General features: G+C 47.4%; 218 protein-coding genes and 1 other annotated feature. Of the genes, 70 read left to right on the top strand and 148 right to left on the bottom strand.

Translation table 11 applies throughout. The annotated features are described in order from the left end of the window. A partial coding sequence (locus BMY75_RS09175; protein WP_139199763.1) for a DUF4368 domain-containing protein occupies nt 1-450 on the top strand: 450 nt, incomplete at its 5' end. 420 nt (nt 451-870) lie between these two features. On the opposite strand, the gene BMY75_RS09170 is transcribed toward BMY75_RS09175, so the two are convergent. From BMY75_RS09170 to BMY75_RS09135, 8 genes are all read right to left on the bottom strand, one after another. Beyond that, a complete protein-coding gene (locus tag BMY75_RS09170) occupies nt 871-1,431 on the bottom strand; it encodes a GNAT family N-acetyltransferase (protein ID WP_074832945.1) in 561 nt (186 codons plus the stop codon). A gap of 39 nt (nt 1,432-1,470) precedes the next feature. Further along, nucleotides 1,471-3,459 (bottom strand): putative bifunctional diguanylate cyclase/phosphodiesterase, encoded by a 1,989-nt coding sequence (locus BMY75_RS09165; RefSeq protein ID WP_074832943.1) that lies wholly within the window; start codon nt 3,457-3,459, stop codon nt 1,471-1,473. Nucleotides 3,460-3,681: 222 nt separating this feature from the next. Continuing rightward, entirely contained in the window at nt 3,682-4,176 is a 495-nt protein-coding gene (locus BMY75_RS09160) for a VanZ family protein (protein WP_074832940.1), read from the bottom strand. Continuing rightward, complete coding sequence (locus BMY75_RS09155; protein WP_074832938.1) at nt 4,166-5,503, bottom strand: CCA tRNA nucleotidyltransferase; 1,338 nt, start codon at nt 5,501-5,503, stop codon at nt 4,166-4,168. The genes BMY75_RS09160 and BMY75_RS09155 overlap by 11 nt, the downstream gene beginning before the upstream one ends. A gap of 95 nt (nt 5,504-5,598) precedes the next feature. Beyond that, on the bottom strand, nt 5,599-7,707 hold the full coding sequence (locus tag BMY75_RS09150) for a glycoside hydrolase family 36 protein (protein WP_074832976.1): 2,109 nt from the start codon (nt 7,705-7,707) through the stop codon (nt 5,599-5,601). A gap of 10 nt (nt 7,708-7,717) precedes the next feature. After that, a complete protein-coding gene (gene coaBC, locus BMY75_RS09145; protein WP_074832974.1) occupies nt 7,718-8,905 on the bottom strand; it encodes a bifunctional phosphopantothenoylcysteine decarboxylase/phosphopantothenate--cysteine ligase CoaBC in 1,188 nt (395 codons plus the stop codon). Between the two features lie 559 nt (nt 8,906-9,464). Then, the gene (locus BMY75_RS09140; RefSeq protein ID WP_074832936.1) at nt 9,465-10,880 is read right to left on the bottom strand and encodes a sensor domain-containing diguanylate cyclase; all 1,416 of its coding nucleotides are present in this window, start codon (nt 10,878-10,880) and stop codon (nt 9,465-9,467) included. Nucleotides 10,881-11,007: 127 nt separating this feature from the next. Then, nucleotides 11,008-11,970 (bottom strand): DMT family transporter, encoded by a 963-nt coding sequence (locus BMY75_RS09135; protein WP_074832934.1) that lies wholly within the window; start codon nt 11,968-11,970, stop codon nt 11,008-11,010. Between the two features lie 198 nt (nt 11,971-12,168). Here BMY75_RS09135 and murD point away from each other — a divergent pair, with 198 nt between their 5' ends. The 8 genes from murD to rapZ all read left to right on the top strand — a co-directional run bounded on the left by murD (nt 12,169) and on the right by rapZ (nt 19,832). Next, entirely contained in the window at nt 12,169-13,563 is a 1,395-nt protein-coding gene (gene murD, locus BMY75_RS09130) for a UDP-N-acetylmuramoyl-L-alanine--D-glutamate ligase (protein ID WP_074832931.1), read from the top strand. A 51-nt stretch (nt 13,564-13,614) separates the two neighbouring features. Beyond that, a complete protein-coding gene (locus tag BMY75_RS09125; protein WP_074832928.1) occupies nt 13,615-14,400 on the top strand; it encodes a GNAT family N-acetyltransferase in 786 nt (261 codons plus the stop codon). Nucleotides 14,401-14,528: 128 nt separating this feature from the next. After that, nucleotides 14,529-15,797 carry a methionine gamma-lyase family protein gene (locus BMY75_RS09120; RefSeq protein ID WP_074832925.1) on the top strand — a complete coding sequence of 423 codons (1,269 nt, stop codon included), beginning with the start codon at nt 14,529-14,531 and terminating at the stop codon, nt 15,795-15,797. After that, nucleotides 15,775-16,452, top strand: coding sequence for a hypothetical protein (locus BMY75_RS09115; protein ID WP_074832922.1), 678 nt, complete (start codon nt 15,775-15,777; stop codon nt 16,450-16,452). The genes BMY75_RS09120 and BMY75_RS09115 overlap by 23 nt, the downstream gene beginning before the upstream one ends. Before the next feature lie 16 nt (nt 16,453-16,468). Then, nucleotides 16,469-16,924: a GNAT family N-acetyltransferase gene (locus BMY75_RS09110; protein WP_074832919.1), complete on the top strand. Its 456-nt coding sequence runs from the start codon at nt 16,469-16,471 to the stop codon at nt 16,922-16,924. 45 nt (nt 16,925-16,969) lie between these two features. Beyond that, nucleotides 16,970-17,929, top strand: a complete 960-nt coding sequence (gene hprK, locus BMY75_RS09105) for an HPr(Ser) kinase/phosphatase (protein ID WP_074832917.1) — start codon at nt 16,970-16,972, stop codon at nt 17,927-17,929. A gap of 66 nt (nt 17,930-17,995) precedes the next feature. After that, nucleotides 17,996-18,931, top strand: coding sequence for a UDP-N-acetylmuramate dehydrogenase (gene murB, locus BMY75_RS09100; protein WP_081350495.1), 936 nt, complete (start codon nt 17,996-17,998; stop codon nt 18,929-18,931). Between the two features lie 40 nt (nt 18,932-18,971). After that, a complete protein-coding gene (gene rapZ / locus BMY75_RS09095) occupies nt 18,972-19,832 on the top strand; it encodes an RNase adapter RapZ (RefSeq protein ID WP_074832915.1) in 861 nt (286 codons plus the stop codon). Nucleotides 19,833-19,886: 54 nt separating this feature from the next. Here the strand turns inward: rapZ and BMY75_RS09090 are convergent, their stop codons facing one another. Then, a complete protein-coding gene (locus BMY75_RS09090; protein ID WP_074832913.1) occupies nt 19,887-21,098 on the bottom strand; it encodes a SpoIVB peptidase S55 domain-containing protein in 1,212 nt (403 codons plus the stop codon). A 284-nt stretch (nt 21,099-21,382) separates the two neighbouring features. On the opposite strand from BMY75_RS09090, the gene BMY75_RS09085 reads away from it, so the two are divergent. Next, nucleotides 21,383-22,024 (top strand): hypothetical protein, encoded by a 642-nt coding sequence (locus BMY75_RS09085; RefSeq protein WP_074832910.1) that lies wholly within the window; start codon nt 21,383-21,385, stop codon nt 22,022-22,024. A 661-nt stretch (nt 22,025-22,685) separates the two neighbouring features. Here the strand turns inward: BMY75_RS09085 and xylB are convergent. From xylB to BMY75_RS09035, 10 genes are all read right to left on the bottom strand, one after another. Further along, complete coding sequence (xylB, locus tag BMY75_RS09080; protein WP_074832907.1) at nt 22,686-24,209, bottom strand: xylulokinase; 1,524 nt, start codon at nt 24,207-24,209, stop codon at nt 22,686-22,688. A gap of 205 nt (nt 24,210-24,414) precedes the next feature. Beyond that, nucleotides 24,415-25,227 carry an MBL fold metallo-hydrolase gene (locus tag BMY75_RS09075; protein ID WP_074832905.1) on the bottom strand — a complete coding sequence of 271 codons (813 nt, stop codon included), beginning with the start codon at nt 25,225-25,227 and terminating at the stop codon, nt 24,415-24,417. 1 nt (nt 25,228) lies between these two features. Then, nucleotides 25,229-25,573: a DUF4177 domain-containing protein gene (locus tag BMY75_RS09070; RefSeq protein ID WP_074832903.1), complete on the bottom strand. Its 345-nt coding sequence runs from the start codon at nt 25,571-25,573 to the stop codon at nt 25,229-25,231. A gap of 4 nt (nt 25,574-25,577) precedes the next feature. Then, entirely contained in the window at nt 25,578-25,997 is a 420-nt protein-coding gene (locus BMY75_RS09065) for a hypothetical protein (RefSeq protein ID WP_074832900.1), read from the bottom strand. Further along, on the bottom strand, nt 25,990-26,262 hold the full coding sequence (locus tag BMY75_RS09060) for a PF20097 family protein (protein WP_074832897.1): 273 nt from the start codon (nt 26,260-26,262) through the stop codon (nt 25,990-25,992). Before BMY75_RS09060 ends, BMY75_RS09065 begins: the two co-directional genes overlap by 8 nt. 85 nt (nt 26,263-26,347) lie before the next feature. Further along, nucleotides 26,348-27,106 (bottom strand): flavin reductase, encoded by a 759-nt coding sequence (locus tag BMY75_RS09055; RefSeq protein ID WP_074832895.1) that lies wholly within the window; start codon nt 27,104-27,106, stop codon nt 26,348-26,350. Nucleotides 27,107-27,174: 68 nt separating this feature from the next. Further along, the gene (locus BMY75_RS09050; protein ID WP_074832893.1) at nt 27,175-27,510 is read right to left on the bottom strand and encodes a hypothetical protein; all 336 of its coding nucleotides are present in this window, start codon (nt 27,508-27,510) and stop codon (nt 27,175-27,177) included. Between the two features lie 107 nt (nt 27,511-27,617). After that, nucleotides 27,618-27,797 carry a hypothetical protein gene (locus BMY75_RS09045; protein ID WP_074832891.1) on the bottom strand — a complete coding sequence of 60 codons (180 nt, stop codon included), beginning with the start codon at nt 27,795-27,797 and terminating at the stop codon, nt 27,618-27,620. 274 nt (nt 27,798-28,071) lie between these two features. Beyond that, nucleotides 28,072-28,377 (bottom strand): putative periplasmic lipoprotein, encoded by a 306-nt coding sequence (locus BMY75_RS09040; RefSeq protein ID WP_074832888.1) that lies wholly within the window; start codon nt 28,375-28,377, stop codon nt 28,072-28,074. Nucleotides 28,378-28,425: 48 nt separating this feature from the next. After that, nucleotides 28,426-28,662 carry a hypothetical protein gene (locus BMY75_RS09035; protein ID WP_074832885.1) on the bottom strand — a complete coding sequence of 79 codons (237 nt, stop codon included), beginning with the start codon at nt 28,660-28,662 and terminating at the stop codon, nt 28,426-28,428. A gap of 753 nt (nt 28,663-29,415) precedes the next feature. Between BMY75_RS09035 and BMY75_RS09030 the strand changes: the two genes are divergently transcribed. The 22 genes from BMY75_RS09030 (at nt 29,416) to nspC (ending at nt 45,625) form a co-directional block, all read left to right on the top strand. Continuing rightward, a complete protein-coding gene (locus tag BMY75_RS09030; RefSeq protein ID WP_074832882.1) occupies nt 29,416-30,402 on the top strand; it encodes a type I phosphomannose isomerase catalytic subunit in 987 nt (328 codons plus the stop codon). Beyond that, the gene (locus BMY75_RS09025; protein WP_074832879.1) at nt 30,399-30,887 is read left to right on the top strand and encodes a hypothetical protein; all 489 of its coding nucleotides are present in this window, start codon (nt 30,399-30,401) and stop codon (nt 30,885-30,887) included. Before BMY75_RS09030 ends, BMY75_RS09025 begins: the two co-directional genes overlap by 4 nt. A gap of 91 nt (nt 30,888-30,978) precedes the next feature. Then, complete coding sequence (locus BMY75_RS09020; RefSeq protein WP_074832877.1) at nt 30,979-31,932, top strand: ROK family protein; 954 nt, start codon at nt 30,979-30,981, stop codon at nt 31,930-31,932. 9 nt (nt 31,933-31,941) lie between these two features. After that, nucleotides 31,942-32,184 (top strand): hypothetical protein, encoded by a 243-nt coding sequence (locus BMY75_RS09015; RefSeq protein ID WP_074832875.1) that lies wholly within the window; start codon nt 31,942-31,944, stop codon nt 32,182-32,184. A gap of 32 nt (nt 32,185-32,216) precedes the next feature. Beyond that, a complete protein-coding gene (locus BMY75_RS09010; RefSeq protein WP_074832873.1) occupies nt 32,217-32,693 on the top strand; it encodes a hypothetical protein in 477 nt (158 codons plus the stop codon). 26 nt (nt 32,694-32,719) lie between these two features. Next, entirely contained in the window at nt 32,720-33,388 is a 669-nt protein-coding gene (locus BMY75_RS09005; protein ID WP_074832871.1) for a hypothetical protein, read from the top strand. A gap of 53 nt (nt 33,389-33,441) precedes the next feature. Continuing rightward, nucleotides 33,442-35,106: a dihydroxy-acid dehydratase gene (gene ilvD / locus BMY75_RS09000; protein ID WP_074832868.1), complete on the top strand. Its 1,665-nt coding sequence runs from the start codon at nt 33,442-33,444 to the stop codon at nt 35,104-35,106. Nucleotides 35,107-35,137: 31 nt separating this feature from the next. Next, a complete protein-coding gene (locus tag BMY75_RS08995; RefSeq protein ID WP_074832866.1) occupies nt 35,138-35,707 on the top strand; it encodes a hypothetical protein in 570 nt (189 codons plus the stop codon). 5 nt (nt 35,708-35,712) lie between these two features. Next, nucleotides 35,713-36,987 carry a dihydroorotase gene (locus BMY75_RS08990; protein WP_074832864.1) on the top strand — a complete coding sequence of 425 codons (1,275 nt, stop codon included), beginning with the start codon at nt 35,713-35,715 and terminating at the stop codon, nt 36,985-36,987. Nucleotides 36,988-36,997: 10 nt separating this feature from the next. Beyond that, nucleotides 36,998-37,450, top strand: a complete 453-nt coding sequence (locus BMY75_RS08985; protein WP_074832861.1) for a hypothetical protein — start codon at nt 36,998-37,000, stop codon at nt 37,448-37,450. 9 nt (nt 37,451-37,459) lie between these two features. Next, nucleotides 37,460-37,849: a hypothetical protein gene (locus BMY75_RS08980; protein ID WP_074832858.1), complete on the top strand. Its 390-nt coding sequence runs from the start codon at nt 37,460-37,462 to the stop codon at nt 37,847-37,849. Next, entirely contained in the window at nt 37,846-38,376 is a 531-nt protein-coding gene (locus BMY75_RS08975; protein WP_074832856.1) for a nitroreductase family protein, read from the top strand. The genes BMY75_RS08980 and BMY75_RS08975 overlap by 4 nt, the downstream gene beginning before the upstream one ends. 1 nt (nt 38,377) lies before the next feature. Further along, nucleotides 38,378-38,770, top strand: a complete 393-nt coding sequence (locus BMY75_RS08970; protein WP_074832854.1) for a hypothetical protein — start codon at nt 38,378-38,380, stop codon at nt 38,768-38,770. A gap of 28 nt (nt 38,771-38,798) precedes the next feature. Beyond that, a complete protein-coding gene (gene pyrF / locus BMY75_RS08965) occupies nt 38,799-39,734 on the top strand; it encodes an orotidine-5'-phosphate decarboxylase (RefSeq protein WP_013499452.1) in 936 nt (311 codons plus the stop codon). Continuing rightward, nucleotides 39,734-39,955 (top strand): hypothetical protein, encoded by a 222-nt coding sequence (locus tag BMY75_RS08960; RefSeq protein WP_074832851.1) that lies wholly within the window; start codon nt 39,734-39,736, stop codon nt 39,953-39,955. The genes pyrF and BMY75_RS08960 overlap by 1 nt, the downstream gene beginning before the upstream one ends. Nucleotides 39,956-40,070: 115 nt before the next feature. Continuing rightward, nucleotides 40,071-40,517, top strand: coding sequence for a GNAT family N-acetyltransferase (locus tag BMY75_RS08955; RefSeq protein WP_074832847.1), 447 nt, complete (start codon nt 40,071-40,073; stop codon nt 40,515-40,517). Between the two features lie 172 nt (nt 40,518-40,689). Next, on the top strand, nt 40,690-42,072 hold the full coding sequence (locus BMY75_RS08950; RefSeq protein ID WP_074832845.1) for a hypothetical protein: 1,383 nt from the start codon (nt 40,690-40,692) through the stop codon (nt 42,070-42,072). A 44-nt stretch (nt 42,073-42,116) separates the two neighbouring features. Further along, on the top strand, nt 42,117-42,506 hold the full coding sequence (locus tag BMY75_RS08945) for an SMI1/KNR4 family protein (RefSeq protein WP_074832841.1): 390 nt from the start codon (nt 42,117-42,119) through the stop codon (nt 42,504-42,506). A 15-nt stretch (nt 42,507-42,521) separates the two neighbouring features. Further along, nucleotides 42,522-42,776: a hypothetical protein gene (locus BMY75_RS08940; protein ID WP_074832838.1), complete on the top strand. Its 255-nt coding sequence runs from the start codon at nt 42,522-42,524 to the stop codon at nt 42,774-42,776. Between the two features lie 15 nt (nt 42,777-42,791). Then, complete coding sequence (locus tag BMY75_RS08935; protein WP_074832835.1) at nt 42,792-43,562, top strand: dihydroorotate dehydrogenase electron transfer subunit; 771 nt, start codon at nt 42,792-42,794, stop codon at nt 43,560-43,562. Next, a complete protein-coding gene (locus BMY75_RS08930) occupies nt 43,559-44,470 on the top strand; it encodes a dihydroorotate dehydrogenase (RefSeq protein WP_074832830.1) in 912 nt (303 codons plus the stop codon). Before BMY75_RS08935 ends, BMY75_RS08930 begins: the two co-directional genes overlap by 4 nt. 9 nt (nt 44,471-44,479) lie before the next feature. Next, nucleotides 44,480-45,625, top strand: a complete 1,146-nt coding sequence (gene nspC, locus BMY75_RS08925) for a carboxynorspermidine decarboxylase (protein ID WP_074832826.1) — start codon at nt 44,480-44,482, stop codon at nt 45,623-45,625. A 222-nt stretch (nt 45,626-45,847) separates the two neighbouring features. Here nspC and asnA read toward each other — a convergent pair whose 3' ends face one another. From asnA to BMY75_RS08905, 4 genes are all read right to left on the bottom strand, one after another. Continuing rightward, nucleotides 45,848-46,858 (bottom strand): aspartate--ammonia ligase, encoded by a 1,011-nt coding sequence (gene asnA, locus BMY75_RS08920; protein ID WP_074832823.1) that lies wholly within the window; start codon nt 46,856-46,858, stop codon nt 45,848-45,850. A 176-nt stretch (nt 46,859-47,034) separates the two neighbouring features. Then, nucleotides 47,035-47,595: a hypothetical protein gene (locus BMY75_RS08915; protein WP_074832819.1), complete on the bottom strand. Its 561-nt coding sequence runs from the start codon at nt 47,593-47,595 to the stop codon at nt 47,035-47,037. A gap of 3 nt (nt 47,596-47,598) precedes the next feature. Next, a complete protein-coding gene (asnS, locus tag BMY75_RS08910) occupies nt 47,599-48,972 on the bottom strand; it encodes an asparagine--tRNA ligase (protein WP_074832815.1) in 1,374 nt (457 codons plus the stop codon). 487 nt (nt 48,973-49,459) lie between these two features. Continuing rightward, a complete protein-coding gene (locus tag BMY75_RS08905; RefSeq protein WP_074832812.1) occupies nt 49,460-49,690 on the bottom strand; it encodes a hypothetical protein in 231 nt (76 codons plus the stop codon). Nucleotides 49,691-49,851: 161 nt separating this feature from the next. Next, nucleotides 49,852-50,117 (bottom strand) — a binding site (T-box leader). Between the two features lie 998 nt (nt 50,118-51,115). Between BMY75_RS08905 and BMY75_RS08900 the strand changes: the two genes are divergently transcribed. The 3 genes from BMY75_RS08900 (at nt 51,116) to BMY75_RS08890 (ending at nt 54,566) form a co-directional block, all read left to right on the top strand. Next, nucleotides 51,116-51,799, top strand: a complete 684-nt coding sequence (locus BMY75_RS08900) for a CAP domain-containing protein (protein ID WP_074832808.1) — start codon at nt 51,116-51,118, stop codon at nt 51,797-51,799. Nucleotides 51,800-52,301: 502 nt separating this feature from the next. Beyond that, complete coding sequence (gene metF, locus BMY75_RS08895; RefSeq protein WP_074832803.1) at nt 52,302-53,159, top strand: methylenetetrahydrofolate reductase [NAD(P)H]; 858 nt, start codon at nt 52,302-52,304, stop codon at nt 53,157-53,159. 579 nt (nt 53,160-53,738) lie between these two features. Next, nucleotides 53,739-54,566 (top strand): hypothetical protein, encoded by an 828-nt coding sequence (locus BMY75_RS08890; RefSeq protein WP_074832800.1) that lies wholly within the window; start codon nt 53,739-53,741, stop codon nt 54,564-54,566. 689 nt (nt 54,567-55,255) lie between these two features. Here the strand turns inward: BMY75_RS08890 and BMY75_RS08885 are convergent. From BMY75_RS08885 to BMY75_RS08865, 5 genes are read right to left on the bottom strand one after another with little or no spacing between them, the layout of a single operon-like run. Further along, a complete protein-coding gene (locus tag BMY75_RS08885) occupies nt 55,256-57,619 on the bottom strand; it encodes a glycogen/starch/alpha-glucan phosphorylase (protein WP_074832796.1) in 2,364 nt (787 codons plus the stop codon). 58 nt (nt 57,620-57,677) lie between these two features. After that, nucleotides 57,678-58,280 carry a hypothetical protein gene (locus tag BMY75_RS08880; protein ID WP_207646268.1) on the bottom strand — a complete coding sequence of 201 codons (603 nt, stop codon included), beginning with the start codon at nt 58,278-58,280 and terminating at the stop codon, nt 57,678-57,680. Next, a complete protein-coding gene (locus BMY75_RS08875) occupies nt 58,234-58,704 on the bottom strand; it encodes a hypothetical protein (protein ID WP_074832792.1) in 471 nt (156 codons plus the stop codon). The genes BMY75_RS08880 and BMY75_RS08875 overlap by 47 nt, the downstream gene beginning before the upstream one ends. A gap of 1 nt (nt 58,705) precedes the next feature. Beyond that, a complete protein-coding gene (locus tag BMY75_RS08870) occupies nt 58,706-59,458 on the bottom strand; it encodes a DUF4241 domain-containing protein (protein ID WP_074832789.1) in 753 nt (250 codons plus the stop codon). Nucleotides 59,459-59,489: 31 nt separating this feature from the next. Then, entirely contained in the window at nt 59,490-59,969 is a 480-nt protein-coding gene (locus tag BMY75_RS08865; RefSeq protein ID WP_074832786.1) for a hypothetical protein, read from the bottom strand. 429 nt (nt 59,970-60,398) lie between these two features. Between BMY75_RS08865 and ileS the strand changes: the two genes are divergently transcribed. After that, nucleotides 60,399-63,521, top strand: coding sequence for an isoleucine--tRNA ligase (gene ileS, locus BMY75_RS08860; RefSeq protein ID WP_242940212.1), 3,123 nt, complete (start codon nt 60,399-60,401; stop codon nt 63,519-63,521). 67 nt (nt 63,522-63,588) lie between these two features. Beyond that, nucleotides 63,589-66,282, top strand: a complete 2,694-nt coding sequence (locus tag BMY75_RS08855) for a valine--tRNA ligase (protein ID WP_074832780.1) — start codon at nt 63,589-63,591, stop codon at nt 66,280-66,282. A gap of 197 nt (nt 66,283-66,479) precedes the next feature. Here BMY75_RS08855 and BMY75_RS08850 read toward each other — a convergent pair whose 3' ends face one another. Then, a complete protein-coding gene (locus BMY75_RS08850; RefSeq protein WP_074832777.1) occupies nt 66,480-68,309 on the bottom strand; it encodes a polysaccharide pyruvyl transferase family protein in 1,830 nt (609 codons plus the stop codon). A gap of 301 nt (nt 68,310-68,610) precedes the next feature. On the opposite strand from BMY75_RS08850, the gene BMY75_RS08845 reads away from it, so the two are divergent. After that, the gene (locus BMY75_RS08845; protein WP_074832773.1) at nt 68,611-69,267 is read left to right on the top strand and encodes an HAD family hydrolase; all 657 of its coding nucleotides are present in this window, start codon (nt 68,611-68,613) and stop codon (nt 69,265-69,267) included. Nucleotides 69,268-69,795: 528 nt separating this feature from the next. On the opposite strand, the gene BMY75_RS08835 is transcribed toward BMY75_RS08845, so the two are convergent. The 3 genes from BMY75_RS08835 to BMY75_RS08825 all read right to left on the bottom strand — a co-directional run bounded on the left by BMY75_RS08835 (nt 69,796) and on the right by BMY75_RS08825 (nt 72,208). Beyond that, the gene (locus tag BMY75_RS08835; protein ID WP_074832765.1) at nt 69,796-70,002 is read right to left on the bottom strand and encodes a type II toxin-antitoxin system antitoxin; all 207 of its coding nucleotides are present in this window, start codon (nt 70,000-70,002) and stop codon (nt 69,796-69,798) included. Nucleotides 70,003-70,005: 3 nt separating this feature from the next. Further along, entirely contained in the window at nt 70,006-71,034 is a 1,029-nt protein-coding gene (locus tag BMY75_RS08830) for an SPFH domain-containing protein (protein WP_074832761.1), read from the bottom strand. A 199-nt stretch (nt 71,035-71,233) separates the two neighbouring features. Next, entirely contained in the window at nt 71,234-72,208 is a 975-nt protein-coding gene (locus BMY75_RS08825; protein WP_074832757.1) for a DUF4003 family protein, read from the bottom strand. Nucleotides 72,209-72,538: 330 nt separating this feature from the next. Here BMY75_RS08825 and BMY75_RS08820 point away from each other — a divergent pair, with 330 nt between their 5' ends. From BMY75_RS08820 to BMY75_RS08805, 4 genes are all read left to right on the top strand, one after another. Next, a complete protein-coding gene (locus BMY75_RS08820; protein ID WP_074832753.1) occupies nt 72,539-73,405 on the top strand; it encodes a DegV family protein in 867 nt (288 codons plus the stop codon). Between the two features lie 198 nt (nt 73,406-73,603). Then, entirely contained in the window at nt 73,604-74,323 is a 720-nt protein-coding gene (locus BMY75_RS08815) for a CpsB/CapC family capsule biosynthesis tyrosine phosphatase (RefSeq protein ID WP_074832749.1), read from the top strand. A 127-nt stretch (nt 74,324-74,450) separates the two neighbouring features. Continuing rightward, entirely contained in the window at nt 74,451-76,769 is a 2,319-nt protein-coding gene (locus tag BMY75_RS08810; protein ID WP_074832746.1) for a clostripain-related cysteine peptidase, read from the top strand. Between the two features lie 206 nt (nt 76,770-76,975). Beyond that, complete coding sequence (locus BMY75_RS08805; RefSeq protein WP_024858634.1) at nt 76,976-77,380, top strand: bis(5'-nucleosyl)-tetraphosphatase; 405 nt, start codon at nt 76,976-76,978, stop codon at nt 77,378-77,380. Nucleotides 77,381-77,522: 142 nt separating this feature from the next. Here the strand turns inward: BMY75_RS08805 and BMY75_RS08800 are convergent, their stop codons facing one another. The 13 genes from BMY75_RS08800 to BMY75_RS08740 all read right to left on the bottom strand — a co-directional run bounded on the left by BMY75_RS08800 (nt 77,523) and on the right by BMY75_RS08740 (nt 90,543). After that, nucleotides 77,523-78,290 (bottom strand): AraC family transcriptional regulator, encoded by a 768-nt coding sequence (locus BMY75_RS08800; protein WP_074832743.1) that lies wholly within the window; start codon nt 78,288-78,290, stop codon nt 77,523-77,525. A 293-nt stretch (nt 78,291-78,583) separates the two neighbouring features. Beyond that, entirely contained in the window at nt 78,584-79,270 is a 687-nt protein-coding gene (locus tag BMY75_RS08795; RefSeq protein ID WP_074832740.1) for a DNA alkylation repair protein, read from the bottom strand. Between the two features lies 1 nt (nt 79,271). Then, nucleotides 79,272-80,306, bottom strand: coding sequence for a leucine-rich repeat protein (locus BMY75_RS08790; RefSeq protein WP_074832736.1), 1,035 nt, complete (start codon nt 80,304-80,306; stop codon nt 79,272-79,274). Between the two features lie 2 nt (nt 80,307-80,308). Beyond that, the gene (locus BMY75_RS08785) at nt 80,309-80,791 is read right to left on the bottom strand and encodes a hypothetical protein (RefSeq protein WP_074832733.1); all 483 of its coding nucleotides are present in this window, start codon (nt 80,789-80,791) and stop codon (nt 80,309-80,311) included. A 10-nt stretch (nt 80,792-80,801) separates the two neighbouring features. Continuing rightward, nucleotides 80,802-81,746, bottom strand: a complete 945-nt coding sequence (locus tag BMY75_RS08780) for a uridine kinase family protein (RefSeq protein WP_074832729.1) — start codon at nt 81,744-81,746, stop codon at nt 80,802-80,804. 18 nt (nt 81,747-81,764) lie between these two features. Beyond that, entirely contained in the window at nt 81,765-82,067 is a 303-nt protein-coding gene (locus BMY75_RS08775) for an acylphosphatase (protein WP_242940211.1), read from the bottom strand. A gap of 510 nt (nt 82,068-82,577) precedes the next feature. Next, nucleotides 82,578-86,198, bottom strand: coding sequence for a response regulator (locus BMY75_RS08770; protein ID WP_074832722.1), 3,621 nt, complete (start codon nt 86,196-86,198; stop codon nt 82,578-82,580). A gap of 275 nt (nt 86,199-86,473) precedes the next feature. Further along, nucleotides 86,474-87,028, bottom strand: a complete 555-nt coding sequence (locus BMY75_RS08765; protein ID WP_074832718.1) for a DUF6935 domain-containing protein — start codon at nt 87,026-87,028, stop codon at nt 86,474-86,476. A 19-nt stretch (nt 87,029-87,047) separates the two neighbouring features. Next, nucleotides 87,048-88,397, bottom strand: coding sequence for a M48 family metallopeptidase (locus BMY75_RS08760; RefSeq protein ID WP_074832715.1), 1,350 nt, complete (start codon nt 88,395-88,397; stop codon nt 87,048-87,050). A gap of 249 nt (nt 88,398-88,646) precedes the next feature. Continuing rightward, nucleotides 88,647-89,315 (bottom strand): CPBP family intramembrane glutamic endopeptidase, encoded by a 669-nt coding sequence (locus BMY75_RS08755; RefSeq protein ID WP_074832710.1) that lies wholly within the window; start codon nt 89,313-89,315, stop codon nt 88,647-88,649. A gap of 136 nt (nt 89,316-89,451) precedes the next feature. Further along, entirely contained in the window at nt 89,452-90,048 is a 597-nt protein-coding gene (locus tag BMY75_RS08750; RefSeq protein WP_074832705.1) for a manganese catalase family protein, read from the bottom strand. After that, nucleotides 90,048-90,311, bottom strand: coding sequence for a spore coat protein CotJB (locus BMY75_RS08745; protein WP_074832701.1), 264 nt, complete (start codon nt 90,309-90,311; stop codon nt 90,048-90,050). The genes BMY75_RS08750 and BMY75_RS08745 overlap by 1 nt, the downstream gene beginning before the upstream one ends. Beyond that, nucleotides 90,295-90,543, bottom strand: a complete 249-nt coding sequence (locus BMY75_RS08740) for a spore coat associated protein CotJA (protein WP_074832698.1) — start codon at nt 90,541-90,543, stop codon at nt 90,295-90,297. Before BMY75_RS08740 ends, BMY75_RS08745 begins: the two co-directional genes overlap by 17 nt. A 176-nt stretch (nt 90,544-90,719) precedes the next feature. Between BMY75_RS08740 and BMY75_RS08735 the strand changes: the two genes are divergently transcribed. From BMY75_RS08735 to BMY75_RS08725, 3 genes are read left to right on the top strand one after another with little or no spacing between them, the layout of a single operon-like run. Beyond that, entirely contained in the window at nt 90,720-91,106 is a 387-nt protein-coding gene (locus BMY75_RS08735; RefSeq protein ID WP_074832695.1) for an STAS domain-containing protein, read from the top strand. A gap of 4 nt (nt 91,107-91,110) precedes the next feature. Further along, nucleotides 91,111-91,533, top strand: a complete 423-nt coding sequence (spoIIAB, locus tag BMY75_RS08730; protein ID WP_074832966.1) for an anti-sigma F factor — start codon at nt 91,111-91,113, stop codon at nt 91,531-91,533. Next, on the top strand, nt 91,530-92,186 hold the full coding sequence (locus tag BMY75_RS08725; protein WP_074832692.1) for a sigma-70 family RNA polymerase sigma factor: 657 nt from the start codon (nt 91,530-91,532) through the stop codon (nt 92,184-92,186). The genes spoIIAB and BMY75_RS08725 overlap by 4 nt, the downstream gene beginning before the upstream one ends. A gap of 66 nt (nt 92,187-92,252) precedes the next feature. Here BMY75_RS08725 and BMY75_RS08720 read toward each other — a convergent pair whose 3' ends face one another. The 39 genes from BMY75_RS08720 to ruvC all read right to left on the bottom strand — a co-directional run bounded on the left by BMY75_RS08720 (nt 92,253) and on the right by ruvC (nt 119,462). Next, nucleotides 92,253-92,957 carry an ABC-2 transporter permease gene (locus BMY75_RS08720; protein WP_170844277.1) on the bottom strand — a complete coding sequence of 235 codons (705 nt, stop codon included), beginning with the start codon at nt 92,955-92,957 and terminating at the stop codon, nt 92,253-92,255. 1 nt (nt 92,958) lies between these two features. Further along, complete coding sequence (locus BMY75_RS08715) at nt 92,959-93,606, bottom strand: ABC-2 transporter permease (RefSeq protein WP_074832687.1); 648 nt, start codon at nt 93,604-93,606, stop codon at nt 92,959-92,961. Nucleotides 93,607-93,628: 22 nt separating this feature from the next. After that, nucleotides 93,629-94,249, bottom strand: a complete 621-nt coding sequence (locus tag BMY75_RS08710) for an ABC-2 transporter permease (RefSeq protein ID WP_074832684.1) — start codon at nt 94,247-94,249, stop codon at nt 93,629-93,631. Then, a complete protein-coding gene (locus BMY75_RS08705) occupies nt 94,249-95,094 on the bottom strand; it encodes an ABC transporter ATP-binding protein (protein WP_074832679.1) in 846 nt (281 codons plus the stop codon). The genes BMY75_RS08710 and BMY75_RS08705 overlap by 1 nt, the downstream gene beginning before the upstream one ends. A gap of 3 nt (nt 95,095-95,097) precedes the next feature. Then, entirely contained in the window at nt 95,098-95,472 is a 375-nt protein-coding gene (locus BMY75_RS08700) for a GntR family transcriptional regulator (RefSeq protein WP_074832675.1), read from the bottom strand. Nucleotides 95,473-95,506: 34 nt separating this feature from the next. After that, nucleotides 95,507-95,746, bottom strand: coding sequence for a GntR family transcriptional regulator (locus tag BMY75_RS08695; RefSeq protein WP_074832673.1), 240 nt, complete (start codon nt 95,744-95,746; stop codon nt 95,507-95,509). A gap of 206 nt (nt 95,747-95,952) precedes the next feature. After that, on the bottom strand, nt 95,953-96,138 hold the full coding sequence (locus BMY75_RS08690) for a hypothetical protein (RefSeq protein ID WP_074832670.1): 186 nt from the start codon (nt 96,136-96,138) through the stop codon (nt 95,953-95,955). Nucleotides 96,139-96,188: 50 nt separating this feature from the next. Further along, nucleotides 96,189-96,368: a hypothetical protein gene (locus tag BMY75_RS08685; RefSeq protein WP_074832667.1), complete on the bottom strand. Its 180-nt coding sequence runs from the start codon at nt 96,366-96,368 to the stop codon at nt 96,189-96,191. Nucleotides 96,369-97,213: 845 nt separating this feature from the next. Next, entirely contained in the window at nt 97,214-99,574 is a 2,361-nt protein-coding gene (locus tag BMY75_RS08675; RefSeq protein ID WP_170844276.1) for an ATP-dependent Clp protease ATP-binding subunit, read from the bottom strand. A gap of 97 nt (nt 99,575-99,671) precedes the next feature. Further along, complete coding sequence (locus tag BMY75_RS08670) at nt 99,672-100,550, bottom strand: CvpA family protein (RefSeq protein WP_074832660.1); 879 nt, start codon at nt 100,548-100,550, stop codon at nt 99,672-99,674. A 10-nt stretch (nt 100,551-100,560) separates the two neighbouring features. Continuing rightward, entirely contained in the window at nt 100,561-102,336 is a 1,776-nt protein-coding gene (locus tag BMY75_RS08665) for a DUF5711 family protein (RefSeq protein ID WP_242940210.1), read from the bottom strand. Continuing rightward, nucleotides 102,333-103,085, bottom strand: a complete 753-nt coding sequence (gene truA / locus BMY75_RS08660; protein WP_074832654.1) for a tRNA pseudouridine(38-40) synthase TruA — start codon at nt 103,083-103,085, stop codon at nt 102,333-102,335. The genes BMY75_RS08665 and truA overlap by 4 nt, the downstream gene beginning before the upstream one ends. A 9-nt stretch (nt 103,086-103,094) precedes the next feature. Beyond that, nucleotides 103,095-103,388, bottom strand: a complete 294-nt coding sequence (locus BMY75_RS08655) for a hypothetical protein (protein ID WP_074832651.1) — start codon at nt 103,386-103,388, stop codon at nt 103,095-103,097. Between the two features lie 107 nt (nt 103,389-103,495). Then, nucleotides 103,496-103,954 (bottom strand): hypothetical protein, encoded by a 459-nt coding sequence (locus BMY75_RS08650; RefSeq protein WP_242940209.1) that lies wholly within the window; start codon nt 103,952-103,954, stop codon nt 103,496-103,498. A 95-nt stretch (nt 103,955-104,049) separates the two neighbouring features. After that, nucleotides 104,050-104,856, bottom strand: a complete 807-nt coding sequence (locus BMY75_RS08645; protein ID WP_074832645.1) for an energy-coupling factor transporter transmembrane component T family protein — start codon at nt 104,854-104,856, stop codon at nt 104,050-104,052. A gap of 2 nt (nt 104,857-104,858) precedes the next feature. Then, nucleotides 104,859-105,716 (bottom strand): energy-coupling factor transporter ATPase, encoded by an 858-nt coding sequence (locus BMY75_RS08640; RefSeq protein WP_074832642.1) that lies wholly within the window; start codon nt 105,714-105,716, stop codon nt 104,859-104,861. Between the two features lie 25 nt (nt 105,717-105,741). Then, a complete protein-coding gene (locus BMY75_RS08635; protein WP_074832639.1) occupies nt 105,742-106,545 on the bottom strand; it encodes a hypothetical protein in 804 nt (267 codons plus the stop codon). A 49-nt stretch (nt 106,546-106,594) separates the two neighbouring features. Then, nucleotides 106,595-107,329 (bottom strand): Fic family protein, encoded by a 735-nt coding sequence (locus BMY75_RS08630; protein ID WP_074832960.1) that lies wholly within the window; start codon nt 107,327-107,329, stop codon nt 106,595-106,597. 8 nt (nt 107,330-107,337) lie between these two features. Then, nucleotides 107,338-108,192 carry an energy-coupling factor transporter ATPase gene (locus BMY75_RS08625; RefSeq protein WP_074832637.1) on the bottom strand — a complete coding sequence of 285 codons (855 nt, stop codon included), beginning with the start codon at nt 108,190-108,192 and terminating at the stop codon, nt 107,338-107,340. Nucleotides 108,193-108,336: 144 nt separating this feature from the next. Next, a complete protein-coding gene (locus BMY75_RS08620) occupies nt 108,337-108,579 on the bottom strand; it encodes a hypothetical protein (RefSeq protein ID WP_074832633.1) in 243 nt (80 codons plus the stop codon). Nucleotides 108,580-108,652: 73 nt separating this feature from the next. Further along, nucleotides 108,653-108,982, bottom strand: coding sequence for a hypothetical protein (locus tag BMY75_RS08615; RefSeq protein ID WP_074832630.1), 330 nt, complete (start codon nt 108,980-108,982; stop codon nt 108,653-108,655). 278 nt (nt 108,983-109,260) lie between these two features. Next, complete coding sequence (locus tag BMY75_RS08610) at nt 109,261-110,124, bottom strand: class I SAM-dependent methyltransferase (protein WP_074832627.1); 864 nt, start codon at nt 110,122-110,124, stop codon at nt 109,261-109,263. Between the two features lie 24 nt (nt 110,125-110,148). After that, complete coding sequence (locus BMY75_RS08605; RefSeq protein WP_074832625.1) at nt 110,149-110,439, bottom strand: hypothetical protein; 291 nt, start codon at nt 110,437-110,439, stop codon at nt 110,149-110,151. Nucleotides 110,440-110,471: 32 nt separating this feature from the next. Then, complete coding sequence (locus tag BMY75_RS08600; protein ID WP_074832624.1) at nt 110,472-110,903, bottom strand: HD domain-containing protein; 432 nt, start codon at nt 110,901-110,903, stop codon at nt 110,472-110,474. Beyond that, nucleotides 110,900-111,367: a hypothetical protein gene (locus tag BMY75_RS08595; protein WP_074832621.1), complete on the bottom strand. Its 468-nt coding sequence runs from the start codon at nt 111,365-111,367 to the stop codon at nt 110,900-110,902. Before BMY75_RS08595 ends, BMY75_RS08600 begins: the two co-directional genes overlap by 4 nt. Nucleotides 111,368-111,482: 115 nt before the next feature. Beyond that, a complete protein-coding gene (locus BMY75_RS08590) occupies nt 111,483-112,013 on the bottom strand; it encodes a hypothetical protein (protein ID WP_074832618.1) in 531 nt (176 codons plus the stop codon). A 41-nt stretch (nt 112,014-112,054) separates the two neighbouring features. After that, on the bottom strand, nt 112,055-112,573 hold the full coding sequence (locus BMY75_RS08585; RefSeq protein WP_074832615.1) for a hypothetical protein: 519 nt from the start codon (nt 112,571-112,573) through the stop codon (nt 112,055-112,057). Continuing rightward, the gene (locus BMY75_RS08580) at nt 112,570-113,064 is read right to left on the bottom strand and encodes an NAD(+) diphosphatase (RefSeq protein ID WP_074832613.1); all 495 of its coding nucleotides are present in this window, start codon (nt 113,062-113,064) and stop codon (nt 112,570-112,572) included. The genes BMY75_RS08585 and BMY75_RS08580 overlap by 4 nt, the downstream gene beginning before the upstream one ends. Nucleotides 113,065-113,068: 4 nt before the next feature. Continuing rightward, on the bottom strand, nt 113,069-113,392 hold the full coding sequence (locus tag BMY75_RS08575; RefSeq protein WP_074832610.1) for a hypothetical protein: 324 nt from the start codon (nt 113,390-113,392) through the stop codon (nt 113,069-113,071). A 22-nt stretch (nt 113,393-113,414) separates the two neighbouring features. Further along, complete coding sequence (locus tag BMY75_RS08570) at nt 113,415-113,975, bottom strand: GNAT family N-acetyltransferase (protein WP_074832608.1); 561 nt, start codon at nt 113,973-113,975, stop codon at nt 113,415-113,417. 27 nt (nt 113,976-114,002) lie between these two features. Beyond that, nucleotides 114,003-115,352 (bottom strand): phosphoglucosamine mutase, encoded by a 1,350-nt coding sequence (gene glmM / locus BMY75_RS08565; RefSeq protein ID WP_074832604.1) that lies wholly within the window; start codon nt 115,350-115,352, stop codon nt 114,003-114,005. An 88-nt stretch (nt 115,353-115,440) separates the two neighbouring features. Next, nucleotides 115,441-115,803: a hypothetical protein gene (locus tag BMY75_RS08560; RefSeq protein ID WP_074832601.1), complete on the bottom strand. Its 363-nt coding sequence runs from the start codon at nt 115,801-115,803 to the stop codon at nt 115,441-115,443. A gap of 12 nt (nt 115,804-115,815) precedes the next feature. Beyond that, nucleotides 115,816-116,160, bottom strand: coding sequence for a hypothetical protein (locus BMY75_RS08555; protein WP_074832599.1), 345 nt, complete (start codon nt 116,158-116,160; stop codon nt 115,816-115,818). 9 nt (nt 116,161-116,169) lie between these two features. Beyond that, a complete protein-coding gene (locus BMY75_RS08550) occupies nt 116,170-116,484 on the bottom strand; it encodes a hypothetical protein (protein WP_074832596.1) in 315 nt (104 codons plus the stop codon). A gap of 65 nt (nt 116,485-116,549) precedes the next feature. Next, entirely contained in the window at nt 116,550-117,587 is a 1,038-nt protein-coding gene (gene ruvB, locus BMY75_RS08545) for a Holliday junction branch migration DNA helicase RuvB (protein ID WP_074832592.1), read from the bottom strand. 15 nt (nt 117,588-117,602) lie between these two features. Further along, nucleotides 117,603-118,109 (bottom strand): hypothetical protein, encoded by a 507-nt coding sequence (locus tag BMY75_RS08540; protein WP_074832589.1) that lies wholly within the window; start codon nt 118,107-118,109, stop codon nt 117,603-117,605. 37 nt (nt 118,110-118,146) lie between these two features. After that, on the bottom strand, nt 118,147-118,746 hold the full coding sequence (gene ruvA, locus BMY75_RS08535; protein WP_074832586.1) for a Holliday junction branch migration protein RuvA: 600 nt from the start codon (nt 118,744-118,746) through the stop codon (nt 118,147-118,149). Then, nucleotides 118,743-118,952, bottom strand: a complete 210-nt coding sequence (locus tag BMY75_RS08530; RefSeq protein ID WP_074832583.1) for a hypothetical protein — start codon at nt 118,950-118,952, stop codon at nt 118,743-118,745. The genes ruvA and BMY75_RS08530 overlap by 4 nt, the downstream gene beginning before the upstream one ends. A gap of 9 nt (nt 118,953-118,961) precedes the next feature. Beyond that, nucleotides 118,962-119,462: a crossover junction endodeoxyribonuclease RuvC gene (gene ruvC, locus BMY75_RS08525; protein WP_431602519.1), complete on the bottom strand. Its 501-nt coding sequence runs from the start codon at nt 119,460-119,462 to the stop codon at nt 118,962-118,964. A 1,211-nt stretch (nt 119,463-120,673) separates the two neighbouring features. Between ruvC and BMY75_RS08520 the strand changes: the two genes are divergently transcribed. Then, the gene (locus BMY75_RS08520; RefSeq protein ID WP_074832578.1) at nt 120,674-121,963 is read left to right on the top strand and encodes a UDP-N-acetylglucosamine 1-carboxyvinyltransferase; all 1,290 of its coding nucleotides are present in this window, start codon (nt 120,674-120,676) and stop codon (nt 121,961-121,963) included. A 78-nt stretch (nt 121,964-122,041) separates the two neighbouring features. On the opposite strand, the gene BMY75_RS08515 is transcribed toward BMY75_RS08520, so the two are convergent. Then, nucleotides 122,042-122,200: a rubredoxin gene (locus tag BMY75_RS08515; RefSeq protein WP_074832575.1), complete on the bottom strand. Its 159-nt coding sequence runs from the start codon at nt 122,198-122,200 to the stop codon at nt 122,042-122,044. A gap of 93 nt (nt 122,201-122,293) precedes the next feature. Here BMY75_RS08515 and BMY75_RS08510 point away from each other — a divergent pair, with 93 nt between their 5' ends. The 4 genes from BMY75_RS08510 to rlmH are packed head-to-tail and all read left to right on the top strand — an operon-like array spanning nt 122,294 to nt 124,797. Then, nucleotides 122,294-122,671: a hypothetical protein gene (locus BMY75_RS08510; RefSeq protein ID WP_074832572.1), complete on the top strand. Its 378-nt coding sequence runs from the start codon at nt 122,294-122,296 to the stop codon at nt 122,669-122,671. Nucleotides 122,672-122,715: 44 nt separating this feature from the next. Further along, nucleotides 122,716-123,534: a Cof-type HAD-IIB family hydrolase gene (locus tag BMY75_RS08505; RefSeq protein ID WP_074832569.1), complete on the top strand. Its 819-nt coding sequence runs from the start codon at nt 122,716-122,718 to the stop codon at nt 123,532-123,534. After that, on the top strand, nt 123,527-124,312 hold the full coding sequence (locus BMY75_RS08500; protein WP_074832566.1) for an MBL fold metallo-hydrolase: 786 nt from the start codon (nt 123,527-123,529) through the stop codon (nt 124,310-124,312). Before BMY75_RS08505 ends, BMY75_RS08500 begins: the two co-directional genes overlap by 8 nt. Beyond that, nucleotides 124,312-124,797: a 23S rRNA (pseudouridine(1915)-N(3))-methyltransferase RlmH gene (gene rlmH, locus BMY75_RS08495; RefSeq protein ID WP_074832563.1), complete on the top strand. Its 486-nt coding sequence runs from the start codon at nt 124,312-124,314 to the stop codon at nt 124,795-124,797. Before BMY75_RS08500 ends, rlmH begins: the two co-directional genes overlap by 1 nt. A 146-nt stretch (nt 124,798-124,943) precedes the next feature. On the opposite strand, the gene BMY75_RS08490 is transcribed toward rlmH, so the two are convergent. From BMY75_RS08490 to BMY75_RS08455, 8 genes are all read right to left on the bottom strand, one after another. Further along, the gene (locus BMY75_RS08490) at nt 124,944-125,498 is read right to left on the bottom strand and encodes an RNA polymerase sigma factor (protein WP_074832560.1); all 555 of its coding nucleotides are present in this window, start codon (nt 125,496-125,498) and stop codon (nt 124,944-124,946) included. Between the two features lie 35 nt (nt 125,499-125,533). Continuing rightward, complete coding sequence (locus tag BMY75_RS08485; protein ID WP_074832557.1) at nt 125,534-127,312, bottom strand: hypothetical protein; 1,779 nt, start codon at nt 127,310-127,312, stop codon at nt 125,534-125,536. Nucleotides 127,313-127,459: 147 nt separating this feature from the next. Beyond that, entirely contained in the window at nt 127,460-128,155 is a 696-nt protein-coding gene (rplA, locus tag BMY75_RS08480) for a 50S ribosomal protein L1 (RefSeq protein ID WP_074832554.1), read from the bottom strand. A gap of 15 nt (nt 128,156-128,170) precedes the next feature. Further along, nucleotides 128,171-128,596 carry a 50S ribosomal protein L11 gene (gene rplK / locus BMY75_RS08475; RefSeq protein WP_024857480.1) on the bottom strand — a complete coding sequence of 142 codons (426 nt, stop codon included), beginning with the start codon at nt 128,594-128,596 and terminating at the stop codon, nt 128,171-128,173. Nucleotides 128,597-128,711: 115 nt separating this feature from the next. Further along, nucleotides 128,712-129,239 (bottom strand): transcription termination/antitermination protein NusG, encoded by a 528-nt coding sequence (gene nusG, locus BMY75_RS08470; RefSeq protein WP_024857481.1) that lies wholly within the window; start codon nt 129,237-129,239, stop codon nt 128,712-128,714. A gap of 43 nt (nt 129,240-129,282) precedes the next feature. Then, the gene (gene secE, locus BMY75_RS08465) at nt 129,283-129,537 is read right to left on the bottom strand and encodes a preprotein translocase subunit SecE (RefSeq protein WP_074832551.1); all 255 of its coding nucleotides are present in this window, start codon (nt 129,535-129,537) and stop codon (nt 129,283-129,285) included. A gap of 18 nt (nt 129,538-129,555) precedes the next feature. Then, nucleotides 129,556-129,705, bottom strand: coding sequence for a 50S ribosomal protein L33 (gene rpmG, locus BMY75_RS08460; protein WP_002848320.1), 150 nt, complete (start codon nt 129,703-129,705; stop codon nt 129,556-129,558). Between the two features lie 289 nt (nt 129,706-129,994). Next, the gene (locus tag BMY75_RS08455; RefSeq protein ID WP_074832549.1) at nt 129,995-130,381 is read right to left on the bottom strand and encodes a VOC family protein; all 387 of its coding nucleotides are present in this window, start codon (nt 130,379-130,381) and stop codon (nt 129,995-129,997) included. A gap of 249 nt (nt 130,382-130,630) precedes the next feature. Here BMY75_RS08455 and BMY75_RS08450 point away from each other — a divergent pair, with 249 nt between their 5' ends. Then, nucleotides 130,631-132,064, top strand: coding sequence for a S1C family serine protease (locus tag BMY75_RS08450; protein WP_074832547.1), 1,434 nt, complete (start codon nt 130,631-130,633; stop codon nt 132,062-132,064). Between the two features lie 382 nt (nt 132,065-132,446). On the opposite strand, the gene BMY75_RS08445 is transcribed toward BMY75_RS08450, so the two are convergent. The 5 genes from BMY75_RS08445 to BMY75_RS08425 form a co-directional block, all read right to left on the bottom strand. Continuing rightward, nucleotides 132,447-133,916: a sensor histidine kinase gene (locus BMY75_RS08445; protein WP_081350490.1), complete on the bottom strand. Its 1,470-nt coding sequence runs from the start codon at nt 133,914-133,916 to the stop codon at nt 132,447-132,449. Next, entirely contained in the window at nt 133,900-134,574 is a 675-nt protein-coding gene (locus BMY75_RS08440) for a response regulator (RefSeq protein ID WP_074832545.1), read from the bottom strand. The genes BMY75_RS08445 and BMY75_RS08440 overlap by 17 nt, the downstream gene beginning before the upstream one ends. A gap of 112 nt (nt 134,575-134,686) precedes the next feature. Beyond that, nucleotides 134,687-135,175: a hypothetical protein gene (locus BMY75_RS08435; protein ID WP_074832542.1), complete on the bottom strand. Its 489-nt coding sequence runs from the start codon at nt 135,173-135,175 to the stop codon at nt 134,687-134,689. 60 nt (nt 135,176-135,235) lie between these two features. Beyond that, entirely contained in the window at nt 135,236-136,288 is a 1,053-nt protein-coding gene (locus tag BMY75_RS08430) for a M15 family metallopeptidase (protein WP_074832539.1), read from the bottom strand. 185 nt (nt 136,289-136,473) lie between these two features. Next, nucleotides 136,474-137,931: a DUF6937 domain-containing protein gene (locus BMY75_RS08425; protein WP_074832537.1), complete on the bottom strand. Its 1,458-nt coding sequence runs from the start codon at nt 137,929-137,931 to the stop codon at nt 136,474-136,476. Nucleotides 137,932-138,140: 209 nt separating this feature from the next. Here BMY75_RS08425 and BMY75_RS08420 point away from each other — a divergent pair, with 209 nt between their 5' ends. Genes BMY75_RS08420 through BMY75_RS08410 form a run of 3 tightly spaced genes read left to right on the top strand, consistent with a single transcriptional unit; the run spans nt 138,141 to nt 141,906 of the window. Next, nucleotides 138,141-138,800: a TetR/AcrR family transcriptional regulator gene (locus tag BMY75_RS08420; RefSeq protein ID WP_074832534.1), complete on the top strand. Its 660-nt coding sequence runs from the start codon at nt 138,141-138,143 to the stop codon at nt 138,798-138,800. Between the two features lie 38 nt (nt 138,801-138,838). Further along, nucleotides 138,839-140,227, top strand: coding sequence for an MFS transporter (locus tag BMY75_RS08415; RefSeq protein ID WP_074832530.1), 1,389 nt, complete (start codon nt 138,839-138,841; stop codon nt 140,225-140,227). 2 nt (nt 140,228-140,229) lie between these two features. After that, nucleotides 140,230-141,906: a glycoside hydrolase family 36 protein gene (locus BMY75_RS08410; RefSeq protein WP_074832527.1), complete on the top strand. Its 1,677-nt coding sequence runs from the start codon at nt 140,230-140,232 to the stop codon at nt 141,904-141,906. A gap of 157 nt (nt 141,907-142,063) precedes the next feature. Here BMY75_RS08410 and BMY75_RS08405 read toward each other — a convergent pair whose 3' ends face one another. Continuing rightward, a complete protein-coding gene (locus tag BMY75_RS08405) occupies nt 142,064-143,758 on the bottom strand; it encodes an ABC transporter ATP-binding protein (RefSeq protein ID WP_074832524.1) in 1,695 nt (564 codons plus the stop codon). 755 nt (nt 143,759-144,513) lie between these two features. Here BMY75_RS08405 and BMY75_RS08395 point away from each other — a divergent pair. The 3 genes from BMY75_RS08395 to BMY75_RS08385 all read left to right on the top strand — a co-directional run bounded on the left by BMY75_RS08395 (nt 144,514) and on the right by BMY75_RS08385 (nt 147,730). Then, nucleotides 144,514-146,022 (top strand): sodium:solute symporter family protein, encoded by a 1,509-nt coding sequence (locus BMY75_RS08395; protein ID WP_081350498.1) that lies wholly within the window; start codon nt 144,514-144,516, stop codon nt 146,020-146,022. A 282-nt stretch (nt 146,023-146,304) separates the two neighbouring features. Then, nucleotides 146,305-147,285, top strand: coding sequence for a CPBP family intramembrane glutamic endopeptidase (locus tag BMY75_RS08390; protein ID WP_207646267.1), 981 nt, complete (start codon nt 146,305-146,307; stop codon nt 147,283-147,285). A 40-nt stretch (nt 147,286-147,325) separates the two neighbouring features. After that, nucleotides 147,326-147,730 carry a helix-turn-helix domain-containing protein gene (locus BMY75_RS08385; protein WP_074832512.1) on the top strand — a complete coding sequence of 135 codons (405 nt, stop codon included), beginning with the start codon at nt 147,326-147,328 and terminating at the stop codon, nt 147,728-147,730. Between the two features lie 112 nt (nt 147,731-147,842). Here BMY75_RS08385 and BMY75_RS08380 read toward each other — a convergent pair whose 3' ends face one another. The 8 genes from BMY75_RS08380 to BMY75_RS08345 form a co-directional block, all read right to left on the bottom strand. Beyond that, a complete protein-coding gene (locus tag BMY75_RS08380; protein ID WP_074832508.1) occupies nt 147,843-149,453 on the bottom strand; it encodes a hypothetical protein in 1,611 nt (536 codons plus the stop codon). After that, a complete protein-coding gene (locus BMY75_RS08375) occupies nt 149,422-150,357 on the bottom strand; it encodes an ABC transporter ATP-binding protein (protein ID WP_081350488.1) in 936 nt (311 codons plus the stop codon). The genes BMY75_RS08380 and BMY75_RS08375 overlap by 32 nt, the downstream gene beginning before the upstream one ends. Beyond that, on the bottom strand, nt 150,354-150,716 hold the full coding sequence (locus BMY75_RS08370) for a GntR family transcriptional regulator (protein WP_074832505.1): 363 nt from the start codon (nt 150,714-150,716) through the stop codon (nt 150,354-150,356). Before BMY75_RS08370 ends, BMY75_RS08375 begins: the two co-directional genes overlap by 4 nt. An 89-nt stretch (nt 150,717-150,805) precedes the next feature. Beyond that, nucleotides 150,806-151,249, bottom strand: a complete 444-nt coding sequence (locus BMY75_RS08365; RefSeq protein ID WP_074832502.1) for an LptM family lipoprotein — start codon at nt 151,247-151,249, stop codon at nt 150,806-150,808. Between the two features lie 27 nt (nt 151,250-151,276). After that, complete coding sequence (locus tag BMY75_RS08360) at nt 151,277-152,116, bottom strand: hypothetical protein (RefSeq protein ID WP_074832498.1); 840 nt, start codon at nt 152,114-152,116, stop codon at nt 151,277-151,279. A 34-nt stretch (nt 152,117-152,150) separates the two neighbouring features. After that, a complete protein-coding gene (locus tag BMY75_RS08355) occupies nt 152,151-152,957 on the bottom strand; it encodes a hypothetical protein (RefSeq protein WP_074832496.1) in 807 nt (268 codons plus the stop codon). 20 nt (nt 152,958-152,977) lie between these two features. Then, the gene (locus tag BMY75_RS08350; protein ID WP_074832493.1) at nt 152,978-153,373 is read right to left on the bottom strand and encodes a hypothetical protein; all 396 of its coding nucleotides are present in this window, start codon (nt 153,371-153,373) and stop codon (nt 152,978-152,980) included. A gap of 162 nt (nt 153,374-153,535) precedes the next feature. After that, nucleotides 153,536-153,991, bottom strand: a complete 456-nt coding sequence (locus tag BMY75_RS08345) for a hypothetical protein (RefSeq protein ID WP_074832491.1) — start codon at nt 153,989-153,991, stop codon at nt 153,536-153,538. A gap of 602 nt (nt 153,992-154,593) precedes the next feature. On the opposite strand from BMY75_RS08345, the gene glmU reads away from it, so the two are divergent. The 4 genes from glmU to BMY75_RS08325 all read left to right on the top strand — a co-directional run bounded on the left by glmU (nt 154,594) and on the right by BMY75_RS08325 (nt 162,234). After that, complete coding sequence (gene glmU, locus BMY75_RS08340) at nt 154,594-156,009, top strand: bifunctional UDP-N-acetylglucosamine diphosphorylase/glucosamine-1-phosphate N-acetyltransferase GlmU (RefSeq protein ID WP_074832487.1); 1,416 nt, start codon at nt 154,594-154,596, stop codon at nt 156,007-156,009. 486 nt (nt 156,010-156,495) lie between these two features. Further along, nucleotides 156,496-159,558 (top strand): GDSL-type esterase/lipase family protein, encoded by a 3,063-nt coding sequence (locus BMY75_RS08335; protein ID WP_242940208.1) that lies wholly within the window; start codon nt 156,496-156,498, stop codon nt 159,556-159,558. A 424-nt stretch (nt 159,559-159,982) separates the two neighbouring features. After that, the gene (locus tag BMY75_RS08330; protein WP_074832481.1) at nt 159,983-161,452 is read left to right on the top strand and encodes an SGNH/GDSL hydrolase family protein; all 1,470 of its coding nucleotides are present in this window, start codon (nt 159,983-159,985) and stop codon (nt 161,450-161,452) included. 248 nt (nt 161,453-161,700) lie between these two features. Next, the gene (locus BMY75_RS08325) at nt 161,701-162,234 is read left to right on the top strand and encodes a hypothetical protein (RefSeq protein WP_074832478.1); all 534 of its coding nucleotides are present in this window, start codon (nt 161,701-161,703) and stop codon (nt 162,232-162,234) included. Between the two features lie 142 nt (nt 162,235-162,376). Here the strand turns inward: BMY75_RS08325 and BMY75_RS08320 are convergent, their stop codons facing one another. The 16 genes from BMY75_RS08320 to secG form a co-directional block, all read right to left on the bottom strand. Further along, nucleotides 162,377-163,819 carry a mediator complex subunit 15 domain-containing protein gene (locus BMY75_RS08320; protein ID WP_074832475.1) on the bottom strand — a complete coding sequence of 481 codons (1,443 nt, stop codon included), beginning with the start codon at nt 163,817-163,819 and terminating at the stop codon, nt 162,377-162,379. A 40-nt stretch (nt 163,820-163,859) separates the two neighbouring features. Next, the gene (locus BMY75_RS08315; protein WP_074832472.1) at nt 163,860-164,795 is read right to left on the bottom strand and encodes a GGDEF domain-containing protein; all 936 of its coding nucleotides are present in this window, start codon (nt 164,793-164,795) and stop codon (nt 163,860-163,862) included. A 53-nt stretch (nt 164,796-164,848) separates the two neighbouring features. Beyond that, a complete protein-coding gene (locus BMY75_RS08310) occupies nt 164,849-165,754 on the bottom strand; it encodes a PP2C family serine/threonine-protein phosphatase (protein ID WP_074832469.1) in 906 nt (301 codons plus the stop codon). A gap of 32 nt (nt 165,755-165,786) precedes the next feature. Further along, complete coding sequence (locus BMY75_RS08305; RefSeq protein WP_074832466.1) at nt 165,787-166,599, bottom strand: vWA domain-containing protein; 813 nt, start codon at nt 166,597-166,599, stop codon at nt 165,787-165,789. A 27-nt stretch (nt 166,600-166,626) separates the two neighbouring features. Beyond that, nucleotides 166,627-167,970, bottom strand: coding sequence for a serine/threonine protein kinase (locus BMY75_RS08300; RefSeq protein ID WP_074832464.1), 1,344 nt, complete (start codon nt 167,968-167,970; stop codon nt 166,627-166,629). Between the two features lie 24 nt (nt 167,971-167,994). Beyond that, nucleotides 167,995-169,053: a leucine-rich repeat domain-containing protein gene (locus tag BMY75_RS08295; protein WP_074832461.1), complete on the bottom strand. Its 1,059-nt coding sequence runs from the start codon at nt 169,051-169,053 to the stop codon at nt 167,995-167,997. Between the two features lie 413 nt (nt 169,054-169,466). Further along, nucleotides 169,467-169,742, bottom strand: a complete 276-nt coding sequence (locus BMY75_RS08290; protein WP_347499931.1) for a TM1266 family iron-only hydrogenase system putative regulator — start codon at nt 169,740-169,742, stop codon at nt 169,467-169,469. A 12-nt stretch (nt 169,743-169,754) separates the two neighbouring features. Next, nucleotides 169,755-171,437 (bottom strand): [Fe-Fe] hydrogenase large subunit C-terminal domain-containing protein, encoded by a 1,683-nt coding sequence (locus tag BMY75_RS08285; RefSeq protein WP_074832454.1) that lies wholly within the window; start codon nt 171,435-171,437, stop codon nt 169,755-169,757. Nucleotides 171,438-171,481: 44 nt separating this feature from the next. Continuing rightward, nucleotides 171,482-172,534, bottom strand: coding sequence for a DivIVA domain-containing protein (locus tag BMY75_RS08280; RefSeq protein WP_074832451.1), 1,053 nt, complete (start codon nt 172,532-172,534; stop codon nt 171,482-171,484). A gap of 434 nt (nt 172,535-172,968) precedes the next feature. After that, nucleotides 172,969-173,562, bottom strand: coding sequence for a hypothetical protein (locus BMY75_RS08275; protein WP_242940207.1), 594 nt, complete (start codon nt 173,560-173,562; stop codon nt 172,969-172,971). Between the two features lie 76 nt (nt 173,563-173,638). Beyond that, on the bottom strand, nt 173,639-174,868 hold the full coding sequence (locus BMY75_RS08270) for a class I SAM-dependent rRNA methyltransferase (RefSeq protein ID WP_074832448.1): 1,230 nt from the start codon (nt 174,866-174,868) through the stop codon (nt 173,639-173,641). Beyond that, a complete protein-coding gene (locus BMY75_RS08265) occupies nt 174,869-175,585 on the bottom strand; it encodes a hypothetical protein (protein ID WP_139199755.1) in 717 nt (238 codons plus the stop codon). Beyond that, entirely contained in the window at nt 175,542-177,650 is a 2,109-nt protein-coding gene (gene rnr / locus BMY75_RS08260) for a ribonuclease R (protein WP_074832441.1), read from the bottom strand. Before rnr ends, BMY75_RS08265 begins: the two co-directional genes overlap by 44 nt. Before the next feature lie 11 nt (nt 177,651-177,661). Further along, entirely contained in the window at nt 177,662-177,958 is a 297-nt protein-coding gene (locus BMY75_RS08255) for a hypothetical protein (protein ID WP_074832440.1), read from the bottom strand. 115 nt (nt 177,959-178,073) lie between these two features. Next, nucleotides 178,074-178,844, bottom strand: coding sequence for a GNAT family N-acetyltransferase (locus BMY75_RS08250; protein WP_074832949.1), 771 nt, complete (start codon nt 178,842-178,844; stop codon nt 178,074-178,076). 103 nt (nt 178,845-178,947) lie between these two features. Then, on the bottom strand, nt 178,948-179,205 hold the full coding sequence (secG, locus tag BMY75_RS08245) for a preprotein translocase subunit SecG (RefSeq protein ID WP_074832437.1): 258 nt from the start codon (nt 179,203-179,205) through the stop codon (nt 178,948-178,950). Between the two features lie 196 nt (nt 179,206-179,401). Between secG and BMY75_RS08240 the strand changes: the two genes are divergently transcribed. Continuing rightward, complete coding sequence (locus BMY75_RS08240; RefSeq protein ID WP_074832433.1) at nt 179,402-179,938, top strand: SH3 domain-containing protein; 537 nt, start codon at nt 179,402-179,404, stop codon at nt 179,936-179,938. Then, nucleotides 179,938-180,645, top strand: coding sequence for a M48 family metallopeptidase (locus tag BMY75_RS08235; RefSeq protein WP_074832431.1), 708 nt, complete (start codon nt 179,938-179,940; stop codon nt 180,643-180,645). The genes BMY75_RS08240 and BMY75_RS08235 overlap by 1 nt, the downstream gene beginning before the upstream one ends. A gap of 98 nt (nt 180,646-180,743) precedes the next feature. On the opposite strand, the gene BMY75_RS08230 is transcribed toward BMY75_RS08235, so the two are convergent. The 4 genes from BMY75_RS08230 to BMY75_RS08215 form a co-directional block, all read right to left on the bottom strand. Next, on the bottom strand, nt 180,744-181,385 hold the full coding sequence (locus BMY75_RS08230) for a vWA domain-containing protein (RefSeq protein ID WP_074832426.1): 642 nt from the start codon (nt 181,383-181,385) through the stop codon (nt 180,744-180,746). Between the two features lie 171 nt (nt 181,386-181,556). Then, nucleotides 181,557-182,903, bottom strand: coding sequence for a citrate/2-methylcitrate synthase (locus BMY75_RS08225; protein WP_074832422.1), 1,347 nt, complete (start codon nt 182,901-182,903; stop codon nt 181,557-181,559). Nucleotides 182,904-183,030: 127 nt separating this feature from the next. Continuing rightward, nucleotides 183,031-183,666 (bottom strand): methyltransferase type 11, encoded by a 636-nt coding sequence (locus BMY75_RS08220; RefSeq protein WP_074832419.1) that lies wholly within the window; start codon nt 183,664-183,666, stop codon nt 183,031-183,033. After that, a complete protein-coding gene (locus BMY75_RS08215; protein WP_074832416.1) occupies nt 183,659-184,468 on the bottom strand; it encodes a TrmH family RNA methyltransferase in 810 nt (269 codons plus the stop codon). Before BMY75_RS08215 ends, BMY75_RS08220 begins: the two co-directional genes overlap by 8 nt. Before the next feature lie 577 nt (nt 184,469-185,045). On the opposite strand from BMY75_RS08215, the gene BMY75_RS08210 reads away from it, so the two are divergent. The 4 genes from BMY75_RS08210 to dut all read left to right on the top strand — a co-directional run bounded on the left by BMY75_RS08210 (nt 185,046) and on the right by dut (nt 190,246). After that, a complete protein-coding gene (locus BMY75_RS08210) occupies nt 185,046-186,656 on the top strand; it encodes a cellulase family glycosylhydrolase (RefSeq protein WP_074832412.1) in 1,611 nt (536 codons plus the stop codon). A 492-nt stretch (nt 186,657-187,148) separates the two neighbouring features. Continuing rightward, nucleotides 187,149-187,742 carry a cell division protein ZapA gene (locus tag BMY75_RS08205; protein ID WP_081350487.1) on the top strand — a complete coding sequence of 198 codons (594 nt, stop codon included), beginning with the start codon at nt 187,149-187,151 and terminating at the stop codon, nt 187,740-187,742. Continuing rightward, nucleotides 187,743-189,794 carry a U32 family peptidase gene (locus tag BMY75_RS08200; protein WP_074832410.1) on the top strand — a complete coding sequence of 684 codons (2,052 nt, stop codon included), beginning with the start codon at nt 187,743-187,745 and terminating at the stop codon, nt 189,792-189,794. A gap of 11 nt (nt 189,795-189,805) precedes the next feature. After that, nucleotides 189,806-190,246 (top strand): dUTP diphosphatase, encoded by a 441-nt coding sequence (dut, locus tag BMY75_RS08195; RefSeq protein ID WP_074832408.1) that lies wholly within the window; start codon nt 189,806-189,808, stop codon nt 190,244-190,246. Nucleotides 190,247-190,483: 237 nt separating this feature from the next. On the opposite strand, the gene hypE is transcribed toward dut, so the two are convergent. The 16 genes from hypE to BMY75_RS08115 form a co-directional block, all read right to left on the bottom strand. Continuing rightward, entirely contained in the window at nt 190,484-191,491 is a 1,008-nt protein-coding gene (gene hypE / locus BMY75_RS08190; protein ID WP_074832406.1) for a hydrogenase expression/formation protein HypE, read from the bottom strand. A gap of 58 nt (nt 191,492-191,549) precedes the next feature. Beyond that, on the bottom strand, nt 191,550-192,596 hold the full coding sequence (gene hypD / locus BMY75_RS08185; protein WP_074832404.1) for a hydrogenase formation protein HypD: 1,047 nt from the start codon (nt 192,594-192,596) through the stop codon (nt 191,550-191,552). Further along, on the bottom strand, nt 192,593-192,802 hold the full coding sequence (locus BMY75_RS08180; RefSeq protein ID WP_074832403.1) for a HypC/HybG/HupF family hydrogenase formation chaperone: 210 nt from the start codon (nt 192,800-192,802) through the stop codon (nt 192,593-192,595). Before BMY75_RS08180 ends, hypD begins: the two co-directional genes overlap by 4 nt. Before the next feature lie 225 nt (nt 192,803-193,027). Then, nucleotides 193,028-195,340: a carbamoyltransferase HypF gene (gene hypF / locus BMY75_RS08175; RefSeq protein WP_074832401.1), complete on the bottom strand. Its 2,313-nt coding sequence runs from the start codon at nt 195,338-195,340 to the stop codon at nt 193,028-193,030. A gap of 12 nt (nt 195,341-195,352) precedes the next feature. Continuing rightward, a complete protein-coding gene (locus BMY75_RS08170) occupies nt 195,353-196,384 on the bottom strand; it encodes a nitrogenase component 1 (RefSeq protein ID WP_074832399.1) in 1,032 nt (343 codons plus the stop codon). After that, nucleotides 196,381-197,673, bottom strand: coding sequence for a nitrogenase component 1 (locus BMY75_RS08165; RefSeq protein ID WP_074832396.1), 1,293 nt, complete (start codon nt 197,671-197,673; stop codon nt 196,381-196,383). The genes BMY75_RS08170 and BMY75_RS08165 overlap by 4 nt, the downstream gene beginning before the upstream one ends. Beyond that, complete coding sequence (locus tag BMY75_RS08160) at nt 197,666-198,430, bottom strand: nucleotide-binding protein (protein ID WP_074832394.1); 765 nt, start codon at nt 198,428-198,430, stop codon at nt 197,666-197,668. Before BMY75_RS08160 ends, BMY75_RS08165 begins: the two co-directional genes overlap by 8 nt. Then, nucleotides 198,424-199,587: a nitrogenase component 1 gene (locus BMY75_RS08155; protein ID WP_074832391.1), complete on the bottom strand. Its 1,164-nt coding sequence runs from the start codon at nt 199,585-199,587 to the stop codon at nt 198,424-198,426. Before BMY75_RS08155 ends, BMY75_RS08160 begins: the two co-directional genes overlap by 7 nt. A gap of 21 nt (nt 199,588-199,608) precedes the next feature. After that, nucleotides 199,609-200,922: a nitrogenase component 1 gene (locus BMY75_RS08150; protein WP_074832388.1), complete on the bottom strand. Its 1,314-nt coding sequence runs from the start codon at nt 200,920-200,922 to the stop codon at nt 199,609-199,611. Nucleotide 200,923: 1 nt separating this feature from the next. Beyond that, nucleotides 200,924-201,682 (bottom strand): nitrogenase iron protein NifH, encoded by a 759-nt coding sequence (locus BMY75_RS08145; protein WP_074832385.1) that lies wholly within the window; start codon nt 201,680-201,682, stop codon nt 200,924-200,926. Beyond that, entirely contained in the window at nt 201,679-202,722 is a 1,044-nt protein-coding gene (hydE, locus tag BMY75_RS08140) for a [FeFe] hydrogenase H-cluster radical SAM maturase HydE (RefSeq protein ID WP_074832381.1), read from the bottom strand. Before hydE ends, BMY75_RS08145 begins: the two co-directional genes overlap by 4 nt. A gap of 20 nt (nt 202,723-202,742) precedes the next feature. Next, nucleotides 202,743-203,378 carry a hypothetical protein gene (locus BMY75_RS08135; protein WP_074832378.1) on the bottom strand — a complete coding sequence of 212 codons (636 nt, stop codon included), beginning with the start codon at nt 203,376-203,378 and terminating at the stop codon, nt 202,743-202,745. A gap of 19 nt (nt 203,379-203,397) precedes the next feature. Continuing rightward, nucleotides 203,398-204,045 (bottom strand): hypothetical protein, encoded by a 648-nt coding sequence (locus BMY75_RS08130; protein ID WP_074832373.1) that lies wholly within the window; start codon nt 204,043-204,045, stop codon nt 203,398-203,400. Between the two features lie 25 nt (nt 204,046-204,070). Next, on the bottom strand, nt 204,071-204,577 hold the full coding sequence (locus BMY75_RS08125) for a hypothetical protein (RefSeq protein ID WP_074832369.1): 507 nt from the start codon (nt 204,575-204,577) through the stop codon (nt 204,071-204,073). A 10-nt stretch (nt 204,578-204,587) separates the two neighbouring features. Beyond that, the gene (gene hydF, locus BMY75_RS08120; RefSeq protein WP_074832366.1) at nt 204,588-205,778 is read right to left on the bottom strand and encodes a [FeFe] hydrogenase H-cluster maturation GTPase HydF; all 1,191 of its coding nucleotides are present in this window, start codon (nt 205,776-205,778) and stop codon (nt 204,588-204,590) included. A gap of 371 nt (nt 205,779-206,149) precedes the next feature. Next, a complete protein-coding gene (locus BMY75_RS08115; protein WP_074832363.1) occupies nt 206,150-206,395 on the bottom strand; it encodes a TM1266 family iron-only hydrogenase system putative regulator in 246 nt (81 codons plus the stop codon). Between the two features lie 278 nt (nt 206,396-206,673). Between BMY75_RS08115 and BMY75_RS08110 the strand changes: the two genes are divergently transcribed. Beyond that, nucleotides 206,674-208,092 carry an MATE family efflux transporter gene (locus tag BMY75_RS08110; protein ID WP_074832360.1) on the top strand — a complete coding sequence of 473 codons (1,419 nt, stop codon included), beginning with the start codon at nt 206,674-206,676 and terminating at the stop codon, nt 208,090-208,092. A gap of 220 nt (nt 208,093-208,312) precedes the next feature. Here BMY75_RS08110 and BMY75_RS08105 read toward each other — a convergent pair whose 3' ends face one another. The 5 genes from BMY75_RS08105 to BMY75_RS08085 form a co-directional block, all read right to left on the bottom strand. Then, nucleotides 208,313-208,840 carry a hypothetical protein gene (locus BMY75_RS08105; RefSeq protein WP_074832356.1) on the bottom strand — a complete coding sequence of 176 codons (528 nt, stop codon included), beginning with the start codon at nt 208,838-208,840 and terminating at the stop codon, nt 208,313-208,315. Nucleotides 208,841-208,859: 19 nt separating this feature from the next. Beyond that, nucleotides 208,860-209,084 carry a hypothetical protein gene (locus BMY75_RS08100; protein ID WP_074832349.1) on the bottom strand — a complete coding sequence of 75 codons (225 nt, stop codon included), beginning with the start codon at nt 209,082-209,084 and terminating at the stop codon, nt 208,860-208,862. A gap of 99 nt (nt 209,085-209,183) precedes the next feature. After that, nucleotides 209,184-209,525 carry a sigma-70 family RNA polymerase sigma factor gene (locus tag BMY75_RS08095; RefSeq protein WP_242940206.1) on the bottom strand — a complete coding sequence of 114 codons (342 nt, stop codon included), beginning with the start codon at nt 209,523-209,525 and terminating at the stop codon, nt 209,184-209,186. Next, nucleotides 209,491-211,227, bottom strand: coding sequence for a recombinase family protein (locus BMY75_RS08090; RefSeq protein ID WP_074832342.1), 1,737 nt, complete (start codon nt 211,225-211,227; stop codon nt 209,491-209,493). Before BMY75_RS08090 ends, BMY75_RS08095 begins: the two co-directional genes overlap by 35 nt. 108 nt (nt 211,228-211,335) lie before the next feature. Next, complete coding sequence (locus BMY75_RS08085) at nt 211,336-211,518, bottom strand: hypothetical protein (RefSeq protein WP_074832338.1); 183 nt, start codon at nt 211,516-211,518, stop codon at nt 211,336-211,338. Between the two features lie 400 nt (nt 211,519-211,918). On the opposite strand from BMY75_RS08085, the gene BMY75_RS08080 reads away from it, so the two are divergent. Continuing rightward, nucleotides 211,919-213,481 carry an AAA family ATPase gene (locus tag BMY75_RS08080; RefSeq protein WP_074832335.1) on the top strand — a complete coding sequence of 521 codons (1,563 nt, stop codon included), beginning with the start codon at nt 211,919-211,921 and terminating at the stop codon, nt 213,479-213,481. Between the two features lie 86 nt (nt 213,482-213,567). Then, nucleotides 213,568-213,802 (top strand): transposase (locus tag BMY75_RS08075; protein WP_170844274.1); only part of this gene is annotated, 235 nt, incomplete at its 3' end.

The raw sequence follows: 213,802 nt of genomic DNA, 5'->3' as shown, positions 1-213,802 counted from the left end.
TATCTGAGCGAAGTCAAGAACGCGAAAAAGCTGCTGACAAAGTCCGAAAAACGAATAACCGAGCTGGACAGGCTGTTTACAAGACTTTATGAGGACAATGTTTCGGGCAAGATCAGCGATTCTCGATTTGAAGTGATGTCCAAGAACTACGAAAACGAGCAGGAACAGCTTAAAGTTAAAGTCGCAGAGCTTACCAAGTTCATCGAGGACAAAGAGCAGAAATGCTCGGATATTCACGATTTTATAGAGCTAGTCAAGAAGATAAAGCACATCGACGAGCTGACACCAAAGAACCTGCGTGAAATGATCGAACGGATACTAGTCCATGAACCCGATAAATCCAGCGGTCACAGGCTGCAGGAGATCGAGATCATTTTCAGGTTCAATGTTGTTAAATCAAGGATAGTCCTTGACGGCAGAGATTTCGACAGGCGCCAAAAAGCCGCATAAGGCGGTATTAGTGCTTTATCGCTAGTGAACATTGGATCAAGCCTTTCGCGAAAGGCTTGCGGATGAGCACACAGTCAACAAAGCTGACTGTTAGAGGCAGAGCCTCTCGGTCAAGGCACGACGCGGCAACAAAGCCATAAATAGAAAAGCGACCTACCGACCAATAGGCGCGGCACGCGGTCGACGCAGTCACCGCTAACAAAAATCCGAGCGTGGACGTTCGTTTTGTCCACGCTCGGAACTTTTTTTATTGCCGCGCCTTTTGACAGGGCGGGAAGTTTGCTTTTCTCTTATTATTCGCTGTGCATTTGGCTTTTGCGCCTTGATGCGAGGGCTCTGCCCTCGCGCTCCCGCAAGCTTTTCGCGAAAAGCTTGACCAAAAGCTCTCTTCCTTGGCATTTTCCGCAAGTTTGTGTTTTCTTAATACACCCCATCGCTTCTCAGACAGCTCCAGATTGTAACATCTATCAACTCATTCCTACACCTTTCGTACTGACGCAGCGTTCCCTCATTGACAAACCCCAGCTTATCCAGAAGCCGCATCGATGCCACATTCGGCACTTCCACAAAGGCTTCAACTCGGTTGATATCCGTCTTTGTAAATATGAATCTCATTATAGCACCCAACGCTTCGGACATTATCCCCATGCCCCAGCGGTCACGCCTGAGTTCATAACCTACCTCGACCTTTTTGTCATCTTCGGATATACAGAAAAATCCACAGGTACCTATCAGTTTTCCGCTGGATCTTTCCTCTATCCCCCATCTGATCATGGTCTTATCAGTCATGCCGTTCATGAACATCTTAGCCAGATCATCTGATTCTTCGCGGCTTTTCATAGGAAGTCTGTCATAGTACTTCATCACCTGTCTGTCCGAGAAAATATCGTAAAGATCATCCGCATCATCTGCGGTTATAGGTCTTAAACATACTTTCTCCAGCTCCATCGACAATGGTTCTTCAAAAATATCTGCTATCATGTTGTCTCCTTTTCTGTCTCATGTCTGTCTTTTGAATTTTTACACTTGTACCGAGCGGAATTCTTCGGAAAACTTCAGTTCACCCTCAGCTGCCCGCTCGCGCAGCTTTTCAAGAGGTACAGGCTTGCTGAACAAAAATCCCTGTGCTCTGTCGCAGTTGATGGAAGCAAGAAATTCAAACTGCTCCCTCGTTTCAACGCCCTCAGTCAGCGAGACCATATCTATCTCCTTGGTCAGCGCCACAATATTGTTGATTATCAGCTTGGTCTTGGGATTTTCGTCAAATCCGCTGAGGAAGTTCATATCTATCTTCAAAACATCAAAGCTGTAATCTTTCAGGACGTTCATTGAGGAATATCCGCAGCCGAAATCGTCCAGCCAGACCTTATAGCCCAGCTCCCTCAGCCGTGACATAGCTCTCTGTAATAAGTCGTGCTGTTCCTCCAGAACGCTCTCGGTTATCTCCACATCGAGGAAATTCCGCGGGACTTTATACTTCTCCGCACGTTTATCAAGCTCTTCCACAATATCGCAAAGCTCGAAATCGAGCCTTGAAAAGTTCAGGGAAACAGGCACAAAGACCTCGCCATTTTTCACAGCCTCGCGGTAATCACGGCATACGCTTTCAATCATACAGATATCCAGCTTATGTATCTGCCTGTACTCTTCAAGTATATCGATAAAAGCACCCGGCGGCAGGATACCGTACCTGGGGTCGATCCACCTGGCAAGAGCTTCAAGCCCGACTATCTCGCCGGTACGCGTTGATACCACAGGCTGATAATACACCTTGATATGGCCGTTTGCGATGGCATTGTCGATACTGTTGACAATGTACTGCTTCATCTGGAATTTATCCTCCAGCGTTTTATCGTAGTACCTGAAAAAGTTGTCGAAATGCTTCTTGATGGTATTGCAGGCGAATCTCGCCCTGTCACAGGCAAGACTGGGGTCGCTTTCATCTGCCGTAGGCTGATAAGCACCGCATTTCAGCTGAAGATGAACTTCATTCTGGAGAGCGTTTATCTGCTCCGAAAGCATTTCAGCGGCTTCCTTGCAGCCTTCCTTATGGGTCAGAACCACAAAGTGGTCGTCCGAAAATCTGGACACCAGTGAATTAGGGTAAGCATCCACGATCATATGCGCCGCCTTTTTCAGCAGTTCATTTCCTTTGTGAAAACCATATTTTTCGTTATACGACTTGAAATTCTCGATATCAAAAAACAGGAACACCACGTTATCCTTATCGGTAGTGACATAATTCAGCAGCTTTTCAGCCTCGCTCCTGAAATACAGCATATTGTGTATCCCCGTCAGTTCGTCCTCCACCGAGATACGGCTGAGGTGGGAATTGACCTCTTCAAGACTTTCATCTTTCAGCGCCTGTGAAAGGGTTTTGTTATAGTTTGATATGCAGAACAGCAGTGTCGAGAGCCACATGGTAAAGCCATTTATCTGCGTAGCGAGGGTCAGCCCGACTTCCCCCGTATTATGGGCTTCCATGCGGGAAAGTATCGTGAAAAATATCACATAAGAGGAGGTCAATATCGCAAATCCTACCCACGGCCGCCATGTCAGCAGACAGACAACAAAAAGCTCCATCGTAAGAAAAGTAAGTATCTGCTCACCTTTCTGATAGTCCTGCATGGATATCTTGATGCCGAAGTATATGCATATCGCTGAAAACGCCCATTTTATCAGAATACCCAGCCACTTTCTGTCCGTTTTGCCAAGCACATACCTCAGCGCAAAAACAAACATTATCACACCCGCGGTAAGCAGGATAATGTAGTTGATATAGTACTTTTCAAAATAAAGACCGAACTTATCCATCATATTCTTGCGGATAAGGGTCACAGTTGTCCTTACAATCATCCATACTTCCAGCACGATAACAACTATCGACATATAAATGCTGGCTTTCATGTTAGCATCGTAAAAATAATCGCTTACGTATTCACTGTGCTTTTCCAGACCAAAACCACGAAGTATAGCCCGTTTTAAGGTCTGAGCATTAAATTTTGCCATAATACCGTCACCACACTTTCCGATACCTAAGGTTATTATATATCAAATGAAAAGAATTGTCAATGAATGTAGTTAATTATGAACAAAGAATGTGAAAACTGTACAATTTCATAGATGGTTTCATGTCACTTCGACATAATATATTTTGAAATATAAAAATATTTATACAAACAAAAAGCGCCTTGCAAAAAGCAAGACGCCAAAGCCAGAAATTACGGCATTTCAGTAATAGCTGTTCTTTCTGATTATCGTCCAAGCAGTGAAATAAGCTGCAATGCAGCAGGCGACGATAGCCCCGAAAAGGGCACCCGATGAGTCTATAATCACATCGCGCATCATACCCGCACGTCCGGGAACAAATGTCTGGTGAAATTCGTCCGTACAAGCGTATAAAGCAGCCGCCGCTACAGAACTAAGTAATCTCAGTATGCGGTTGTGTATCCCGTAAAACGCAGAAAAAGCAAGCGCCGCCAGTAAAGCATATTCCGAAAAATGGGCACCCTTTCTGACCAGGATCGTCAGCAAAGAGTATATAGCAGCCTGTTCAGGAACGGGCTTTTTATCAAAATCGATGTAAAAGAAATGGATGACCTTCATAACGATAGTTCTGCTTTGATTGCTAGAATCAGTTGCAGGGGATGAAGAAAAAACAAAAATCACTATGCACATTGCGATCAGGATGACCCATCTAAAGAAGTTAAATAATTTACTGTCCATTAAACTTCCCCCTTATGAATGCGAGTAATGTCTCGCGCTCGTTCTCGATCTCCTCATCTATCACCGCATCCAGCGCGGTATTGAGGGCATTCTTGATATCAGCACCGCTGAAACCCATGGCGATCATATCATGACCGTTAATTGCGAGATCGCTGGTCTTCAGACAGCACATCTCCTCTTTTATCTCAGATCCCAGTACTGCAATCTGATCCAGTTCTGCCAGCTTTTCCTCACGCATATACTCCGACTGTGCCAGAGTATCAGCTCTGCGGACTTTCAGCCAGTCCTCAAAAAAGTCATAGTCATATTTTGCTATAAATCTCTTGACAGTTCGCCGCTTCGGAAGAATGCGGTTATCATGTTCAAGCACCAGTGAAGTCACCCTTTTAAGGGTCTTGTTTGAACATTTCAACCGCGTAAGAACGTTCTCTGCAATATCCCCGCCGCTTAGCTGATGCAGCTTGAAGTGATCGACACCAGCCTCATCGGTGACCTTTTTCTGCGGCTTGCCGATATCGTGAAACAGCATAACAAGGCGCAGATCTTCGTCACACTCAATATTCTCGATACTTCTGCAAATGTGCTCATAGACCGTGTAGCAGTGATGGATATTGTTCTGCTCACAGCCGATGCAGGGAATGATATCAGGAAGTATCACGCCGATTATATCCGAGTATTCCAGCATTATCCTGCAAACTGCCTTGCCGCAGAGAAGCTTTTTAAGCTCCGAGAAAATGCGTTCAGCAGAAATTGCGTTCAACAGATAAGACTTTTTGCGCATTGCAGCAGCTGTATTTTCTTCTATTTTAAAGTCCAGTACAGATGCAAATCTTAGTGCCCGCATGATGCGGAGCGCATCTTCATCGAATCTGTCTTCCGCAACTCCAACACATCTGATTATTCGATTTTCAAGGTCTTTTTTTCCATCAAAAAGATCAACTGTCCCATCATTCGGATTAAAACACATTGCATTGACAGTAAAGTCACGGCGTTTCAGATCTTCACTCAGCTCAGTTTCAAATTTTACAGAATCCGGTCGCCTGTGATCGGTATACTCTCCGTCGCTCCTATAAGTTGTGACTTCAACAGGCATGTGCTCAGACATTACAGTAAGTGTACCATGTTTCAGCCCCGTCTTTATGGTATGAAAACCACTGAATATTTCAACCATACCATCAGGCGTGCAGTTAGTGCAAACGTCGTAATCATGGGGCTCTTTACCCATCATAGCGTCCCTTACACAGCCACCGACGATGTAGGCTTCATATCCGTTTTTTTCAAGAATCTCTATCACCGCAGCAACATATCGCGGTATTTTAATGTCCATAAATCCTCCCTGTTAACTTATTCGTTATCTTTTATTCTACAGCAAAATTTGGCTATTTCTAAAGCACAATTTTCGATTGGTGATCACACCACAATTTATGACTGTTCTTCCAACACAAATAACCGAGCCATATTCGGTCTGCTAAACCTAAGAGAAAGTGTCCTGTTATTTGGATTGTAAGCAAATTTTTCCTCATTATACGAAGGGTAAATACAGCTGACTTTTACATCATTAAAATCACTCTTTATCGGAATAACACAGTTTCCAGAGCCCTCTCTGTGCCACACAGCAAGATATATACGACCATCACACCTCAAGCCCAGCGCAGACCAATTGTCCGAAAATTTAGACAATCTCAGCGGATAAAACGGAACTCCATTTGCAATATCGCCTCGTATAGATTTGTACACATCTATGCCCTCTTTTACAAGTGCCTTTCTTTCCGTTTCTAGACGAGCTAAGTGTCCACTTTGATGTACTCGTAATAGCATGGCATTCACCATATTGAATACAACTTCTTCCCAGTCCCCTGTTTCCAGTGGATATGACCAGACAGCAGCCTGCTCCGGACACACGGCAGAAGGCGCATTTGCGGCTATTGTGGCGTATCTGCGGTAATCGTCCTGATCAGAAGTTGACTGTATCGAACATCTCGACAGAAGAGCATAGTCCATTCTCAGTCCACCGCTGGAGCAATTTTCGACTATAAGCTTCGGGTGGCGTTTAAAAACGCCATCCAGCCACGCTAAATAGGCTCTTTCGTGTTCCAGAAGACCATCACCGAAGCTGTCTGCATCATTCTCTGTACCGATGCCGGGCTCAATGTTGTAGTCCATTTTTATGTACCCAACACCATACTTGTTTATCAGTCTGTCAACAACAGCATCACAGTGATCTCGCACCGCTGGTACGCGGAAATCCAGCTGATATCGGCTTCTGTCGAAGACTCTTTTGCCGTGTCTGACAAAGAACCATTCATCGGGAAGTTTATCCGCCATGGGGCATTTTATACCCATGACTTCTATCTCCAGCCAAACCCCTGGGATCATACCTTTTTTGCGGATATAGTCGGTTACTTCACGAAGTCCGTTTGGAAATCTCTTCCTGCTTTCCTGCCACTCACCGACCCAGTCCCACCAGACATCATCAGCATACCAGCCTGCATCAATGCAAAAATATTCACATCCGACTTCTGCTGCAGCATCGATCAGCGGAAGCTCTTTCTCGGTCGTAGGATCAGCCCAAAGGCAGTTCATGTAGTCATTGAATATCACAGGTAACTTCGCATTATCGTGATTTTTGCGCCTTATCAAACGTCTGTACCTTGTCATTTCAGCAACAGCTTCATCAAAGCCGCCGTTCACTGCACACACGCCGCAGTATACAGATCTGAAACTCTCTCCGGGCTTCAAAATCTTTGACCAGTGTGACTCGATCTCCGACGGACCCGAAAGTTGTAAGTACAAATGCCCCTCGCGGTCGGATATCTCCCAGTGCCACGAGCCGTTATGCTCGATCTGCCACATCATCGCCCCGCCGACCTCGGTATTTTCAACATACCCCATCGGGATATACTCCTTGGACGACCAATTGCCGACGTTCGTCACCCCGAGCACCTTCGATGAATGCTGCCATTCCGTGGGCTGAGATTGCCCCAGACCCGCCTGTTCAAGGCTGTAAAACTGCCATTGCAGCTCTCTCTGCCACGAGTTGTGACATATCCCCACACGCATTTTATCGTCCTGTGGCAGAAGCCCCTCTTTCTCGATGCCTGTCAGTGAAAATGACGAAACATATTCTAAAGTCCAATTTTCAGTACCGCAATTATTGACATCAGTCCACGTTCTCACAACACGTGCGCCTGTGTAAAACTGCATATGCGATACAGTTTCAAGACCCGTCTCCTCATCGAAACAGATGATCTCCAGTTTGCGTCCCAGAGAGTTGTTCGTGTCTTTAAAATCCTTATATTCCAATCGATACCCCGGTGCAGTTATGATATACTTGTTTCCGTGACGCTCCCCGGGTCGGTCTATACCGCTGATCTGCAGCTCTACAAGACTGAACCCTGCATTGCCAGTTCTAGAAGTCATCGTGCTTTCATCAAATGGCAGTGCAGAAAAATGCAGGAGCTTTACCATCTTTTCATCGGTTATCTCAAAAACGACATTTATTCCGTTTTCAAATATTTGTATTCTTTTCATCTTTCTGCCTTTACAGATCGCGAAGTTTGTCAAGTATCCTGTGTGCGGCTTCTTCCTTTGACATCAGCGGCAGTTCGTCAGCGCCGTCCTTTGTTATCATCGTGATGACATTCGTATCTACGCCAAAGCCAGCACCGGCTGTCCTCAGAGAATTTGCACATATCATATCGCAATTTTTGCTGTGTAATTTCTTGGACGAATTCTCAATTACATTCTCCGTTTCCATAGAGAATCCGCAAATCTTCTGACCCTCGCGCTTGTGCTCACCTAGGTATTTCAGGATATCCTTTGTACGCTTCAGCTCGATGCTCATATCATTATCGGACTTTTTGATCTTATTGTCCGCGACCGTCACTGGAGTATAGTCTGCCACAGCCGCCGCCTTGATGATAAAGTCCTGTTTATCGGACAGCTGAGTCACCGCATTGAACATATCCTCAGCGCTTTCAACCGGCACATAATTCACAAAAGGCGGTAACTGAGCCTCTGTATGACCCGCAACGAGAGTGACCTCAGCACCCCTCAGCATCGCGGCTTTAGCCACTGCTATGCCCATTTTTCCGCTGGAATGATTAGTTATAAAGCGCACAGGATCGATGGATTCACGGGTGGCACCCGCAGTCACAAGCACCCGCTTGCCCGCAAGGTCTTTCTCGCAGGCGATCTCCCGCAGGATATACTCGTAAAGCACCTCGGGCTCAGGCATCCTGCCGTCACCGCTGTCGCCGTTCGCCAGCATACCGCTGTCGGGCTCGACTATCTTATACCCGAATCTCTGCAGTTTTTCGATATTATCCTGAACTATCGGGTTGTGGAACATATTGTGATTCATGGCAGGTGAGACAATTTTTGTACAGGTACAAGCCATAACGGTGGTAGTCAGCATATCGTCCGCAATGCCCGAAGCCACCTTGCCTATAACGTTTGCCGAAGCAGGCGCTATCAGAACCACGTCCGCCTTTTTCGCCAGAGCAACGTGTTCGACCGAGTACTGAAAGGTCCTGTCAAAAGTTTCCACCAGACACTTGTGACCCAGCAAGCTTTCAAAAGTTATGGGATTTATAAAATTGCACGCATTGGGCGTCATGAGTATCTCAACATCAGCCCCCTGTTTTTTCAGCATACGCGCAAGATTCGGTATCTTGTATGCGGCTATCGACCCCGTAACGCCGATGACCACGCATTTTCCGTCAAGTATCATGATGATTCTCCTTTCATTCTGCTTCACGTAATATATTGTTTATTATTATAACACATTTTTGGTTTTATGGCAATAGAGGACAGGCTGACATTCGATATCAGTCTATCACTTGTCTAAATAATTTTCATGTAATTTCCGGGTTTTTACGATTGTTATTCTCAAAGATTTTCATTATCTCCTAGTATTTAACCCTGTTATGATACATTTCATTATATTTGTGTAATCTTTGGCTGTCATAAAGTCTGTGAACTTTTTCTTGAACTGCGCTTTAGCCAGCTTATCCATATTAAAAATATGATTAACATTAAGCGATCTACCCATGGTAATTTTTCTCCGCATTAAATGGTTAATTATCCACATTATAACATCCACGGCTTCATATGTCAATATTTTTCCCTAAAAAACTATATATAAACGTATGAAGCCTTATCACTGCACACGATATTTGGCTCTTATTCATTATCGCACAAATGTTCCACGTGGAACATTTGCACCGGATGTGGAATATCAAAAAAAACGACCCCCGTTTCGCCGAGGGTCGTATATCATCATATCATCATTTGGCTATGGAAGAACGCTTCTTTTCGGGGTGCATCTCGTAGTAGTGCTTTTTGTCGAGATACATCCTTTCATCCGCAAGACGCAGAGCTTTGTGTACCTCAGCTGTGCTTTCTTCATAGGCATAGCCTATGGCGAAGACCAGATCGGTGTACTTTTTCGCCGTCTCCCTGAGTTCCTCTGTTTTACGATAAAGCTCTTCCTCAGTCACACCTGTCAGCATCACAACGAATTCATCGCCGCCAGCCCTGAAAATATCACGTGAGCTGAATACTTCCTGCAAAGCGGAAGCCGCTTTTTTCAGCAGTTCATCTCCGGCGATGTGACCCTGACTGTCGTTCACAACTTTCAGACCGTTCAGATCGGCGAATACTACACCTATTGGTCTGCCCGATCTTCCCTTTACAAGATCATCCACATAGTTGTTCATCTCGTTGCGGTTCATCACGCCCGTCAGCATATCTTTGGAGCTGAGAACGTGCAGCCTGTCCATCATTTTGAAACTGTATATCTCGGAAGCCAGTATGAATGTAGTAAGTTCCAGCGTCTCCTTGATGGTGTCAGCCACATCAGCACTGAAGTTTATCGCCCATATATAGCCCAGCAGCTCATTCTTGAACTCCAGCGGGAACAGTACTATGGTCTTGCCGCCTGCACTTGTTATAGAATCATGCCATACAGGATTTCTTTCTCGTACTACCTCCATATCGCTGTCATTCTTTACAACAAGACAGTTGCTTCCGGCTATGGTATTCTCCCATGATTCGGCTATATCGTAAAAATCATCAGTGAGATAATTCTCCATCGAAACAAGCTTCGTATCCTTTGAGAAAGCCTCGCAAAGCACCGAACACGAACGCTTTGCCTTATCCATAAGCAGAACACAGCAGTTCTCCGAATCACAGAGATCACGGATATCCTCACATATCTCGTTCAATACTGATCTGAAATCATCGGCACTTCTCAGCTTGATACAGGTCTCAAGTACCGCAGATGCGATATCCGCCGATATGGTAGACATCCTCTTTGCATCGGGCTTGAAGTTTATCTCCATTATATACATGCAGTAATGCAGATCACCCTCATCGCCTGACAGCGGCAGGAACGACATATTGAACCATACATCATACCTTGCAGGGTGCGCATATGCGTGTAGAAGCTTCTTTTCAACCGCTGCACAGTAGCAGGAATCTTCAAAGTTGAGATCACGGTTGAGATAGTTAGTGTACTCACTGTTGGGCACAAATTTTCTCGTAAGCATCTCAACATTCTGCATCGGGCGCTCGATGGTATCAAGATAAGCGCGGTTGCCTGTAACTATCCTGAACTTCATCGGACTCCCGTCCGCAGGAGTTTCAACAGATACTACACAGGCTGCTTTTGATATGCTGTCAACCACTTTCTGAAAATCCATATGCTCCTCCATTCCGCCGGACTGCACGTACATTGTCCGGCAAGAGATTTGGTGTTACATATATTATAGCACAATGTCATAGAAATTTCAAGTATTATTCGACAATTTATACATAATTTTTCCACAATCAATCATTAGTATTTAGCGCATCGTTGGTTCCATGAGACTTTTTCAGGTTGACAGTCGCTATGCCCGCACCGATAAGCAGAAGCGCCGCCGCGTATTTTATGCCCAGCTGTCCCGATTCACCAAGAAGCACTGCCGAAAGCATAACTCCCATGACAGGGTTCATAAAGCCGAATACCGATATCTTTGAAACATCGTTGTTCTTGAGAAGTATCCCCCAGAGGGTGTACGCCACACTGGATACCAGCGCCAGATAGATAAGAAGTGCCACAGCCTTGAAAGTCACGTGAGAAACATCATCAGAGCCACCGCCCGAGACCATCATCCCGCACTGACCCACAGCCGTCATCACAGCACCGCCGAATATGAATTGCCAGCCGCTGAAAAGCACGGTGTCGTGTTCCGATGAATACCTTTTTATCATCGAAGAGGATACTCCGTAGCACAGCGCCGAAAGCGCTACAAGACCGTCACCCGCAGGGCGGAATTCAAATCCCGCGGGAGTTATCTCCACAAGAACCACTCCCGCAAGCCCCAGCAGACAGCCCGCCATTTTTCGTACCGTCAGCTTTTCCATTCTCAGTACCACACTAGCTATGATTATGGCGAAAAAGTTAGTCAGTGAATCCACCACAGCCGAATTCACACCGGTAGTGTGGGCTACCCCAATATAGAAAAAGATATACTGCCCTATGGTCTGAAATAGACTGAGGAACATCACCTTTCCCCATTCGTCCCGCCGCGGGATAAGCAGTTTTTTACGCGCCGCACCCGCAAAAGCTATCACAAGTATCCCCGCAAGGAAAAATCTTATCCCCGCGAAACGTATCACTTTCCAAGTTTCGTCCCCGCCGATATCCCACAGTTTGTAGCCTATCTTTATTGAGGGAACAGCGCTCGCCCACAAAAAACAGCAAAGCAGTGCCCCAGAGAATACCGCAAGTTCCTTTTTTAAACCTTCCATTATATCACCTGAAATGATTATACACCATATTTTTGTATAAATCAAGAACCCGCGTAAAAAAGCCCCATGACGCTTTTTTTCATTATTCTTTCTTTATCCCCTTGCGTTTTGCGGGAAAATAGTGTATAATATAATAGATAATTTGTGTTTGCAGATAAGACTGTGACATAAAGACATTGAAATAAAGGAGAAATTACAATGACTAAGGCACAAAAGTACTTCAATGCAATAAAGGATAAAAGAGTTGCTTTCATAGGTGTGGGCGTGAGCCATACCGACCTTATTAAGGTATTCCTTTCCAAAGGCATAAACTGTGTTATCTGCGACAAGCGCGAAGAAGACGAGTTCGACCCCATGCTGATCGAAGATTTCAGAGCAAAGGGCTGTGAATTTTCACTGGGTGAGAATTATCTCGATGAACTGTTCAACTGCGATATAGTTTTCCGTACCCCCGGTATGTACTACAATGACCCAGTTCTTACAAAGGCAAGAAAGCAGGGCGTTGTCATCACTTCCGAGATGGAGACTTTCTTCGACCTCTGCCCATGCAAGACCTACGCACTAACAGGTTCTGACGGCAAGACCACCACTACTACTCTCGTAAGCGAATTTCTGAAAGCCGAGGGCAAGCGCGTTCATCTGGGCGGAAATATCGGCAAGGCGCTGCTGCCGCTGGTAGAGACCATCTCCGAAACAGATGTGGCAGTCTGCGAGCTTTCAAGCTTCCAGCTGATATCCATGCGTGAAAGCCCCGATGTTGCGGGTATAACAAATATCCGTCCCAACCACCTGAACGTTCACGGCACTATGGAAGAATACACTCTTGCAAAGTGCAATATCCTCGATCACCAGAACGCATATTCAAGAGCTGTACTCAGTTTTGACGATGAAGTTACCCACGGTCTTGAAGACCGCGTCCGCGGCGACCTGGCATGGTTCAGCATCAAGGAGAAGCCCGATAACGGCGCATTCCTCCGTGAAGACGGTATGCTGTGCTACAACCAGCGCGGAAAAGTCACCGAGTATGTACATATGAAGGATATCAAGATACCAGGTATGCACAACGTTGAGGACTACCTCACTGCCATAGCTATGACCTACGGCGAAGTAAAGCCCGAGACCGTTGCAAAGATAGCAAAGGAATTCGGCGGCGTTGAGCACCGTATCGAATTTGTAAGAGAGCTGGACGGCGTAAAATATTACAACAACTCCATAGCTTCCAGCCCCACCAGAGTTCTCGCCTGCCTGGCTGCATTTGACCAGAAGCAGATAATGATACAGGGCGGCTCCGATAAGGGCGTAAGCTTCGAGCCTATGGCTGCACCTATCTGCGATAAGGTAAAGGTGCTGATACTCATGGGTCAGACCAAGGACAAGATACGTGCCGCAGTTGAAGCAGCCCCCAATTTCAAGGGCAGCGGACTGAAGATAATCACCGTAAAGGATATGGCAGAAGCAGTACGCACCGCCCGCGAATACGCAGAAGAGGGCGATATCGTATCGCTGACGCCTGCCTGCGCAAGCTTTGATATGTACCGTATGTTCGAGGACAGAGGCAGACATTTCAAACAGCTGGTAAACGAACTCAGCTGAGACCGTAATGCAAAATACAAATGATCCTATCCCCCGAAGAGAGGACTTATAATGATATATCAGACCAAAGATATCGACCTTGCGCTGATAAACAGGCTCAGGGACAATAATTACAGCCGACGGATAAAGTCGCATTTTCTCGCCTACGGCACAAAATATGACTTCCTGCGGTTCTTCTTCATGGACTACAAGGGCGAGAGACTGGGAATGTTCTCTGAATTTAACAGCGCACTGATGATATCGACTTTTGAGGGCAAAGAACTGCCCGAGGAAATGCTCGAAGAGCTTGCGGGCTTCGTGCGTATGCTGAAACCTTTCTCGGTAGAGCTTGAAAGGCAGTACGGCGAAAAGCTGGCTGTGCTTTTAGATGATGAATACCGCAGTGAAAAGCGTACAGAATTCACATATTCTCCCACAGGCAAACTGCCTCCGCTGGAGGTGGACGAGCTTCCCAGGCTGGACGACGTTTACAAGATACTCGCCCAGTGTTTCCCGAGGCTTGAAGACAGCTACGAGATGTGGCTGACAGATACTTCCCACCGCATACGTCGCGGACTTTCACAGTCATTCCTTATGGGGGACTATACCACCGCAACCATACAGTACATAATAGACAAGATAGCGCTGGTGGGTCAGGTGGGCACAGTACCCGAGGAACGCGGAAAAATGCACGCGAGAACTCTGCTTTACTGGATAGGCGAAAGACTATGGCAGCAGGGCATTTCCGTGAAGTTATTCGCAAGACCCCACAGAGTAAGCTATTACGAAGAGATAGGCTTCAAAGCCATGGGCATAGATACAGTTCTCGAAAGACGGGACGAAAAGCCCAGCCATTAATAGATCGCAAAAACGTTCTGCTGATTTTTTCGTGGTGATAACTGTATCTGCATGATGTCTCGCGCTCATAGGATAAACTTAAACTAAAAAGACCGAGGGACTATAAAAATCCACATGAGGTGAAATAATTGACAAACATTTTTGGAATAGATGAAAAAATACTTACCCTTGCCGCACAGGCTGAGAGCGAGTGTACAGAGGTATTTGCGGAGATAGACCGCATCGCCGAGATAAACGGACAGAAAGTTCTGAAAGCCTTTATCGACAACCGCGTGAGCGAGGGCTGTCTGAAAGGTACTACGGGCTACGGCTACGGCGATATCGGCAGAGATACTGCTGATAAAGTTTACGCTCAGGCGCTGGGGGGCGAAGATGCCATAGTCAGACATACTTTCGTCAACGGCACTCACGCACTTTCCACCGCGCTTTTCGGTATACTCCGCCCCAATGATATGCTGTGCTTCCTCACTGGCGCACCCTACGATACCCTTGAAGGTGTTGTGGGCAAAGAGTGCGACACAGGCTGCGGTTCGCTGAGAGATTTCGGCGTGAAGAGCAGCATAGTCGAACTCAAAGAGGACGGCACTCCCGACCTTGAAGCCATAGCAAAGGCGGCTAAGGGCGCGAATGTCGGATACATACAGAGGTCACGGGGATATTCACTCAGACCTTCCTTTACCGTTGATGTGATAGCATCTGTTATAAAGGCGGCAAAGGACGCAAATCCCGATATAATAATCCTGACAGATAACTGCTACGGCGAATTTGTTGAGGAAAAAGAGCCCCTGGCTGTGGGCGCTGACCTGATAGTAGGTTCGCTGATAAAGAACCCCGGCGGCGGAATTGCAAGCACAGGCGGATATATCTGCGGTCGCGCCGACCTTGTGGAGAAATGCGCAGACAGGCTCACCTGCGTTGGCATGGGCAAAGAGGTAGGCTGTTCGCTGAACATGAACAGAGAGATACTTCTGGGATTCTTCCTCTGCCCCCAGACAGTGGCAAATGCCCTGAAAACTTCGGTCTTTGCCTGCCGTCTTTTTGAAAAGATGGGCTACAAGACCCTCCCCGAAAGCAGTGAAAAGAGAACGGATATCATCGCGTCTATCCTTCTTGAAAATGAAAAGAACCTTACAGCCTTCTGCAAAGGCATACAGAAAGGCAGCCCCGTTGACAGCTATGTTACTCCCGAAGCATGGGATATGCCGGGTTACGAAAGCAAGGTCATCATGGCGGCGGGTGCGTTCACCATGGGTGCTTCTATCGAACTTTCAGCCGATGCCCCCATACGCGAACCCTACGCAGTATGGCTCCAGGGCGGCATAACCTACCCCAGCGGAAAAATGGGAATAATGCTGGCAGCACAGGAGATGCTGAATGAGGGGAATATATCACTCTGAAACGGAGAATGACATGAGATTCAAATGCGGATGCTGCGGTGAGACAGTAAAAAAGGAACCAAAAATTCCCGAAGGCTTCGTAGGCTGGGCTTACTGCTGTGATGACTGTATCATGGAATGGCTCGAAAGCGGCGAGGAGATACCGCATATTGACAGCGAATCTTGGATACGCCGTGAGAAAAGACCTGAGGTAGACGAGATATGCTGCATACGGGTCAGAAAGCCCTTTGATGAAGAGATAGGCGACGAGTTCTATATGCAGCTGAAGTCGCCAAGAGACTATTATACGGACGAAATGACAGATGAAGTCATAGCCTGCGGCGGAATAATCAAATGCAGATTTGAAAGCGTTGTTTCCCGCGATGAGTATATCGCCTGGATCAAAGTCAGGGTGCTTGAAGTTTTCATGAACGAAGAGCTTTATAAAGCATTTGATGAATATGAGAGAGAAGAGCCGCTTGTTTCTGAATTTGAAAGATTAAATTATGATACAGGAAAATGGCGCGGTCTGTTACTATGGGACGGCGGTGGAGACATCGGCGAGTATTGTGACATCTATACCGACGATGATGGCAGGGAACACCTTGTTTTACAGGGCTTTTGGGATTATCACAACGAATATGTTTACTTCGGTAACATAGTCTCAAAAAGCTAAGACCGAAAGGGAAACAATGGTAAAAAAGATAACGGACAAGGATACAAAACAGGGTATAGCAAGAAAAGTCCTTGAAGCCCTTGACCAGTGGTTTGAGATGGAGGAAAGCCGAGAAAAATTCATCGCGGAAAGTGCTGAGCAGACCTTTATCGCGGCTGAGGAAAACGGCGAGTACATTGGTTTTCTGTGCCTTAAAGAAACAGGAAATGCCACCGTCGAGCTGGCAGTGATGGGCGTTCTGAAAGAATACCACCGCAGAGGTATAGGCAGAGCGCTTTTTGAAGAAGCGGTAAAGACCGCAAAAGCCGAGGGCTATTCATTCATGCAGGTCAAGACCGTCCGCATGGGAATGTACGAAGACTATGACAGGACAAACCTTTTCTACATCTCCTGCGGCTTCAAGGAACTTGAAGTGATAAACGAGATATGGGGAGACGAGAACCCATGTCAGATATACATAATGTCCCTGTAAAAGGGCTTAAACGAACAATAAATTATCAAAGAGGAGTTGATAACTATGGCTGAGATATTCAGTGTAACAGTCAGCGAGATAGTCAAACAGCTGGGGCTTGAACTGCTCTATGCGCCCGATAATATCGATGAGCTGATAGTCACCGACAACGACTGCAACCGTCCCGGATTGCAGCTCATGGGATTCTATGAGTACTTCAATGCCGAGCGTATACAGATATGCGGCAACATGGAGTTCGCGTACCTTGCTTCCATCGATGAAGAAGTAAGAAGACAGAGGCTGGACGCACTTTTTGCAACAAAGATACCCATGTTCATCGTGGCAAGAAGCCATGAGCTCTATCCCGAAATGATAGATATAGCTTCAAAATACGGCGTGCCCATAGCCCGCACATCTGACAGCACCACAGCTTTCATCGCGGCTCTCATCGGCTATCTCAATGTTGAGCTTGCGCCCCGTATCACACGTCACGGCGTGCTTATCGAAGTTTACGGCGAGGGCATACTCATCGTGGGCGAAAGCGGTGTAGGTAAGAGCGAGACCGCTATCGAGCTGGTCAAGAGAGGGCACCGTCTTGTGGCTGACGATGCTGTTGAGATAAGAAAGACCTCCAGCAGAACTCTGGTAGGTCAGTCCCCTGATAATATCAGGCATTTTCTGGAACTCCGCGGCATAGGTATTATAAATACCAGAAGACTGTTCGGTATGGGTGCCGTAAAGATATCCGAAAAGATCGACCTGATAGTACAGCTTGAACCCTGGGACAGCAAGAAGATATACGACCGCATGGGCGTGGATAACGAGTATACTTCCATACTGGGCATAAAGATACCCAGCCTTACCATACCCATAAAGCCAGGACGTAATCTGGCTGTTATACTGGAAGTTGCCGCTATGAACAACCGTCACAAGAAGATGGGCTACAATGCGGCAGCAGAGCTTCTTCAGAACCTCGGTCTTGAAATGGATACCAAGGAATCCGTCAAGAACTGGGACGCTTTCTGATAAAGCTTTCCGCAGAAACACCGCTGTGATGTTTCTGCACCAATACACAAATAAGGAGAAAAACAAGTGAAAGAACTTGATATGAATACACGTTCGTTGCTGGAACTGGCGGAAGAACTGGAATGCAGAGTATTCCCAAACGAGCCGCTGGATAAGCACAACACCTTCCGTATCGGCGGGTGCTGCACGGCAATGATAGACATAAATTCGCCCGATAATCTCTCCCACCTCTGGGAAGAAGCAAACCGTCTGGGCATAAGGACGATGGCACTGGGCAACGGCTCGAATGTACTGTTCGATGACCGCGGCTTCGACGGTGTTATCTTCCTGATAGGAAGCTCGATGGATAAGATATATATGAAAGACGAAAATACCATCGTGGCACAGGCAGGCTGTCCCCTGCTGAAGCTTTGCCGCTTCGCACTGGAACACTCCCTCAGCGGACTTGAATTCGCTTACGGTATCCCCGGAAGTGTGGGCGGCGCTATCTTCATGAACGCAGGCGCTTACGGTGGAGAGATAAAGGACGTTATAAAATTCGGCAGAGCCGTTGACCGCGAAGGCAGACAGTTTGAATACAAGAACGACCAGATGAAGTTCGGCTACAGGACCAGCAGGTTCATAGAGAGCGGAGAGCTGATAGTCGAAGGCGAATTTGAACTGCCGAGCGGAAGCTATGACGAGATACAGGATAAAATGGTAGACCTCATGGGCCGCCGCCGCGATAAACAGCCCCTGAATATGCCCAGCGCAGGCAGTACCTTCAAAAGGCCCTCAGGCGAAGGTCTTTTCGCAGGCAAGCTTATTCAGGACAGCGGTCTCAGAGGTTTCTCCGTGGGCGGAGCGCAGGTCAGCGAGAAGCACTGCGGCTTCGTAGTAAACAAGGGCGGTGCCACCTGCTCCGACGTCCTTGAACTTATCAGACAGGTACAGGATAAAGTACATAAAGAGTCAGGCATAATGCTTGAATGTGAGGTAAGATACATACCTTACGAGGCTTAAAGACTCCCATTAAATTAGGGTTAAAAGGGGGATGGATAAAATGCAGTTCGTAGTAGTAACAGGTATTTCAGGTTCGGGAAAATCCACCGCTATCGATGTGCTGGAGGATATAGGATATTACTGCATAGATAATATGCCGCCCGAGCTTATGGTAAAGTTTGCCGATATATGCGCACAGTCCGACGGCAATTTCGATAAAGTCGCTTTCGTTGCCGATGTACGGGGCGGAGCACTTTTCTTCAAACTTAAGGACGCTATAACAGATATGCGCAATATGGGCATAAAAGTCAAAGTAATATTCCTTGATTGCAGCGATGAAGTGATAATGCGCCGCTATAAGGAGACCCGCCGCAGGCACCCTCTTTATGAGATAGCCAACGGCAATATACGCGATGCCATCGAGACCGAGCGCAGACTTCTGGAATCGGTCAGGGACGATGTGGATTATTATATCGACACCACCTCGACCTCAACAGCTGAATTCAAAGGAAAGATGTACGATATCTTCCTTATTGCAGGACAGTCCGCCATGAGGATAGAAGTGCGTTCCTTCGGCTTCAAGTACGGCGTAATGAACGATGCAGACCTCACTTTTGACGTAAGATGTCTGCCAAATCCGTTCTATATACCCGAGCTTAAAAGCAAAACAGGTCTTGACCCGGCGGTTTCGGGATATGTAATGAGCTTTGAGGAAGCACGGACTCTCCTTGACAAGCTGACAGACCTTATCGACTACCTTATACCGCTCTATGAAAAAGAGGGCAAGGCACAGCTGGTAATAGCTTTCGGCTGTACAGGAGGCAAGCACAGAAGCGTCACCTTTGCCGAGGCAGTTGCAAAGCATCTCACCGACCAGGGCAAGACCATAAGGCTCGCTCACCGCGATATCGAAAAGAGATAATGGTAAACAGCAAGGCAGCACCCCACGTTTGCAAGCGTGTGATGCTGCCTTTTTTCATTGTGAAGTACTCTCCGCGCAGGATACCATATCCTCTGCGAATATCCCATAGCCCCGCGTTGGATCATCGATGAACACATGAGTAACAGCCCCGATAAGCCTGCCGTCCTGCATAATTGGCGAGCCGCTCATGCCCTGCACGATACCCCCCGTTTCACTCAGCAGACGTTCATCGGTGATGTGTACCACAAGGTCATGCTCCGCGCCGTCACTAAGGTCGATATGCTCTATCTGCGCAGAATAGGGTTCTGGAGCTTTGCCGTCAACTGAGGAATATATCTGTGCACTCCCACGGTGTATCTCCTGCTTGTAGCCAAGTTCGACTTCCTCCTTTTCATCGGGTGCGTTTTCCAACGTCCCGAAAAGCCCAGCCTCGCAGTTCAAAGTTATCTCCCCAAGAACTTCTTCCCCGGAAAATTCTCCCAGCAGCTGCCCGGGAGAACCCGCCTCAGAGGGTATCAGCCCCGTTATCTCGATGTCCCCCACAGCCCCCTCCGATAGGGGCAGGATATTACCTGTATCGCTGTCGCAAACGGCGTGACCAAGTCCGCCAAAAACTCCGCTGTCCTTGTCAAAAAATGTCAGTGTGCCTATCCCCGCAGAGGAATCACGCACCCACATTCCCGCCTTGTAGCCGCCCTCAAAGTAAGCAGGTTCAAGCATTACGGTCTTATCCTTGCCGCCACGCCTGTAGACCACCTCACAGCCGCTCTCACGGCACCGCCTTACTTCCTCGGAAATATCGCAGTTTGAACGTATATTCCTGCCGTTGACGGATAAAATTATATCACCTTTTCTTATGCCGCACTCCCTCGCAGGACACCGCCCGCCCACATCTGTGAGTTCAATAACTATAACTCCGTCCGTCAGAAGCTTGATCCCGAAGGTCTCACCGCAGGGAACAAGCTTCGGTCTTTCACTGCAAACAGCCGTCACGTCTTTTACAGGCACAGCCCCGAAAAGCATCAGCGTGCTTCCCCTGCCGTGTGAAGCTTCTCCCGAAATATCCGTCAAAGCCGTCATGTAGGAGCGTTTTGAAGGCCGCGATGATATGCTGAAAAACGTGTTCAGCTCCAGTTTACCGTCATGCGCCACGCTGTAACTGTCAGGCAAAGTCCTGTCATAAAACCCCGCCACACTAAGCAAAGCAAGCCCCACCGCCCCCGCCGCCGCAGCTGCCCGCTTGAAAAGATATTTTGTTATTTCCATTTTATTCTTCCTTTTCCATAAATTTTCAACTTACGGCTGAATACCGAAGTCATTACTATTGTTGACCGTCAGCCGCGTTTGATTCAGCTGACCGAGAAAGTATTATTTGTTATGGCAAAAAGAAGTGAACTTTTTTCAAGTACCTTTTCAGGCAGATTTTAACTTTTTTGCAGTCCTTTATACATTTTAGCCTGTTGCAAAAAGCTATCCGATGTGCTATAATAGATTACGGCTTTTCGCCGCAATCAGATCATGAAAATGATAGCATATAAAAGAGGTAAAAAATGTCAAAAAAGGATAGACTTAAAGCGCAGTCGCAGAAACAGATCCGCGAGCGCCGTGAACGTGAGGAAGAAGAACGCGAGGAACGGGAAGCTGCCCGCAACATACAAAGCAAGTCAGCAAAAAAACTGCTGAATAAGACCAGATATGGTCGCTATGGCAAGGAACCGCTGGGATTCCTGTTCCTGCGGCTGCTTATTCTGATACCCTTCGCATGGTCAGGCATATACTACGGACTTATCGTAATATTTGGCACCTTCGGCGGATATATCGTACCCCAGCCGCCAAAATGGGTGGGCTGGACAATGCTCGCAGGCGATGCACTGGTACTTGCGGGAATCATAATCGAATACCTGAAAAAACATATCCCCGCATTCGTCTTCATCGCAGCGGGAACAGGACTGTACCTGAAAGCTTCGCAGTACTTCATCAACTACCTTTCCGACAGACTGGATAAAGTATATGTCGAGGAAGAAATACGCAGCATCGACCGCGATTATATGAAGCACCATTACCCCATGGCAGCTGTTGCTGCGTTGGAGCTTTGTATACTCATCTGGTGGATAGTGCTGAAGACCATCGAAGCAAAAAAGCGCAGACACGAGCGGGATACAGCACCTGTAAAGTCCATCGTTGAGGAATGACAAAACAGCGGTAAACTGCCAAGGAAGAGCCCTTCGGTCAAGGTGCAAAGGCGACGTGGCAATAACAAAATCAAGAGCGTGGACAATACAAACGTCCACGCTCTTTCTATGTGCGAAAAATTATTGCCGCGCCGTCATCGGACAGCGATAGCGAATCCGATGACTCGACCCGAGGGACGAGGGGCGAAAACTAGCAAGCCTGCGCACACAGCAAACATCCGACTATACCCGAAAAGTCCGATTTTATTTTATTCGGCACTTTTATCCAAAGAACTACGATGGACGTTTTGTCGCCCCTTACGGGTCGAGAAATCAACGAGCGTTCCACCGTTGATTTCAGGCGCGGCAATATCTCACGCAAACGGAAAGAGCGTGGACGGTTGATTTGTCCACGCTCGATTTTTTTGTTATTGCCGCGCCTATTTAGTCGGTAGTCTGCTGTTATATTGACAGCACTCTTATCACGTCGCTTTTGCGCCTTGACCGAGAGGCTCTGCCTCTCGAGCTCTCCGCAAGCCTGCTAGCGCGAGGCATATGCCGACGCAGTCGCATAAACCGCGCGCTTTGATTCGCGGCATAGTTTGTTTGGTGCGCAGTTTTGTTTCCACGCAACGCTAGACCCAAAGCTCTCTTTCTTGGCAGTTTCCGCAAGTTTCTGCTATTACAGCTTTGCCAGCTTGGAGAACTCTGCTTTCAGTGCGGGATATATCTCACGATACAGCTGATAGAACTTCTCATACTCAGGTACTGTTGCGCCGTTGGGCTCCTGTACTTTATCGGTGCGTACTACTGCCTTACAAGCCTCGGGCACGCTGGAGTAGATGCCTGCGCCTACCATTGAGAGCAGTGCAACGCCCAGTGCAGGACCTTCCTTGGAGGAAGCTGTCTTTACGGGGCAGTTATAGAGGTCTGCCAGCATTGAACGCCACAGCGGTGAGCTTCCGCCGCCGCCGCAAGCCATCATGTCGGATACGTTTATATCCATCTCGCGGAATACTTCTACGCAGTCACGCAGAGAATAGGATACGCCTTCCATTACGGCACGGAGCATCTCTTTCTTGGTGTGCATAGCGGAAAGTCCAAAGAATACGCCTCTTGCGTTGGGGTCAAGGTGAGGTGTTCTCTCGCCCATCAGGTAAGGCAGATAGAGAAGTCTGTTAGCGCCCACAGGTACGCTTTCAGCCTGCTTATCCATCAGGTAGTACTCATCAACGCCCATATACTTTGCAGTTTCCTTTTCGGCATTGCAGAAGTTATCTCTGAACCACTTCAGCGAAAGACCTGCGCCCTGAGTAACGCCCATTACGTGCCAGCTGTTGGGAACAGCTGCACAGCAGGTGTGAACTCTGCCCTTGGGGTCGATGGAGATATTGGAAGTATGTGCGAACACAACGCCCGATGTACCTATTGTGGTGAACGCCTTGCCGTCCTCGCAAACGCCTGTGCCTATTGCTGCGCCTGCATTATCGCCTGCACCGCCCACAACTATTGTGCCTTCGCAGAGACCCAGTTCATCAGCCATAGCCTTTGTCAGCTTGCCTGTAACTTCGCAGGACTCATATACCTTGCCCAGCCAGTTCTTATCTATCTCGAAAACGCTCAGCAGTTCATCAGACCACTTTCTGTTGGGAACGTCCAGCAGCTGCATACCTGATGCGTCGGATACTTCGGTAGCATACTCATGTGTCAGCACGAAACGCAGGTAGTCCTTAGGCAGCAGGATATGTGCTACTTTCTCGTATACCTCGGGTTCGTTGTTCTTCACCCAGAGTATCTTTGCGGCAGTCCAGCCTGTCAGTGCGGGGTTTGCGGTTATCTGGATGAGCTTCTCGGTGCCGACTTTCTCGGTCATCCAAGCAACTTCCTTTTCGGTACGCTGGTCGCACCAGATGATGGACTTTCTCAGCACGTTGTTATCCTTATCCAGCATTACCAGACCGTGCATCTGACCGGATATACCGATACCCTTAACGTCCTCTTTCTTAACACCGCTCTGTGCCATAACAGCCTTGATGGTGTTTATCATAGCATTTGCCCAGTCTGCGGGCTCCTGCTCTGCGTAGCCGTTCTTCGGCTGATACATGGGGTACTCGATAGTCTTTGAAGCTATCACTGTACCTTTCTCGTCAAAAAGGACTGTCTTGGTACCGCTTGTACCGCAGTCAACTCCTATTACGTATGCCATAGTTTTTCTACTCCTTTATAATAAGATTTTATGCTCATCCCGCTGACACGCCATTCTATAAAACCAATTGACAGGCAATATCAATTGGTGGCGGTATTCTTCCCCCCGCCTGCGGCGTGGGGAAGAATACATCTCAAATAACTATTCATTATTATACCAACGTATAAAATGGTGTGCTAAAGGGATAACCATATTTTTATTACCATTACCTGATATCAGTGGGCAGATTTTCTTTTCGGTAACATATCACATGGTCAGCCTGCTGATAATGCTTATCGGCAAAACAGCTGAAACTGTGCTGAAGATCCGTGCCTTCAAACCAGTGATATGGCTTGTCGTTCTCGGTCTTGCCCTCGCATAGCTCCGCGATGCCGTTGCGCAAACAGCGCATAAGTGATATGTCATCGAGATCCCTTGCGTGACCGTGCAGTATAACATCTGCCCTGTCTTCAAGGAACATCAGACGGTCGAATTCTGCAAGCACCTCTTTCATGGGCAGACAGCCGTCAAGCTGCAGCCACAGATGATGATTGATGCCGTCCCCTGTGAAAAGTATCCTGTCCTCACGAAGCAGGAGCAAAAGCTCGCCGTCGGTATGACCTGCCAGTTCAAATACTTCCAGCGTGCGTCCGCCAAGATCGATGATATCACCCTCACGGATATCCGCAAAAGGCGGTATACCGTGTCCGCATTTGCGGCACATCTCCTTTACCTCGGGTATGCTCTCAAAGAAGCTTTCAGCCATCGCCCTGTCACGTGGACTTATGAGCGCGTGGTCAACTTCCTTGTCGAAATATACATTACCGAGTATATGGTCGGGATGACCGTGGGTGTTCACCAGTACAAGTGGCTTGTCTGTCAGCTTGCGCACAGCGGAACAGAGGTCGTTCCAGCCGTTCATCGTATCGATGACACAGGCTTTGTTCTCACCGATGACCAGATATCCGGTGGCTTCGTGTCCTTCATCAAGCAGGTATATCCCCCTGCGGACTTCTTTTATAAAGAGTTCGTGTTCCATATCACATTTTACGCTCGAATATCAGTACAATATCGTTTATCGTCGCGTCAGCCTCTGCATCACGCTCCACCCTCATCTCATCGGTAAAGCAGAACTTCAGCCGCCAGCCCCTTTCGCCGTACATCGTCAGCACATCGGCAAGTGAAGCTTCATCAGCACCGCCGTTGTCACGGTCGCGGACAGTTTCCACAGCGTACTCGTACTTTCCGCCATGACTGTCATTTTTAAGGGCTTGCAGAGTTATATAAGTACGCAGATCATCGTCGCTCAGCGATTCAGCATCAAGACCGTTCACATTTCCGTTTTTAAGTACCGCCAGTATCTCTTCTTTAAGCTTAGCATTCATTTTTCTATACCCCCATCAGCTTTTCGTGAACATCAGATATCCTGCCGCAGTCGGCGCACAGGTCAAACAGCGCAAAGCTGTACGGAAATTCTTTTTCTGCAAACTTTTTCAGCAGATTTCCCGCACTGCCCATTCCTGCCATATCTCTGATAAGCCGTCCACCGCATTCGGGGCAGACTTCGTATTTGTATCCCTCGCCGTCGAGTATCGTGACAAGCGAAGTCAGGTTCCCGCCCTCTGCTTTTGCGCAAAGTTCGGGTGCTGACAGTTCTCCGCAGTCGGGACATTCTTCACAGCAGAGTTCGTACCTTGCATAATGTTCAACAGTATCGTTTTCGGCATAGTACTTATATATGAGTACGCCGTCCTCACCGCCGAGGACTGTTTTTTTGCAGGTTGTGCCACATTTGATGCAGTTACTCATGGCTGTTCTCCTCCTTTATACGAGGCAGTTCAGCCATTATCACACCGCATTTTCTGCACACCCAGAAAACGTCAGCCATATGGGTATTGAGTTCAGCCATGCGTAAGCTTATTCGCTGGGCTTCCTCCAGTGCTTTTGGCGTCATTGGCGGAAATGCGTGCTTCATACGGTATTCCTTGGTGATCCACTGAACACCTGTTCCGCTTTTTCCGCTTCCTGTCAGGACACCGTCCGTCATTGCGCCTCCGCATTTTGGACAATCCATCATCCATCTTCCTTTCCTATATTACAATATTCTCACAATTCATGTCAAGCCTTGTCTTGCTTGATGCTGACCGATTATTGCGCGGCTAGTCCAGCCGTTTGAAACTGTCTGAACCAACTCCGCAGAGAGGACAGACAAAGTCATCGGGCAGTGCGCCCTCATGGACATATCCGCAGACCTCGCATACCCACTTTTCATCAGCAGATGCGGCGGTATTTTCAGCTTCAGCGGGAGTATCTACCCTTGAAAAATCAGCCGCACCGTGCTTGCACAGGGGACAGATAAAATCATCTGGGAGATGACCCTCATAGATATAGCCGCATATATTACATACCCATCTTTCGCCGTCCGAAGCACTTTCAGCCGCCGCGGGCTTGGGCTTTACGTTTGCGTGGTAATATGCATATGTCATGGGGGCTTTATCGGATATCACTTCGCCGTCGGCAACGTCGGCGATGAACATGGTATGGGTGCCCAGGTCAACGGTCTGCACTACCTCACAGCAGACATAAGCGCACGCGCCCTTTTCGATTATGGGTAGACCGTTCTCCGCCTTTTTCAGGGCGTAGTCATAGAATTTGTTGCCCCATCTTCCGCTTTGGAAACCGAAGTGGGTGAACAAGGAAAAATCGGCGCTTTCGTCTATCATTGATACATTGAACCTGCCGCTTGAACGTATCATATACTCGGTGAAATTCCCCTTATTCACCGTGACAGATACGCGGTTAGGCGAGCTTGTGACCTGTGCCAGGGTATTGATGATGCACCCATTGAACTGGTTGCCGCATCTTGCCGTCAGCACATACAATCCGTAGGATATCTTGTTCATTACTTTCATGTCCATGAAAATTCCTCCTTTTTACGGCAGTATCTCCGCCTGCCTTATTTGAAAATTATTTTTTACAAAAATGCCTATAATAGATCGGAATTTAGCCGATCAAGTATTTTACAATAGGTATTCGCCCATTCCGATAGCTCATGCTCCGAAAAAACACGGATGACATCCTCGATCTGCTCTGTTAATTCCTTTTTCGTTATGTGTTTAAAATAGTTTTCATCCTTAAAAAACTCATTCTCGCACCATTGATATTCCTCATAAGGCAGACCATTGTTATCTATGCCCCATTCATATACTTCACAGGGTCCGAATGATAACATTTCGATCAGGACTATGCGCCCATCCGGGTCTGCATTTGTATCGGGCATTAAATAAGACCACTTACCGACAAAAACACTTTTTGAAGCCATTATGATCCCTCCGAAGATCCAGATCTTTCTTATCAGCAGCACAATAGTAAGTAGGGACTTTGTAAATAAAAAGGGGGAAAGACCCTTGCGGTCATTCCCCCTGCGTGTTACTGATCTGCTTTCTCCAGAATGAAGTATTCTTCGTGTGCATCGCACTTGAAGCTCTTGATGACCCAGCCGCTGTCAACCAGAAGGTTGAGTTTCTCTATCCGCTGGAACCTGTCGTATGCAGGTGCGCTAATTTCTTCTGAAGAGGCCGATTTTCTGATGAAAAATGTCTTCTCCATAGTTATACGCTTCTTTCCGAGAATGTTCTCTTTATCCGACCAACGGCACAGTGCCGATATTTTACAAGTCAATTATACTACATTTTACGCGTTTTTGCAAGTATTTTGAGGAAATTTTAACCATCTTGTAATATTTGCAGTCCTGTTTTTTGAACTTTTCCCGGAAATTGGTATACAAAGTATTCTGATAACCATCGTATTTCACGCTGTTTCAAAGGCGAACACGAAGCAGGATTCCGTGGTATGGCAGTGTTCAGGTGTATCAGTTTTCAGTTCAGGAATGACGTATATCCGATAACATTTCTTCGCTGATGCCGAGTGACAGAACACAATGCTCATTACCGACCTGCGCTTGTTCCGTCTTACAGTCGCGATAGCTGATATCGTCGCTCTCCGCTGAAACATAGATAACATCGCCGTCGCCTGTATCATCAACATACAGCCTGTCGTTTTCACGATTGCCCATCTGTTCTTCAACTGTTGCTGAGTTGTTATCCCCGCGGCTGTCATAATTTTCACTATTAGCATTACAGCCCGCAAGAAGAAGTACCAAAACCGCCACAAACGGCGCTTTTTTCATTGTGTTCACCTCCGTCAGCCTTTGCCGAAACAGGCTGCTGCCGCTCGCCTATTTCTTTTTCTTATCTGCCAGCAAACATATCGTGGCTATAACTATGACCGCTCCCGCGCCCATACTGCCGAACATCTGCCGCGCCGAACCGCTGTGTCCCTCGACCTGTACCTGTGCAGCCTGTGCCGCTTTGCCGCCATCGGCAAATGCCGTAACCGCCGACACAGACCCAATACATACCACCGCAAAGAGCACACAGCAGCACCATACAAACCGTTTGTATACAGTTTTCATAGTCAAGCCCTCCGCTCCGCGTTATGCCGCGACTGCCGAAGCAATATCATCGGCACGCATTGATCTCACAACATTTTTACCTATCTTACTTCCGTTTCAGGTCTGCAAACAGCCACTTCTTTTCAATTTAATTATACTCCTTTTCTCAATTGTTAGCAATCAATATAATAAACAAAATTTGCGGAGATTAATCTGTTATAATGCACAATTATATTAAATGGAGGGCACAGCCCCCATCCCCCACCCACGCTTCAAACCCTCGCGCCTGGAAGAGCTTGACCGTCGTTCAGCAGCGACTGTGTCGGCTGTGGCTTTAAAGCTGTTTGCCATTCTCTCCCCCTTGCTCTCGTCAAACTCCCTAACTCCGCACCTGTGACCTTGTGCAAACAACTGTTTTTTCATTTTACTCGGACATATTTCTGCAAGAGTTGTACAAAAACGTACAACTTTTCAGCCCAAATCGCTGATAGTGAAAAACGTTTTTCCCACCGGCGCCGCAAAGATCTTCCCCCTTGTGCGCACGATCGCAGGCAGCCGCCGACTATGACCACGGCATATGAGGCGGCGTGCATACTGTATAAGGGACAATGAAGAGCATCACGGACACACACTATTATGTCGATATTACTATGTTTTACGATGATAAGCGATTTCGGTGAAATATTTAGAAAAAATATTGACTAAATATCAAAACTATGCTATTATTATAAAGAGTGCGATTATTCGCATTTAATGTAAAAAGGGGTATATGATATGGGTATTTTTAAGCTGGAGCCTGCTTTCAAGGATTATCTTTGGGGCGGCACAAGACTGAGAGATGAGTACGGCAAAAACTGCGATTACGACAAGGTCGCTGAAAGCTGGGAACTTTCCTGCCACAAGGACGGTGCCAGCGTTATTTCGGGCGGCACATTCGACGGGCTGACTTTGCAGGAGTACATCGACAAGGTTGGCAGGCAGGTACTGGGTACAAACTGCGAGAAGTTTGAGAATTTCCCCATACTTATAAAGCTGATAGATGCTAAGGATAATCTGTCGGTGCAGGTACATCCCGATAATGACTACGCACAGCGTGTCGAGGGTGAGTACGGCAAGACCGAGATGTGGTACATAGTTGACTGCGACGAGGGCGCAGAGCTTCTTTACGGTTTCAAGCATGAGATAAGCAAGGAAGAATTCGCACAGAGGATAGCTGACAACACCCTGCTTGAAGTGACGAACAATGTTCCTGTACACAAGGGCGATGTTTTCTTCATCAAGTCGGGCACTCTGCACGCCATCGGCAAGGGCATACTTATCGCCGAGATACAGCAGAATTCAAACACCACTTACCGTATCTACGATTACGGCAGAGTCGGCAAGGACGGCAAGCCTCGGGAGCTTCATGTGGAAAAGGCGAAGGACGTTACAAAGCTTGCTCCTGCTGAGAGTTACCCCGATACTCCCGCTGTACGCGAGAACGGTGCTGAGATAAAGCTTTTATCAAAATGCGAGTATTTCACCACATACAAAGTTGATATAGATGAAAAAGCAGAGTTCTGCGCGGACGACAGTTCGTTTGTAAGCCTGCTGATACTGGAAGGCACACCTTTCGTAACTGATGGTGAGCCCGAAAAGACCGCAGACGAGGCTGTAAATGCCAAAAAGGGTGACAGCCTGTTCATTCCCGCAGGTTCGGGCAAATTCCGGGTAGAGGGCAAGTGCAGTCTGATACTCACAAGGATAGATAACTGCAAATGAGTTTTGAAGAGTTCCTCAAAGACATAAACAGCGAAAAGTATCTGTATGCGGAAAATATCCGCGAAGATGACGGCTCTCTGATGATAGATCTGTACGGCACTGTCAGGGGCACTTCCGATGAAACCGATATAGCCGCGATCGCGGGTGAATTCGGCGAGCAGGTGGGCGAGCAGGTGGCTGAGCTTCTGAAAAGCTCCGCACCCATCGATGTCAACGAAAACAGACATTGGCTGGTGAGATTTGAGAGCTATATAGGCTATTCGGTGATAAACGAAAGCTTTGACAGCGGCGACAGAGCGACCTTTGAAAGACACGAACCTGTTGTTACAGCAGATGATTCAGACTGGCTGGACTACTTAAAGAAAAGCACATTTGCTTTTCAGATAATGGACGGCATAAGGCATTACCAGATAAGATGTCTTGATCATATCATCAATGTGGCAGCTGGCGAACCGCCTGTTATCACAAAAATTCAGGCGGAATAAACAGAGGTAATAAGACCCGCTGCGGTCTTTACATAAATAATATGAAAATAAGGCGGGATATCCGCAAATTTACGATTGGAGTTGGAGTTTGATGAAGTATTACATTGGTATCGACCTGGGAGGCACCAACATTAAAGCAGGTGTCGTAAGCGAGGATTTTGAGATAGTAGCTAAGACAAGCTGCAAGACTAACCTCCCCAGACCCGGTGAGGAGATATGCGCTGATATGGCTAAGGTAGCCCTTGAAGCTGTTAAAGAAGCAGGTCTTACCCTTGACGATATCGAGGCTGTGGGTATCGGCACTCCCGGTACTGCAAACTCGGAGACAGGCGTTATCGAGTATTCAAACAACCTCGGTTTCCTGAATTTCCCTGTTGTTGAACTTATGAAGACACATATAAACAAGCCCTGCTACGTTGAGAACGATGCTAATGCGGCTGCATACGGCGAGTTCGTTGCAGGTGCTGCAAAGGGCGCTAACGATGCTGTCTGCATCACCCTCGGCACAGGCGTGGGCGGCGGTATCATCATAAACAAGAAGATATACTCGGGCTTCAACTTTGCAGGCGCTGAGATAGGTCATACCGTTATAAATGTTGACGGTCCCCAGTGTACCTGCGGAAGAAGAGGCTGTTTTGAGGTTTATTCCTCTGCTACGGGACTTATCCGCATGACTAACGAAGCCATCGCAAAGCACCCCGAGAGCATACTCAAAGAAGAGGCTGACGATCACGGCAAGGTATCCGCGAGAACAGCTTTCAACGCTATGAGAAGAGGCGACGCTGCTGCAAAGCAGGTAGTTGATGATTACATCAAGTATCTCGCCTGCGGTATCGCTAATACAATCAACATCTTCCAGCCTGATATCCTCTGCATCGGCGGCGGTGTATGCAACGAGGGCGATCCTCTGCTGCTGCCCCTGAAGGAACTGGTAGCTAAGGAAGTTTACACAAGAAACTCCGAAAAGAACACAGAGATAGTTATTGCCAAGCTGGGCAATGATGCAGGCATAATCGGTGCTGCGTTCCTGGGTCTGAACAAATAATACTCCACTATGGCAAGAATGACCTGCAGGTGCGGTGAGCACCTCTCGAACTCGCAGTCACCCAATGATATCGAACTGACAGTATACACTGACAGAGAATGGGACGAAATGTTCTCGGGTATAGATACTATCCCGCCATATGAGATACCTCTGCCGAAATACAGCGTGTGGAGATGTCCGAAGTGCGCTAGGGTCTATGTTTTCAATGACAGCGACCCCGTGCCTGTTATGGTGTATGCTTTGGAGAAATAACAAAAATATACATTATACCGGGAGGCTTTAAGATGAGTATTAAGGATAAACTCGCCGCTGCTGCGGGTAACGCAAAGGACTTTGTCGAGAGCGGAAAGCTCAGAGAAGGATTCGATAAGACAGTTGCCCCCATGCGTGAATATGTACAGAGCGGCAGGATGCATGACGATGCCAGCAGAGCTGTCAAAAGCACCAAGGAATTCATAGGCAGCGGAAAGCTGGGCGAAGAAGCAAGCAAGACTGTCACGAAGACAAAGGAATTCGTGACCAGCGGTAAGATTCAGGACAAGGCAAGCGCAGCTGTCAAGGGTGCTAAAGAGTACGTGGGCAGCGGCAAGCTGAAAAGCGACGCTGCAAGAACTGTGGACAACGTAAAGAGCGTTTTCACAGGAGAAGATGCCGTAGCACGCCGCAAGGCTGAAGAAAAGGGCAGACCCGAGGGCGAGATAGTGGATGTCGAGTCCGTGTCAGAAGTCCCCGAGGAGGATGAGGATAATAAAAATGAATAATATTTATCCGATTGGACTGAACGCTTATGAAACTTAAACTCAATACACTTCACAAAATAGCTATTGCAGCTTTCTCAGTCGGTATCATCGTTCTTATATTCGGTCTGGTGATACTCTACAAATGCCTGAACATCCGCGATCTTTCAAAGCTGAAATTTGATGATATCAAAAGCGGCACGTATGTAAAGGGAAAGATATCTACTGTGGTAAGAGGCTATCCTATCGGAGCTACCGATTACAAAGATGAACCATTTGAGCTTTATGTTACCGATTCGCAGGAGATAAGCGAGGGGGCATACAAGTCATATTTTCTGGTGGAATTGGAAAACGATCCGGAAAAGTATATATGCGTAGTGATAGACCAGTATTATGATACCGATCTGTATAATCAGATATTCTCCGGAAACAGAGAGACATACAATCTCAGCTACGATGTAGAGGGTATCATAACCAGCCGCAAGGCTGATAAGAAGCTTATCGAAGATGGCATTGAGAAATGGAAGGATAAGTATTCCGACCTCTATTACAACTCAAAATACATAATGGATATGAGTCCTGATGCAGTATCCGACTGCTGTATCAAACTAAGACCAATGGGTACACGCAAATTCTGGTGGCTGTATTCAATACCATTCCTGTTTGCGGGCATATCACTGTTCATACTGGGCGGCAGACCCTATGAGCGTATAAAATAGTCAGAAATAGTCACCTGAGGGTGAATAATATTATAATAAAGAAGGTAATCAGAATGTCAAACAATTATTTTTGCGAGGGCGTTGAAAAAGCCCCTCAGAGATCGCTGTTCAATGCGCTGGGATTCACTAAGGAGGAAATGGAAAGACCTCTGATAGGTATCGTTTCTTCCTATAACGAGATCGTTCCAGGTCATATGAATATCGACAAGATCGTTGAAGCTGTAAAGCTGGGTGTAGCTATGGCAGGCGGTACTCCCGTAATGTTCCCTGCTATCGCTGTATGCGATGGTATCGCTATGGGACATCAGGGCATGAAGTATTCGCTGGTAACAAGAGATCTGATCGCAGATTCCACCGAATGTATGGCTCTGGCACATCACTTTGACGCTCTTGTTATGATACCCAACTGCGACAAGAACGTTCCCGGTCTGCTGATGGCTGCTGCAAGAGTAAACGTTCCTACAATATTCGTTTCAGGCGGTCCTATGCTGGCAGGCAGAGTAAAGGGCAGCAAGACATCCCTTTCAAGTATGTTTGAAGCAGTAGGCTCTTTCAACGCAGGCAAGATGACCCTTGAAGACGTTCAGGAATTCGAGGACAAGGCTTGTCCTTCCTGCGGTTCATGTTCGGGTATGTACACTGCGAACTCCATGAACTGCCTGACAGAAGTTCTTGGTATGGGTCTGAGAGGAAACGGCACTATCCCCGCAGCTTATTCTGCAAGACTGAAGCTGGCTAAGCAGGCAGGTATGCAGATAATGGAACTGCTGAAGAAGAATATCCGTCCCCGTGATATAATGACAGAGGACGCTTTCAAGAACGCTATTGCTGCTGATATGGCACTAGGCTGCTCCACAAACTCCATGCTCCATCTGCCCGCTATCGCACATGAGTGCGGTATCGATCTCGACCTTGAGCTGGTAAACGAGATATCCGAGAGAACACCTAACATCTGCCACCTTGCACCTGCGGGTCACGCTTATATGGAAGACCTTAATGAAGCGGGCGGCGTATACGCTGTACTGGGCGAGCTGGCTAAGAAGGATCTCATCAACACAAACTGCATGACCTGCACAGGCAAGACCGTTGCAGAGAATATCGCAGGTGTTGCAAACAAGGATACAAATATCATCAGACCTATCGATGATCCTTATATGCCCAACGGCGGTATCGCTGTGCTGAGAGGAAATCTTGCTCCCGATACCTGCGTAGTCAAGAGATCAGCTGTTGCTCCCGAAATGCTGAAGCATGAGGGCCCCGCAAGAGTATTCGACAGCGAAGACGAGGCTATCGAAGCTATCCGCGGCGGCAAGATCGTTCCCGGTGATGTTGTTGTCATCAGATACGAAGGCCCTAAGGGCGGCCCCGGAATGAGAGAGATGCTCAACCCGACCTCCGCTATCCAGGGCATGGGTCTGGGCTCAACAGTTGCGCTTATAACAGACGGACGTTTCAGCGGCGCTACAAGAGGTGCGGCTATCGGTCACGTTTCTCCCGAGGCTGCTCTCGGCGGAAACATTGCACTGGTAGAAGAAGGCGATATCATCGCTATCGACATCAACGCTCACAGCATAGAGCTGAAGGTAAGCGATGAAGTACTTGCTGAAAGAAGAAAGAACTGGACTCCCAGAGAGCCCAAGATCAAGACAGGTTATCTTGCACGTTATGCTTCGCTGGTAACATCAGCCAACAGAGGCGCAGTGCTGGAAATAAAGTAAGACCATAACATACCGAACGGAGGAAATCAACATGAAAAAGGCAGTTTCAGGCATACTTGGCGTACTGTTCGTACTTATAGTTATTTGCGGAGTTTTTGTATGCTCATACGTATTCAACGAACCCTCACACGACAGAGGCACTGATTCCAGACAGCTGATACTCGGTTACTGGACAGATGAAGACGATGATATGAGATTCTATTTCGACCAGACAGGCGAATTCAGAATAGTTAAGCTCAGTGACGAAGATCACATCTATGCACAGGGCTGGTTCAAGGTAAATGAGAAGACAAAAAAGATCAAACTTATGCTCAACCCCAGAGCAGAAAGAGATGAATCCTATGATATGGGCGAAAAGCTGAAGCTGTTCTCCGAGATAACTTACAAACAACTCGACACAGAAGAGCCTTATTCAGATACGGGTTGGACTTTCCTTTCAGAAAAACAGCGTAACGAGATCATGAATACTCCCGCTTCCTGCAAGTTCATTATGTCAAACTCCGATGAAAATGTTTATAACTGTGAAAGAACAAGAACTATCAAGGAATTCAACGGTGACGCACAGGCTGACAATCGTATTAAGGATGGAGCTAACAAGTAATCGGGATGGAACTTCTGATAAAAAATGTCAGAGCCTGCGACCCTCAGAGCGGGCTGGACAAGATCACGGATATAGCAGTCAATGGCGGTGTAATAACCGCCATTGGCGTAATTACAGATATTGAGGAAGATACAAGAGTCATCGACGGCAAGGGCAGACTTTGCGCTGTGCCTGGACTTTTCGATATGCACGTACATTTCCGCGACCCAGGACTTACCTACAAGGAAGATATCCTTACTGGTGCAAATGCGGCTAAGGCTGGCGGCTTCACGGGAGTTGCTTGTATGCCAAACACAAAGCCACCCATCGATTCGGCAGAGGGCATACGTTACGTTTTTGAAAAGGCTCAGAAAACAGGGATAGATGTTATCCCCTACGCCTGCGTGACCAAGGGCATGAAAGGCGAAGAACTCTGCGATTACGATGAACTTAAAAAAGCGGGCATCACCGCGATATCAGACGACGGCAGACCCGTTGAAAACGCCGAACTTATGAGAAAAGCTCTGGAGCTTTCCAATGAGAACGGACTGATAATAACTTCTCATTGCGAGGATCTTAATATCATCAACGGCGGTATCATCAACAAGGGTGAAGTATCGGAAAAGCTTGGCGTTAAGGGCATGGACAGAGCAAGCGAGGACAGCATCACCGCAAGAGAGATAACTCTTGCCATGAGCTGTGATGCGAGGATACACATATGCCACGTTTCCACATGGGGTTCTGTGAATATCATCAGGGCTGCAAAGCGCGACGGAGTGAAAGTCACCTGCGAAACTGCCCCCCACTATTTCACCTATACCGATGAAAAGCTTCTCAGCCGCGATGCTGACTACCGTATGTCGCCGCCGCTGAGAACTGAAAAAGACAGACAGGCCATCGAGGAAGCTTTGCTGGACGGCACCATCGACTGCATAATCACCGACCATGCACCACATTCCGCGGAGGAAAAGGCTGACTTTGAAAAAGCCCCCAACGGCGTTGTGGGTCTGGAAACTTCTCTTGCGGTAACGCTGACTAAGCTTTACCACACAGGCAAGATGAGCCTTTCAAAGCTTGCCGAGGTCATGAGTATAAATCCAAGAAAAATACTGGGGCTTGAACCGATAAAGATAGCCGTGGGCGAAAGATGCGACCTCTGCATATTCGACCCCGACTACGAATGGGAAGTTATCCCCGAGGAACTGAATTCCAAGAGCAAGAACACAGTATTCAAGGGCGAGAAACTCAAAGGCAGGAATATGTATACCATCTGCCGCGGCAAGGTGGTATTCAGCCTGTAAAGGAGAATAAATGGGTATCAGGAAAACGTTCACAGAAATGAAGTCCGAGGATTTCGGAACTATAAAAGTAAGTATACTCAGGCTGTATTCCTCTGATGACGAGCTTGTAAATATCGAACTCTGTCCTGCATTTATGACAGAGGACGGCAATATCTTCTGGGACAGATATGACAGCCTGCGGATATACCGTGCAGACTACGAACATTTCATGATACCAGTTTTTGAGGAGATATTCCCTGTGACCGACCCCGACCCTAAGGGCTGGGGCGTGCAGGAATATTTCGACCGATGCTCGCTGAACTGGTTAGGCAAAGAGGACTGGCTGAAAATATCTCAGGTGCTGAGATCGAAGTTCGGGAATTCGGAAAATGAGGACGAGCGGACTTTCTGCGACGAAGTTGCAGGCTATATCGAAAGCACTGCGGATATCAGCACGATATTCTGCATTGACGGAAACCTGTGAGGTAAAAATATGGCTTTGATGATAACTGCTTTTCACGTGCTGGCGCAGGAGAACGGCGACAGATACCTTTTCGACCCTGTTGAGTGTGACATCATCGAACGTGCCATGTGCTGTTTGGACAGTGGCTTATCGGATTATCCTCACATACCCGAAGCAGAGGTCATGGAAGCTTTTATAAAGGCTCAGAACAACACGCGCATCGACAGCCTTTTCCGCGGAGTTAAGCTTCCCGAGATGTTCTGGGCAGTTTTTGAGAGCGGCGAGTTTGAGCGTGTGGCTGAGTACCGAAGATTCGAGCTGAGATTTCTGCTGGAAAAGCTTGAAGAATGGCTCGATGAAAAGGGCATACCCCACTATATCGACCACACCGATGAAAGACTTCAAGAGGTAATAAAATGAACGTTATCGAAGCCATATCCGCAAGGCACAGCTACCGCGGAAAATTCAAGGATACCCCCGTACCGCGGGAAGACCTTGTAAAGATAATGGAAGCAGGTCTCAGTGCGCCCTCCGGGTGCAACAAACAGACCACAAGCCTTATCGCGGTGGACGATAAAGCTATCCTTGCAAAACTTCACGCTGTCATCGACCCGCCTGTGGGTGAGACTGCGCCCTGTGCCATATGTGTGCTGACACAGCGCATAAATGCCTACCGCGACAAATGCTTCGCAGTGCAGGATTACTCAGCCGCCATCGAGAATATGCTGCTCGCCATAACAGCACTGGGATACCGAAGCTGCTGGTACGAGGGGCATATCACCGATGATGACAAGATATGCGATAAAATGGCGGAGATACTGAACGTCCCCGAGGGATACGAACTTGTATGCTTTCTGCCTGTGGGCAAAGGCGTTGAAGAACCCGCCGCCCCAAAGAAAAAGGCTTTTGCTGAAAGAGCATGGTTCAACGGTTTCGGAGGAAAATGATATGCTTATAAAAGTTATAGATATTTCCGAAGAGAATGGCATGACCATAGTTACGGCAGAATGCGATATCGGCAGGATACGCGGCGTATGGCATTTTCACGAAGCCCCTGTTACCGGCAAAAGCTACCAGACGGAGCTTGCTTTCAATGCCAACGAGCCCATAGACGGCAGTAGTATAGAAGTATTAAAAAGCGGAAGTTCCGGCATTTCAACTGACGGAAAAGTGAATGTATTCACCGCCGAGATAGAAGATATCGATGAGATATACTATCTGCGGTTCTCATATGACGGACTTTCGATGCTGGATATAAGTGACCCGCCTGCGATAAACATCGGGGATTATATAAGATTCGCGGTGGAATGCGGCAGAACGGGGATATATCCGTATTTATAGAAGATATATATTTAAGGAGGAATTGACGATGTCAATGGACAGACTTATTGAAAACATAGTAAAAACCCAGAACCCTTCGGTGGTGGGACTTGACCCTAAGCTGGAGTATGTTCCCGAATTCATCAAGGAGAAGAAGTTCAAGAAGTATGACCGCACACTTAAAGCTGCGGCTAAGGCTATCCTTGAATTCAACAAGTGCATCATCGATGAGATACACGATATATGCCCCGCTATCAAGCCTCAGGCTGCGTACTATGAAATGTACGGCTACGAGGGCGTGAAGACCCTTTACAAGACCATACAGTACGCTAAGGAAAAAGGTATGTTCGTTATGACCGACGGCAAGAGAAACGATATCGGTGCGACTATGGAAGCTTATGCGGCTGCACATCTGGGTCTTACCGATGTGGGCGGCGAGAAGATAGAGGCTTTCGGTGCTGATGCGCTGACAGTTAACGGTTATCTTGGTTCTGACGGCATCAATCCTCTGCTGGAACAGTGCAAGCTGTATGACAAGGGCATCTTTGTACTGGTAAAGACTTCCAACAAGTCTTCGGGCGAACTTCAGGATCTGAAGATCGGCGACAAGACCGTATACGCTACCATGGGCGATATGTGCGAAAAATGGGGCAGTGAAGTAATGGGCAAGTACGGCTACAGCGGTGTTGGCGCAGTTGTTGGTGCAACTTATCCCGAGCAGCTGGCTGAAATGAGAGCCGCACTTCCTCACACATTCTTCCTTGTACCGGGCTACGGTGCACAAGGCGGCGGAGCTGAGGGCGTAAGCAAGGGCTTCGACAAGAACGGTCTGGGCGCTATCGTTAACTCTTCCCGCGGCGTTATGTGCGCTTACAAGAAAGAGGAATGCGACGAGCAGGATTTCGCAAAGGCAGCAAGAAGAGAAGTTATCCGCATGAAAGAGGATATCATCTCCTACTTGCCCAGAATCGCTTTCCCTGACTGATGGACATATCACGGGTACGTTCATCGGCACTGCACGATGCAAGGTTTATAGGGCTTTATACAGACTATGACAATGCACATGTGATACTTAAACTGGTCGATACGACCAATGCGCCTGTGGAGATCTGTGTGGAAAATGTGCTCTCTATGAGCATGACCCGCAACGAACCTTGGGGCAAGGGCAGTTATGTGGCATCATCGGACATCGTGTCCAAAAGATGACTGCGATCTGCTGACCATAGAGCTGAATTCCGGCGATGTGATAGCCATAAGCTTTAATGATCGATAAATACAGGCGCTCCTGATAAGCGGGAGCGCCGATTTTTAAGGTGAGAAAATGAGTGAGATAATAAGCAAAGAATTCGCAGATCTGACTCCCTACGAACTCCACGCCATACTGAAAGCGCGGTGCGATGTATTCGTGGTGGAGCAGAACTGCGCCTACACGGATATTGACGGTATAGACCCAATATGCAGGCACCTGTTCACGCTGAATGACAAGGGCGAATGTACATCATGCCTGAGATTGTTCGTCAAGCCCGACGAGCCTCACACTGTACAGATTGGGCGTGTTGTCACCACCGAGCGCGGCACAGGTCTTGGGGGCAGGCTTCTGCATGAGGGCGTAAAGCAGGCGCTTATGTATGAGGGCGTGGAACAGCTATATCTTGAAGCGCAGGTATATGCCATAGGGTATTATGCCAAGGAAGGCTTTGAGGTCTGCTCGGAGGAATTTCTCGAAGACGGCATACCTCATGTAAAAATGCGCCGCAAGGCTTTTTAATTCATAATTCAGAATTCATAATTCATAATTGTGGTGCGGGGCGGAAGTTTACAGTTCTTAGGATAGCATGACAAGCCCCAAAAAAGCTATAAAAAACATGGCAAGCCGAAGCCACAGCTGACTCAGTCGCAGTTAGGGTTTTGTCTCGCAGGGGGATAAGGAGTTGAACAGTATGTTATTTTCAGGAAAGACAGCACCCACAGTAAAAGCACGCCGAACTATCGCCCCCAGTGGGGCAATAAAGAGCGGGATAGTTTTCAGCGTAAAGGGCGGGCTTGGCAGACTTTGCAATGTAAGCGCGGTCTGCCATGAGGACTATGCAAACAACAGCATCACCATGCTGAACGGCACTCCTGTCGTGCAGTCCCAGGAACCCTGGTGCCCGACTTGCAGAAGCCTGCTGATGGCGGGCTACGGCATAGAAAATGCAGACTGTCCCGAACTGCGGGCGGTGAGTGACGCTGTCAATACTGACTTTATCGACATTGAACATTCATTTGAGATACTGAGACCTCTGCTGGGACTGCTGAATGACGGATACTATCTTCTGACAGATGCAGAGTGCATACCTACGGACGGCGAGGGTCATTTCTTCTGGGATATAGACCCGAAGCTGAAAGAGTATGATGCGGCAGTACAGATGTACTATTTACTTGATGAGGACGGCTTCGATATGTACGCCTGTGAGAGCGTTGAGCCGCTGTTTCTGTATCCTACGCAATCGGCGGCGCTTTACAAAGCCGACCGTGCCGAGTACTACCGCGTACACAACGATGCCAACGAGAACGCTCCCCGTGCCATCGCGTACGGTGGCTTTTATGGCATAAATGCGCTGCTTGACGGTCATCACAAGGCTGCTGCGGCGGCACTCAACGGTCAGCGGGTGAAGTGCCTGCTGATAATACCCGCGTTTGAGCAGTTTTTCAAACCTGCGGGGGGTGAATGGGAATTCAGGCGGCAGGTATTCACCGAGGATATCTTATTAAAGGCTGAGGAATTCACCGAAAAAGAGAAAGCCGAGTTCCTGAAAAAATGGCTTGCAAAGCGTGAGGAAGAAAAGCTTCCGCCGAAGCACGAACACAGCGAACCGAGATTCAGAGTGCGGGAATGGGAGAAAGATTTCTCCGACAACGCAAAGAAATACCCGACAGTACGTCAGCTTTCACTGGAAAAATATTTCGGGTCGGAAAATGGGTTCGGTGAGGTAAGCGAGAAGCTGAGAAAAGGCATTGAAGCGGGCAAAACGCTCCCATTACTGGCGGACAATGTTTTCGGCATTGACCGACAAAAGGGCATGGAGATACCCGCGATAAAGCTAATGCTGATAAAAGCCGAAAGAGAGGGCGACAGGTCGCTGAAAGAACTTGCCGCCGAGATAGTGCGCACTAGGTTCGGGGGATATGTGCTTGTAGCGGCGGCGCTGAGGTATCTGCTGATTTTCGATGACGACTGCGATGTTGAAAAAATATTCATTGATATCATCTCCGATGCTGACGACTACGAACGTTTCGGCGATATCGCCGTGAACTACTGGCAGGACGTTCCCGATGCTTGACACGAAGACCGTTATAGGATATAATATTTAGAGGTGTTGCCGATATGGATATTATTGATGCTATCAGAAAAAAGTATGGCGGAAATATCAAGCTTTGTTCGCCCCTTGATGATGAAAGGTACGAACAGGCGAAAAAGATCATGCCCGAAGAACTTGCAGAACTTCTGCGGATATCAAACGGCATACTTGAAACCATGCCCCACCCGAAAACAGGCGAGATCATGGATATATACTACATAGTTGACCCCTTTGATGATATACTTTCCGAAACAGAAAGGTACCACGAAGTTCACGGCGGTGAAGGTGTAGCATTTGCAGGTAACGGCGCAGGAGATTCCTATGTGCTGAAACCTGACGGTAGGATATTTCTGATGGATTATATTGACAATGACGAGGAATTCTGCGCAGAAAGTCTGTCGGCTTTTTTTGAATAATACGGAGGGGGCTTCATGAAAAAGAAAATCATCACGTCAGTAATTGTGCTTGTTCTGCTGATACTGTTCCTGCCGATACCCAGATCTCCATTAAAAGACGGCGGCACAAGGGAGTATGCAGCACTGACATATAAAGTTGTGAAATGGCAGCGTCTGACAACAGACGAAAAATACTCGTCGTTATACGGAAAAACATCGGTATACTTTTTCCCCGATAACCGCAAGTCCATAGATGAACTGTGGGAGATGGAGACTAAGGATATCGAATAATATACAGGAGTTGATATGATGTACAAACAGGGTAAATATCAGATAGTATCGAAAAAGACCTTAGCTAAGGGCATTTTCGATATCGAGGTGCTTTGTCCCGATGTGGCTGAACTTGCTGAGGCAGGTCAGTTCGCACAGGTGGCAGCGGAGGGATTTTTCCTGCGCAGACCTATATCCATATGCGATATCGACAAGGACAAGGGCACTATCCGCCTTGTATTCGAGATACGCGGCAAGGGTACAGAGAAGCTGGCTGAACTTAACAAGGGTCAGCTGATAGACATTATAGCCCCCCTTGGCAAAGGTTTCAAGGTGATGGAAGGCAAGAAAGCCATATGTGTCGGCGGCGGAATCGGTGTTCCACCGATGGTGGGCATCGCCAAGGCTTACGGCAAAAACGCTGTGGCTATAAGCGGGTTCAGGAACATGGCTGCTGTGATATTGCAGGAAGATTTCAAGGCTGCGGGAGTGGAAACTATACTCTGCACCGATGACGGTTCGGCAGGCAGAAAAGGCTTTGTCACCGATGCACTTGAAGAGCAGATAGCTAAGGATAAGCCCGATATCATCGTTGCCTGCGGACCTATGGTCATGCTGAAAAGGATAGCGGATATCGCTGAGAAGAACGGTATTGAATGTCAGGTCAGCCTTGAACAGAGAATGGCCTGCGGTGTGGGTGCTTGTCTGGTATGCGCCTGCAGAACAGTTAAGGACGGCAAGGAGATACATTCTCACGTATGCAAGGACGGTCCTGTATTTGACAGCAAGGAGGTGGTTTTTGAATGAACAGGCTGAATGTGAATTTCTGCGGTGTTGATTTCAAGAACCCGATAGTACCCGCAAGCGGTACATACGGTTACGGCAGAGAGTATGAGTGTCTTTATCCCCTTTCAAAGCTGGGCGGTATCTCCGTAAAGGGTACCACACTGCACAGAAGAGAGGGAAATCCCGCCCCCAGAGTTGCTGAGACTCCATCGGGTATGCTGAATTCCGTTGGTTTGCAGAACGGCGGAGTGGATAAATTCCTCAGCTACGAACTGCCTAATCTGGTAACAAAGGACACTCGCATAATCGCGAATATAGCAGGTTCTACCATTGAGGAATGTGCTGAACTGGCGGCTAAACTCAAGGGCAGCGACATCGATATGATAGAGCTGAATATCTCCTGCCCCAACGTAAAGCAGGGCGGTGCGGCTTTCGGTACTGACTGCACTATCGCAGGACAGGTAACAAAGGCTGTCAAGGACAACTCCGACAAGCCCGTTATGGTAAAGCTTTCACCGAATGTTACAAGCATAGTGGATATCGCAAAGAGCGTTGAGGCTAACGGTGCGGACGCTGTATCGCTGATAAACACACTTCTCGGCATGAGGATAGACATAAACACTGGCAGACCCATACTGAAAAATAACGTGGGCGGACTTTCGGGTCCTGCGGTATTCCCTGTTGCTGTGAGAATGGTATGGCAGGTGGCAAATGCTGTAAATATCCCCGTATGCGGAATGGGCGGCGTTTCCACATGGGAGGACGCTGTTGAGATAATGATGGCAGGTGCCAGCCTTGTACAGGTGGGCGCGGCAATTTTCAACGACCCATTTGCACCTGTCAAGATAGTTGACGGCTTGCAGAAATTCTGCGAGGACAAGGGCATAAACAACATATCCGAGATAGTCGGCACAGTTAAGCCGTGGTAAGGAGGGGCTATGGACTTCCCTTTTGAAAGCGATATAAACTCCCTGAGAACGCCCTGCTATCTTGTCAGCGAAAAGGCGCTGAAACACAACATGGAGATACTGCTCTCCGTCCGCAAAAGGACGGGGTGCAAGATTCTTCTTGCCCAGAAGGCTTTTTCGATGTATGCGGCTTATCCGATGATGAGACCATACATTGACGGCACAACGGCAAGCGGTCTGTTTGAAGCAAAGCTGGGTCATGAGGAATTCGGCGGAGAGACCCACGTTTTCAGCCCTGCTTACAAAAAAGAGGATATGGCTGAGCTGGTTAAGATATGCGATGACATCATCTTCAACAGCTTTTCCCAGTGGAAGCTTCACCGCGGCACTGTTAAGAACAGCAGTCGGAAAGTTTCCTGCGGCATAAGGTGCAATCCTCTGTATTCGGAGATAGACACTGACATATACAACCCCTGTTTTACGGGTTCAAGGCTTGGTGTAACACCTGAGAATTTCGAGAGCGGCGAGCTGGACGGGATCGAGGGACTTCACTTCCACACTATGTGCGAACAGGGCGCGGACGTTCTTGCAAGAACGATACCCCACATCGAAGAACATTTCGGTGAATACATAAAACAGATGAAATGGCTGAATCTCGGTGGCGGTCACCATATCACCAAAGCAGGCTACGACGTTGACCTGCTGTGCAGAACTGTTGACAGTATCCAGCAGAAGTATGGCGTTCAGGTATACCTTGAACCCGGCGAAGCCTGTGCGCTCAATGCGGGCTGGCTTGTTACGGAAGTTCTGGACATCGGCAAAAACGGAATTGAATTTGCGATAGTTGATACCTCAGCGGCGTGCCATATGCCAGATGTGCTTGAAATGCCCTATCGTCCCGAGATAATAGGCGCAGGCAAGGCAGGCGAGAAAGAGCACGTATACCGCCTTGGAGGTCCCACCTGTCTGGCGGGTGATATCATAGGCGACTACGCTTTTGACGAGCCCCTGAAAGCAGGTGACAGGCTGGTTTTCTGCGATATGGCGATATACTCCATGTGCAAGAACAACACCTTCAACGGTATGCCTCTGCCTGAGATATATCTGGAAAAGCTTGACGGCTCGACCGAGAGCGTGAAGCGGTTCGGGTATGAGGATTTTAAGTGCAGGGTGTAAGCAAACCAGCGGGGAATCACCAATAGAGAGCTTTTGGTCAAGCTTTTCGCGAAAAGCTTGCGGGGAGCTTGACCGCGCGCTTTACCTCTTTGGCAGTTTTACGCTTGTTTGCTATTGCGCAACGCTTGACCCAAAGCTCTCTTCCTTGGCAGTTTTACGCAATGATCTGTCTAAAACAAACCCCCGAAGCACATCAAATGCTTCGGGGGGAATTTTTATATATCAAAGAAGAGTGATGCCCTTTGCAGCGCACTTTTCGATCATATCCTCGGGCCAGATGCTGGACTGTACCTCACCGATGTGTGCCTTTTCAAGCAGGAACATACACAGTCTGGACTGACCGATGCCGCCGCCGATGGTGAGGGGCAGTGTTCCGTTTGCTATCATCTTGTGATAGTCGTACTGCATCCTGTCCTCTGCATCAGCTTCTTTCAGCTGAGATGCCAGAGACTTTTCGTCAACTCTGATACCCATTGAGGATATCTCGATAGCGTTGTCGAGAACTTCGTCCCAGAAGAAGATATCGCCGTTGAGTGACCAGTCATCATAGTCGGGTGCTCTGCCGTCGTGCTTTTCGCCGCTCTTCAGCTTGCCGCCTATCTTCATGATGAATACGGTCTTGTGCTCCTTGGTGATGAGCTTCTCGCGCTCCTTGGAGGTCTTGTCGGGGTACATATCTTCAAGCTCCTGTGTGGTGATGAAGAATACGTCCTCGCTTACAGTGTTTTTCAGCTGGGGATATCTCAGGCTGACTTTTCTCTTGGTGTATACTATCGCCTTGACTACGCACTTTACGGTATCTTTCAGGAATTCCTCGGTGCGCTGTTCACGTCTGATGACCTTTTCCCAGTCCCACTGGTCAACAAAGATGGAGTGCAGGTTGTCGGTATCATCATCGCGGCGGATAGCGTTCATATCGGTATAAATGCCCTCGCCTGCCTGATAGCCGTAGCGGTAAAGAGCCATTCTCTTCCACTTTGCCAGTGACTGAACTACCTCAGCTTCGCCGTCTATCTCCTTGATATCGAAATTCACCTTGCGCTCAACGCCGTTGAGGTCGTCATTTATACCGCTGCCGTGTCTTACGATAAGGGGAGCGGATACTCTGTCCAGCATAAGCTGTATGGAAAGTGCCTGCTGGAAAACGTCCTTGATATATTTAATAGCGTGCTGAGTCTCTCTCAGCGACAGTGCCGGGGTATAACCCTCTGGCAGATAAAGTGATTTTGACATAAGTTCACTACCTTTCAATTCTTACAAAAAAAGAAAAGATGATCCGACCGCCTCATGCGACCGGAACATCTTCGTTCCTCATCTATGCATTTATTATACATCTAAAATGCACGAATGTCAAGAGGTTTCTTTATATTTAACGATATTTTATTCTGTTTTAGGGTGAGCGGAAACTTTCAGAAATCAAGTATCATCACAGGATGATAGCTTTTTTCGCTCCGCCTGACTATAAGATAAACATATCTCCCTGCTTCAGCCTTAGTGCCGCTGACGAACATGGTGCTTTGGGCGAAAGTGCGGTATCCCAGCCTTTGCATATCGTAATAAACTGCGGCGGCATCGGAGCTCCTGCTTCTGAAAACAAAGGCTTTCACTTTCATAAGGGTCGATATATCTCTCAGCCCGAAAAGTCGGTAGAGCATATCAGCTGTTACCACTGCGCATATCGGTACAGCGCCAAGTATAAGAAGAAAATCCCATATAAGTGCCGCAAACCCGAACACTGCAAGTGCTATCCCGCACCACAAAAGCCTAGTTTTCACGATATGCCCCTTGACCATCGCCATTACCATCGGGTCTATGGCACCTCTGCTCGTTGAGGATATCAGTTCGTCCTTTACGCGCATATCCAGCTTCCGAAGCCATTTTTTATCCTTGCGGTAGCGGTGATACCTCATCGCAACAACAGGCAGCACGAATATTATCAGACCCAGAAAAACAGGAATGACGTACTCCATTTATTATCTAATAGAACCAACAGTTCTTGGGAACATAATTACGTCTCTGATGTTCTGTACGCCTGTTACGTACATGATAAGTCTTTCAAAGCCCAGACCGAAACCGCCGTGGGGAACGGTACCGAACTTTCTCAGGTCGAGGTAATCGCTGTAAAGATCGAGATTCATGTTTCTGTCCTTCATAGCGGCGATAAGCTTATCGTAATCAGCTTCTCTCTCGCTGCCGCCGATGATCTCGCCGACACCGGGAACAAGCAGGTCAACTGCTGCAACGGTCTTGCCGTCGGGGTTCTGCTTCATGTAGAAGCTCTTGATATCCTTGGGGTAATCGGTAACGAATACAGCCTTCTTGAATACCTTTTCGGAGAGGTATCTCTCGTGCTCGGTCTGGAGGTCGCAGCCCCAGTCAACGGGATATACGAACTTTTCGCCTGACTTTTTCAGCAGCTCGATAGCTTCGGTATAAGTAACTCTGCCGAATTCGTGGCTGATGAGTTCTTCAAGTCTTGCTTTCAGACCCTTTTCAAAATGAGCGTCAAAGAAAGCTATCTCATCGGGGCACTTTTCAAGTACGGTACCGATAACGTGCTTTACCATATCCTCAGCTACCTCGATAACGTCTTCCAGCTCAGCGAAAGCTATCTCGGGCTCAACGTGCCAGAACTCAGCAAGGTGCTTGGGTGTGTTGGAGTTCTCGGCTCTGAAAGAAGGACCGAAGGTATATATCTTGCCCATAGCGGTAGCAGCCATTTCGCCCTCAAGCTGACCCGATACGGAAAGGCCTGCGCGTCTGCCGAAGAAATCAGCTGCATCGTAATCGTCCTCGGTCTTGTACTCGTTGGAATAGCCGATGGTCGTAACGCGGAACATCTCGCCTGCGCCCTCGCAGTCAGAACCTGTTATCAGAGGGGTGTTCACGTAAACGAAGTTTCTGTCCTGATAATACTGGTGGATAGCCTGAGCCAGTACAGAACGGATTCTCATAACTGCGTTGAAAGTGTTTGTTCTGCCGCGGAGATGGGGCATTGTACGCAGGAATTCCAGTGTATGACCCTTCTTCTGGAGAGGGTAATCCTGGGGGCAGTCGCCCAGCAGGGTGATATCAGCGGGAGTTACATTGATCTCAGCGGAGTTTCTGCCCTCTACCAGAGTACCTGTAACTTTCAGGGAACAGCCCACGCGGGGGAGATCCTTATAATCGGGATCGTCAGCCTTATCTATAACTATCTGTACATTCTTCAGTGAAGTGCCGTCGTTGAGCTCAACGAAAGCCACGTTCTTTGAATTTCTGGAAGTTCTTACCCATCCGCATACAGTTACCTGCTGTCCGATGAATTCCTTGTTTGTCAATACTTCTTTAATGTCTGTGTGTTTCATTTTTAATCCTCCTATTACTAATGGGGGCGGAGCCCCCATGCCCCCTGCGCCCAAAACCCTCATGCCCGATAAGGGCTTGTGACTTCGTTCTCTCCGCTCGTTCCTCACTGCGTTCACTCTCGTCACAAGGGGCATTCGGGCTTTTGGGCTGTTTGCCATTCTTTGTTAAATTGGGTTTTGCCCCTCACGCTCTTGAAGCCTTGACGCTGCGTTCACTCTCGCGCCAACGCGCCGCGGGTCGCTGTTTGCCATGCTTTTAAAAATATGGCTTTGCATACATACATCAATACCCAAAACCCTAGCCGCGACTGCGTCGGCAGTATTCACTCTCGTCACAAGAGGGGGTCGAGCTTTGGGGCTGTTTGCCATTATCCCTGGTTCTGCCCTATGTTCTCTCTGCCCTCGTGCTTTGATTTGAACGGAGCTATAGTTGATCACAGCACGCTTTGCGAATTGATCTCGGGGTGTTTTCTTTTTACTATGGACTTTACTCTGTCCTGAATTTCAGCTTGTGCGGTTCTGTTGCCCTTAGTTCGATATAGCCGCAGTTTTGGCATACCATACATTTTGTACCTGACTGCACGGGTGCGGAAAGCACACCTTTTCTTGTACGCTGAACTATGGGCTGTGAACACATATATGTCAGAAAATATGCTTCGACCATTTCTGTCCCGCACCGCAGGCATTTTATATTATTATCATTGTCGCTGTCGCTCATCAGCATCGCACTCCTTTTTGCCATACATTTCTGCATCTGCCACGAGTTAAATATCGATGATACCGCTGTTCATGTATCCACGCTCCAATTACATAAAAATACGCGAACTTTCCGTCATGTTATGCATTATGAATTATGAATTAAAAAAGCCCTCGTCCCAATAACAGGACGAGAGCATAAGCTTCGTGGTACCACCTGATTTACACTGCTCGGTGCAGCTCACACTTAAAGTGCGACACTATTTTTATCCGAGCGTTGTCACTCTTATCCTCATAACGTGAGGAACACGTCTTTCCTACTTGGCTATATGCCTTTTGGTCTGCCGCTCACGGGTGTTATTCGCTTAGGCTCTGCTGCGCGGCTCACACCTTTCCCGCGCTCTCTGTGAGTGAATACCAAAGTTACTTCTCCCGGTCATAGCGTTTCAAAAATATTGTGTACATTATAGCACTTTTCTTTTCGCTTGTCAAGGGGGTAAAGCAAAAATATTAGTGTGGCAGTTTTAGCTTATGCTGTTATAGTAAATTACATTAGAAATTGAACTTTGAGAACGAGTAAAAGTTCGATTTATGCTTTTGCGAAGTTCGCAAAGTAGCAATTTCAATGTCGTTTACTATATCTATATTATGCGCTCATGTGGGGACTGTTTTCCCTCATGCTGCGCTTGTTTGGGAATATGTACCCCCTGCGGAAGTTGCCGATATCCTGCCGCTTATACAGTATAACACGCCGCTTCATATACCGTGGTCATAGTCAGCGGCTGCCTGCCATCGTGCGTACAAGTGGGGATCATCATGAACATCCTTTTGAGGTGCTTTCTACTATCAGTGTTTTTGGCTGAAAAGTTGTACGTTTTTGTACAACTCTTGCAGAAATATGTCCGAGTTAATTAAAAAAACATTTATCTGCACAATAACACCGCTGTGAGAATGTTGATTTTGCCAATGAATTGGAAATAACTGTTACTAATAGTCTTCTTAAAGGTTTTCTGATTTTGAAATTCAATGTTATTTTACGCACTTACTTTACAATTGTAGTGAAAAATACCATAATATGTACATAATTAGGAGAGATAATATGCTTGGAAGTTCATATCTTTTGTGGATATACTTTCTTGCCGTCATAAACTGTCTTAGTCTTATAATGTTGAATTATAGTAAACGTAATATCGACCTCTGCATTCAGCAATTTCGGACGATACGCTTTTTTGCTGTGAGGGTTGAATGTCCTGAGATCTATATCATCAACTATACTATTCGGCGAACACAGATTCGGCTTCGGCGAGCTGAGATCCGGTGGCTGTGGACAGTATTGTGTGGCTACTCATTCGTTATAGAAATTATGAAAAAGGATACCGGGCATTATGATACCGCCGGGCACATATTTAAGTCCGGGCGCATCGTAAATGTCAGAGGAGGAATAAAGATGTTTAAAAAGATGATCGCATTCGTTCTTGCAGTGGTAATGTCCGCAAGCTGTATATCGGCGAGCGCTGCGACATTACGCGGCGCGGATATCAACGGTGACGGCAAGATCAATATCACCGATCTGACGAGGCTCGCAGCATTTGTCAAGGGCAAAAGATCTTTGAGCGCCAGTGCTAAGAAAAAAGCCGATCTCAACGGTGACGGTAAGGTGAATATCACTGATGTGACCTTGATGGCAGCTTACATCAAAGGCGGCAAATCTGCCGGGCAGAAAACAAACAAGGAGCTTGCAGATGAGCTGGCGGTCCTGGTTAACAAGGAACGTCGTTCGAGGGGGCTCAAAGCGTATGTTTATTCATCTGAACTCAGTTCGGCTGCTGCAAAGCGTGCTCAGGAGATATCAAAGTCATACGGACACTATCGTCCTGACGGCAGAGAATGTTTCACGGTACTTGCAGAATACGGCATATCGGTGACATCTGCGGGTGAGAATATTGCTTATGGATATGACACTGCTCAGAGTGCGTGTGATGCTTTCATGAATTCGGCGCCCCATCGTTCCAGCATACTTGATGCGAACAAGACCTACATGGGCATGGGTGCATACCGTGCTTCCGATGGCACGATATACTGGGCTCAGCTGTTTGCGAGCGGCAGCGGTATGTCGGGAAAGCAGGTTTAATGCGGTGGTGCGGCGATAATTTTTGCATATGATTTGAGCGTGGACTTTGGATAGTTCACGCTCTTTTTTGTTTGGTGGGTTTGATTGATACCGGTGTATCTTGATTTGCCGGTATAGTCGATGGTTTGCTTTTGGCATTAGTTTGCGAGCTTTCGCCCCTCGTTCCTCGGGTCGAGAAATCAGATAACAGCGCGCTTTGATTCGCGGCATAGTTTGTTTAGTGCGCTGTTTTGTTGCCGCGAAATTCGCTAACGTTGACTGCGTCGAACGTGTCCGGCGCTAGGACCTTTTCGCGAAAATCTTGACCAAAAGCTCTCTTCGCGTCATAGTTTATTTAGCGCACAAGTTTTCTACCGCGGAATACATTTGCAGGATTTATGATTGGTAACACAATATAGTTTTCGACTATATCATGCTATATTAATTTTATAGTTGACTATACCAAGATAATATGATAGAATATGTAGGATATCTTTAGTTGATCACGAAAGGACAGGATAGTATGAAAACCTGCGAGCTTTTCAAAAATAAAACCACACTCTCTTTTGAGGTATTCCCTCCTAAGAGCGATACACCTATAGACAGCATTTACAGCACTATCGATGGTCTTGCACCGCTGAAACCCGATTTCATCAGCGTGACCTACGGTGCTGGCGGAAACGGCAGCAATGCTACCATTGGTATATGCGAGATGATAAAGGAGAAATACTCCATCGAGCCTGTGGCTCACCTTGCCTGCATAAATCTCACCCGCGAGAAGGTACTCTTCGAGCTGGCACAGATGAAGGCGGCGGGCATTGAGAATATCCTCGCTCTGCGCGGAGATCTCAACCCCAATATACCTCCCCACAACGATTTCAAATATGCTTCCGAGCTTATAGAACTTATCAAGGAGCAGGGCGATTTCAATATCATCGGTGCCTGCTACCCCGAGACTCACCCCGAGGCAGCATCAAGCGTTGACGATATCAAGCACCTGAAAGAAAAGGTGGACGCAGGCTGTTCTCAGCTGATATCCCAGCTTTTCTTCGATAACGAAGATTTTTACGCTTTCAGGGAAAAGTGTGCTATCGCCGGCATAGATGTTCCCATAGAAGCAGGAATAATGCCTGTTACCAATCCCAAGACCATCGCGAGGATGGCTACCCTCTGCCACGCAAGGCTGCCAAAGAAATTCCTCACGATAATGGATAAGTATGCAGATGACCCCATATCTATGCGCGACGCGGGTATCGCATACGCTGTATCACAGATAGTTGACCTTATCGCCAACGGTGTTGACGGCATCCACCTTTATACAATGAACAATCCCTACATAGCTACCAAGATATGCGAGGCTGTGCAGTCGCTGTTCAACTGATAAGATAATCTACCCCATTTTATATTCACAGTCAGAAAAATATCCCGCGGGACAGGATCAGATCTCGCGGGATATTAGTTTTTATAACTATACATTTAGCACACTGCTTCATACACCGATATAGTAATGAATATTTAACACCACTTAAAATGCTGTATCAACAGGGATATATTATGTTGATGTTATCTTTTCCCCCGCCAGCTATTGGATATTACCTGTCAATAGGTTGTATAGAATAGTGTGTCAGCGGGATTAAAATATCTGTTTTTACGGCTTTTCACACTCATCGAACATAAACTCATCACATCACAAAACAATTACATTGTTACTGTAATGTAATTCCGATGGCAAATATTTTTCCATAAAATGGATATTTTGCTTACTGATGACATTATTATGTAACAACATACAAAATATCATACCAAAATCAATTATTCATTATAACAAAATATTAACTGTTTTGTTGTGTAAATTGACATCAATTCGTAATTGACTTCAATAGATAATGGTGCTATAATGTTGTTTGTAAAAAGCAATATACCATGTTAGATACATATATCTACAAAGGAGGACAAAAACATGAAAAAGAAAATACTTACTGCTCTCATACTTTCAGCAATGATGACTGCTTCACTTGCTTCCTGCGGCGACGTTAAGGACAACGACAGCAAAGCCGATACAAGCAGTACTGCTGCAAGCACTGATACCGATGTAACAGGTGAGGAATATACCACTGCTGAGGAAGACAAGGACGCTGAGCCTACCGCAGAAGAGGACAGCTCCAAGGCTGATGATGACAGCTCCAAAAGCGATGACTCATCTGCTCCCGATGATACCGAGCCTGAGATGACTCTCCATGAGTTCAATCTGGCAAGCATCGCAGCTTACACATTTGACGGCGGTTACACCTTCACTGAGCTGAACGATATGGGTCTTGCTAACGTTTACGAAGAAGGCAAGGCTTACGCTATCGTTCCCCTGGAGGGCGGCGCAGCAGCTGGCAGCGTATATTACGGCGTATTCAACTCCACCGACGGCGGCGAGAACTGGCTGCCCTGCGAGAATTACCGCGAGCCTAACGGCAGAAACACTCACATCGCTCTCGATGACGGCGCTATACTGCTTCTCTGCAGCGGTTCTGCAAGACAGGAATCTTACCCCGTTGTAAGCTACCTCTATTTTGACGGCATCGGTGTAAAGGCTGTTGAGCTGACTGATGTTCTTGCTGATCTCAAGATGTCTGACGGCACTCTGCTGAAAGACGTTGAGTCATATAGCTACACAGCAGCATACAATAAGGGTTACGATATCCACCTGACCATCACTGACAACTATTCGGGCGAAGACCTCTACGACGGTCAGTTCGATTTCACTGAGGCTATCCAGACTGCACTCAGCGCTCAGTAAACAAAATATCCATAAGAAAATAATTGCGGGAAACAGCTGTATTTCGGTACAGCCGTTTCCCGCGTTTTGTTTTTATATACCGATGTTCAAGGGAACGACCTTTCTTCGGAAAGGTCTTCCCGAAAACTATCGTCAGCATGGGCTGACCGCGTTAATGGGGCTTCCGCCGGTCTTGCTTGGCGGGAAATAGTCAGATCGAGAGGAGTTGATCGTGTGCGGTGCCTATGCTCTCATTTGCTGATTTAACGATATGACTGACAGCGGCGCAGATAATCAGCGCCGCCGCCTGCCCATATCTCTCCTTTTATACCCATATCCATATATCCCAAAATATAAAGACAGAGCGCAGTCAATACCCTTTATGAACTGCGCTCATGTCCGCCGCGTACCGCCCTTACCCTTTGAACGATAAGCGGCTATATCCTTCTTTACGCTATATGTTATCATAATCAAAGACAATATTCAATCGGCATTATGCAATATAAAATCTCCGGTGTTTTGTCTATCTCGTACAAAAACGGGCGTTTTTTTCAAAGTATACGATTACAGTAATCGTTTTCAGTAATATTTTTGAACAATTTTACATAAAATTTACATACGTCATAAAAAGCGCAGAATACCTGCTCGTTGCGGGTATCCTGCGCTGTGTTTTTGCAGTATTCAAGGGGATTTCGGAGCTTCGGTATATCTTATATCTTCCATATCTCCTCAGCGTAATCCTTTATAGTTCTGTCGGAGCTGAATTTGCCTGCGTTGCAGATGTTCAGCCAGCACTTTTTCGCAAAGGCAAGGCTGTCCTTGTAATCTGCATTAAGGCGCAGCTTTGTTTCAACGTAGCTTGTAAGGTCGCCCAGAACATAGTAATGATCGGGAACGTGCCAGCTTGCGCCGTCTGTGAGGGCTTTGTAAAGCTCACGGAATGAACCCTCCTGATCGGAAGGCACGCCGCCGTCGGTGAATGTGCCGTCTATCAGCTTATCAAGAACACGCTTGATCTTTTCGTCCTTGAAGAGTATCTCGCGGGGATCGTACTCGGGCATTATCTCTGCAAGTTCCTCTACCCTTGCACCGAAGATGTAGTTGTTTTCCTCGCCCGCTTCTTCAACTATCTCCACATTTGCACCGTCGTAGGTTCCCAGAGTTACAGCGCCGTTGAGCATCAGCTTCATGTTGCCCGTGCCGCTGGCTTCTGTGCCTGCTGTGGATATCTGCTCGGAAACATCAGCCGCGCAGACCAGTTTTTCAGCGTAGGAAACATTGTAGTTCTGCACAAATACAACTTTCAGCTTGTCGGCGGTCTCGGGGTCGGCGTTGACGAAATCGCCTATCTCGTTTATCAGCTTGATTATCGCCTTAGCCCTGCGGTATCCGGGGGCAGACTTCGCACCGAAGATGAACACAGTAGGAGTGAAATCCTTTATACTGCCGTCCTTGATGCCGAAGTAGATATAGAGTATGCTCAGCGCGTTGAGGAACTGCCTTTTGTACTCGTGGAGGCGCTTTATCTGTATATCGAATATCCAGTTCGGGTCGATATCCTTGCTGTCATGGGCTTTTACAAATTCTGCCAGCTGATGTTTTTTAGCTTCCTTGACTGCCATGAACTCTTTCAGCACATTCTCGTCATCAGCGAATTTTTCCAGCTTTTTCAGCTGGTCAAGGTCTTTCACCCAGTCGGCACTGCCAAGCAGTTTGGTTATCAGCGAGGAAAGCTCGGGGTTGCAGAGTGCCAGCCAGCGGCGCTGAGTTATGCCGTTGGTCTTGTTTTGGAAACGCTCGGGGTATATCTCGTACCACTCTTTGAGGGCATCGTTTTTCAGTATCTCCGTATGGATAGCCGCAACGCCGTTGACGTAGGAGCTTACAAATATTGCCATGAACGCCATCTTGACCTTGCCGTCACCAACAGGTGCCATCTCGCGTATCTGAGCCTTGTCCATTCCGCGGGCGTACATATCGGCATAGAATCGCTCGTTTATCTGGAGGATAACAGCATAAACATCGGGCAGAACTTTTTCCACAGTCTTGCTGTCCCACTTTTCAAGGGCTTCTGCCATGATGGTGTGGTTTGTATAGTTGAATACCTTGTGGGCGATGTCGAAAGCCTTGTCAAAGGTATAGCCCTCGGCTATAAGCTGGCGGATAAGCTCGGGAATGGCTATAACGGGGTGAGTATCGTTCAGCTGTATAGTCACATAGTCCGCAAGGTTATCGAATGTGCCGAAACGCGCCTTGTGCCTGCGCAGGGCATCGGTAACGGAAGCCGCCGAGAAGAAGTACTCCTGCTTCAGGCGAAGCACCTTGCCCTTGTCGGTATTATCGTTGGGGTAGAGTACCTTGGAGATATTCTCAGCATCGTTCTGGAATTTTACAGCGCCGTCATAATCACCGCTGTCGAATGCGGCAAAATCGAAATCGTCAGCGCTCTCTGCCTGCCACAGGCGGAGATTACCGATATTCTTGGTGCCGTAGCCGATGATGGGCATATCGTAAGGCACAGCCAGCACCTTCTGGTCGCCGTAGGTTATCTCAACGGCATCTTCCTCGCGCCTTACAGACCAGGGGTCGCCGTACTTTGTCCAGTTATCGGCTTCCTCATGCTGAAAACCGTCTACGATAGACTGCTTGAAAAGTCCGTACTTGTAACGTATGCCGTAGCCGTCCAGAGGTATGTCATGAGCGGCAGCAGAATCGAGGAAACAAGCTGCAAGTCTGCCAAGACCGCCGTTGCCCAGCGCCGCATCTTCGATATCTTCAAGCTCGGCAAGGCTTCTGCCGTGGGCTTTCAGCGCTTCGTCAACTACTTCTGTCAGCCCCAGACACAGCAGGTTGTTATACACAGCTCTGCCCATCAGGAATTCCATTGACAGGTACATAGCACGTCTGCCTGACATATGCTGTTCGGTGCTCTGTTTCCACTGTGCGGAGATATTCTCCATGACCACGCGGGAAATGCTGTCGTGCAGCTGCCATACTGCGGCATTTTCAGCCGTTGTGCCGAAGCTGCGGGAAAGTTCGCTTTCCAGAGCGCTCCTGAAATCATTTGTGTTCATTTCTATCTACCCCTTTCGGTAATTATTTTCGTTTCATATTATATATTCAGTCGGTGCATCATCGATAATGCCGTTGCTTTTTTCTGTAATACTCACTCTGTCCTATGCCAATCATCGCCCAGTGAGCGGCTCTTTTTTGCTCAAAGGCGAGTATCTCGGGGGATACTTCTTCTCCATCAGCTTGATACTCGGCTTTCATCTCTGCGATGGCTTCGGGGGTCGCATGGCGGGTCATGCCTATGCGGATATTCGGGAAATAATAGCTGTATCCGCCATCTTCGGTGATGGCTCCGATGTCATTTTCAGTGAGTAGCGAAAGAAGTTCATCGGCACCCGCTTCAAAAGCGTTAATGCCGTATATCTCGGGCTTTAGTTTGCCCTCTGTGCCGCCTATGAATTCAACAAACGATAGCCTGCCGTTGCTGTCAAGGTCGAAACGCAGTTCGTTATCGAAATAATAATACCTTGTCAGCCCGCTGTCATCGTTTAGGATATCAGCAGGCTGACCAAGAACAGCAGTTATATCTTCCGCCGATGCGCCGATGTTTATGCGCCTGCCGTCGGCATCTATGCCCTCAGGTGGGAGTATGGTAAATCTCATATAGCTTATATCCTCATTTTTCGGGGAACTTTTCATCCAGCCACTTTTGGATATCCGCATCAGCGGCATTTTCAAAGCCGAAAAGCTTTCTGGCGTTGTCCTTGTCTTCGTCCTCAAAAAAAGCATAGCGAAGCTTTTCCTTTTCGACTGCCGCTGCACGGTCATCGTAATCGCCGTCATTATAGGCTATGCTGCCGTCACGCATCTCAACGATGTTGTTTGAGAAAAATCGCCAGTGCTCCACCGACGGATTATAAGCCACACCTCTTTCGCGGCTTATGCGCCAGCAGCCGTCAGCGCCGTCCTCTGACGAAAACTCCGCAGCCTTTTCGCGTATCGTTCCCAGAAACGGCAGGCAGAATTCATATTCAAGAGCTTCCAGGGCTGTTACAAGCTCTTCAAGCTCCTCCTCGGACTGTACGTGTATGACGTATTCTGCGCCCTCGCTTTTTTCGAGAAGTTCTCTGAAAGTGTGTATCGCCATTTTATCTGTCCCCGCGGCGCAGTTTCTTAAAGAAATTGCCTGTCTTTGCGGGCTTTTCTTCAGCGGTGCGAAGCTCTTTAAGATCGAAGTCGAATATCATACAGCAGATGTTTTCGTCCTTGTCAAAGCCCCAGTATATCGGGTGATGTCCGCCGCCCTCGCCGTTGAAAAATATTGGGAAATGCGCGTCATCGGCTTCAAGATAAAAATCGATAAGACCGCTGCAAAGAGGCTCTTCGGAGCAGGTGCTGTTTTCCAGCATAAGCTTTTTGCCCTCTTTTTCGTAATAATCATTACCGCCGTAGTTTTCGCTGAGATGCTCAAGCAGATCGGGCATAAGACCCTGATCGGCAACGATTATGGGCGATGCGGTGCAGGATTCGTAAAAGGGAATACGACCTGCTTCAAGATCGCTTATGCAGTCAAGTTCCTCAGCCGTGCCGATGAGTGCAAGTTCGTAACGCACAGCGGGGGCTTCGGAAAATACTATCCTCACAGCCGCGTTCCTGCCTGTGGAAGACTTTGCCAGTTCCACGGGATGTGTACCCGCAGGGGCTCTGTAATAATACTCTATATGCCTGCTTTCGTCACCTATGCTTTCAAGGGGACAAGCAACTATCCGCCCCGATGTAAGTGTGATACTGCCCGCATTTTCAGTACTGAGGGTCTGAAAAAGCTCGTCATAATCCTTGATCGCCGCAATTTTTTTGCGGTGTTTTTTTACCATCTTCATATATATTTCTTCTTCAACCATGATGATCCTCCTCTACGCTGTGGGTCATATATCATGCTATATATACCGAATAATATCCGTCTTTTATCTCGGCGCTGCCCGAAGTGCTGTTATGCTCCCTGAAAGGCAGTTCGCCCACGGTCACGGAAGATTCGGCTGAATAGCTTACGCCGTTTTCGGATATCGTGAAGTCGATATCCGCATCCACCCTCTCGTGCCAGTCGAACTTCATAACGCGAACCTCTAAAGGCTTATCTGCGCCATCTATCTTCAAGAAATATTCGCCGTACTCCTTTGCTTTTGCCGATACTTCCACAGTATCACCGTTAGCCTTTACGGTAAGATCTTCTTTACCGTGAACACGGTTATCCATACTTATTTCAAGGGCATTGGCTTCAACACCCTCGACCCGTATCTTCAATTTTATCCTGTCACCCCTGTAAAAGCGGGGCATAGTCAGCACCCCGACGACCGCCAGCACAAGTATTATCAAAACTACCGCGATAACTATCGTTTTTTTCTTTGATCTCATTGTTTTCTCCGTGAAAAGCTCTATATCTTTGATCTGCGTAACTATCTTATCTGCCGAGATTATTACGCTGTTATTCAAGTTATTAAAATTGTAAAAAAAGTATAGCTATATTATAATGTATAAATTTCGTTTTGTCAATATATAACAACACCTATCAGCGTCTTACTATGCAGAACGTCAGTTTTTTCATGGCGAAAAATAACGTCATGCGTGAATAAACCATGGCCACAGACAAGCTAAGGTGCAGAGCAATAATACAAAGCGAACTATAGGAGCAAAACAAGCCTCTGATCCCCCCTCAGAAAAAAGCACGTGACTGCCTGAATTGTTAATAAAATATGCTTGACATATGCAATACACAGTGGTATAATTGATTTTGTATATTTTAGGCGCGGGTTAAATAGAACAGCTCCCGCCAAGAAAAGGTGTGTGAATAATTTGAAGTACGAAGAACTGGCAGGAAAGCCCAACATTCCCGAAATTCAGGAAGATGTCCTGAAATTCTGGAAAGACGAAAGCGTATTTGAAAAATCGGTCAACAAGGAAGCTCCCGAGGTCGTTTTCTATGACGGACCTCCGTTCCCTACCGGAAAGCCTCACCACGGTACTATACTGGTATCGTTCATCAAGGACATGATAGCCCGTTACTGGACAATGAAGGGCTACAAGGTCCCCAGAGTATGGGGCTGGGACTGCCATGGTCTGCCTATCGAGAACCAGGTCGAGAAGGATCTCGGTATCGATGACAAGAACTACATCGAGAATACTTTGGGTATAGACAAGTTCAACGACAAGTGCTTTGAGCTGGTAAGCGGCAATAACGAAGCATGGAAGGAATACGTTGAGCAGATGGCGCGCTGGGTAGATTATGACGGCGCATACAAGACCATGAACCCCACTTTCATGGAGAGCGTTATGTGGGCGTTCAAGCAGTGCTACGACAAGGGACTCATCTACCGTGATTACAGAGTTACCCCCTACTGCACACACTGCGAGACCTCTCTTTCTATCTCCGATACAAGAGAGTCCGACTCCACAAGACCCCGTCAGGACAGATGGATAATCACAAAGTTCAAGACCGAGGAAGTTATCGACGGCAAGCCCGTATTCTTCCTGGCATGGACAACTACTCCCTGGACACTGCCCTCCAACCTGTGTCTGGCAGTAGGCAAGGATCTTGAATATGCTTTCTGCGATGTAGGCGACGAGATATTCATCGCTTGTTCCGCAGTTCTTCCAAGATATGACAAGATCTTCGGCAAGGAACCCAAGATAGTAAAGACCGCAAAGGGCGAGGAACTGGTAGGCAGAACTTACGAGCCTCTGTTCCCTTACTTTGCTGATCTTAAAGATAAGGCATTCAGAGTTGTTACCGCTGACTATGTAGGCGCTGACGAAGGTGTGGGTATAGTACATACCGCTCCTGCTTTCGGTGAGGACGACTACTGGACCTGCAAGAACAACGGCATCCCGCTGGTGAACCCTGTTGACGCAAAGGGCAGATTCACCGAGGAAGTAACCGACTTCTACGAGAAGGACGGCGAAAAGAACGTTATCGAGATGAACCCCACAGTTATCCGCTTCCTGTACGAGCAGGGCAAGGCTGTTGCTGACGGTACCATCGAGCATAACTATCCTCACTGCTGGAGATGTAAGAGACCTCTGATATACAAGGCTATGGATGCCTGGTACTTCGATGTTACAAAGATCAAGGACAAGCTGATAGCTCAGAACGAGAATATCAACTGGGTACCCGAAACAGTAAAGCACGGCAGATTCGGCAAGTGGCTTGAAAATGCACGTGACTGGAATATCTCCAGAAACAGATACTGGTCTACTCCTATCCCGATCTGGGAGTGCGATAAGTGCGGCAAGAGAGTCGTTCTCGGTTCTATCGATGAGATCGAAGAGAAGAGCGGCGTAAGACTCACAAACCTGCACAGACAGTATATGGATAAGATCAAGTTCAAGTGCGATTGCCCCGACTGCGACGGCACTATGGTCAGAGTACCCGAAGTTCTCGACTGCTGGTTCGAGAGCGGCTCTGTTCCTTTCGCACAGAAGCACTATCCATTTGAGAACAAGGAATGGTTCGACAGCCACTTCCCATCTGACTTCATAGTTGAGTATACAGGTCAGATCAGATGCTGGTTCTACTACCTGCACGTACTCAGTGTGGCTCTGTTCGATAAGCCCTGCTTCTCCAACTGCGTAGTACACGGTACTATCCTGGCTAAGGACGGCAAGAAACTTTCCAAGTCCTCCAGAAACTATACCGACCCCATGGAACTGATGAAGAAGTTCGGTACCGATGCATTCAGACTGTACCTCTATCAGACAAACGCTATGCTGATAGGCGATCTGCAGTTTGATGACAACGGCATCTCCGACGCACTGCAGCAGATAATCTTCCCCCTGTGGAATGCCTGCAACTTCTACATCTCCTATGCAAACATAGATGATTTCAAGCCCGAGAGCCTGACACCTCCGACTTCCGACAACCAGCTGGATCGCTGGATGCTGGCTAAGCTGTGGGAGGCTTCCGATGCTATATCAAAGAATATGGACGCATACTTCGTTAACAAGTATGTCGAGAACCTTATTGAACTGGTAGACGGTCTGACCAACTGGTTCATCAGACGTTCCAGAAGACGTTTCTGGGAGAAGGGCCTCAGTGCTGACAAGAAGAACGCTTACGAAACACTGTACTATGTACTTGTTAATATGTGCAAGCTCTTCGCACCTGCTGCTCCTATCATCGCAGAAAAGCTGTATAAGACACTGACAGGCGGATACTCCGTACATCTTGAGAACTGGGCTGAGATACCCGAGAGCTTCCGTGATGACAAGCTGCTTGACGAAGTTAAGCTGGTTAGAAGTGTCATCTACCTCGCAAGATCTATCAGAAGCAAGAACAACGTAAAGAACCGTCAGCCCCTCAGTGAGCTGTGCGTAGCACTCAGCGACAGCGAGGGCAACAGCGTTGTTGAAAGCTTCAAGGATATCATCGCAGAAGAGCTCAACGTTAAGTGCGTGAAGATACTGGAAAGCGCCGAGAGCGTTGCAGAGATCAAGTACGCTCCTAACTTCAACGAGATCAGAAACAGATATCCCGACAGGATACCCGATATCATCAAGGCTGTCAAGAGCGGCAAGTTCAAGCTTGGCGAAAAGGCAGTGCTGAATATCAACGGTACAGACGAGGAATTCGACGCTGAAGTAATACTCGTGACATATCAGGCTAAGGCAGGTCAGCACGTTGCTTCCGATAAGGGCATCGTTGTTTCCCTCGACCTTACCATCACCGATGAGCTCCGCGATGAAGGTTTCGCAAGAGATATCGTAAGAAGCATTCAGGACGCACGCCGTAAGCTGGGCTGTGCTATCACCGACAGGATCTCCATGAAGCTCACAGGCGATGTTCCCGCATCATGGGTTGATTATATCTGCGGCGAGACACTTTCCGATAACAGCGATTTTGCCGAGGGCGATACCTCTTACGAGGTTGAGTACGAGGACGGCAGAAAGGTCACTGTATCACTCAAAAAATAATACTAAGGCTTCGCACCCCGTTTCCGCCGAGCGGAGGCGGGGAGTGCGTTTGAAAGGATAAGTCAAAATGAAAGAATTATCAAAGACCTACGACCCTCGCGAAGTTGAGAGCCGTACATATAAGGCATGGGAAGAGGCAGGCTGCTTCCGCGGCGTTGCCGACCCCAAGAAAAAGCCCTATTCCATAGCTATGCCGCCCCCGAACGTAACAGGTCAGCTGCACATGGGTCACGCTGTTGACAATACCATGCAGGATATCCTCACACGTTTCAAGAGAATGCAGGGCTATGCCGCTCTGTGGATACCCGGCACCGACCACGCAGCTATCGCTACCGAAGCTAAGATAGTTGAGGCTATGCGTCAGGAGGGTCTTACCAAGGCAGACCTGGGCAGAGACAAGTTCATGGAGAGAGCATGGGCATGGAAAGAAAAGTTCGGCGGACGTATCGTTGAACAGCTGAGAACTCTCGGCTCTTCCTGCGACTGGGAGAGAGAGCATTTTACTATGGATGACCAGTGCTCAAAGGCAGTACTGGAAGTATTTGTAAAGCTCTACGAAGAGGGTCTTATCTACCGCGGCAACCGTATGGTAAACTGGTGCCCCAAATGCCAGACATCCATCTCCGATGCCGAAGTTGAGTACGACAACAAGGATGGCAATTTCTGGCACATCCTCTATAAGGTAAAGGAAACAGGCGAGTTCCTTGAAATAGCTACCACCCGTCCCGAGACTATGCTGGGCGATACCGCAGTTGCCATCAACGAGGAAGACCCCAGATACAAGCATCTCCACGGCTGCCACGCTATACTTCCTCTCCTCGATAAGGAGATACCCATAGTATGCGATGAGCACGCTGATATGGAAAAGGGTACAGGCGTAGTTAAGATAACTCCCGCCCATGACCCCAACGACTTCGAGGTAGGTCAGAGACATAACCTGCCCAGCGTAAGATGCTTTACATATGACGGTCATATGACAGGCGCTGAGGATAAGGCTGCTTATGAGGAGCTTAAAGCCAGCGGCATGATGACCGAGGGCGAGCCCGAGGTTCTGGACTGCGGCAAGTATGCAGGCATGACCACTGCCGAAGCAAGAAAAGCTATCGTTGCTGACCTTGAAGCACTTGGTCAGCTGAAAGAAGTAGAACCCCTGAAGCACGATGTAGGCACCTGCTACCGCTGCCATTCCACCATCGAGCCCATGATATCCAAGCAGTGGTTCGTTAAGATGAAGCCTCTGGCTGAACCTGCAATAAAGGCAGTTGAGGACGGCAAGATCAAGTTCGTTCCCGAAAGATTCACCAAGACTTACCTCAACTGGATGAATAACACCCGCGACTGGTGCATCTCCCGTCAGCTGTGGTGGGGTCATCGTATCCCCGCATGGTACTGCGCTGACTGCGGCGAGATCAACGTAGCCAAGGAAGCTCCCTGCAAGTGTAAGAAGTGCGGCAGCACCAACCTCACTCAGGACGAGGACTCCCTTGATACATGGTTCAGCTCTGCACTCTGGCCTTTCTCCATACTGGGCTGGCCCGATAAGCAGTCTGACGATTTCAACTACTTCTACCCCACAAGCACACTGGTAACAGGCTATGATATCATCGGCTTCTGGGTAAGCAGAATGATATTCTCGGGACTTGCCTACACAGGCAAAGCACCTTTCGATACCGTACTTATCCACGGTATAGTAAGAGACTCCCAGGGCAGAAAGATGTCCAAGTCTCTGGGCAACGGCATCGATCCTCTGGAAGTTATCGACCAGTACGGCGCTGATGCTCTGAGATTCATGCTGGTACAGGGTTCTTCTCCCGGAAACGATATGCGTTACAGCGAAGAAAAGATCGTTGCCATGAGAAACTTCACCAACAAGATCTGGAACGCTTCCAGATTCCTGCTGATGAACATGACCATCGACAAGGTAGAGCTTCCCAAGGAACTGACACTTGAAGATAAGTGGATACTCTCCAGCCTGAACAAGGTAATCAAGGAAGTTACCTACAACCTCGAACATTTCGAGATGGGCGTAGCTGCTCAGAAGGTATATGACTTCATCTGGAACAGCTTCTGCGACTGGTATATCGAGCTTGCAAAGAACCGTTTCAACGGCGATGATGCTCAGGCTAAGAAGAACGTTGAGAACGTTCTGGCTTATGTACTGACAGATATACTGAAAATGCTCCACCCCTTCATGCCTTTCATAACCGAGGAGATCTATCAGGCACTGCCCCACGACGAGGGCTACCTGATGATGCAGAGCTGGCCCGAGTACAAAGCTGAGCTTGACTTCCCCGAGGACGAAGCAAGAATGGAGAAGATAATGGAAGCTGTACGTGCTGTACGTGAGTGCCGTTCGGGTCATAACGTTCCCAACTCCAGAAAGGCGCACATCACCATAGTTACAGCTAATACTGCTGACTATGCCGAAGCTGCTGACTTCCTGAAGAGACTGGCAAGCGCTTCCGAGGTAACAGTTACCGCTGAAGATCCTGCTGATGCAAACGGCATGGTAACAGTTGCTACCGCCGATGCAAAGCTGCTTCTGCCCCTGAGAGAGCTTGTTGATATCGAAGCTGAAAAGGCTCGTATCACCAAGGAGCTTGAAAAGGCAAACAAGGAACTGGACTTCGTAAACAGCAAGCTGAACAACGAAAAGTTCATGTCCAAGGCTCCCGAAAAGGTAGTAAACGAGATACGCGAAAAAGAGGTAAAGGCAAAAGCCCTTGTTGCAAATCTCACCGAGATGCTGAACAATCTCTGATAGATCAGCCCTTTACCACACCGCATAAATCAGTGAATTATTATTTTGACATTATCTTCCCCCCGCCTGTGGCGGGGGGAAGATAACTGCCTAACTATCATTTTAACCTGTTAAGCACGGTGTGTCCGCGAGTATAAGCATATAATAAAATCAGCCATAGCACCAAACGTGCTATGGCTTTTTTATGTCGTTTTCTATTAGGTTGTAAGGTCTTTTATGTACCGCGCAGAGTAGAAATTGCTGCCCACCAGATAAGCACCACGCTCTATCATCTCAACAGCGTCCCCAACTTTGTCACAGCTGAATATCACAGGTTTCAGCTTCTTATCTTTAAGAAGCTCCGCAGTTTCATCAGTGTAGGTCTGTGCCACCATGGAGATAGTATCTATCCCGTATTTTTTGCACACCGCGAAGGCTTTATTACGGTACTCTTCCCGCTCCACCGGGTCGGTGGAATCTTTCAGAAAATACACTATCGTGCAGTCGCATTCCAGCGTATTCCAGAGCTTGATGTCCTTCTCCCGCTGAAAGCGTATCATCGTGCGCTTTTTCCCAAGCCCCGTGGCTTTCAGTATCTTCGCTGTCTCTTTCAGAAGAGCTTCGTGCTGTTCCTTTGGCGGTATGCCTATGTCTATCATCAGCCGCACGTTGCCCCTGACAGCAAATTCCTTTGCCACATCTTCAAAACTGCAGGTCTTGTACTTACCGTCATACCTAGCCGAAAGAAAATCCTTCTCGGGTATCCCCAGACGGCTCTGGTCGTTCATCTCAAACCCCAGCATTTTCAGGTTCTTCTCTGACCAGCTGTTAACACATACCGCTTTCAGGTCGGAAGTCAGCCGCACATCAGCCTCAAAAACAGTACAGCCGCTCTCCAGCCTGCGCTTCATCTCATTAAGATTGTTTATCGCCTTGTACTTGTGCTGTATGCCGCCCAGCCCGACTTCCATTATCTTGTCCGCCAGCTGACCCTCATACTTTTTGCCTCTCGGCTTGCACTCTTTCCATAAAAACCTTTTCAATTCCAAAGGTGCCAACATCTTGCTAACAGCCCCCGCAGACTTTCCGCCCTCAAACATCGCCCTGTCCAGCATCAGCAGAACTTTGTCCGCATTTAGTTCATCAGGCTCTATGTATCTGTCGGGAGTGCTTATCTTCTCTCCCCACATTCTCAGCTTGTCATTCCATACAAGACCCACGCAGGGCAGTCCCAGCGCACAGGAGGTTATGCAGGCGTGCATCCTCACAGCCACCACCGCCTTGAAGCCGCAGAGATACCTCACCAGCTGTCTTGCAGACCCCACCTGCGGCATCTTCTCACAGCCCAGCATCTTGCAAAGCTTCACTGCGAACTTCTCATCGCTGTCAAAACCGTTAGTGAATATCTTCCATTTCACTCCGCGCTTCGTCAGCTTTTCCGTAAGGTCTTTCCAGAAAGCCAGCATATATTCCTCGTCGATGCCCTCAGCACCGTAATCCGCAAATATATCGCCCCGAGCCACATTCAGCCCGATAACATCGCTATCCGCGGGTACCTCACGGTATACCTTATCTGCCCATACCGCAGTATCGAATACAGGCTTGACCCTCAGCCCCTTTCGGTAAGCGTACTTTTTCCTGAAAAGCTCAAAATCGTCCCTGATGGTGACAGCCTTTACCGCCTCGGAGTTCAGAGCCTTTTTCAGCCGCTGACACCTTTCGTCATTTTCGTCGTAGCCCTCAACGCCCATGGCATTCAGGAACACAGGCACATCGCATTTTTCAGCCTCGTCAACTATCTCCGAGATACGCTCGCAGAAATCCTCATGCTCATATTTGATAAGTCCGCCACCGGCGAAGATCACAGCGTCAACGTATCTTATCTGATGCAGATCACAGCTCATAATGCTGTATCTCAGGACTTTTGTCGTCTTATCAGCCCTTCCAAGAGCTTTATGCAGAAGATACTCCGTACAATCGGCAATTATCGTATCTCCGTAATTCTTGTTGGTTATACATACCAGAAGTATTTTCAATCCCCGTTCCATATCGAGATAAGCCCCCTTATGCGCGGTTTGGTGCTGACACTGCGCATATTAATTATAGCATAAGTATAACCAAAAGTAAAGATGAATTGCACAAATAATTCCATTAATATTGCTCAGTTAAATTTGCATTTTTAACATATCTTTGAAGCCCGATTTTAATAGTTGACATTGTGCTGAAATTTTAATATCATTTATTATGGATCTGAGATCATGCACTTTACTTAAAAGCTTGACTAATCGGATACGATATGATAAAATCATAAAGTAATCTAATTCTTTCACAAAAAGTGAGGTCACTGAAATGATAAACGGACTGATATTCGATATGGACGGACTTATGGTGGATACCGAAAAATTGCTCACCCGCTTCTGGCGTGAAGCCGCCGCTTTCTATGGCTGGGAAATGAAGCAGGAACACGTTCTCGGTATACGCTCTCTCGCGGGAAAATACGCAGGTCCCAAACTGCAAAAGGAGATAAGCCCCGATTTTGATTACGCGAAAGTCCGCCTTAAACGCATTGAACTGATGAACGCATATATCGAAAAAAACGGCATTGAAAAAAAGCCGGGGCTGGATGAACTTATCGCCTACGGCAAGGATAAGGGACTCCGCCTTGCAGTGGCAACAGCCACCGATAACGTCCGCACAAAGCTCTATCTGGAATCCATCGGTGTGTACCACCATTTCGACAAAGTCGTATGCGGAAATATGGTAAAAAGCTCCAAACCCGACCCCGATATCTATATCACAGCCTCGGAAGAACTGGGTCTGCCCCCAGCTGAATGTATCGCCCTTGAAGATTCCCCAAACGGAATCCGCTCTGCAAAGTCCGCAGGCTGTGTGCCGGTTTTCGTCCCCGACCTTTCCCAGCCTGATGAAGATACATCTGCGCTGATGTTTGCCTGCTGCGAGACTCTTGCACACGTTATACCGGTTATTGAGGAGCTCAATAAATAGCGGATACTGCCAAGGAAGAGAGCTTTTGGTCAAGCTTTTCGCGAAAGGCTTGCGGAGAGCTCGAGAGGCAGAGCCTCTCGGTCAAGGCACCAAAGCGACGCGGCAACAAAGCAATAAATCGAACAGCTAACTCCCGACCAAATAGGGCGCGGCAATAACAACAATATGAGCGTGGACAATTCAAACGTCCACGCTCTTTCTGTTTGCGTAAATATATTGTCGCGCCTTTTGACAGGATCGATAGTTTGCTGTTTTATTGACAGCACTCTTGCCACGTCACTATTATGCCTTGATGCGAGGGCTCTGCCTCTAACAGTCAGCTTTGCTGACTGTGTGCTCATTCGCAAGCCTGCTAGCGCGAGGCATATGCCGACACAGTCGCATAAACCGCGCGCTTTGATCCGTGGCATAGTTTGTTTGATGCACTGGTTTGCTGCCGCGAAATTCGCCCGTCTGGCGTTAGGACCTTTTCGCGAAAAGCTTGACCAAAAGCTCTCTTCCTTGGCATTTTCCGCTGGTGTGCCGTTATTATTCAAATTTCTCAACATCCAAGTCGGGTGGGGCATCTATGTCCTTGCCAACATAGCCGCCGTTCTTGCGCCGCTGCTTTACACATTCGGTCAGAAGATACTCTATCTGCCCGTTTACTGAGCGGAAGTCGTCCTCTGCCCATGAAGCTATATCGTTATACAGCTTCTCCGAAAGCCTCAGCGGTATCTGTTTTTTTGCTGCCATAACTTAGTACAGGCTGCCCGAATTTACTATGGGCTGTGCGTCGTGGTTGCCGCAGAGAACTACCAGCAGATTGGATACCATTGCAGCCTTGCGCTCGTCGTCGAGTTCAACGACGTTCTTTTCGCTGAGCTGTTCAAGTGCCATCTCAACCATGCCGACAGCGCCGTCTACTATGAGTTTTCTCGCGTCAACTACTGCGCTTGCCTGCTGTCTCTGGAGCATTGCGGCTGCGATCTCGGGCGCATAGGCAAGGTATGTGATTCTCGCCTCGATGATCTCGATGCCGGCATTCTTAACTTTTTCCTGTATCTCGTCACGGATACGCTGTGCAACTATCTCAGAAGAACCTCTCAGGCTGCCTTCATCGGCAACGCCGTCGCCTGTGGTATCTACATTAGGTGCAACATCATAAGGGTAGAGCCTTACGATATTTCTCAGTGCGGTATCGCACTGGAGGGAGAGGTACTCCTTATAGTTATCAACCTCGAATACTGCCTTTGCGGTATCAACAACTCTCCAGATAACTGCAATGCCGATCTCGATGGGGTTGCCGAGGCAGTCGTTGATCTTCTGCTTGTTGTTGTCGAGGGTCATCATTTTCAGGGAGATCCTCTTGTCTACCTTAACATAGCCTGTTGCGGGGTTGATAGCACCTTCGGTGCCTGATGCGGCATTGGTCTTTGCACCATCGCTCTTAACATCGCCGCTCTGGCGGAGCTTTGTGTTAGCCGCAGGGTTAACTGCTGTGCAGAAAGGATTTACCCAGTAGAAGCCATCGCCCTTGAGAGTGCCCTTGTACTTGCCGAAGAGGGTGAGTACCAGTGCTTCCTGAGGACGGAGTACTTTAAGACCCATGAAGCCTATCCAGCCGAAAGTAATCCAGATTCCCGAAAGGACACCTATCAGGATACCTGCGCCGCCGCCGATAGCAGGTGAAACGGGGATACCGAGGAATGCTGCGATATAGAGTATGATGAAAAGCATCATCATTCCCATGCCATTCTTTTTTGTAGAAATAATTTTCTCTGTCATAACGATCGTCTCCTTTATGTCTGTTATGTTTTTATATGTTGTTTCCTTATTGTTTATCCCGCTTAAACACTATTCTATACAACCTCAATAGTTGGCGGTATTCTTCCCCCGCCTGCGGCGGGAGAAGAATACATATTGTCTAAATACTCATTATTATACCGACGTATGAAGTGGTGTGCTAAAGGGATATACATATTGTTTAATTGGATGAAGCAGCTGCCGCACTTGAAGCTGCAATGCAGGCTATCATCGCACATTCGGCTGCCTGCTGTGCTGCCATCATGGCGAGGGTGGCTGCCTGGGAATTCTCACTGCCGCAGTAGAATGACAAAGTCAGCATGGCGGCGTGGAGAAGTCTTGTACGCTTATCGGTGCTGAGTGCGCCGTAGCCTTTCTGCTTGGAAAGGAAAGCATCTGCTTCCAGCATCGTATCAGCTATTGTTTTTACGTCACGGTCGCAGATGGAAACTGCTGCTAGTACGGGAAGTCCGTAATGCTTATCGAACTTTCTGCCTGCTTCTTTCAGGGTGTCGTACAGTTCGGTCATCTTATCAGCTTTTTCGCTATTATCGCCCTCGGTGATGGAGAAAAGCTGTGCGCAGGACTGTACTGCGTCCTTATCGGAGAATGTCTTTTTCAGTATATTGAAACACTCTTCGCAATCCTCTATCAGCTGTTCATCGCTTTTATCCGACAATGCCATAAATCCCGACATGGTGCTGTCGGCACTGTTAGTGAGGATGGGGTGCTTTTTCTTCATCATATCGTAGAGTCTTCTGGCGCGGGTGCTTATCTCCTCGGACTGTTTAGCATCGGCGTTATTGCCCAGCAAAATTGCGAGAAATGCGAGATACTCGGAACTGCTGAAATGCTTTTTGAGTATGGAATAGGTCTCCACTATCCTTTCAGCTGCGCCCTGCGGGTCGCCTGAAAGATACATCTCGGTGAGTATGGTGAGCTCGGAATGCCCTCGCAGATACGATATAGAACTGATACTCTTTTTAAGTATCTTTTTGCACTCCTTGAACTCGTCTTCATCTACCACGACACCTGCGGCAGTCAGCTTATTGGCTGCTGTGGGGTAGAAGAATGAGCTTTCAAAGCGTACTGCTTTTTTCAGTACATCGCGGTTTATGATGAACTGTGTGCAGAATTCATTGATATTGTTTTTCATAGTTTGCCTCCTGTAGTTGATCTTTTCTGTTGATATTGTTATCACTCTATATAATCTCTTTGTGATATCAAAATAATATCACATTTTCTCGAAAATGTCAATAGCATTTACCCTCGGCGTGATACGCTTTGTATGCATCAATAAAAACCATATATCCCACATCGACCCCGATATACATTTTTCACATAAACAGGTGTTAAATTTTCAGACAGCTGTCAAAATATTTTCATAAAAACTATTGAAATGCACTTCAAAGTGTGGTATAATACATAAAATCAAACAGATATCCCTCACGATTTTGAGACAACTATATAAATGGAGTGATATGTTATGAGTAGACCATATACCCTTTTTTGTGATTCGACTTGTGACCTGCCTGAGGAAAGGCTGCTGAAAATGGACTGTAAGATAATCCCACTGACATTTGAGATAGACGGTACGCCATACACTACAGCTGATATCTCGATGCAGGAGTTTTACAGACGTATGCGCGAGGACGCTTCCACCAAGACTTCCCAGATATCCGTGGGAGTATGTCAGGACGCTTTTGAGGAAGAACTGAAGCAGGGCAGGGATATACTGTATCTCACTTTTTCTTCGGGACTGAGCGGCACTTACAACAGTGCGCTTATCGCCAAAGATAATCTTACGGAGCAGTATCCCGATGCCAAGATAGTTATTGTGGATTCGCTGAGTGCTTCCTCAGGCGAGGGACTTCTGCTGATATACGCTGAGATGAAAAAGCGTGAGGGCATGGAGATAGACCAGCTTGCAAGCTGGCTGGAGGTCAACCGTTATCATATATGCCATGTATTCACGGTAGATGACCTTAAATACCTGTTCCGCGGCGGAAGAGTATCACGTGCTTCGGCTATCGCGGGTACGGTACTTGGCATAAAGCCCGTGCTGACGGTGGATAATGACGGTCATCTTGTACCGCAGGACAAAGTCCGCGGCAGAAAGCAGTCCATCAACAGGCTGGGACAGATGATAAAAGAGCGCAAGGGCAACTGCCTGAATCAGATAGTCACCCTAAGCCACGGCGACTGCATTGAGGACGCACAATACGCTGAAAATATGCTCAAAGAGATATTCGGCGAGGATACCGAGGTAGTTATGGCGTACACAGGTCCCGTTATCGGTGCCCACTCGGGTCCCGGCACATTGGCGCTGTTCTTCTGGGGCGATTACCGCTGATAATTTATAATGTATAATAGGCACTTCTGTCAGGCAACCGGCAGGAGTGTCTTTTTGCCTTGTTACGAGCTGTGAGTTCTCAAAACATGGAATATTCGGAAAAATGCTCCCATGCGTCTTTACATTTGCACAAAGTTGTGCTATACTTATAAGTTGTATGTATTCACACGGCTTATGCCGATAGACAGGAGAAAAAATATGCTGATCGATTTTCACTCGCATTTTCTGCCAAAAATAGATGACGGCTCACGCAGTATCGATGAATCCTTGCAGATACTGGATATAATGGCTAAGGGCGGTATCGATACCATTGTGGCGACTCCACATTTTTACTGCACCGAACAGTCGGTGGAATCTTTTCTGGAGAACCGCACAAAGGCTTATGAGGAGCTTGCGCCAAATCTGAGACCTGAGCACCCAAAAATACATTTTGGGGCAGAGGTCCTTTATGACCATTCCCTGGTGAATTATGAGAAGCTCCCTCAGCTGTGCATTGAGGGAACGAGCTGGCTGCTTCTGGAAATGCCCTACACCGACCTTGATGACAAGATAATCAACGGTGTGGCTTCCATCACCGAAAGGGGCGACGTAAAGGTATTTATTGCCCATATCGAAAGATACCTCAACTTCACCTCGATGAAGCGTCTTGAACAGCTTATGCGCCTTGAGGTTCTGGGGCAGATAAATGCCAAGTCCCTCACATCTTTCATGTCGAAAAGGCGCTGCATGAAGCTTATTGAGCACGGATATGTCCATGTGCTGGGTTCGGATTATCACCGTATCGGCAGAGGTGATGTTACGGTGGATATCGGTTATAATATCATAACCGGCAACAAGAAATTCGATGACTTTGCCGAATATGCCGAGGATAACGGCAGAAAGATACTGGCTGACGAACCTCTCAACAGCATAATTTAGATGTCTGATAAATGCGGGAAGTATCCGAGGATTTGGGATAGATTCATGAACTGCATTTCTTGACAAGCGTAGAAAAATCGTGTAAACTATTTAGTATATATAATATTTTTAGCGGGAGGTAATTTGAATGGATAATAACAATCGTCCCCGTGCTAGGCAAAAGAACTATCAGTCGGGGGGAAGCGGCGCTCACAGGCGCGGCAGCGGTCTCGGCAGTGGTCCTGTAGGTTCGGGCAGCGGCGGAGGAAGTTCTTCGGGCGGAGGTCCCAGCCGTGCAGCACTGGGCGGCGGAGGAACTCTGCTGATCGTTATCGCAGTAGTGGTATTCAATCTGCTGACAGGCGGCAAGGGCGGAAGCTCCTCCGGCAGCGGAAACGGCTCATCACCTGCGGGATTTGAAGCCATAGACACTTCTGGCTACACCGCTTACAACGGCACCGAGCTTGATACCACGGTGGCAGAGGGTTCTCGTGCGAAGTACACCACCATAAAAGGTGACGGCAAGGACGATGTAACACTGATGATATATATGTGCGGCACCGACCTTGAATCCAAGTACGGCATGGCTTCTTCCGATCTTGCAGAGATGGCTGCTTCAAAGTACGGCGACAACGTTAATATTATTGTATACACAGGCGGCTGCAAGGGCTGGAAGACAAAGGGTGTCAGCGACAGTGTCAACCAGATATATCAGGTGAAAGACGGCGGTCTGAAGCCTTTGGTAAAGGATGACGGCAAAAAGGCTATGACCGACCCGAGCAATCTTTCTTCCTTTATAAAGTATTGCAGCAAGAATTTCCCTGCGAACAGAAACGAGCTTATCCTCTGGGATCACGGCGGAGGATCTGTCAGCGGTTACGGCTACGATGAAAAGAACAAGTCGGCAGGTTCCATGGATCTTGCTGGCATAAACAAGGCGCTTAAAGACGGCGGTGTAAAGTTCGATTTCATCGGCTTTGACGCTTGTCTTATGGCTACTGCGGAAACAGCTCTGATGCTGGGTCAGCACGCCGATTATATGATAGCTTCCGAGGAGACCGAGCCCGGCATCGGCTGGTATTACACCAACTGGCTTTCCAAGCTGGGTGAGAATACTTCAATGCCGACAATCGAGATAGGCAAGAACATCGTTGATGATTTTGTGGCTGCCTGCGGCAAGAAATGCCCCAGTTCACAGACCACTCTTTCAGTCATCGACCTTGCTGAATTCTCCAATACAGTACCTTCAAAGCTTTCCGCTTTTGCGACTTCCGTAAGCGGCAAGATCACGGCAAAGGACTACAAGTCGGTATCCTCTGCAAGAAACAACACCCGCGAATTTGCAAAGAGTTCAAAGATAGATCAGGTCGATCTGGTGGATCTTGCAGACAAGGTTGGAACTTCCGAGGGCAAGGCGCTTTGTGATGCGCTCAAAGGTGCTATAAAGTACAACAGGACATCTGCCAGCATGACAAATGCTTACGGCGTTTCCATATACTTCCCTTACAAGAGGACATCTTTTGTTGACTCGGCTTGCAGCACCTACAGCGCTATCGGCATGGGCGACGAATACAGCAAGTGCATACGCCAGTTTGCAAAGCTTGAGACCAGCGGTCAGATAGCTGCGGGCGGCACTGGTTCTCCTCTGGGCTCCCTCTTCGGCAGCGGCAGCAGCGGTTCAAGCGGAAGTGCTGACATCATCGGCGATCTTCTGGGTGCTTTCCTTGGCGGTTCGGGCAAGAGCATCGATGGTCTTGACAGAAGCAACACCGATTTCATGAACGAATCTTCCATATCGGACAGCGACGCTTCGGAATATCTCTCGCTGAATTATTTCGATGTGAACAATCTGGTATGGGAAGAAAAGGACGGCAAGCACCTTATGGAGCTTCCCGAAAATCAGTGGTCACTGGTACAGAGCCTCGACCTGAACCTCTTCTACGATGACGGACACGGATATATCGACCTTGGTCTTGATAATATGTACAGCTTTGAGGATGGCAAGCTCCTTGCCGATACCGACAAGACATGGCTCTCCATCAACGGTCAGCCTGCGGCATACTATCACACCGATACAGTGGAAAACGGCGAGGATGATTACATAATCACAGGCTATGTTCCCGCTCTTCTCAACGGTGACAGAGTTGATCTTATACTGAAATTCACTGATGAGAACCCCAATGGTGAGGTCATCGGTGCAACTGACGCTTATGTTGAGGGCGAGACCGATACCATCGCAAAGGGCGAGATAGAGATCAAGGACGGCGACACCATCGATCTGCTCTGCGATTATTACAGCTATGACGGCGTATATCAGGACAGCTATAAGCTGGGTGAGCAGATAACCGTAAAGGGTGATCTGAAACTCAGCGATACCGATATCGGCGACGGCAGTGTAAGGCTGACTTATAAGTTCACCGATATATACGATCAGGCTTACTGGACACCTTATATCACCCTGAAATAGTAGTTAGCTACAACAAAATCATAAGCCGACAGCACGCGGAAACGCCGATGTGCTGTCGGCTTTTTGTTTACAATAATAGTTTTTTATCATAATTTTCCGGATAGGTATAGACAAATAAGGGCAAATGTGGTATAATTATTTTGATATATCTAAGGAGCTGTCCTATTGCTGCATGGGCAGGCTCGCAAAGGAAGGATGCTATAATAATGCTGCATGAAAAATCCTGTGGCGCTATTGTGTACCGCAAGTACCATGGCAACACGGAAATATTGCTGATAAAGCACATCAACAGCGGACACTGGTCTTTCCCTAAAGGCCACGTTGAGGGTGATGAGACCGAGGAGGAGACCGCCAAGCGCGAGATCTTCGAGGAGACGGGCATTGAAGTCAACCTTGATACCACGTTCCGTGAGATAGTGTCTTATTCGCCGCGCAAGGATACCCAGAAGATCGTGGTATACTTCATCGGCAAGGCAAAAAACACCGATTACCGCCCTCAGGAAGACGAGATATCCGAGATACGCTGGGTCGAGATCGACCGATGCAATCAGGTCCTCGCTTACGAGAACGACAGGAGCATCGTCAACAAGGCGAAAAAATTTATAATCTGATACAGCAAAACGAGTCCCTGCTTGCGGCACGGGGCTCGTTTATTTTTTTGATAGGGCTGCCCCCGCCGCATTAAACGACATTTTACCGATAATATCAAACTATGTAAGAAGTGGTTTGCTAAAGGGATAGTCAGATTTTTATTTACGGGAGTGCTGTGATCTCGCGGTAATGGGTGGGTGTAAGACCTGTCTGTTTTCTGAAAACCCCTGTGAAATAATCCACGGAGGAGAAGCCCAGGAGCTCGCTTATCTCGCATACACGCAGCTTTCCCGAGCCAAGTAGCTCTTTGGCGTATTCAATGCGGAATTTATTGTAGAAGCTGTTGAAGGTCATTCCTGTTTCCTGCTTGAACAGCTTGCCGAAATAATCTCGGTTGAAGCTGAAATACTCCGCGGCTGAGCCTGTGGTGGCTGTTTCGCCCTCGCTGTGTGCTATGAAATCACGGAGCTTTGATATGAACCCTGCGTTTCCTCTGTCGAGTACGGCAAAAGCCTTTTCAGCGGCGCGGCAGTACTCTTCACCCGGCTTGCCCTTTGCGGCGATACACCGTGCTCTAATAACAGCGCGGCGCAGTCTGCTGCGGGAAGGCGGCTCTGCGATGACATCACAGGCACCCATGGAGAAATATCTGCCCACACCTGCACCCTCGGTACGCGGTACTATCACAACGGCAGGAATGCCTTTTTCGGTGCATTTTCTGAGTATAACAGCTGCATCGGTCTCGGGGGGACGGTCTGTCAGAACAACTATACCTATATCGCCGTCTTCAAGTGCAGAAAGGGCTTCACGGGTATTCTCAGCTGTCTGCTCTGCCGACATACCAAGCTCGCGCCACAGTGACATGGACTTATACCTTTTCAGTCTGGCGGCATCGCTCTCCGCCAGCAGTACTTTTATTGTAGCTGTCATTTTCCTCACCTCCGTAAAAATATACATGGTCATCCCGCAGACACACCATACTATCCAACATTTTGAAAGACAGCGTCAATATTGGGCGGTATCTTTTCCCACGCCTGCGGCGGAGGAAAAGATACATCATAATTAAACGGTGCACTGATAGGATATCCAAAAAAAAATAAAAAGACGCCGTAATAATTAATTACAGCGTCCTTGCCTTACTTGTTTTATTGTTATCATTTTAACATATCCCGTCGGGATTGTCAATGTCATTTTTGCAGAAAAATACTGCCCCGAAATAAGGTCTATTTGGGCATTTTCCGCTTAAAGCCAGAAAGATAGGTCTTTCTGTCCTCGGGTATCTTAAGGCTCTCTTTCGCCTTTTGAATGGCTTTATTGCTGACCCACGGGGTGAGTTTCGCTTCGGTGATATAGGATAGCGCGACATCGTACTGCTGTGCAAGCGCTTCGGCAAAGAACCATGCCTGCATCATCTTTACGTAGTATTCCTCCGACTGCACCGAGGATACCCATTCAAGATATTCCGCTTTAAAGTGTTCACCCAGATAATGCATCATCAGCATTTTCATGCCAAATCGGGTGGTATAGCATTTTCCGCTGTTGATCCAGCGCTTTATATGGGGCAGAAGTTCCTCCTGCCTGCCTTTGAAGCTTTTTGGATTCAGCTGGTCGCAGGTCGCCCAGTTATCAACATAGGGCAGGAATTTTTCCGTTTCTTCCAGTGCTTTGTCAAAGTCCTTTATCTCGGTGACTGTCAGCGAGTGAAGCTGATTTTCATCAAAAAGCTCATGTGGCACGGCAGAAAGAAAGCTGTCGGCTTCACCGCTTTTTATCAGCTTTTTAGCAAGTTTCCTGATATCGGGAGTGCGCACGCCCAGGAATATCTCATTCGGCACATTTGGCAGAAGCTTGCTCTGGAAATCGCGGTATTCCTTATCTGCAACCGCTTCGAGCTCGTTTCTTATATCCATATCAGTAATCCTTTGGCAGACCGCAGGCTTCGCAGGTCTTTTTGAAAACGCCCTTGAAATGTCCGCCGCAGTGTCGGCAAAGTCCATGTTTTACAAGGAACTGGTCGAGCCACGGTGTTGTGGCAAAAACGTCCATATAATTATAGGGGAGCTTGCCCATATTTACATTTCTGAGGGCGCTGCACCCTGCAAATGTCCTTACGCCCGAGCCGTCGTTCTCGAAAGTTTCAATGGAAGCGGGAACGGTTATCACCGAAAGATTGCGGCATTCGGCAAAGGCGGAAGCACCAAGGGATATCACAGTGCCGGGGAGAAGTATCTCCGTCAGACCGAAACAGCCCGAAAATGCGTAAGCACCTATGGTCTTTATTCCCGGTGGGATAGTCAGTGCACGAAGCTCGCGGCAGTCGGCAAAGGCATAGCTGCCGATGTTCTTGATATTGCCGTGCAGCTTGATGGTGGTCAGTGACACACAGCCTCGGAATATATCATTTGCAAGTTCGTGTATAGCCTTTGGCAGCTTGACCGAAGCAAGCTCAGAACAGCCGTTGAAAGCCCCTGCACCTATCTGTGTGACTGAATCTGGGATATCCATAGCCGAAAGCTTAACACAGCCGTTAAAAGCGTTGGAACCTATCCTTGTGAGAGTCTGGGGAATATCCACCGCTTCAAGGGAAGTACATCCGAAAAATGCGCCCCACATACCGTTGCCTGCGCTTTGTATCTCGGTACAGCCCTCGGGAAGAACTACCCTGTGAACGTTCACGCAGTCCTTGAAAGCCTGTGCGCCGATGGCAGTTACGCCCTCGGGTACATACACCACAGGGTCGGTGCCGTTATACTTTTCAAGCACGCCTGCACGTATCTCAAATACAGGTGCATTATTCACAGGCTGTTCTTCGGGGATAAACACCTCGGCTTTCTGCATGGGTACAGCAAAAGCCGCACCGCAGCTCTGGCATACCGCAGCGGTGAGACCGCTGTCTATACGGTTAATGTCCCCGCACATAGGGCAGGCAACATCTATTTCTGTCATTTTCAACACTCCTCCGCGACCATTATTGGATAGCCGCTGATATATTTTTTCACCGCGAACGGTGCTCTGTCCGCATACGCGAATATCTGGGGTGCAAGCTCTTTAGCCACCGCCTGTATCTCGCACAGGGGTCTTGTCTGCACAACGGGACACACCGTTGAAAGTGCTATGACCCTTGTGCCGTTCAAGTCCATCACCCTGAATGGCCATATGCGACAGTCGAAAGGCTTTTCTGTGCCCATGATACAGCCCATGTCGTGATCCAGCAGTGAGCAGTAATATAAGTCCCTGTCAGGCTCTTTCTGCATTTTCAGCAGACTGTGATCTTCAAGGTCAAGAAAATCCTGATCGGGCTTGAACTCCTCAAGGATACGCTGACGGGTGCTGTTTTCTATTACAGGGGTCTCCCAGAGGTCATAGCTGTCAAAACAGCAGCAGAGCCTGCATTTTGCACATTCCTCACGGGAAAGCAGTTTACCTATCATATCGCATCTCCTAGTCCGTATATATACTTCCGCCGAGGAATTCCCTGACAAGGGTATCCTTGCCGATTAGCTCGGTGTCTATGGGGTCAACTTCCTCCAGCAGACCGAGTATGCTCTTGTACTTGTCGAAGTCCTTGTAGGTCTTGCTGGCTTCCCTCATCTTATCCAGCAGAAGTCCCTTGTATGCGGCGGGTTCGTAGCCTATGTAGGTATCCAGCGAGAATTCCTTTTCTTCCTCAGCGCGGTACTTGAAAGGCAGTATGAACCTCTCCTCACCGCGGGAAACGTTCTTGAACATATCAAAAGTCTCAGCAGGACCTCTTCCCCTTGACCTTTCATCGCGGATAAGCCTACGCATCAGCCTTATCATAGAGGGATGTACCAGCGCACCACTGCTCAGTTCGATACGGGTGCGGACACTGACGTACATACATCTTGCAAATTCCCCCGCGCCGCCTGTTACCTGCGGATTGAGAGCGTGTATGCCCTCAAAAACGATGATATCGTCCTTGCCGCGCTTGAAGAGGAAACCGTCGGAAGATGATTGTTCAGCAAAATTGAATTTGGGTATCATTACCTCCTCACAGCGGGATATCTTCTCCATATGATCGTTGAGCTTGTTGATATCTATCCGCATGGGAGATTCATAATCGGGCGAGCCGTCCTCGTTTACAACGTGCTCAAAAAAGCCCTTGGGCAGAAAATAATCGTCCATTGATATGGTGTGGGTATGTATGCCCATATCATCCAGCATATTATCTATTTTAAGCGCCGTGGTGGTCTTACCCGAGCCCGAGGGACCCGCAAGAAGGATTATGGGACGCTCACGGTGTTCGTCAGCTATCCTTTCAGCTGCACGGCGAAGTTTCTTTTCGTACTTTTCATTACATTCCGCTATGAATCCGCTTTGCTCTGCTACTTTGCTGTTAAGTTTATTTATGTTTATTTTTTTCATGGTTCGTCTACCCCGTTTTCATCGTATAATAAACATGGAATCGCCCTCAGGAGGGATACGCTTGACATCCATGCTTTCAATGCGTATAAATGTGCCGTTATCTATTTCCATAAGTGTACTGTCCACATCGGCTTCAGTGCCTTCAAATTCAGCCTCGACAGTGCCGTCGTAAAGATTTTTCACCCAGCCTGTCACACCATAATGCTGAGCGGCATGGTAGGCGGTAAATCTAAAACCCACGCCCTGCACACTGCCGTGAAATATTATATGCTTTCTGATCTTTTCCATTACCTGCACCGCCTGTCCTACTGCAAAAAACATAAAACTAAGATAGCTATATTATAACATTTTTGTGCAGATTTGTCAATCTTAATCGAGAGAGCAATTTGCGCAATTCATAATTATTGGCAGGGCGGAAACGTAGCCGGGCTTAGGATAAGAGTGCCGCACTCTGTTGCATTCAGATATAGATATCTGTCCGATGGCGTTATCAGTCCCAAAATCAGGACTTTATTTGTGTAGTCGGATATTTGTTGTGTACGCTAGTATGCGAGTTTTCGCCCCTCGTTCCTCGGGGCGAGCTGTCAAATAACAGCGAATGCGACAATATATTTACGCAAACATAAAGAGCGTGGACGTTTGAATTGTCCACGCTCATATTGTTGTTATTGCCGCGCCCTATTTGGTCGGTAGTTTGCTTTCCTCTTATGGTTTGCTAGGCATTATTGCTTTGCGCCTTGATGCGAGGGCTCTGCCCTCGCGCTCCCGCAAGCTTTTCGCGAAAAGCTTGACCAAAAGCTCTCTTCCTTGGCAGTTTCCGCAGGATTGCTATTACCGCCCCAGCCTTTTCCTGATATCTGCCGTTATCCTAGCAAGCTCCGCCAATGTCCCCTCAATATCGGGCACTTCCTCCGAGTTCCCGCGGTAGTACATCTCACCTACATAAGCCATCTCGCCCAGATCCTCCGCGCCTATCGTCCTTGCCGCGCCTTTCAGCGAATGGAGTTTTATCATGGCATTTTCTTTATCGTTCTCCGCCGTGAACTTCCGTATGCTTTCGGCATACTCCTCCGCCGAATCTGCAAAAGCTTCAAGTGTAAGTTTATAGTTGTCCTCACCGCCGCAGTGCTTTATGCCTGTCTCCGCATCGAGACCATCAATGCCGCCAAAGCCCTTATCCGCCAGAGCATTCTCCCCTGCCGCAAGTTCTTCTATCTTCGCACTTCCCTGCCATATCTCATTGGTGAAGCCCTGTTCGTTCATGATATAGTCGTGGTCATCGTCGATCATCTGTATCATTGCCGCCGCAATGTCGGGGTCGAACTGCGTTCCGCTGCATCTGATGAACTCGTTTCTGACTTTCTGCTGCGCCATAGGCTGAGAGTACGTTCTCGTTGAGGTCATAGCATCATAGCAGTCAGCCGCGCAGATTATACGCGCCGCCTCGGGGATATCCTTGCCTTTCAGACCGTCAGGATATCCGCTGCCGTCATATTTCTCGTGGTGCGATCTTGCACCCGTAGCCAATCCCGGCATCTCGGTTATGGAAGAAAGTATCTCACTGCCGATGACGGTATGCCGTTTTATCTGCATGAATTCCTCGTCTGTCAGCCGCGAGGTCTTGTTCAGTATATCCTCGCTTACGCCTATTTTACCGATATCGTGCATAAGTCCCATGCGGAATATCTGCTGCTGATCTGCCTCGCTTTTTCCAAGTCTTCTTGCTATCTCAGCCGAATATATAGCCACACGGTTTGAGTGACCGTTGGTGTAATGATCCTTGGCATCGACGGTCTTCGCCAGAGCCATCATCATCTCCAGAGAAAGCCTTTCGCTCCTTATCTGCTGTCTGTCTACCTCGCTCTTCAGTCCCGATTGCAGCTGATAGAGTTCAACAGCGCGCTTTGTTCTCTGTATCAGCACCTCAGGTGAGAACGGCTTCTTCACATAATCCGCCGCGCCGTTCTTGAATCCTGTGCTTTCCGCTTCGGCGCTGTCCTCGCCTGTCACGAAAATAACAGGTATGTCCCGCACCTCGGGGTCTTCTTTCAGCCTGCTGAGTACTTCAAAGCCGTTCATTCCCGCAAGGCTTATATCCAGCAGAACAGCATCTGGCATCTTGCTCTTTGTAAGAGATATCGCCTCTTCGCCCGTACCGCAGGTGATCACATCAAATGACTTATCCAGAATATTCTTCGCTGTTGTCCTGATGACCTGATCGTCATCCACCACCAGCACCTGGGGCGCAGTGCTTATCCTGCGCCCCTCGGGGACAGTCTGATTTTCCAGCTTTTCATCAGGCAGCATACCTGCCATCATCTTCTCCAGACGTTCACCGTCGATGGGTTTTGAAAGATAATCGTTGAACCCCGCTTCGATGTAAGTTTCACGGGCACCCGATACCGCATTTGCCGTCAGCGCCACGCACAGAGCATTCTCTCTGCCCTCCATCGCCCTAAGCCTTTTCAGTGTCTCGATACCGTCCATATCGGGCATCATGTGGTCTATAAAGTAGATATCATAGGCATTCAGCGCCGCAAGTCTCAGGGCTTCCGCACCCGATGAAGCCGTATCTATACCCACCATGGTCTTTTTCAACAGACCCTTGAACACCGTCAGGTTCATGTTGTTGTCGTCCACGACAAGCACTCTTGCTGTTGGCGCATGGAAAAGCTCTCTGTAAATATGCACTCCCTTGCCAACAGTCGAGAACCTCTTGGAGAAATCTCCGATAGGCTGCCATTTCATGACTTTCTGCTCCACCTCAAAGGAGAACACCGAGCCCTTGCCGTAAACACTGCTGACTTCCAGCTTGCTGTTCATCAGGTCGAGAAGCTGTCTTGTGATGCTCATTCCAAGTCCTGTTCCCTCAATAGAACGGTTCCTGCCCTCCTCGATTCGGGAGAACGGCGAAAACAGCTTATCAATATCTTCCTGCTTGATGCCCATACCCGTATCGCTCACGGTGAATTTCAGCTTTATGCTGTCCTTGCTGACTTTCTCATAGCCAACCTCGAAATGCACACTTCCCTTTTCGGTATACTTCACAGCATTTGTCAGCAGATTCAGTGCACATTGCTTGACTCTTATCTCATCGCCTACAAGCAGATGAGGTATCTCACTGTCTACATTCACATCGAATCTCAGACCCTTTTTGTCAGCCCTTGGACGTACCATATTCACAAGGTCGTTTATTGCTGAACCAAGCTCGTACTGTGTCAGTATCAGCTCCATCTTGCCCTGCTCGACCTTTGAGAAATCCAGTATGTCATTTATCAGCGAAAGCAGTGTTCTTCCCGCATTCCTGATATCCTCTGCATAGCCGATTATCTGACGTTCCTTGCTCTCACGGAGTATCATCTCGTCCATACCCAGCACAGCATTTATAGGCGTTCTTATCTCATGGGACATATTTGCCAGAAATGCCGATTTTGCACGGTTTGCTTTATCAGCTATCTGCCTCTGCTCCCGCAGATGCTCCATGTAGTTGTAGTGCTCGGTATCATCGATCAGCCTATACAGGCTTCCGAAGTTCTCGCCCTCATAGTCCAGAGATTCGATGCATGGAGTGTATATGCGCTCATCGATGGTTATGACATCTTCATCTTCTATCGCCTGCTCGATTATATCCAGCGTTTCATCAGGCTTCTCCACCAGCTGAGGATACAGGGTCTTCGCAGGTTCGTTGAAATACCTTACCCTGCCCTCGGTATCCACCGCGATAAGTCCCTCGGAAAGCTTATCGACTACGTATTCCCTTGTCAGTTCAAGGGTATCCAGCAGGTCGTACTTGAATATCGCTATGTACATTATCACGGTGCTGACAGAATATCCCAGCACGGTTATATTGTATCCGTGGGTTATACCCGAAAGATATATGATATAGCAGATTACCTCCACCACTATTGAAGCCGCTATATACCACAGCCTTTTCAGGTTCTTTTTGTTCTTCTCCCTGTATATAGTCTTAAAAAGTATCATCAGACCGTAAAATATATAGCTTATCAGGAACAGAGTGTACACATGATGCCAAGGTCCCTGATCATAGGTCAGGTGCGGGTGAACTCCGTTCTTTGTAAATCCAAGATTGCGGTAATACAGATGATGCCAGTCATTTGTCATCACCGCCACATAGGTCAGACCGTGAAAAGCCCCCAGTAACAGCATGGTGTTCTTTTTCGTCCTCACACCGCACAATTCCACCAGAAATATCAGCAGTGAAAAAGGTATCCACACTGTACCCACATACGAAAGCTTCTGCGCCGTCATCGCTTCATCATAGTTGTCAGAAAGCATTACCTGCAGCATTCCCGCATTGTTTACCATGGTAGCCGCACAGTTAAGCAGCAGATATCCGTGTATCCTGCTTTTCCAGTTCCTGAATATATAAGCGCTCTCAAACAGCAGACCAAATATACTGATATACTGTATAGCAAGCACAAGAGCATACATCCGACGTCACCCCTTTTAGCAATATTTTGCCGTCCCCGCTCCCCCGCGAACAAGAACATTATCCCAACTTAATTATACAACACACTGACCTTAATGTCAACGACCGAAAAACAGGCACTTCCGTGCTCCGAAAGTGCCATTTTCCACGCATCTGCGCCCCGACAGCCCACTGTCTTTAACCATAGACCGTACTGCTTACTGCAAAAAATATTTCGTGAACGACCCCCGCATCCCACCGCGGAAGATCAATATTTACAGCATTTACCAACTATACATCATGCCCAGGGGTTTGTTGACTCGGGCGGACGTATCCCCGCCAGCAAAAACTGCTCCCACAGATACCACTTGCCGTCCTTTGCCAGTCTCAGCTGTATTGGACGAGGGCTGTCTGCGCCGCCGGACTGCAAGTACAGCTTAGCATAGCCGCTGTCCTGATAGGAATAAGGGTTCTCGCTTACCCTGACGGTATAAGGCTGTGCAGGTTTGTAGTCATTACCGGGCACTGCACCGCTGAAATAGCTTCTCGGCACATAATCCGCATCTCTGAATCTGTCTGCAAGGAACTGCTGTTCATAGGTCGAAAGAGGCTGAGGTCCCTTGAGGAAATTCAGCATCTGTATGCAGGCGTCCTTGTCCTGAGGATAGAAGCACAGGGCAAGTACTGTCAGCGCCGCGGTTTTGAACGGATCGTCCATCGCCGCTTGTGGAAGTGCTGTGAACTCCGCAAAATTATCGGGGAGTTTAGCAAATACCACATCTACCGTTTTATTGCCCGAACTCTGCTGTGTATTCTGCGCAGGGGGCGCACCTATGTTGTCAAAAAGACCCATTTTTCAAACCTCCTTATTATCAGCCCTGAGCCATCACATGATATCTTATGGATATCGGCGCGTTCAGCTTGAACCATGTGTTCTTGTCGAACCTGTCCATATGGTCGATGGAGATATGCGCTATGCTGTATTCCTTGATAAGGAATTTCACCTTGATATCGGGCTGTTCGCTTACTGAAATATTTGTAAATCCGAGAGCTCTCAGTTCATCGATGACTGCGCGGTAATCTCTGCCGCTGTAACCCACGCTGGAATAAGGCACACAAGCCTCACCGGGATGGGCGGCTTTTTCTTCATCGGCTGAAAGCGGCATATAAGCCGTTATCAGCCATGGAGTATCAGCAGGGAGCCATTCGCCCTTTTTGATATCCGTCTTGCCGTTGGCGGTTATGGAGATTATGCCGTTAACAGGCATACCCGCTTTTTGCTCGGTGGAGCGTACTATGGTAACATTTGTGAAACCCGAGGCTTTAAGAGCATTGGCGGTCTCAACAGCGTCTTTCTTTATGTAAGTGTTTATATTTTCGTTTATGGGCACACTGCCGTGGGCGGAACTTCCCTTCTCCTCTTCATCGAGATACTGCACGATACTTTGGAATTCCTTAGTCTTGCACCACTCATTGCACTCGTAGGCACGCACAGCGTTCAGTGGGTGGCTTCTGGTGGAGAACATCATGAATTCTAGGGTCTTATTGAATGCCGAGCCGCTCACAAGGTCGCGGTACTCCTTAGCCTGTTCAAGAAAAGCTTCGGGGTTCGCCTGTACGGGAGAATCCTTTTCACAGCCCGCCAGCCTCATGCATACTTCAACAACGCTCTTGCTTGAACCTCCGCAGACCGCAGCCGCTCTGTCAGCCGAGAATTCACTGCATCTCATCCAGTAGTAGAAAGCCATCTGCAAAGGCGCGGTTATCACAGGTGATAGTCCCAGAATTCCTGCCGAGCCGCCGAGTATCAACCTGCCCATGGTGGAATACAGCACATGATGACAGGCGATATGTCCGCACTCATGCGCCAGCACCGAGGGTATAAGCTCATGGGGCAGTGAAGCCACCAGACCTGTGGTCATTACGATGAAAGGTTCATTTTCGCCAGAAGTATAGGCATTTGGGTACGGGTCGGTGGTCATGAAAAGCTCAGGCACTTTTATGCCCAGACGTTTGCATATGGGTTTGAGCATCTCGTAGTACTCGGGCATCTGGTTCTCGCTTATCCTCACCAGAGTAGACATATTCATCAGCTTGAACTGCTTTTCGTTCCATATCTTCATGAATCCTTTCAGCAGCGGAGTAAAGCCGGGTATGGCTTTAAGTGCATTCAGCGCCGTGCGGTCGGATTCGTGGATAAAAAGGTCGGGATTTACAGACATTTTTGTCACCTCATATTTCTTTAGTCTTTTTGTTTTTTACATAGTGTACAACAGACTGCTTAATTTTCATTGTCCGCTGTTAACACCTTTAGATTATTATAGCACATCACAACAAAATATGCAATAGTTATTAATAAAATTTGTTTATTGTGTTTCGAGAATTTACTCTGCAAACGGGATGGAATTAAAACAAATATCAATATAAAATATGCCCCCGAGCGTTTCAAACACTCGGGGGCATTTAGATCATTATGTCATACTGCATAACAGATCCCAGTATGCGTGCAATATTATCGGCACGATGATACTGCGGGTCTTTACAAATGACCAGCTGAATATCAGGCTGAGGATTATCAGCTGAACAAAGGCAAAACTGCTCATGTATGTGACAAATAGGTTCTGACGGCACCAGACAGGGAAATGTATCATGAGAAACATCACCGCGTTGCCTGAAAATACCAGCCATGGTTCGCGGTCTTTCAGCGCTGTATTCAAAAGTGTTCCGCGGAAAACCAGTTCTTCCGATATACCAACGAAGATCACCTCAATGGCAGCTTCTGCATTAAAGGAGGGGTTGATAGCTATCGTTTTGTTCTGAATAAAGGTCGGCAGAAACATCCACACAGAAAATAACAGCATGAACCCCAATAATGTAAGGTAGGTATCTGCCTTTTTGGCATCGCCCAGTATCTCGCTTTTTTTGATATACATGGAATCACTGTTCCTAAGTATCAGTATAATTGCAGGCAAAGTCCAGAACACTGTTTTACAGCACATCTCCTTGATGACTTTTATGGAGACAGGCAGTGTATGTGCTTGCAGTTTCGGCACGATGACCAGTTCAAAGACCGCCCACAGCGCATACAGCACAAGGTAAAAGATCAAAGCGGTTATCCGCATTTTTTTGTTTTCTTTCATTTTCGTTCCTCCGGATCATGTTCTACGATATTTACAATTATACCACATCATATCTGTGCCGTCAATAGAAAAGCCATAGTACTGCTGACAATACATCAGAAATACTATGGCTGTAAATGTCTATATCAGAGATCTGTCACTTATCAAATGACGGATTGAAAGCATAGAAATTCTTGCTGTCCAGCTTATCCGTAACTAAGCGCAGGCATTCACCGAAGCGCTGATAGTGGACTATCTCCCTCTCACGCAGGAACTTTATGGGGTCACGCACATCGGGGTCATCTGTCAGGCGCAGGATATTATCGTAGGTTGTGCGGGCTTTCTGTTCAGCCGCCATATCCTCATTGAGGTCGGTTATGGGGTCGCCCTTGCTCTGGAAATAATCTGCCGAGAAAGGCACACCCGAAGCCGCCACGGGGTAGATGCCTGTGGTGTGATCGACAAAGTAGGTGTCAAAACCGCTTTCCTTTATCTCCTTCATGGAAAGACCGCGGGTCAGCTGGTAGAGTATGGCGCTTATCATCTCCATATGGGCGAGTTCCTCGGTTCCGATATCCGTCAGCATAGCCTGAACTTCTCTGCACGGGGCGGAGTATCTCTGATTCAGATACCTCAGGGATGCGCCCAATTCTCCATCGGGACCGCCAAGCTGAGATATTATGACCTTAGCCAGCGCAGGGTTCGGATCTTTGATATTTACGGGATACTGCAATTTCTTCTCATACATCCACATCAGTTCTCACCTCTCTCCCAGGGAAAAGGCTTTGCTACCCATTCCCATTTCTTGGTACCCTCTGACTGCACAGCCGTCAGGGGACCGTATTTCTCGTTGTATTCTTTTTCCAGCTTCTCTTTTTCAGCCTTGTGTTTTCTGAAATATTCCAGACCCATCTTGCATGTGGGGTGGCTGTCAAGGTAGAGATTAGCTTCCGCCAAAGCGAAACAGCTCTGCTGTATACGCCGCAGAAGCTTCTGCTTGTCATTCAGTACGGGCATTCTTCACAGCCTCCTCTCCTATGAAAGGTTTGTCAAGACAGGGAAAAGCCGTGCCGCGGGAAAGTGCAGTGTCATCTTCATAAGGATCTTCCCAGGGCTGAAAGGGCACATATGCCATGGCAAATGCAAGGTTTTTCGGAAGTGTCCCGCCTGCGACAGCGCAGCTTGCCGCATCGGGAACACCGTCATTATCAAATATCCTCTCCAGGATATCCTTCTCGGTATTTTCCATTTACATCTCCTCCGTTTCTTATCAAAAGGGACTTCTCAGCCCCTCCGATGTCATATTATGCCGAATGTCTTATCCGTGACACTCCCCGCTTTTGACAAATTTCCCGCCCGCGCCGTGCTATCATGATGATACCGACAGCCCCCACCGCGGCTGAAAAATAAAGGAGGACAGTTAAATTGATAAGAATTTTGACCACAGGCGGCGTGACCCTTGCGGAGCTTTCGGGCGACCTCGACCACCATACCGCAAGGCTCATGCGCACTGATATAGACCGTGAATTAGCCGAAAAACGCCCCCGCCGACTTGTCATCGACTTTTCGTCCGTCACATTCATGGACAGCTCGGGCATAGGGCTTATAATGGGCAGATACAGGATAATGAACGACCAGGGGGGCGAAGTCATCGTCGCCAGACCGCCTGCCTACATAAAAAAAGTGCTTCGCCTTGCAGGGGTGGACAGGCTCGCACCCATAACCGATGACCTGCGCGGTCTTATACCCAAAGATATTTTCAAAGAAAAGGAGGCTGAGAAAATTGAGCAGACCGCCCCTCAGACCACTTAACGAAATGACACTGACATTCCCCGCCCTGTCGGAAAACGAGCGCTTTGCCCGCCTTGCCGTCAGCGGATTTCTCTCGGTGCTTGACCCTAATATCTCGGAGTTATCGGATATAAAGACAGCAGTTTCCGAAGCAGTCACCAACGCCATAGTTCACGGCTACCGTGATACAGCAGGCGAAGTTATGATGCAGGTGCGCATCTTCAAGGATTCCCGCATAAGTATAAAGATACAGGATAAAGGCTGTGGGATACCCGATGTGGAACAGGCTATGACCCCGCTGTACACCACCTCCCCCGAGGAAGACCGCGCGGGTCTCGGCTTTACCATCATGGAAACTTTTATGGAAAAGATCAAAGTAAAAAGCAAGCCCGGCAAAGGCACGACAGTAATACTCGAGCGCACCGTGCAGGGTAAAAAACGCCTATGAGCCGCGAGGAGAGCCATCTTCCCGAGGACAACCTCGGGCTTGTACACCTTTGCGCCAACCGTTTCCGCGGGCGTGGGATAGAGTACGATGACCTTTACAGTGCGGGATGCATGGGGCTTGTAAAAGCTTCAAAAGCCTTTGATGAAAGCCGCGGAGTTAAGTTCTCCACCTACGCAGTACCCGTTATACTCGGGGAGATAAAGCGGCTTTTCCGCGACGGCGGAACGGTAAAAGTCTCCAGAAGCCTGAAAGAACTTTCCATGAAAATTACCCGCACCACCCAGTCTTTCATACACAAAAACGGCAGGGAGCCCACCGTATCCGAACTCTCGGAACTCCTAACCGCCGACCCAGAGGATATCATCGCCGCCCTGAATTCCTCTCAGCCCGCCCTCAGCCTTACCATGGGTGATGAGGACGGCGATTCCCAGACAGACCTGCCGGTTGACCCGCCAGATGAGGAGATCACCGATAAACTGGCACTAAGGCAAGTCCTGGCGGAACTTTCAGCCGAGGACAGAAAGCTGATACACCTGCGCTACTTCAAAGGCTTGACCCAGACCAAAGCCGCAGGGATACTCGGTATGACACAGGTGCAGGTATCCCGTCGGGAGAAAAAGCTCCTGACCTATATGCGTACAAAGCTTATTTAAAGCACCAACCATATTTTTTTTCAAAGCAAAAAGACTGCTGCGTAAGGCAACAGTCTTTTTGTATTGTTATTCATCTCTCTTAGAATACTCTTTCACCGACACCCTGAAAGCCAGAACATATAATACCGCCAGAACTGCAATTATGACTGCACAGACAGACACAGGCATCGATAAATGCACAGCCTTGTCTACTGTTGAACTGTGTCCGCTTTCGTCCGACATACTCGTAATGCTAGTCATTGAAAGTACTACTGAACTTGACATTAATATCGTTGCGAAAATACTGTAAAATAACTGTACTTTCTGATAACCGAACTTGAAACACAGCGGATAGTATGTCAGTACAGGCACCGATACGTAGAATAGATTCACAACTGTAACAAATGCCGCCTGACCTGCAAATCCCTCGCTGAACGAACCGTGTATCAGCCCGCCGATAATCATTCCCAGCGGCAGGAACACCAATTCAAAAACAGCTATCATAACAGGCGGCATAAATCTTGCCAGTACAATATCATGCTCCGAATATGGCATCGACTTTTTGAACGTGCCTATGCACTTCATGCCGTCATAGGCAAATGACGATGCCATAAGCATCACGCCCATTCCGCCGAATATCGATAAAAAACCGATACTTGCCTCTCCTGTTGCCGCTACCATGAAAACATTACTCAGCAGACCGCATATCACCATTACGCTCACAGCGATGAACATTCCTCTCATCGTGTACCATTCGCTGAGAAACAGTCCTTTGATCTTATTACTTGCCATATCATGCATCCTTCTTCCTGAACAGGAGTATGGATACTCCCCAAGATATCAAGAACAATACTATCGACAGGCACATGAATACAAATCCGCCGCCAAATATCCCGCCGTCCTGTACACTGTCCATTATCATCATGTTCGAGCCACCCATGAATCCGCCCAGCAGCGCACCTATCAATACCCTTAAACCGCCTACGGTATTATAGAACTTGAAGTTTACAGGCATGAATATTATCGAAGGCATGAGCCCCATGCCAATACCGCCGAAAAGCATTTTAACTGCGTTCAGCACATTTTCACTGTCCATTTGTCCGCTAATCAGCAGACATGATATCATCACATCACCCGTCACGATCAGTGTGATAAAAGTAATTATCAGCGCCATTATGTACTTCGAGCTGACTATCTGATTGCGGGTGTAGGGCATGGTCAGTACACCGATGTGCCATTTGCTCTGCACCTCCTGATTGATGATAGATGCAGGCATCAGCCCCATCATCATGAATATCATGCCCACGGGAAAACCTGCCAGCTTCTGCCCTTTCAGCACTGTTCCGATTATCATCACCGCATAAAAAGCCAAAGGCACTATAAAAAATAACTTGCAGGTGTTGCATATGCTGTATTTTTCCTTTACCAAAAGACCTTTCATCGTCTTCACCCTCTTTTGTTTTCTAACATATTTCTGTTTTCCTGAATATCCTTACCGATATCATATAGGATACCGCCATCATCACCAGCGTTGCCGCAAACATCACAGCCGCCGTGCCCACGGAAAAATCGATCTTGTCTCTGAAAATAAATGCCAGAGCTGTGATCGCACATAAGATCATCATCGAAAACCCCATTACGGTGTTCGCCCTTTTGAAGAAGTATATCAGCGGCAGGCTTGCCGATGGAATGACCAGTGCAGTCACCATGAACATTATTGCGGTGGTCAATAATCCACTCATCGGTACCGAACCTATCATAGCGCCTATACCAAGTATCAGCGATACCATCAGGCATCCTGCCAGACTCACGATCAAGTTCAGCAGATATCTTGCGCCGATCATTTTTTCCTTTGATATGGGTGTAAATGCCAGCGTCTTTTCGTAGCCCGTGCGGTGATCGTCAGCTATGACCATCAGCGGCAGTAAACAAAAGGTCGCTGCAATGGCAGGACCTAACGCAGGGTAAAATTTTCCTGAAGCCCCCGTCATGATCGCACACATTAACGTTAAATATAAAGGATATGCAAACACCGGCCAGCTTTGGCGGATAAACAACATATCCTTTACCAAAAGACCTCTCATCAGGCTATCTCCTTTATCATAAATACAAACAGTTCCTCAATAGTCACAGGGCTGAGATTCATGCCCGCAGGAACACCGTCACGCTTAACTAAAGCCTGTACACCGTACTTGCCCGACTTTTTGCCCCTTATGGCATCGGGGTCAAGCTCACTTAGATCATCCTCGGTACAGCTGAGTATCGCATACTCCTCTAAAAGAATATCCTTTTCCTCGTTCAGCAGTACCCTGCCCTTGTGTATGAATGATATGTAATCGCAGAGCTTCTCCAGATCGCTTACGATGTGTGAGGATATCAGTATGGAATGTTTCTCATCTCTAGTGAACTCATAGAATATATCCGTCACCTCGTCCCTGATAACAGGGTCAAGACCGTTGGTAGCCTCGTCCAGTACCAGCAGTTTTGCGTTGTGGGAAAGTGCTATGGCTATGCCCATCTTCATCTTCATGCCGCGGGAAAAATCCTTGAACTTCTTGTTCTTCGGCAGTCCGAACTTGTCCATATAGCCCTCAAATACCGCCTCGTCCCAGTTTCTGAAAGTACACTTCATCACTGAGTTTATCTGCTTGTACTTGAAAGTATCGGGTATACCCACATCGTCAAGGACTACGCCCACATCTTCCTTGATGTCCGCCAGCTCCTTGTCGGCATCTCTGCCGAGGATGGTTATACTGCCCTGGTTCTTGTGTATTATACCCAGCAGGCATTTTATCATCGTGGATTTGCCTGCGCCGTTTTCACCTATGAGACCCAGTATACATCCCCCGGGTAGAGTAAGGTCAACACTGTCCAGCTTAAAATCCTTGTACTCCTTTACAAGACCCCTGATCTCTATCGCATTCTCCATTTGTTACTCCTCCTCCGAGATGTATTCAAACATCTCAATTATCTCTTGTTTTGAAAGCCCGCAGCTTGCCGCCAGCTTTCCTATCTCAGCCATCAGCTCTTCTATCTTTCGCAGATTGGCTTCTCTTATAAGCTCCACATTTTTGGGCGCAACAAAACAGCCCTTGGCGGCTATGGTGTATATAAAGCCCTCACGCTCCAGTTCGTCATAAGCGCGTTTTGTGGTGACCACGCTTATCTTCAAGTCCTTCGCGAGATTTCGTATCGAGGGCAAAGCCTCGTCCTCTTTCAGCGCTCCGCTGATTATCTGACTTTTTATCTGATTGAATATCTGGTCATATATCGGCGCACCGCTTTTGTTATCAATAAATATGTTCATCAGTCCACCCCTGTCATACGCGGGTATATCCGCATCATTTTTTTACCCTGACTATAAATCGTCCGTTTCTCTGCTCTGCAATACCTTTCCCGCAAAGCAGAGCATAAGCTTTTGCAGTGGTCATACGGCTTATCTGTAATCTGTCCGCCATATCCTTTACTGCGGGCAGCTCATCACCCGCTTTAAGTTCCCCCTCAGCAATTAGCCTTTCTATCTGACTTATTATCTGCTCTGTTATGGTCAGATGGCTCTGCGCATCTATCTCTATATTCATTTTCTGCCTCTTTCCGTTTTGCTGTGTCCTATCTTTCATTCCGTCCGCCGAAGATATGTTTTTTATCTATGTTATCCCCGCCGAACTTCAAACTTTTACCTCTGACCGTCCCACTCGCCCTGCAAAAATACCGTTCACACGAACCATCTCCCCGCAAGCAACCTGACCGCCAGCCATTCCCGACAACTTTCAGACTGTCACCACTGCTAGTGATCTTTCTTCACACGGATAACTCTGTTAGCGATACCTGCCAGCACACATATCATCACCGTGCCCACCGTGAAAATCACACCTGCCGCCGCCATTCCGCGGGAGAAAAATATCACCGCCATCAGCGTATCAAAAAGTATAACGCTCCATATGGAATCCAGTATCTTTTCTGTCTTTTTCATTTTTGCTGTCTCCTTAGTTTTGTTCCCTTGTCTTTCTCTTTTCGCAGGAATTATCTGTTCTTTTCTTTCCTGCTCTTTGCGATATCACCCAAGCCTATCGCCATAAATGTTATAGCCAAAGGCATCATGCCGTCCATCATCAGCCACATCAGACCTATCGCCAAAAATGCCGCGCCCTCGGACTCTCTGTTCTTCGGCTTGCTCTCGAACATCTTTCTCAGCTTTGTCATATCGACCGCTCCTTTCTGTTATCTCGCTTTTGTTGTCTGTGTTTTTCTGTCTTTTCCGTTTTGCTGTGTCCTGTCTTTCGTTCAGGTTTCAGATATCTCCCGCAGGCTTTTTTATTATTTCGCCGCCCTAAAGATACCAAAAACTGTACTCACTGTTCATTAAGTTTGAACTGTATGTATACAGTATACACAGTTTGCACAGATTTGTCAACACGTCGGCGTTTTCTTTGTATATCAGCACAATTACTTGTCAATTTGCGGTGTTCAAATTAAGTATTTTCCACAAACAAACATTCAAAATCGCTTCCCAACTGTATATATCACCCCACGAACTGTATACACCATAACCCAACTGTATATACACAGTAAATTATTCCCCCACAAACAAAACAGCCCACGAAACATCATTCGTGGGCCATTCTGCGGTAAAACTATTTATAGGAGATAGCGAAAACATATCAACTCTTGTACTCTTTCTTTATCTTGTGTATATAATAACACCCTCGGCTAAATTTTACCTTAAATATTTTCTGATTCTCCGAAATTTTTCGCAGCAGTTTTACACCAACTTATCGCCCACAAACAAAACAGCCCGCGAACATCATTCGCGGGTCATTCTGCGGTAAAACTTTTATAGGAGAGGGTGAAAATATCATTAGCTCTTGTACTCTTTCTTTATCTTGTCTATATGATAACATCCCCGGCTAAATTTTACCTTAAACTATTTTTATTTTTCAAAAAAAATTTTTATCTCGCCAAAAAACGCACTTATTGGTTCGTTTCGCCGGCAAAAAAACACCCCGCGGAAGATATCTCTCCTGCGGGGCGATCTAAGTTTCTGATTATTATTCGGATTTAGCCAGCTTTACACTGCTGTCCTTGTCGGTAGTAACGGTAAGCTTGTCGCCGTCTGCACCGACTTTCACAAGTCCGATACAGCCCTCGCCGTTCTCCACGATGACTTCTGCGATCTTGTCCTCGACTTCTGCCCTTATCACGCGGCGGATATCTCTTGCACCCAGCTTTTTGCCGTGGCTCTTCTCCGCGATAAGCTTCAGAGCGTCTTCGGTGTATTCCAGCTTGATAGCCTTTTCCGAAAGGGGAACTCTCATCTCGTTCAGCATAAGCGCTGCGATCTTCTCGTAGTGCTCCTTGCTCAGTGCGTTGAACATAACTATCTCGTCCACACGTCCCAGGAACTCGGGTTTCAGGAACTCTCTCAGAGCCTTCATAGCCTTGTTCTCAGCTATCTCGGTGTCAGTCTTGTTGAAGCCCACACCTGTATCCTTGTCAGCCGCACCTGCGTTTGAAGTCATAACGATGACAGTATTTTCAAAGGATACGCTCCTGCCCTGAGAATCGTTCAGCTTGCCCTCGTCAAGTATCTGGAGCAGTAAATTCATAACATCGGGGTGAGCCTTTTCTATCTCATCGAAAAGCACCACGCTGTAAGGTCTGCGCCTTACCTTTTCCGTCAGCTGACCTGCCTCGTCGTAACCCACATATCCGGGAGGCGAGCCGATAAGCTTGGATACGCTGTACTTCTCCATATACTCCGACATATCTATCCTGATAAGTGGCTCGGTGGCATCAAACATGGATTCGCCCAGCACCTTTACAAGCTCGGTCTTGCCCACGCCTGTAGGTCCTACGAATATGAAAGATGCAGGTCTGCGTCTCTTGTCCAGCTGAACTCTCGTCCTCTTGATAGCCTTAGCCACCTTGTCAACAGCCTCGTCCTGACCGATTATGCGCTTGGACATCTCATCTCTCAGGTTGCGTATCTTCTCGAACTCGCTCTCTGCTATCTTGTTGGCAGGTATACCAGTCCACAGCTCGATGACCTTGGATATATCCTCGTCAGTAACGTATACTTCGTTCAGCTTATTCTCCAGATCTTCTATCTGCTTGGTCAGGCGGCTTATCTCGCTCTTCTCCTTGGCGATGCTCTCAAAGTCGGGCTCGTCTTTTTGCTCGTAGGTGTCGATAAGAGCCTTGTGCTCTTCAAGCTCGCCCTTAGCCTTATCGTACTCAGCTATCTCGGGAGTGCGTATGCTTGTGCAGGCGCAGGCTTCGTCCAGCAGGTCGATAGCCTTGTCGGGCAGGAATCTGTCGTTGATATATCTCTCGGAAAGTATGGCGCACTTTCTCAGGCTCTCCTTTGAAACGTGAACTCTGTGATACTCCTCGTAGTACTTGCTAATGCCTTCCAGAACGCTTACAGTTTCCTCAACAGTAGGCTCACCTACCGTCACAGGCTGAAAACGTCTTTCAAGTGCAGAATCCTTCTCGATGTACTTGCGGTACTCCGAAAAAGTAGTGGCACCGATGACCTGTATCTCACCTCTTGAAAGGCTGGGTTTCAGTATATTAGCCGCATTCATGCTGCCCTCGGAATCGCCTGTGCCTACCAGTGTATGCACCTCATCGATGAACAGTATGATATTGCCCTCAGCCTTGACTTCTTCCACAAGACCCTTGCATCTGCTCTCGAACTGTCCGCGGAACTGTGTGCCTGCTACCAGAGAAGTAAGGTCAAGCAGGTATATCTCCTTGCCCAGCAGATGGAAAGGCACATCGCCTGCAACTATCTTCTGGGCGATACCCTCAGCGATGGCGGTCTTGCCGACACCGGGTTCACCTATCAGGCAGGGATTGTTCTTCTGTCTTCTGGAAAGTATATGCTCAACTCTGGATATCTCCCTGTCTCTGCCGATGATGTTGTCAAGCTCGCCGTCACGGGCTTTCTTGGTCAGATTGGTGCAGTAGTTATTCAGGAATTTAAGCTTTTTGCCGTTCTTTCCTCTGGGCTCTTTCTCAACCTGCTCGGAAGACTTTCTCTTGGGTGCTGCATCGGGCATTATGCTGCCGAAGCCCTCACCGCCTGTCAGGTTTTTCTCCAGACTGTCAGCCATATTCTTTATACCGCCGAAAAGGTTCGACAGTATATCGGGCATGGTGCCGCTTCCGCCGGGCTCGAAGTCCGAGCCGTCGTCCAGCTCATCAAATGTGTTGTTCATTGCCTCAATTTCCTCATCGGATATACCCATCTTCTTGATGTAGTCCTCCACCTGAGGTATCTTCAGTTCTCTCGCACAGCTAAGGCACAGACCCTCGTTCTTCATCGCCTTGGTAGGGTCATTGGGGTTTGCAGATGATACGAATACCACCGCAGGCCTTTTGCCGCACCTTGAACACTTTATCATATCTATCTCCTTTCCGCCCCGCGTGAAGCAAGGCTGCAAATATCCTATTCATTATAACCGCTCTGTACCGAACTTCGTTGAATAAAAGCCCGGTCTGTCAGCCGTGGAAAAAGTCAAAGAAATATCTGAACAGATAAGTCTCCTCAGCTATCCCCGCATTGAATACCGTCAGACTGTCCTTGGTAGCCCGACAGAAAACGCTCAGCGCCCAGGCGATGACTGCACAGTAAAGCAGTCCCTGTATGGTACCCAGCGCCAGCCCCGCAAAACGGTCAGCCGCTTTGACTTCCTTCATCTTGTCCAGTATGCCCGATACCGCCACTATCAGTTTCAGCAGAAGTATCATAACCAGATAGCTTATGACAAATAACAGACAACGTATCACACCTGTCATTATAGGGCTAACAGCCTTTTCAACGATGTAATCCGCCGCGTCCGCCTTGCTCTGGTTAGCTATCCTCGTGACACATTCACGCATATCCTCAGTGGATATCTTTATGCTGTCGCTGAACCTCGAAAGACCGGCTTTCTCCATCTGGCTGCTGATCTTCACGGGCAGTTCGTTATCCAGATAACTGTCTATCTCCTGATTAAGTCCGTCGATATCATCATGCCCGAATCCCTTGCTTTTCATAAGTTCGCTGATATTCTTATCGAGGTCGCCGCCTTTTTCAACGGTCTCCCCTATTTCAGCCTCAGTGAAATGATCACCGTAGCCACGCTCTTTCAGCTTATCCATGACGATCTCTTTAGGGTCGGCATCTTCTATCGCCTTCATCACATGAGCCTTTACCTTGTCCCGCATATACCTGTTGTACACAGGTTCAGCCAGCGCATCGGAAAAAGCCGCAGCCGATACCGTTGCGATAACGGCTGCTATCATACCTATGATGCTCCTGCGGAAACCCTTGGTATAACCCACTATACAGGTCACCACAAGTATCAGGAACACAGATGCATCAAGTATAAAAGCCATGATACTCCTCCTATGTGGCAAAGGATATCTTGTTCACCTCGCGGTAATCGCAGAAGTATACGCTGTCACCGAAGTAAACAAAATCACTGTAATCCGAGCTGCATTCAGCTGTCGCATCAAGATTTCCGAACCTGTCATAACAGTCTATGCTGTTCTCCTTCAGCAGAACTATCTTGCTGCCGCTTATCTTCAGTCTTTCGGGCATTCCGTCGGATTCCTTCACCCTCTTGTCGGGCTGGTCGTTCTCCGTGCTGCTGTCAAATATCAGCAGTTCAGAAGACCTGCGCCGTATGCCGTCCAGCACCACCGCTGCACAGCTGCTGCTCAGCGCAAAATCAGATATCGTGCCCTCGTATTTGTATGTGGTAAGTATCTTTCCCCTGCTGTCAAGCCTGTAGAATGCAGTATCACCTGCCACCCAGATGTCACCGCTTTCGTTTTTCACAGCCTGCAAAGCCAGCACAGGCAGAGATTCGCTCACCATCTCAGGGTCCTCCGAGTCAAATGTCAGATACCTGACCACCGAACTCAGCATACCGCCCTTGTTTGAATACGTTGTAACAAAACAGCCGCTGCCGCTCTCGTCAAATGTAACGCTCAGCACCGACGCACTGCTGGACCACTTGTATATCTCACGGCCGTTGCCGTCATATACCGTCAGTATGCCAGCGTATCTCTCGTCAGAAGTCACTACAGCCACATTATCGTTTGAAGCCAGTTCAGCCATTATCAGCCTGTTCTTCACCGACTTCGTGAACATCTCGCTCTTTCTGCCGACTACCATCAGGGAGCTTCCGCCCTTGTCATAAAGCAGCACCCTCTTATCCGATGTTCTCATAACAGGGTCTGCATAGTTATGGCTGAATGAGTTTACCTCTTCACCGTCAGAATCATAGAATTTCAGCTGATTCTTATCCAGACACAGCAGGTAGCTTCCTGTATTGCTTATGCTGCTCACCGCGCCGTCGTCAAAGCTAAGGGGGAAATTTCCCTTCTTTACTTCGCCGTCGTTGACTATGGTCTCCTTAGGGCGGTACAGCACACTTTCCAGCTTGGGAACCCATTTTCCTCTCGCAAGGTATGCCCCGCCTGCGAACAATGCTACTATCAGCACAGCCGCAATAGTCCTTACGCGCCGCTTTTTCTTCTCGCGTTGTCTTGCATCGCGTATCTCTTCCGGAGTAGGCGCTCTGTGGGCGGGCTTTCTCCTGCGTCTGCGGGGTTCCTCATCCGGTATGCCCCCTGTGCGGGTGTGCTTTATGCTCTTTCTCGCCAGCTCCGCTTCATCTCGCGGCGGAGCAGATCTTTTCCTCTGTGAGGACTGCTTGTGCTTCTTCTTGTGAGGTCTTTCTCTTACCTCTTCCGGCTCGGGGATATGTTCTTCCGCAGGTTCTTCTTCCGCGGGCTCCTCATATTCGTCCTCTAAAAATTCCTGTAAAGGTGCCGCAAAAGATTCCTGTTCGGTTTCTTCTGCATCTTCTTCCACAGATACTTCGGCAGTTTCTTCCGTATCCCCTGCTGATCCTTCCACGGCTTCCTCTGTAGTTTCTTCCACAGCTTCTTCCGCTGTTTCTACAGCTTTATCAGCATTTTCCACGATATCTTCGACAGTGTCGGATACTATCTCCTCAGCCGTTTCTATGGCTTCTCCGCTTTCCTCAGATACACTCTCCACAGGCTTTTCCGTGAAGTCAGAAAGCTCTGCCATCTCATCTATTTCCCTGATGATGTCCTCGGGGCGGCGAGTTCTTCTTCTGCCTTTTCTGTTCTTATTCCTATTGCTCAATCTACCGATACCTCATCATAATAAACTTTGTTCAGGTACAATCCCTGGGGCGGTACTGTCTTGCCTGCTTTCTTCCTGTCCTTTGAATCCAGTATGCGGGGGATAGCGTCAGCGGCTATCTTACCCTCGTTTATGAAAAGCAGAGTTCCCACCATAATCCTGACCATATTGTATAAAAACCCGTTTCCCGCCACGGTGAAGATGACCTTATCACCCTCACGCCTGACATCGAAACGATATATCTTCCTTACTGTTATCTCTTTGTCGCAGGCAGTTGAACAGAATGCCTTGAAATCATGCTCGCCGACAAAATCCTTTGCCGCCTTATCCAGAAGTACTTCATCTATCGGATAAGTGTTCCTGAAAGCAGTATTGCGCATGAAAGGGTCTTTTATCCTGCTGTTATGTACGATATACTCGTACTCCTTGCCTTTGCACATATATCTCGCGTGAAAGCCCTCATCAGCTTCCTCGCAGCCTATGACACTGATATCATCGGGCAGCCATGAATTCAGCCCCAGCTGTATACCCCGACAGTTTATGGGCAGTTCCAGCCCGAAAGAAAGCACATATTCTCTTGCATGGACTCCCGCGTCAGTACGGGAACAGCCCTGCACGACTACCTTTTCTCCCGTCAGCTTCAGGATAGCGTCTTCAACTACCTCCTGCACAGCCAGCGCATTGGACTGTCTCTGCCAGCCGTGATAATTGCTGCCGTCATAAGCCAGCGTCATTTTGAAGTATCTCATATTATAAACTTATATCCCGTCTTTGTCAAGTGTTACTTTGGTTATCTCGTATACGGGGCGTATTATCGTCATATCCTTCTTTTTGCCGTATACCAGAAGCTTTATCCAGTCTTCATCGCAGTCAAGTACCCTGCATTTAAGTTCTTCATATGCAAAATTCAAAGTAACATCCTGTCCTATCAGTGTTTCCAGTATCTTAGACATACCGCTGCCTCCATTCAGTTTGTTTTCAAGTCTGTGTATCTTTCTCTCCAGTATCATTATTTTTTGATCCTGATCCATATCGGTCAAAAAACCGCCCATTACAGACATCTCCTTTCATATGTATACCATTACTCTGCCGTAAAATGCGCATACTTGCCCCACGGTAACTCTCATGAAGCATACCGCACCGCAGAAAACAGCAATTATCAGTCAAAAGGCGTCCTTATACCAGCGCCGTGACCAAGCCTTTCAACCATGTCCTCGTAGCAGTCTTCGCACATGGTGTATATCCAGCCGTCGCCGCGCTGAACACAGGGCTTGCCGCACTCAAGGCACCTCTTGTGGCTGAGTGATGTGTACTTCTCCAGAATGTCATCCATTCCCGGAGTAGTCATGCCCGTGTAGATACGAAGTTCGCCGTACTTTTCCATAACTCCCGTGACACGCCATTCCTTTCTGTCGTGCCTTGTGAAGTTCTTGTATTCTGCCGCCATCTCTGTCAGCATCTCTTTACCGAAAGCTATTCTCCAGCCCTTCGGTATCCTGCCGTACCACGAGAAATCCAGAGTCTTACCCGTAGCACCGTTAGTAGCCTTCGTGAACGGAAGTTTCTTCATAAGTTCCTTCTCGCTCATTCCCAGTTCGGGGAAATAAATATCTTCCATCATTAATTCTCCTCAAACATACTATTGTCTTCCAGAATTTTTGCACATTTTTCTGTAAACCATATCCACAGCATATGTTGATATGCTGAAAACTTCTATTTAGTGATGATATTCACCGCGATGACCCCTGCAAGGAATACCATGCAGTACAGGCTTCCCCAAAGGTCTAGCAGGCTGAGTTTCAATTGCTTCATTCGCGTCCTGCCCTCACCGCCGTGATAGCATCTGCATTCCATAGCCAGCGCAAGTTCCTCGGCATGCCTGAAGCTTGCCACGAACAGCGGTATCAGTATGGGTATCAGTGCCTTGGTCTTCTGTATCAGACCGCCTGTTTCCATATCAGCACCGCGGGCTTTCTGCGCATTGATTATCTTGTCGGTCTCCTCGATGAGCGTGGGTATGAACCTCAGGGCTATCGTCATCATCATAGCCAGTTCATGCACAGGTACCTTTATCTTCTTCAGGGGTCCCAGCAGCTTCTCGATAGCATCGGTAAGCTCTATGGGTGAAGTCGTGTAGGTAAGCAGTGAGCTTCCGCATATCAGACATATTATCCTTATCACCATGAATACCGAAGTATCAACACCGTCGCTTGTAAGCTTTATTATCTTCCATTTCCAGAGCACATCACCTGTGCGTATGAAAAACAGATTCAGCACCGCCGTGAATACTACTATGGGTATTATGGGCTTCAGGCTCTTCCCTATCATTTTAAGCGGTATCCGCGATATTATGAACGTCACCACCGTGAACACTATCCCCACCGAGAGCGCCTGTATGCTCTTAGCCATGAACAGCATAACGATGAATACCGCCGTCAGCAGTATCTTCACCCTGGCGTCCATGCGGTGCAGCACCGATTTACCCGGGAAATACTGTCCAATCGTAATATCCTTTATCAATCCTAAACCCTCTTCCCAAGCCTGTTCAGCAAAAGATCTCTGCCGAAACCGACCGTATATACATCTTCTCCAAGGTCTATCCCTATAGCTTTCAGCCTGTTGAACACCCTTGTCACCTGAGGTACCGCAAGCCCCATAGCTTCCAGTTCCTCAGCACGGTGAAATACCTTCACCGTCTCATCATAGCAGAATAGCTTCGCATCGTTCATCACCAGTATCTTATTCACATTCTTGGCGATATCTTCCATGGAATGTGATACCAGCAGTACCGTGTTGCCTTTCTGCCTGTGGTAATCCTTTATCATGCCCAGTATCTGCTCCCTGCCCTTGGGGTCAAGTCCCGATGCAGGTTCGTCCAGAATCAGCACTTCGGGCTCCATCGCCATAACTCCCGCGATAGCCGCGCGCCTGCGCTGTCCGCCAGAAAGCTCAAATGGAGATTTCTCCAGAGCCTTAGAAGAAAGCCCTACCATCTCAGCGCTTTCTTTGACACGGCGGTTGATCTCGTCCTTGTCCAGCCCCATGTTCTTAGGTCCGAAAGCTATATCCTTAGCCACCGTTTCCTCAAACAGCTGATATTCGGGGTACTGGAAGACCAGCCCCACCTTGAACATCACAGGACGAAGCTTAGCCTTATCGTCCCAGAGCTTTTCGCCGTCTATGTATACCGCACCGCTTGTAGGTTTCAGAAGTCCGTTGAAATGCTGTATCAGCGTGGACTTCCCCGAACCTGTGTGCCCGATTATCCCTGCAAAGTCACCCTTTTCTATCTCAAGGTCAACGTTATCCACCGCCACCTTGCGAAAGGGCGTGCCCTCACCGTAAACATAGGTGAGTTTCTCGGTTTTTATCACTGCCATTTTACTTTCTCCAAACTATAACGCATTATCCTGCGTTCTTCGATATCTCTTTTTTCAGGCTGCAAAATACCACGATGTTCCAGCCCGCCAATAAACTCAGCAGACCGTATATCGTCCCGCGACCCTTGCTTATCGCACCGCTCTTTACAGCACTTCCCGCCGCGGATATACCGAATATCACCGAAAGGATATACAGCACCAGCGCCGCCGCGCCAAGCCCGCTGACTACCATGAACAGTACTCCGTTCACCACAAGAAAATATCCTGTCAGCGGTATCAGTGCGATACCGAAAGTCAGAAGGCAGAATATCAGCAAGATAAACGGATTCAAGACTATCATCATCGTCTGCATAAGCTCGTCCAGATGGGGTAGTGCAAGTATCACCATCAGCGCCAAAGCACCTATCATACCCACAGCCGCCGCTATCCCACGCGATGCCGAAGCCTTAGCCCACCGCGCAGAGTACACATTGTCAGCCTCATAGCCTTCACGGATAACCGCTTTTCTCACCAGTGCCTGAGCCGTGTATATCAGCCCCGCCGCCGACGGTACTGCGCATACTATCATAAGTATTATCTTCGCAACTATCGCCGCCTTGGATGTACTTCCGAATATCTTTACGTACTCGTACTCCTTGCCTTTCAGCCCCGTGACTTTAACGCCCATAGCCGCAAGAAGTCTTGCACCCTCGGCAAAATACAGCCCCGCCACCGCCGCTGTCATAACCATAGCCACTATAGCCGACGATGTCTTATGCAGTTTGAGTTTTCCTGTTTTTCCAAGCACTATCAGCAATACTGCTATTAGTGCAGAACCTGTTACAAGCATTTTTTCGTCCTCGCTAGATCGCTTTTTATTATTTCCTCTTGACTATATCCTAGTATTCAACAAAAGTCCTGTCATATTCTATCCCGAAATGTTCCATCACAGCCTTGGTGTAGTCCTGTGCCGCAAGAAAAACGTTTATCAGCCTTTCATCGCTGTCACCCGTCTGCCACTCTTTCAGCCCCATGCAATAGAACATCTTGTCGTCATCACTTATAAAGAAGGGTATTATATCGTTTTCCAGACATTGCTTGAACATCAGCAGTCTGCCTGTACGACCGTTTCCATCATAGAACGGGTGTATTTTCTCATACATCATGTGGAAACGCGCCACATCATATAAAGTCATCTCAGTGCCGTTCTCCGCAAGAAGTTCCCGCATCTTCATACCAACTTCATCAGGTGAAGCCGTCAGCATACCACCGACCTCGTTTGCTTCCTGCCTGTACTCTCCTATCACGGCATACCTGTCCATAACTCCGCTTTTCAGCCTGCGGTGCAGGTCTTTGATGTACACTTCCGTCAGCGGTTCACCAAGGGTATCCAGTATATGGTCAAAGCACCTGAAATGATTCACTGTCTCGATGATATCATTCACCCTTACAGCATCATTCGCTCCGCTTGTCCCAACTGTCTTTGTTTCGTAGATATACCGCGTTTGGTCATGGGTAAGCCTGCTGCCCTCGATGTGGTTGGAATTGTAAGCAAAATCCACCTGCATCTTGTTGTAGATACCGCCCCTGTGACCCACACGCTTTTCTTCAAGAAGTTTTTCTCTTAATGTCATACCGTCCGTCACTTTCCAAACAGCTCCGCCAGCTTCTTCACACATTCATCTTCATCGATTATTTCTGTGGAGATATCAAACCCTGCTTTCTGTAATTCCCAAGCAAGTTCAGTGACCTGCGGAACGTCCAGACCAAGTTCTTTCATCTTCTCAACCTGTGAGAATATCTTCCGCGGAACATCGTCCATAACAAGCTCGCCGCCGTCGATAACTACCACGCGGTCAGCCTGAGCCGCTTCTTCCATATAGTGGGTTATAAGCACTATCGTCACGCCCTGGGAATTCAAAAGCTTTATGGTCTTCATGACTTCCTCACGACCCTTTGGGTCAAGCATAGCCGTGGGCTCGTCTAGGAGTATGCAGTCGGGGCGCATAGCGATTATACCCGCAATAGCCACTCTCTGCTTCTGTCCGCCGGAAAGCTTGTGAGGCGCGTGCAGACGGTATTCGTACATTCCCACCGTTTTCAGGGCTTCGTCAACTCTCCGCCTTATCTCAGCAGGCTCAACGCCCATGTTCTCCAAAGCGAAAGCTACGTCCTCTTCAACGATAGTTGCAACTATCTGGTTGTCGGGATTCTGGAATACCATTCCCACCCTCTGTCTTATGGGCAGAAGATTGTCCTCGTCCAGCGTGTCCATGCCGTCCACAAATACTCCCCCCGCCTCGGGAAGATTGATAGCGTTGATGCACTTTGCAAGGGTGCTCTTTCCCGAACCGTTGTGACCAAGCACCGCCAGAAATTCACCCTTTTTTATATTCAGCGTGACACCTTTCAGCACCTCTGTCTTAACGGGAGGCTCTTCCAGATCATTTATATATGAAAACCGAAGATCTTTTATCTCGATGAAATTTTCGCTCATAAATATTTTCCTTACTCTTCGTTTTTTTACTTTACCGATGTTCACTGCTTATAAGACTTATCACATCTTATAAGCACTGAACACCTGAATATCGGGCGTACCAGCGGGACACCTCAGCGCCCCGCAAGCCCGCGGATGTTCGCCTTACTTGTCACCCTTTACCTTGTCGATGACCTTGCCTGCAACGTCCTTTACCTTTTCGATGTTCTCTTTGGTTGCTACCTTCTCGATGTTCTCCTTGGTAGCTACCTTCTTGACCTCTTTCTTAACGTCGTCCTTTACCGACTTGGAAACAGGTATCTTGTCAGCTACCGCATCAACAGCCTTGTCAACTGCCTTAGCGATGCCGTCTCCGCCAACTGCCTTTGTGATGTCCTTTACGTCCATTTTTGTGACCTCCTGTTTTTTGATTTATTATGAAAAGCCTAAGCTTTATCATTATCTTTTATGTTTTACGACCTTAATTTTCCGCCTGTGCTTCCATGTCCATGACGTACTCCGTCCATTCCTCGGTCTGCTTGTACGAAACGAGCAGATTGTTAAGATACTCCGTGTTCGTAACCTCGTCATGCACATACATCAGGCAGTTTATGCCCGCATTTGTCAGCTCATCATTTAGGTTAAGAACTTTCTTTATCTCCGCCGCTTTGTAAAGGTCGCCTGAATAGATGTAATCACCATCAGCTATGCGGCGCTTTATCTCGGACATCGAAACGTCCTCATAACCCCGCACTACCTTAGCCACCGTCGCCGTGAACCTGTCAGCCTTTATACCGACCTTATCGCTCATAATATATCACCGTCCCGTATAAACCCGCAATATGTAATTTTTCAGATCAGACATAGGATCGCTATAATAGTACATACAGTAGTTGCGATAAAAAAACTGATCACTTTCTTCTTGTTTTCTTTTTGCGATCTTAATATAATAATATCGCATATAAAAGCAAAAACCAAACACACAATAGCTAAGTATTTCATGCCGCCACCTCAACTCGCCAACAACTCACACACGACATCACGGCAACCCCGCCGCTCTGCCAACAATTATGAATTGTGAATTATGAATTATGAATTCCAAATAGCTGTTGAACCGCAGGGCAGTACACCCTTGGTCGCCTCAACAGGAAGCCCTATCTCGTCCGCGGTCACACTTCCGCCCCGCTGGGTAGTCAGCACATCGTTAAGTATGTATGCCATTACCGACGGCGAAAGTCCTGTGGTGTAACTGTTCAGCAGGAAGAACAAAGGCTTGTCACTGAGTACTCCCGCACAGGTCTTAACAAGATCGTATATGCAGTCCTCCAGCTTCCATACCTCGCCCCCGGGACCTCTGCCGTAGCTAGGGGGATCCATAACGATACCATCGTAGAAATTCCCCCTGCGTATCTCACGCTTTACGAACTTCTCACAGTCATCCACCAGCCAGCGTATGGGCTTGTCACTCAGTCCCGATGCCGCCGCATTGTCACGCGCCCACTGTACCATGCCCTTTGAAGCGTCAACGTGGGAAACACTCGCTCCCGCCGCCGCACAGGCAAGTGTTGCACCGCCTGTATATGCGAACAGGTTCAGCACCTTTACGGGACGTCCTGCGTTCTTTATCTTATCAGCCATAAAGTCCCAGTTTACAGCCTGTTCGGGAAAAAGTCCCGTGTGCTTGAAGCCTGTGGGTCTTATCACGAAGGTCAGGTCTCTGTACTTTATGTTCCAGCTTTCGGGAAGTTTTCTGCGGTACTCCCACTCGCCGCCGCCCTTTGAAGAACGGTGATAAACAGCATCCGCCTTATCCCACATATCTGTGCGCTTAGGGCTTTTCCAGATTATCTGGGGGTCGGGACGGACAAGCACTTTGCCGCCCCAGCTTTCCAGCTTATCGCCGTCAGTGGTGTCAAGTATACGATAATCGTTCCATTTATCTGCAATTCTCATAAATAATTTCCTTTGCTTTATTTTTTAGTCATACCAGGAATATTCCGACGTTATGCTGATCTTATACTTCATATTAGAGCCGTCCCTGATATGTTTCCTTAGCAGGTCATCTATCCTGCCCATACAGTCCTCTTCATTATCCGCCGTAAACCAGTATATATCATTGTCCTCAGTATCATAGGCACAGTCTGTACAGTCAAGGCACAGCCCGGGGATATTCTTTATCAGAAAATCATATGCTTCTTCCGATATTCCAAGCTCACCCTCAACATCAAAAACACCGCAGCCATAATCAAAAAAATGAAGTTTGATCATCTTATCTCCTCAATATCCCGATGCTTTTACTGTCATTCGGTAAGTATCGCTTTAGCCTTTTCGTACTTTTCAAGCCTTGCCCTGTCTTTATCAGTAAGAGGTCTGTCAAATCTTGTGATATCGCTGTTGTGTGTAAGGTCGGCAAGCTTAACTGCCCGCGCTATAGGGTTTTCCTTGATACGCGCCACGTAATCGAGATAGGGTTCGCTGTCATCATGGGTAAGCATCTCCACTGCCCTGACGACATTCTCGCTGATACCCGCTTTCAGCAGGTCATCGGCAGTAACGTCGGTATCTTCGATAACATCGTGAAGAAGCGCCGCTGCACAGCTTTCTTCCGTCACCATCTGTTCGGCAACGTGCCAGGGATGAAATACATAAGGTACACCGCTCTTGTCCATCTGATCTTTGTGAGCCGCATACATTATGCCTATGGCTTTTCTGGTCATATCGGTGTAGATCATAGGCTTTCCTCCGGTATTTTGAAATTCGCCTTGTTCTCGAATATGAACGTTTCTATCCACTCACGCACATCAGCAACAGTCGGGTCTTTATCATCGGGCTGCGGATTTTCGGGAGTGTTCTTTATAAGCGTATACCTTTGTAAATAATCATATGGAGGCGTTACCTCTATACCATGCCACCAATCCATATAGATCGGGAAATCACTCTTCTCCATACTATATTGCATATCCTTACCGTCAGACCTGCGCTTTACTCCAACATAAAAGTGGGTCTCCATTTCTTCCACATCTATATCGAAGTATCTGCTGACATCTTCAAGTTTTTCAAGTTCTTTATAATTCCCATTTTCAAGCTCTGTTTCGTTCTCAGGGATGATATTATCGTTACGCTTTTTCGCCCTGACATACATATATATCTTCGCAGCGATACACGCGATCGTAATATAAATTACCCATTTCGTCATTCTGTTTCATCTCCATTTGCAGTTAAGTACGCGCTTACATTCGGGAACATCTGTCCCCGCAGTTTGACCTATCCCGTCACCTCACCGTAAGCTCAAAACTTGCCGAGTTTTTTCATCATTCATCCATTTTGTAATACTTTCCCAGAATACCCAGCACTTCTTTTCTCTTCTTTTCGGGAATATCGATCTCTATATTTTTTGCGCCCTTTGCCCTGAATATCACCGTATCGCCCTCAAGGGTGTAGCTGTACTTCTTCCTGTCGTATTTCACACCGCCAAGGTAGAAACAGCTTGCACACAGCCTGAATTCGCTGTACTTCAGATACTGCTGTATGGAGAATATAAATATCATTACATAGATCACCAGCGCTATCAAGTAAAAGATGAACTGCTTTCGCGGATCAATGCTACCGTACCCGCTGCCGTATTTTAGCCTTTTCATATTCAGCAGCAGATTCGCACCCGTGATCAGTATCCATACCAGACTATACCAGACTTTACTCAAAAGCCCCGGATCCCTGTGCTTAAAAACTACGCCGCCTGCCATCTTCGCACTTTCCGTGACAGAATACCGCTTCGATGAGGATACTATCATATAGATGATACACACAGGCGCCAGACCAAGCATCAGATATATCATTATCATACTGTCCCGTCACCCCTCTTACCACAGAATTCTCGCATTTTTCACCTGATCCTTACATAAGCCCTGTCAAGTATCCTCAGCACCTCGGGTACCCTTGCGGGCGGTATCTTGACCCGCTTTTCTCTGCCGTGCTTCGGTCTGAATATCGCAACATTCTCCTCAACAGCACAGGTGAACTTCTTCAGGTCGTATTTCACACCGCCAAGGTAAAAACAGTTTGCGCAAAGCCTGAACTCGTCATACCTGTTGAACTGCACCAGAGTGTATAACATATTCACAGCTTCAAGAAGCAGAACCGTACTGTAAAATATCGCCGCTTTGTCGGCTACGAACTCGTCCCATCTGAATATGCTGTTCAGATGAAAGGTAAAAGCAGTAATAAGTATAATGACGGCACCCTGCTTCACACCTTTTAGAAGCTCGGGATCTTTGTGCATGAAAACCACTCCGCCCGCCATCTTAGCACTCTCCGTTACCGTGAACCGCTTTGATGACGATATCACCAGACCGATGAACTCGACGGCCATTATGATTATCAGCAGAAATATCAGCAGTATCACACTATCTCTCCTTTTGCCCTATTGATAAACCTCTGTATTATGCTCCCCTCGCGGACGGTCTTCACCGCTTCGTCAAATGTGAACCACTTAGCTTCAAGCAGTTCCCCCGAGATATCGCAGTCTGCCTTTTTCACCTTCGCCAAAAGTCCCAGCATAAGCTGATCTCTGCCATCGTAAAAAGCACTGTCGATGTACCTGACGCTCTCCGCTGTAAGTCCTGTTTCTTCCAGAACTTCCCTTGCGCCCGCTTCTTCGGGAGTCTCCCCGACTTTCATAAAGCCCGCTACCCCCACATACCTCGATGTGTCGCCGTAGCTCTGCCTTATAAGCAGTACCTCATTGTCCTCGTTCACCACCACGTTCAGCACGCAGGTGGAAAACATATCAAACAAAGGTCTCGCGCAGTCCTCACAGTAGGGTATCTGACCCTCATCGCCTATCTCTTTGAGAATAGTCTTCTTCCCGCAAAAGGGACAGTATTCAAATCTCATGAAATCACCTCATGACCTCTTCGTAATAACTGAGCCATGTCTCGGCATCTATCCCGCCGATATTGCAGATATCAGCCTGTTCCCAGCGTTCTTTAAGCGACCTGCCCTCATATATCTTCGCCGTGAACATTTCCTCCGCCGAAGAATACTCGCAACCGTCGGGGATATCACAGTACCCCACCCAGTAGGGCTTCTCATGCCCGCCTATCCAGCCGAGATAATGCTCCTGCTCTTCGGGGTCATCGTCAAAATAGAAGGTAGTCTCGTCCACATTGTGCCTGTCAGCATTTTTGAATATGCCGAGAAACTTTTCATAGTCAAGCTTCATATATCCACCTCATGAAAGGTACTCACATTATGTACCCCAGGTTTATCCTGACTTCACGCCTGTTTATATCATCATTGGTGTAACAGCAGGTGTCAAAGCCCACAAGTTCAAATCCCTGATGCAGATAGAATCCTATCGCATTGGTGTTGCAGGACTGCGTTTCAAGTATTATGGCTCTCCTGCCCTGCTCCTTTGCCCTTTTCTTGGCTATATCCATGAGCCGCTTTCCTAACCCCTGCCCACGTAGCTCCGCAGTTATCCGCAGCTCCGAAACTATCAGCCTGTTGGACCATTCCTCGGTGCATATCTCTATGCACGCCAGTAACCTGCTGCCGTCCTCGGATAAAACTCCGTAAGCTTCGGCATTTTCCCTGTACTCCTGATAAAGCTTGTCGGGATAATCCCATTCATCGGGAGTGTGGACTATCCTCGGCACAGCAGGCTTTTTCACCAGCCTTACCGTACAGCCCTCGCTGTCAAGAGGTACTATCTCCATATCATAATAGGTATCACTTACTGTACCTATGGGAAGTATGTAATCCTTCCATTTCTCTTTCGGGAGCAGTACTATCTCTCTTTCCATTACGTGTCCCTTTCTTTTGTCCCTGTATTACATCTTTTCTACAAGCTTTGCTATGCTGTTTGCATATTCGGTTATAACAGCCTCGTCCTTGCCCTCTATCATAACTCTTACAAGGGGCTCTGTGCCTGATTCTCTTACAAGTATCCTGCCGTCGCCGCCAAGCTTTTCTTCGTACATCTTTATAGCATCGGTTATCTCGGGAACAGTATCCCACATACCCTTTTTATCGGCAGTTATCTTAACATTCACCAGCACCTGAGGATAGCACTCCATAACAGAAGCCAGCTCGCTTGCCTTCTTGCCTGTCTTAGCCATTATCTGTAAGAACATAGCGCCTGTCATCTCGCCGTCGCCTGTGTTTGCATGGTCGAGTAGTATAATGTGTCCCGACTGCTCACCACCGATGTTGTAGCCGTTCTTCTGCATCTCTTCAAGCACGTATCTGTCACCCACCTTAGTGGTAGCAGTAACTACGCCCTCTTTTTCAGCGAATTTGAAGAATCCCAGATTCGACATTACCGTAACAACACAGCAGTCATGCTTCAGAGTGCCCTCAGCCTTCATGAACTTCGAGAATATAGCCAGCAGCTTGTCGCCGTCGATAAGCTCGCCATTCTCGTCAACTGCCAGACATCTGTCAGCATCGCCGTCAAATGCCAGACCAACATCGCACCCATTCTCCACAACAGCCTTTTTCAGACCTTCCATATGTGTAGAACCGCACTTCTCGTTGATATTAGTGCCGTCGGGCTTGTCGTTGGTCATAACTACTTCCGCGCCAAGTCCCTCGAATATCTTCTGTGCGCAAACGCTTGAAGAACCGTTGGCACAGTCAAGACATACCTTGATGCCCTTGAATTCAACATCAACAGTGCTCTTTACGTGGGCGATATAATCGTTTACAGCATCGCCGCAGACCTTCATTCTGCCCACATTTACGCCCTCGCTGAGATTCTTGTCCATCTCATCAGGAGTATCAAGTATCAGCGACTCTATCTCGTTCTCAACATCGTCGGGAAGCTTGAAGCCCTCACCCGAGAACAGCTTGATGCCGTTGAATTCCACCGAGTTATGTGAAGCGGATATCATAACGCCCGCATCAGCATTGTATTTTTTAACCAGCATAGCCACCGCAGGTGTGGGAACAACGCCCAGCAGTACAGCGTCCGCACCCACCGAGCATATGCCCGCGCAGAGAGCCGCCTCCAGTACATCGCCCGATATACGGGTGTCCTTGCCTATTATTATCTTGGGTCTGTGACCGCAGTCCTTTGCCAGCACCAGAGCCGCCGCTTTACCTATCTGTGTAGCCCTCTCAACGGTAAGCTCCGTTATAGCTACACCTCTCGCTCCGTCTGTACCAAATAATCTGCCCATTTTTCACTTTTCTCCTTATAAATTATTTATTCTTCCAAATATATCATCGGGAATTTGTCCCGCTATTTGCCATTTTTATTATACCGTTTTACCATCCGCCAAGGGATCTGAAAAACTGTACATACCATATAACCACGCCGATGACCGCACCCGTTATCACAGCCAGTACGATATCAGCCGCCAGAAGCTTTCCCGCGCCGATGTCTTTCCTTTTCAGCGAAATTCCCGCAAGCACTCCGCCGATGACCGCCAGTATGAAACTTACTCCCGCCGCTATCAGCGCCACAGCTTTGCCTACCAGCAGTATCCGACCGTAGTTTACAGCATCAACGCCGTTGACACTGTTAGCTGTCATGAACGTTGATATTATTCGCCACAACAGCGGAAAAAGCAACACAGCCCAAGCCGCCCCCGTGACTTTCTTTGCTGCATAGTACAGCTTACCTCTCATATATACCTCTCTTTATACTCCCTGTCCGCCTATGAACATAAGCACTGCCAGCACCGCAAGACCTACAGCAATAAGTAACTCCATAACGCCGAGTATCACAGTTCCGTTTGTGCCCTGCTCTCCGCTTTTCTTAGCATTCGCCGCCATGACCGTACCCACTAGGGACATCACAAAGCAGGGTATAGGTGCCAGAAACAATCCAAACAGCCATACAGCAGATACCACCGAGTAAAGCGTACCTCTGTCCGTTGGCTTTTCAAGCACCATCGAAAGTGCGAAGCAGGCTATCCCGACCACCAGCACCACGATGGGTATAACCACAAGTGCTTTGGCTTTATTTATTTTTGAAGATGCCATATGCTTCACCTAGCAGATAGAAAAACGGAAAGTAGATATAGCATATGCTCCGTAACTGAATAATAAAACATTTATGATTCCAAGAATGATATAAGCGATCATGTTATAATCGCCTTTTATTCTGCCTAAAACAGAAGCTACCAAGCCAAGAACAGACATTACCAGGCAAGGGATCGGCGCAAAAATTACACCTACCAAAAAAAGTATAATACAACTTTTTATAAATTTAACGCATAAAAACAGTAAAAGCAATACGACCGCTGTACCAAAAGGTATCTTCGTAAATACTTTAGCTATGGTTTCTGTTTTATCTTTACCTTTCATATCTTTTCTCTCCAAAAATTATTTGTGAGAAGCAGAACTTTCCCGCCCCGCACCAAAATTATGAATTATAAATGCGTCTGCCCGTTTTTCAGTATACCCAGATGGTCATATGCCAACTGAGTCGCACAGCGCCCGCGGGGGGTCTTTGCTAAAAATCCCAGCTGCATCAGATAAGGCTCGCATACATCTTCCAGAGTGACCGCTTCCTCACCTATCGCCGCCGCAAGAGTTGAAAGTCCCACAGGACCCCCGTTGTACCCCTTGATTATCATTTCAAGCAAACGACGGTCAAGGCTGTCAAGCCCCAGCTTATCGACTTCCATTCTGTTGAGGGCTATCTTCGCGATATCCTGAGTTATGCGCCCGTTGCCGATAACTTCGGCAAAATCGCGGACACGTTTCAGATATCGGTTGGCTATTCGGGGAGTACATCTTGCACGGGCGGCTATCTCGGTAGCGCCGTCTTCATCGCAGGCTACACCAAGTATGGTCGCCGACCTTTTTACAATGTCTGCAAGTTCTTCCACCGAGTACATCTCCATGTGCATCAGCATACCGAAACGGTCTCTCAACGGTGCCGAAAGCTGTCCCGAGCGGGTGGTAGCTCCTATCAGCGTGAACTTGTTAAGCTCTATCCTGATAGACCTTGCCGCAGGTCCCTTGCCCATGATTATATCAAGGGCGTAGTCCTCCATGGCGGGGTAGAGTATCTCTTCCACCTGTCTGGAAAGACGGTGTATCTCATCGATGAACAGCACATCGCCTTTTTCAAGGTTTGTCAGCAGTGCCGCAAGGTCGCCTGGCTTTTCAATGGCAGGACCCGATGTCGTGCGGATATTTACCCCCATCTCGTGGGCTATGATATTCGCAAGGGTGGTCTTGCCAAGACCGGGAGGGCCGTATAACAGCACATGGTCGAGACTGTCACCGCGGCGCTTTGCCGCATCGATATATATTTTCATGTTCTCCTTGACCTTCTCCTGACCGATATACTCGGCAAGGGTGAGAGGTCTCAGGCTTATCTCAAAATCGTCCGTAGTTTCCTGCTCCGTCTCCTTAGGGGAAACAAAGCGCTCATAATCGAACTCGGATTCTTCTATCATCAGTTCACTTCCCTTTTAAACTTTAGGCTGCTTGATATACCTATCTGTCAGAACGCCGATCTTGTAGTAAAGCGAGCTCAGGAAAGCCGGCGCAGCCTTTCCGTTGACAGACTTTTCTTTGCCCGAAGCATCGGTCAGCGTGATCTTATAGTACGTCGTATCAGCTCCATCGACAGTCATGTCGTGATCCGAATATTTACTGTATCCTGCATTCATCATGGAATCATAATCTTCCTGTTCGATCGGGATAGTTCTGTAAGTGTTCCCGTTTTTGACAAGCCCCATCATGGGCTGCTCGTCTTCAAGATAGAACGAATACCCTTTATACTCGCCGTTTTCACTTCCGCTTAATTCAACTGTCACCGCAACAGGAATATCTTTGGACTTCATCATCGTTTCCAGTTTCGGGGAAAATTTAAAGTACAATAACAGCACCAGCAAAATTATACGTATAAGCGTCCAATGTTTTCTGAGAAAGTCCTTTACGACTTCTTTTTGATATTTCTCAAAATTTTCGTCCATGCTTTCACTCTCCAAAAGCCTATGCTTTATGAATTGTTCAGAACCTCGCAAGTCTTACAAGGGCGGTCTTTATCAGGTCTTCAACAGAAGCATCAGGTTCAGCCCCCGAAAGCGCCTGTACCGCTTCGCCCTCGGAGTATCCCAGAACTACCAGCGCGGTAACAGCTTCGTCAATAGCGCCGCCCTGTGGTATGGCTGATGCGATGGTCTCTCCGCCGCGGACGGATATGGTGTTCTCCTTGGCTATCTTGTCTTTCAGTTCAAGAACTATCCTCTGTGCAGTTTTAGCGCCTATGCCCTTGCTTTTCGTTAGGGACTTGAAGTCCCCCGTAGCGACCGTCAGCGCAAACTGTGAAGGCGTATTCGATGAAAGTATGGAAAGCGCCGCCTTGGGTCCTACCCCCGAAACGGTTATCAGCATTTTAAAACAGCGCAGTTCCTCCTGGGTCGAAAAACCAAAAAGATCTACGTCATTTTCCCTGACCGCAAGGTAGGTGTACAGCGTGACTTCGCTCTCCCCCGCTATCTTTTGCAGGGTGTAGAAAGTCGTCTTGCAGGCATAGCCCACTCCGCCGCATTCCACCACGGCAAGTTCGCTTTCGGTATGTATAAGTTTTCCTCTTACGGAATATATCATTTCTCTTCTCCTTGGATATTTTTGGTAAACTGTGATCTGCTGCCGTCCCACAGGCATTTTTCGCATCTGCCGTTTTTGAAAACGTGTTCGCAGTTCTCATAGCCGTACAGGATATGTGAACACTCGGGACACAGCCCTTTCATCTTCGATGCCGAGAGCAGGAATTCGCTTCCGCACTCGTCGCATATGCCGCGTTGTTTTTCCATGACAGCACCTCACTTTGCCGCTTTATCGAATTTCTCCATGACCTTTCTGGTATTCAGAGAAAGACCGTGGGTTATGGCTATCGCCATGGCATCGGCGGCATCGTCGGGCTTGATTATCTGTGCAAGATGCAGCATTGAGCGCACCATCTCCTGCACCTGTTTTTTCTCGGCATATCCGTACCCGACTATGGAGCTTTTCACCTGAAGAGGTGTATACTCGTACACGGGAAGATTCTGCATAACAGCAGGCAGAAGCGTAACTCCCCTTGCCTGTGCAACATCGATGCCCGTGGTGATGTTAGTGTTGAAGAACAGCTTTTCCACCGCCACTTCATCGGGGCGGTAATGCTCGATAAGCCCCTGCATATCAAGGTAGATGACTCTCAGGCGTTTGAGGAACTCCATATCTGAGGGGGTCTTGATGGTTCCTGCCTTTATGGGAGTGAAGTGCCCGTGGCTGTATTCAACCACGCCATAGCCGACTATACCATAGCCGGGGTCGATGCCCATAATCCTCAAAATGCTTCCTCCTCGCCGTAAAAGGGTACAATTCTTCATATTAACAATTAATTATAGCATACTTTTATAATAATTGCAAGTGCGAGGGCGCTTAATAATGGGCGAAAAGGGCTTGATTTATTGGTTATTCTGATGTTTTGGGCTTGTGGGGGTCTGGGAGTTGTATTGCTTTTGGGTGCATACCTCCGCGAAGATCATCAAGTCTCTGCCACTATACAGTATAACACGCCGCTTCATATGCCGTGGTCATAGTCAGGGCTGCCTGCCATCGTGCGCATAAAGGCAAATCTTTTGATACTCGTTTTTGGTGAACGCATCCCGTGAGTTCTTTTTTGGGAATTGACCTTTCACTATCAGTGTTTTTGGTGCAAAAGTTGTACGTTTTTGTACAACTCTTGCAGAAATATGTCCGGGTTAAATTTAAAAACAGTTGTTTGCACATGATATGGTATGGGACATTGTACAAAAGATACAATTTATTGGCACATCGAGGCTCTTGCAAAAACATCCGTTCGAAATCAGTCGCATATCAAAAATTGTTGTTTGGATGTTGACCTAAAAAAACTTTATCTTGCAAATATTCGGGATCCTCATTTTGTAATTATTTTTACAAATTATAATTTTATTTCATGGCCGATAATGTTGTAAAATCACGCCAGCGGCGCATGGAGAAAAGATCAGTGAAAACAGTGTCGTCAAATTGCTGTACGGATTTACGGACTAAAATCAGGGAATTAATTTGTACTTAAATTTACATAAAATCGCGCTGTTTGGGGCTGATGTCCATTCAATCGTACTTGTTTTCAGCAAAAATAATTGTTTTTATATATTGATAGATAGCTGAAAAATTCATATTTATAGGGATATTTTGTGTAATTTACAAAAATTTTCTCGAATTTTCAAAAAAAGGGTTCACCACCTATTGATTTTTTGAGAATTGTGTGGTACAATAATAGGGTCTAAAAAGCTTAAGTTAATTTTAAGCTTTGTCTGAACGGCATCACCTCTCACAGTAGAGCACGGGCGTTTTACTTTATCAAAGACGCACGCCGCTCCAAATCGTGCTGTCGGTAAGGACTTAGTATTGATTTTTTTAGTCGGCAATATGTCGGCATTCGCGTTATTGCGCTATTAAAAAAATTGCAGGAGTCGGCGGGCGGCAAGAGATATACAATCTACCGGCTCTCAAGGAGTGTATTGTTTTGGAGAAGTTCTTTATCAGGGGAGGTCATCCCCTTAAAGGCACAGTGTACATCAGTGGTGCTAAAAATGCCGCAGTTGCACTGGTCGCCGCTACTATTTTATGCGATGAACCCTGTACGCTTGAAAACGTTCCCGCTATAAGCGATATCACTAAATGTCTTGATATCCTCAAAAGCATGGGCGCTGTTGTAAGGATGGAAAAAGAGGGTGTCATTTATATCGACACCAGCACCATCACCACAACGAAAGTCCCCTACAAGCTGGCGGAAACAATGAGAGCGTCCAGTTATTTTCTGGGCACATTGTTGGGAAGATTCCACGAGGCTTTTGTTCCCATGCCCGGCGGATGCTATCTGGGCGACAGACCCATAGACCAGCATCTTAAAGCCTTCAAGGCTCTCGGCGCTACCGATGAGGTCGTCAGAGGAGCTAACTATGTCAAGGCTGACAAGCTTGTGGGCAACCAGATCTACTTTGATTTTGTTACCGTTGGCGCTACGATGAACGCTATCTTTGCGGCTGTTAAGGCTAAGGGTCAGACCATCATCGAGAATGCGGCTAAGGAGCCTCACATAGTCGATGTGGCTAATTTCCTTAACTCCATGGGTGCTGATATCAGAGGTGCAGGCACCGACGTCATCAAGATCAGGGGTGTTGACTATCTGCACGGCACAACTTACGCTACTATCCCCGACCAGATCGAAGCAGGCACTTACATGGTGGCTGCTGCCGCTACAAAGGGCGATGTTGTCATTGCCAATGTTATACCCAAGCATCTTGAATCCATCACCGCAAAGCTGCGCAAGTGTGGCGTTTGCGTCGAGGAGAACGACGAGAGCGTTCATGTCTGGGTAGACTCTCCTCTTATGAATACAACTGTAAAAACTCAGCCTCACCCCGGCTTCCCTACCGATATGCAGCCTCAGTTCTCAACTCTGCTGACTATGGCACAGGGTACCAGCAAGGTGACTGAGGAGATCTTCAACAACAGATTCAGATACGTTGCCGAACTGCGCAAGATGGGTGCTGATGTATCCGTCGAGGGCGGAAAAGTGGCGATAATACAGGGTGTTCCCACATTGAAGGGTGCTCCTGTACAGGCTACCGACCTCAGAGCGGGTGCCGCACTGGTTATCGCAGGTCTGGCGGCTGACGGTCTGACAGAGATCGACAATATACATTACATCGAGCGCGGTTACGAGCACATCGACGAAAAGCTTCGCGAACTTGGTGCTGATATCACCCGCGTTATCGTGCCCGATAATGAGCACGTTGAAATGAGCAGCTGATAAAAACAAGTCCCTCCGCCTTGCGGCAGAGGGGCTTTATTGATGTTATCAGGCTTGGACAAATTATCCGCGGGGATATTAACCCTCAGGGCTGAAATTGTCCTTACCTACGCCGCACAGAGGACATACGAAATCATCGGGTACAGCGTCCCACTCAGTACCTGCGGGTACTCCGTTATCGGGTGCGCCCTCAGCGGGGTCATAGATATAGCCGCAAATGTTACATACGTATTTCATAGAAATACCTCCTTAATAAAATTTTTATAAGTATAACATAAATTATCAGAAATTGCAAGAGGTTTCAAATAAAAATTTACAGCAGGTGATGAGATGTTCGATCATAAAAATATTGACGGGATAGAAATACTGAAAGAAAAAATACCATCTGAGCTTCAATACTGGCATTTTTTCGGAAACATTGAAGAGATGCATTATTGTTCCCGGGCGATAGACGAGTTTTACTGCGATTACACCAACACTATCACAATGCTGCTGACCAACTCTGACAAGCGATACAGAATAGAACTGAACCTTTACAACATTCGTGGCGATCTGCATTTCGATATGGCTAACGGCTTTTTTAGCGGATTCACGATAGATGAATTTTCAACTTCGGCGAGCGATAACCATTTTCATCTGTATTCCTGCGAGCAAGATATCGGGTTCGACCTGTATTGTGAGAAGATCCGTGCTGTGCTGAAAGAATAGCAATAAATCGAATAAAAATCACCCGAAAAAGAAAGGAGAAAACCATGCATCTGTTCATTTCCGACCTTGACGGTACTCTGCTGGATAAAAATGCCGAGCTGCCTGCCGAGACAACAGCCGATCTCAACGAACTTATCTCAGAGGGTATGGCATTTACCGTGGCAACAGCCCGCAGTCCCGCTTCTGTGGGCATAATTCTCAAAGACCTTGACCTCAGACTTCCGCTGATACTTATGAACGGCGTACTGATATTCGACCCTGTTAAAAAGGATTTCGATGTGATAAACAAGCTTAGCGATACCGCTGTAGCAAAGGTACTGAAACTCCGCCTTGAACTGAACCTTGCGCCCTTCATGTACCGTATGCAGGATAATGTTATGACCACCGCTTATGACAATCTTATCAACAATACCATGCATGAGTTTTATGAGGAAAGAGTGCAGAGGTACGGCAAGAATTTCTGTCATACGGACAGGCTTGAAAACCTCGCAGATGACGTGATATACTTCTGCTTCATCGACTGCCGCGAAAAGCTTCAGCCGATGTACGACGCACTAAAAGACGACAGCGATATAAAGCTTGCATACTACCCCGATATTTACGGCGAAGAGTGGTATCTGGAAGTTTTCAGCGCAAATGCCTCAAAGGAGGCAGGAGTGAGGTATCTCCGTGAAAAGCTGGGCTGTACTAAGATAACGGCTTTCGGCGACAACCTCAATGACCTGCCAATGTTCGATGCGGCAGACGAAAAAATAGCCGTCGGCAACGCTGCACCTCAGCTGAAAACAGCGGCTGACAAGATAATAGGCGCCAACACCGAGAACGGTGTGGCAAAATATCTCAAGGAGGTTTTCAATGGCTAGGATGTACCCCCTCTTCTCATCGAGCAGCGGAAACTGCACTTACATAGGGAACGAAAAGGCAGGCATACTCGTGGATGCGGGAGTAAGCTGCAAAAAGATATGCACGGCTCTCGGCAACGCGGGTATAGATACCTCTGCTGTTCGGGCGGTGCTTGTCACACACACTCACACCGACCATATCGCGGGGCTGAAAGTTCTGACAAAGAAGCTGAAAGTGCCTGTTTACTCCCTTGCGGGGAATCTTGAACTTCTTGCGGCGAACGACAAGGTCTGCGAGGGGTGCAAAATGGAAGAGCTTTGCGAAGACACGGCGGATATCGGTGGTTTCGGGGTCACGGCTTTCAGGACACCTCATGATACTCCCGTAAGCTGCGGTTACAGGATAACTGTTCCCGGCGGGGCTGACTGCGCTGTCTGCACCGACCTCGGTACTGTGACGGATGATATTCACGAACAGCTGGCGAAGTGCAGGCTGGTACTTCTGGAATCGAATTACGACCCGAAGATGCTGAGGTACGGTCCCTATCCCCCCGATTTACAGGCGAGGATAGCTTCGGAGCGGGGGCATCTTTCAAACGGCGACTGCGGCAGAGAACTTGTACGTCTGGTCAAGGCGGGAGTTTACAGCTTTGTGCTGGGGCACATAAGTCAGCACAACAACACGCCTGCTTTGGCGGAAAACAGCGCTGTTAAGGCGCTTTGCGGCTATGTGCGGGGAGAGGATTATCTTCTGGCGGCGGCAAAGCCCGAGGGCACAGGAAGGGCGGTGGTCTTTTAATGCTGAGAGTGAATCTTATAACTGTGGGCAAGCTGAAAGAAAAGTACTGGCGTGACGCGGCGGCTGAGTACGTGAAGCGTCTGGGGGCTTTCTGCAAGATAGAGATAGTGGAGCTGAATGAGTATCGGCTTTCCGATGAGCCGTCAGCCAAGGAGATAGAGGCGGCACTGGAAAGCGAGGCGGCTTCCATGGAGAAGTACCTGAATGCCAACGGCGCGTATAACATCGCAATGTGTATCGAGGGCAAACAGCTGACCAGCGAAGAGCTTTCTTTGGCTATGACAGACTGCGGCACCCGCGGATATTCAACGCTGAACTTCATCATCGGCTCGTCCTTTGGCATAGCTCCATCGGTAAAGCAGAGAGCGGACATGAAGCTTTCCATGTCGAAGATGACATTCCCCCATCAGCTGGCGCGGATACTTCTGCTGGAACAGGTATACAGGGGTTTTCAGATAGCCAAGGGCTCGAAATACCACAAATGAATTCATAGCAATAAAAGCGCAGCGTTATTGCGTTCATTAATTCAAAATTATTGTCAGGGTCGAGAGAACGGCTTCTACAAAACAGCCATTAATATTTAGACTAAAAAAAGACACTTTCGTTTTGGGCGAAAGTGTCTTCTTTCTATTTAAGAGAGGATAATGCCTTTTTTCAGGAGTTCCTTGCCCAGTTTTTTCTTGCGGCGGGCGAGGATATTTTCCACCTTTTTGGGTTTTAATCCGTGCATATCGGCGATATCTTTGACGGCGAGACGGAAGTAGTATCTGTCTATAAATATCTCGCGGTCGGGAGATGGCATCTCGCGGATAGTTTCGGCGATGATGCGCATATTCTCCTTTTTAGCGGCTTCGTCCTCGTAGTCGATATCGATGCCGAGGTCATTTTCCTTTTCTGAGATATCGTCTGTATTTGCGTGGCGGGCGATGCTTCTGCGCTTGTCCTCGGCACAGCATTTCGCCAGCATACTTATGTAACCTTTAAGGCTTCGTTTTTCCGTATCTATGGAAGACCTGTTGCGCCACACCTTGAAGAAGGTATCCTGCACGGCTTCCTCGACATCGGCGCTGCCCCTGACCGACTGGGAGATTATGAAGCTCACTAGGGTCTTATATTTTGCCATCAAAGCATCGAGGGCTGAGTTATCATTTTGCTGCATCAGAGCCAGAATCTCTTCATCGGACATGGGTTCACCGCCTTTCTTTTAGTATTTTCTGTTTATTATTTTTCTTTAGGTGTCTTAATAACAGCTGAACCTACGTGAACTGCCTTTACCTTTAAAGAATCAAATGGAGTGTCAATGGAGTTGATTATAACAAAACATCCTTTTTTATTATCAACATCGTCGGTATTCATGAAATGCATATTGCTGAAATTTAAGCTTTCTATTGTGCCATCATCATATTCCAGCTTGATGAAATCAATATCGCGCTCAGCTTCATATGAACTATCATTAAGCTGAAGCTTCAAAGCCTTTTCCAGATCTGATTTCAATTCATCACTGTCTGTATCACCAAATATACTGAGCATTAATTGGCAGTTCGAAATCTCTAATTCTTTAACAGAATAATTCAGATATTCCGGCTCTGTCCCGGAACCATCATGAAAATCCCATTTTCCGATTTCGTCAGCTTTAAAGCCAATTTCCGGGAAGAGGTATTCAATATTATCCATGATCTGCTCTTCGGTAATTTCCGCTTCAAATCTGCCTTTATATGTGGTGTCACCCTTTTTCAGTGTATCCAGTATAACACGCAGACGCATCTCATCTTCATCGTCATTTTCTTCGTAGTCATCACCATATATGGCTGATTCCGAATCAAAACTTACCGTGAAAACTGCTTTATCTTTGCTTACAGTTTTTTCTATGTCTATGTAATCGGACAGCGACTTATCTCCTGCATAAAGCTCGAGGGATAAACATTCAAGCTGCTCGTCATCCAGAACACTGCCGTCCTTTGTCTGAACTGCAATATCTATTTTACAGATAGGATAGCAATAACGTACATCGCTTAAACGGATATCAAAATCCTCAAAACCGTCCTTTGTCTCCCCGACTTTGCTATCCATGAGTACCACATAATCCTTTACAAGCTCGTAATCATAGCCCTTTGATTCATATATCATTCTTGCAAACTCTTCGTTTTTCTGTTTTTCTTCATTTGAAATTTCTGACGAACTGTTTCCACTAAAGACATCACCAAGTTTGAATTCGGCGGTGAAAACACCTTCGAGCGGATCATCGTACATATCCATATACAAATAATTCACTTCAAAATGTACCGTACTGTCAGCATTAAGGACCTCAGATGCATCGGGATGATCTTCATAAGGATCGTATGCTTCTTTGTACACGGTGTTATCCAGATCAACCGTTTGCATACCGATCGCCTTATCACCATAGATATGCATAGAAAATCCTTCACTGCCGCCTGACAGCATATAGCCGTCTATAACAATATCGCCTTTATAATCGATATCCTCCATATCCTTCGGGAAATCGCTGCCGTCCTTGGTCTGCATTGCAACAAGTACGCTGTATTCACTGCCATTGACCAGAACGCCGGGCACCCAGAGATCGTAATCATCAAAGCCCTCGGTGACTGTACCGAGCTTGCTGTTCATGATATGCAAGCCATCACCCATTGTGGTGATATCCATGTCAATGTCTTCAAAGAAGCGCTTAGCTAATTCATAGTTTAATTCTTCTTCGGGACTGCGTTCCTTTACTGCAGTGTCCTCGGCATCAGTGGTTACTGTGCTGCTGTCTTGCTTGTTTCCCGGTTCGGGGATATCGTTGCCCCTGTAATGCATCGCACCTGCCACAGCTACAGCCGCACAGGCTGCTATCGCTATGGCTGCCGGGGCTTTGTTCTTTATTTTAGCTTTGCTGTTCTGCACATTGATTTTTGTATTATTTTCTTCGCTGAAATTCATATCAAGACCTCCCGTCATCTCTTCAAGGGGGATGTCCTTTAGAAGTTCTGTTAAATTTTTCATTAGGTATCCTCCTTTTCTTCGTTCTGAAAGATCTTTCATATACATATACGGCGGATATCAGGATATCACTCACTTTTTTGAAAAATATTTTTTCAAATAAAAAAGCGTGTACCCGCTTGTAACGGATACACGCATATTATCTGAAAATTAGTTGCCGTACTTAGCGGTATTTACTCTGATACCAACGCCCATAGTGGAAGCAACAGTGATGCTCTTCAGATACTGACCCTTTGCAGCTGCAGGCTTAGCCTTAACTACTGCGTCAACGAGAGTATTGAAGTTCTGCTCCAGCTTCTCTACGCCGAAGGAAGCCTTACCGATGGGGCAGTGAATGATGTTGGTCTTGTCGAGTCTGTACTCGATCTTACCAGCCTTTGCATCAGTTACAGCCTTTGCAACATCGGGAGTAACAGTACCAGCCTTGGGGTTAGGCATCAGACCACGGGGACCGAGGACCTTACCGAGTCTACCAACAACGCCCATCATATCGGGAGAAGCGATAACTACGTCGAAATCCATCCAGTTTTCCTTGGTGATCTTATCAACGAACTCCATGCCGCCTGCATACTCAGCGCCAGCTGCCTTTGCAGCCTCGATCTTGTCTTCCTTGCAGAATACCAGAACTCTTACCTTCTTACCGGTACCGTTAGGGAGAACAACAGCGCCTCTGACCTGCTGGTCAGCGTGTCTGGAGTCAACGCCCAGACGGATGTGGAGCTCGATGGTCTCATCGAACTTAGCCTTTGCATTGTTAGCAGCCAGCTCAAGAGCCTCAACTGCATCGTACTGCTTAGCCTTGTCAACTACCTTAGCAGCGTCAACATACTTCTTTCCGTGCTTCATTCTTTATTCCTCCCCTCAGTCCTCAACTACAACGCCCATAGATCTGCAGGTACCTGCGATCATGCTCATAGCAGTGTCGATGTTAGCTGCGTTGAGGTCGGGCATCTTCTGCTCAGCGATCTGTCTAACCTGATCCTTGGTGATAGTTGCAACCTTGGTCTTGTTAGGAACGCCGGAACCGGACTCGATCTTGCAAGCCTTCTTGATCAGAACTGCTGCAGGAGGAGTCTTGGTGATGAATGTGAATGATCTGTCAGCATATACAGTGATTACAACAGGGATGATAAGACCGATATCGTTCTTGGTTCTCTCGTTGAAATCCTTTGTGAATGCCATAATGTTAACGCCGTGCTGACCCAGTGCAGGACCAACAGGGGGAGCAGGAGTTGCCTTTCCTGCGGGGATCTGAAGCTTGATATAGCCTACTACCTTCTGTGCCATTATATTGCACCTCCATAATTAAGTGGTAAGGCGAGCCTTGCGGCTCTCCCACGTTTCCGGAAGCTTAACTTCCTCATGCTTACTAGCGGGGGATCTCACCCCATACTGTTCGTTATCAGTCCTCTTTCCTCAGCTGAGTGAGGGGCAGTGTTACTGATGTTTCTCTGCCGAACATAGACACTGTTACATCTGCCGCAGCATTTTCAAGGTCAAGGGCGGAAACTGTACCGCTCATGCCATCGAAGGAACCGCCCACCATGGTAACATCGTCACCAACAGCGATATCGGTTCTGACTGTCTGCGTGCCCGTATCAACGCCGAGAGCCTCAACTTCCCTGTCGGAAAGGGGCACAGGCTTGCTTCCGGGGCCTACAAATCCTGTAACACCTCTGGTATTCCTTACTATATACCAGCTGTCATCTGTAAGGACCATCTTCACCAGCACATAGCTGGGGAACAGCTTCTTTTCTGCTTCAACGGTCTTTTCACCCTTTATCTCGGTGACGGTCTCCATAGGGATCCTCACTTCGGGGATAAGATCGTGGAGCTTACGGTTTTCAACGACCTTTTCAATATTCTGGGCTACCTTATTCTCATAGCCGGAATAGGTGTGTACAACATACCACTTTGCTTCTTCTGCCATGCTTAAACCTCCATATTGATGTCGTTCATACCGTCACAGGCATTTAGCCTGAACCCAGACTGATCAGCTTGCTTATTGCATAGCTCAGTCCAGTATCGACTGCGAAAAGGAACAGACCTACTACTGACATTACTACAAGTACAACACCCGTATTATTAACGACCTGCTGTCTTGTGGGCCATACGACCTTTTTCAGCTCAGCGCGAAGTTCTTTGAAATACTTTCCTGCTCCGCCCTTCTTCTTTTCCTCTTTCGCATCCTTCTTTTTAGACTTTGTGTCCTTAGCGTCCTTAGCCATAGCTAACTCCTTTCAGAATCACTTAGTCTCTTTGTGAAGAGTGTGCTTCTTGCAGAACTTGCAGTACTTATTCATCTCAAGTCTGTCAGGGTCATTCTTCTTGTTCTTCTTGGTGTTGTAGTTTCTCTGCTTGCACTCTGTGCACGCGAGTGTGATCTTAACTCTCATTTCGGCACCTCCTGACGAAATTTATACCCCTCAAAGAACGGTTGGGGTACGTCTTTGCCTCCCTCATGCGCATTTAAGCGCAAATGCCGCACCTTACGGCATTCTGAGGTAACTTATGATTTTCTGCCTCCGTTTTTTTCGGCGCAAAAAAATAGACCTCATAAAGAGGTACACATATTATAACATATAGCAGGGGCGTTGTCAAGTGTCGCACAGGATATTATGTAAAAAAAATGTAAATTCTAGCGTTCTTTTTTACAAAAGTGTTCCTAATATAAATAAGAATTTGTTAAATTGAAATCCACCAGCACACGCCATATTTGTCAATAATGGTAGCACAGCATTTACTCCATGGAAGTTCTCCGATAGGTTTGATAATTACACCGCCGTCGCTCAAAACTTGAAAAGCATTATAAACGGCTTCTTCAGTTCCCATTTCAAAAACGTTAAAAGTCATGGTTTCCCACTTATATTTATGTACTACATCTATATCACAAGGATTTTTCGCTTCCGCCAATGCCAAAAAACCTTCCCCGCTTACAGATAACTCGCAGTGTTCATAAGCTGTGTTATCCTCGTTCATAAATTTACGAGTTATTTCTGCGCCAAAAGCTTTACAGTATGTTTCAGCTGCTTCAAAACTGTTTTTTACATATACTTGTGTATAATTCTTCATCGCGACCTCCGCAAATCCCGATTTATCTTATCTACAACACAAAAGTAAAAAGGGACAATTATAATTTTCTTGTGGATAACATCTGCGTATCTGCGCGGTTTTAACCTCACGAAATAATTTTGTAAAGTTTTTTATGATTGTCATTTAACTATCACATTTGCGGGTATAATGAATATTGTCAGAGGATGTACATTAGTCCTGTAATACATTATATTACAGACCGACCAGTTTGTCAAGGAGGGCGTTTGATTGAACGGATATAACGGCGGCGGATATCCGCCTTATGATGATAACAGAACACCCTCGGTACAGCAGCCCTATGTGAACCGCGAAAGCTTCGGCGAGACGCAGAATTACGTTCCTCAGGGTATGGCACATGAGTACTCCTATCAGCCTGCAGGCAAGAAAGGCTCGGCGGGCAAAAAGATACTCACTGCTTTTGTTGCAGTGCTGGGCGTATCGGCTATCGCAGTGACCTCCATTGTAGGTTACAGGATAGTTACGGACAGGGACGGCGTTTTTCCTGCCGGCCGAAATAATGCAGCAGGCAAAGAAGTAGCAGACACCGAGACTGTTGATCCTTCGGCAGCTTCTATCAACAGGAGCAATCTGCCTACGCTGGAACAGCTGGCGGCACCCGACGATGCCATGAAGATACCCGATATCATCAGCAAGATGACTCCCTCGGTGGTGGGCATAAGCTGTATCACTAATCAGGGCATAGCTACCGGTTCGGGCATAATCCTCAGTGAGGACGGATACATCATCACCAATGCACACGTAATTAAGGACGCACAGTCCATATCGGTAGTGCTTCCCCCTTATTACGGAAACGGCGATGAAAATCAGGACGAACTGACTTACACCGCAGTGAATGTGGGCAAGGACACACAGACAGATCTTGCGGTGCTTAAAATTGAAAAAACCGATCTTGTCAAGGCGGAGATAGGAAGATCTTCCGATGTACAGGTGGGTGAGCTTGCAATAGTTATAGGAAATCCCCTTGGACTTGACCTGGCGAACACCGCTACTTCGGGAATAATCTCCGCTAAGGACAGGACGATAACCGTTGAAGATATAACCATGAAGGTATTTCAGACCGACGCTTCCATAAACGGAGGAAACTCGGGCGGTGCGCTGATAAATGCTTACGGGCAGGTAGTCGGGATAACCTCGGCTAAGGTTGCATCGGCTGAGGTTGAAGGTCTGGGATTTGCGATACCCATAGATGACGCTCTGCCAATAGTCAGCGACCTTATGAGCTACGGCTATGTAACAGGCAGGCCGAGCCTTGGCATAACAGGCGCTGATGTTAAATCCGCATACTCCACTTACTACGGCATACCTCAGGGATTCCTGGTAAAGACTGTAACTGAGGGCAGCGGTGCACAGGCTGCTGGTCTTAAAGAGAACGACATCATCATCGCTATCGATGATACTATAATAAACGGCATAGTTCAGCTGAACGATGTCAAGAACAAGCACAAACCCGGCGACACGGTGACACTGACAGTCTACCGCAGCAGCCGAAAGATAAATATAGACGTTGTACTTGACGAAGCTACAGGCGAAACTGCTGTCACAGAAAACAACGACACCCGCCGCGGCAATGACTACTACAACAATTACAACGACTATGACGATTATTACTACGACCCTTTCAGTTTTTTCGGAGGGTTCTGACAAAGCATTCTTCTAATCATTTTTCATATTCTTTACTTCCGGGAAAGGGCTGCACAAACGTGCGGCTCTTTTCTTTTGCATATGCAAAATACTGCCATCCCATTTGCACATCACTTCATATGCCGGAATAATAATAATGAATCTGACCATCCCTTTACCACACCACTTAATATTCCGTATCAGCAGGGATATATTATGTTGACATTATCTTTTCCCCCGCCTTCGGCGAGGGAAAAGATAACCGCCATACTCTCATTATATTCCTTTGTACGCTGTTAAATCAGGTGTGTCGGCTGGATAGCCATAATAATGAATTCTGCCAAAGTGAAAGGACAGCCGATATGTATCAGCTGTCCTTTCGGGTTTATGATATTACAAAAGGTCATGTGGGTATTTCAAACCAGAATGTAGTGCCCTTGCCCTCTTCCGAGCGGACACCGAAGGGGAAATCGTGGCATTTCAGTATCTCCTTGCATATTGCAAGCCCCAGACCTGTGCCTACCACATCACGCTTGACTTTGGCATCGCGGTAATACCTGTCGAACACCTTGGGCAGAAGTTCTTTTGCTATGCCCTTGCCGTTGTCAGATACTTCGATGCGCACCGATTTTTCGGAGTTTATCTGCTTGATGCGGATCACCTTATGATCCCCTGTGTAGTTTATCGCGTTATTTATGAAGTTATAGATGACCTGATCCAGTTTATCGGGGTCGGCATCTATCTGCCTGTCCTCGTCGGGTTCGTACTTCATATCGTAGCCGTTCTGTTCGATGACGAGCTGATATCTCGTCATGCAGTCGTTTATCTTATCGACTATGGAGAACTTGCGGCGGTTGAGTTCCATATTTCCGCTTTCCAGCTTTGAAAGCTCCAGCAGGTTGTTTACGAGATTCGAGAGCCTGTCGGCTTCATCGATTATGACCTGCACGTGCTCAGCCCTTTTTACGGGGTTATCTCCCGAAAGATCGCGTATCATCTCTGCATAGGCTTTTACCATTGTCAAAGGTGTGCGGAGATCGTGGGAGATATTTGCTATCAGGTCTTTTCTCAGGTCGCTGACCTTGCGTATCTCATTTTTGGCATCGTTCAGGACTTCTGCCAGTTTTTCAGCTTCCTTATAGCCCTTGCCCTTGAATTCAACATCGAAGTCGCCCTCGCCGAAGCGCTTGGCTGTCTTGGTGATGCTGACTATGGGTCGGCTGAGCCTCATGGCGGCTAATGTGCCGACTATTATGGCAAGCTCAAATAGGATTATGGAAATGAACATCAGCTGTTCCCTGATTATCTTAACCGTTGAATCTATGGGTTCGATGGTGGATTCGATGAACAGGTAAGCCTGATCTTCCGAATCATCGGTATAGATCTTGGCGCAGTATATCATTTCCTTGACATTGAGATCGTCATTATCAAAGGTGACTGTATAGCAGTTATCCGATGCTTTTTCAAGAGAGCTTTTCAGCTCGAATATATACATCGAATAATGGTTCTCTATATCATCGTAGAGTTTTGAATAGGAGCCCAGATTGTTCTCGGAAGTAAGGGGGTTGCCGTCAACGTCCGTTATGACTATGCACATACTGTTTTCGTAGGCGACAGTCCTGTTGATATGACCCTGCTCCTCGGTGCCGTATGCCTGTATGATGCGGTTAGCCTCGCGGCTTATATTATTGACTTTTGCGGACTTGTAGTAATTGTACAAGAAAACGTACTGTCCCAGCCACAGCACCACAAGTATCACTATGGCAAAGAGCACAAAGTATATCCAGACAAAGGTCTGCATACTGCGCTTGCCCCTGCGGATATCCCTTACGGTCTTCCGCAGACCTGCCGGCTTTTTACTGGATCTTTTCAAACTTATACCCCATTCCTCTCAGGGTAACGATAAGATTGCGGTATGGTCCGAGAGAGTTTCTCAGCATCTTGATGTGAGTATCGATGGTCCTGTCATCGCCGTAGAAATCAAAGCCCCATACTTCTTCAAGAAGCTTTTCTCTTGAAAGGGCGATATTCATATTTCTCACCAGATAGAAGAGGAGATCGTACTCCTTTGGGGTCATGGAGACCTTTTCGCCGTCTATCTTTACTTCCCTTGCGGTGAAGTTTATCTCAAGTCCCTGATACTTTATGATATCCTCGGTAGTACGTGAAGCTTTTGCGCGATTGAGTACTGCCCTGACTCTCGCCATGAGCTCCTTGGGTGAAAAAGGCTTGACCATATAGTCGTCGATGCCTATCTCAAAGCCGAAAAGCTTGTCGTACTCCTCGCCCCTTGCAGAGAGCATTATCACGGGTATCTTCTTGATCTTCTGTATCTCCTTGCAGGCGGAATATCCGTCAAGTCGGGGCATCATGATATCCATTATGATGATATCGAAATCATCGCTCTTTACCATTTCCACAGCTTCCATGCCGTCTGCTGCTTCGGCTACTTCATAGCCCTCAAATTCAGCGTACTCCTTGATGATGGTACGTATCTTCGCCTCATCGTCAACTGCCAGTATCTTTGCCATCAGTTGTCAGCTCCTTTTCAGAGGTCCGCAAAGAGCGGACATTTTTTCCTAAAAATATGATAATCCTGAAATGTGTATTCTGCGTGACCGAACATTGTTAACGGCATAATAATTATTGTTCGCCACCTTTTATGCGCGGTGCGATATAGCTCCTTATCTCATGGAATTTTCCATGCTCAAACGGCAGAGGTCTGCCGTCCTCACCTTTCAATGCGCGGGTCTTGCTTTTAAAGCTGTATTCTGCCGCCTTTGCGGTTATCTTCAAAGTCTCGATATAATACGGTGCTTCCCTGAGCATGAGAGTCTCCACATACTCATGGCTGACCTCGGCTTTTTCGATATCCTGATATAGGAAAACATACTTTTTCCACCACACGCTCACCCGCAGAGCATCTTCATCGGCGCTTATGCCGCAGGGCACACACGCCGCTAAACGCAGTGAGACTATGTGAAGCACTACTGCGATACCAAGTATCACCATTCCCGCAAACGTAGAATCGAACACCACCGCCACTATGACAGGGATAAGCACCATTGCCGCCGCGCCAAAGACAGCAACAGACAGATAATATTCACTTTTAAATGTAAATTTTTTTTTCATAATGATCCCTGCCATCTGTTTAAAAATCGCCCCCGCTTTCAAAGCAGGGGCGATAAGCTGTCATTGAACTTGACTTTCATAGCCTTCATCGTAGTAAGCGCTGTCTTCGCTTTCAGCATCAGTTTCGGTGCCGCCGTTAGGGTCATCCACTGTGACGCCCATCTCTTCGGCGAGCTGCTGCTGTGAAACACCGTCGGGAGAATCATCATAGTTCGATGTTACCCCTAAGTATTCCTCCAGACACAATCCCTTTGATGTGATCTCTTTTGCAATATCAACACCTACGTACCTTATGTGCCATGACTCATACTCATACCCCGTAATAGCCTCTTTCCCCTTCGGGAAACGTATAATGAAACCGTAATCCGCGCAATGTGCAGCGAGCCACCTTGCTTCGGCGGTATCGCTGAATGAGAAGTCCGTTGAATTGACGTCAAAGCACAGTCCCGACTGATGTTCGGAATGTCCGGGACGTGAAGATACCCTGTCCGCCTCGGCAACTCCCCTGCTCAGGGCATAGTTGTAATACAGCATATACTGCTCGTCATAGCTGCGGTATCCCGAATTGACGTAGAGGTACAGCCCGTCATTGAAGGCTGCCGCCGTCATATCATCGAACGCCGCCTGAGCTGCAGTGCTTATGCCCGGCGCATAATCACGTGGCAGAGGGTAGGTCTTGTTGACGATGAGTATACCGTCAACGTAGGTAAGTCCGTCCACATTCTGTATCTTATGTCCGACCTCGGGCTGCTGCTCATCCTGAGAACTGTCCGTATCTTCTTCATGCACTGTCGGCTTCACGACCTTGCTTTCTGTCGCTTTTGCTTTTGCCTGCTTTTCATCCCGCTTTTTGCGGTATGATGCGTAGCAGCCCCTGCAGAGTATGAACACAAGGACTACAGCTACTATCAGAGCCAGAGTACGGTTGCGCTTTATGCGTCTGCGCTCGGCTGCACGCCGTCTGTCCCTGATTCGCTGCCTTATCATCTCCTCACGGGCTTTTTCCTCGGGAGATAGTTCATATCTTGACAGGTCATAGTTATCTATGATAGATTCCAGTCCTTTAACAGCACGCTCCTCCTCGGGAACGTTTCTGTTATCATTTTCGATCATATCTTCCTCACTGTTTCCGCTCCCCTAAAGGATACTTGCCGGGGCAGCGTTCTCCATGCACTTCATTTTACTTCATTATTTTAACATACCGAACAGAAAAAATCAAGTCGAAAGCAGTAAATGGTGAGGTATTTTGATATTTATTTGTGGTTTATTCACACATTGTAAACACAAATTGTTGACAATCACCCAATTTTTCCAGATACTGCCAGTTTGACCACCTTATAAGCGCCGTCATAGATGCCTGCATTTTTCGCGGTGATGATATTCTCACACATTTTTTCGATGATATCGCCGTTATGCTGGATAAGCTTCATCATGCCACAGGTCTCGGCGGGGGTTGAACATTCGTAGGTGCCGTCGCCTATCTCTGCCGCACGTATAGCGCCCCAGGCTTCGTGACCGCCCACTCGCTTTATCATCAGTTTTGGTATGGGATAGAAAGCCAGCTCGCTGGGCTTGGTGATAAGCACATCGGAACAGCGCATGAGAAGATTGGTGGAATATACCGCCGCAAAGATATCGCTGTGACAGAATGCGTGTATGCCGAAAACTTCGCCGTCTATCGCCTGATTTGCAAACTCGGAAGTCTCGATGAAATCGTCGAAATGCTCGGTCACATAGGGCATCATGTGGGGCATCTCGGTCTTCAGCTGTTCCCAGACCTTTTTATGGTCGCCCACATTTATAAAGAGAGTGGCTTTCGCCTTTTTGATATAGGGGAGCATTCTTCTTATCATGGATACAAATATCTCCTTCTGAGCACCTGCGCCGCCTACGGACATCAGCCAGCGGACAGCCTTGCCATTCTGCGCCCTTTCGATACGCTTTGCGCAGTCGTATTCGATATTGCTGACAAGTTCGTGGTCGATATACTGACCTGTATACACTATGGAATCCTCGGGCATAGGCTTGAGTATGCGGTGCTTATCCATGCCGCGGAGTGCACGGTAGCCCAGATATGCAGATGGCGTCTGGACGGTATGGACTGCGCCCTCGGAGAGGTGAAGAGCCATTGGCCAGTTATCGGGGATAGCGTTGACCACATGGGTGAGACCTGCGTGTATCGCAGCCTGCGAGGGCCATACGTGGGTAGCAACATAGGGGATATCCTTGGGCAAGTCGCGGAAAACAGGAGTCATCAGCTCGGCAGTCTTCTGGTCGGAGCAGTTATAGGTCAGCTGACGGAAACCCTCGCTGTTCAGGGGTTCCCACAGAAGCTTATTAAATAGTACCGACTTCTGGGATATCCGTGAACCCAGAGAGTACAGCTGATTCTGACCCGCTATGACCTTGCCGCAGGTGGTACCGCTGAAAGAACAGAGATCGAACCAATAAGGGTCATACCCCATTGAGCGTGCGGCGGAAGCTATCGCCATAGAAATACGATAGTGACCGAAGCCCATCCTGATATTGCCGATGACAAGGCTCTTGTCATTGAACTCAACACCTGTCTTGCCTGATATTTTGAGTTCCCGAACACCTAAAGGCTCACCTATGGCGGGGGCAGGAGCGTCTGTGAGGTGGTACACCCTGTCCATATCACTGCCGTACTTTTTAATGAACTTCTCCTTGCCCTTGACTGCTTTTCTGTATGCCGATGCGGACATCTGATTGCCGAATATGACTTTTGATCTTTCCATAGCTGTACCTCCATTGTGCGGTCTGCGGGGACACGGCAGGATCTGTTATTGCCGTTTTCCCGAACTTAAACGTTTCACGATTGTGCCTGTTGCAGAAAAATGTGTCGTAAATTTTAATATTTTCATGAACCTCTTGACAAATGTCGGTTTGTGTGATAGACTATCTATCAGTTGATAGTAAGTCTATCACATTTAAGGAGGTTTGTCAAGTGGGTAATGAGATTTGTTCCGATTTTTCAAGAAAAAATTTAAAAGTCCAGCGCACTGACCGCGCAGTTCTCACTGCCGCACAGCTTTTTCTCGAGCACGGCATTGAAGAGATAAAGATGACAGACATAGCAGATGCAAGCGGGGTGGGAGTGGCTACCCTCTATCGTTATTTCGGCACAAAGCCCCATATGGTGACAGAGGTAATGACATATCTCTGGGACGAGATAAACGAGCTTTTTGCAGGGGTATTCGATTCGAGGGAATTCATGCAGCAGCCCGGCATCAAGCAGATAAGCGACCTTATGCGTATGTATCTGGTGCTGTACGAAGCCCACAGCGATTTCATGCGGCTTCTCGGTGAGTTCGATACATATATAGTAAGAGAGCAGATAGCCAAGGAAGACTTACAGAAATATGAGAGTTCAATAATAAACTTTTATCCTGTACTGGTGAGGGCTTATGAAAAGGGTCTGAAAGACGGCACGGTGCGTAGGGTGGATAATTTTAAGATGTATTATCTGACCTATGCTCACGCACTGCTGGAGCTTTGCAAGAAGTTCGTCAAGGGTGAGCTTCTGCCATCGGACAGGAGCGAATACGCCATGACGGAGCTTGAATTGCTTATAGAATCGGGTGTCAGCTTTTTCAGCACAAAATAGATCGGGCAGACTGGTTCATACCGATAGGGGGCTTTAATATGGAGAACAAGAAGATAGCTTCGAACAAGATACTCTGGATATTCGCAGTCGGTCAGCTGGGGTGGTCAACTCTGGCAGGTATAATCACGAACTGGCTGGTAAAATTCTATGAACCCGATACCCTACCCGAGGGTCACAGCTATTTCACCCCCCAGGGCAGGATAGTGCTGGGACTTCTGACTGCGCTGGGCGTTATCACCGCGGCGGGACGTCTTTTCGACGCTGTGACCGACCCTTACATCGCAGGAAAATCAGACGGTTTCAAACATCGTCTGGGCAGGCGCATACCTTTTATGAGGGTTGCTGCTATACCCTTCGGTGTTATGACAGTGCTGATATTCACCCTGCCTTTCAAGGGTGAAAGCTACGGCAACTTCGGACTTCTGTTTTTGTTCTGTATGCTGTTCTACCTTTGCATGACAGCTTACTGCACGCCTTACAACGCACTTATCCCCGAACTTGGCAGAACTCAGGAGACGAGGATAAATCTTTCTACTTATATTTCGGTGACTTACTTCTTCGGTTCGGGAATATCCTATCTTGTGCCGAATATCGCGGGATTATTCTCGGGAGCTATGGGCTACACCAACAGTTTCAGGCTGACGGTGGGCATACTTTCGGCAGTGGCTGTGGTATGTATGCTGGTGCCCGCTTTCCTGATAGATGAGAACGCCTATGCTGACACCACACCTACCGAGGGCACTGCTTTCGGTTCACTGATGGCTACTTTCAGGAACGGCGATTTCCGCACATTCGTGGCTTCGGACATATTCTACTGGATAGGTCTTACAATGTTCCAAACAGGACTTCCCTTCTATATCACCACACTGCTGGGACTTTCGGAAAACTGGGCTTTCCCCATGTTTGCGGCTATGACTTTCTTCTCGCTGCTGTGCTATGCGCCTGTAAACATCTTCGCGAAAAAGATGGGTAAGAAGAAGCTTATCGCCTTTGCGTTCATGTTCTTCTCGGTGACTTTTCTTGTTACTGCACTGGCAGGCATACTGCCAATACCGGGTGTGGCTTACGGATTCATCATAGCTGTTCTGGCGGCTGTACCTATGGCTATACTTGGCATACTGCCGCAGGCTGTTGTAGCTGATATCTCGGAAGCTGACAAGATAGAAACAGGCGAGAGCCGTCAGGGTATGTTCTATGCCGCAAGAACTTTCGCTTTTAAAATGGGACAGTCGCTGGCTATGCTGCTGTTCACAAGTATCAAGACCATAAATTCGGAAGTGCCTTCGGGCGAGAGCGGCTACGGTCTGGGACTGAGGATAACCGCAATACTTGCTACCGTGCTTTGTCTTATCGGCGGATTCATATTCTTCCGATACAACGAAAAGGACGTTATCGCAAAGCTTGAAAGCACCAACAGGGAGGGCTGACGATGCTGAGGTTCAAACACATAAAATTCGCCTATATCGCAGGCGGAAAGGTATACTCTGTTACCACTGACAAAACAGTGGAGAACCAGCGCGTCAAGCTGACGGTCACGAACGAGAACGGTGTTATATCGGCTTCGGTGAGTTCTGTGACACCTATTGAACTGCTGAGACTTTCGGCGGAATTTGAGTACGATTTCAAAAGTGTCAGCCGCGTGTATCTCAACGGATATCAGTCCTGGACGGACAGTATTGAACATCCGATAAATGGCAGGCTTCACGGTGTTGACCATATCCCGAAACCAATCGCTGACAAGTACGCATTCTCGCAGTACGGCGATTACACATTCACAAAATACAGCCTGAAAAAGGGCGTTATGCACGGTTTCAGCTACGGATATATACGCAATTACGATGTATACGACTTTATAGGTTCGCTGAACGAGGACAGCGGTTTCACAACTATCCGCACGGACTGCGCCGCAGGCAGAGTGCTGGCTTTCAAGGAATGCAGTGAACTTCATATCACTGACAGTTTTGAGGGTCTGAAGCTGTACATCGGCAGAGGCAGCGAAGAGGAAGTCTTTGACAAGTGGTTCGGGCTGATGGGCATGGAAAAGCGGGATATCCCGAGGATACAAGGCTACACCAGCTGGTACAGGCACTATCAGGATATCAGCGAGGAGATACTCACGAAAGACCTTGAACAAAGCGATCTGGGGGCTGAGGATATCTTTCAGATAGACGACGGCTGGCAGACGGCTGTTGGTGACTGGCTGAGCATCGACGAGAAGAAATTCCCCAACGGCATAAAAGCTATGACCGACAAGATGGCTGAACTCGGAAAAGGCAAGGCAGGACTTTGGCTTGCACCTTTCGTATGCGAGGAAAAGTCGGAGCTTTTCAAAAATCACAAGGACTGGCTCCTGAAAGACAAAAACGGCAAAGTCGTCAAGGGCGGAAGCAACTGGTCGGGATTCTATGCGCTGGATATCTACAACGAGGGATTCCGCGCTTATCTTAAAGAAGTATTCGATACTATTATAAATAAGTGGGGTTTCAACAGACTGCTGAAACTGGATTTTCTGTACGCTGCCTGCATAGTCCCCCGCAGTGACAAGACCCGCGGCATGGTAATGGCAGATGCTATGAAGCTTTTGCGTGAGCTGGCGGGCAAAGTGGAGATACTGGGCTGTGGTATGCCCCTGGCTTCGGCTTTCGGCAGAGTTGAATACTGTCGCGTGGGTTGTGATGTCAGCCTTGACTGGGACGATAAACCCTACATGAAGCTGATGCACCGCGAAAGACCCAGCACAAGGAACTGCATACTGAACTCGGTTTTCAGAAGGCAGCTGGACGGCAGAGCATTCGGGTGCGACCCCGATGTATATCTACTGCGTGACACCGAGACCACCATGACCTCGGCACAGCGGAGATGTCTGGCGGAGATAAACGCTCTGACAGGCAGTGTATGGTTCACATCGGATAACGCCGAAGACTACGGCGACGATCAGAAAAAGATGTACGAGAACGCATCAGCGCTATTCGGATGCAAAGTTATCTCAGCCGAGCTCAAAGGAAAAGAGCTTGTATTGCAGATACTTCATGACGGCAAAAAGGAGCTTCGCAGTTACGAATTAAAGGATATTCCCGAACTGCCTGTAAAAAAGCTTATGCCGTGACAATATTAAAATAGCAATTCTTCACCTCCTAAATTTCTCGGTTACCCGCCCGCAGGTGCTGTCTTAACGGACACATCTGCGGGCGGGATCATTTTTACGTACATAAAAAAGCATGACCGCTCTAGCAAAGAACGATCATGTCATTAAAATTCTTAGTTCATACTTCAGAGAAATCTATCACCCTATCGCAAATCTCCAGCGCAGCAGGACGATGTGTCACGATCACGACCGTCTTGTCGGTCATACTGCGCAGATTCTTGAGAAGCTGCTTTTCCGTATCGGAATCGAGGGCGGAGGTCGCTTCGTCAAGCAGCAGAATCGGGCTGTCTGAATAGATCGCCCTTGCTATCGCTATTCTCTGCATCTGTCCCTCCGAAAGACCTGTGCCGCGCTCGCCAAGCAGGGTATCTATGCCTCCGTCAAGCTCCGATACAAAATCATCAGCGCAGGCGATATGCAAAGCACGGTTGATACGTTCGTCGTTCTGCTTATCCGTCTTGTCGGCAAATGCGACTACCTCACGGATAGTGCCCGACATCAGCTGATTGCCTTGCGGAACATAGGCGAACAGCCTGTGCCATTCGGCAGAAAGCGTTTTTTCACCGTCCGTATCAAGCAGATAACGCTCACCGCGGTCAAGCTTGTAAATACTCATGAGTAGTTTCAGCACCGTTGATTTGCCGCAGCCGCTGTGTCCCGTGAATGCCACATACTCGCCCTTGCCGATCTCAATGCTGATGTTTTTAAGTACGATAGGCTGATTATCTTTGGTCAGGTCTTTGATACTGTCAACCGCGGGATAATATGTAAAATCGGCATTTTTCAGACCAAAAGACTTTAACTTGTCGGAGTAATATTCCTTGACTGTATCAATATCGAGAGCCGTTTTCTCACTGTCGTTGGCAAAAGTCTCTATCTCCATAAGCCGCTCTGCACTTGCTGTCATTGCATAGAATCTCGGCAGATAGCCTGTGATGTTGGCAAAGGGCGACTGTATCTGTGATATCAGCTGTGTTATCGCGGTAAGAGTACCATAGCTTATCGTGCCGAGGAGTATACCGTAACCGCAGTAGCACACACCGAAAAGATACATTCCGTTCATGGCAATCCCGAAGCCGATATTGCAGAAGTTGGAGAAGTGGTTTTTCTTCATTCGTGCGAACTTGTGTGCCTGCATTTTGTTGACAGCTTCATCTTCCGTCTGCTGTTCGGCAGCAAAAGAACGTATCATCATCATACTGCCGATATGCTCCTGTAAAAATATCCTTAGCTTGCCGTCACGTTCCTGCACCTGCTTGTGGAGCTTTTTCAGCACCTTGCGGAAAGCGTAGGTGAAACCGATAAGAATCAATCCGCAGGGCAGGAGAACGCAGGCAAACCGCCAATCAAGCACGATCATCATAATGACAGCGCTTATCAGCTTTACCACCATTCCCACCAGTCCGGGGAGTATCTCCACATAGGCATTTGCTACAACTACCGTGTCATTGGTCAGCCTGTTCAGCCATTCGCCCGAATGGACGGCATTGACGCTTGCAAAATCCTTCCTCAGGATATTCCGCATGAGCCGCGCCTTGAAAATATTCTCAAAAGTCGATTTTGAAAGCTCATTCAGCCAGCGCAAGACAGCCCGCATTCCTATCTGCACAAGAACAAGCAATGCGGTCAGCAGGACGTAGTGCCAAAATCCTGCCTTGTTATGAGCCGTTGCGCTGTCAACGATATTCCGCAGCAGCAGTGCATAAAGCACTCCGCTTGCGCCGTTGAGAGCCTGAACCAGCATCAGTGCGAGGATATACAGTTTTTTCCCTTCGGGGACGGCATAGAGCCATTTTATCGCATTGTTTTTCATCTTATTTCTCCGGAGATCTAACAGCAAACGGCAGACAGCCGAAGCCGCCTGCCGTCAAATGCTTGGTTTTAGCGTTCAGAAATCATTATTCTTCTTCGACAACTTCTTCAAGCGGACCGCCCGATGACACTATAACATCTGCACAGTCAAAATGAATGATCTCCATTTCGGGTTTCTGCATTTTCTTTTCCATATTTACTCTCCTGACTTTTTATGCTTTCCGATTTTATGATTATCCCACTGACACACCATACTAAACGACCTTTTGATGAATAATATTCGTTATTATACCGGTGCAGGAAACAGTGGGCTAAATGGATAACCATATTTCATTTAGTAAACATATCTGTATATTTACTTCGATATTTCCACATGAATAAAAAGTGTAATTTTTGTAACCTTTTTAGTATTGTATCATATATGTTCATGAGTGTCAAGCGTTATCAGCGGGATAATTTGTTAGGAGCGCCTTTTTTTGCCGTGATGGGCAGTATATTTCTTACATATTATGGTAATTCTGAGATTTCTCTGGTAAATATGCATAAAAGCCGCGAAACAATTTTGTTTGGTATTCTTTCCTCAAAAAACTCTGCCGCGGTTGACAGCGGCGGGAAAATGTTATATAATATAACAGTCGGTTTATTGGATAAAAGCATAAAAGCGTTAAAACTTTAATGCAATGACCATGAGCCGTCAAATATTTTAAGGAAGTGTTCATATTGGTATTAAGATGGATCATTCTTGTGGTGTACCTTATGCTGATGATAGGTATCGGCGCGTACTACCGCAAAAAGACAGCGAATGTTAATGACTTCGTCCTCGGCGGCAGAGGTCTAGGCCCCTGGTTCACGGCTTTCGCTTACGGTACTTCGTATTTCTCGGCTGTTATATTCGTGGGATACGCAGGAAAATTCGGCTGGGCTTACGGTGTGGCTTCGACATGGGTCGGCATAGGCAATGCGATAATCGGTTCGCTGATGGCTTGGCTGATACTCGGCAAGCGCACACGTACCATGACAAAGCATCTGGACGCTAAGACTATGCCCGAGTTCTTTGAATTCAGATACAACTCAAAGACTCTGAAAACGGTGTCAGCACTGATAATCTTCATATTCCTTATCCCCTACACCGCATCTGTTTACAACGGTCTTTCTAGACTGTTCGAGAAGAGTTTCCACATTGATTATGAATGGTGCATAGTGGCTATGGCTGTGTTCACCGCGATATACGTTATCATGGGCGGATACAAGGCTACTGCCCTCAACGATTTCATTCAGGGCATAATCATGCTGATAGGAATTGCAGCTGTTGTTGTGGCTGTGCTTAAAGTAAACGGCGGATTCTCGGGCTCCATGGAGGCTATGGGCGCTATCCCCGATGCAAAGGGCAACACAGGCGTGTTCAACTCGATAATAGGCCCCGACCCCATAAACCTGATAGGCGTTGTTATACTGACTTCTCTCGGTACATGGGGACTTCCTCAGATGGTACAGAAGTTTTATGCAATCAAGGACGACAAGTCCGTTGTTACAGGTACTGTAGTTTCCACCATATTCGCTGTTGTAGTTGCAGGCGGCTGTTACTTCCTGGGCGGTTTCGGCAGACTGTTCATGGAGAAGAACGAGAAAGGTGAGCCCATTGATGGCTTTGACGCTATCGTTCCTACTATGATGGATTCTCTGCCCAGTGCACTTTTCGCACTGATAATCGTGCTGGTGCTTTCGGCTTCCATGTCTACACTGTCTTCACTGGTTCTGACTTCCAGCTCGACACTGACCATCGACCTTATCAAGCCCCTTAAAAAGAACATGAACGAAAAGGAAGAAGTACGCATCATGCGTATATTCATCGCAGTGTTCCTGCTGATATCCGTTGCTATCGCAGTATACTCTCTGCGCGGCGCAAAGCAGGATGCTATGGTGATATCCTCACTGATGGGCATAAGCTGGGGCGCACTGGCAGGCGCATTCCTCGCACCTTTCATGTACGGTCTATTCTGTAAAGGCGTTACCAAGGCGGCTGTTATGGCAAGCTTCATCTGCGGTGTTGGCATAACTGTTGTTCATATGCTGATATACACCTTTGGTGTCATCCCCGATGCTCCCAAGACACTTGGCGGTCTGACACTGGCATCCCCTGTTAACGCAGGTGCTTTCGCAATGCTGTTCGGTCTGATAGTTGTTCCTGTTGTGAGCCTTTTCACAAAGTCTAATGACGAGGACAAAAAAGCTACCGAAGCTGCATTTGAGTGCTACACCAAGTAAGACACTCTTGAAATCCCCTGAGGATTATGCTATGATAAGAACAGCGGAAGTGCTGTTCACATCTATACGATACATGAGCCACGGCAGTTTTCCCGCTGCCGCGGCTTTTTTTGTATATATCGAGAAAACCCCGTAAATACGGACTTGCCACGATAGTTAACGCAATTGTTATCCTGCGTGGACAGTTTTCCTGCGAGCGTTGGTAGACTTCTCCGGGCTGAAATGATATCATTATCCCATCAGCTGAAGCGCGAGAGCTTCACAAAATTTCAGGAGGGATCAATGATGAAAACAAACAGTATCGCTATCGGGAAGATCAAGTATCAAAGCAAGGCGGGAAGCTTTTTCAAAAGTATATCACCCTTCAACAACAAAAAGGATATACCCACAAGGCTGTTCATTATCAAAAATCTGCTGGCATACCTGCTGTGCAATATTGGCGGAATGGTCATCGGTACGGCTATCGTTGTGCTGATACACTATCCGCTGGGGAAAGACCCTTTGAAAGGCGAGGCTTTTGAGGGTTACGCGGGTCTGCTTTTTACGATGCTTAACTATTTTCTGCCATCTTTGTTTGTGATGTTTTACTGGCGGGTCATCGGGAAGAAGAAGCTTTCGGAGATGTACGTCAAAAGGGGCGTGTACTATTTTATAGGCTGTTTCGTCGGCGGAGTGCTTGTGACATTATGCGCAGGGCTGATACTGCTCACCGGTGCTGTAAAGGTCAGCGGACTGACATCCCATCCCGACTATCTCGCGATAGCGCTGAACGGTGGTGTTTGGGCTTTTCAGAGTTTTCACGAGGAGATACTTTGCAGAGGTCTGGCATTCTCATGTTTAAAGGACAAGCTGGGAGTACCTGCGGCATTTGCGCTGAGTACCGCGGCCTTTACTATACCTCACCTGAGTTCTATGAAAGGTGCGGGTGTAGTAGTCACGGCGGCGGGCATCGTGAATCTGATGCTTATATCGGCAATATTCACACTTATCATGCTTCTGACTGAAAGTCTGTGGGCTGCCTGCGGTGCGCATTTTCTGTGGAATTTCTTCCTGGGTAATATATTTGGGCTGACTGTCAGCGGAGCAGTATCGGAATCACCTGCGCTCATCAGTGCCGAGAGTGTTGGCAGGAATGTCCTGAACGGTGGCATCTTCGGCATTGAAGCGAGCATTATCACAACAATGGTACTCGCGGCATGTACGGCAGTGCTGTTCTTTGCATGGCGCAAGAAGAATATGGAAAAAGCCACTGTATCGGCGTGATATGGTGCATAATGGAACAATGATGAAAGGAGAAACAGTCATGGACTTTAATAATAAACTTTACGAGCTGAGAAAGCAGAAAGGTCTGTCACAGGAAGAACTTGCCAATCGTCTGAACGTTTCAAGACAGACTATCTCTAAATGGGAAGTTGGGGATTCTACTCCCGATATGGAAAAGCTGGTAGCTATCAGCGATCTGTTCGGTATTTCACTGGATGAATTGGTGCTCAACAAAGCTCCCGAGGCGGAAACTGCCCATGAAGCACCCGTGCAGACCGCAGGGGCAGAGATGTACCATGATATAAAGAAACACGTCCTCACCGAGGGAAACAAGAAGAAAGCCAAGAAAGGCTTGAAGATAGCCGCTATCGCTGCGGGTGTGATACTTCTGATAGATATTATCAGCTTTGCTGTATATGTTGCTATAAACGGGTTCCCGAAATGAGGGCTCAGGGATATATTAATAGAAATCAAAAAGGCTGCGCAGGATCGTATTCTGCGCAGCCTTCGAGGTAAAGAAGAAAAACCTGAATGCTTATTTATTACCCAAGGGGCTTTTAGTAGGATCCGACATCCTCGTAAATACGATCGTTGACATCGTCTGTTTCATCAGAGAGGATGTCCTGTGCGTCTTTCAGGAAGTCATTAAGCTTATCGGGCGGGATAATAAATGATACGTTATAATCTCTCCTATCTCCGAAATCAATGTTGTTGGAGATAGTATTATCATCTGACAGGCTTATGTACACATTTACATTGTCGCTCGGTACGGCTTCATTTTTATAAACTCCGCCAAACATCATATCAAGGAAAGCCTCTGTACTTCTGTTTTCAAGGGTATAGTATTCATCAATGAGTTTATTCAGCTTTTCGAGCTTATCATCAAGCTCGGATTTCTTGATCTCATTTCCGTGATATCCGCTTAAGAAAACGGTATCATCATTGTAGGGATAATCAGCTTTCCCGCTGACATAGTAATTATCATGGAAAGAGTGTCTGTTCTGTTGCAGATATGAACCATTGGCATACTGCGTAGTTGAGATCTGCATATCTGCGTTATCCCACTTGAATTCTTTCATGCGGAGCTTATAGTGTCCGAAGCCGCCTGTGAAATAGCCTGCTGCCATTATCACAAGGAATATACCAAAGCAAGCCACATACTTCAACAGCCATATCAGGAAAGTCTTCGGGGTGATCTTTGCTCTTGCGGCAACTATCCTTATAACGAGATAGATTATCAGAGCCAGTGTCAGACCTATTCCCCATGATTCAGCATAGGAGAACATCGTGAAGAGGGTGAAAAGTCCCGCGAACATAAAGAGCTCCATGAAAAGGTCGTAGACCATAGGTCTGCCTACCTGTCTGCCGTCACGCTTGCGGTAGATGAAGAATGATGCGAACACCAGCAAGCAGCTTGCTGCCATATTTATACCAAGATATACCCAACTCTCTACCGAACTGAAATCATATCCACTCTCTATGCTTAATGCTATCATGCCGCCGAACATTGCTAAGAATCTGTTACTTATGTCTTCGCTGAAACTTACACTTGAGAAATTATTTGTAATAAAATTGTACACGAGAGTAGGTGTAAGGGTCACGCAGAAAGCTGTTATCATGGAGGTGTAGACACCCTCAGCCTTTGCGCCGCAGCAGCACATACAGAATATGCATATCGAATCAACAAAAAGAGCTTCCGCAAGTACTATACAGTGTATCTTGAACAGGAAACTAAAGGTATCCCCGATCACCGCATGACCTTTCACACAGCCTATCATCAGTACGAAAAGGCTTGCACAAGCTAAAGGTATGAGATGCAGCTTTGCAACTGCCAGGATCTTTGAAAGGAATCTGTCCTTTGCGCTCATGGGCAGTGAGAGCTGTACATCGGCGGTCTGCTTGTTGGTCAGGTCGCTGAACACGCCATATACTGCGAATGCACCGAATGCTGCTGCAACGAACATCAGGAACAGTCCGAAGAAATTGTCATAATTCGGAAATAATATCCAATTGATGTCATCGCTGTCGTAATTTTTCACCGTGAATTCGGAAGCTTCAAACAATGCAGCTGCCACGGTTATTATCAGTATCATCAGCCTTACCTTGCGCCTGTTGCGGCACTCGGCTGCGGCTGCCTTATTTATCTTCTTTAAGTATGTCTGCGCCATAACCTCGCACCTCCAGTTCGTATATGAATATCTCTTCAAGGGTAAGGGGTACTGCTTCAAGCAGCACGGGAGAAAGTCCTCTCAGTCTGGGCATTGAATCTTCTGCACTGCCTCTTACTATCATCTGTGCAACGCTTCCCAGACGTGAGAACTGCATTATCTCCAGTCCTGTCTGCTCTGCCATCTCCCTGGTCATCTGAGCATCTTTAAGAGCCAGCTGTATCTTGCAGAAACCGCTCTTGATCTCGTCTATCTCATCTGCGAATATCAGATGACCCTGATGTATCAGCATCGCTCTGTCGCAGAGCTCGTTTATCTCGGCTACGTTATGGGAGGATACTATCATGGTAGCTCCCCTGTCCATAAGTTCATCGACTATCATGGTCTTTATTATCTTTCTCATGGCGGGGTCAAGACCGTCAAAGGCTTCGTCCAGCATTATGTACTTGGTCTTGCAGCTGAGCGCCGCTACCACCACAGCCTGTCTTTTCATACCCTTTGAGAACTGTGACATTCTCTTGTTCATGGGAAGATCAAGCTTGCTTATCAGCCTGTCGAAGACTTCCTCGGAAAACTCGGGATAGTAGCTTGAATAGTAGTTTTTAAGGTCTTTGAGGGTATAGTTGGCATACTGTATTGTTTCATCGTTAACGAAGAATATCTTACCCTTGGCTTCGGGAGAATCATATACCTCGATGCCGTCTATCTTTATGCTGCCCGAGCTGCAGGGATATACTCCGCATATCATTCTCATCAGCGTGGATTTGCCTGCGCCGTTTGAACCCAGAAAGCCGTATATGCACCCCTCGGGTATCTCGATGGAGATATGATCGAGAGCGATGAAATTTTCTTTTTCATCCTTGCTCTTTTCAAACACCATCATGACGTCTTTGATATCTATCATTTGTTATCCTCCTTTTGCAAAGCGTCCAGTCTTTCTTTCAGCTCAGTGACGGTCACTCCCGCCCTTATAGCCGCGGACGCCGCAGAATCAAAATCTTCAAACAGCTTTCGCTCGATATGCCCTTTCTGCTTGGCTACAAAGCAGCCCTTGCCCGCCACGGAATATATTATACCATCATGTTCAAGCCTGCTGTAAGCCTTTGCCACGGTATTGGGATTAAGTCCAAGTTCCTTTGCCAGGGATCTTGCGCCCGGGAGCTTGTCATTTTCCTGCAAAGCACCGCTGCCGATAAGCTCAGCGAATCCCTTGCATATCTGCTCGTATATGGGCACTCTGCCTGTAAGGTCTATATTTATCAAGAGCTTTCCTCCTCTCGGAAATGTTTTTGTTGTCTCATTATATGCTGTATTTATTCAAATGCGGTTTATGCCCCCGACGTTCTCTATATCTATATAACGTCTATACCCGTCGTGGAAATGATCCATTTACCGTCCTCGGGCTGTTTTATCAACCACACCTGTACATTTTCATGTTCATCAAAATCAAATTTGCCACCCATGATCGCCCTGATCGCAACAATAGGTTTTCTTGAAAAGTGATAATCGACCTCAAAGCCCATGCAGTCTTCAACGCCGCATTCTTTCTCAAACATACCCATTTCAATTAGCTTATCTATGACCTCGTCTGTACACACCTCGTCGCCGAGATACCGCACAGAGTCTGTCTGTTTTCCGTTAAGCTCATATGTATTTACGATCTCCTCTACTGCGGCAGATGTTTCTTCTTCGGTATATTTCTCCGAGATCACACTGGCTTCTACCGCATTTTTGCCACAGCCTGTGAGTGTGAATGCCATTGCCGCAGCAACAGCGATCAATACAAGTTTTTTCATATGGTTCTCCTTTTTTTCAGCAGGATATCATTCTGCTGTTGGTTTCCCGGGGATATTGTATTCTGCTATTTCCCAGTCTTCGTCACCTTTTTTTGCTAGATACCATTCGGTATCTGTCAGTATAGTCTTGTCTTCCGAAGAATAGACATCGGCATATATCTTCATGCAATCTGTATAGTTCGTGCCGTTCTCTTTATTTATCTTATCCAGCGCTTCGTTTGAAGCGAACTCATCGCCTGCATATACTCCGTGAACTATGCAGTAACCCTCATATTCCTTATTATCGATAACTATCTCTGCAATATCGGTAACTGCCCAGAGTATATCATCGAATTTATATATTTTTGAATCGCCGGTATTTACGCTTGGAGAAAACGAATATTTATTATCACCATCGTTGTAGAACTCGTTGACTAATTCCCAGTTTTCGCTGCCTGTCCTGGCATAAAGATACGTTACGTCATACTCTTTAAAACGCTCGCTGAAACCTATATCGCGCAAAGCTTCCCATATCGAACGTGGTGTTACAGTACACTTATAGCGGAGATGATATACCATACAATCTATATCATCATATGCAGCTATCTCATTGGTTTCATTGTAGTGATATATCATAGCTTCTCTTTTGTAGAATTCCTGTGAAGACTCGCTGTCGCCCAGATAGGAACTGCTCAAAACAGTGACATGAAGTCTTTCCATAAAGCACTTTATATCTTCTGTAACAGCATCAAAATCCTCATCGGAATATATCGAAGATCCGCCTTTTGTGATCTTATCAATACTGCGGTGTGACGATAAAGCCCAAACAGCTAAAGCTCCACCGATCAGACAAACGACCGCTGCCGCTATCGCTATGATCTTTTTCATATCATGTTTCTCCTTTTGTGCCGACAGCTAAACATCATTCTGCTTTGGATGCTTCGGGAAGATCACATTCCACTACTTCCCATTCGCCGTTCTGCCTTGCCACAAGCCATTCTGTGTCTTTTACGATATCAGCTTTTTCAGCTGAATAAAGATCGGCGTGCATTTTCATACAGCCATCATATTCAGTGCCTTTGCTCTTATTGAGCTTATCCAGTTCTTCTTGAGAAGCGCTTTCATCGCCTACATACCTGATATCGAGCAGTTCGCCCTCAAAGCTTTCCTTATGATCGAACCAGTACTCCATAGCTTCAGCGGCGGCTGTTCTTTCTTTGGCATTATATATATCTGATTCCCATTTTGCAGGTCCGTTCTCATAATCATACTCCGCCGAGCAATCACATATATATTTCCAATCGCCGTTTTCGTCATTTTCAACGATAAAGGCACCAAGGACAGTTGTACCGAAATATCCCTGAAAGCCCTCAATATCAAAAGGATTATCAGCTATTGCCTCAATTATATTAGAGGGTGTTTTCGCGCTGCGCATCTTGACCCTGAATGTAAGGTAATCTCCGCTGATGTCATTGGTATCTTCGCCGTTTTTGTACTTATATATCTTTACATACTTGGCAGTATCGCTGTATGAAATATCCCCCATGAACTGACATTCAAAATTGGATTCTTTTTCTGTGATGCATTTGGTCGTGATACAATTTGCGGCACTTGCAAGTTCCTCAGCGCTGTACACGTCCGATGTACCGTCAATATAAAGATTAGTTCCGCAGCCCGTCATTGTCAGTGCCATGACTGCCGCTGCTGAAAGTGCTATAAACTTTTTCATTTCTCTCTCCTTAGCTGCCGTCACTTTACCTCAACCACCTGAACGCCCGAACAGTCAATCGCTTTTTCGGTGCCGCAATATGCGATGTTGCCGAATTTCTTATCGTTTGTTATCCAACTGATAGTATCATATTCGCTGTTGTCTTTTTTCATTTCCTCAACATACTCATCAACGTATTTTTCGGTATCGAACCAGAAGAATTCAATGTACTCGTCATCTTTTTTTCCGTTGAGAACAGTAATGGTGTCATCGTCTTTTTTTATCTCATCGGTACTTACGTCATAGCCTTTTTTCTCTAAATTCTTTGTCATCTCTGTTACATCGGGGTAATATGTACCTCTGCCGTCCATATAACAGCCCCCGAACATTAGGCTTGATATCACGGCCACTGCTATCATAACATATATATTCTTCATTGTGTTCCTCCCGATAGACCGCAGGCGGCGGGAATAGCTGTCACCGCCGCAAGTGATCTGCTTTTTTTCATTTTTTCTCCTTAGCCGAATTCCGTGATCATTACCTGCCGCGGCTGTTGTTGCTGCTGTCTTTTTTGTTTTCTCCGTTCTTTCGTCCTGCCCTCAGCCTGCATCTGTGTAGCTGACTTCGGCTGTTTCCCAATCTCCGTCGCTTTTTCTTGCCAGCGTTAGATTCATCTTTCTCTCTGAGATATCCACGCAGGCATTTCCGCTGCGGATAGTAGCCTTTATCAGCGCCAGTGGGCTGTATGACTGTCTGTAATCAACTGTGAAGACCATATAGTCGGTGTACCGCTCGTCGTCTCTCAGCCCGAGATCATTATTCAGTGTAGCCAAGGTATCTTCATCCGTGCTTACTTCATCACCATTGTAGTCTATGTTTAAGGTGACACAGTCGATGTCTTTCAGGCTGTTCTTTATATCTGCCTGAGCTTCACAAAAATCCGCTTCGGTGAATACTGTGCTCTGACTTTTCTCTGCTAATTCTTTCTTATTTCCGCAGGCTGTCAGTCCCAGAGCAAAGACCACAGCGGCAGTCAGTGCTATTATCTTTTTCATTTTGTTGTCTCCTGTTCTTTCAGATGCTGCTCTCTTCGTCCTCGTCCATATCCCACTTGCGAACTCTTCTGAATTCCTGTCCTGCAAGCAACAGGCATATCCCAAGTATGCTTACTGCAAATATCATCAACTCTCTCATGTCGTCCTTCCTTTCTGTCCCCGTTTCTTTTATTTATGTGGGGGCTGTCTTGTTGTTTCGTTTCATTCGTCCTGTGTGTACTAGGTGTATTATCTGTCGTAGTACACTTAGAGTTTACCACTCATGCCTTTATTTGTCAATAGGTTAGGTAGATTTTCGGCATATTTCACAATTTAAATATCTATATCCGCTCAATCAATGTGTATTACATACAGAATCATTCATCGTTTTCGGATATTCAGTGTATTACCAAGTGTACTACTGTACTATCTCCGCATTACACACCCCATCGGGTGTACTACTCCGGCAGAACATTATAATAACGGAAACAGGCTGTGTTACGCGGCAAAATTCGATAATTTTACACCTTGACTTGAATGTATAAAAGTATTATAATAGACAGGTAATGTGCCGTCAGCACAGGAATGCGGCGGTTTTATGTATGATTTTGAGGGGGATACTTATGTCTAATAATGTTATTATACTGGCAGGCGGTCAGGGCAAGCGAATGAAGATAAATTCGCCCAAGGCACTTTGCAATGTTGTTGGCGAGCCTATGCTTGAATGGGTAATGAGTGCCTGCGAGGACGCAGGTCTTGACGAGATATGCATCGTAAAGGGCTTTGCCGGCGAACAGATAGATGCTTATGTTGAAAAGAGAACTTCAAAGGCTAAGGTAAGCACTGTATTACAGTCCGAGAGACTGGGTACAGGTCATGCGGTCATGATGGCTGAGGAATTCCTAAAGGCTAATACAGACGGCAATACTCTGGTGCTCTGCGGCGACGCTCCTTTTATCGATGCGGCTACCATAGATGGTGCTTTGAAGCTCCATCTGCAGAAGAACTGCGGTGTTACTGTTGTCACTTCCGTTGTTGAGGACGCTACGGGCTACGGCAGAGTTATCCGTACAAAGCACGGTATCTCAGGTATAGTTGAGCACAAGGACTGCAACGCAGACCAGCTTTCCGTCAAGGAGATAAACTCAGGCTGTTACTGGTTCAAGACAGCTGACCTGCTGGAAGTTCTTTTCGAGATACAGCCCAATAATTCTCAGGGCGAGTACTACCTCACCGACTGCGTTGAGCTTATGATAAACAAGGGCAAGGCGGCTGACGCTTTCATCTCCCTTAACCCCAATGTTGCTCTGGGCGCAAATGACAGACGCGGTCTGCTGAAACTGAACGATATCGCAAGAATGGAGATAATCAACAGATGGCTTGATGACGGCATCGAGTTCACCTGCCTTGACGGCGTATCCGTTGGCAGAAATGTAACCATCGGCAGAGGCACACGCATAGAGGCCGGTACCGAGCTGAGAGGAAATACCGTTATCGGTGAGGACTGCGTTATAGGCAGGAACTGCATACTGGAAAATACCGTTATCGGCAACGGCGTAACGCTTAATAATGTTCAGGCTTATGACGCTGTTGTTGACGACAATGCCAAGATAGGTCCTTTCGTTCAGCTGAGACCCGATTCTCACGTATGCAAGGACGTTAAGATAGGCGATTTCGTAGAGATAAAGAACTCCACCATCGGCGAGGGCACTTCCGTTTCTCACCTTACTTATGTGGGAGATTCGGATGTCGGCAGCAATGTAAACTTCGGCTGCGGCGTGGCTACAGCTAACTATGACGGCGAGAAGAAGTTCCGCACTGTTATCGAGGACAATGCGTTCATCGGCTGCAATACGAATCTGGTTGCGCCCGTATGCATCGGCAGAGGTGCGTACACTGCCGCAGGTTCTACTATCACTGGTGATGTCCCTGCGGATGCCCTGGCGATCGAACGCGGTCAGGCTGTTATCAAGGAAGACTACGCCAAGAAGAAACTGGCTGCCCGCACTAAGAAATTTGAGGACGCTCACAAGGACTGATTTTTAAAACTTAAAAAAATATTAATATGCGCTCACAAAATTTTGTGGGCGCATTTTTATATATATTTGAAGGGGCGCAGGAAAGAAAAACCGCGTATCTGCTTAACAACAGCTGTTATGTTCACGTAAAGTTAATATGAAGCCACTGTAAAATGATGTGATATTCTGCATATCATTTTCAATTCAACCATTGACGAAACTATGTTTTTGTGATATAATATACTCAATTCACTGTGATCAGCGGAAATAGCGCAATTTCTGGCAAGACCACAGCATCATTCATTAGCCTGAGCAACGATTTCAGCTTGCATGATGAACGCAGCAGCTTAACAAATCATAAAGCCGTTCTTACGTATTTTGGTGATGAAAAATAGTTTTAACGGCATCTGTCCCTGCGCTCATAATAATTGATCTGTTCAGGTCGGGTTGTTTATTAAGTACATTTAAGTATGGTCTAATAACATGAAAGGACAGTTGAAAAAGAATATGGACTACAAGAATATGAAATCAAAAAGGATCCTTGCAGGAATGCTCGCTCTGCTGCTGGCTTCCGGCACAGCACCGGTAAACTTCGGCAGTGCACTTACAACAGGTGCTGCCATTGCAGAGGGTATCGGGCCGAAAAATGAGAAGCCGGGAACAGATCACTCTGACAGAAATGAGAAAGCTGAAACTTCAGAGGATATAACAAGCAGCGATGAGACTGAAACTGTTACTGCAGATGAGGACAATACCGCGTCCGAAAGTGTAAACGATTCCAATAACGGCAGCAATACGAACGACACTGAAGCTACTGATTCGGAAACTACAGATCAGGAGACCGCTGACGAAGAAACCACCGACGCTGAAACGACCGATGCAGAGACAACTGATGAGGAAACCACCGATGATGAATCTGTCATAATCATCACACCTGACATTGATATCCCTATCGGTGCTGAGATTTTCATAAACTCCGATGATCATTTCTTTGACGGCAAAACATCTTTAAGGATAGGAAACGTTATATCCGCTGACAGAGCAAAGCTGGATTATGACAGTTATGACCTTCAGTGCGGATACAAATTCATGTTTAATGCTCCTAACAGTTCAGGCAGCTTCACTATCGGCATTGCCAATGAAGACGGTTCGCTGACACCTCTCGGTCTCGTATGCGTAAGCGGCAGCGGCACAAAGAACGATCCTTATATGTTTGAAGCTGTATATAAAAAAGAGGAAAAAAAGAGGAATGCAGGCAGCTTTGTTACAGTCGATTCAATAAAAGAGGCTGTTGAAAAAATGACCGATGTATCTCCGGAAGATGCAAAGGCATGGCTTGCTGCAAACGCTGATGCCATCAAGGCGGCAGAACCGGATTATCATGGCACCTATGATCTGTTTTTCATGTATAAAGGTGATTACTATTGTAAGACCATTACATATAATCATCTTAATGCCGACTACATCACAGCTCACAATTTCAAATGGGATCATATCAACGAAAAATCCTACAAGTCCATCATGTACCAGTGTCTTGGTCAAAAAGAACACATACTTGTCTGGGGCAATGCTGACGAACAGGCACCTGTCACCTACATAAAGACCGAAGCCAAGGAACCTACCTGCACTGAAGCCGGCAACAGCGAATACTACAAGGGTCCTGACAACAAGTACTATAAACTTGAAAATGGTGTATACACCGAGATAGCTGAAAATTCCTGGGTAATTGAAGCCAAAGGTCACAGCTATGGTCAGCCCGAATGGATATGGAACGATGATCTCACCGCAAGCGCTAAGATAGTTTGCGAGGAATGCGGAGATATTGTTTACTTCGAAGCTGATGTGACTTCTAAGGTCATCGCTGAACCTACCTACGCAGCAGATGGTAAGATCATGTATATCGCTGCTATCTTGTTTGAAGACAATGTTTACAGCTGTACAATGACTGTATCTGTACCTAAGTTTGAATTGACTTACGTTGAAGCCGTAGCACCTTCCTGCACCGAGGGCGGAAGTATCGGCTACTGGTACGATGCGTCCAATGACAGGTATTTCACCGATGAGAATGGTGAAAACGAGATAACAAAGGCTGAAACCTTCGTTGAGGCAGTTGGACACACTATGGGCAATAAAGTTATCGAGAACTATGTAAAGCCCACTTATTTGAGCGACGGCGGTTATGATGAAGTGTATTACTGCGTTGTCTGCGGCGAAGAGCTCTTCAGAGAGCATATCGCACTCAGCAAGCTCAAATACAAAGCTCCCGCTTTGACATATACCAAAGCAATAAACGCTGTAAATCTCAGCTGGGCACCGGTAGAAGACGCTGAAAGATACGGTATCGCAGGATATGTGAACGGCAAGTGGCAGCTGCTGTACAATTGCGAAGATACTTCCTTTGTACTTAACGGACTTACCGAAGGCAGGGAGTATTGGATCGCTGTTATTCCAAAGTGCAACGGCAAGTGGATAACAGACTTCTCCAACGCTATAGTTGTATCCTCCCAGAGCACTGTAGGCAGATATCCTATTCTGTCAGCTGTTGAACACAGCGAAGAGACCCACCAGTTCAGGCTCAGATGGTCTGCGGTAAAGGGCGCTCAGCAGTACGGCGTAGCTGTATATCTCTCGGGCAAATGGCAGATAGTAAAACAGGATATCCCCGCAGAAACTACCTATTTCACTTCGCCCAAGCTCACAGCAGGCCAGACCTACAGAATGGTCATCTGCGCTAAGATAAACGGCAAGTGGGATACAAGCAATATCAACGCAAGATCATTCAGTGTTACTGTACAGCCCGAAGCATCTGTAAATCACGGCAATTATGAAGCCGATGACTTTGTATTCTCGGGAAATGTCTATATCGTCGGCGACTCCACCGTATGCAATTACAAGCCTGAAACCACCGAAAGCAAGGGCAGCTGCGGCTGGGGCATGAAGCTTGGAGAGCAGTTTGAGGGCGTAAATGTCACAAACCTTGCAAGGGCAGGAAGAAGCTCACGCAGTTTCATGAATGATCCCGAGTACAAGATACTGTGTGATTCAATAGGCAAGGGCGATTATCTGTTCATTCAGTTCGGTCACAACGATGAAAGAACAGCTGAACCTCAGCACGCTGCTTATCCTTATCTGGAATTCTCCACACTGGACGGCGAAGGTAAAAATCCCAACGGACAGTACTCCTATGAATGGATGCTGCTTAACAAGTACGTCAAGGTCGCACAGGAAAAGGGCGCAACTGCTGTGCTGGTAACACCTGTATCCAGACGCGCCAAGGACGGTACAGCAATGATCGAGGAACACAAGCAGTATTCCGATGCTGTTGTGGCACTTGGCAAGAAATACAATATCCCCGTTATCGATATGACCACCAAGACCGCAGAGCTTTATAACAAGCTTTACGAAGAGGGCGGTGAGGAAGCAACTGCAGAACTGCACTGCTACCTCGATGAAACAAGGACAACGATAGATAACACACATCTCAGCGTAAAGGGATGTGAGCTGATAGCTGACATACTCGCTGAAGAGACTAAGACCCTTGGTCTGAAGATCTCGGAAAGACTTATCTAAGCTGATCACATATGATCCTCTGTACCGCTTGGTGCAGGGGATCATATTATTTATCAGGAGCTTGCGAGACATAATGAAGCTTGATCGGACATATTTATATAAGCGCAGTATGTTATGATACTGCGCTTTTTTGCTTTTAGGATTTGAGTAAAAAGAGCTTAAAGTTTAATAATATTAATATGAATGCAAAGCAGGACATTTGATAATTATCATTTTGCTTGATAAAAGTCAGATGAAAATTTTGTATGATATGCACAAGAATAATGTGATATTAACCAAAATCGTTGAAAACCACTTGAAAAATCTGCTGAGTATGATATAATATGAAATAGAGAAGTATCCCCTTTTAAAGGGATACTTCCGGGAAGGAGATACGGTGATCGCACCGAGTTTTTTGGTGCGTTTAAGGAAAGGAAAAAAGAATATGAAATTGAAAAACAGCATTTTTGCGGGACTATGCTCGGCGGCTTTGGCAGCGAGTATTATCCCTGTATCTGCTGAGGGAAGTGATACGGTATTCTGCGAGGCAGTTCCGGATAATGTCAGGATACTCGGCAGAACGGTATATAACGATGATTCACTGTGGCTTGCGAACTCCGTTTCGGGCGTTGAATTCACCGTGACAGGCTCACAGGTCACTTTCAATCTGAACGTATCGGGCGACCCGACACGTATCGGGGTATACCTCAATGGTCAGCTTTATCAGAGAGGTCTTATTGGCGGTTCGACAAAAGCCTCTAAAAAGGGCAGTGTGACAGTACCGCTGGCTGATGGCGAGAATACCGTAAAGCTGATCAAGCTTTCGGAATCTATGCAGTCAGAGCTTGGTATCGACAGTATCGAGACCGATAAGGGAGCTTCAATAAAGCCTACTGAGGCTATGGAAAGAAAGCTGGAATTCATCGGTGATTCAATAACCTGCGGATACGGTATCGACCTTCCGCTGAAAGACCCCGACACAGGCAAGAACAACACATTCTCCACCGTAAGCGAGGATGCTTCAAAGACCTATGCATATCAGATTGCTGAGATGTTTGACGCTGATGTGAATTTCTTCTCAATGAGCGGCTGCGGTATCTGGTGCAACTACGGCGGCAACAGAGACCACACGATGGAGAAGTATTACACAAAATCCAGCCTGAACACCTGGAACAGCATATCATCTACGGGATATACGCTGATACAGTCCTTTGACTGGGATTTTGCACAGTATCAGCCCGATTGTATCGTGATAAATCTCGGTACCAACGACTGGTCGTATTTCGGCAGCCATATCGAGGAGACTGACAATTTCGAGGAGAGCTACGCAGATTTCCTTAAAATGGTCAGAGATAACAATCCCGATGCTAAGATCATCTGCACACTGGGTATGATGGGAGCTGATCTCTTCGGCAATATCGAGAGCGCTGTTGATTCCTATAAAACTGAAACAGGTGACGAGGAAGTATACACACTGGAGCTGGAAACTATAGACAAGACTTCGGAGGGTTACGGCGTTGATTATCACCCTATGGCGGCTACAAATACAAGAGTGGCAGCTGAGGAGCTGGGACCGTTCATAGCTGAGATCATGGACTGGAAGCTGGGTACAATGCCTGATGATGGTACGCTGACTCATACTCCCGATGATCTTGTTGTAGGCGAGTATCACGAACAGCGTGAGAACCAGGACGATGAAAGTTCGGCAGCTCCGGAATCTTCCGCGGCTGACAGTTCGGACGCATCTTCGGGAAGCGAGAGTGCTTCTTCCGACAGCAATAATTCTTCAAATCAGACAGGTACCACCACAAATCCCAATAATTCAAATCAGAATCCTACTACAGGTCTGGCAGGCGGCATGGCAATGATCGCTCTTATGGGCGGCGCTGTGATCATGTCGAAACGGAAAGAATGATTGATATATCCACAGGATAAAGCGGTATCTAAGCGGCTATTTAAGGCGAATTCTTCACTTTATGACACGTCATGCACAGTTTATTTCGTTATAGTCACTGTTAAATAATTATTGTGAAAAATTTTCAAAATTACTTGCAATTTTAAAAATAATGTGCTATAATATATTTGTGGATAATTATATAGTTTTTTTCGTGGCTCAGACCATGTGAATTATAGTAAGTATATGATCAGGGAAGGAAGATAGTTATGACATATATGCTCAACAATCTGGATGAAGCTGTTGACAGAAAGTTTCTGGTGACTAAGCCAATGAAAGCTCAGGCTGAGCCTGGTAGTATAATACACGTTCTTGATGTTAAGGACCGTAAAAAGGACGGTTATCTGGTTGAATACCGTGTGACCGACGTTGGTAAGGGATATTCTTTCAGAGATTACGCTGCAAAGTTCAACAATGTCAAGGATTTCTGCAACTGGGCAAGACCTGACAATTTCATAGCAAGACATTATGAGGCTTTTGACCTCAAGGAGATACAGAATTACATCAAGGTAACTGACAGAAGCTTTGTAACTTCTGCTCTGCCGATAATCGCAGTTCTTGCTATCGCACTCTTTGCACTGGGTCTGTTCGTTATCAAGGGCATTGTAGGCATCATCATAGCTGCTGTCGGTACACTTATTGTTTTCGGTGGTGTTTCCTGGTTCTTCCGTTGGCAGAAGAGCCGTGTTAAGCTTAATCTTTACAGTAAGATAAGTTCCGACTGGGGCGTACAATTCAAGTAAGATCAAAGCCATGCAGAATTTTCTGCATGGCTTTTTTTATATCCTCACTCTATCTAACACACCACTTTAATGGATATTTCGATGTATTTTTCGGGCATAAAAAACCGCCGCACCAAATCGGTACGGCGGTGATATTTTTTGATCAGAAACCTGAATCTCTCATCTTCTTCTTGAAGTTTGCATTCATCTTTGCATTCTTCTTTTTCTGCTTAGCTGCCTTGAGCATTTCTTCTCTGCTCATTTCGCCTTCATCATCATCGTCATCGTCAGCAGACACGGGATTTTTGGTCACTGCTTCCGCTGCTTTGATGAGGTCATCTATGCTTTTAGATCTTGCGTTCTGGCTGACAGACGTACTTGTTACTGTCGATGAAGGTATTTCATTGACCTGTACGGATGTCTGACCAACGCCTGGCATTGTTAAAGAAGTCATACCGCCAGCATTCTGAGCCTGGGGATATGTGCCCTGGGGATATGCACCCTGCATCGGCTGCTGCTGCATACCCTGCTGAGGATAGGTACCCTGCATTCCCTGCTGGGGATAACCCATACCCTGCTGAGGATATCCTGCCTGTCTGCCCTGCTGGGGGTAACCCTGCTGCATTCCCTGCTGAGGATAGCCCATACCTTGCTGGGGATAACCGCCCTGCATACCCTGCTGGGGGTAACCCATTCCCTGCTGGGGATAGCCGCCCTGCATACCCTGCTGAGGATAACCCATCCCCTGCTGAGGATAGCCGCTCTGTCTTCCCTGCTGGGGATAGCCTACGCCGCCCTGCTGTGGGAAGCCCATCCCCTGCTGAGGATAACCCTGCTGCATTCCCTGCTGAGGGTAGCCGCCCTGGGGTATATTGAAGCCTGCCGCACCCTGTCTTGTAGCGTCATCGGGCTGATCGAACATGGACTTAACGCCGCTGTCGATAGTCTTGACTTCAGAATCAGGTGCTGCTGCAGCTTCTTCAAAGAAGGGATTGTTGGAATCAACGCTGAATCCGTCTGCAAACTCTGCGGGAGCGCCAACGCTCTCGGTAGTAGCTGCTGCGGTATCAGCTTCGGGAGCAACGTCAACATCAAAGCCGTTCATCAGATCCTCCATGCTGGGTTCAGCTGCGGGAGTCTCTTCTGCGGGTGCTTCTGCTGTTACAGGTATATCTGCGTCAGCAAGAGCTGCTTCGGCAACGGGTGCTTCTTCAGCAACAGGAACGATATCCCTGAGTGCTTTGCTTTCCTCTTCAGAGGTAACAACAGCACAGTCACCATTTGCTGCGTTGGTCTGACCAAGCATTGCCAGACTTACCTTGCCTGTCTCAATTACCTTGGAATCTTTGAACTGCATAGTGATGATGCCCTTTGCAGATGTTCCGTCGCAGTAATCAATGAATCTCTTTACTGCCACTGTTTCTGCGGGAAGTATCTCTACCATGCCGCCCCTTACAGTAACACTTGTTATACCGGTATAAGGCTGGTCATTGCTGTCAACTATTACGCATATTGCTGATTCATTTTCTGAAACATATTCGGGTTTATTATTTGTTATAATCTCAGCATACTGTTTTGCCAGATCGTAAAGCTCCTTGATCTCCATAATCCTTATCAACTGCCTTTCCTGTGAAATTGCTTATAGATCAGCCCTGCTGTGTGAAGAAGCAAAGCTGGTTCTTACCGCTTTCCTTTGCATTGAACATTGCAGTCTCCGCATTTCTGAACAGGTCATCTGCGGTCATTGCGTTCTCCGGGAAGCTTGCTGCACCGTAGCTTGCAGCCACTGTATAGATGTTGCCGCCAATATTGATAGGCTCGCTGAATATTCCGCTTATACCTGCTGCATACTTGAAGATCGCTTCATTAGTCATACCGCTGCCGAGAACGATACCGAACTCGTCACCGCCGATCTTTGCTGCGTATGCCTTATCGCCGCAGTAATTCTGGATCTTATCGGAATACTGCTTCAGCAGTTCATCGCCTATTACGTGACCGAAGTTATCGTTTATACGTCTGAAATCATCGAGATCGATATAGATCATTACGCAGTCGCCGCTCTCTTTGATCTGCTTTTCAAGATTATTCATGAAGCTCTCTCTGTTAGGCATACCTGTCAGCTTATCGTTATAAGCAAGAAACTTCATGGCTTCGCCCTGCTGTTCGATGATACGGTTCTTCTCGATAGCTTCATGGTAGCTCTTCTCGAGTTCTTCGTTCATTCTCTCTGTCTTGCTAGTGTAGAAATAGATAACAGTCGCGATACCCATAGAGATCAGTGTTACGATCAGACCGGGCATTGCATTTGTGCTGTGTATAAGTATCATCTGCACTATCAGTGTAAACAAAGTATTGATACCATTGAGTATCATAGCGGTGATATAACCTTTCTTCTTTGCAAACAGTACCAGCACAACGGTCACAACGACCTGTATCTGAGAGATAACGCCTGCCATAGGATTGTTACCTGATTTCTGTGCTGCGCCTTTAGCCAGCCTTGACTGTACCATTGCACATATCACGTAAACTAATATACCTGCAATGATAATGATCCATGTTCGGTTTTCTTTTTTCTTTTCCATCTTAAATAATTCCCCTATCCACAAAATAGATTTGATCCCTGCAAACTTCCACCCTAGAAGTTTGCGGTGTGAAGCTTAGCTTTTCTTTCAGCTGCGAGCCTCTTGTTTCGGTCGATCATCTCTTTGAGCAGACCCTCTTTTTCTGCTGCAAATTCAACGTCATAAACACAAGCGAGAGATATATCGTCCTCAGTTCCGAAATGTGATCTCTTGGTTATGTTTTTAACGACCGATGCCTCTATCGCAGGTGAATTCACCTGTGATGCGAGTATTACATGATAATCCCTGAAATCGTACTCACTGCCGAAGGAGGTATAAAGTCCGTCGGTAGATGAGAACAGCGCTATAAGGCGCTTATCATCGATGTAGAAGCTTTCAAACATTGAAGCTGCGTTGGCGTTGCACATCGACGATGTGATGTTCGCGGGATTTGCTTCCTCATACTCCATGGGCATTATTGCCTCTCCGTCTTCAAATATAGCCACGAAGCTTCCGTCACCGATCTGGACACCGAAGGTAAATCCATTTCCTGCAACTGCAGCTATAAGCGTAGTACCATAGTACTGCTCGGGGTTTATATTCTCAAACTCCTCAGGAGTAAAAGGCTTTTTCTCAACAGCTGTAACGGGGTGTTCTTCAAGATGTTTCAATACCTTGGTATTCCACGCTGCAATGATCTGTCTCTCGATATTTCTTATTATCATCTTGTGATTTTTCGGCAGGTTCGCTTCAAACGCTTCTGCGTCCTCATAGAACCTGTCTATAGTCTCGATAGTTGCCTCAACGGCACACTGCGAGCCTATATTGCTGCGAAAGTGTTTCTTACTTCCGTGACCGTCTGCCACCACAGCTATAGCGTAACGGTCAGTTATCTTGTGTGCCGAGCTGTCCTGGCAAACTATACCCTTTGCCACATGGCTGGCACCCATAACTGATTGGCTAAAGCCATTAAAAGACATTTCTAAACTACACTCCTTCCGATAACCGTGATTTACCAACCCGTATCGTAAGGAACGTCGCCGCCATCTGTCTGATCTCCAACCAGCTCCTGGATCTGCTGACCGAGCATTCTCTGCTTAGCAGCGTATACATCCTCTTCGTTGAGCTCCTCGTTGGTCTCGTCGGAGAGTGTCATAGACTTACTTCCTATCTGGGAAGCTGTTACTGCGATGATCTTGATCATCGAAGCAAGCTGTCCGCCTGTGTAAGCGTGAACAACTGTATCCTTGGAACCTGTGAACTCAGCGAGCATCTCATCGTTTGCTTCGTCACCGATACCCAGTGCAGCCTTCAGACCGAACTTATACCAGCTGTTTGTCTGAAGTGCCTTCAGACCTGACTTATAGTCATCAGAAGGATAACCGTCGGTCATCAGGAACATTACAGGTGCGAATGACAGTGAAGGCGAGTTCAGGAAGCTGTTTCTGGACATTCTTGCAGCCAGCTCTGTAAATGCAGCGCCCATGCTGGTAACGCCCTGTGCGCCCAGTCTTGCCCACTCAAACTCCTCGATGGAGATAGGAGCGGAGTACATCCACCTTACATCTGTATCGAAAGTCAGTACAGCTACCTTAACATCGGTATCAGCCTCACCAACTTTTCTTATCTCGGGTATGAGCTCTTCCATAACGGTATTGAGCTGACCCATCTTCTTGCCCTTCATGCTTCCTGAAGTATCGATCAGGAAGAATATTACGAGGCTCTTTTTGGATACCGCAGTCGCACCAAGGGGATCATCGTCGTCGAAATCCAGCAGATCGTCGACCGTGGTGTTTTCCTTAACATCAGAATTCATATTATTCATAGATCTATTACGCCCTTTCCTTAAAATTTACATACTAGCCTTGACCTTGCCGAAGTCGACTTCAAGATCTTTCCATATCGGGAAGCCCTTACCCGGCTGTATAGGATAATATTTTCCGTCGGGGAGTTTTGCCTGCCATGTATCCTCGGTACAGTTCTTGATACCGAGCACGCCGGGCTTCAGCTTGTTCTCCACAAGTTCGCCCGCAACAGTCAGGAAATCATCACAATCAGGGTCGATCTCGCATTTGTAGAATCTGCATCCCACATAGAGCGGCATCCTGTTATCCCTGTTATCAAAGCCCAGAGTTGTGAATTCAGCACCGCACTTAGGGCAGCGGAAGGTCTTTTCATCGACCTTTGCAAACATCGAAGTGAAGTTTGTTCTGCCGCATACGCACATGATGATCTCACTTCTCAGGCGGATGAACAGCTTCTGCCATTCATTCTCGATTATACGCTTGTTCGGGTCGGTGATACCCTGTGTGAAAGAGAGTATGAAAGCTTCTCTTATGTACTTGGGATATATCCTCCAGAACTTTATAACATTATCATGTATACCTCTTACAGGTCTGTTAGTAGCATTATCGGGGTCATATACGAACACAGCGTCCTGTCCGTAATGTCTGAGTTCGGAAGACTCGGTCAGGCAAACGTCCTTGACCACCTTCTCGCCCTCCATGGGGTCACCCCTGAACAGCAGCTTGAAGAGCACGACTGCCAGCGAATACTTATCCGTCTGAACATCAGGCTTAGCGATACCCCTTACGACCTCGGGAGCCATATATCCGGGCTTACCGCCGATACCGAAGTTGCTTCCGTCCGGTGCGATGTTATCGCAGTCGCAGACGAGAACGGCACCTGTATTAACGTTGATAAAGAAACCGCCGTCGTTAAGGTCCTGATAGCTCTTGCCCACACGGTGGAGCTGTCTGAAAGCGTTAGCGATATTAATAACAGCGGTCACCATAGCATAAAGGCTCGTGAATCTTACGGGCTGCTTGGTAGCTCTGCCTGTCAGCGGGTCGATGACCAGCTTGTAGGTGTTGAGTATATCCACGAAGGAATCGAAGCTCTCGGGCTTCAGCTCCATGATATAGCCGAAGGTTCCCTGATCGTTCTCCTTGGTCAGATACTTGGGCCACAGGAACTTGTTGCTGGGAGCACCGTCCTGGATATTGTTCTTGATATTCTGTCTGAACTCCTTGGGACGCTTTATCTTATCAACATCATACCATTTAAGCGCCCATTTCTGGGAGTTGAACTCTACGAGGTAAACGATACCCTGACCACCGCTGCCGATGACCTTGAGGACTTTCGCTCTTCCTCCGAATTCCATCTCGACCTCCTGGCCGATCTTCAATTCAACCATCTGATATTTCCTCCGATTTCATCCTTATATTGGCTTCTGCTTCAGTCCAACACCGACTGCTACAGTCTCATAATCGATATTATAAGTCAGGCAATACTTATGTACATAAGAATTGACATAGCAGCGGATCGTAAGCGACGGACAATAAGAGAAAGCATTCTTATCAATGAATTTTACGCTGTCGGGGAGGAACAGCTTTTCAAGCTTTTCACAGCCCGAGAACGCTTCAACGCCGATACTGCTTACGGTATTCGGCACATCAACGACGGTCAGATTTGAGCAGAACTCAAACGTATTATCGGGTATTTCGAGGATACCCTTTGGTATCTTTATCATTGCAAGCTTTCCGCACTGGCTGAATGCACCCTGTTCGATGACCTTCAGTCCTTCGGGAAGCTCGATTCCCTTGAGGTTCTTGCACTCGGAGAATGCATAGTCGCCTATCGCCATCATCGTGGAGGGAAGGGAGATAGATCTCATAAATGTGAATCTGTCAAAACAGAAGCTGTCTATCTTGGTGAATCCCTCAGGTATCACGATATTTCTTGCAAGTCTGTGTCTGCCTGCGTCAGAAGTCTTGAAGATCTTACTGTCGATCTTAAGCTTAGGTCCTTCATCGACCTTTTCCTCTTTTTGGGCTTCTTCCTTCTTTTCTTCCTCTTTCTTGGTCATTGAAGACTGATAAGGCCAGCCGAGAGTATAGGTGAAGCAGGCAAGTACGAACTCAGCTGCATTCTCAGAAACGAAAAGCTCGTTTATCATATAGCTCTTCGCACTCAGCAGAGCGTATTCCCTGTTGGTCTTTTCTTCTTTTACCATATTCTTCAGAACGCCCGCCCTCATGGCATTTACCAGAAGTCTGCGTTCCTTTTCATAACCGTTAAGGTAATCATTCAGGGTAGACACGAACTGAGTAGGATCGTTGATGAGGATACTGCCGTGCTTTTCCATTATAGTTTTAAGGATATGCTGTATCTCAATGGTATTGTCAAAGCCTTCGATATTCTGAGGTGCAGGAGCTCCGCATTCAGGACACTCTATAGCGTTCGGAGGCAGTTCGGCATTACATCTTTCACATTGCATTTTTCTTCTCTCCTGACATTATAAATTTAGTTGACCGACTTTGATATCTCAGGTAAATGACCGCAATTTTCGCTTATAGTCCCCGCAGCACGGATATTGTTCATTCTGCACCCGAAAGATCTGCATAAACTAACGTTTTTTATAACGGCGCCGCCTGCCGCGGCATCGATGTACCAATTTTCTGTTAAAAGACGGTCCGTAAAGGTATTTTTTACATCAAAAAAGTACCCTGATACATTTATTTAAGTATACCACTTTTTGATAAAATTGTCAAGTAAAAATGATATCCTTAAGTCGAAATTTACCGAAGATATACAAATAGAACGTTTTCGGAGTATTTACCGCGAACGTTTTCGGCAAAAAAGGGCGGCAAGTCCCGCAGTTTCGCAGGTCCCGGCCGCCCGATATCAGTATCATCCAACAGAATAAACTGTATTTGAGGAAACGCCTTCCAGAGCATTGACCTGTTCTGCAAGATCTTCAATTGTCTCCTCGGGAGCATCGACAGCAACGCTGATTATGTTGATGCCTCTCTCCCTGTAAGGCACACCCATTCTTCCGATAACGAATCTGCTGTATTCGTGAAGAAGAGCATTAACGCCATCCACGGAAGCGTCTTTTTCGACTATTATCGCTACTATCGCTACTTGTGAAGCCATGGGACATCTTACCTTTCTGTCTGTATTCACGGACGACTTTGACTACTTCTTCTCATTCGCTTTGTGCAGAGTATCGTTAATCTCTTCAACAAGCTTGTTGATCTCACCGATAGAAGTGTCGATAAGACCCGAGCTCTCGTTGGTGACATTAACGTTGTCATCAAGCGCACTGAAAGCTTCGATGGTGGTTTCAAGTATGGTTATCAGCTGACTTACACTGCCTGCATCCATAGTGGAGTTATCGTGACAGAATGCAACGACATTTGTGAGCAGATCCTTTACGACAGCTGCTCTCTCACTGGTCTTGGTGGTGGATTCGCCGATAGTTTCCATATTCTTGAGTATGTTATCAACGCCTTCTTTCAGCTTATCCGAAAGTTCAAGACATTCGTAGGTGATCTCAGCCAGCTTCTCGTGCTGTTCAGCCAGTTCGCTGTGTCTTGCCACCATAACTGATTTAGCGTGTATAACGCAGTTATCAGGTGTATTCAGACCTCTGTAGATAGCGATAGCCATCTCACGGCAGGATCTGTAACCGCAGGCACGGCAGTCGTAGTGCTTCTCATCCTCGGTATGCTGACCCATGCTCTCGTAGATAGGATCCAGCTGCCTCTCGGTAGGAACGGGAGTAGGAGTAACAGGCTTGTAGTTTCTCAGGAAGTCATTGAGCTTCAGTTCATCATCGAACTTCTTCAGCAGCTTATCTTCGCCTCTGCCCATGAATCCACCCTTACGGCGGCTCTTAGCTTCCTTCTCAACTTCCTTCATAGTAAGCATGACATCGAACATGGTCTGGTTGTTATTTGTGCCGGGACCAACGTTGCAACCGAATTCACATGAAAGTACATCGAATACTTCGGGGTGCTTGAAGTCAGGCATCTCGGCATACATATCCAGTTCGGGATATACTTTATTGACACCTTCTGATGTTGTTACATTGATATCGGGATTGTGGAGCCAAAGGTTATCTCTCAGTCCGCCCGGACGGGGGTATATAGCACCGACCTGACCCTGCTGATCATCGAATTTGTACTCATAATCCTCAGCACTTGAAACAGGTATGGATATACCGTTCTTTTCAAAGTAATCATTCAGCTTTCGGAAAGTAACGTTAAAATCAACAAGACCTGTCTCCTCGAATTCATACTTCTTTGCAACACACGGCGACAGCATAGCTATTGGATTGTTTCTGTTCAGATACTTTCTGACATATATAGCAGCGCACGAAACCGGGCTGTGTATAGGTGAAAGGTTAGCCAGCAGCTTAGGCTGATAAGTTTCAACATACTTTACTATCGCAGAGCAAGGCTGTGTTATGATATTTCCGACCTTCTTCTGCTCTATCGCTCTAAGATGAGCCCATGTGCATATATCTGCGCCGAAAGATACATCGTATATGATACATCCCTGCTTGCGGAACCAGTCGAGTATGCCCTTCCACTTTGTGGGGAATACAGACTTGACCGACGGCGAAACGAGGATTATCATCTTATCGCGCTTCATCCTGTTCATGCACTCGTCAGTGTCGTCTATATAATCTCTCGCACCGTGATTACAGCTTACTACACACGCGCCGCAGCCTATGCAGCGGTCGGGATTTATCGATGTTATGAACTTGCCGCCTTCAAGCATCTTGGTTATGTTAGCCTCGGGTGCGGGACATGCCCTGACACAAGCATTACAGCCCACACATTTTTCGGGCTTAACTATAATTAATTCACTCATAAGTTAATACACTCCTTACCAATATATTCCAGTAAAACGGGATCTTATTTTTTCAGCGAATTTGCTTTCTTCATAAGATCTGCCAGATCTACACCGCCTGATTTTTTATCACCGGCGGATTTCTCGGCAGGAACATCTTCGGACTTATCGTCAGCTTTCTCCTCGCCTTTCTTATCACCGTCATTATCCTTGTTCTTGTCACCGCCGATAGCAGCAGCCATCTTAGCCAGCTCATCAAGTCTTGCATTGGACTTCTTTGACTGCTCGGAAGGCTTTCTTGGCTCGGGCGCATCGGGCAGTTCAGCCTCGAAGGTCTCGGGCAGCTTGAATTCGGGAACTCCGCCCTCAGTAAGTTTATTCTCAGTATTTTTCAAAAGCTTTTCAGCTTCTGCACTCTTATCCTTTATGAAAGAGAATACATCATTCAGTTCGGTAAGATGCTTGCCCAGTGCTTCAACATCTTCAAGCATTGCAGCTCTCAGATTATTGGAAGCTACTTTCATCTTCTCAGCAGCATTCTTGGATTCTGCATCGGTCTCGGCTGCTCTCTTTTCAGCCTCATATACTATTTCAGCAGCAGTGTGGTTAGCATCATCGATCATTTCCTTGACGAGCTCCTCTGTCTGCGCCTTCTTTTCATCAGCTTCTTTATTTGCATTGGCAACGACAGCTGTTGCGGAAGCCTGTGCTGCGATGAACACCTGGCTGAGTGCATTAGCTTCGTTATCAGATTCATATGCGTTAAGCTTGGACTTTGCATCTTCCAGTTCTTTCAGTGTATCTGCATGAGTTGCCTTCAGAGCTGCAAGCTCCTCGGCAAGCTTTGCTTTATCCTCCTCAGCAGCTTTAAGCTTGGTCGATGCAGTCTCATTCTGCACCTGAAGACTTGTCAGCTTGACTTTCTCCTGAGTAAGCACTGCTTCGTGCGCCTTTTCCTCGGACGATCCTTTCTTGTATTCCTCAATGAGCATTTTAGTCTCACGAAGCTCATTTTTAAGGTCAAAAAGCTGAGTGTTCAGAAATTCAAATCTCTTTATGACATCGTTTCTGTCATAGCCGCCGAATTCGACCGTTCTGATAAATCTAGTATCCGCCATTATATCATCCTCCTGATGCCATACCGTCCGAAAGAACGGAGGCAAGCTAATCAATTAAACAAAAGCTGTGCTCTTTGCTCAGTTCATTAATAATTACAATAATAGTATAAAACTTTTTTTCATAATTGTCAATAGATTTTTTCATAAACAAAGAAAGTTTTTCTACGTTTTATTCAAAACAGTTTAGTTAGTTAAGTTTGGACTTGTGAAACAGCCCAAATTTTGCGCCATTCAACCAGTTTTAGAGTTAACAATTTATTTAAACTGTACAAAACCGTTCAGATTTATTGAATGCAGAAATTATTAACTGTAATTTGTGCATTTTTCACAGCGTGCAAGTTTATTAATATATATAAATATATAGTGTAGTCGTCACTGACCGTGAAACAAAAGCACTCACCGTTCTCCGGTGAGCGCTTGACCATTTTTGGAATTTACCAATCATTTTCACAGTCTTTTATCAGACGCTGTACTTCTTCATTGAAATACAGTCCCACATCGAACAGCTTGTCAGCCTGCTGCTTGGTTATCCTGCCGGAAAGCGAATACACGAACTGTCCGTGCTGACGCTCCGTGCCGTCCCATGAATCTATCACCTTTATCCAGCCAGCTCTGCCCAGTGCCCTTTCGGGGAACTTCGCGCCCGGTATGAACTTTTCTGCAAGCATTATGGCGCACCTGTTATGATTGGTGTAATCACAGGAATATGTATCCCCCTGAGGAGACATCCACCCAAGCTTGAAATTATCATCGTTCTTGAAAAACATCTTCTCCAAAGGTAAAGGATGTTTTTTATTTGATTCTATTATCTTGACAAAATTATAATCGTCTTCTTTGAAGGTATAGTAACCACCGCAGCCGTCAAGCACTACAGGAAGCTGTTCTTCCTTCACCACCGTCTCGAAGAGTGTGCCTTTAAGTGAATCCAGTGTATCATGGTACTCATAGCAGTACAGTCCCGTTGCCGACCGATACACAGCATATTTCTTCACAGCATTCACTCCCCTCTCCATGAACTGTACATTCATTAAATATTTTATCACATTTCTGCCTTATTTGTCAATAGCAAAAATTGTATATATCTATTTTTACAGGCGATATGCATCATACTACCTGGAACAGATAGAATTTAAGGTAATCAGTTTCGGGGACATTCATGAGTATAGGATGGTCCGGTGCCTGCTGACGGGCTTCAACCAGTTTCAGTCTTACCCCTGCGTCCTGAGCGGCGCTCATAAGCATCTTCACGAAAAACTCATTGGTCATAAAATGAGAGCACGAGCAGGTCGCAAGATATCCGCCGCGAGGCAGCATCTTCATTGCGCGGTAGTTTATCTCCTTGTAGCCTCTTTCCGCAGAATTCACGGTCTTGCGGCTTTTTGTGAATGCTGGAGGGTCGAGGATAACGAAGTCATATCCCGCCTTTTCCTCTGTCAGTTTCGGCAGAAGGTCAAATACATCAGCACAGATAAAGTCCATTTTATCGGACAGTCCATTTCTTTCAGCATTAGCCCTTGCGGTATCCACCGCGAACTGTGAAACATCAACAGCCGTAACATGCGCCGCGCCGCCGAAAGCCGCATTCAGCGCAAAAGAGCCTGTATGGGTGAAGCAATCAAGCACCTTTTTGCCCTTAGCCAGCTTAGCCGCCGCCAGACGGTTGTACTTCTGGTCAAGGAAAAATCCTGTCTTCTGACCGTTCTCAACGTCCACCTTATAGATTATACCGTTCTCGCATATCTCGGTAACAGGTGATTCGGGAGGTGTAGGCAGAAAATCAGCCCTGTACCAACCCTTGCCCGTGCCAAGACCTTCCAGTTCACGGATAGCTACATCATTTCGCTCCATAATGCCACGCAGATCCACACCGTCAGCGGCAAGTTCCTCTGTCAGCAGACGGTACAGCATATCCTTTCTCTGCTCCATGCCGTAGCTCAGCACCTGCACCGAAAGTATATCATTATAGCGGTCAACAGTCAGCCCCGGCAGTCCGTCGGATTCACCATGAACCAGTCGGCAGGCGGAGATATCATCGCCCATGACGGTCTTGCGGTGGTCAAGTGCGTACCTTATCCTGCGGCGAAAAAAGCTCTCGCCGAAGGTTTCATTGGCATTATCCGAAAGTATCCTCACCCTGATCTTGCTGTTAAGGCTCACAAGTCCCGAACCTAGATAGCTTCCCTTAGGTGAAAGTACATCAGCGATGCTGCCGTTCTCCACCCCATCGGGAGATACCTCTATCTCGTTGTCATACACCCATGGGTGTCCGCCTTTCAGTCTGTTTTCGCACCTTTTGCTGACTTTGAAAGCAGGAAAACTCCTCTGCTGCTTCATTTATTTTTCCTCCTCTTTTTTCCTGTATGTCATCTTCATATCGATGGCAAATATTATCAGATCAAAAAATACCAGTAATATTCCCCAAACGTATAACTGCGTGAACATCATCTTCATGGGAAGCTGCCTTATCACACGGTCAGCCCATATACCGCAGAAATACAGCGTTACTATAAAAGCCGAGATATCAAACGCGATCTGAAGCCCCGATATCACCCTCAGTATTTCCGCACTTCGCTCAGATCCCCCGCGGGTAACTATCCTGCGCAGAAGAATTATCGTCCACCCGCCCAGCAGAAGCGCCGCCGCTGATACAAAAAAGGGATAGAATACCAGAAATCTCTTCCCCGTCACATCGTAGGGCTGATAAGCGTGAAGTATCTCATGCAATCTTTCCGCCAAAGACATATCCGCAGTCATTTCGCGCACCGACTTGAAATGCACGCCTGTCTCTTTCGGGAACTTATGATATACAAACAGCATTCTTAATAAGCTGATATCGAATATTAACCAGCTCAGCGCCCTGAAAATGATATGGTTAATGGCTGTATGCCCGATCACCGTTTTATCATCACCGTCGCAGTGCATGATCTTTCCTATAATAATCCCGTGTGAACCTTTGCCTGTAAGCAGTTTTTTCAGCTTACGTTTTTTCTCATCAGTCATTGTTTCCTCACATATCAGCAGGAACGAAGTCCACCTTGCCCGAGTTGACATTCGCCCCAAGCACTTTTACCCTGAACCTCTCGCCCACGCGGTATTCCACGCCTGTGGAAAAGTTTTTCAGCTTCATCATGCCGTCGCACTCGTAGTAGCCCTCGGGCATATTATCAAGGTGCAGCAGACCTTCGCAGGTGTTGTCCAGCTCGATGAACATACCGAAATCCGTCACCGATACTATTACACCCTCGTATTCCTCACCGATATGACCTGTCATATACTCAGCCTTGTAGCAGTCATCGCAGGCACGCTCGGTCTGCATAGCTGTAAGTTCCGTTTCGGTGGAACGATCGGCAGAAGCATACACGAACTTATTGAACCTGCTGCGGCATTCCTCTGCAGTCATTCCGCCGAGAAAAGCCGACATTATCCTGTGTATCGAAAGGTCGGGATAACGGCGTATCGGCGAGGTGAAATGAGCATAGTCCTCCAGTACCAGACCGTAGTGACCGATAGGCTCGGTATCGTATTTCGCCTTTGACATACTCCTCAGCACCGCATTGTTGATGATTTTTTCAGCGTCCGTATTTTTGGACATTTCAAGTATCTCCGCCAGCTGTTTCGGTTTGGGGTCATCACCCATAACATACATTATATCCAGTCCCGCCAGCAGTTCTTTCAGACCCTCTATCTTCTCCGCAGAAGGCGGCTCGTGAACACGGTAAACAAAGGGCAGTTCGTTGTCCTTGCCGAATCTGGCCGCACATTCGTTGGCAGTCAGCATGAAATCCTCTATCATCTCCTGCGCAAAGCCGCGGGTGTACTCGCCCACGCCAACACAGACGTTGTCCTCGTTTATCATAAGAGCGCTCTCGCTGGTCTCTATCTGGGGCGCACCGCGGGCGATGCGCTTTTTGCAGAGTATCTCCGCAAGCTCCTTCATCAGCGGAAGCTGCTCCATCACCTCGGCGTATTTCTCCGAAAGCTCGCGGCTGACATAGCCGTCGAATATATCATTTATCTCCGAATATACGCCCTTAACTCTCGACCTTATCACCGATTTCGCAAACTTATAGCTGATTATACTTCCCGAATTATCAAGCTCCGTCAGGCAGGTGAAAGCCAGTCTGTCCTCCTGCGGGTTCAAGGAGCATATGCCGTTTGAAAGCTCAGCAGGCAGCATGGGGATGACCCTGTTTGCGTAGTAAACGCTGGTGCCCCGCTGAAAAGCTTCATTATCCAGCGCCGACCTTGGTGTTACGTAGTGCGATACGTCAGCAATATGAACGCCCAGTATATAGCCGTTATCAGTCCTCTGCACCGATATCGCATCATCGATATCCTTGGTGTCAGCGCCGTCGATGGTGAATATGGGCAGATCGCGCAGGTCAAGCCTGCCGTCCTTTTCCTCCTCGGATATCTCCGCCGAGGATACCCGCCTGGCTTCATCGATTACTTCCGCAGGGAAAACAGGTGTCAACCCCGCAGCTTCAACTATGCCAAGAGCGCATACAGCGGCTTTCAGCGAACTTCCCAGACATGAAACTATCTCACATCGGTGTTCGCTGTGCTTCTCTCCGCGCCTTGTTATCACAGCTATGGCTTTATCGCCCTCGTGCAGCTCCAGACCGAAAGGATTTACAAAATCCAGAGCGTACTTGGATATCACATCGGGCATTATTTTCAGCTTGCCGAATTCGTCAACTATCTCGCCGCTGAATCGGCTGAAATTCTCCTCCTCGATGGATACAACTTCTCCCTCGGGACTGTCCCCGCGGCTCTCCCTCAGCTGTACCATTACGATATCCCCCGGCATAGCACCCAGCAAATGCTTTCCGGGTATAAATACTTCCTCGCCGGTGTCAACGTTCTTCACAAAGCCGAAACTCTTGTGCAGACGAACCACCTTACAGCGTTTCAGCTTGCCGCCCTTACCCAGCGTAAAGCCCATCTTGCCCTCGATTATCTCGCCCTTTTTCTTCATCTTGTCAACAGTCTTGGCAAATTTATCAAAATCAAAGTTTCCCTTTCTGAAACTCTTCACGAGTTCCTTGAAAGTCACAGGCTTTTTGCCCGATGCTTTGAGCTTATTATATATCAGTTTTCTGTAATCCTGTTTCATATATTCTCCTTTTACTTCCTGTAATATTTTCTCTTGTAGAAGACCTCAGCTTCATGCAGGGTATCGAATGTCCTGTGCAGCCATCTGTCCCCCCTTATCCATGCGACTCTCAGCCGAGTCAGATCCTCCATCGGTATGCGTACATCGCAGATATCCCAGCTGTCGTACAAACGCTTATATGCGCTCTTTCCGCCGCTTATCTCATTTCGGCGGACTGCTCTGTTCGCAAGTGTCTTGCCCCTGTATCTCCGACGGCATTTGGTGTCGGTTATCATAAATGCTGCAAATTTCTTATAACTCCTGCTCATGCCGCACCTCCGTTCAGCAAGATCTCAGTTGTCCTTTTTCTGCATTTTATCTATCTGTCCGAGTTCCGTTATAGTCCATTTTACCGTGCTCATTATAAGCCCTAGTCGAATATCATCAGTCCGATTTTTCGCCCTCATCAAAGCACAGTGCAGTATACTCCTCTTTCAAAGTATACCCGAATTTTGAAGCTATCTTCAGCGACATAGTATTAGCCGCGTCCCAGTGAGGTCTCAGCCCCCTGCGCACACACTCCGCGATAAATGCCGCCCCGGCGATAGTCGCAAGACCTTTTCTGCGGTAGTCGGGGTGAGTTGCTATCTCGACTTCAACTCCCCTGCTGTACACCGAATAGCATGAAGCCGCGCAGATAAGCCGTCCTTCGTGGGTTATGCAGCAGCCGAAGGCATTCTCCGAGAAATCCTTATAGTCCAAAAAGTTTCCCACGAAAGCCCATGACCATTCTGCTTCAAGCGCCTGAGCATAATACCTATCGCTTATCATCTCAAGCTTATAGTCCGCAAATTCGGACACATCTGCAAGCTTTGAGATCTTATCAATATCATACTTTTCAGGCGGAGAAGTGCGGTATCTGGTGGTAGTGATTATCCCCTCGCCAAGCCCTGTCAGCGCCTTTATCCAGCCCTCGGACGCAGGCATGAACACAGCTTCGGAGTTGCCTTTTGCTATCTCAAAAGCTTCCCGCGCAAAAGCAGGGTCTCCCGCCGTGAAATAAAAATCACCCGCTTCGATAACTCCCGCAGTGGGCGCATCGGGATCATCGCAATGGCATATGCCTGTCCTGCCTTCGGCACAGCTTATCAGCACCGAATCTTCAAAGCCCTCAAACAGCGGCATAAGCGCCTTTCTGTTATCCGTTTTTACCATATTTTTAATTTCCTCCACATGAAAAAAAGCCCCGCTGCGGCAGGGCTGATATTTTTCCACTGATTTTCCACCGACAGCGTACCGCCGCCGTTTCATACACAGCTTACTTGCTGAGATATTTGTGGATAACGCTTACTGCGATGGTCAATATGAACATAACGATCGCTGCGTTTCTGGTCAGTCTGTTAAGCTTGGCATCGCGTGTATTGCCTGTATTCTTGCCATAGAACGAATCATTGTAGCCGCCGCCGATAGCGGAAGTCAGACCATCGTCCTTGGATTCCTGGATAAGAACTACCAATACGATAACAACGCTGCATAATGCAAGCACAACACCTGCACCTATCTCGATAGGGCTCATAATACTCTCCTCCGTAACTGATAACATTATTTATGTCATTATAGCATACTTTTCAGAAAAAAGCAAGGGGTTTTCACAATTTTTTTACGATAGCAAATTTACGCCCTATTTACGGCAAATATCCGCCGTCGTGTTGACATTCTTCGCTAAATGGATTATAATAGTGAAGACATCAGTCAAGCAAAGGAGAATTTTGATGGATAACGAAAAGAAGGTCCGTTCAGTAGGAGTGGCTTCCGTCGTTGTTGCGGGGATATTTGTGGTATGTATGGTCTTCATCATCGGCAAGGTCGTCTTCGCCAGCAATTCGGCAGAAACCCCCGATGGACTGAACACCGCTACTATAAACACAAATGTCACCGAACCCAAGGTCACTAAAAACGATAAACCAGTAACCGCAGCCCCCGCTGATAACAACGAAAGCGGCGCTCCTGCTGTTTCCGGAGAAAGTTCAGCTGATACCGCTTCATCGGCTGCTGAGGATACTTCCTCCGTTTCGGAAGAGCATGGCATAAAGTACATCACCGAGTACGCATATCTCCACACACAGCCATCTAACGATGCCGAGAATATCGTCTGCATGACCCCCGGCGTTTCTGTTACAGTGCTTGGTTACGAGGACAACGGCTATGTCAAGGTAACTTTTGCAAGCAGTGACGGTCAGCTGACCGGATACATCTATCAGGACTATCTCTCCGATTATCAGACAGTCCTCCCGCCCTGGGAACAGTAATGGCGAAGATATTCACCTATACCACTCTTTCCGACGGCAGGCGGATAGACTTCACTCTTGACAGGGGCAGACGGCGTAATGCAGTACTGGCAATAAACGAGGGCAGGCTGACAGTCCGTGTACCCGAGCGTTTTGATGTATCGCAGATACGAAGTTTCATCGAACAGCACATCGAATGGATAGACCTGAATCTCGAAAAAAGCGCAAAGCACTCGGGTCTTCCGCGTACTTTTGAGGACGGCGAAGAGATACGTCTGCTGGGGCAGAAAACGGTGATAACCGCAGTAAAGTCTGATAGATATTTCAAGCCTCGTATCGAGGACGGTAATCTGCTGATAGCCGTCTGCGGGAGCGTTGACCGCGAATACATGGTCAGGCAGGTACAGACTTTCATCGTTGAGCTGGCAAACCGCGAGATAACCGAGAGTATGCAGCGGCTCACTGCGCAGATGGGGCTTTTCCCGAAAAAGATAACCGTAAAGGATCTCAGTGCCAGCTGGGGCAGGTGCAGTTCAAACGGCAGCATATCCATAAACTACAAAGTGGCAGCCTACTCAAAGGCACACATTGATTATGTATGCATTCACGAGCTCGCACACCTTGTACACATGGATCACAGCACTGATTTCTGGGAGCTTGTTGGGCGCTACTGTCCTGACTGGAAAAAACTCCGCGGGAGTATGCGCTCGGACGATGGCGAAGATTGAGCCCGCTTTTACGACATATAAATTTCCCCGAAGTGTAAATATGCGCTTCGGGGATTTCTATTGTTTGGTACACTGCTTTGTTTCCGCGAATTTGCTTTTTATCTTGCCGCATCCTCTTCCATTTCTGCATTCCAATCCGCCGCAAGGGGTGCTGATTCTCTCATACATCTGACTGCCCTGCCGACTGCGCCGTACATCAACCTTGTGCCCTTGCCATCGGCTTTATAGTTTGAAGCATTCGCTATACCCATCGAACCCGCAGTAGCCGCCGCATCGATATTTGCACCGAGGAATATGAACTCCCAGCCATATTTTTTCTGCTCCTTTTCGATGAGCTTTTTAACGGTGTCATACCTGAATTCACGGCTTGCATTTTCCATGCCGTCAGTGGTTATCACGAATATGGTTTTCGAGGGCACGTCCTCGGGACGGGCGTACTTATGTATCCCTGCGATGTGCTGTATAGTCATGCCCACAGCGTCCAGAAGAGCGGTACAGCCACGGGGTACATAGTCCTTTTCGGTTAGGGGCTTTACTTCCGAAATATCTGCGCGATCATGCACGTAAATGAACTCGGTATCAAAAAGCACCGTCGTCACAAATGCCTTGCCCTCGGAATTTTTCTGGTCTTTGATAAGTGAGTTGAATCCACCCACTGTATCAGATTCAAGTCCTGCCATAGAACCGCTTCTGTCAAGCACGAATACTAGTTCGGTGATGTTGTTATTATTCTTTTTCATAGTTGTTCCTCCTCAGATGTGTTTCAGGTTCACGGTTTTCTTACTGTGACTATATGATAACACATCCTGAAAGAGATATGGTCGCTTTTGAAGCGACATTTTACATTCTCATTTAATCTTCAAAAACAAAAAGTGCGCCTGCGATCAAACGCGGACGCACTTGCTTTTTAATTATCTGTCATTTATAGCAATATAAGGTCTTTCCTTAGCCACTGCCTTATAAGCGGGACGGATTATCCTCTTGCCTGTTACCAGTTCCTCGAAACGGTGAGCGCACCAGCCGGGCATTCTCGATACTGCAAACATAGGAGTGAACAGATCCTGGGGAACGCCCAGCATTCTGTAAACGAAGCCTGAATACATATCGACATTTGCGCACATAGCCTTGTCGCTGCCCTTTATTTTCAGGAACAGCTCGGGAGTAAGACGCTCGATGGTCTCAAGGAGTCTGTACTCTCTTTCAAACTCGGTACCCTCAGCCATGCGCTTTGCATTTGCTTTGAGTATTACCGCTCTCGGGTCGGAAAGTGTATATACTGCATGACCCATGCCGTAGATAAGTCCCGACTTGTCGAAAGCTTCCTTTTTGAGTATCTTTGTGAGGAAATCAGCTACCTCGCCCTCGTCGTCCCAGTTGGAAACGTGCTGCTTTACGCAGTCCTGCATAGCGGACACCTTGATATTCGCACCGCCGTGCTTGGGTCCTTTCAGTGAACCTATTGCTGCGGAGTATGCAGAGTAGGGATCGGTACCCGAAGAAGTCAGCACGCGGCAGGCAAAGGTGGAGTTGTTTCCGCCGCCGTGTTCAGCGTGCAGCATCATCAGCAGGTCGAGAAGCTTTGCTTCATCATCTGTGAACTTTCTGTCAGGACGAATAGCCGCAAGGATCATCTCAGCAGTGCTGTGATTGGGATCCAGCGGGTGCAGGAACATTGTCTGGTTATCAAATGTTCTCTTCTTCACCTGATAAGCCAGTGTCATTATGTACGGCAGCTTCGAGATTATGGATATAGCCGTTGCCATCTCGTACTCGGGGGCACGGTTCTCGGGGTTGTCATCGTAGGAATAAAGCGCCAGTACCGAACGTGACATCTTGTTCATGATATCCTTTGACGGTGCTTTGAGTATCATATCCGAGAAGAAATCCGCAGGCAGAGGACGGTTCTCTGCTATCATATGTCTGAAAGCAGCCAGTTCGTCCTTTTTGGGGAGCTCACCCAGCAGAAGAAGATATACTATCTCCTCAAAACCGAAGCGGTTCTCCTTAATGGCATTTCCCACCAGATCGTTTATATTGTAGCCGCGATAGATCAGCTGACCTTCGATCGGCATTTTTTCTCCTTCATTCACCACATATCCGTGAACATTGCAAATATTGGTAAGACCCGCAGTAACACCTGTTCCGTCGGAATTTCTCAGACCTCTCTTGACTCTGTACTTGTCATAGTAACCGGGGTCGATAGTGTTGTTTTTCACAAACTGCTGACAGAGCAGTTTCCTTGCTGTATCATTTACCATTCCTTCCACTCACTTTCCTTGGATATTCTGTAATTATATCACATTCCGCCTTTTTTGTCAACCGTGATAATATTAACGAATGACAGAAATAATCACGAAAAACAGATCCTTCTGATGTCGACATGGATCATAGACGTAAAACTTCTCGGGCGAAGTCTGTACGTTCAAGTGCTTTTCCGTTGGGCAAAGGTTCGAGAACACTTAAAACAGGGGAATATCCTGCCTTTTCCATGGCAGATATCAGCGATGGTGTATCTATCTCGTGATGGACTTCGTCAAGCCTGTCAAAGGCGTGAAGATAAGGAGAATCCGAGACCCAGCCTGCGGTATCGGTATTTATCTGTATCACACAGGATACATATTCGGGGGACACCTGCTTTACTGCTTTTATAAATGCATCGAAGCCGATGTATTCTATCAGCAGGTCGGCGATGAGAAGTTCGCTGTGTGGCAGTTTGTGCGATTCGGTCACAAGATCAGTGCGGATACATTCAAGCACCCCCGAAAGCTGGGGGTATCTTTCGGACACCGTTTTCAGATAATCGCGGTTGATGTCAACGCCGTAGACCTTATCGAAGTCTTCCGCTGTGATATGCCTTAGTCCGTTGCCCCCTGCGATACCAAGTATCATGGCTGTTTTAGCAGGATATGCGGCAAACTGTTCTTTCATGATTCTGTCAAGCGCCTGCAGCTGCCCGACAGAATCAAGGCTCATATGGTTCTCATAGTCGGCAAGGCTTATTTCTTCCCAGGGTTCAGGCATTTTTATCACCTCTGTATCTCATTTCCCAGAAAGCCACAGCACCTGCGGCGGCAACATTCAGGGAATCAACGCCGTGAGCCATGGGTATTTTTACGGTCATATCACATTCATCGATGGTGGAAGTTTTCAGACCATCCCCCTCGGTACCAAGGACTATCGCCAGCTTATCGGCACTTTTCAGGCGTTCGTCCTCAATGCTGACAGTATCAGACCTTAGAGCCATAGCCGCTGTGACAAATCCAATATCGCGAAGTTTATCGATATATCCGCTGTCGGAGCGCCCAATGAACTTCCAGGGCACCTGAAACACCGTACCCATGCTGACGCGGATAGTCCGCCTGAAAAACGGGTCGCTGCAGCCGTCGGTAAGTAACACTGCATCAATGCCCAGCGCCGCCGCAGAGCGGAATACCGCCCCGATGTTTGTCTGGTTCATGATATCCTCCAGCACTACCACCCTGTGCATCTCCGCCGGGAGCTCACTGTCTTCGGTCTTTCGCTTCATGGCGCAGAGTACGCCCTGTGTCAGTTTGAAGCCTGTTATCGCTTCAAGAAGTTTCTTGTCAGCCGAGAAAACAGGAACGTCACCCACCCTTTCAACGATATTAGCCGCCTGCCCTGTGATGTACTTTTCGTCCGAAAGCAGAGAGACCGCCTCATACCCCGCATCTAGGGCGGTGCGTATGACCTTCGGGCTTTCCGCCACGAAGATACCCTGCGCTTTCAGCGAGAGCTCGGCAGTATCCCTGTAAGGTGCCAGTCCCTCGGTATCAAGATCATTTATTCGAACTATCCTGCCCATCTATATGCCCCCTTTTCAAACTTATATCATCATACCACACCCGCCGATATTTTTCAACACCCAATGTGCAAAAGGGATAAAATTTTCCACCCAAAAAGAACCAGATCATCAAGTGATTTTTCTTGACATCGTTCGCCGTTTTTTCGTCGAACTGCCCAGCCCTACACCTGTAACATTGTGCAAACATACGTTTTATATTTTAACTCGGACATATTTCTGCAAGAGTTGTACAAAAACGTACAACTTTTTGCCCAAAATCACTGATAGTAGAAAGGCATATGTTCAAACTGCTGATGCCTGCGCCGTCCCCACACAAAAGATCATCCCACTTATGCGCACGATGGCAGGCAGCCGCCGACTATTACTACGGAATATGAGGCGGCGTGTCATACTGTATAATGGTGAATGATAAAACGCTTCCGCATTAAATATTTTAATAAATAGATACTTGTAAAAACGGCACAACGGATATCCACAAAATAGTAATACTGCTTCTTGAAAAAGTCTGCAATATGTGTTATAATGTGAATATATAATAATCTGATAATTTTATTAGATGAAATGAAAGGAGTTTTTTATGAAAGTGATCAAAAAATTTCTGGGTCTTGTGACTGCAGGTGCTATGTCTCTCTCATCACTGCCTTTCGTCAGTGTTCAGGCTCAAGACGTATCATCCATGACCCCCGCACAGATAGCAGCTGATATGGGTGTGGGCTGGAACCTCGGCAATACCCTTGACGCTCACGACGGCACAAATCACAAGAAGATGGGGCTTGAGTCAGAGACATACTGGGGCAACCCCAAGGCGACGAAAGAACTTATCGATGCGGTAAAAGCCAAGGGCTTCAATACTATCCGTATCCCCGTGACCTGGTATCCCCATGCAGACGCTAACTACAAGATAGACAGTGCATGGATGAGCAGAGTAAAGCAGGTAGTCGACTGGGCAATAGCTGATGACACCTACGTTATACTCAATGTCCACCACGATGAGTGGAACAGACCCACCAACGCAAACTACTCTGCAGCTTCAAAGGAACTGAAAGCTTTCTGGAAGCAGATAGCTACCGAATTCCAGAACTACGACCGTCACCTCATATTTGAGGGAATGAACGAGCCCAGAGATTACGGCGGAACTCACGAATGGGACGGCGGTACGTCCGAAATGAGAGAAGTTGTCAATAAGCTGGACAAGGATTTCGTCGATACCGTAAGAGCAACAGGCGGCAAGAACAAGACCAGATGCCTGATGATACCAACCTATGCGGCAAGCGCCACTACTGCTGCTATGCGTGCGCTGACCATCCCCGATGACCCTAACGTAATGGTATCCATCCATGCTTATACACCTTACAATTTCACCATGAAAACAACAGGCAGCGGTGCCACCAACGTATTTGACAGCAAACAGGAGAATGACCTGAAACAGCTCTTCAACGATATCAACAATATCTACCTTTCAAAGGGTCATGCTGTCGTTATCGGTGAGTTCAGCTCTTCAAACAAGAACAACACCAGCGAGCGTGTAAAGTGGGCTAACAGCTATGCTACCCTGGCTAAGAACAAGGGTATACCCATAGTTCTCTGGGATAACAACGCCCCTGTTGATAAATACAACAACGGCGAAGGTCACGGCTATATCAACAGAAAGACACTCCAGTGGTACGATACCGCTGAACCTGTTGTCAATGCGCTGATAAAGAGCTACGGTCATGTTAAAGCTTCCAAGGAAAAGACCATCAGCAACTGCAAGATAACTCTTTCACAGAAATACTTCACCTATGACGGCAATGAGCACAAGCCTGCCGTAACAGTTACTTTTAGCGGTACAAAGCTCACCGAGGGCAAGGATTACTCACTCACATACAAGGGTGGCAGAAATGTAGGCGAAGCTTCCGTTACCGTTACGGGCATCGGCAATTTTAAAGGTTCATCGACCGTTAAATATGCTATCGACCCATCTAACCTCTCCGGCTACAAGCTTGGTGATGTAAACTTTGACAATTCGATAACCATCACCGATCTTACCCTGGCAGCTGCCCATGCAAAGGGCAAGAACATACTGTCTGCAAGCCGTATCAAGGCTGCCGACATCAATCGTGACGGCAAGGTAAATACAACCGATATCACCCGAATAGCAGCTCACGTAAAGCAAAAAAAGCGTCTTCCAAATGAGAGTGTTGCATAATTTCATCAACCACGGACTATCAATTTCGTCCGCTGTTGATTTTTGATAAAATTGTATATTTCTCATAATTTTGAGGCGATATATTCTACATTAGGGCTCATCATTTAGGGTGATGTAACATCATCGGTAAGATGATATAATCGGCATAGTGGAAGATTTGCAAAAAAACTTGGAAGGACAAAAGAAGATTCCGCTATTAACCCCCTATCGTAAAACTAGAGAACGACCCGGCGCAGCAGAACGCCGGGTCGTTTTTTTGCATGATCTCCGCGCTGATAAGCATTTTCGTGAGGTATTTGTATGTCCTGTATATTTCAGTATTCCCCAGATCAGATACACACTTCTTCTCACAAAGAATCTTCAAGAGATATACACTCCACAAGCGGATAAAAAATAAAAACTTTTTCTGTAAAAGGTCTTTATTTTTTGTGAAAAATGTTGTATAATGTAAAGTGAACTATTTTGATTCTTTTTCACAAGGAGGAAAACAATATGGCAACCTACAAGGTAATTATAATGGGTAAGGAGTATGTCCTCACAAGCGAGGAAAACAAGGACTACACCGAAAGACTGGCGGCAGCTCTGGATAAGCGCATAAAAGATATGAGAGCGCGTTTTTCCAGCCTTTCCATCACTGACTGTGCTGTACTCACAGCCCTTGACTGCATGGACGAACTTGGACAGTCCAACAGAAATATCGACAATATCCGCACACAGATAAAGGATTACGTTGACGACGCGGGCAGAGCCAGAAATCAGGCAACAGCGGCACAGCGTGAGATAAAGATGCTCCGTGAAAGAGTTGAGCAGCTTGAAAAAGAACTGGCTGAACGCACAAATTTCAGTGCTATGGATAATGTAGGCGAAGCTGTCAGCGCTGAGGATATCCTCAGAGGCGATATCAAAGCGGCTATAGGCGAGACCTCCGAGCCCGAAGAAGCCCACGCTGATAATACCGCTCAGAAAAAGTCGATACAGGACAGCCCATATATGCGCAGCTACGAACAGGCTATGAACAGACGACCCGTTGACGGCGCAGCAGGCGGCGCAAGATTCGGCGGAAACGATCAGGGAAACAACAAGTAAATGGCTGAGATACTTGCACCCTGCGGCTCACCCGAAGTATTGAAAGCAGCCCTGAGAGCGGGCTGTGATGCGGTCTATCTTGGCGGCGAGGAATTTTCTGCAAGACAGAACGCCGCTAATTTCTGCAATGAGGACATCGTCAATGCCGTCTACGAATGTCACAAGCGCGGTGTGAAAGTCTACCGCACCATAAACACGGTGATATTCGATGAACAGATGGATAAGTGCATAAAAGCGGTGGAACACTGCGCAAAAGCAGGTGTTGACGGCATCATCACCCAGGATCTTGCGCTGGTTGAGATCGTCCGCAAATGCTGTCCCGATATGCACATCCACGCTTCGACTCAGATGACCATACATACCCGCAGGGGTATGGAAGTCACTAAAAAGATGGGTTTCAGCCGTACTGTACTTTCCCGCGAACTGCCCCTTGATATAATAAAGGAGCTTTCAGCTCTGGGCATTGAGACCGAGGTCTTCGTACACGGTGCGCTGTGTATGTCAGTTTCGGGACAGTGCTATATGAGCGCGGTGGTAGGCTCCCGAAGTGCTAACAGAGGTCTCTGCGCACAGGCTTGCAGACTTCCCTGTAATGCGGGTGGCAGAGGCAAGGACAGATATGACCTTTCTCTGAAAGACCTTTCCTACTGTGATGAACTGTGCGAGATAGTAAACGCAGGTGTCAGCTCGCTGAAAATAGAGGGGCGCATGAAACGTCCAGAATACGTAGCTATGGCGGTGGACAGCTGTAAAAAAGCCCTGGCAGGCGAAGACTATGACAGGCAGACCCTCGAAGCTGTATTTTCCCGCAACGGCTTTACAAACGGTTATCTGCGCCACAAGCTGGGTGCGGATATGTTTGGTATGCGCACAGGCGAGGACGCTGCTGCGGGCGCTAAAGCCATGCCTAAAATTCACGAGCTTTACCGCTATGAGGACAAGCGGGATACCCTTAACTTTACGGTAACTATCAAAGCGGACGAACCGGTCAGAATTACCGCCCGTGACAGTCTTGGCAGCGAAGTCAGCATCGAGGGCGACTATCCTCAGCAGGCGATAAGCAGAGCGATAGATGAAGCCGCCGTGATAAAACAGCTTTCAAAACTCGGCGATACGATATACAACTTCGGCGGCGCTGAATGTGATATAGATGAGGGACTTTTCGTGAGCCCCGGCGTGCTGAACGAACTCAGGCGCAAGGTGTGCATGGAGATGGACAGCGCACGTATGCTGAAAAATTCCGCTGTTGTGCCATTTACAAATTCCGATATCACCGATTTTCCCGAATATAAGGGCAGCGGACAAACTATCCGTGTAAGCGTGACTAACCTTGAACAGTTGGGTGCAGTATCTCCCGAAAAGGTAGAACTCTGCTGTGTACCTCTTGACCTTGCAGTACGTGCGGCAGAGGTCATCCCTGTCGAAAAACTCGCGGTGATGATGCCGCGATTCACCTTTGACGAGGAAAAACAGCTTAACCGACTTGCAGAAGCAAAGCGCGTGGGTATAAAACACCTGTATGCCACAAACCTCGCACATACCGAGATAGCCAAAGAGCTTGGCATGGTGCTTCACGCAGGCTTCGGCTTCAATCTTACAAACTCCTGTGCGCTGAATATGGCTAAAGAACTTGGCGCGACGGATGCGACAGTCAGCTTCGAGCTGAAGGCTTCGCAGATAGCAAAGCTGAAAAAGCCTCTGCCCATCGGTGTTTATGCCTACGGCAGACTCCCCTTGATGATGACGGTAAACTGCCCCATATCAGCGGCGGTGGGCTGTAAAAACTGCACACATCACATCACCGACCGCACAGGACGCGACTTCCCTGTTAAGTGCTCAAAGCGCGAGGGTTATGTGGAGATACTCAACAGCGAAGTGCTTTACATGGCTGACAAGCTTGACGACCTCCGCTGTGCTGATATACTCATGCTGGATTTTACCGATGAAACTCCCACACAGGTAAGACATATCATCGAGGAATACGAAAACGGCGGTCTGAACGGCAGACCCGATAAGATAACCCGCGGTCTGTATTACCGTGGTGTACAATAAAGGAGACAGTTATGAAACTTTTGTTCAAAAAACTGCGCGAGGGCGCAGTTATACCCAAATACCAGACAGAGTACAGCGCAGGGCTTGATCTTTGCGCCTGTGTTGACGGCAAGATAAATGTTCCAGCGAGTGCTACCGTAAAAGTGCCGACAGGTCTTGCGGCAGAGCTTGAAAACGAGAAAAACGCTGTACTGCTGATATATGCCAGAAGCTCCCTCGCCACAAAACTGGGACTTGCACCTGCAAACTGCGTGGGCGTAGTTGACTGGGACTACCGCGGCGAACTGATAGTCGCACTGCACAATCATTCCAATGAGGACTGCATCATAAACAACGGCGACCGCATAGCACAGCTTGTCATAACCCCAATCTTCCGCCCTGAGATTTGCGAAGCCGAAGAGCTTTCTGACACCGCAAGAGGTGCAGGAGGATTCGGATCAACGGGTAAATAATTCACAATTCATAATTCATAATTCATAATTGTTGACAGGGGCGCGAGTTCTGTGTGCCTGACATTACTTTGATGTTATACAAAATAAAAATGTGCGTACACTGCTATTCTGCGGTGTACGCACTTTTTTTTCGTTATAGTTTTAAGTACAGCAAACTCATAATCCCCATGATGTCGGTTAGTACAAAAAACTTGCGCATATGCCAACAATTATGAATTGTGAATTATGAATTATGAATTAGCAAATGCGTGGTAGAAGTTCGCCGCCGGGCTGAGGTAGCATTGTCTGGGCGCCTATCTCGGTCTCCATTACTACCCTGCCTGCGTTTTCGGCAGTTATCTCGCCGATGATAGCCGCATTCTTGGAATACTTGCCCTCGCGGAGCTTCTCAACCAGTGCGTGAGCTTTATCCTTGGGTGCGATTATCACAAGTCTGCCTTCACAGGCGAGGTACAGGGGTTCTAGTCCCAGCATACCGCAAACGCCTTTAACAGCGGGATCAACAGGGATATCAGCCGCATTCAGGCGCACGCCTACGTTGCTCTGCTCTGCGATCTCGTACAGCACAGTGCCAACTCCGCCGCGGGTAGCGTCGCGTATTGTGTGGATATCGTTGGTAACGGTGTACAAACTCTCAACTGTGTCCCAGAGAGGTGCGCAGTCGCTGTCCACATCTGCATCGATGCCGTATTCATCGCGGGCAAGCAGTATGGTACAGCCGTGTCTGCCCACATCGCCTGTAACGATAACTGCATCGCCGGGCTTTGCGTATGTGCCCGATGTATCAGCGTTGTCCATTATTTTGCCGATGCCTGTGGTTGTGATGAATATCTTATCCACCTGACCCTTGCCTGCAACCTTGGTATCGCCTGCAACTATCTTAACGCCTGCTTCAGCCGCAGTCTTCTCCATGGAAGCAGCTATCTCTTCAAGCTTATCAAGGGGGAAACCTTCCTCGATGACAAAAGCACAGGTGAGATACAGGGGCTTTGCGCCCATGCAGGAGAGGTCGTTTACAGTTCCGCAGATGCTCAGCTTGCCGATATTTCCGCCATTGAATTCAAAAGGCGAAACTATAAAGCCATCGGTAGACATAGCAAGTCTGCCGTCGCCGATGTTCAGCACAGCCGCATCATCTGCTGTGAACTGAGGATTTGAAAAATGCGCCTTGAAAACTCTGTCGATAAGCTCCGAGGTCTGCTTTCCGCCCGCACCATGGGCAAGTGTTACTGTTTTATCTGACATATTTATATTACTCCTTTTGCGCTTTTCAGCGCTGAATTTATCGATTCTTTCTCGGGTATCAAACGCCGCCGTACTGATAGTAAGCCGCACAAGCGCCCTCATCGGATACCATGCAGGCACCTACGGGGTGTTCGGGTGTGCATACCTTGCCGAATACCTTGCAGTCGCAGGGCTTGCACTTGCCCTGAAGAACATCTCCGCAGCGGCAGGCAGGATTCGGTCTGCCCTTTATCTCTGGCATATCGTACTTCTTTCTCGCATCGAAATCTGCATACTCCTCACGCAGTTTCATGCCCGACATGGGTATAACTCCCAGTCCGCGCCACTCGGTATCGCAGGGCTCCATGACCTTTTCTATCAGCTTCTGTGCAGGAGGATTACCCTCGGGCTTTACAACGCGGGGATAGCAGTTAACAAAGAAAGGCTCGTCCTTTTCGGCATTTTTCAGTATCACCGCAAGAGCTGTCAGCAGTTCGCTTGCCGTAAATCCCGCAATTACGCCCGATACGCCCTTTTCTTTAAGTTCCTCGCATATAGCCGTACCTGTTATTGCGTTTACGTGACCCGGGTACAGGAACGCATCCGCACTGCCCTCCAATGCCGCATAAGCGTTGGGCATGGTCTTGTTTGCAGTCAGCAGAGAGAAGTTTTTGAGCCCCTCTTTCTTTGCGGTCTCAGCCGCAAGACAGGCAGAGGGGGTAGTGGTTTCAAATCCCACCGCCAGAAATACTATCTGTTCATCGGGATTCTGCCTTGCCATCTCAACAGCATCAAGTGGCGAATATACAGGGCGCACCACAGCACCCTTAGCCCTTGCCCCCGCAAGAGACATCTCCGTTCCCGGTACACGTATCAGGTCGCCGAAAGTGGTTATAACACAGCCCTTTTCCAGTGCAAGCCAGATAGCTTCGTCAATAAAGCCAACCGGTGTTACGCACACGGGACATCCGGGGCCCGAGATAAGTTCAACATTTTCGGGCAGAAGTTTGCGCAGACCCAGTTTGAATATCTCATGGGTATGGGTGCCGCAGACCTCCATTATACGCAGGGGTCTTCCCTTATAGTTAACGATTATATCCCTTGCCTTTTTAGCCTGTTCGTTCACAGCAGACCCTCCATTACATCAAAAGCTTCTTCCTCGTCGCTCTCGGTTATCTTTGCGATAGCCACACCTGCGTGTACCATCACATAATCGCCGGGCTCAAGGTCTTCCAGCAGATCAGCGCTGACCTCACGCTTCGCGCCGTTGGCGTCGATGAGTGCAGTGCCGTCCTTAACGTTTACTACCTTTGCAGATAATCCAACACACATATTCTTATCCTCCTTATTTTAAATGGGGGCATAGCCCCCAAGCCCCCAACGCTCGACCTTCGCACATTTAGGGCTTGACGCTCCGCTCACCTCACTCGTTCCTCGTTCGGCGTGCTCGGTCAAGATTGTGTTCAGGTTCTCGCTGTTTGCCACAATTTATTAGTTTTGTTTGGTGCCCATTACTTTGACTATCCTATGTTCTTTCATTCCTATGAATATAAAACACTATGGATTATATATACCGTAAGCCGCCTGTCCCAGCGCGATGCCGCCGTCATTTGGCGGTATCAGGCTGTGCAGAAGAACTTTGAAATCATTTGCAGTCAGTCTTTCATGACACAGCTTTGTCAGCAGACGGTTCTGGAATACTCCGCCGCTGAGTGCAACAGTATCAATTTCCTTATCCTCGCTGATCTTTTTGCAGGCTTCTGTTACCATATCGGCAAGCACCGCATGGAATGTATAAGCCAGCACATCAGTCTGACAGCAGGCAAGCTTGCGTTCAGCGATATCCGCCGCCAGCGCCATTGTACACAGCGTAACAAAACCGTCCTGATACTTTATCAGCTTTTCGGGAGTTCGGTAGTTCTCCGATATCTCATGGTGCTTCGCCAGACATCTCTCAGCCTCGCACATAAGAGCAACAGATGCTTCACCCTCGAATGTGGATACTTTCTTTATGCCGAGTATCGCCGATACAGCATCAAACAGTCTTCCGCAGCTGGTAGACTTAACCGAGTTCAGCCCCTTTTCTGCCATCGCTTTCTGAAGCTTATACTCTATGCTGTCGCATATGCCCAGCCGCTGACACAGTACCTCGCCCCCATCGCCGAAAGCATCTCTTATGAGTGCCGAAGCGATTCTCCAGCCCTCTTTTGAGGAAAGGTCGCCGCCTGTCTGCATAAAGGGACGTATACTTCCTACTCTCTCATAACCGTGATAGTCGCAGACCATCAGCTCGCCGCCCCAGATAGTGCCGTCATCACCGTAGCCTGTGCCATCAAAGCTCACGCCTATCACCTTTCCGTCAAAGCCGTTTTCAGCAATGCAGGAAAGGATATGCGCATAGTGATGCTGTACCTTTATCAGCGGTATGCCACGCTTTTTAGCGATATCCTCAGCCACCCGCACAGTGTTGTACTTGGGGTGAGTATCACATACCACCATCTGCGGCTCTGCTTCAAGAAGTCCGCACATTCTCTCGGTGCTCTCTTCAAGCGCCTTTACAGTGCGTATATCCGCCATATCCCCAACATAAGGCGAGGGATAGAGCAGGTCACCCCTTGCTATGCAAAAGCTGTTTTTTAGCTCTCCGCCGATAGCCAGCACCTGTCTGCCCGACTTGTTTTTCAGCATAACTGGCAAAGGCGCAAAACCTCTGGAACGCCTTATCATATAGGGCTTGTCAAAAAGCCAGTCGCATACGCTGTCGTCCGCCCGCAGAAGTATCTTCCTGTTGTGGGAAAGCATAAGGTCGCAGAAGCCGCCAATCTCTTTCAGTGCATCCTCGTCACAGCGGCATATCGGTGCGCCGCGGACGTTTCCGCTGGTCATCACAAGACAATCCGTCATCTCGATACCATCGGGATAGTCAAACAGAAGCATCTGCACAGGGGCATAGGGCAGCATCACCCCGACTGTGGTGTTGTCAGGCGCTATCTTCTCGCTGAGAGTGCAGCAGCTGCGCTTTTTCAGAAGCATTATGGGCTTCTGCCAGCCTGTCAGGTATTCTTCCTGACCGTCCCTGATATGGCACTGCCTGCGCACTGCGTCCATGTCCCTCATCATCACCGCAAAAGGCTTTGCAGGACGGCTTTTCAGTTCACGCAGACGTGATACCGCTTCTTCATTCCTGGCATCACAGCACAGGTGAAAACCGCCTATGCCCTTTATCGCCGCGATCTTGCCATCCATTATAGCACGCCTGAGATGAGTTATAGCCTCTCCGCCCTTTATGTCCGTTCCCACGATGTATACCTCTGGTCCGCAGTCGTTGCAGCATACAGGCTGAGCATCATAACGGCGCGTTGCAGGGTCGTGATATTCCGCCGCACACTTTTCGCACATAGGGTGCTCTTTCATCGTGGTGCGCTCGCGGTCATAAGGCATTGTCTCAAGGATAGTCAAACGAGGTCCGCACTGAGTACAGTTAATAAAGGGGTGCAGATATCTTCTATCCGTTTTATCGAACAGTTCAGCACGGCACTTCGGGCAGGTGGCGATATCGGGAGAAACGAATATATCTCCAAGTTCCTTTTCGCTCTCTATTATCTCAAATCCCGAAAAATCGGTATATTCCGCATCAGTGACCTCTACTTCCAGCACCATTGCGCGTTCAGGCGGAGAATTCTTTATCCTGTCAGCAAATGCGGCAAGAACTTCATCTTCACCCGTAGCATATATATCCACATAAGAGCCCTTGTTTGCCACCGTTCCCGTTATGCCCAGTTCCTCGGCGGCAACAGCTGTAAAGGGTCTGAAACCCACTCCCTGCACTATGCCAAAAGCGCGTATATTGACTGTTTTTATGTTGTTCACCTTCTTACATCTCTATTTTGTAAAAGTCCTTCCGGATACTGCAAAATGCGGCAGGTCGAACCAATCTCCCTTGTGTTCGGGCAGTGCACGTTTAAGACTTATATCACCTATGATAAGATCGAATCCCTTAGCCTTTTCGGCAAAGTCCTCTTCGTCCGCAATATGAAAATCTCCCTCACGCGCGGCTTTGCTGTCCAGCATGAAGAACGTTCCGCAAACAGCATCACCGCCGATGATGTCCCTGACAGCATTAGCCGCCATCTGCTGATGTACGATAAGCGTCCGACCCTTAGGTTCAAGAGCTTTCAGCTTCTCTATATATTCCTCAGGCAGAGGACATCCGTGTACCTCTACATCAAGTGAGAACTTCTCTTCCAGATATTTGCCCGCCCTTATGCCCGCAGGAGATATCATGAATATCTTCTCGAACCGCGATATCCTTTTCACTTCATCAAGCCCGCTGTCAAAGCCGATGCACTTGACTTCCTCATAGCCCTCAGCCTTTATAGCGGAAACTATCCTCTCCGCCGTGATGTATCCCGTGTCGAGAGGTGTAGCGCCTATGACCGCCGCAGTGCCTTTTTCCGTGGGAAGCTTTTCCTCAGCGAACTTCTTGAAAAGCTTCAGATAGGCTTCTTCCTCGCCTTTGTCGTAAAGCTTCGTTCCGTCGGTAGCCACCGTTATGCAGGGAACTCCCGTCTTCTTCTCAGCCATGCGTTCAAGGGCTTTATAGTCGGTGGCAATGACTGCGGGGACAGGTGTGCCGACGATGGCAGTGAAGTCCCTTTCAAGCTGCTGCTGTGCAAGGGCAAGCTTTGCAACAAGGCGGTCATCTCTGCCGAGGATAGCGTCCATATCACGAAGTCCCGCGCTGAACAGCGCAGACTTTTTTGTGAACCAACGCGGCTCATCAAAACCGCATACATTGCCCGCACAGCCGCCAGCATCGCATATAACCGTGATACCTCCAAGTTCGTAAAGCACCGAGCAGGCTCCCGAATCATCTGGCGCAAGAGGAGAGATATATCTCAAAAACTTTTTCATTTTTTCTCCTCCTTTTTCAGTGCCTCGTCAAGCTCTTCCATAAGGCGCTCCACACCCTCGTAGCCGAAGGGCTGTTCTTCGGTGTTGAACTGCGCACAGGGCAGGTCGGGGTGATAATATCCTGCGTCAACACCTATCGCAACATCTATATCAGTCTTTCTCTCATAATTCAGCATCGTAGGTGAAAGGTTGGAGAATATGCGGGTATCGGGCGATATCTGAGCAAGCTTCTTTATAAACACAAAGTTCCTCTCGCCCACCGTGCCGTATATCTCACTGACCTTTATGCCGTACTCCGTCAGTGCCAGCGCCAGCTCAAAGCTGTCAGCGTTGACACACTCGCCCACTGCCGCCGAGATATTACCGTGCTCCGCGATGAACTTTTCCACCACCGCTTTAGCACTATCGTAGTATTTCTCATCGTCAAATTCCGCACCCAGTGCCTGTCCCAGCAGACGGTACTGATTGCGTATCTTGTCCAGCCTGTACATTCTTGTCAGCTCTATAAAAGGTATCCCCAGACGTTTTTCCATATCCTGCGCCGCATATCTCGCTTCGGCGTTTATCACAAGGTTGAAATTCGCCCGCGAAAGCTCGTGATACTCTTCTATTGTACTGCACCTTGCCAGCTCTCTGACTTTCTTTATGCCCGCACTGTGAAGCAGGTCATACAGCTCGCTGTCATCGTGGACATGGCTGAAATATCCGAGTATGTTACATTCGTTGGATATCCTCTTCTGCGGCTTCAACAGTGAGTATACCGACTTTCTCACTCCTGCCATGGGGGGCAGACGCTTCTCTCTTGTAAGCGCATACATATATGCGGGAACAGTCTCCACACCTGTTTCGTCCTCGCACTTTCGGCAGACGCGCTCCATATCAGTACCAAGAAGTGCGTCAACACAAGTTATGCATATCATCACCGCTGTGGGTGTATAGTCAAGGCTCTCACAGACTTCTTTGCAAGCCTTTGGTATCTTTGTAAGGTGTCTGCCAGTGACGATATCCGTATCATCCAGCAGAAGATAGAAAAATCTTTCGTTGTATCCCAGCTCGTTCAGAAGAGCCGTATTTCTTCCGCAGCACCCGGGAGCTACCAGCAGCATCACCGAGCCGGGAATGGCAAGACCCGCTCTCTTTACGCCAAAACCCTTTGCACCAGGAGAATTGAAATCCAAGGTCGCAGGGGATGAATATATCATGTGGCGGTGGCTCATCAGCTCGTCGGGAGTGTTCTCAAAACCTCTCTCGGCGAGATCAGCGGCTGTTATATAGAAAGCCTCAGTCATTTGCCTCGTCCTCCGCTATCAGTTTCTTTGCAAGTTCCAGAAAACGCTTTGCAGTCTCACATTCGGGGTCGCCCTCGATGACCGTCTTACCCATATCCTCGTACTTTATTATATCCGCCGAACGTGGTATATCCGCCGCGATATCAAGTCCTACGCTCTCCGCAAAGGCTCTGACCTTTTCTTCCTCATTTTCAACTGCACGGCGGTTCATGATTATTCCGCGAACCTTAGCATAGCTCCTGTCCTCGAAATTCTTAACAGCCTTGTTGATATTGTTCGCCGCATACAGCGCCATCTTCTCACCGGAGGTCACTATCAGCACCTTGTCTGCATAGCCCTCTCTGATAGGCGCGGCAAAACCTCCGCATACTACGTCGCCGAGAACATCGTAAAGCACCACATCGGGCTTGAACTTCTCAAAAAGCTCCAGTTCTTCAAGCAGGGAAAAGGTGGTGATTATACCTCTTCCCGCACAGCCCAGGCCCGGAGTAGGGCCGCCTGTTTCTATGCAGAGTATCCCGCCGAAGCCGACCTGAGATATCTCCTCGATGGAAGTCGGTTCTTCGTCACGGTCACGCATATAATCCATAACAGGGGTAACAGGTGTTCCGCCCAGCAGATTTATCGTAGAATCCGCCTTGGGGTCACAGCCTATCTGTATCACCCTCTTGCCCAGCGATGCGAATGCCGCCGCGAGATTAGCGGTGCAGGTAGATTTTCCTATACCGCCCTTGCCGTATATTGCCAGTTTTACCATTTATATATCTCCTTATTGACATTGTTGATGGGGTCGCGCATATCCTTTGCGAAGCACCTGCCCGAAAACGCAAAATGCGGCATTTCTATCAGCCTGCACCCCTCGGGCAGAATGTACTTGTATAACGGGTCTGCCACAACTGTTTTTATGCCGTTATCTTTGATGTATGCCCTGATATCTTCCTCGGCATACAGCGGCAGATCCTTTTTATCGGGACTAAGCTCCGCATCTATATCGGGTGGACATATAACATCTACCGCATGGCGGGTCAGTGCCTCCCATTCAAAGGCTATCGACCCTGCAAGCACAGCCTCGCCTATTACAAGGCGCTCTGCTTTTTCGTCCGTGTGTTTGCCGCGGCACATGGCTGCCATTGTTCTGCTTATGCCGTCATGGATAGTTTCATAAATAAAACTGAAGGCACCCGACTGTAGACTGCCCACAGGCACACCGCAAAAATAAGGTATGCCGAACTCCTTTTCCATATACCTTGCCGCAGGAAGCCCGCAGTAGGATACCACAAGGTTTACTTTAGCAGAAGCCGCTCTGCGTATCTCATCAAGAGTGCCGCCCATACCTATTGAGGATATGACTTTCATCTTGCCCCTGTTGAAAAACTTCTTCAAGCTTTCGGCAGCGCTCGTCACACCGAAGTCCAGAGGGGTAGCACCTATGATATTTATCCCGATGCTGTCATCGTCCTTTGGCATATCATGTACGAACTCACGGACGATAGCTTCAAGCGCCATACCCGCACCGCTGATATACGAATGGGTACCATTGGTTTCCAGACCAAAAGTTGGTATACCGGTCCGTCCCTGAATATCCCGTGCCACAGCTTCGTAGTCGAAACCTGTCATCATGGGCATAGGCGAACCGCACAGCGCGATAAAGGCAGGTTTCCTGTCCTTTGCCGCCGATACTATATCCTCTATCAGCTTTTCATCGTTGCCCATTATCGCATCGGTCTCTGTCAGCGCTGAGATATAGATATCCGAACGCATATCGTACCATCTTGGCTCATCATGGGTGGAATAAGTCGAATTACAGCCCGAAGCATCATGTACCACCGTCATGCCGCCGAATTCATACAGCGCCGAACATACACCTGAGGTATCAGCCGCATAGCATGGTATTATCTTACTGACATTTTTCATATAACCATACCTCTTTCTACGTCAAATACAGCTCTCACAGCCGATACCCTTGTGAGATATCAGCGTACGCCTGTCCTTAGGTTCAGCCGCCGCCTCTTCCATAAGACGTGCTATCTCCGCTATGCCTGTAAATCCGTAATATCCGCCGTTCTGCACTATGTTCACAAAATAGTCCGTGCTGAAATAGTGCGCCGCTTTCTGACCCACAGCTATCACCCGCTCATGCTCCTCCTCGGGGAAATGCAGCATATTCACATTAACCGCCGAGTATATCTCAATATCGGGTGATATCTCTTTCAGCGCATCAAAATCTTCACCGTCCTCGCCGAGAACATCATTTATTATATACTTCACATTGAAGCCGTTCTCAACCAGCAGTTTCGCCAGCGAAAAAGGCTGTGTTACCGCCGTAAAATCAATAGCTATCGGAGTATCACCCACCGCGGTTTTCGCAGAAGCCAGAGCCGCTTTCGCTTTCTCCTCTTCACCCGCAAGGTCGGGACATTCCACTCCAAGAGTATCGCAAAGCTTCGCAATGTTCTCCCTTATCCTGACAGAATCAAAACTGTATGGCAGATACAGTGCCTTAGTACCCAGCCGCTCCGAAAGCTCATTACAACCCATAGCCGCCGTAGGCAGGTACGCTATATTCACCGCCGACTTAGCCATTTCAAGATATTCGTCATAGGTCTTACATGAGGTTATATCCCTCAGGGTAAATCCGTTATCCTTGATTATGCGCACAAGCTCGCTGTTCTCGTCCGTTGCTCTGTCATTTCCGATGATATTCACCGAGCGCTCGTCCACAGGCAAAGGTTTCAGCGCGTTATAAAGCTGTGCCCTCATCTTAGCATCGGGAGAAACATTCTTGCGCATGGTAGGTGTCATATAGCAGTCCGAAAAATCTATATCGGGAAATTTATCGGACAGTTCTTGTATGATGATATCAAAATCACACCCTGCAAAAAGGTGTATACAGCTGAGATACAAAAGCACAGCACGAGGTCTGTAAGGCAGTCCTTCGATTATTTCGCTTACTCCGTCCACCACATCGCTTTCCAGCGTACCGTCGAACATATCCTGCTCCGATACCGATATCCAGCTCATGCGGTCAAGTGCGTTCATTTCCGCCGCCGTGAGTATAACGCCCCTCAGACAGCCCTGGGCACAGGCGAATATCTCATGGACTTCGGGTATCAGCATACCGGTATGAACGATATTCCACACACCTCTGGCAGGCGGATTGTACTCCAGTCCACTCGTAAAGAAATCACCCCGCGGCGCGTCACCCAGCCTTACCACAGGCGGGCGGTCAAACCCTGTCTTTTTAAGCATATCACTCACCTCCGCAAATAGCGTATACGCTGTCCGCTATTGCTTTAAGCTGTTTTGCGGTATCGCTTTCGGGGGCAGAAGCCACTATCGCTTTTCCTGCTTCCTCTGCAAGGGGTATATCCTCGCTGCGGTCAAGAGAGCCTATCACATAAGTGTTGAAATCAGCCGCCAGCTCATCTGCCGCCTCGTCCTCATCAGGCACGCCCCTGCGGTTGAGGATTATGCCCCCAAGGGAAGCATATCCCCTGCCTTTGAAATTCTCCACCGCCATGCAGATGTTTGCCGCCGCATATCTGGACATCTTCTCGCCCGAACATACAACGAATATCTTATCCGCATAGCCCTTGCGCATGGGCATGGAAAATCCTCCGCATACCACATCGCCGAGAACGTCATATATCACCACATCGGGCTTGTATACCTCGTAAGCACCCAGTTTTTCAAGGCTTTCCAGCGCATTGATTATACCGCGTCCCGCACAGCCCAGCCCGGGGATAGGACCGCCTGCTTCAACACAAAGCACGCCGCTCGCCGTTTTGAAGACCACATCATCAAGGGTGAATTTGCCATTGGTCTTTCGTGTCATATCAAGCACCGTGGGTATCCTGTCGCCGCCGTGGAGAAGCGAAGTGGAATCCGCCTTAGGGTCACAGCCTATCTGCATCACCGTCAGCCCCTTAGCCGCCAGCGCCGCAGAGATATTGCAGGCAATAGTGGATTTTCCGATACCGCCCTTACCGTATACAGCAAATTTTATCATACGTGGTCACCTCTTGTTACAGCCACCTCATAGCCGATGGTCTTCATTCTCGCTTCAAGACAACCTCTGCACTGTGCGCTTTCGTCGCCTGTGCATATCTTGTTGTCGTACAGCATATATTTCTTTCTCACCGCAGTGGGAGAGAGATTGGGCATTATAACATTTGCTCCCGCCTTTACGCCCTCTTCCCTGCCGTTGGGACGTATCGTACCCAGCGCAGTAGTTGCAGGCAGAAGTACATCGGGCAGAAGTATCCTGCACAGACTAAGCAGGAAAAGCGTCAGCTCGTAACTGCCCTTTGGCTCGTCCCTGAAGGGTGTATCCTTGTGGGGCAGGAATGGTCCTATGCCTATCATTTCGGGCTTGAAGCTCTCAAAGAAAAGCATATCCTCGGCGATACATTCCATAGTCTGATAGGGTGAACCTACCATAATTCCAGCGCCCGTCTGATATCCCAGTTCTTTCAGATATTTAAGACATTCCATGCGGTTATCCCATGACATTTCCGCAGGGTGAAGTTTCTCATAATGCGCCTTGTCAGCAGTTTCATGCCTGAGCAGATATCTGTCCGCACCCGCCTCTCTCAAAGCCTTGTATTCATCATAGCTAAGCTCTCCCAGAGAAAGGGTAACAGCACAGTCGGGATGAGCCGCCTTTATCCTGCGCACAATATCGCAGAGCACATCGTTAGTATAGCTCTTGTCCTCGCCGCTCTGCAAAACAAAGGTACGGAAACCCAGTCCGTAGCCCTCGTCACAGCATTCGAGTATCTCATCAGCCGTCAGCCGATACCGCTGAACATTGGTATTGGAACGTCTTATGCCGCAGTAGTAGCAGTCATTTTTGCATACGTTCGAGAATTCAACTATACCGCGTATGAATATCTTGTTCCCGAACCGTGAAGTGCTTATCTCCCTTGCGATATCCGCCGCATAAACCCTGTCATCATCGTCAAACTCTGATAACACGCGCACCCACTCATCTTTTTCAAGATGCTTTTCACTGTTCAGCTTATCTATAAGAGCCTTAACTCTGCTCATGATCTCACCCTGTCTTTGTATTATTTATCCTGCACCGAAGCGCCCATCTTCAGGCTGAAAAGATCCTGCCTTATTTTTTCGAGCGTCTGATCTTTCCTGAATACCGGAAGCCGTACCATAATGTGCTGATATATCCCCGTTTCGTCAGCGACCTCCGCACAGGCATAGTACGAACCGTGCCTTCCGTATGAAACATATTTCACGTATACTCTGCCGATATTCTCTAAGCGGCACATCGCCCTGCCCTTGGTGAAAAGATATCTTCCACCGCTGACCGTATCATTACCAACAACAGGGCTTGCCCTCATAAGGTCGTTGTACACTGCTTCAAGCCCGTCGTTCCTGATTATATTGTTCACACGCTCGGCCTCGGGAAAAAAATCCTTCCGACCTTTGTACCACGCCACTGCCGCCGCAATTGCCATCACCGCAAAATATCCGACGCCAAGGATCATGTACGATTCCCGGTCTATAACAACGCACAAAGTTAATCCCAATGCTCCCATGACCAGGCAGAATATCACCGCCAGATCCCTCTTGCCTTTTAACGCTTTCCTGCTGAATCTCCGCGAAAGGCTCAGAAAATCATCTATGCTCTCATACATACGGCACTCCGCCTCGTTCAGACCGTCATAAAAATCTACTCTGTCATTCATTCCGTCACCTTGAACTTTTTCAGATCCTGTCTTCAAGCTTTTTCAGCCTGTACCTCTTTTCCTCGATGGGCTGTACCAGTTCCTCGAACTTCTGCTGACGTTTGTTCCTAGTTATCCCGCTCAAAGGCTTTATGTCGATACTCAGCCTGCCTATCTCGTCAAAGACCTCTACTGCCGCATAATACGATGTCCCGTCATCAGAAGACTCCACGCGGATATACGTCCTCTCTACATCCCTTATCCGAAGAACTACCCTGTTTTTCTTAAAGATATATTCGTCGCCGACGTATATAGCAGTATTACTTATGCAGTTAACGTGCATGAGGTCGTTGTATACATTTTCCAGTCCGTCAGCCTCTATAATGGTATTTGTACGCAGCACATCGGGAAACGGTGTCTTTCCGTAACTGAACGCAAAATACACTCCCAGCCCGCCAGTTATAAGCGCCATTATAAGAAAGAACAGCACCATACTGGTTGCCAGCATAAATAACAATGATGCTATCGCCCCGATAAAACCCACCACAACACCTATGATACGCTTTCGCCTGACTGCCTGCGGGCTGTATCTTTTCGACAGCGCCAGAAATTCATCTATTTCACGGTACATCTCGGCTTCTCTGCCGCCAAGGTCATAGTAGGATATCTCTTCTTTTCTGTCACTCATTTTGTTATTCTCCCTTGTCAAAGGTCTATTCTTCTTCCTTAATGCCTATCATCTTTCTCAGCTCATCAAGCTGAAGCTGTCTCTGAACTTTCAGCGCACTAAGCGTCCTTATCTCCAGGGTCTCATCACCTGTTTCATCGCTGATATCCGCATAGCAGAAATAGGCTATATCCTCGGTGTTATCCGAATTGTATACATAGCATTTCTTTATATCTTTCAGCCTGCACATATAATTTCCCTGCCTGAACAGGTATTTTGCACCGATGTATACATCACTTCGTTCAAGCTTTGAGCAGTGCATAAGATCGTCATAAACCGTATCTATACCGTCAGCCCCGATTATATTCACAGCCCTTTTCAAAGCTGACATTGGCTTCGATACATTCTTTCGGCTGAACTTTGAAGCCACCTTGTTAGCTATCGAACCGATACCCTTTTTGCAGAACCGCTCCGTCAGCTGCAGGAATTTATCCACCTCTGTATACTTGTCGGCATCGGGCGATGTTTTGTCAAATACAAATTTATCACTCATGTCACTACCTCTACTTGATTTCGGGGATTATCTCCAGACTTCTTTTAAGTATACCGTTCATGTATGCGATAGCGATGCCGTAATTCGTAACGGGAACACCGGCTTCCTCAACTGTCATCATTCTGCTGCTCATTTCCCTTGCGTTCAGCATACAGCCGCCGCAGTGTATAACAAGAGCATAGTCAGTCAGGTCATCGGGGAATTCTCTTCCCGATGAAAACTCAAGTTTGAAGTCCTTGCCTGTATACTTTTTAAGCAGCTTAGGCAGCTTCACCGTGCCAATATCCTCGCACTGACGGTGATGTGTACAGCCCTCGGATATAAGTATCCTGTCGCCGTCTTTAAGACTGTCTATCGCCTTAGCGCCACGCACAGCAGGTTCAAGGAATCCCTTGTATCTCGCCATGAGTATCGAGAATGAAGTCAGCTTGATATCCTCGGGAGTGTCCGCATTCGCCTTGGCAAATACCTGACTGTCCGTGATGACCACCGCAGGCTTGGGATTCAGCTGTTCAAGGAAACCTTTCAGCTCAGTCTCCCGACAGGTCAGCGCAGCCGAGCCATGTTCCAAAAGGTCGCGTATCACCTGCTGCTGCGGAAGTATCAGCCTGCCCTTGGGTGCCGCCTTGTCGATAGGTATGCAAAGTACTGCCAGCTCACCCTCGCCGATAAGGTCGCCCACCAGCGGAACGCTCTGCTCCTTGTAATCAGTAAGCTGAGCAACTTTCTCCCTCAGCTCATGTATCATGGTCTTGTTCAGGGCGCTTACGTATATCTCATTCTTTTCCTCAGCAGGTATGCTATCCAGCAGATCGGACTTGTTCTTAGCGATAACGTAAGGTATCCGCCTGCCTTCAAAAAGCTTTATCAGCTGTTTCTCGCTTTCGTCAAGATCTCTGGTGCAGTCGGTCACAAGTACTGCACAGTCCGTCTTATTAAGCACCTCAGAGGTCTTTTTCACCCTCAGTTCACCAAGAGCGCCCTCATCATCATAGCCGGGAGTGTCTATTATCATTACAGGTCCCATCGGCAGAAGCTCCATCGCCTTGTATACAGGGTCGGTAGTCGTACCGGGAGTATCCGATACTATCGCCAGCTCCTGATTTGTAAAAGCGTTTACCACGCTGGATTTGCCCGCATTTCTGCGTCCAAAAAAGCCTATGTGTACCCTCTCGCCCGAAGGTGTGTCGTTAAGTCCCATAATGATCCTGCTCCTTTTTGAATACTAGTGAAAAGCATAAACAAAGCCCGTATCCTCCTTTACAGAGAACACGGGCATATACGCCGATAAAAGACCTGCGGATACACTTATCCCGTGAGTTCACGCAAAATATAAAGTATTTATAGCAAACGAAATATTTCTGCATTCAGCATCAACAGATGCCGCACTCAATAATGCGCACCGAATGCCCGAAAACAATGCCGTTAACTATATGACCCCATATTTTGTCGCGCCCCGATATCTGTCCGCGGTCGCTTGTGTCTTACTGCTTCTGCCTCAAAATCATTTTCGGCATCAGGAGGAAACATATGCTGATTTTTTTGATGCGTCTTTCCCGTTTTTTACCCGGGTCAGACCGCTGAATATACCGTCTTCGCAGTAACACCTTTGAGCCTGCCTATCTTGCCTGCAAGAGTATTTATCTTGTCCTGCGGCGCATCGATAGCGATGCTTATGATGTTAACACCCTTAGCACGGTAAGGCACTCCCATCCTGCCGAAAATGAACTCGCCAAATTCATGCAGTATGGAGTTTATGCTTTCCACAGCGCTGCCATCTTCAATGATGATAGAAATAACCGCTACTCTGCTTTGCATAGCCATCTTCCTTTCTATCGGTGTCAGCCACCGTGAAAAATATCCTGTTGTCTAATTGCAGATACCGTGCCCCGACGGACACCGATACCTTTATAATATACTGTAATTATATCATACCAAGGTTAGTTAGTCAAGCATAACAGCTACTATTTGGGTATACTTTACAGCGTTTGGTCAACGCCTAAAATTTTCCCGCAATACAATAATTGACAAATCCCCCGCAAAGTAGTATAATATTATCTGTTTTGATAAATGATTTAAAAAAGAGGTAAGGAAAGTTGACTGAAATAAGAGAAAAAAATCCCCTTGGGTATGAGCGTATACCCGTTCTGCTGCGCAAATTCGCGCTGCCCAGCGTTATAGCCATGCTTGTGAGCTCGCTGTATAACGTTATTGATCAGATATTCATAGGTAAAGGCGTGGGGAAACTCGGCAACGCCGCCACAGGTGTGGCTTTCCCGCTGACTACTATCTGTATGGCGATAACCCTCGCCATCGGCATAGGTACAGCTTCAAGATATTCGCTGTATCTCGGCAAGCGTGAGGAAGAAAAAGCCGCCAGAACAGTAGGCTGTGGACTTTGCATGATGTTCGTATTCGGCATATTGCTGACCGTCATCACCGAGCTGAGCCTAAAACCAATGCTGATGGCCTTTGGCGCCACCACAGATGTTTACCCCTTCGCCTACGATTACACAAAGATAACCGCCTTGGGTATGCCTTTCATTGTCGTGATGAACGGCATAAGCAACCTCGCCCGAGCCGACGGCAGCCCCCGTTATTCCATGATAACCATGATAATCGGCGCCGTGATAAATACCATTCTCGACCCCATATTCATCTTTAACTTCGACTGGGGCGTATCGGGTGCAGCCTGGGCAACAGTCATCGGCCAGGTAGCATCAGGCATATTTGCTCTCATGTACCTTAAAAAACTGAAGCGCATCACTCTACGCCGTGAACATATCAGGCTGAGCCCCACTGAAATGCTGACCACCGCCATGATGGGCATGAGCAACGGTCTGACCCAGATAGCCCTCACCCTGGTGCAGATAGTGATGAACCGCTCCCTAACCAAATACGGCGCACTTTCAACCTACGGCCCGGATATCCCCCTCGCCGCCAGCACTATAGTCATGAAAGTCAATTCCATCGTACTCGCCATAATAATAGGCATCTTGCAAGGTATGCAGCCCATCGTCGGCTTCAATTACAGTGCAAGACAGTACGACCGTGTTAAAAGCGTGTACAAGCTGGCAATAAAGTGCGAACTGATCATAACTATCATAGCTTTTGCTGTTTTCCAGATTTTTCCCAAACAGGTTCTCTCACTTTTCGACTCATCCGAAGAAGAGAACACCGTACTGTACTTTGAATTCGCAGTAAAGTTCATGCGTACTTTCCTGCTGCTCCTGCCTCTTACAGGCATACAGATGATATCATCGAATTTCTTCGCAGCCATAGGCAAGCCCATCAAAGGCGCAGTTCTCTCCCTTACAAGACAGGTGCTGTTTCTTATCCCAATGGTGCTGATACTAGCCTATTTCTTCGGACTTAACGGCATAATGGCAGCCGCTCCCATATCCGACCTTATAGCTTTCATCGTTGTTATGGTATTCATAAAAAAAGAAATGAAACAGATGGACTATGTCTCCTCCATCCTGAAAGAGCTGAAGATGTCAAAGATACCAACATAAAACTACAGCCCCGAAGCATTACAGTGCCTCGGGGCTTTGTATTCTTATTTATGGTTATCCCGCTGGCACGCCTGACTTAAAAGCGATCAAAGGAATATAATGAGAGTTTGTCGGTTATCTTTTCCCCCGCCGCAGGCGGGAAAAGATAACATCAGCATAATAGATCCCTGTCGATCCGGCATTTTAAGCGGAGTGGTAAAGGGATAGTCAGATTCTTATTTTACATACTCATACGCATAATGATATGCTCGTAAGATGGAAACTCCGTTTCAAGCACCAATACTGCCACAATTATCACAACAGCAAAAAACGATGAAACAATAAGCTGAACTTTTTTCAAGACGTCATAATATTTCGTATTTACAGTCAGCGAATAGATACCGCCGACAATACATAATACAGAAAGTATAATCAAAAGGAACCCAGCAGCAAATCTGCCTCCTGCTGACTCTCTTCCATAGCCCGGAAGGACCCAGTTCAAAGCTCTGATAGCATAGTTTGTTTCCCAAAAATACAGAAGCACAAGTGGCGAAAAGAGTATAGACACTCCCCATTTCAAAAACCATTCTATTTTGTTCTTGCTTACTAAAGTAAAACCATAAAGAGCCGCAACACCCAGCAGATAAATTATCGTCACGCCAAATCCGCAAGTATCATTTATGATAGTTTCCAGAAATATAGCCGATACGTAGAATACAGCTAATTCCGAACCAAGTATCAGGTCCCTTATAACATCATTCTTATTCAAATCCATTTCCCCCGACTTTTTATTTTTCCAAATTCGCCGAACCATCGGCACTCTTTTTCCACATCTTCAGCCTGACCGAAGAATAGACCATAACAGGAATATCCACCACATCGATCGCCAGAATTATCCATTTGACCACATCGGGAAGCTCAAACGAAGCTATATTGCTTATTGCCACAACCAGCGATGCACAGCTGAGTATCAGTAGACTTACAGACCATATTTTTCTGAGTTTTTTATCCACGTTTCATTCCTCCGATGTTCCTATATTTTCAAACCTCACGCAGACGGCTTGCTTTACAAGCATTATACATCAGCTTGATCCAAAAGTCAACAAGCCACCTCACCCCAGCTCTTCTCTCAGCTTTTCCAAAGCCCTCTTTTCTATCCGTGATACATATGACCTTGATATCCCCAGCTTTTTAGCCGCCTCCCGCTGAGTCAGCGCAGGCTTTCCGAAGAGCCCGTACCGCATAACGATTATCTCCCTTTCCCGTTCATCAAGACACTTATCCAGATCAATATACATCTGCTCCGCACGAACAAGGAGCTCTATCCGCTCTGCAACGTCCTCGCTGTCCGTCAGTATATCCATCAGGCAAAGGCTGTTCCCATCCTTATCTGAGCTGGCAGGTTCTTCTATAGAAACATCATTCGCCGTCTTTTTCAGCGAGCGAAAATGCATAAGTATCTCGTTTGCTACACTCGCACTTCGGCTCTGAATGCAGCACATCAGTACCCCCGCTTTCTGCACCCATAAGATACAGGTGGATATTCTCGCCGTCCCACTCAACACGACGCACGAAGCAGCGTATAACATCACGCTTTTTCATAACATCTAATGTGTCAATAGTTTTAGCGAATGACGACAGCATATCCGCAAGGCTTTGATACTGCTCGTCGGTGATGTCGCTGTTTTCCATAAGTCTGCGGTGCTCAGATATCTGCCTTTCAAGCTCGGAAGTCTTAGTGTGCAGATCGTTTATTTGCGAGATGATATCCTCAGCAGCCATAGTTTCGCCTGCCAAAGTCAAAGCCTTAACAAGATTTGTGCGCTCGGCTTCATACTGCTTTTTCTTTTCAGTCAGCCTGTCGATTTCTGCCTGCGAATCAGCGAATGTCTCATTCAAACTCTTCTGTGAATTTCTTAGCAGCTTCATCAGACCCGAATCGTCCTCGCCCAGATGCTTTATCTCATCGCATATCTGACGGTCAAGCTCGTTACCGTTAATTCGCTTATTATCACACTTGAGACCGTGACTTCTTTCTTTGAGCTCGCAAAGGTAATCATATACCTTCTCGCCCTGCTTGTTGACCCTTGATGAAAGCTTTGGGCGCATAAAGCTTCCACAGCACGCACAAAACAGCAGTCCCGACAGAAGTGCGGTATTGCTCTTGGGCTTTCGGTATGCCTTGTCCCTGTTCTTTTCAAGCAGATGCTGTACCTCTACCCAGCGCTTGCCCTCGATAATGCCCTCGTGCTTGCCAACAGCCACTATCCACTCGCTTGGAGCTTTCTGCTTCATTGACCTCCCCTTTTTCTGTATGGTCTTGTTGTACGCCATAATACCGTGAATGCCGTCAAAGTCATCGCGCGAACCGTACAACTGCATATCTGTTTCGTTCAAATATACCCATGTATCCTCGTCAGCAATAGCATACACAGGGTTTTGCAGAATGGTCTTAATGGCAAACCTCGAAAGCGTGTTACCCTTTTTCGACTTGAAATCATTATTGAGCAGATAGGTCTCCACCTTAGTAATAGAACGCAGTTCAACAAACTTAGTGAACACCAGCCCGACAAGCTCTGCCTCTTCGGGATTTTTCTCCAGCATTCTCGCCTTATGTATCTTGCCATCAACCGTCATACTGCCTACGGTCTCGGCACTCCTGTAACCCGTTGGCGGATTGCCGCCCAACCACCGTCCCGACTTGGCAAGCTCATGCATATTGTCGGTTATTCTCTCTGCAATAATGTCACGCTCCAGCTGTGCAAAAACCGAGCTTATCATCATCATAGCCCTGCCCATAGGCGAGGTATCATCAATGTTGTCGCTGACCGAACGAAAACAAACGCTGTGTTCTTTCAGCTCCTCATAGGTGTTCACAAAGTCCGATGTGTTGCGGCTTATCCTGTCAAGACGGTAGCAAATAACCAACTGAAACTCACCATTGCGGCAGCGCTCCATCATCTCCTGAAATTTCGGACGCTTGGTGTTGCCACCCGAAAAGCCCTCATCCTCGAACTCCACAATGTCCTCATCAACTACATCATATTTGCTTTTCAACGCCCGCCTGCATATCTCAATCTGGTTTTCAATGCTCTCACCTTTGCCGGTGAATTTGGATTTGCGGCTGTAAATTGCGTATTTTCTGTTATCAGGCATATTATTGTTCCTTTCGTTATATTTGTAATAGTTATATATCATTATTATTAGCAGGTGTCAAGTGCCTAATATAAAGACCTCTCTGAATGTCCGGAGAGGTCCTTGCGGTCAATCGGTTTTCTGCGATGCGATATTTTCTATCACCATATCAAGCAGTTCTTTCTTCTTTTCTTTTGAAACAGGCAGTGCATCAATGTGAGCCGTGATAATCTTAGCGTGGCACTCGGCAACAGTTGTTTGAAGCTGCCTGATACCCTCAGCCGAAGTGGGATAATGTACTACGATTTTCATGCTATCACCTTTTCTTATCGTTTTCAAGCTAAAAGCCTATCATTGATATACAATCATTGGCTTTGCTCTAATAGCATTATATAAGAAAATTGTACGTGATATTATCATGATTCCGCATAAATTCACAAATGAGTTAAATAGAATATGACTGTTTATTCTAATTGGCATCTCCGAGTTTTCAGAGATGCCAATTATTCTCATTTTTCGTAATGCTAGACATGCGAGGGAGTACAAGAACTGAATAAAAAGATAACAACCATCAACGGAAAGCTTGTCAGCTGCTGTAAGAGCAAATAACAGAAGGCGAAGAATAGCAATCTGGAATTATAGAAATTATCTGTAAGCCCTTGATTAGCGGGATCATATGTGATATAATAGAAAGTAGCAAGGGGGCGATCTTATGGGTATTTTACTGAATCCGGGAAATGCTGAATTCAAGATGTCTTTTAATTCTGACATCTACGTTGATAAAAGTGAACTTATAATACAGACTAATTCTATTCTGAATAAGGAAAACCGCTTTGTCTGCATCAGCCGTCCGAGACGCTTCGGTAAATCTATGGCGGCAAATATGCTCACAGCTTATTACAGCTGCGGGTGCGATTCCAAAGTGTTCTTTGATAAACTAAAAATATCTAAGGCTGACGATTATACCGAGCACCTTAACAAGTACAACGTCATTCATCTTAACATGACTCAGTATGTGAGTGTCACCGGTACTATTGAATCTGAAATCGAAAAGCTGAGCAAGCGTCTGCTGTTTGAACTTCATAAAGAGAATCCCGATGTAGAGTGCTTCGACCCCGAAAGCCTTGTTGATGTACTGGCGGATATTTTTGCGCAGAAAAATATACCGTTTATTTTCATTATCGACGAATGGGACTGCATATTCCGTATGCACAAGGACGAAAAAGACGCACAGATCTACTACCTCAATTTTCTGCGAAATCTGCTGAAAGACCGCAGTTATGTTGCCCTAGCATATATGACAGGTATTTTGCCTATAAAGAAATACGGCGAACACTCTGCTCTTAATATGTTCACTGAGATCAGTATCGCAGGTGCAGATAATTACGCTGAATTCACAGGATTTACCGAAGAAGAAGTAAAAAAACTCTGCAATAAATACCAGATGCCTTATGATGAGATCAAGCAATGGTACGACGGATATAACGTTGATAACATCTCTATATACAATCCAAAATCGGTCGTTGAAGCTATGCTGCGTCACAGGATAGATAATTTCTGGTCAAAGACAGAGACCTTCAAAGCCCTTGCCGACTATATCCAGGCGGACTATGACGATCTTCATAACAAGGTCGTTCGTCTTATCGGCGGTGAAAAGCTGGAGGTCGATGTTACCACGTTCCAGAATGACATGGTGACGTTCAACAGTTCAGATGATATTCTAACGTTGCTGATTCACCTTGGTTATCTCACCTACGATTTCGATACCAAACGTTGCTGGATACCCAATTCCGAGGTTCAGGAAGAATTTATCCGCAGCATAAAGAACGACAAGGGCTGGTCGAAGATAATGTCGGCAATAAAAGAGTCCGATGAGCTTTTGCAAGCCGTACTTGACGGGAACGCTGATATTGTTGCGGCAGGAGTGGAAAAGTGCCACGACGACAACACTTCTATTCTCAAATTCAATGATGAGAACTCACTCAGCTGTGTTATCTCGCTTGCGTTTTATTCAGCGAGAAAGTACTATATGATAGTTCGTGAGATGCCTGCGGGCAAAGGTTTCGCTGATCTTGTATTCCTGCCCATGCCTAAAGTAGATAAGCCCGCACTTGTTATCGAGCTGAAAAATAAGCTGGCTGTTGATACTTCCATAGACCAGATCAAAAAGAAGAACTATCCCGACAGGATAAAAGAGTATCTCGGCAATGTTGTACTCGTTGGGATAACCTACAACGAAGATAAGCACCATGAGTGTGTAATCGAGAAGATATGAAAACAGGGCGGGAGTCTATCCAAAAATTTGTGTAAACCTCCAAAGTAGTGTATAATAGAAGAGACACTACTTTGGAGGTTTTAATTATGAGCAGAAGACGAAGAAATGAAACAGAAGAGCAGCGAGCAAGAAGAGAGCTAATAAGTGATTTTCTTTCGGCAGCGAATATTCAGAGCATGGACGATATTCAGGAACTTTTCAAGGAGGCACTTGCCGGATTTATGGAAGGTAGCCTTGAATCAGAGCTTGATTCCGAGCTTGGATACGAGCCGTATGACGTTAAGAACAAGGCTACCGACAACAGTCGTAACGGTCACAGCA

Origin of the sequence: Hominimerdicola alba, assembly GCF_900109655.1 — a bacterium.
GTDB classification, from domain to species: Bacteria; Bacillota; Clostridia; order Oscillospirales; family Ruminococcaceae; genus Hominimerdicola; species Hominimerdicola alba_B.
The sequence above is the reverse complement of the archived record's forward strand: the minus strand, read 5'-3'. Positions and strand labels throughout refer to the sequence as shown.

Coding starts and splice junctions, on each gene's coding strand:
- xylB (WP_074832907.1), bottom strand. CDS start 24,209: ATGGCATACGTAATAGGAGTTGACTGCGGTACAAGCGGTACCAAGACA.
- BMY75_RS08365 (WP_074832502.1), bottom strand. CDS start 151,249: ATGAAAAAACTTGTATTGATCGCTGTTGCTGCGGCAATGGCATTCACA.
- BMY75_RS08325 (WP_074832478.1), top strand. CDS start 161,701: ATGACATATATGCTCAACAATCTGGATGAAGCTGTTGACAGAAAGTTT.
- BMY75_RS08510 (WP_074832572.1), top strand. CDS start 122,294: ATGTTCGATCATAAAAATATTGACGGGATAGAAATACTGAAAGAAAAA.
- BMY75_RS08790 (WP_074832736.1), bottom strand. CDS start 80,306: ATGACAGAAATAGATGTTGCCTGCCCTATGTGCGGGGACATTAACCGT.
- BMY75_RS08850 (WP_074832777.1), bottom strand. CDS start 68,309: ATGGAACGGGGATTGAAAATACTTCTGGTATGTATAACCAACAAGAAT.
- BMY75_RS09005 (WP_074832871.1), top strand. CDS start 32,720: ATGAAACTTAAACTCAATACACTTCACAAAATAGCTATTGCAGCTTTC.
- BMY75_RS08740 (WP_074832698.1), bottom strand. CDS start 90,543: ATGGAAAATACCGAGAAGGATATCCTGGAGAGGATATTTGATAATGAC.
- BMY75_RS08180 (WP_074832403.1), bottom strand. CDS start 192,802: ATGTGTGTTGGATTATCTGCAAAGGTAGTAAACGTTAAGGACGGCACT.
- BMY75_RS08855 (WP_074832780.1), top strand. CDS start 63,589: ATGAAAGAATTATCAAAGACCTACGACCCTCGCGAAGTTGAGAGCCGT.
- BMY75_RS08380 (WP_074832508.1), bottom strand. CDS start 149,453: ATGGCGCAGACATACTTAAAGAAGATAAATAAGGCAGCCGCAGCCGAG.
- hprK (WP_074832917.1), top strand. CDS start 16,970: ATGGCTGAGATATTCAGTGTAACAGTCAGCGAGATAGTCAAACAGCTG.
- BMY75_RS09110 (WP_074832919.1), top strand. CDS start 16,469: ATGGTAAAAAAGATAACGGACAAGGATACAAAACAGGGTATAGCAAGA.
- hydF (WP_074832366.1), bottom strand. CDS start 205,778: ATGGGACTTAACGACACACCTTCGGGCGAGAGGGTACACATAGGCTTT.
- BMY75_RS08200 (WP_074832410.1), top strand. CDS start 187,743: ATGGCTGAGATACTTGCACCCTGCGGCTCACCCGAAGTATTGAAAGCA.
- BMY75_RS08960 (WP_074832851.1), top strand. CDS start 39,734: ATGGACATATCACGGGTACGTTCATCGGCACTGCACGATGCAAGGTTT.
- BMY75_RS08375 (WP_081350488.1), bottom strand. CDS start 150,357: ATGATAGATATCAAAGACGTCATGATGGTGTTTGAAAAGAGCAAGGAT.
- BMY75_RS08785 (WP_074832733.1), bottom strand. CDS start 80,791: ATGATAGGTAAACTGCTTTCCCGTGAGGAATGTGCAAAATGCAGGCTC.
- BMY75_RS09015 (WP_074832875.1), top strand. CDS start 31,942: ATGGCAAGAATGACCTGCAGGTGCGGTGAGCACCTCTCGAACTCGCAG.
- BMY75_RS08500 (WP_074832566.1), top strand. CDS start 123,527: ATGGCTAGGATGTACCCCCTCTTCTCATCGAGCAGCGGAAACTGCACT.
- BMY75_RS08425 (WP_074832537.1), bottom strand. CDS start 137,931: ATGGAAAGATCAAAAGTCATATTCGGCAATCAGATGTCCGCATCGGCA.
- BMY75_RS08980 (WP_074832858.1), top strand. CDS start 37,460: ATGGCTTTGATGATAACTGCTTTTCACGTGCTGGCGCAGGAGAACGGC.
- rlmH (WP_074832563.1), top strand. CDS start 124,312: ATGCTGAGAGTGAATCTTATAACTGTGGGCAAGCTGAAAGAAAAGTAC.
- ilvD (WP_074832868.1), top strand. CDS start 33,442: ATGTCAAACAATTATTTTTGCGAGGGCGTTGAAAAAGCCCCTCAGAGA.
- BMY75_RS08935 (WP_074832835.1), top strand. CDS start 42,792: ATGATGTACAAACAGGGTAAATATCAGATAGTATCGAAAAAGACCTTA.
- BMY75_RS09090 (WP_074832913.1), bottom strand. CDS start 21,098: ATGGAAATAACAAAATATCTTTTCAAGCGGGCAGCTGCGGCGGCGGGG.
- BMY75_RS08845 (WP_074832773.1), top strand. CDS start 68,611: ATGATAAACGGACTGATATTCGATATGGACGGACTTATGGTGGATACC.
- BMY75_RS08295 (WP_074832461.1), bottom strand. CDS start 169,053: ATGCAATGTGAAAGATGTAATGCCGAACTGCCTCCGAACGCTATAGAG.
- BMY75_RS08630 (WP_074832960.1), bottom strand. CDS start 107,329: ATGACATTAAGAGAAAAACTTCTTGAAGAAAAGCGTGTGGGTCACAGG.
- BMY75_RS08235 (WP_074832431.1), top strand. CDS start 179,938: ATGGCGAAGATATTCACCTATACCACTCTTTCCGACGGCAGGCGGATA.
- rapZ (WP_074832915.1), top strand. CDS start 18,972: ATGCAGTTCGTAGTAGTAACAGGTATTTCAGGTTCGGGAAAATCCACC.
- BMY75_RS08220 (WP_074832419.1), bottom strand. CDS start 183,666: ATGCCTGAACCCTGGGAAGAAATAAGCCTTGCCGACTATGAGAACCAT.
- BMY75_RS08405 (WP_074832524.1), bottom strand. CDS start 143,758: ATGAAAAACAATGCGATAAAATGGCTCTATGCCGTCCCCGAAGGGAAA.
- BMY75_RS08655 (WP_074832651.1), bottom strand. CDS start 103,388: ATGGGCGGTTTTTTGACCGATATGGATCAGGATCAAAAAATAATGATA.
- BMY75_RS08360 (WP_074832498.1), bottom strand. CDS start 152,116: ATGAAAAAGATCATAGCGATAGCGGCAGCGGTCGTTTGTCTGATCGGT.
- BMY75_RS08345 (WP_074832491.1), bottom strand. CDS start 153,991: ATGAAAAAGATAATAGCACTGACTGCCGCTGTGGTCTTTGCTCTGGGA.
- BMY75_RS08775 (WP_242940211.1), bottom strand. CDS start 82,067: ATGTTTTTTGCAGTAGGACAGGCGGTGCAGGTAATGGAAAAGATCAGA.
- BMY75_RS08715 (WP_074832687.1), bottom strand. CDS start 93,606: ATGAAAGGTCTTTTGGTAAAGGAAAAATACAGCATATGCAACACCTGC.
- BMY75_RS08165 (WP_074832396.1), bottom strand. CDS start 197,673: ATGACTGAGGCTTTCTATATAACAGCCGCTGATCTCGCCGAGAGAGGT.
- BMY75_RS09150 (WP_074832976.1), bottom strand. CDS start 7,707: ATGAAAAGAATACAAATATTTGAAAACGGAATAAATGTCGTTTTTGAG.
- BMY75_RS08725 (WP_074832692.1), top strand. CDS start 91,530: ATGAGCCGCGAGGAGAGCCATCTTCCCGAGGACAACCTCGGGCTTGTA.
- BMY75_RS08150 (WP_074832388.1), bottom strand. CDS start 200,922: ATGCTTAAAAAGACAGGGTTTGACCGCCCGCCTGTGGTAAGGCTGGGT.
- BMY75_RS09140 (WP_074832936.1), bottom strand. CDS start 10,880: ATGGATTTTCAGAAAGTGGTTGACAGCATATCAAAAGCAGCCTGTGTA.
- BMY75_RS09040 (WP_074832888.1), bottom strand. CDS start 28,377: ATGAAAAAAGCGCCGTTTGTGGCGGTTTTGGTACTTCTTCTTGCGGGC.
- BMY75_RS09160 (WP_074832940.1), bottom strand. CDS start 4,176: ATGGACAGTAAATTATTTAACTTCTTTAGATGGGTCATCCTGATCGCA.
- BMY75_RS08270 (WP_074832448.1), bottom strand. CDS start 174,868: ATGAAGCAGCAGAGGAGTTTTCCTGCTTTCAAAGTCAGCAAAAGGTGC.
- spoIIAB (WP_074832966.1), top strand. CDS start 91,111: ATGACACTGACATTCCCCGCCCTGTCGGAAAACGAGCGCTTTGCCCGC.
- asnS (WP_074832815.1), bottom strand. CDS start 48,972: ATGAAACACACAGACATTAAAGAAGTATTGACAAACAAGGAATTCATC.
- ruvB (WP_074832592.1), bottom strand. CDS start 117,587: ATGATAGAAGAATCCGAGTTCGATTATGAGCGCTTTGTTTCCCCTAAG.
- BMY75_RS08300 (WP_074832464.1), bottom strand. CDS start 167,970: ATGGTTGAATTGAAGATCGGCCAGGAGGTCGAGATGGAATTCGGAGGA.
- BMY75_RS09135 (WP_074832934.1), bottom strand. CDS start 11,970: ATGGAAGGTTTAAAAAAGGAACTTGCGGTATTCTCTGGGGCACTGCTT.
- BMY75_RS08900 (WP_074832808.1), top strand. CDS start 51,116: ATGTTTAAAAAGATGATCGCATTCGTTCTTGCAGTGGTAATGTCCGCA.
- BMY75_RS08780 (WP_074832729.1), bottom strand. CDS start 81,746: ATGAAAAAAATAAACATAAATAAACTTAACAGCAAAGTAGCAGAGCAA.
- BMY75_RS08575 (WP_074832610.1), bottom strand. CDS start 113,392: ATGAAGCTTGACTATGAAAAGTTTCTCGGCATATTCAAAAATGCTGAC.
- murD (WP_074832931.1), top strand. CDS start 12,169: ATGACTAAGGCACAAAAGTACTTCAATGCAATAAAGGATAAAAGAGTT.
- BMY75_RS08945 (WP_074832841.1), top strand. CDS start 42,117: ATGGATATTATTGATGCTATCAGAAAAAAGTATGGCGGAAATATCAAG.
- BMY75_RS08880 (WP_207646268.1), bottom strand. CDS start 58,280: ATGCGGATATCCAAAAGTGGCTGGATGAAAAGTTCCCCGAAAAATGAG.
- glmU (WP_074832487.1), top strand. CDS start 154,594: ATGTCTAATAATGTTATTATACTGGCAGGCGGTCAGGGCAAGCGAATG.
- BMY75_RS08435 (WP_074832542.1), bottom strand. CDS start 135,175: ATGAAAAAAAAATTTACATTTAAAAGTGAATATTATCTGTCTGTTGCT.
- ruvC (WP_431602519.1), bottom strand. CDS start 119,462: ATGGGCATCGACCCCGGCTATGGTATAGTCGGCTATGGCGTGGTTGAA.
- BMY75_RS09010 (WP_074832873.1), top strand. CDS start 32,217: ATGAGTATTAAGGATAAACTCGCCGCTGCTGCGGGTAACGCAAAGGAC.
- BMY75_RS08155 (WP_074832391.1), bottom strand. CDS start 199,587: ATGAAAAATGTCAGTAAGATAATACCATGCTATGCGGCTGATACCTCA.
- BMY75_RS08700 (WP_074832675.1), bottom strand. CDS start 95,472: ATGAACATATTTATTGATAACAAAAGCGGTGCGCCGATATATGACCAG.
- BMY75_RS08355 (WP_074832496.1), bottom strand. CDS start 152,957: ATGAAAAAGTTTATAGCACTTTCAGCAGCGGCAGTCATGGCACTGACA.
- BMY75_RS08205 (WP_081350487.1), top strand. CDS start 187,149: ATGGCAACCTACAAGGTAATTATAATGGGTAAGGAGTATGTCCTCACA.
- BMY75_RS08930 (WP_074832830.1), top strand. CDS start 43,559: ATGAACAGGCTGAATGTGAATTTCTGCGGTGTTGATTTCAAGAACCCG.
- BMY75_RS08280 (WP_074832451.1), bottom strand. CDS start 172,534: ATGGCGGATACTAGATTTATCAGAACGGTCGAATTCGGCGGCTATGAC.
- BMY75_RS08955 (WP_074832847.1), top strand. CDS start 40,071: ATGAGTGAGATAATAAGCAAAGAATTCGCAGATCTGACTCCCTACGAA.
- BMY75_RS09025 (WP_074832879.1), top strand. CDS start 30,399: ATGAGTTTTGAAGAGTTCCTCAAAGACATAAACAGCGAAAAGTATCTG.
- rplK (WP_024857480.1), bottom strand. CDS start 128,596: ATGGCACAGAAGGTAGTAGGCTATATCAAGCTTCAGATCCCCGCAGGA.
- BMY75_RS08940 (WP_074832838.1), top strand. CDS start 42,522: ATGAAAAAGAAAATCATCACGTCAGTAATTGTGCTTGTTCTGCTGATA.
- BMY75_RS08095 (WP_242940206.1), bottom strand. CDS start 209,525: ATGCATTTTCGCTCGCTGAAAAAGACGGCGAATGATGTTTCTATAGAA.
- BMY75_RS08875 (WP_074832792.1), bottom strand. CDS start 58,704: ATGGCGATACACACTTTCAGAGAACTTCTCGAAAAAAGCGAGGGCGCA.
- BMY75_RS08795 (WP_074832740.1), bottom strand. CDS start 79,270: ATGGATATAAGAAACGAGCTCGAAGCGGTTGCAGATAAGGAATACCGC.
- BMY75_RS08810 (WP_074832746.1), top strand. CDS start 74,451: ATGGATAATAACAATCGTCCCCGTGCTAGGCAAAAGAACTATCAGTCG.
- ruvA (WP_074832586.1), bottom strand. CDS start 118,746: ATGATATATTCCGTAAGAGGAAAACTTATACATACCGAAAGCGAACTT.
- BMY75_RS08705 (WP_074832679.1), bottom strand. CDS start 95,094: ATGGAGAATGCGATAGAGATCAGGGGTCTTGTAAAGGAGTACAAGGAT.
- metF (WP_074832803.1), top strand. CDS start 52,302: ATGAAAACCTGCGAGCTTTTCAAAAATAAAACCACACTCTCTTTTGAG.
- BMY75_RS08600 (WP_074832624.1), bottom strand. CDS start 110,903: ATGATCTACACCGATATGACCAGAAAAGCCATAGGCATAATGTATGCG.
- BMY75_RS08090 (WP_074832342.1), bottom strand. CDS start 211,227: ATGCCTGATAACAGAAAATACGCAATTTACAGCCGCAAATCCAAATTC.
- BMY75_RS08805 (WP_024858634.1), top strand. CDS start 76,976: ATGCTGCATGAAAAATCCTGTGGCGCTATTGTGTACCGCAAGTACCAT.
- BMY75_RS09070 (WP_074832903.1), bottom strand. CDS start 25,573: ATGAATGCTAAGCTTAAAGAAGAGATACTGGCGGTACTTAAAAACGGA.
- BMY75_RS08115 (WP_074832363.1), bottom strand. CDS start 206,395: ATGCAAAGCAGAGTAGCGGTTATTTCTATCATCATTGAAGATGGCAGC.
- BMY75_RS08890 (WP_074832800.1), top strand. CDS start 53,739: ATGAAAAAGAAAATACTTACTGCTCTCATACTTTCAGCAATGATGACT.
- BMY75_RS08970 (WP_074832854.1), top strand. CDS start 38,378: ATGCTTATAAAAGTTATAGATATTTCCGAAGAGAATGGCATGACCATA.
- rpmG (WP_002848320.1), bottom strand. CDS start 129,705: ATGAGAGTTAAGATCACACTCGCGTGCACAGAGTGCAAGCAGAGAAAC.
- hypE (WP_074832406.1), bottom strand. CDS start 191,491: ATGTCAGATAAAACAGTAACACTTGCCCATGGTGCGGGCGGAAAGCAG.
- BMY75_RS08415 (WP_074832530.1), top strand. CDS start 138,839: ATGGAGAACAAGAAGATAGCTTCGAACAAGATACTCTGGATATTCGCA.
- BMY75_RS08975 (WP_074832856.1), top strand. CDS start 37,846: ATGAACGTTATCGAAGCCATATCCGCAAGGCACAGCTACCGCGGAAAA.
- BMY75_RS08315 (WP_074832472.1), bottom strand. CDS start 164,795: ATGGAAAAGAAAAAAGAAAACCGAACATGGATCATTATCATTGCAGGT.
- BMY75_RS08145 (WP_074832385.1), bottom strand. CDS start 201,682: ATGATAAAATTTGCTGTATACGGTAAGGGCGGTATCGGAAAATCCACT.
- BMY75_RS08640 (WP_074832642.1), bottom strand. CDS start 105,716: ATGGCAGTGATAAAAACCGAGAAACTCACCTATGTTTACGGTGAGGGC.
- BMY75_RS08995 (WP_074832866.1), top strand. CDS start 35,138: ATGAAAAAGGCAGTTTCAGGCATACTTGGCGTACTGTTCGTACTTATA.
- secG (WP_074832437.1), bottom strand. CDS start 179,205: ATGAGCCCTATCGAGATAGGTGCAGGTGTTGTGCTTGCATTATGCAGC.
- BMY75_RS08870 (WP_074832789.1), bottom strand. CDS start 59,458: ATGGTTGAAGAAGAAATATATATGAAGATGGTAAAAAAACACCGCAAA.
- BMY75_RS08385 (WP_074832512.1), top strand. CDS start 147,326: ATGGACTTTAATAATAAACTTTACGAGCTGAGAAAGCAGAAAGGTCTG.
- BMY75_RS08540 (WP_074832589.1), bottom strand. CDS start 118,109: ATGGACGAAAATTTTGAGAAATATCAAAAAGAAGTCGTAAAGGACTTT.
- rnr (WP_074832441.1), bottom strand. CDS start 177,650: ATGAAACAGGATTACAGAAAACTGATATATAATAAGCTCAAAGCATCG.
- BMY75_RS08905 (WP_074832812.1), bottom strand. CDS start 49,690: ATGAGCGACAGCGACAATGATAATAATATAAAATGCCTGCGGTGCGGG.
- BMY75_RS08320 (WP_074832475.1), bottom strand. CDS start 163,819: ATGGAGATCAAGGAGCTTTACGATCTGGCAAAACAGTATGCTGAGATT.
- BMY75_RS08620 (WP_074832633.1), bottom strand. CDS start 108,579: ATGGACGTAAAGGACATCACAAAGGCAGTTGGCGGAGACGGCATCGCT.
- BMY75_RS08690 (WP_074832670.1), bottom strand. CDS start 96,138: ATGAAAAAGACAGAAAAGATACTGGATTCCATATGGAGCGTTATACTT.
- BMY75_RS08350 (WP_074832493.1), bottom strand. CDS start 153,373: ATGAAGAATATATATGTTATGATAGCAGTGGCCGTGATATCAAGCCTA.
- BMY75_RS08125 (WP_074832369.1), bottom strand. CDS start 204,577: ATGAGTGATAAATTTGTATTTGACAAAACATCGCCCGATGCCGACAAG.
- BMY75_RS08800 (WP_074832743.1), bottom strand. CDS start 78,290: ATGACAGCTACAATAAAAGTACTGCTGGCGGAGAGCGATGCCGCCAGA.
- BMY75_RS08505 (WP_074832569.1), top strand. CDS start 122,716: ATGCATCTGTTCATTTCCGACCTTGACGGTACTCTGCTGGATAAAAAT.
- BMY75_RS08085 (WP_074832338.1), bottom strand. CDS start 211,518: ATGAAAATCGTAGTACATTATCCCACTTCGGCTGAGGGTATCAGGCAG.
- BMY75_RS08595 (WP_074832621.1), bottom strand. CDS start 111,367: ATGACGAAATGGGTAATTTATATTACGATCGCGTGTATCGCTGCGAAG.
- rplA (WP_074832554.1), bottom strand. CDS start 128,155: ATGAAGCACGGAAAGAAGTATGTTGACGCTGCTAAGGTAGTTGACAAG.
- dut (WP_074832408.1), top strand. CDS start 189,806: ATGAAACTTTTGTTCAAAAAACTGCGCGAGGGCGCAGTTATACCCAAA.
- BMY75_RS08830 (WP_074832761.1), bottom strand. CDS start 71,034: ATGACAGAGAAAATTATTTCTACAAAAAAGAATGGCATGGGAATGATG.
- BMY75_RS08590 (WP_074832618.1), bottom strand. CDS start 112,013: ATGATAATGATATATCTGATGCTTGGTCTGGCGCCTGTGTGTATCATC.
- BMY75_RS09060 (WP_074832897.1), bottom strand. CDS start 26,262: ATGGATTGTCCAAAATGCGGAGGCGCAATGACGGACGGTGTCCTGACA.
- BMY75_RS08530 (WP_074832583.1), bottom strand. CDS start 118,952: ATGGAAAAACAACGCGGCATATGCGACGAGTGCGGAAGCGAATTCCTG.
- BMY75_RS08430 (WP_074832539.1), bottom strand. CDS start 136,288: ATGATCGAAAATGATAACAGAAACGTTCCCGAGGAGGAGCGTGCTGTT.
- BMY75_RS08130 (WP_074832373.1), bottom strand. CDS start 204,045: ATGAGTGACAGAAAAGAAGAGATATCCTACTATGACCTTGGCGGCAGA.
- BMY75_RS08305 (WP_074832466.1), bottom strand. CDS start 166,599: ATGAATAATATGAATTCTGATGTTAAGGAAAACACCACGGTCGACGAT.
- BMY75_RS09020 (WP_074832877.1), top strand. CDS start 30,979: ATGAAGTATTACATTGGTATCGACCTGGGAGGCACCAACATTAAAGCA.
- BMY75_RS08710 (WP_074832684.1), bottom strand. CDS start 94,249: ATGAGAGGTCTTTTGGTAAAGGATATGTTGTTTATCCGCCAAAGCTGG.
- BMY75_RS08670 (WP_074832660.1), bottom strand. CDS start 100,550: ATGGCTTTTATACTTGATGCATCTGTGTTCCTGATACTTGTGGTGACC.
- BMY75_RS08310 (WP_074832469.1), bottom strand. CDS start 165,754: ATGTCTTTTAATGGCTTTAGCCAATCAGTTATGGGTGCCAGCCATGTG.
- BMY75_RS08745 (WP_074832701.1), bottom strand. CDS start 90,311: ATGCCCGTACTGAATGACAAGCAGAAGCTTCTGCGGCGTATACAGCAG.
- BMY75_RS09155 (WP_074832938.1), bottom strand. CDS start 5,503: ATGGACATTAAAATACCGCGATATGTTGCTGCGGTGATAGAGATTCTT.
- BMY75_RS08485 (WP_074832557.1), bottom strand. CDS start 127,312: ATGAAAAATTTAACAGAACTTCTAAAGGACATCCCCCTTGAAGAGATG.
- asnA (WP_074832823.1), bottom strand. CDS start 46,858: ATGTCAAAATCACTTTATCTGCCAGAGGGTTATACCCCGGCACTGTCG.
- BMY75_RS09170 (WP_074832945.1), bottom strand. CDS start 1,431: ATGATAGCAGATATTTTTGAAGAACCATTGTCGATGGAGCTGGAGAAA.
- BMY75_RS08750 (WP_074832705.1), bottom strand. CDS start 90,048: ATGTGGATGTATGAGAAGAAATTGCAGTATCCCGTAAATATCAAAGAT.
- BMY75_RS08580 (WP_074832613.1), bottom strand. CDS start 113,064: ATGAGATTTGAATACTGTCCCTTTTGCGGGAAGAAGACTATTCTCAAA.
- BMY75_RS08555 (WP_074832599.1), bottom strand. CDS start 116,160: ATGGCATCTTCAAAAATAAATAAAGCCAAAGCACTTGTGGTTATACCC.
- BMY75_RS09115 (WP_074832922.1), top strand. CDS start 15,775: ATGAGGGGAATATATCACTCTGAAACGGAGAATGACATGAGATTCAAA.
- BMY75_RS08570 (WP_074832608.1), bottom strand. CDS start 113,975: ATGGAAAGAGAGATAGTACTGCTCCCGAAAGAGAAATGGAAGGATTAC.
- BMY75_RS08985 (WP_074832861.1), top strand. CDS start 36,998: ATGGGTATCAGGAAAACGTTCACAGAAATGAAGTCCGAGGATTTCGGA.
- BMY75_RS08625 (WP_074832637.1), bottom strand. CDS start 108,192: ATGAGCGAAAATTTCATCGAGATAAAAGATCTTCGGTTTTCATATATA.
- BMY75_RS08265 (WP_139199755.1), bottom strand. CDS start 175,585: ATGTCAACTCGGGCAAGGTGGACTTCGTTCCTGCTGATATGTGAGGAA.
- BMY75_RS08560 (WP_074832601.1), bottom strand. CDS start 115,803: ATGAGAGGTAAGCTGTACTATGCAGCAAAGAAAGTCACGGGGGCGGCT.
- BMY75_RS08755 (WP_074832710.1), bottom strand. CDS start 89,315: ATGAAAGAAAACAAAAAAATGCGGATAACCGCTTTGATCTTTTACCTT.
- BMY75_RS09065 (WP_074832900.1), bottom strand. CDS start 25,997: ATGAGTAACTGCATCAAATGTGGCACAACCTGCAAAAAAACAGTCCTC.
- BMY75_RS08285 (WP_074832454.1), bottom strand. CDS start 171,437: ATGAGTGAATTAATTATAGTTAAGCCCGAAAAATGTGTGGGCTGTAAT.
- BMY75_RS08255 (WP_074832440.1), bottom strand. CDS start 177,958: ATGAGCAGGAGTTATAAGAAATTTGCAGCATTTATGATAACCGACACC.
- BMY75_RS08865 (WP_074832786.1), bottom strand. CDS start 59,969: ATGAGATCAAAGAAAAAAACGATAGTTATCGCGGTAGTTTTGATAATA.
- BMY75_RS08615 (WP_074832630.1), bottom strand. CDS start 108,982: ATGAGCGATAAGGTCGGTATAAAGGCTGACAGGTTCACGGCGACGGTG.
- BMY75_RS09050 (WP_074832893.1), bottom strand. CDS start 27,510: ATGGCTTCAAAAAGTGTTTTTGTCGGTAAGTGGTCTTATTTAATGCCC.
- BMY75_RS08915 (WP_074832819.1), bottom strand. CDS start 47,595: ATGGAGTACGTCATTCCTGTTTTTCTGGGTCTGATAATATTCGTGCTG.
- BMY75_RS08330 (WP_074832481.1), top strand. CDS start 159,983: ATGAAATTGAAAAACAGCATTTTTGCGGGACTATGCTCGGCGGCTTTG.
- BMY75_RS09165 (WP_074832943.1), bottom strand. CDS start 3,459: ATGGCAAAATTTAATGCTCAGACCTTAAAACGGGCTATACTTCGTGGT.
- BMY75_RS08240 (WP_074832433.1), top strand. CDS start 179,402: ATGGATAACGAAAAGAAGGTCCGTTCAGTAGGAGTGGCTTCCGTCGTT.
- truA (WP_074832654.1), bottom strand. CDS start 103,085: ATGAGATACTTCAAAATGACGCTGGCTTATGACGGCAGCAATTATCAC.
- BMY75_RS08490 (WP_074832560.1), bottom strand. CDS start 125,498: ATGTCCGATGAAGAGATTCTGGCTCTGATGCAGCAAAATGATAACTCA.
- BMY75_RS08990 (WP_074832864.1), top strand. CDS start 35,713: ATGGAACTTCTGATAAAAAATGTCAGAGCCTGCGACCCTCAGAGCGGG.
- BMY75_RS08650 (WP_242940209.1), bottom strand. CDS start 103,954: ATGGAAGATATTTATTTCCCCGAACTGGGAATGAGCGAGAAGGAACTT.
- BMY75_RS08685 (WP_074832667.1), bottom strand. CDS start 96,368: ATGACAAAGCTGAGAAAGATGTTCGAGAGCAAGCCGAAGAACAGAGAG.
- BMY75_RS08515 (WP_074832575.1), bottom strand. CDS start 122,200: ATGAAATACGTATGTAACATTTGCGGCTATATCTATGACCCCGCTGAG.
- BMY75_RS08160 (WP_074832394.1), bottom strand. CDS start 198,430: ATGGTAAAACTGGCAATATACGGCAAGGGCGGTATAGGAAAATCTACC.
- BMY75_RS08695 (WP_074832673.1), bottom strand. CDS start 95,746: ATGAATATAGAGATAGATGCGCAGAGCCATCTGACCATAACAGAGCAG.
- BMY75_RS08390 (WP_207646267.1), top strand. CDS start 146,305: ATGATGAAAACAAACAGTATCGCTATCGGGAAGATCAAGTATCAAAGC.
- BMY75_RS08210 (WP_074832412.1), top strand. CDS start 185,046: ATGAAAGTGATCAAAAAATTTCTGGGTCTTGTGACTGCAGGTGCTATG.
- BMY75_RS08765 (WP_074832718.1), bottom strand. CDS start 87,028: ATGGGTCTTTTTGACAACATAGGTGCGCCCCCTGCGCAGAATACACAG.
- nspC (WP_074832826.1), top strand. CDS start 44,480: ATGGACTTCCCTTTTGAAAGCGATATAAACTCCCTGAGAACGCCCTGC.
- BMY75_RS08605 (WP_074832625.1), bottom strand. CDS start 110,439: ATGATCAAACTTCATTTTTTTGATTATGGCTGCGGTGTTTTTGATGTT.
- BMY75_RS09085 (WP_074832910.1), top strand. CDS start 21,383: ATGTCAAAAAAGGATAGACTTAAAGCGCAGTCGCAGAAACAGATCCGC.
- BMY75_RS08225 (WP_074832422.1), bottom strand. CDS start 182,903: ATGGTAAATGATACAGCAAGGAAACTGCTCTGTCAGCAGTTTGTGAAA.
- BMY75_RS08455 (WP_074832549.1), bottom strand. CDS start 130,381: ATGAAGAATTATACACAAGTATATGTAAAAAACAGTTTTGAAGCAGCT.
- BMY75_RS08335 (WP_242940208.1), top strand. CDS start 156,496: ATGGACTACAAGAATATGAAATCAAAAAGGATCCTTGCAGGAATGCTC.
- glmM (WP_074832604.1), bottom strand. CDS start 115,352: ATGGGCAGATTATTTGGTACAGACGGAGCGAGAGGTGTAGCTATAACG.
- BMY75_RS08135 (WP_074832378.1), bottom strand. CDS start 203,378: ATGAATGACAGAGTAGATTTTTATGACGGTCTGAACGAGGCGGAGTGC.
- BMY75_RS08885 (WP_074832796.1), bottom strand. CDS start 57,619: ATGAACACAAATGATTTCAGGAGCGCTCTGGAAAGCGAACTTTCCCGC.
- BMY75_RS08250 (WP_074832949.1), bottom strand. CDS start 178,844: ATGGTAAAAACGGATAACAGAAAGGCGCTTATGCCGCTGTTTGAGGGC.
- pyrF (WP_013499452.1), top strand. CDS start 38,799: ATGTCAATGGACAGACTTATTGAAAACATAGTAAAAACCCAGAACCCT.
- nusG (WP_024857481.1), bottom strand. CDS start 129,239: ATGGCAGAAGAAGCAAAGTGGTATGTTGTACACACCTATTCCGGCTAT.
- BMY75_RS09030 (WP_074832882.1), top strand. CDS start 29,416: ATGGGTATTTTTAAGCTGGAGCCTGCTTTCAAGGATTATCTTTGGGGC.
- BMY75_RS08440 (WP_074832545.1), bottom strand. CDS start 134,574: ATGGCAAAGATACTGGCAGTTGACGATGAGGCGAAGATACGTACCATC.
- BMY75_RS09055 (WP_074832895.1), bottom strand. CDS start 27,106: ATGGACATGAAAGTAATGAACAAGATATCCTACGGATTGTATGTGCTG.
- BMY75_RS09045 (WP_074832891.1), bottom strand. CDS start 27,797: ATGGAGAAGACATTTTTCATCAGAAAATCGGCCTCTTCAGAAGAAATT.
- BMY75_RS08675 (WP_170844276.1), bottom strand. CDS start 99,574: ATGATAAAGTGTTCAAGGTGCGGCAAAAGGCCTGCGGTGGTATTCGTA.
- hydE (WP_074832381.1), bottom strand. CDS start 202,722: ATGAGCAGAGTTAAGGCTCTTATAGATAAGCTGAACAGTGAAAAGCAT.
- BMY75_RS08230 (WP_074832426.1), bottom strand. CDS start 181,385: ATGAAAAAGAATAATAACAACATCACCGAACTAGTATTCGTGCTTGAC.
- BMY75_RS08275 (WP_242940207.1), bottom strand. CDS start 173,562: ATGAATGTACAGTTCATGGAGAGGGGAGTGAATGCTGTGAAGAAATAT.
- secE (WP_074832551.1), bottom strand. CDS start 129,537: ATGGCTAAGGACGCTAAGGACACAAAGTCTAAAAAGAAGGATGCGAAA.
- BMY75_RS08080 (WP_074832335.1), top strand. CDS start 211,919: ATGGGTATTTTACTGAATCCGGGAAATGCTGAATTCAAGATGTCTTTT.
- BMY75_RS08835 (WP_074832765.1), bottom strand. CDS start 70,002: ATGGCAGCAAAAAAACAGATACCGCTGAGGCTTTCGGAGAAGCTGTAT.
- BMY75_RS08950 (WP_074832845.1), top strand. CDS start 40,690: ATGTTATTTTCAGGAAAGACAGCACCCACAGTAAAAGCACGCCGAACT.
- BMY75_RS08815 (WP_074832749.1), top strand. CDS start 73,604: ATGCTGATCGATTTTCACTCGCATTTTCTGCCAAAAATAGATGACGGC.
- BMY75_RS08610 (WP_074832627.1), bottom strand. CDS start 110,124: ATGAGAATTGCAGATAAATGGAACGATTATCGTATACTTGACACCACT.
- BMY75_RS09035 (WP_074832885.1), bottom strand. CDS start 28,662: ATGAAAACTGTATACAAACGGTTTGTATGGTGCTGCTGTGTGCTCTTT.
- BMY75_RS09075 (WP_074832905.1), bottom strand. CDS start 25,227: ATGGAACACGAACTCTTTATAAAAGAAGTCCGCAGGGGGATATACCTG.
- BMY75_RS08760 (WP_074832715.1), bottom strand. CDS start 88,397: ATGTCTGTAAATCCCGACCTTTTTATCCACGAATCCGACCGCACGGCG.
- BMY75_RS08770 (WP_074832722.1), bottom strand. CDS start 86,198: ATGTATGCTCTTGTGCTTGCTATACAGTATATCAGTATATTTGGTCTG.
- BMY75_RS08820 (WP_074832753.1), top strand. CDS start 72,539: ATGAGTAGACCATATACCCTTTTTTGTGATTCGACTTGTGACCTGCCT.
- BMY75_RS08825 (WP_074832757.1), bottom strand. CDS start 72,208: ATGAAAAACAATATCAATGAATTCTGCACACAGTTCATCATAAACCGC.
- BMY75_RS08635 (WP_074832639.1), bottom strand. CDS start 106,545: ATGCTTGTAACAGGTTCTGCACTAATAGCAGTATTGCTGATAGTGCTT.
- BMY75_RS09125 (WP_074832928.1), top strand. CDS start 13,615: ATGATATATCAGACCAAAGATATCGACCTTGCGCTGATAAACAGGCTC.
- BMY75_RS08395 (WP_081350498.1), top strand. CDS start 144,514: ATGCTGATGATAGGTATCGGCGCGTACTACCGCAAAAAGACAGCGAAT.
- BMY75_RS08720 (WP_170844277.1), bottom strand. CDS start 92,957: ATGGCAAGTAATAAGATCAAAGGACTGTTTCTCAGCGAATGGTACACG.
- BMY75_RS08215 (WP_074832416.1), bottom strand. CDS start 184,468: ATGGGCAGGATAGTTCGAATAAATGATCTTGATACCGAGGGACTGGCA.
- BMY75_RS08550 (WP_074832596.1), bottom strand. CDS start 116,484: ATGAAAGGTAAAGATAAAACAGAAACCATAGCTAAAGTATTTACGAAG.
- BMY75_RS08410 (WP_074832527.1), top strand. CDS start 140,230: ATGCTGAGGTTCAAACACATAAAATTCGCCTATATCGCAGGCGGAAAG.
- BMY75_RS08170 (WP_074832399.1), bottom strand. CDS start 196,384: ATGAAAAAGTTTTTGAGATATATCTCTCCTCTTGCGCCAGATGATTCG.